At 67.8% G+C, this 213,596-nt stretch carries 177 protein-coding genes and 18 pseudogenes (1 of these 195 running past the window's edge); 117 read left to right on the top strand and 78 right to left on the bottom strand.

The genetic code is table 11. The features are described from left to right. Positions 1-12: 12 nt before the first annotated feature. From lysB to WT16_RS29690, 4 genes and pseudogenes are all read left to right on the top strand, one after another. Positions 13-402 (top strand): annotated as a pseudogene (lysB, locus tag WT16_RS29705) (Rz-like lysis system protein LysB); the annotation flags it as partial. Beyond that, positions 323-598, top strand: coding sequence for an Rz1-like lysis system protein LysC (gene lysC, locus WT16_RS35340; RefSeq protein ID WP_231892034.1), 276 nt, complete (start codon positions 323-325; stop codon positions 596-598). The pseudogene lysB and the gene lysC, both read left to right, overlap by 80 nt. Further along, positions 591-1,007 (top strand): phage tail protein, encoded by a 417-nt coding sequence (locus tag WT16_RS29695; protein ID WP_063533035.1) that lies wholly within the window; start codon positions 591-593, stop codon positions 1,005-1,007. Before lysC ends, WT16_RS29695 begins: the two co-directional genes overlap by 8 nt. Further along, complete coding sequence (locus WT16_RS29690; RefSeq protein ID WP_082874748.1) at positions 1,004-1,471, top strand: phage virion morphogenesis protein; 468 nt, start codon at positions 1,004-1,006, stop codon at positions 1,469-1,471. The genes WT16_RS29695 and WT16_RS29690 overlap by 4 nt, the downstream gene beginning before the upstream one ends. 103 nt (positions 1,472-1,574) lie before the next feature. Here the strand turns inward: WT16_RS29690 and WT16_RS33375 are convergent, their stop codons facing one another. Both WT16_RS33375 and WT16_RS29680 read right to left on the bottom strand, forming a co-directional pair. Next, positions 1,575-2,297: a hypothetical protein gene (locus tag WT16_RS33375; RefSeq protein WP_231892035.1), complete on the bottom strand. Its 723-nt coding sequence runs from the start codon at positions 2,295-2,297 to the stop codon at positions 1,575-1,577. A 261-nt stretch (positions 2,298-2,558) separates the two neighbouring features. Next, positions 2,559-3,344 carry a site-specific DNA-methyltransferase gene (locus WT16_RS29680; protein WP_063533884.1) on the bottom strand — a complete coding sequence of 262 codons (786 nt, stop codon included), beginning with the start codon at positions 3,342-3,344 and terminating at the stop codon, positions 2,559-2,561. 18 nt (positions 3,345-3,362) lie between these two features. Between WT16_RS29680 and WT16_RS33370 the strand changes: the two are divergent. The 14 genes and pseudogenes from WT16_RS33370 to WT16_RS29615 all read left to right on the top strand — a co-directional run. After that, positions 3,363-3,596, top strand: a pseudogene (locus tag WT16_RS33370) (hypothetical protein); the annotation flags it as partial. Continuing rightward, a complete protein-coding gene (locus tag WT16_RS29675; RefSeq protein ID WP_063534885.1) occupies positions 3,518-4,198 on the top strand; it encodes a phage baseplate assembly protein V in 681 nt (226 codons plus the stop codon). The pseudogene WT16_RS33370 and the gene WT16_RS29675, both read left to right, overlap by 79 nt. Next, positions 4,195-4,557: a GPW/gp25 family protein gene (locus WT16_RS29670; RefSeq protein ID WP_059929861.1), complete on the top strand. Its 363-nt coding sequence runs from the start codon at positions 4,195-4,197 to the stop codon at positions 4,555-4,557. The genes WT16_RS29675 and WT16_RS29670 overlap by 4 nt, the downstream gene beginning before the upstream one ends. Further along, a complete protein-coding gene (locus WT16_RS29665) occupies positions 4,554-5,459 on the top strand; it encodes a baseplate assembly protein (protein ID WP_063534884.1) in 906 nt (301 codons plus the stop codon). Before WT16_RS29670 ends, WT16_RS29665 begins: the two co-directional genes overlap by 4 nt. After that, positions 5,452-6,006, top strand: a complete 555-nt coding sequence (locus WT16_RS29660) for a phage tail protein I (protein WP_063534883.1) — start codon at positions 5,452-5,454, stop codon at positions 6,004-6,006. The genes WT16_RS29665 and WT16_RS29660 overlap by 8 nt, the downstream gene beginning before the upstream one ends. 10 nt (positions 6,007-6,016) lie before the next feature. Then, positions 6,017-8,380: a phage tail protein gene (locus WT16_RS29655; protein WP_063535008.1), complete on the top strand. Its 2,364-nt coding sequence runs from the start codon at positions 6,017-6,019 to the stop codon at positions 8,378-8,380. A 16-nt stretch (positions 8,381-8,396) separates the two neighbouring features. Continuing rightward, positions 8,397-9,068, top strand: a complete 672-nt coding sequence (locus WT16_RS29650; RefSeq protein WP_063534882.1) for a tail fiber assembly protein — start codon at positions 8,397-8,399, stop codon at positions 9,066-9,068. Positions 9,069-9,124: 56 nt separating this feature from the next. After that, positions 9,125-10,297: a phage tail sheath protein gene (locus WT16_RS29645; protein WP_063534881.1), complete on the top strand. Its 1,173-nt coding sequence runs from the start codon at positions 9,125-9,127 to the stop codon at positions 10,295-10,297. Positions 10,298-10,312: 15 nt separating this feature from the next. Next, positions 10,313-10,822 carry a phage major tail tube protein gene (locus WT16_RS29640; RefSeq protein WP_014696837.1) on the top strand — a complete coding sequence of 170 codons (510 nt, stop codon included), beginning with the start codon at positions 10,313-10,315 and terminating at the stop codon, positions 10,820-10,822. Between the two features lie 57 nt (positions 10,823-10,879). After that, positions 10,880-11,224, top strand: a complete 345-nt coding sequence (locus WT16_RS29635) for a phage tail assembly protein (RefSeq protein WP_063534880.1) — start codon at positions 10,880-10,882, stop codon at positions 11,222-11,224. 8 nt (positions 11,225-11,232) lie between these two features. Then, entirely contained in the window at positions 11,233-11,346 is a 114-nt protein-coding gene (locus tag WT16_RS29630; protein WP_063534879.1) for a GpE family phage tail protein, read from the top strand. Between the two features lie 2 nt (positions 11,347-11,348). After that, positions 11,349-14,309, top strand: a complete 2,961-nt coding sequence (locus tag WT16_RS29625; protein WP_063534878.1) for a hypothetical protein — start codon at positions 11,349-11,351, stop codon at positions 14,307-14,309. Positions 14,310-14,326: 17 nt separating this feature from the next. After that, on the top strand, positions 14,327-14,752 hold the full coding sequence (locus WT16_RS29620; RefSeq protein ID WP_059934552.1) for a phage tail protein: 426 nt from the start codon (positions 14,327-14,329) through the stop codon (positions 14,750-14,752). Further along, positions 14,752-15,852 carry a phage late control D family protein gene (locus WT16_RS29615; protein ID WP_063534877.1) on the top strand — a complete coding sequence of 367 codons (1,101 nt, stop codon included), beginning with the start codon at positions 14,752-14,754 and terminating at the stop codon, positions 15,850-15,852. Before WT16_RS29620 ends, WT16_RS29615 begins: the two co-directional genes overlap by 1 nt. Positions 15,853-15,924: 72 nt before the next feature. Here WT16_RS29615 and WT16_RS29610 read toward each other — a convergent pair whose 3' ends face one another. The 4 genes from WT16_RS29610 to WT16_RS33360 form a co-directional block, all read right to left on the bottom strand. Continuing rightward, complete coding sequence (locus WT16_RS29610) at positions 15,925-16,227, bottom strand: hypothetical protein (protein WP_015602328.1); 303 nt, start codon at positions 16,225-16,227, stop codon at positions 15,925-15,927. Continuing rightward, on the bottom strand, positions 16,224-16,544 hold the full coding sequence (locus WT16_RS29605) for a hypothetical protein (RefSeq protein ID WP_009915001.1): 321 nt from the start codon (positions 16,542-16,544) through the stop codon (positions 16,224-16,226). The genes WT16_RS29610 and WT16_RS29605 overlap by 4 nt, the downstream gene beginning before the upstream one ends. Before the next feature lie 185 nt (positions 16,545-16,729). Continuing rightward, complete coding sequence (locus tag WT16_RS34650; RefSeq protein WP_197486526.1) at positions 16,730-17,266, bottom strand: IS21 family transposase; 537 nt, start codon at positions 17,264-17,266, stop codon at positions 16,730-16,732. A 112-nt stretch (positions 17,267-17,378) separates the two neighbouring features. Further along, positions 17,379-17,687 carry a hypothetical protein gene (locus tag WT16_RS33360; RefSeq protein ID WP_231892129.1) on the bottom strand — a complete coding sequence of 103 codons (309 nt, stop codon included), beginning with the start codon at positions 17,685-17,687 and terminating at the stop codon, positions 17,379-17,381. Positions 17,688-17,829: 142 nt separating this feature from the next. On the opposite strand from WT16_RS33360, the pseudogene WT16_RS34240 reads away from it, so the two are divergent. Next, a pseudogene (locus WT16_RS34240) lies at positions 17,830-17,961 on the top strand (ISNCY family transposase); the annotation flags it as partial. Between the two features lie 243 nt (positions 17,962-18,204). Here the strand turns inward: WT16_RS34240 and WT16_RS29595 are convergent. Genes WT16_RS29595 through WT16_RS29585 form a run of 3 tightly spaced genes read right to left on the bottom strand, consistent with a single transcriptional unit; the run spans position 18,205 to position 19,349 of the window. Next, complete coding sequence (locus tag WT16_RS29595; protein ID WP_015602801.1) at positions 18,205-18,534, bottom strand: H-NS histone family protein; 330 nt, start codon at positions 18,532-18,534, stop codon at positions 18,205-18,207. A 13-nt stretch (positions 18,535-18,547) separates the two neighbouring features. Continuing rightward, positions 18,548-19,063, bottom strand: coding sequence for a ProQ/FinO family protein (locus tag WT16_RS29590; protein WP_063534876.1), 516 nt, complete (start codon positions 19,061-19,063; stop codon positions 18,548-18,550). A 10-nt stretch (positions 19,064-19,073) separates the two neighbouring features. After that, complete coding sequence (locus tag WT16_RS29585) at positions 19,074-19,349, bottom strand: hypothetical protein (RefSeq protein ID WP_063534875.1); 276 nt, start codon at positions 19,347-19,349, stop codon at positions 19,074-19,076. A 20-nt stretch (positions 19,350-19,369) separates the two neighbouring features. Here WT16_RS29585 and WT16_RS29580 point away from each other — a divergent pair. From WT16_RS29580 to WT16_RS29565, 4 genes and pseudogenes are all read left to right on the top strand, one after another. Beyond that, positions 19,370-20,134: pseudogene (locus tag WT16_RS29580) on the top strand (fumarylacetoacetate hydrolase family protein). 357 nt (positions 20,135-20,491) lie between these two features. Then, a complete protein-coding gene (locus WT16_RS29575; RefSeq protein ID WP_015603592.1) occupies positions 20,492-21,064 on the top strand; it encodes a DUF2760 domain-containing protein in 573 nt (190 codons plus the stop codon). Then, entirely contained in the window at positions 21,061-22,908 is a 1,848-nt protein-coding gene (locus tag WT16_RS29570) for an Hsp70 family protein (protein WP_059934558.1), read from the top strand. Before WT16_RS29575 ends, WT16_RS29570 begins: the two co-directional genes overlap by 4 nt. 3 nt (positions 22,909-22,911) lie before the next feature. Further along, positions 22,912-25,737 carry an Hsp70 family protein gene (locus WT16_RS29565; RefSeq protein ID WP_063534874.1) on the top strand — a complete coding sequence of 942 codons (2,826 nt, stop codon included), beginning with the start codon at positions 22,912-22,914 and terminating at the stop codon, positions 25,735-25,737. Between the two features lie 149 nt (positions 25,738-25,886). Here WT16_RS29565 and WT16_RS29560 read toward each other — a convergent pair whose 3' ends face one another. From WT16_RS29560 to WT16_RS29540, 4 genes are all read right to left on the bottom strand, one after another. Then, positions 25,887-27,116: a CapA family protein gene (locus tag WT16_RS29560; RefSeq protein ID WP_167359324.1), complete on the bottom strand. Its 1,230-nt coding sequence runs from the start codon at positions 27,114-27,116 to the stop codon at positions 25,887-25,889. Between the two features lie 142 nt (positions 27,117-27,258). Further along, a complete protein-coding gene (locus WT16_RS29555) occupies positions 27,259-27,513 on the bottom strand; it encodes a hypothetical protein (protein WP_009915017.1) in 255 nt (84 codons plus the stop codon). A 727-nt stretch (positions 27,514-28,240) separates the two neighbouring features. Continuing rightward, complete coding sequence (locus WT16_RS29545; protein WP_063534872.1) at positions 28,241-30,754, bottom strand: cation-translocating P-type ATPase; 2,514 nt, start codon at positions 30,752-30,754, stop codon at positions 28,241-28,243. A 58-nt stretch (positions 30,755-30,812) separates the two neighbouring features. Continuing rightward, complete coding sequence (locus WT16_RS29540; RefSeq protein ID WP_063534871.1) at positions 30,813-31,292, bottom strand: carboxypeptidase-like regulatory domain-containing protein; 480 nt, start codon at positions 31,290-31,292, stop codon at positions 30,813-30,815. 609 nt (positions 31,293-31,901) lie between these two features. Between WT16_RS29540 and WT16_RS29535 the strand changes: the two genes are divergently transcribed. Continuing rightward, positions 31,902-32,747 (top strand): class I SAM-dependent methyltransferase, encoded by an 846-nt coding sequence (locus WT16_RS29535; protein ID WP_041861909.1) that lies wholly within the window; start codon positions 31,902-31,904, stop codon positions 32,745-32,747. A 66-nt stretch (positions 32,748-32,813) separates the two neighbouring features. On the opposite strand, the gene bcmE is transcribed toward WT16_RS29535, so the two are convergent. The 8 genes from bcmE to WT16_RS29495 all read right to left on the bottom strand — a co-directional run bounded on the left by bcmE (position 32,814) and on the right by WT16_RS29495 (position 41,246). Next, positions 32,814-34,256 (bottom strand): thiamine pyridinylase, encoded by a 1,443-nt coding sequence (gene bcmE, locus WT16_RS29530; protein ID WP_063535006.1) that lies wholly within the window; start codon positions 34,254-34,256, stop codon positions 32,814-32,816. 65 nt (positions 34,257-34,321) lie between these two features. Next, on the bottom strand, positions 34,322-35,122 hold the full coding sequence (gene thiD, locus WT16_RS29525) for a bifunctional hydroxymethylpyrimidine kinase/phosphomethylpyrimidine kinase (protein ID WP_059934800.1): 801 nt from the start codon (positions 35,120-35,122) through the stop codon (positions 34,322-34,324). 202 nt (positions 35,123-35,324) lie between these two features. Continuing rightward, on the bottom strand, positions 35,325-36,065 hold the full coding sequence (locus WT16_RS29520; RefSeq protein ID WP_063534870.1) for a class I SAM-dependent methyltransferase: 741 nt from the start codon (positions 36,063-36,065) through the stop codon (positions 35,325-35,327). A gap of 15 nt (positions 36,066-36,080) precedes the next feature. Then, positions 36,081-37,070: a thymidylate synthase gene (locus WT16_RS29515; RefSeq protein WP_063534869.1), complete on the bottom strand. Its 990-nt coding sequence runs from the start codon at positions 37,068-37,070 to the stop codon at positions 36,081-36,083. A gap of 1 nt (position 37,071) precedes the next feature. Beyond that, on the bottom strand, positions 37,072-37,527 hold the full coding sequence (locus WT16_RS29510; protein WP_006027219.1) for a nucleoside 2-deoxyribosyltransferase: 456 nt from the start codon (positions 37,525-37,527) through the stop codon (positions 37,072-37,074). Further along, positions 37,524-38,015 (bottom strand): NUDIX hydrolase, encoded by a 492-nt coding sequence (locus WT16_RS29505; protein WP_063534868.1) that lies wholly within the window; start codon positions 38,013-38,015, stop codon positions 37,524-37,526. Before WT16_RS29505 ends, WT16_RS29510 begins: the two co-directional genes overlap by 4 nt. A gap of 535 nt (positions 38,016-38,550) precedes the next feature. After that, positions 38,551-39,189 carry a LysE family translocator gene (locus WT16_RS29500; protein WP_063534867.1) on the bottom strand — a complete coding sequence of 213 codons (639 nt, stop codon included), beginning with the start codon at positions 39,187-39,189 and terminating at the stop codon, positions 38,551-38,553. A gap of 245 nt (positions 39,190-39,434) precedes the next feature. Beyond that, positions 39,435-41,246 carry an NAD(P)-binding domain-containing protein gene (locus WT16_RS29495; protein ID WP_063534866.1) on the bottom strand — a complete coding sequence of 604 codons (1,812 nt, stop codon included), beginning with the start codon at positions 41,244-41,246 and terminating at the stop codon, positions 39,435-39,437. Positions 41,247-41,657: 411 nt separating this feature from the next. Between WT16_RS29495 and WT16_RS34235 the strand changes: the two genes are divergently transcribed. From WT16_RS34235 to WT16_RS29485, 3 genes are all read left to right on the top strand, one after another. Next, the gene (locus tag WT16_RS34235) at positions 41,658-42,002 is read left to right on the top strand and encodes a hypothetical protein (RefSeq protein ID WP_138110275.1); all 345 of its coding nucleotides are present in this window, start codon (positions 41,658-41,660) and stop codon (positions 42,000-42,002) included. A gap of 31 nt (positions 42,003-42,033) precedes the next feature. Beyond that, positions 42,034-43,524, top strand: coding sequence for an arginine-ornithine antiporter (arcD, locus tag WT16_RS29490; protein ID WP_006027214.1), 1,491 nt, complete (start codon positions 42,034-42,036; stop codon positions 43,522-43,524). Positions 43,525-43,633: 109 nt separating this feature from the next. After that, positions 43,634-44,239 (top strand): rhomboid family intramembrane serine protease, encoded by a 606-nt coding sequence (locus tag WT16_RS29485; protein WP_006027213.1) that lies wholly within the window; start codon positions 43,634-43,636, stop codon positions 44,237-44,239. A 78-nt stretch (positions 44,240-44,317) separates the two neighbouring features. On the opposite strand, the gene ftsH is transcribed toward WT16_RS29485, so the two are convergent. Both ftsH and WT16_RS29475 read right to left on the bottom strand, forming a co-directional pair. Then, positions 44,318-46,300 carry an ATP-dependent zinc metalloprotease FtsH gene (gene ftsH, locus WT16_RS29480; protein ID WP_015603848.1) on the bottom strand — a complete coding sequence of 661 codons (1,983 nt, stop codon included), beginning with the start codon at positions 46,298-46,300 and terminating at the stop codon, positions 44,318-44,320. A 54-nt stretch (positions 46,301-46,354) separates the two neighbouring features. Continuing rightward, the gene (locus tag WT16_RS29475; protein WP_059934813.1) at positions 46,355-46,867 is read right to left on the bottom strand and encodes a BCAM0308 family protein; all 513 of its coding nucleotides are present in this window, start codon (positions 46,865-46,867) and stop codon (positions 46,355-46,357) included. A 503-nt stretch (positions 46,868-47,370) separates the two neighbouring features. On the opposite strand from WT16_RS29475, the gene WT16_RS29470 reads away from it, so the two are divergent. Then, on the top strand, positions 47,371-47,679 hold the full coding sequence (locus tag WT16_RS29470; RefSeq protein ID WP_063534865.1) for a hypothetical protein: 309 nt from the start codon (positions 47,371-47,373) through the stop codon (positions 47,677-47,679). 22 nt (positions 47,680-47,701) lie between these two features. Here WT16_RS29470 and WT16_RS29465 read toward each other — a convergent pair whose 3' ends face one another. Next, positions 47,702-48,178, bottom strand: a complete 477-nt coding sequence (locus WT16_RS29465; protein ID WP_063534864.1) for a hypothetical protein — start codon at positions 48,176-48,178, stop codon at positions 47,702-47,704. Between the two features lie 438 nt (positions 48,179-48,616). On the opposite strand from WT16_RS29465, the gene WT16_RS29455 reads away from it, so the two are divergent. After that, a complete protein-coding gene (locus WT16_RS29455) occupies positions 48,617-50,371 on the top strand; it encodes an amidohydrolase family protein (RefSeq protein WP_063534863.1) in 1,755 nt (584 codons plus the stop codon). Between the two features lie 10 nt (positions 50,372-50,381). On the opposite strand, the gene WT16_RS29450 is transcribed toward WT16_RS29455, so the two are convergent. Beyond that, on the bottom strand, positions 50,382-51,074 hold the full coding sequence (locus tag WT16_RS29450) for a metalloregulator ArsR/SmtB family transcription factor (RefSeq protein WP_063534862.1): 693 nt from the start codon (positions 51,072-51,074) through the stop codon (positions 50,382-50,384). Between the two features lie 150 nt (positions 51,075-51,224). Between WT16_RS29450 and WT16_RS29445 the strand changes: the two genes are divergently transcribed. The 14 genes and pseudogenes from WT16_RS29445 (at position 51,225) to WT16_RS29385 (ending at position 68,020) form a co-directional block, all read left to right on the top strand. Next, a complete protein-coding gene (locus WT16_RS29445; protein WP_063534861.1) occupies positions 51,225-52,322 on the top strand; it encodes an efflux RND transporter periplasmic adaptor subunit in 1,098 nt (365 codons plus the stop codon). Next, positions 52,319-55,429: an efflux RND transporter permease subunit gene (locus WT16_RS29440; RefSeq protein WP_015603649.1), complete on the top strand. Its 3,111-nt coding sequence runs from the start codon at positions 52,319-52,321 to the stop codon at positions 55,427-55,429. Before WT16_RS29445 ends, WT16_RS29440 begins: the two co-directional genes overlap by 4 nt. Positions 55,430-55,431: 2 nt before the next feature. Next, the gene (gene oprB, locus WT16_RS29435; protein WP_231892128.1) at positions 55,432-57,054 is read left to right on the top strand and encodes an efflux RND transporter outer membrane subunit OprB; all 1,623 of its coding nucleotides are present in this window, start codon (positions 55,432-55,434) and stop codon (positions 57,052-57,054) included. 55 nt (positions 57,055-57,109) lie between these two features. Beyond that, positions 57,110-57,315, top strand: a pseudogene (locus WT16_RS33345) (hypothetical protein); the annotation flags it as partial. Positions 57,316-57,333: 18 nt separating this feature from the next. Then, positions 57,334-57,978 carry a GTP cyclohydrolase II gene (gene ribA, locus WT16_RS29430; protein ID WP_045554747.1) on the top strand — a complete coding sequence of 215 codons (645 nt, stop codon included), beginning with the start codon at positions 57,334-57,336 and terminating at the stop codon, positions 57,976-57,978. Next, complete coding sequence (locus tag WT16_RS29425; protein WP_063534860.1) at positions 57,975-59,672, top strand: WD40 repeat domain-containing protein; 1,698 nt, start codon at positions 57,975-57,977, stop codon at positions 59,670-59,672. Before ribA ends, WT16_RS29425 begins: the two co-directional genes overlap by 4 nt. Continuing rightward, positions 59,669-60,379, top strand: coding sequence for a 1,6-didemethyltoxoflavin N1-methyltransferase (locus tag WT16_RS29420; protein WP_006027199.1), 711 nt, complete (start codon positions 59,669-59,671; stop codon positions 60,377-60,379). The genes WT16_RS29425 and WT16_RS29420 overlap by 4 nt, the downstream gene beginning before the upstream one ends. Continuing rightward, positions 60,376-61,359 (top strand): SUMF1/EgtB/PvdO family nonheme iron enzyme, encoded by a 984-nt coding sequence (locus tag WT16_RS29415; protein ID WP_015602818.1) that lies wholly within the window; start codon positions 60,376-60,378, stop codon positions 61,357-61,359. Before WT16_RS29420 ends, WT16_RS29415 begins: the two co-directional genes overlap by 4 nt. 124 nt (positions 61,360-61,483) lie before the next feature. After that, on the top strand, positions 61,484-62,611 hold the full coding sequence (gene ribD, locus WT16_RS29410) for a bifunctional diaminohydroxyphosphoribosylaminopyrimidine deaminase/5-amino-6-(5-phosphoribosylamino)uracil reductase RibD (RefSeq protein ID WP_063534859.1): 1,128 nt from the start codon (positions 61,484-61,486) through the stop codon (positions 62,609-62,611). Between the two features lie 58 nt (positions 62,612-62,669). Further along, positions 62,670-63,722, top strand: coding sequence for a methyltransferase (locus tag WT16_RS29405; RefSeq protein WP_063534858.1), 1,053 nt, complete (start codon positions 62,670-62,672; stop codon positions 63,720-63,722). A gap of 2 nt (positions 63,723-63,724) precedes the next feature. Continuing rightward, on the top strand, positions 63,725-64,591 hold the full coding sequence (locus WT16_RS29400) for a VOC family protein (protein WP_006027195.1): 867 nt from the start codon (positions 63,725-63,727) through the stop codon (positions 64,589-64,591). A gap of 32 nt (positions 64,592-64,623) precedes the next feature. After that, positions 64,624-66,027, top strand: a complete 1,404-nt coding sequence (locus tag WT16_RS29395) for an MFS transporter (protein ID WP_015604081.1) — start codon at positions 64,624-64,626, stop codon at positions 66,025-66,027. A 64-nt stretch (positions 66,028-66,091) separates the two neighbouring features. Continuing rightward, on the top strand, positions 66,092-66,583 hold the full coding sequence (locus tag WT16_RS29390) for a DUF2165 family protein (protein WP_006027193.1): 492 nt from the start codon (positions 66,092-66,094) through the stop codon (positions 66,581-66,583). 18 nt (positions 66,584-66,601) lie between these two features. Next, positions 66,602-68,020 (top strand): DUF6687 family protein, encoded by a 1,419-nt coding sequence (locus tag WT16_RS29385; protein WP_063534857.1) that lies wholly within the window; start codon positions 66,602-66,604, stop codon positions 68,018-68,020. Between the two features lie 45 nt (positions 68,021-68,065). Here the strand turns inward: WT16_RS29385 and WT16_RS29380 are convergent, their stop codons facing one another. The 3 genes from WT16_RS29380 to WT16_RS29370 form a co-directional block, all read right to left on the bottom strand. Beyond that, entirely contained in the window at positions 68,066-68,839 is a 774-nt protein-coding gene (locus tag WT16_RS29380) for a helix-turn-helix transcriptional regulator (protein ID WP_009915055.1), read from the bottom strand. 405 nt (positions 68,840-69,244) lie between these two features. After that, entirely contained in the window at positions 69,245-69,685 is a 441-nt protein-coding gene (locus WT16_RS29375; protein ID WP_063534856.1) for a nuclear transport factor 2 family protein, read from the bottom strand. A gap of 76 nt (positions 69,686-69,761) precedes the next feature. Next, positions 69,762-71,783, bottom strand: a complete 2,022-nt coding sequence (locus tag WT16_RS29370; protein ID WP_063534855.1) for an NADPH-dependent 2,4-dienoyl-CoA reductase — start codon at positions 71,781-71,783, stop codon at positions 69,762-69,764. 146 nt (positions 71,784-71,929) lie between these two features. Here WT16_RS29370 and WT16_RS29365 point away from each other — a divergent pair, with 146 nt between their 5' ends. From WT16_RS29365 to WT16_RS29350, 4 genes and pseudogenes are all read left to right on the top strand, one after another. After that, positions 71,930-72,487: a PadR family transcriptional regulator gene (locus tag WT16_RS29365; RefSeq protein ID WP_006027188.1), complete on the top strand. Its 558-nt coding sequence runs from the start codon at positions 71,930-71,932 to the stop codon at positions 72,485-72,487. A gap of 167 nt (positions 72,488-72,654) precedes the next feature. Further along, entirely contained in the window at positions 72,655-73,437 is a 783-nt protein-coding gene (locus WT16_RS29360; RefSeq protein ID WP_015603156.1) for a hydroxyethylthiazole kinase, read from the top strand. Positions 73,438-73,801: 364 nt separating this feature from the next. Continuing rightward, positions 73,802-73,945, top strand: a pseudogene (locus tag WT16_RS35335) (taurine catabolism dioxygenase TauD); the annotation flags it as partial. Positions 73,946-74,092: 147 nt separating this feature from the next. Next, positions 74,093-75,052 carry a universal stress protein gene (locus tag WT16_RS29350; RefSeq protein ID WP_041861913.1) on the top strand — a complete coding sequence of 320 codons (960 nt, stop codon included), beginning with the start codon at positions 74,093-74,095 and terminating at the stop codon, positions 75,050-75,052. Positions 75,053-75,135: 83 nt separating this feature from the next. Here WT16_RS29350 and WT16_RS29345 read toward each other — a convergent pair whose 3' ends face one another. The 7 genes from WT16_RS29345 to hyfB all read right to left on the bottom strand — a co-directional run bounded on the left by WT16_RS29345 (position 75,136) and on the right by hyfB (position 83,208). Beyond that, positions 75,136-75,552, bottom strand: coding sequence for a hypothetical protein (locus WT16_RS29345; RefSeq protein ID WP_059929787.1), 417 nt, complete (start codon positions 75,550-75,552; stop codon positions 75,136-75,138). 385 nt (positions 75,553-75,937) lie between these two features. Beyond that, entirely contained in the window at positions 75,938-76,462 is a 525-nt protein-coding gene (locus WT16_RS29340; protein ID WP_006027183.1) for a formate hydrogenlyase, read from the bottom strand. After that, a complete protein-coding gene (locus tag WT16_RS29335) occupies positions 76,462-78,141 on the bottom strand; it encodes an NADH-quinone oxidoreductase subunit C (protein WP_063534854.1) in 1,680 nt (559 codons plus the stop codon). Before WT16_RS29335 ends, WT16_RS29340 begins: the two co-directional genes overlap by 1 nt. Before the next feature lie 3 nt (positions 78,142-78,144). Further along, positions 78,145-79,605, bottom strand: coding sequence for a hydrogenase 4 subunit F (locus tag WT16_RS29330; RefSeq protein WP_006027181.1), 1,461 nt, complete (start codon positions 79,603-79,605; stop codon positions 78,145-78,147). After that, entirely contained in the window at positions 79,598-80,257 is a 660-nt protein-coding gene (locus WT16_RS29325; RefSeq protein ID WP_004533049.1) for a formate hydrogenlyase, read from the bottom strand. The genes WT16_RS29330 and WT16_RS29325 overlap by 8 nt, the downstream gene beginning before the upstream one ends. After that, on the bottom strand, positions 80,258-81,208 hold the full coding sequence (locus WT16_RS29320; RefSeq protein ID WP_006027180.1) for an NADH-quinone oxidoreductase subunit H: 951 nt from the start codon (positions 81,206-81,208) through the stop codon (positions 80,258-80,260). It abuts the gene before it with no gap. Beyond that, on the bottom strand, positions 81,202-83,208 hold the full coding sequence (hyfB, locus tag WT16_RS29315) for a hydrogenase 4 subunit B (RefSeq protein WP_015603842.1): 2,007 nt from the start codon (positions 83,206-83,208) through the stop codon (positions 81,202-81,204). Before hyfB ends, WT16_RS29320 begins: the two co-directional genes overlap by 7 nt. Positions 83,209-83,868: 660 nt before the next feature. Between hyfB and WT16_RS29310 the strand changes: the two genes are divergently transcribed. The 6 genes from WT16_RS29310 to WT16_RS29285 all read left to right on the top strand — a co-directional run bounded on the left by WT16_RS29310 (position 83,869) and on the right by WT16_RS29285 (position 87,298). Further along, positions 83,869-84,642, top strand: coding sequence for a YoaK family protein (locus tag WT16_RS29310; RefSeq protein WP_006027178.1), 774 nt, complete (start codon positions 83,869-83,871; stop codon positions 84,640-84,642). 342 nt (positions 84,643-84,984) lie between these two features. Beyond that, positions 84,985-85,431, top strand: coding sequence for a hypothetical protein (locus tag WT16_RS29305; RefSeq protein WP_006027177.1), 447 nt, complete (start codon positions 84,985-84,987; stop codon positions 85,429-85,431). A gap of 60 nt (positions 85,432-85,491) precedes the next feature. Continuing rightward, positions 85,492-85,752 carry an HPr family phosphocarrier protein gene (locus WT16_RS29300; RefSeq protein WP_063534853.1) on the top strand — a complete coding sequence of 87 codons (261 nt, stop codon included), beginning with the start codon at positions 85,492-85,494 and terminating at the stop codon, positions 85,750-85,752. A 41-nt stretch (positions 85,753-85,793) separates the two neighbouring features. Beyond that, positions 85,794-86,603, top strand: a complete 810-nt coding sequence (locus WT16_RS29295) for a fused MFS/spermidine synthase (protein WP_006027175.1) — start codon at positions 85,794-85,796, stop codon at positions 86,601-86,603. 106 nt (positions 86,604-86,709) lie between these two features. Beyond that, on the top strand, positions 86,710-86,928 hold the full coding sequence (locus tag WT16_RS29290; protein ID WP_006027174.1) for a ribbon-helix-helix protein, CopG family: 219 nt from the start codon (positions 86,710-86,712) through the stop codon (positions 86,926-86,928). 40 nt (positions 86,929-86,968) lie between these two features. Beyond that, on the top strand, positions 86,969-87,298 hold the full coding sequence (locus WT16_RS29285) for a hypothetical protein (protein ID WP_006027173.1): 330 nt from the start codon (positions 86,969-86,971) through the stop codon (positions 87,296-87,298). A 13-nt stretch (positions 87,299-87,311) separates the two neighbouring features. On the opposite strand, the gene WT16_RS29280 is transcribed toward WT16_RS29285, so the two are convergent. From WT16_RS29280 to WT16_RS29255, 6 genes and pseudogenes are all read right to left on the bottom strand, one after another. After that, positions 87,312-88,586 (bottom strand): nitrate/nitrite transporter, encoded by a 1,275-nt coding sequence (locus WT16_RS29280; RefSeq protein WP_063534852.1) that lies wholly within the window; start codon positions 88,584-88,586, stop codon positions 87,312-87,314. Positions 88,587-88,610: 24 nt separating this feature from the next. Then, positions 88,611-89,408: a peptidylprolyl isomerase gene (locus tag WT16_RS29275; RefSeq protein ID WP_063534851.1), complete on the bottom strand. Its 798-nt coding sequence runs from the start codon at positions 89,406-89,408 to the stop codon at positions 88,611-88,613. 8 nt (positions 89,409-89,416) lie between these two features. Beyond that, a complete protein-coding gene (gene narI, locus WT16_RS29270) occupies positions 89,417-90,100 on the bottom strand; it encodes a respiratory nitrate reductase subunit gamma (RefSeq protein WP_063534850.1) in 684 nt (227 codons plus the stop codon). 100 nt (positions 90,101-90,200) lie between these two features. Continuing rightward, positions 90,201-90,890, bottom strand: a pseudogene (gene narJ, locus WT16_RS29265) (nitrate reductase molybdenum cofactor assembly chaperone); the annotation flags it as partial. After that, positions 90,887-92,416 (bottom strand): nitrate reductase subunit beta, encoded by a 1,530-nt coding sequence (gene narH / locus WT16_RS29260; RefSeq protein ID WP_063534848.1) that lies wholly within the window; start codon positions 92,414-92,416, stop codon positions 90,887-90,889. The pseudogene narJ and the gene narH, both read right to left, overlap by 4 nt. Further along, a complete protein-coding gene (locus WT16_RS29255) occupies positions 92,413-96,216 on the bottom strand; it encodes a nitrate reductase subunit alpha (protein ID WP_063534847.1) in 3,804 nt (1,267 codons plus the stop codon). Before WT16_RS29255 ends, narH begins: the two co-directional genes overlap by 4 nt. Before the next feature lie 8 nt (positions 96,217-96,224). Between WT16_RS29255 and WT16_RS34230 the strand changes: the two genes are divergently transcribed. The 5 genes from WT16_RS34230 (at position 96,225) to fnr (ending at position 100,937) form a co-directional block, all read left to right on the top strand. Further along, complete coding sequence (locus WT16_RS34230; RefSeq protein WP_155246034.1) at positions 96,225-96,500, top strand: hypothetical protein; 276 nt, start codon at positions 96,225-96,227, stop codon at positions 96,498-96,500. Between the two features lie 308 nt (positions 96,501-96,808). Next, entirely contained in the window at positions 96,809-98,860 is a 2,052-nt protein-coding gene (locus WT16_RS29250; protein WP_063534846.1) for a PAS domain S-box protein, read from the top strand. Next, the gene (locus WT16_RS29245) at positions 98,857-99,504 is read left to right on the top strand and encodes a response regulator transcription factor (protein ID WP_063534845.1); all 648 of its coding nucleotides are present in this window, start codon (positions 98,857-98,859) and stop codon (positions 99,502-99,504) included. Before WT16_RS29250 ends, WT16_RS29245 begins: the two co-directional genes overlap by 4 nt. A 227-nt stretch (positions 99,505-99,731) precedes the next feature. Beyond that, the gene (locus WT16_RS29240) at positions 99,732-100,142 is read left to right on the top strand and encodes a response regulator transcription factor (protein ID WP_009915080.1); all 411 of its coding nucleotides are present in this window, start codon (positions 99,732-99,734) and stop codon (positions 100,140-100,142) included. Between the two features lie 69 nt (positions 100,143-100,211). After that, positions 100,212-100,937 (top strand): fumarate/nitrate reduction transcriptional regulator Fnr, encoded by a 726-nt coding sequence (fnr, locus tag WT16_RS29235; protein WP_085954761.1) that lies wholly within the window; start codon positions 100,212-100,214, stop codon positions 100,935-100,937. A gap of 139 nt (positions 100,938-101,076) precedes the next feature. Here the strand turns inward: fnr and WT16_RS29230 are convergent, their stop codons facing one another. Further along, positions 101,077-102,795: a CocE/NonD family hydrolase gene (locus tag WT16_RS29230; RefSeq protein ID WP_063534844.1), complete on the bottom strand. Its 1,719-nt coding sequence runs from the start codon at positions 102,793-102,795 to the stop codon at positions 101,077-101,079. A 282-nt stretch (positions 102,796-103,077) separates the two neighbouring features. Between WT16_RS29230 and WT16_RS29225 the strand changes: the two are divergent. Then, positions 103,078-103,248, top strand: a pseudogene (locus tag WT16_RS29225) (acyl carrier protein); the annotation flags it as partial. Between the two features lie 92 nt (positions 103,249-103,340). Here WT16_RS29225 and WT16_RS29220 read toward each other — a convergent pair. Further along, positions 103,341-104,474, bottom strand: coding sequence for a VOC family protein (locus WT16_RS29220; protein ID WP_063534843.1), 1,134 nt, complete (start codon positions 104,472-104,474; stop codon positions 103,341-103,343). Positions 104,475-104,842: 368 nt separating this feature from the next. On the opposite strand from WT16_RS29220, the gene shiA reads away from it, so the two are divergent. The 5 genes and pseudogenes from shiA to WT16_RS29195 form a co-directional block, all read left to right on the top strand. Next, a complete protein-coding gene (gene shiA / locus WT16_RS29215; protein ID WP_063534842.1) occupies positions 104,843-106,150 on the top strand; it encodes a shikimate transporter in 1,308 nt (435 codons plus the stop codon). A gap of 35 nt (positions 106,151-106,185) precedes the next feature. Then, entirely contained in the window at positions 106,186-106,956 is a 771-nt protein-coding gene (locus WT16_RS29210; protein WP_006027159.1) for an IclR family transcriptional regulator C-terminal domain-containing protein, read from the top strand. Between the two features lie 189 nt (positions 106,957-107,145). Then, entirely contained in the window at positions 107,146-108,627 is a 1,482-nt protein-coding gene (locus tag WT16_RS29205) for a PLP-dependent aminotransferase family protein (RefSeq protein WP_063534841.1), read from the top strand. A 230-nt stretch (positions 108,628-108,857) separates the two neighbouring features. Beyond that, positions 108,858-109,295, top strand: coding sequence for a carboxymuconolactone decarboxylase family protein (locus tag WT16_RS29200; protein ID WP_006027157.1), 438 nt, complete (start codon positions 108,858-108,860; stop codon positions 109,293-109,295). Between the two features lie 84 nt (positions 109,296-109,379). Beyond that, positions 109,380-109,625: pseudogene (locus tag WT16_RS29195) on the top strand (cupin domain-containing protein); the annotation flags it as partial. Between the two features lie 442 nt (positions 109,626-110,067). Here the strand turns inward: WT16_RS29195 and WT16_RS29190 are convergent. Then, positions 110,068-110,202 carry an entericidin A/B family lipoprotein gene (locus WT16_RS29190; RefSeq protein ID WP_004528487.1) on the bottom strand — a complete coding sequence of 45 codons (135 nt, stop codon included), beginning with the start codon at positions 110,200-110,202 and terminating at the stop codon, positions 110,068-110,070. Between the two features lie 272 nt (positions 110,203-110,474). Between WT16_RS29190 and WT16_RS29185 the strand changes: the two genes are divergently transcribed. The 4 genes from WT16_RS29185 (at position 110,475) to WT16_RS29170 (ending at position 115,696) form a co-directional block, all read left to right on the top strand. Then, positions 110,475-111,770 carry an aspartate carbamoyltransferase gene (locus tag WT16_RS29185; protein WP_015603573.1) on the top strand — a complete coding sequence of 432 codons (1,296 nt, stop codon included), beginning with the start codon at positions 110,475-110,477 and terminating at the stop codon, positions 111,768-111,770. Positions 111,771-112,021: 251 nt separating this feature from the next. After that, positions 112,022-114,268, top strand: a complete 2,247-nt coding sequence (locus WT16_RS29180) for a TonB-dependent siderophore receptor (RefSeq protein WP_006027153.1) — start codon at positions 112,022-112,024, stop codon at positions 114,266-114,268. Between the two features lie 4 nt (positions 114,269-114,272). Beyond that, entirely contained in the window at positions 114,273-115,016 is a 744-nt protein-coding gene (locus WT16_RS29175; RefSeq protein WP_063534840.1) for a tetratricopeptide repeat protein, read from the top strand. Next, complete coding sequence (locus WT16_RS29170) at positions 115,013-115,696, top strand: Fe2+-dependent dioxygenase (RefSeq protein ID WP_063534839.1); 684 nt, start codon at positions 115,013-115,015, stop codon at positions 115,694-115,696. Before WT16_RS29175 ends, WT16_RS29170 begins: the two co-directional genes overlap by 4 nt. A gap of 63 nt (positions 115,697-115,759) precedes the next feature. Here WT16_RS29170 and WT16_RS34225 read toward each other — a convergent pair whose 3' ends face one another. Then, positions 115,760-116,044: a hypothetical protein gene (locus WT16_RS34225; protein WP_156521529.1), complete on the bottom strand. Its 285-nt coding sequence runs from the start codon at positions 116,042-116,044 to the stop codon at positions 115,760-115,762. A gap of 106 nt (positions 116,045-116,150) precedes the next feature. Then, entirely contained in the window at positions 116,151-116,726 is a 576-nt protein-coding gene (locus tag WT16_RS29165) for a cysteine hydrolase family protein (RefSeq protein WP_063534838.1), read from the bottom strand. Between the two features lie 286 nt (positions 116,727-117,012). Here WT16_RS29165 and WT16_RS29160 point away from each other — a divergent pair. The 14 genes and pseudogenes from WT16_RS29160 (at position 117,013) to WT16_RS29095 (ending at position 132,701) form a co-directional block, all read left to right on the top strand. After that, positions 117,013-120,008: pseudogene (locus WT16_RS29160) on the top strand (Tn3 family transposase). Further along, positions 120,005-120,370: a Tn3 family transposase post-transcriptional regulator TnpC gene (gene tnpC, locus WT16_RS29155; protein ID WP_063534837.1), complete on the top strand. Its 366-nt coding sequence runs from the start codon at positions 120,005-120,007 to the stop codon at positions 120,368-120,370. Before WT16_RS29160 ends, tnpC begins: the two are co-directional and overlap by 4 nt. A 967-nt stretch (positions 120,371-121,337) precedes the next feature. Next, the gene (locus tag WT16_RS29150) at positions 121,338-122,438 is read left to right on the top strand and encodes a Gfo/Idh/MocA family oxidoreductase (RefSeq protein ID WP_082875047.1); all 1,101 of its coding nucleotides are present in this window, start codon (positions 121,338-121,340) and stop codon (positions 122,436-122,438) included. Then, positions 122,326-123,549 carry a DegT/DnrJ/EryC1/StrS family aminotransferase gene (locus tag WT16_RS29145; protein ID WP_197486525.1) on the top strand — a complete coding sequence of 408 codons (1,224 nt, stop codon included), beginning with the start codon at positions 122,326-122,328 and terminating at the stop codon, positions 123,547-123,549. The genes WT16_RS29150 and WT16_RS29145 overlap by 113 nt, the downstream gene beginning before the upstream one ends. Continuing rightward, the gene (locus tag WT16_RS29140) at positions 123,546-124,064 is read left to right on the top strand and encodes an NUDIX domain-containing protein (protein WP_197486524.1); all 519 of its coding nucleotides are present in this window, start codon (positions 123,546-123,548) and stop codon (positions 124,062-124,064) included. Before WT16_RS29145 ends, WT16_RS29140 begins: the two co-directional genes overlap by 4 nt. Continuing rightward, positions 124,064-125,167 (top strand): DegT/DnrJ/EryC1/StrS aminotransferase family protein, encoded by a 1,104-nt coding sequence (locus WT16_RS29135; protein ID WP_063534834.1) that lies wholly within the window; start codon positions 124,064-124,066, stop codon positions 125,165-125,167. The genes WT16_RS29140 and WT16_RS29135 overlap by 1 nt, the downstream gene beginning before the upstream one ends. After that, a complete protein-coding gene (locus WT16_RS29130; protein WP_063534833.1) occupies positions 125,148-126,524 on the top strand; it encodes an FAD-dependent oxidoreductase in 1,377 nt (458 codons plus the stop codon). Before WT16_RS29135 ends, WT16_RS29130 begins: the two co-directional genes overlap by 20 nt. Then, positions 126,521-127,231 carry an HAD family hydrolase gene (locus tag WT16_RS29125; RefSeq protein ID WP_063534832.1) on the top strand — a complete coding sequence of 237 codons (711 nt, stop codon included), beginning with the start codon at positions 126,521-126,523 and terminating at the stop codon, positions 127,229-127,231. Before WT16_RS29130 ends, WT16_RS29125 begins: the two co-directional genes overlap by 4 nt. Then, positions 127,224-128,339 (top strand): fatty acid desaturase, encoded by a 1,116-nt coding sequence (locus WT16_RS29120; RefSeq protein ID WP_063534831.1) that lies wholly within the window; start codon positions 127,224-127,226, stop codon positions 128,337-128,339. The genes WT16_RS29125 and WT16_RS29120 overlap by 8 nt, the downstream gene beginning before the upstream one ends. Next, complete coding sequence (gene mtnP, locus WT16_RS29115) at positions 128,336-129,241, top strand: S-methyl-5'-thioadenosine phosphorylase (RefSeq protein WP_063534830.1); 906 nt, start codon at positions 128,336-128,338, stop codon at positions 129,239-129,241. The genes WT16_RS29120 and mtnP overlap by 4 nt, the downstream gene beginning before the upstream one ends. Positions 129,242-129,254: 13 nt before the next feature. Beyond that, positions 129,255-129,851, top strand: a complete 597-nt coding sequence (gene nudK, locus WT16_RS29110) for a GDP-mannose pyrophosphatase NudK (protein WP_063534829.1) — start codon at positions 129,255-129,257, stop codon at positions 129,849-129,851. 7 nt (positions 129,852-129,858) lie between these two features. After that, positions 129,859-130,776, top strand: coding sequence for an extracellular solute-binding protein (locus WT16_RS29105; protein ID WP_063535004.1), 918 nt, complete (start codon positions 129,859-129,861; stop codon positions 130,774-130,776). Then, positions 130,769-132,004: an MFS transporter gene (locus WT16_RS29100; RefSeq protein WP_063534828.1), complete on the top strand. Its 1,236-nt coding sequence runs from the start codon at positions 130,769-130,771 to the stop codon at positions 132,002-132,004. Before WT16_RS29105 ends, WT16_RS29100 begins: the two co-directional genes overlap by 8 nt. A 28-nt stretch (positions 132,005-132,032) precedes the next feature. Continuing rightward, a complete protein-coding gene (locus WT16_RS29095) occupies positions 132,033-132,701 on the top strand; it encodes an HAD-IA family hydrolase (protein ID WP_063534827.1) in 669 nt (222 codons plus the stop codon). Positions 132,702-133,079: 378 nt separating this feature from the next. Here WT16_RS29095 and WT16_RS29090 read toward each other — a convergent pair. After that, positions 133,080-133,337: pseudogene (locus WT16_RS29090) on the bottom strand (transposase domain-containing protein); the annotation flags it as partial. A gap of 236 nt (positions 133,338-133,573) precedes the next feature. Here WT16_RS29090 and WT16_RS29085 point away from each other — a divergent pair. From WT16_RS29085 to WT16_RS34645, 3 genes are all read left to right on the top strand, one after another. Then, positions 133,574-135,265 carry a site-specific integrase gene (locus WT16_RS29085; RefSeq protein WP_063534825.1) on the top strand — a complete coding sequence of 564 codons (1,692 nt, stop codon included), beginning with the start codon at positions 133,574-133,576 and terminating at the stop codon, positions 135,263-135,265. A 472-nt stretch (positions 135,266-135,737) separates the two neighbouring features. Then, complete coding sequence (locus WT16_RS29080) at positions 135,738-136,340, top strand: nucleotidyltransferase family protein (protein WP_015602737.1); 603 nt, start codon at positions 135,738-135,740, stop codon at positions 136,338-136,340. A 108-nt stretch (positions 136,341-136,448) separates the two neighbouring features. Then, positions 136,449-136,598: a hypothetical protein gene (locus WT16_RS34645; RefSeq protein WP_015604080.1), complete on the top strand. Its 150-nt coding sequence runs from the start codon at positions 136,449-136,451 to the stop codon at positions 136,596-136,598. Between the two features lie 31 nt (positions 136,599-136,629). Here WT16_RS34645 and WT16_RS34220 read toward each other — a convergent pair whose 3' ends face one another. Next, positions 136,630-136,863: a hypothetical protein gene (locus tag WT16_RS34220; protein ID WP_156521528.1), complete on the bottom strand. Its 234-nt coding sequence runs from the start codon at positions 136,861-136,863 to the stop codon at positions 136,630-136,632. 212 nt (positions 136,864-137,075) lie between these two features. On the opposite strand from WT16_RS34220, the pseudogene WT16_RS29075 reads away from it, so the two are divergent. Further along, positions 137,076-137,588: pseudogene (locus WT16_RS29075) on the top strand (DUF4158 domain-containing protein); the annotation flags it as partial. An 89-nt stretch (positions 137,589-137,677) separates the two neighbouring features. Beyond that, positions 137,678-138,474: pseudogene (locus WT16_RS34215) on the top strand (transposase). Positions 138,475-138,550: 76 nt separating this feature from the next. Here the strand turns inward: WT16_RS34215 and WT16_RS29060 are convergent. The 4 genes from WT16_RS29060 to WT16_RS29045 are packed head-to-tail and all read right to left on the bottom strand — an operon-like array spanning position 138,551 to position 143,220. Further along, the gene (locus tag WT16_RS29060) at positions 138,551-139,315 is read right to left on the bottom strand and encodes an ABC transporter ATP-binding protein (RefSeq protein ID WP_063534823.1); all 765 of its coding nucleotides are present in this window, start codon (positions 139,313-139,315) and stop codon (positions 138,551-138,553) included. Continuing rightward, on the bottom strand, positions 139,312-140,169 hold the full coding sequence (locus WT16_RS29055) for an ABC transporter ATP-binding protein (protein ID WP_063534822.1): 858 nt from the start codon (positions 140,167-140,169) through the stop codon (positions 139,312-139,314). The genes WT16_RS29060 and WT16_RS29055 overlap by 4 nt, the downstream gene beginning before the upstream one ends. Before the next feature lie 11 nt (positions 140,170-140,180). Beyond that, positions 140,181-141,992, bottom strand: a complete 1,812-nt coding sequence (locus tag WT16_RS29050) for an ABC transporter permease (RefSeq protein WP_006027143.1) — start codon at positions 141,990-141,992, stop codon at positions 140,181-140,183. Positions 141,993-142,026: 34 nt separating this feature from the next. Beyond that, complete coding sequence (locus tag WT16_RS29045; RefSeq protein ID WP_063534821.1) at positions 142,027-143,220, bottom strand: ABC transporter substrate-binding protein; 1,194 nt, start codon at positions 143,218-143,220, stop codon at positions 142,027-142,029. A 356-nt stretch (positions 143,221-143,576) separates the two neighbouring features. Between WT16_RS29045 and WT16_RS29040 the strand changes: the two genes are divergently transcribed. From WT16_RS29040 to WT16_RS29025, 4 genes are read left to right on the top strand one after another with little or no spacing between them, the layout of a single operon-like run. Beyond that, positions 143,577-144,581 carry a LysR family transcriptional regulator gene (locus WT16_RS29040; protein ID WP_006027141.1) on the top strand — a complete coding sequence of 335 codons (1,005 nt, stop codon included), beginning with the start codon at positions 143,577-143,579 and terminating at the stop codon, positions 144,579-144,581. Beyond that, on the top strand, positions 144,578-146,002 hold the full coding sequence (locus WT16_RS29035; protein ID WP_006027140.1) for an NAD(P)/FAD-dependent oxidoreductase: 1,425 nt from the start codon (positions 144,578-144,580) through the stop codon (positions 146,000-146,002). The genes WT16_RS29040 and WT16_RS29035 overlap by 4 nt, the downstream gene beginning before the upstream one ends. Before the next feature lie 45 nt (positions 146,003-146,047). Next, positions 146,048-146,578 (top strand): hypothetical protein, encoded by a 531-nt coding sequence (locus tag WT16_RS29030; protein ID WP_063534820.1) that lies wholly within the window; start codon positions 146,048-146,050, stop codon positions 146,576-146,578. After that, positions 146,575-147,171 carry a peroxidase-related enzyme gene (locus WT16_RS29025; RefSeq protein ID WP_063534819.1) on the top strand — a complete coding sequence of 199 codons (597 nt, stop codon included), beginning with the start codon at positions 146,575-146,577 and terminating at the stop codon, positions 147,169-147,171. The genes WT16_RS29030 and WT16_RS29025 overlap by 4 nt, the downstream gene beginning before the upstream one ends. A gap of 22 nt (positions 147,172-147,193) precedes the next feature. On the opposite strand, the gene WT16_RS29020 is transcribed toward WT16_RS29025, so the two are convergent. From WT16_RS29020 to WT16_RS29000, 5 genes are all read right to left on the bottom strand, one after another. Beyond that, complete coding sequence (locus WT16_RS29020) at positions 147,194-148,468, bottom strand: MFS transporter (protein ID WP_063534818.1); 1,275 nt, start codon at positions 148,466-148,468, stop codon at positions 147,194-147,196. A gap of 11 nt (positions 148,469-148,479) precedes the next feature. Continuing rightward, complete coding sequence (locus tag WT16_RS29015; RefSeq protein ID WP_063535001.1) at positions 148,480-150,675, bottom strand: TonB-dependent receptor; 2,196 nt, start codon at positions 150,673-150,675, stop codon at positions 148,480-148,482. Between the two features lie 263 nt (positions 150,676-150,938). Next, the gene (locus tag WT16_RS29010) at positions 150,939-152,723 is read right to left on the bottom strand and encodes an ABC transporter ATP-binding protein (protein WP_063534817.1); all 1,785 of its coding nucleotides are present in this window, start codon (positions 152,721-152,723) and stop codon (positions 150,939-150,941) included. Beyond that, a complete protein-coding gene (locus WT16_RS29005) occupies positions 152,720-154,459 on the bottom strand; it encodes an ABC transporter ATP-binding protein (protein WP_063534816.1) in 1,740 nt (579 codons plus the stop codon). The genes WT16_RS29010 and WT16_RS29005 overlap by 4 nt, the downstream gene beginning before the upstream one ends. A gap of 76 nt (positions 154,460-154,535) precedes the next feature. Further along, a complete protein-coding gene (locus WT16_RS29000) occupies positions 154,536-154,958 on the bottom strand; it encodes a methyltransferase (protein WP_063534815.1) in 423 nt (140 codons plus the stop codon). A gap of 423 nt (positions 154,959-155,381) precedes the next feature. Between WT16_RS29000 and WT16_RS28995 the strand changes: the two genes are divergently transcribed. From WT16_RS28995 to WT16_RS28965, 7 genes and pseudogenes are all read left to right on the top strand, one after another. Beyond that, the gene (locus WT16_RS28995; RefSeq protein WP_063534814.1) at positions 155,382-156,335 is read left to right on the top strand and encodes an AraC family transcriptional regulator; all 954 of its coding nucleotides are present in this window, start codon (positions 155,382-155,384) and stop codon (positions 156,333-156,335) included. Then, positions 156,319-157,089: an aminotransferase class I/II-fold pyridoxal phosphate-dependent enzyme gene (locus tag WT16_RS33315; protein WP_197486523.1), complete on the top strand. Its 771-nt coding sequence runs from the start codon at positions 156,319-156,321 to the stop codon at positions 157,087-157,089. Before WT16_RS28995 ends, WT16_RS33315 begins: the two co-directional genes overlap by 17 nt. A 164-nt stretch (positions 157,090-157,253) precedes the next feature. Next, positions 157,254-157,730, top strand: a pseudogene (locus tag WT16_RS28985) (ThiF family adenylyltransferase); the annotation flags it as partial. A 278-nt stretch (positions 157,731-158,008) separates the two neighbouring features. Continuing rightward, on the top strand, positions 158,009-159,562 hold the full coding sequence (locus WT16_RS28980; RefSeq protein WP_063534811.1) for a methyl-accepting chemotaxis protein: 1,554 nt from the start codon (positions 158,009-158,011) through the stop codon (positions 159,560-159,562). A gap of 533 nt (positions 159,563-160,095) precedes the next feature. Continuing rightward, complete coding sequence (locus WT16_RS28975) at positions 160,096-161,886, top strand: penicillin-binding protein 2 (protein ID WP_006027126.1); 1,791 nt, start codon at positions 160,096-160,098, stop codon at positions 161,884-161,886. A 281-nt stretch (positions 161,887-162,167) separates the two neighbouring features. After that, the gene (locus WT16_RS28970) at positions 162,168-163,169 is read left to right on the top strand and encodes an arabinose ABC transporter substrate-binding protein (RefSeq protein WP_063534810.1); all 1,002 of its coding nucleotides are present in this window, start codon (positions 162,168-162,170) and stop codon (positions 163,167-163,169) included. Between the two features lie 49 nt (positions 163,170-163,218). Then, positions 163,219-164,004, top strand: a complete 786-nt coding sequence (locus WT16_RS28965; protein WP_006027124.1) for an SDR family oxidoreductase — start codon at positions 163,219-163,221, stop codon at positions 164,002-164,004. Positions 164,005-164,106: 102 nt separating this feature from the next. Here the strand turns inward: WT16_RS28965 and WT16_RS28960 are convergent, their stop codons facing one another. Both WT16_RS28960 and WT16_RS28955 read right to left on the bottom strand, forming a co-directional pair. Beyond that, on the bottom strand, positions 164,107-165,855 hold the full coding sequence (locus tag WT16_RS28960; RefSeq protein ID WP_063534809.1) for a cation:proton antiporter: 1,749 nt from the start codon (positions 165,853-165,855) through the stop codon (positions 164,107-164,109). Between the two features lie 177 nt (positions 165,856-166,032). After that, positions 166,033-166,434, bottom strand: coding sequence for a hypothetical protein (locus tag WT16_RS28955; RefSeq protein ID WP_231892126.1), 402 nt, complete (start codon positions 166,432-166,434; stop codon positions 166,033-166,035). Positions 166,435-167,415: 981 nt separating this feature from the next. On the opposite strand from WT16_RS28955, the gene WT16_RS28950 reads away from it, so the two are divergent. From WT16_RS28950 to galU, 4 genes are all read left to right on the top strand, one after another. Next, positions 167,416-168,456 carry a chain length determinant family protein gene (locus WT16_RS28950; RefSeq protein WP_015603967.1) on the top strand — a complete coding sequence of 347 codons (1,041 nt, stop codon included), beginning with the start codon at positions 167,416-167,418 and terminating at the stop codon, positions 168,454-168,456. After that, positions 168,453-169,583 carry a polysaccharide biosynthesis/export family protein gene (locus WT16_RS28945; RefSeq protein ID WP_059933747.1) on the top strand — a complete coding sequence of 377 codons (1,131 nt, stop codon included), beginning with the start codon at positions 168,453-168,455 and terminating at the stop codon, positions 169,581-169,583. Before WT16_RS28950 ends, WT16_RS28945 begins: the two co-directional genes overlap by 4 nt. A gap of 1 nt (position 169,584) precedes the next feature. Next, positions 169,585-171,924, top strand: coding sequence for a glucans biosynthesis glucosyltransferase MdoH (gene mdoH, locus WT16_RS28940; RefSeq protein ID WP_063534808.1), 2,340 nt, complete (start codon positions 169,585-169,587; stop codon positions 171,922-171,924). 73 nt (positions 171,925-171,997) lie between these two features. Further along, complete coding sequence (galU, locus tag WT16_RS28935; RefSeq protein ID WP_015603990.1) at positions 171,998-172,879, top strand: UTP--glucose-1-phosphate uridylyltransferase GalU; 882 nt, start codon at positions 171,998-172,000, stop codon at positions 172,877-172,879. Positions 172,880-172,904: 25 nt separating this feature from the next. Here the strand turns inward: galU and WT16_RS28930 are convergent, their stop codons facing one another. After that, positions 172,905-173,378: a VOC family protein gene (locus WT16_RS28930; RefSeq protein ID WP_063534807.1), complete on the bottom strand. Its 474-nt coding sequence runs from the start codon at positions 173,376-173,378 to the stop codon at positions 172,905-172,907. Between the two features lie 146 nt (positions 173,379-173,524). After that, a pseudogene (locus tag WT16_RS28925) lies at positions 173,525-173,950 on the bottom strand (CorA family divalent cation transporter); the annotation flags it as partial. A gap of 170 nt (positions 173,951-174,120) precedes the next feature. On the opposite strand from WT16_RS28925, the pseudogene WT16_RS28920 reads away from it, so the two are divergent. Continuing rightward, a pseudogene (locus WT16_RS28920) lies at positions 174,121-174,282 on the top strand (transporter); the annotation flags it as partial. A 13-nt stretch (positions 174,283-174,295) separates the two neighbouring features. On the opposite strand, the gene WT16_RS28915 reads toward WT16_RS28920, so the two are convergent. Then, complete coding sequence (locus WT16_RS28915; RefSeq protein ID WP_006027114.1) at positions 174,296-174,766, bottom strand: DM13 domain-containing protein; 471 nt, start codon at positions 174,764-174,766, stop codon at positions 174,296-174,298. A gap of 214 nt (positions 174,767-174,980) precedes the next feature. Beyond that, positions 174,981-175,367, bottom strand: a complete 387-nt coding sequence (locus tag WT16_RS28910) for a MerR family transcriptional regulator (RefSeq protein ID WP_059933764.1) — start codon at positions 175,365-175,367, stop codon at positions 174,981-174,983. 89 nt (positions 175,368-175,456) lie between these two features. On the opposite strand from WT16_RS28910, the gene WT16_RS28905 reads away from it, so the two are divergent. From WT16_RS28905 to xylB, 8 genes are all read left to right on the top strand, one after another. Further along, on the top strand, positions 175,457-176,428 hold the full coding sequence (locus tag WT16_RS28905; protein ID WP_063534805.1) for an alpha/beta hydrolase: 972 nt from the start codon (positions 175,457-175,459) through the stop codon (positions 176,426-176,428). Positions 176,429-176,550: 122 nt separating this feature from the next. Continuing rightward, positions 176,551-177,831 carry a sugar ABC transporter substrate-binding protein gene (locus WT16_RS28900; protein ID WP_063534804.1) on the top strand — a complete coding sequence of 427 codons (1,281 nt, stop codon included), beginning with the start codon at positions 176,551-176,553 and terminating at the stop codon, positions 177,829-177,831. A 115-nt stretch (positions 177,832-177,946) separates the two neighbouring features. Then, entirely contained in the window at positions 177,947-178,825 is an 879-nt protein-coding gene (locus WT16_RS28895; RefSeq protein WP_063534803.1) for a sugar ABC transporter permease, read from the top strand. After that, the gene (locus WT16_RS28890) at positions 178,813-179,625 is read left to right on the top strand and encodes a carbohydrate ABC transporter permease (protein ID WP_059933772.1); all 813 of its coding nucleotides are present in this window, start codon (positions 178,813-178,815) and stop codon (positions 179,623-179,625) included. Before WT16_RS28895 ends, WT16_RS28890 begins: the two co-directional genes overlap by 13 nt. 21 nt (positions 179,626-179,646) lie before the next feature. After that, complete coding sequence (locus tag WT16_RS28885) at positions 179,647-180,681, top strand: NAD(P)-dependent alcohol dehydrogenase (RefSeq protein ID WP_006027108.1); 1,035 nt, start codon at positions 179,647-179,649, stop codon at positions 180,679-180,681. A 3-nt stretch (positions 180,682-180,684) separates the two neighbouring features. Next, on the top strand, positions 180,685-181,884 hold the full coding sequence (gene ugpC / locus WT16_RS28880; protein ID WP_063534802.1) for a sn-glycerol-3-phosphate ABC transporter ATP-binding protein UgpC: 1,200 nt from the start codon (positions 180,685-180,687) through the stop codon (positions 181,882-181,884). Next, positions 181,881-182,939, top strand: a complete 1,059-nt coding sequence (locus tag WT16_RS28875) for an AraC family transcriptional regulator (protein WP_059933778.1) — start codon at positions 181,881-181,883, stop codon at positions 182,937-182,939. The genes ugpC and WT16_RS28875 overlap by 4 nt, the downstream gene beginning before the upstream one ends. Beyond that, positions 182,936-184,396 (top strand): xylulokinase, encoded by a 1,461-nt coding sequence (gene xylB, locus WT16_RS28870; RefSeq protein ID WP_063534801.1) that lies wholly within the window; start codon positions 182,936-182,938, stop codon positions 184,394-184,396. The genes WT16_RS28875 and xylB overlap by 4 nt, the downstream gene beginning before the upstream one ends. Positions 184,397-184,656: 260 nt before the next feature. On the opposite strand, the gene WT16_RS28865 is transcribed toward xylB, so the two are convergent. From WT16_RS28865 to WT16_RS28850, 4 genes are all read right to left on the bottom strand, one after another. Then, positions 184,657-188,931: a bifunctional nitrate reductase/sulfite reductase flavoprotein subunit alpha gene (locus WT16_RS28865; protein WP_063535000.1), complete on the bottom strand. Its 4,275-nt coding sequence runs from the start codon at positions 188,929-188,931 to the stop codon at positions 184,657-184,659. A 43-nt stretch (positions 188,932-188,974) separates the two neighbouring features. Then, the gene (nirD, locus tag WT16_RS28860) at positions 188,975-189,325 is read right to left on the bottom strand and encodes a nitrite reductase small subunit NirD (RefSeq protein ID WP_063534800.1); all 351 of its coding nucleotides are present in this window, start codon (positions 189,323-189,325) and stop codon (positions 188,975-188,977) included. A gap of 322 nt (positions 189,326-189,647) precedes the next feature. Then, positions 189,648-192,263, bottom strand: a complete 2,616-nt coding sequence (gene nirB / locus WT16_RS28855; protein ID WP_063534799.1) for a nitrite reductase large subunit NirB — start codon at positions 192,261-192,263, stop codon at positions 189,648-189,650. 36 nt (positions 192,264-192,299) lie between these two features. Beyond that, on the bottom strand, positions 192,300-193,625 hold the full coding sequence (locus tag WT16_RS28850; protein ID WP_015603161.1) for an MFS transporter: 1,326 nt from the start codon (positions 193,623-193,625) through the stop codon (positions 192,300-192,302). Between the two features lie 745 nt (positions 193,626-194,370). Between WT16_RS28850 and cobA the strand changes: the two genes are divergently transcribed. From cobA to WT16_RS28825, 4 genes are all read left to right on the top strand, one after another. Then, complete coding sequence (gene cobA / locus WT16_RS28845) at positions 194,371-195,213, top strand: uroporphyrinogen-III C-methyltransferase (RefSeq protein ID WP_015603760.1); 843 nt, start codon at positions 194,371-194,373, stop codon at positions 195,211-195,213. Positions 195,214-195,323: 110 nt separating this feature from the next. Further along, complete coding sequence (locus WT16_RS28840; protein WP_063534798.1) at positions 195,324-195,920, top strand: ANTAR domain-containing protein; 597 nt, start codon at positions 195,324-195,326, stop codon at positions 195,918-195,920. Positions 195,921-195,938: 18 nt separating this feature from the next. Next, a complete protein-coding gene (locus WT16_RS28835) occupies positions 195,939-197,000 on the top strand; it encodes a CmpA/NrtA family ABC transporter substrate-binding protein (RefSeq protein WP_006027098.1) in 1,062 nt (353 codons plus the stop codon). A 596-nt stretch (positions 197,001-197,596) separates the two neighbouring features. Then, positions 197,597-199,801, top strand: coding sequence for a hypothetical protein (locus WT16_RS28825; protein WP_063534796.1), 2,205 nt, complete (start codon positions 197,597-197,599; stop codon positions 199,799-199,801). 340 nt (positions 199,802-200,141) lie between these two features. On the opposite strand, the gene WT16_RS28820 is transcribed toward WT16_RS28825, so the two are convergent. Genes WT16_RS28820 through WT16_RS28810 form a run of 3 tightly spaced genes read right to left on the bottom strand, consistent with a single transcriptional unit; the run spans position 200,142 to position 203,893 of the window. Next, positions 200,142-201,164, bottom strand: coding sequence for a histone deacetylase family protein (locus tag WT16_RS28820; protein WP_059933797.1), 1,023 nt, complete (start codon positions 201,162-201,164; stop codon positions 200,142-200,144). A 30-nt stretch (positions 201,165-201,194) separates the two neighbouring features. Then, a complete protein-coding gene (locus WT16_RS28815; protein ID WP_063534795.1) occupies positions 201,195-202,547 on the bottom strand; it encodes a Zn-dependent hydrolase in 1,353 nt (450 codons plus the stop codon). A 26-nt stretch (positions 202,548-202,573) separates the two neighbouring features. Next, positions 202,574-203,893: an MFS transporter gene (locus WT16_RS28810; RefSeq protein ID WP_015602545.1), complete on the bottom strand. Its 1,320-nt coding sequence runs from the start codon at positions 203,891-203,893 to the stop codon at positions 202,574-202,576. 168 nt (positions 203,894-204,061) lie between these two features. On the opposite strand from WT16_RS28810, the gene WT16_RS28805 reads away from it, so the two are divergent. Then, complete coding sequence (locus WT16_RS28805) at positions 204,062-205,033, top strand: LysR family transcriptional regulator (protein WP_015603344.1); 972 nt, start codon at positions 204,062-204,064, stop codon at positions 205,031-205,033. A 53-nt stretch (positions 205,034-205,086) separates the two neighbouring features. On the opposite strand, the pseudogene WT16_RS35760 reads toward WT16_RS28805, so the two are convergent. The 3 genes and pseudogenes from WT16_RS35760 to WT16_RS28795 all read right to left on the bottom strand — a co-directional run. Beyond that, positions 205,087-205,293: pseudogene (locus WT16_RS35760) on the bottom strand (aspartate racemase); the annotation flags it as partial. Positions 205,294-205,368: 75 nt separating this feature from the next. Then, positions 205,369-205,509 (bottom strand): annotated as a pseudogene (locus WT16_RS35755) (SDR family NAD(P)-dependent oxidoreductase); the annotation flags it as partial. A 56-nt stretch (positions 205,510-205,565) separates the two neighbouring features. Beyond that, positions 205,566-206,990 carry a CoA transferase gene (locus tag WT16_RS28795; RefSeq protein ID WP_063534794.1) on the bottom strand — a complete coding sequence of 475 codons (1,425 nt, stop codon included), beginning with the start codon at positions 206,988-206,990 and terminating at the stop codon, positions 205,566-205,568. Between the two features lie 670 nt (positions 206,991-207,660). Here WT16_RS28795 and WT16_RS28790 point away from each other — a divergent pair. After that, entirely contained in the window at positions 207,661-209,610 is a 1,950-nt protein-coding gene (locus tag WT16_RS28790; protein WP_231892125.1) for a M66 family metalloprotease, read from the top strand. A 60-nt stretch (positions 209,611-209,670) separates the two neighbouring features. Here the strand turns inward: WT16_RS28790 and WT16_RS28785 are convergent, their stop codons facing one another. The 5 genes from WT16_RS28785 to WT16_RS28770 form a co-directional block, all read right to left on the bottom strand. Further along, positions 209,671-210,003 (bottom strand): DUF2322 family protein, encoded by a 333-nt coding sequence (locus WT16_RS28785; RefSeq protein ID WP_006027089.1) that lies wholly within the window; start codon positions 210,001-210,003, stop codon positions 209,671-209,673. A gap of 210 nt (positions 210,004-210,213) precedes the next feature. Then, a complete protein-coding gene (locus WT16_RS28780) occupies positions 210,214-211,806 on the bottom strand; it encodes a DUF2235 domain-containing protein (RefSeq protein ID WP_063534792.1) in 1,593 nt (530 codons plus the stop codon). 25 nt (positions 211,807-211,831) lie between these two features. After that, positions 211,832-212,317, bottom strand: a complete 486-nt coding sequence (locus WT16_RS33290; RefSeq protein WP_082875108.1) for a DUF3304 domain-containing protein — start codon at positions 212,315-212,317, stop codon at positions 211,832-211,834. 30 nt (positions 212,318-212,347) lie between these two features. Continuing rightward, complete coding sequence (locus WT16_RS28775; protein WP_063534791.1) at positions 212,348-213,202, bottom strand: DUF4123 domain-containing protein; 855 nt, start codon at positions 213,200-213,202, stop codon at positions 212,348-212,350. Next, a protein-coding gene (locus WT16_RS28770) for a type VI secretion system Vgr family protein (protein ID WP_063534790.1) crosses the window boundary here: on the bottom strand, positions 213,202-213,596 show its final stretch. 2,239 nt of this gene lie beyond the right edge of the window; 395 of the gene's 2,634 nt are visible here — the last part of the coding sequence; its start codon lies off the right edge, out of view; the stop codon is at positions 213,202-213,204. The genes WT16_RS28775 and WT16_RS28770 overlap by 1 nt, the downstream gene beginning before the upstream one ends.

The following is a 213,596-nucleotide window of genomic DNA, read 5'->3' as shown; positions in this document are numbered from 1 at the left end:
TCGACCGCGCGTATGCGAAGTACGCCGGCGCGGGCAAGGCGGCCGCATGAGCTTCGCCCGCCTGACGCCGTGGCTGCGCTGATCGCGCTGATTGCGTTGGTCGCGAGTTGCCAGCACGGCCGCGCGCTGCGCGCGCAGCTCGACCGGGCGACCGACGACGCGCGCCGCGCGAAACACGAGGCGCAGGCGAGCGCTGCCGTCATCGAGCGTCTGTTGGCCGATGCCAAGGCGAAAGATGCGCAGCGCGCGCAGCTCGATCGCGCGCGCGCCGGCGTCGACGCGACGCTCGCGACCTATCGAAACGAACTGCGGAGACTGATCGATGAAAACACCGCCGTGCGCGCCTGGGCTGCTGGCGCTCTGCCTGACGACGTTGTGCGCCTGCACGCAAGCCCCGCCCTCAATGGCGCCGACGATTACGCTCAACGAATGCGCGGCGGTGACGCCGTGCACGATGCCGGCGATGGCGCCGCGCACCAACGGTGAGCTGAGCGACGCGTTGCACGTCGCGCGCGCGGCGTGGGCGCGCTGCGCGTCCGAAGTCGACATGATCGCGACGTGTCAGGCGCGCGTGCGGCGGGCGGACGGCCATGAATAAGCCGAACAGCCTGCGCGCGGCGCTCGTCGCCGCGTTGCCGCAGCTCAACGCCTCGCCGGACCAGTTGCTCGTGTTCGTCAACGAAGGCCGGATCGAGGCGACGGGCACGCGCACGGCGTCGTTCGACTATGAATACGAGTGCGAGATCATCATTCGCGACTTCATCGGCAACCCGGATGACGTGATGATCGCCGTTGTCGAATGGGCGCGCGCGAATCAGCCGGACCTCGTGACGAATCGGGACGAGCGCCGCAACTGCATGACGTTCGTCGCCGACATCCTGTCAAACAACGCCGTCGACCTCGGGCTCAAAATGAAGCTGTCGGAAAGCGTCGTGGTCGGAACCGATGAAGCCGGCAACCGGACGGTCGAGCACATCGACGACGCAGCCGACGAGTGGCTCTCGTGACGGACGATCTTCAGGCGCTCGAACGGTGGGCGGGTGGGCTGCTCGCGAAGCTGTCGCCGGCGGCCCGCCGTCAACTGCTGCGCGAGCTTGGCCGCGATCTGCGGCGCGCGCAGCAATCGCGCGTGGCCGCGCAGCGGAATCCGGACGGGTCCGCTTATGCGCCGCGGAAGGTGAAGGCAGGCGGCAAGCACTTGCGCGAGAAGGCCGGCCGTGTGAAGCGCGAGGCGATGTTCCGGAAGCTGCGCACCGCGCGCTATCTGCGCATCGATGTCGACAACATGGGCCTGGCGATCGGCTTTGACGAACGGCTCTCGCGCATCGCACGTGTCCACCAGGAGGGCCAGAAAGCGCCCGTCGAGCCGGGCGGCCCGCTCGCGCAGTATCCGGTTCGCGTCGTGCTCGGTTTCGCGGATGCGGATCGTGAGCTCGTGCGCGATCGGCTATTACGTCACCTGAACCGCTGAACCGTTCACCGCGGCCTTGAACCGCGTCGATGCGATCGCGCAAGAGGCCACATTCGATCGGCATCGTATGCGGCCCTCGGCTGTATGTTATGGAACTGGACAATCATTCCAAGGCTGCGCGAAAGTCGCCAACCTCGCCAAGCATGCTCCCCCTGTAGGCTTTCAAGGCCGACTCCCATTCATATTGCTTAGGATGCGCTGCAAACCAACTGTTGACAAAATTTTCTAGGCGATAAGTGCCACTCCAATCTTGGTTATCGCTTATCCAAAAGTCGTAAAGGTTGTTCGGGACGTTATCTGGCGAAAGCGTCTCCGCAAGCCATGACCAGAGATGATCACAGGGGATCATTGCGACGACGCCATAGATCGGCTCCATGAATTCGGCTACATAGTGTTCATGGGCAACATAAGCTTTTACTGCATCGTTCGGATTAATCGCCAGGATGTCTTTGATGTGCCACGACTTCATGATGGAGTCGGTGTAAGACAGATAACCTTCATAGCGAGCCTGTGCAAAAGCTGCCAGCATGTCTTCATGATGTTTTTTCGCGCGCGCCTCAACCAGACGATAATCTTGCTCTGCCCGAACGCAGTATGCTGCGTCCTGCACTGTGTATTGCCCGTAATTGCAGGGAGGCAAGGTACCGTTAGCAATGCCTTGAATGTAAGGCGAGTTAAGGGCATCTTGTGCCAAGCTATAGCATGCTTCCCAGAGTTGAGAAGTAATCGAGTTGGCTGGCGGTGGCGATGTGGAAACGTCTAACTTCGCCAGCGATGGATGGTCTAGTTGGATACGCCGCGGCGTCCTCGTCACGAGTGGCTTCATCATCATGCTCCGTCTATTTTATGGGGACACTTTATTTTTAGCGAAATAATTAATTAAATTTCGCATCGAGGCCGATTAAATCGAGCTCGATCCGTAGCTGAAATTTATATTTTTAATTACCCCGCCAGCAATGACCCCGTCCCGCGCATTAACGACCCTCAAGTACCGACGTTATTATAGGAGATAGGAATTAATATTTTTCCACCCCTATTTAAATTGAGGTTGAATCACATCATTCAATAATCCGCCGAATCGTTTCATTTAACTACTGCGCTGCCTGCCCCCTGAGTCATCCGTCGTAGCGTCGAGCCGGGCCGATGCGACCGCGTGATACGCCCCATTCGTCTCGCATCCGATCCAGTGCAACCCCGCCTCCCGCGCCGCGGCGAGAAACGTCCCCGATCCGGCAAACAGATCGCACACGACGCCGCCGGCCGGCACGAGCCGCACGACTTCGCGCGCTATATCGAGCGGCTTCTCGGTGACGTGTTGCTTCGGCACCGGCAAGCGGCACGGGAACACGCCCGGCAGATACACATCGCAGTCGCGCATTGCGCCGCGGCTCGCCCATACGACGAATTCGGCCTGTTGCGCGAAGCCGCCGCGCCGCGGCCGCGTGCGGCCGGGCGTCTTGTCCCATACCGCGACGCCGCGCAGGACCAAGCCGGCCGCCTGCACGACATCGGTCAGCGTCGGGAGCTGGCGCCAGTCGATGAAGCTCACGAGCAGCCCGCCCGGCTTCAACGCGCGGCGGCATTCGCTCAGCCAGGCGTGACACCAGAACGCCCACGCGCGCTGATCCATGTTGTCGCTCTCGAAGTCGGTATAGACGGTCTTCGTGTCGCTGTTGATGTACTTCGCGCTCGGCGGCCGCGAGCGCGCCGACGTGTGCAGCCCGCCCGACGAATACGGCGGATCGGTGAACACCATATCGATTGACGCGTCGGGCAGCATGCGCGCGAGCGTGAGTGCATCCATTGCGTGAAGTCGGTCGAGTAGCGGGGAAAGATCGGCCACGGGCGCGGCGTCGGTAGCGTGAATCGTCATCGTGTTGCGAGAGTGGAAATGCGCGCGCAGCACGTGCCGCACGCGCCGTTGCGTGTGTCGAGCGGCCATTGTCGACGCCCGATTCGCCGCGCGGATCACGAGCACGCTGTACCCGGCGGCACGACAAAGGCGAGTGCTCGCGCCCCGCGCGGGCGACCGGCACCATTGCCGGTATGGATGCGAACGAAATTCAACGGCAAGCACGCAACGCCGTGCGCAAAGGCTCGATTCTCGATGTCGACCACAAGGCGGCGCTTTGCCGCGTGGCGATCGGCGAATCGGACGACGACGGCCTGCAAACGAACTGGATTCCGTGGCTCACGCCCGCGGCCGGCAACACGCGCGAATGGTTGCCGCCGACGAAGGGCGAGCAGGTCGTCGTGCTCGGCGCGATGGGCGACCTTGCGCAAGGCGTCGCGCTGCGCGGCGTGTTCTCCGACGCGTTCCCCGCACCGGACAACGTGCCGAACACCCACACCCGCGTCTACGCGGACGGCGCGCGCGTGAGCTACGACCACGACGCGCATGCGCTCACGGCCGAGCTGCCCGCCGGCGCGACGGTGCGCCTCATCGCGCCCGTGTCGGTCACGGTCGAGACGGAATCGGCGACCGTGAAAGCCGCGGCGGTCACGCTCGACTCTGAACAGACCACCTGCACGGGCGCCTTGCTCGTGAAAGGGCCGCTCGTGTTCGAGTCTGGCATGACGGGCTCGGGCAGCGCCGGCGGCGGCCACGTCATGCGCATTGACGGCGCGGCCGATTTCACGGGCGAAGTGCGCTCGATGGGCAAGAGCGTGCCGTTCCACACACACCAGGCGCGCGGCGAATCGGCCGAAGTGAGCCCGCCGCTATGAGGGGCATGAACGCAGAGACGGGCCGCTCGATGTCCGGGCTCGATCACCTCGCGCAGTCCATCGGTCGCATCGTCTCGACGCCGCTTGGCTCGTGCATCCAGCGCCGCACGTTCGGCTCGGAACTGCCCGACCTCATCGACGCGCCGGCGAACGGCGCAACCCGGATTCGTCTTTACGCGGCGATCGCGACTGCGCTCATGCGATGGGAGCCGCGCTTGACCGTCACGCGCGTCCAGATTTCGGCGGCCGCCGCCGATGCCTTCGCCGGCCGGCAGTTCGTCGACATCGAAGGCTGGACCGACGAGCGCGACGAGCTCGTGTCGCTACGCGTGCCGCTGTCGAACGGGGGCGCATCGTGAGAAGCACGCCCATCGACCTCTCGCAGCTCCCGGCGCCGGACATCGTCGACCCGCTCGACTTCGAGACGCTGTTCGCCGAACGCAAGGCGCGCCTCGTGTCGCTGTATCCGGTCGAGCACCAGGCGGAAATCGCCGCGACGCTCGCGCTCGAATCCGAGCCCGTGACGCGCGTCCTTCAGGAGAACGCGTATCGCGAAGTCCTGCTGCGGCAGCTCATCAACGACAAATCGCGCGGCGTGCTGCTCGCCTATGCGCGCGGCACGACGCTCGACCACATCGCCGCGCTGTTCGATGTCGAGCGGCTCGTGATCACGGCGGCTGATCCGCAGAACGGTATCGATGCGGTCTATGAGGACGACGACAATCTGCGCGAGCGCGTGCAGCTCGCGCCGCGCGGCTTCTCCGTCGCCGGCCCCGAAGAGGCGTACGTGTTCCATGCACGCGCGGCGGACGGCCGCGTGCTGTCCGCGTCCGCGCGCAGCCCCGAGCCGTGCGTGATGGTTGTCACGGTCCTGTCGCGCGAAGGCGACGGCACGGCGAGCGACGCGCTCATCGACATCGTGCGCGCGGCGCTCGAAGGCGTGCGCCCGCAAACCGACCAGGTGATCGTGCAGAGTGCAAAAGTCGTGCCGTATGCGATCCGCGCGACGCTGCGCTTCTTCTCCGGCCCGGATCGCGGCGTGGCGCTCGCGGAAGCCCGCAAGCGCACCGACAGGTTCGCGGCGGACATGCGGCGCATCGGCATGGAAATCACGGTCGACGGCCTGCACGCGGCGATGCGCGTCGCCGGCGTGCAAAAGGTGTTGCTCGACGCGCCGGCGGGCGGCGTTCCCGTGACGCACGAGCAGGCGCCGTACTGCACGGGAATCGAGCTGATCGACGGCGGGGTCGCGGATGACTAAGTTGGCAACCTCGCTGCTGCCCCCGAACGCGACCGCGCTCGAACGCCGGATCGCGGAGACGAACGCGCGCATCAGCGCGATTCCGGTCGACATCGGCACGCTGATGGACCCGGACGCGATCCCGCTGCGGTTTCTGCCGTGGCTCGCGTGGCACCTCGGCGTCGAGACGTGGAAGGACTACTGGCCCGAACAGGTGAAGCGCGCGCGCGTGAAAGCGGCGATCCGGATCGCGCGCAAGAAAGGCACGGCCGCGGCCGTGCGCGAAGTGTGCGCGTCGTTCGGCGCGAACGTCGCGATGCGCGAGTGGTTCGAGAAGACGCCGAAGGGCCGGCCGGGCACGTTCGAAATCCTGATGACGGTCGGCGCGCGCGACGGCATCCCGGCGACCGCCGAATACGTCGCCGACATCATCGCCGAAGTCGACCGGGCCAAGCGCGGCACCGCGCACTACACGTTCACGCAAGGTTTCAGCGCAACGGGCACGCAGCGCATCGGCGCGGGCGCGCGCGCGGCGGTGTATCGCCGCCTGTCCCTCACGGATATCTGACATGGCAGGAATGCTCATCAACATCACCGACGCCGGCCGCGCGGCCCTGGTCGCCGGCGGCAACACCGGCACTACCGCGCGCCGCGTCGTCGAAATCGGGCTCGGCACTGCGCCGTTCGCGTTCGACCGCGGCATGAAGACGTTGCCGAACGAGCGCAAGCGCGTGTCCACGTTCGGCGGCGAAAACGTCGCGCCGGACACGGTGCATGTCGTGATCCAGGACGACACGGGCGATCAATACTCGCTGTACGCGTTCGGCCTGTATCTCGACAACGGCGTGCTGTTCGCCGTGTACGTGCAGGACACGACGATTCTCGAAAAATCCCCCGCGGCAATGATGCTGCTCGCGACCGATGTCGTTTTCGCGACGATCGACGCAGCCAAGCTCGAGTTCGGGCCGGCGACGTTCCTGAATCCGCCGGCGACGACCGAGCGCAAGGGCGTGGTCGAGCTCGCCACGCAGGCGGAAGTGGACGCCGGCGACGACGACACGCGCGCGATCACGCCGAAGACGGCGAGGCGGCGCTACGCGGCGCTGTCGGGCGCGACGTTCGACGGCCGCGTGCGCGTCGTCGCCGATGTCGACGAGCGCGCCGCGCAGCTCGACGTGTCGCCGAAGACAGCCGGCGTCGGCAAGGCCGGTAAGGCACGCCTGTTCGGCACGTTCGGCGACGCGACGCTGCCCGATCTGAGCCCGCGCCTGGTCGCGACGCTGCGCGCGGGATTCGACGCCGGCGCATGGGGCCGCGAGTATGTCGACGTGTGCGTCAACGACGGCACGAACAACGATGCGGCGAGCGACGCGAAGCAGAAGCGCGTCGCGCGCTTCACGTCGGGCGGCCGCGTGCTGATCGGCGAGCGCGCGGATGATGGCAAGACCGCGCTGCAGGTACGCGGCGGCGTTGACGCGTCGGAAGGCGTCACGGCGCGCGCGATCGACGCCGGCGGCGCCGGCGGCCAGTTCCGCGCGGTCTGCGAAGGCTACGGCGCGCTCATCCGCAACGACGGCTGGAGCGTCTATTTCCTGTCGACACCGAAGGGCGCGCCGGACGGCACCTACAACGACTATCGGCCGTTCTCGTGGTCGCTGACGACGGGACAGGTGATCGTCGACGGCAGCGGTGCGGGCGCTGTCTTCGGCGGCAACGTCAAGATCGGTCACGACCTGATTGTCGGGCAAGGCGCCGGGGAGGCGCATATCAGCCTCGGCCCCCTCGACGGCTACCACTACGCGAGCAAGAGCGCGGTCGGCTGGTGGTCGCCCACCCTCGGCTCGTTCCATTACGAGTTCGCGAATCGCACCTTTCGCGTCGACGGGCGGATCGTGTGGCACGAAGGCAACCTCGACCCGCTCGACAAAAGCAAGGGCGGCACGCTGGCCGGCGATGTGTCGTTCGCGCCCGGCAAGCGGCTCGTGCTCGCCGAAGGCAGCCCGGCCGCGCCGTCGCTCACGTTCGCCAACGACGGCGCGCCGGATACCGGCCTCTATCACGCGGCCGATGGCGAGTTCGGCGTGACGTGCAACGCGCGCGCCGTCGTGCGGTTCTCGCCGTCGCTCGTGGCCTTCGAAGAAGCTGTCACCGTGCCGACGCCGCCGGCGGCGGATCGATCGACGCGCGTCGCGACGACGGAATGGGTGCGCTCGGTCCTGTCGGCGACGACGATCGGCCAGATTGTCTTCGAGCCGCGCACGACCGTGCGGCCGGGCTTCCTCAAGGCGAACGGCGTGCTCGTGAACCGTGCCGACTATCCCGAGCTGTGGGCGTATGCGCAGGCGAGCGGCGCCCTCGTCTCCGATGCGGACTGGATGAAGGATCGGTGGGGCTGCTTCTCGACCGGCGACGGCGCGACGACGTTCCGCCTGCCCGAGCTGCGCGGCGAGTTCATTCGTTGCTGGTCCGATGCGCGCGGCGGCGTCGACGCAAGCCGGCAGATTGGCGCATTCCAGGGCGACCAGAACCACACGCACGCGCACGGGGCAGGGGCGAGCGAAGCGCCGGACCACGTGCATTCGGCCTGGACCGACGTACAGGGCTGGCACGACCACCACGGTTGGACGGCCGCAGCGCCAGACCACCAACACATTTCGCCGTGGGGCGAGAACCCGCAGATGTACAACCCGCCGTGGGGAACGTGGGGCTCGCCCAACAACCGTGGCGCGCAAGGCAGCGACAACGACAACGTGTACGGGATGACGAGCCCGGCCGGCAACCACGGGCACGAGTTCAACACCGAAGGCGCCGGAAATCACCAGCACAGCGTCGGCGTCGGCGGCGGTGGCCGCCACGCGCACGCGATCACGGTTCAACCCGACGGCGGCGACGAATCCCGCCCGCGCAACGTCGCGCTGCTCGCGCTGATTCGCGCCTACTAACCACGAGAGACACGACATGCTGATTCACCACTACGACCCGGCAACGGGCGAATACCTGAGCAGCGGCCAGCCGGACGCCGATCCGCGCAACGACGGCCGCTGGCTGATTCCGGCGTCCGCGACGCTCGATGCGCCGCCGGCGCGCACGCCGACCACGTGGCCGTTCTACCGCGACGGCGCGTGGTTCCTGTTGCCGGACTACCGCGGCCGCGTCTGCTATCGGACGGACACCGGCGAGCCGGTCGAGATCGCGATCGCGGGCAAGACGCCGGCCGACCTCGGCCTGACGACCGAGCCGCGCCCGTCCGAGCGGCACGCGTGGATCGACGGCGCGTGGACCGTGCCGCCCGAGCTGATCGCGCGCGAGAAGCGCGACGCGGCGATGGCCGAGTTCGAGCGGCTGTTGGCGATCGCGCGCCGGGAGAACCTCGGCAAAGCCGACGCCTACGCAGCGGGCCAGCTCGACGACGAGCAGACGTACTACTTCAAAGCCTGGTCGGCCTACCAGATGGCGCTCGTTGCCGCGATCCAGAAAGACACGTTCCCGGACGCGATCGCGTGGCCCGACATGCCCGCGCCCTACGTGCCGCCGCCGCCCGAGCCCGTCGCGCCCGAAGGCATGCCGCCCGCCGAGCCGGCCGCCGCCGGCGACGCCGCGCGGCCGGACGCCGAACACGCCCCGGCCTGACGCCGGCCCGATCACCGGGAATCCTCCCGATTTTTACGTAACAGGAGCTGCACACCATGCCGCAGGATTACCACCACGGCGTTCGCGTCATCGAAATCAACGAAGGCGGCCGGCCGATTCGCTCGGTGTCGACGGCCGTGCTCGGCGTCGTCTGCACGGCGGCCGACGCCGACGCGAGCGCGTTTCCGCTGAACACGCCCGTGCTGCTGACGAACGTCGTCGCCGCGCTCGGCAAGGCCGGCAAGAAAGGCACGCTGCGTCGCACGCTCGACGCGATCGGCCAGCAGACGAAGCCGCTGACCGTCGTCGTGCGCGTCGCCGAAGGCAAGGACGAAGCGGAGACGACCTCGAACGTCATCGGCACCGTGACGCCGGAAGGCAAATACACGGGCATCAAGGCGCTGCTCGCCGCGCAGGCCGCGCTCGGCGTCAAGCCGCGCATTCTCGCCGCGCCCGGCCTCGATACGCAGCCGGTCGCGGCCGCGCTCGCGGCGACTGCTCAGTCGCTGCGCGCGATGGCCTATGTGTCGGCGTCCGGCTGCAAGACGAAGGAAGAAGCCGCCGCGTACCGCAAGCAGTTCGGCCAACGCGAAATCATGGTGATCTGGCCGGACTGGCTCGGCTGGGACGACACGACGAACTCGACGGCCGTCATCCCGGCGCCGGCGATCGCCGCCGGCTTGCGCGCGAAGATCGACAACGACATCGGCTGGCACAAGACGATTTCGAATGTCGTCGTGAGCGGCGTGTCCGGCATCAGCGCCGACGTGTCGTGGGATTTGCAGGACCCGGCGACCGATGCGGGCTACCTGAACGAGCACGAAGTGACGACGCTCGTGAACCGCAACGGATTCCGGTTCTGGGGCGAGCGCACGTGCTCAGACGATCCGAAGTTCGCGTTCGAGAACTACACGCGCACGGCGCAGGTCGCCGCCGACTCGATCGCCGAAGCGCAGATGCCCGTCGTCGACGGCCCGCTGAATCCGTCGCTCGCGCGCGACATCGTGGAAAGCATCAACGGCTGGTTCCGGCAGCAGGTCGCGAACGGCTACCTGATCGGCGGTAGCGCGTGGATCGATCCGGAGCCGAACACGGCCGACATTCTCGCGTCCGGCAAGGCGTACATCGATTACGACTACACGCCGGTTCCGCCTCTCGAAAATCTGGTGCTGCGCCAGCGCATCACCGACCGCTTCCTCGCCGATTTCCCGGCGCGCGTGGCGGGCTAACAGGAGTCAAACGCGATGGGTATGCCTCGAAAACTGAAGGGCTTCAACGTCTTTCACAACGGCGCGAACTTCGTGGGCGAAGTCGAAGAGCTCAACCTGCCGAAGCTCAAGCGCAAGATGGAAGCGTGGCAAGGCAGCGGCATGACCGGCCCCGTGAAGATCGATTTCGGCAACGAAGAGCTTCAGCTCGAATGGACGTGCGGTGGCTTCATGGTCGAAGTGCTCGAACAGTACGGCGCCGTGCAGCACGACGGCGTGCTGCTGCGCTTCGCCGGCGGCTATCGGCGCGAGGACAGCAAGAAGCACGACCAGATTGAAGTGGTCGTGAAGGGCCGACATGAGGAAATCGACATGGGCACCGCGAAGGCGAAGGAAGACACGAAATTCAAGATCACGACCAACGCCAGCTACTACAAGCTGACTGTGAACGGGCGCGACCTCATCGAACTCGACTTCGTGAACGCGGTCGAGAAGATCAACGGCATGGACCTCGCGTCGGATCTTCGCCGCGCGATGGGCCTGTAATCGAGCGCCCGCGTCGAGCGCGGGCCATTCCAATTTCACATTCAATCAGGAAACACCATGACGACCATCGACAGCGCCAACATCGAAACGACGGGCCACGCCGCGCTCGACGAGAACACGCACACGCTCGACACGCCAATCGAGCGCGAAGGGCAGACCATTACGCAGGTGACGTTGCGCAAGCCGGCCGCGGGCGCGCTGCGCGGCACGTCGCTCGCCGCGCTCGTGAATCTCGATGTCGACGCGCTGCGCAAGGTGTTGCCGCGCATCAGCACGCCGACGCTGACCGAGTTCGACGTGGCCGGCATGGACCCGGCCGACCTCGTGGCGTTGGGGGGCATCTTCGCCGGTTTTTTGATGCCGAAGGCGCTGAAAGCGAGCATGGAATCCCGGATCGCGTAGAAGACGCGATGGCCGATTTGGCGACGGTGTTTGGCTGGACACCTGGCGATATGGCCGCCTTCTCCCTGGCCGAATTGATGGACTGGCGCGAGCGCGCCCGGATACGTAGCGGAAACGAGTGACGATGGACAACGCCCTGAAACTGCGCGTGATGTTCGACATGATCGACAACTTCACGAAGCCCCTGAAGAACGTGCTGAACAGCAACAAGGGGCTCGCGCAGGCGCTCAAGCAGACGCGCGGCGAACTCGCCGAGCTCGGCAAGCAGCAGAAGGCCGTCGCCTCGTTCCGCGAGATGCGCACCGGGCTCGCGGGCACAGCGGAGAAGCTCGGCGAAGCGCGAACGCGCGTGAATGGCCTCGCCACTGCGTTGCGTGCGGCCGACCAACCCTCGCGCCAGATGATTGCCGATTTTGAGAAGGCGAAGCAGTCCGCGGCGCGCCTGTCGATCGAGCACGAGAAGCAGTCCGCCCGCGTACGTGAGCTACGCGCGCAACTCGCGAGCACGGGCATCGACACGCGCCAGCTCGCCGAGCACGAACGCACGCTGCGCTCGAACATCGCGCAGACCACGGCGGCAATGCAGACACAGACGCGCCAGCTCGAAGCCATGGCCGAGCGCGAGAAGAAGCTCGGCGCGGCGCGCGGCAAGATGCAGGCGCTACAGGGTGTCGCCGGCGGCATGGCGATTGGCGGTTACGCGGCGCGCTCAACCGGCGCGCACGCGCTCGGCGATCTGCGCGAGGCACTCGACGAAACGAAGAAGATCCAGAACGAGCGTGCGCGCATCACGGCGCTTGGCCTCGGCGACCAGGCGACGAAGGACGCCGAGAAGTACGTGCGCTCGATGAAGATGATGGGCGTGAGCACGTCGGACAACATGACGCTGATGCGCGACGCGCTGTCGATCTTTGCGGACGAGCACCACGCGCAGATGGTGATGCCGACGCTCGCGAAAATGAAGTTCGCGAACGAGGCGATGTTCGGCGCGGAAGACGCGCACGCGAACGAAGAGAAGTTCATGAACATGCTGAAGGTCATCGAGCTGCGCGGCGGCACGAAGGACGAAGCGACGTTCAGGAACGAAGCGAACATGGTACAGAAGGTGCTGTCGGCGACGGGCGGCCGCGTTGGCGGCGACGAGTGGCGCAACTTCATCCAGACGGGCGGCGTCGCGGCAAAGCAGATGCGCCAGGACGCGTTCTATTACCAGATGGAGCCGCTGATTCAGGAAATGGGCGGGCACCAGGTCGGCACCGGGCTCATGTCCGCATACAGCAACGTCTACCAGGGCAAGACGACCGTGCGGGCCGCGCAGGAGATGATGAAGCTCGGGCTGCTCGACAAGAAGAACGTCGAGTACAACAAAATCGGCATGATCAAGCGGATCAAGCCGGGCGCGCTGCTCGGCGGCGATCTGTTCAAGGCGTCGCCGCTCGAATGGCTCGAAAAGGTGCTGCTGCCGCAGATGGCGAAGAAGGGCGTCACGGACCCCGACAAAGTGAAGGACATGATTTCGACGATCTTCACGAACCGGACGGCCGCGAATCTGTTCTCGACGATGTACATGCAGAGCCAGCAGATCCACAAGAACGAGAAGCTGAACAAGGGCGCGTATGGCATCGACGAAATGCACGACCTTGCGTCGAAACAGACGCCCGGAAAGGAGCTCGACGCACGCGCGAAGCTGCGTGATCTGCTGAATGAAATCGGCGAGCGCATCGCGCCGATGTATAACGCCGCGCTCGACAAGACGCGCGAGCTCGCCGACAGGCTGCTGACAACGATTCAGGCACACCCACAGGCAACGAAGGTAGTCGTCGCGCTCGCGGCCGGCTTCGCCGCGCTGCTCGCGGTGCTCGGCACGTTCACGATCGTCCTCGCCGGCGTGCTCGGCCCGCTCGCCGTCGTGCGTTTCAGCATGGCGACGCTCGGCATCCAGGGCGGCATCCTGTCGCGCGCGCTCGGCATCGGCGCGGCCGCATGGCGGATGTTCGGCACGGCCGCGATGGGTGCCGGCCGCCTGTTGCTCACGACGCCGATTGGCCTATACGCCGCGGCGTTCGCCGCCGCCGCGCTGCTGATCTACCGCTATTGGGGGCCGATCAAGGCGTTCGTCGGGGGCGCGCTCACGGCGATCGGCGATGCACTGGCGCCGATCGGCGTCGCGCTTCGGGGCGCATTGCAGCCGGTCGGTCGCGCGCTCGCGGCAGCAAAACCGCTGTGGAACGGGCTGGGCGGTGCGCTCTCGACGGTGGCCGGCTGGCTCGGCAAGCTGTTCGCGCCGGCGCGCGCGAGCGCCGACGGCCTATCCGCGGCGGCGGCGGCCGGCCGCGGATTCGGTGCGGTGCTCGGCACGGTGTTGCGCGTCGCGCTCGTGCCGCTCACGTGGCTCGGCCGCGCGCTCGGCGGGCTCGCCGGCCTGTTCGTCGAAGCGATGGGCGACGCGCGCGCGGCACTGAACGGCGGGCTCGCCGCGCTCGGCACGCTGATTCTGAACTGGTCGCCGCTCGGCATGTTCTACCGGGCGCTCGCGGGCGTGCTGTCGCTGTTCGGCGTCGAACTGCCCGCGAAGTTCTCCGAGTTCGGCGGGCACCTTATCGACGGGCTCGTCGGCGGCATCAGCAGCGGACTGGGCAAGGTGAAAGACGCCATTTCGAATATGGCGAACAGCACGGCGGGCTGGTTCAAGGAGAAGCTCGGCATTCATAGCCCGAGCCGCGTATTCGCGCAGCTCGGCGGCTTCGTCGGTGAGGGCGCGGCGCTCGGCATGCAGGGTGAGCAGCAGCGTGTCGCGAAAGCGGCGCTCGGTCTTGCAACCGTGGCCGTCGCGTCATTCGGCACGCCGGCGCTCGCGAAGCCGACGCCGCCGCTCGTGCAGCCGACCGTGCCTATCGATCGCCGCGCGCCGCTCGCCGCGTCATCCGCAGCGGCGTCGCCAGTTGCGCCGGCGTCGCCGATCGTCATCAACATCTACCCGCAGGCCGGGCAGGACCCGCACGCGATCGCACGCGCCGTCGAAGCCGCGCTCGATCGCCGCGAGCGCGCGAAGCAGTCGCGCATCGGCTCGCGCCTGTCCGACTGACGCAACCGGAGCTACGCATGCTCATGTCCCTCGACCAGTTCGTTTTTAACCTGACGAGCGCGCCGTTTCGCGAATTGCAGCGCCGGCGCACGTGGAAGCATCCGACGAGCTCGCGCGTCGGCGCGCGCGACGGCCGCCAGTTCGCCGGCGTCGGCGATGACACGATCACGCTGAATGGCCTCGTCGCACCCGAGACGTTCGGCTCGATCGCGTCGATTCGCGAGCTCGCCGCGATGGCGGACACCGGAGAAGCGTATGTGCTCGTGGACGGCGCCGGCAACGTCTACGGCGCGTATGTCATCGCCGAGCTGAACGAGACGCAGAGCTACCACACGGCGGACGGCACGCCGCGGCGCATCGAGTTTCAGCTCACGATCGAGCGCGTCGACGACGACGTGCTGCGCACAGCGCGCGAGAAGAACTCGCGCAAGGACAAGCGCTGATGGCTACGTCTTCGAACGAACGCACCACGAGGCCGGAATCGCACGACGCGCCGCGCGTCGCGCGCCTGCATCCGCAGCCGGATTACCGCATTTCAGTCGGCGGCCGCGATCTGTCGCGCCTGTTCGCGCCGCGGCTTGTGTCGCTGTCGATATCGGAGTCGCGCTCCGATGAGGCGGACACCATCGATATCGTGCTCGACGACTCGAAAAACGATCTGGACATTCCGAAGCGCGGCGCGACGATCAAGGCGTCGATCGGATGGGCCGGCGAGCCGCTCGTCGACAAGGGCAGCTTCATTGTGAACGAAGTCGAGCACAGCGGCGCGCCGGACATCATCACGGTTCGCGCGCGCTCGGCCGCGATGACGAGCGGCATGCAGGAGCGCCGCGAAAAGAGCTGGCATCGGCAGACGATCGGCTCGATCGTGCATGCGATCGCCGGACGCTACTCGCTGGCGCCGACCGTCGGCGACGCGCTCGCGAAAATCCTGATCGCGCACATCGACCAGACGCACGAATCGGACATGTCGTTTCTGACGCGCCTGGCGAAGCGCTATGACGCGGTGATGAACGTGAAAGACCTACGCCTGCTGTTCATGCCGATCGGCACCGGCCAGACGGCGAGCGGGAAGAAGCTCGACGTGCTCGAACTGACGCGCGCGAGCGGCGACAGTCATCGCTACCACGTGTCCGAACGCGAGAACTACGCAGCCGTGCGCGCGCACTACCATTCGACCGGCCGCGCGAAGCGCAAGTCGGTCATCGTCGGCGGCGAGAACAACAAGAACGTGAAGGTGCTGCCGGAAGATTACGCAACGGAGGCGGAAGCGCGCGCGGCCGCGCAAGCGGAGTTCAAGCGGATGCAGCGCAGCCAGGCGACGATGAGCTACACGCTCGCGCGCGGCCGCGCCGAGCTGTTCCCTGAGATGCCCGTGACCGTGTCAGGCTTCAAACCCGAAATCGACGAGACGCCGTGGCTCGTAAAGAAGGCGACGCACACGATCGGCGACGTTGGATTCACGACCGCGCTCGAGCTCGAAATGCGCGATGACCCCACGACGGACCGGCACCGGTCGCACTTCAGGAAGGTAGGGAAGTAATCTGTTGCGCGGTGGATGGCGCATGAAAAACCCCGCATGAGGCGGGGCTTCCGGGGCAGTCTCGGGGCTGCGTCAATGAATCAATTTGGCGGCTGCGAATGCGAGACCGGCAAGGGCAATAGCTGTGCCGATGAACCACTTGAGCAGCGTTCCTTCCATCGACATAACGTCAGTCTTTACCGACATGACGTCGGCCTTTGTGGCGACGTGTGCAAGCCCAGACTCCATGCGTGCGAGACGCTCACGGATGTCTGCGGTGGCCTTTTCAAGTTCTTGGATGCGCGTTTCCATGCCGCCATCATCGCCGCCTGAGCCTGATGAGTCAACAGGTCTGCCGGGCTTGCTGTTGGGAAACGGGCGAACGTTGGTGCTCATTTCGTTTGATCCTGCTCATCATTGACGTGCAGCCGCTTGTGCTCAGCAATCGCGACGCGTTCCGTGAACCGCTCGCGGTTGAACATCAATAAGTAACCGCATGTCGTGCATTCCAGCACGAGAACCTCCATCCCGTTCATCTTTAGTGCTCCGTTCTGTGCTCGAGCCAAGGCGAAAGACTCGTCTCCCGTTTCGTGGAACAGATACCCGGGGGTCTTCGTTTGGCACGCGGGGCAGTGATCCAGGCCGACGCCGATTGCGTCCGCGCCGTCCGTGAAGATGGTGGTATCAATGATGGGCGTTCGGTATTCATCCATGTGCAATGCTCTCCTGTCCCCAGTAGGTTGCTATCGGGGTCGTATCATTGGCACGCGAAGGATTCTAGCGTATTTGGCGGATTCGCCTGCCGGGCGTCGCCTTCGAGCTCGAAATGCGCGAGGCGATCCGACGACAGATCGACACCGTTCACACTTCAGGCGCACGAGCAAATAAAAGAGGGTGGTCATGGATCGTTGGCGCGCCAGCGGTACGCGGGCGAGTCCGTGTCGGCGAAGACGCCGCCCGATCGCCATGACTTCCACGAGCGCGGCAGATCGACGACGAGCACGCGCCATTTCGCCAGCACGGCGGCGAACGCGCCTTTCGCTTTTGAGTGTCGGATCTTGTCTACAACGTTCCAACCACGAACGTACTGGCGAAACCTTCTCTGGCTGGACAGGCAGTGCGGAGCATGAACGCCGACCCAAGCGAGAATTTCGGTGGGCGTCACGTCGGGAGCGGATACGTCCGGCTCGATCGTCGACTCCACGGGAATTTCGCTGATAAGTTGTTGTGCGGCCGCTTGGGCTGCGTCTATCTCGACTTGGCGCAGGCGTAGTATTTCGACGCGATGCCACGGGATCGGCGAGCGGCCGGCCAAGTAGTTGCGGACGCTACGCGTACAGCAACGAAGCGCTTCGGCAATTTGGCAGATGGAGAGGCCGTCCGTAAGCGCGAGAAAGTCGGAGACCGTCCCATGACGGGGCGCGGTGGGATTCATTATGTGGACTGCGTGGGATTCTGTAACGATTTGTAAATATGTTTACAAATTCGTGAATCAACCTGACAGGTCCGACAGGTTCAGCTAGCGATCCAATTTGACATAAGGTAAATTATCGTATTTTCTCATTAATATGGCCCCGTTTTAAGGCGACGCTTCGGACAATCAAGACAGCTTTCCTCCCTGCACAAGCTTGCCCGGCAACAGCGAGCAACCGCAAGATTTCTTCCTTCGACACGCCTGCCATGAGCAGGCGTTTTTTATGGGTCTCGATCTGCCGATAGACCCGTCGCCGTTGAGCATCCTGGACTCCGCGTCGCGTATTTCTGATCATCCAGTAAAGATTTCGGATGTCCCGCACGACGCTCGTCAACTCGCGTTCAGTAAGCCGCGGTCGCTCCAAAAGCTCAATCTGCTCCATCTAGCCCTCATAAGGTATTTGTCCGATTTATCGGCAAATGCCCCCATGAGTTAAGCTGTCGACGGCTAATTATGTGAAATCCGCCCACCGCAGCATCTCTTTCAAAATCCCTACATTTTTCGGTGGCGAACGTAAGCTAGCCGACGGCAGCGAGCATCGGTGGTTCGAGGAACGCGCGCCGCAATGCACGTTGCTGGTGTACGTCGACGACGCGACGAGCCGGCTGATGATGCTGCACTTCACGGCGACCGAATCGACGTTCAGCTATTTCGAAGGCAATGCGGGGGCATCGGAAGCGCTACCGACGGCAACGGTTGGCGTTCCACATTGACAAGAATCAATACGTTCACGCTGTCGCGCGAACGCCGCCCGCGTATGCGCGCCGCAGGACGGGCGAGCCAACGACATTCCCCGGCAACAAACAAAACCGTGGTTGGTCGATGATGCGAGGACTTTCACAAGCATGCCGGAGCTGAGACAACGGAATCACGTCCCGCCGCCCCGCCCGCCCGCCACGCTACGCAGTCTCCCCCGGCCACCACGGCTCCGGCGCGGGCCGGATCAGGTAGTCGTCGAGGTTCTTGCCGATCAGCCATTTCGGGCACGCGCCGCGGCCCGTCCACGATTTGCCTGTCGACGGATCGTAATATTTTGCCGGCAGCTTCTTCGGCTTGTCCTTCACGAAGCCCGCCGCCCTCAGCAATTCGACTTCCGTAATGTCGAACTGCTTCACCTGTTCGCGAATGGCGGCCAGCGCCTCGGCCTTTTCCTTTTTCTTCGCCTCCTCAAGGAGCAGATTGAGGTGGCCGAGCTGCTTCTGCAGCGTATGAATTTTGCTGGTTGTCACGTGATATATGTCTTCAATCGGTGCGTTGCCCGCTCTCCGGCGGGCACGCGGATGTCTGTCGCTGTTGCTGAGCCTGCTCGGGCTTGGACGGTTGCGCGCGCGGCTTCGCCGGGCGACGTCCTTTCAGCATTCGCGCGCGCTTCGCGTCGGCGGCCGATACCCGCCCTGCTTCGCCGCCCGCCAGATCGATTCGCACGGCGCCTTCGGCGAGGCACGTCCAGTACCGGTTCCCCTGGCACCAGGTCCGCAGCGCGTCCCGCAATTCGGCTTCTGTTAGCCGAAGCGCGTTCGCCTGCCCGACCAGATCCTCGAGAATGCCGACCTTGAGCGGCACCTTCGGCGCGGGATTGCGCGGGAACGCCTGCGGAAACCGCTTCTGGAGTTTCGCGATCGTCAATATCACAGGATCCGTCGAGCTCGGCGAAGCCGCCGGCTTGGCGTCCCGCTTCTGCGGTTTCTTCGCCGCCCGCTTCTGCGCGGCGTCTCTCGCCAGTTGATCGCGCAACGACGCAAGTTGCTCAAAGCCCATAACTTCCAGCTCACTGAAAAATAAGCCGAGATTGTAGCAGCCGATGGCCGCGCGTTTTTGCAATCGTATCGAAGGCGCGCGCGCCGGTGTCGGTGATCGTTTTCGACGAAAGCATCCAGCGGCGCAGCGGCGTCCGAATCACCGAATCACCGGAACGCTTGACGTTGCCGGATGCCTCCAAGGCGTCGATCGTCGCGATCTCGAGGCTGTGCGGCGATGATGTAATCGCGACGAAATGGCTATCATCGCTCCCGTTGCCCCCTTCCCGCGCGATGCTCGCGGCCACTCTTACATTTCGAAAACGATATGACAAGCCCCCCCGAACGCGTCGACGCCGCCGCGCGGCACCTGGTTGCGGCCCGCCGCGCCGGCGTCGCCGGCCCGCTTCTGCCCGGCGCGTGCCGGCCCGGCGACATCGAGACCGCGCTCGCGATCCAGCAACGCGTCGCCGAATAGCTCGGCGAGCCGGTTGGCGGATGGAAATGCGCGCTTCCGCCGCCGGGACGGATCGTCGTCGCGCCGATCCTCGCGTCGACGATCCGTGCGGCGGGCGGCCCGTTCCCGGTCGTCGCCGATGCGCGGACCGTGCGGATCGAGCCGGAAATCGCCTTCGTGCTCGATCGCGACTTGCCGCCGCGCGCGCGGCCGTACGACGAGGACGAAGTGCGCGCCGCAATCCGCGAAGTCCGACTCGTACTGGAGGTGCTCGGTTGCCGCTACGCGGCGCCGTCGCGCGCCACCATGCCGGAGCTGCTCGCGGACAATCAGTTCAATCAGGGGCTGTGTGTCGGCCCGGTCGTGAGCGACGGCTTGCGCGCGACGCTCGACACGATCGCGCTCGACTTTCGCGGCGGCGTGAACCGGACGTTCGACGGCCGGCACCCGGACGGGCATCCGCTCGCGCCGCTGCTCTGGCTCGTGAATTTCCTCGCGGCGCGCGGCGAACCGGTTCGCGCCGGACAGATCGTGACGACCGGTTCGTATGCGGGCGCGATCGATGCGCCGCTCGGCCACGCGTTGACAGTGCGGTTCGGCGCGCTCGGCAGCCTCGCGGTGGAACTGATCGCCTGAGCGGCGAGCGAAGCGGGAGAGCCGCGCATTCGGTGGGCGCGCAGGCAGGCGGTTCGTCCGCCGGCGTGTGGGCCTGGCGTGTGGGCCTGGCGTGTGGGCCTGGCGTGGCCCGAAGCGCGAAGGCATCACGCAGTGAGGCCTCCGGCCCGTCATCCGCCCCCGAAAACGCGCAAAAAAAGACAGCCTGCGCGCACGCCGTGGCCGGCTCGACATCAGATCAAGGCAAAATACGGGTTTTGCGCCCGTCGGGCTCAGATACGAGATGCCGGAACAGGACGCCAGATGCCCCGCTCGTCGCTCGTCCTGCGTCCGGCAGGATAGCCCGCCTGGAAGGCGGGCCCAATGGAGCTTGATCCCATGACCGAACCGAACATTTCATTCGCCGGCAGGCTGTCGCTCGCCTTCGGCCTGTTTTTCTCCGTGCTCGGCGACCGCGAACTCGCGAGCCGCGCCCGCCGCCTGCGCGACGGCGCAGCACCCGCCGCGCAAGCGGCCCCTGTCGCGCCGCCCCAACCCGCCGCGGCGCCCGCGCCCGAGGTCATCAAGGAAGCGACGCCGGACGCGGCGCTCCAGTTGCTCGGCCTCCTCCAGCGCGACGCGCGCCTCGTCGATTTCGTCGAAGAGGACATCGCCGGCTACTCCGACGCGGACATCGGCGCCGCCGCGCGCATCGTGCACGACGGCTGCCGCGCGACGCTGCGCGAGCATTTCACGATCCGCCCGGTGCGCGACGAGGCCGAAGGCGCGCGCGTGACGATCGGCGAGGGCTTCGATGCGGCCGCGATCCGCCTGACGGGCAACGTCGTCGGCAAGCCGCCGTTCAGCGGCCACATCAGCCATCGCGGCTGGCGCGTCGACGCCGTCCGGCTGCCGAAGCTGAACCCGGGCCACGACGCGTCGATCATCGCGGCGGCCGAGGTGGAGCTATGAGCGAGCCGCGTTATTCGATCGGCATCGATCTGGGCACCACGCACTGCGCGCTGTCATACGTGGATCTCGCGGCGAGCGACGGCGAGAAGACCCGTCTCGACGTGCTGCCCATCGCGCAATTGACCGCGCCGGGCGCGATCGAAGCGCCGAATCTGCTGCCGTCCTTTCTGTACCTGCCGCATCCGAGCGAGCTTGCGCCCGGCGACCTCGCGCTGCCGTGGGCGGCCGAGCGCGACTTCGCGGTCGGCGAGCTCGCGCGCAGCCGCGGCGCGGGCACGCCGATTCGCCTCGTGTCGAGCGCGAAGAGCTGGCTGTGCCATCCGGGCGTCGATCGCCGCGCCGGCATCCTGCCGGGCGACGCGCCGCCGGAAGTCGCGCGCGTGTCGCCGCTCGACAGCTCGGCGCGCTACCTGACCCACCTGCGCGACGCGTGGAACCATGCGCATCCGGACGCGCCGTTCGATCAGCAGGACGTCACCGTCACGATTCCGGCGTCGTTCGATCCGGCCGCGCGCGAGCTGACGGCCGAAGCCGCGCAGGCGGCCGGCTACGCGCGCATGACGCTGCTCGAGGAGCCGCAGGCGGCGCTCTATAGCTGGATCGAGAAAAGCGGCGGCGCGTGGCGCAAGGAAGTCAAGGTCGGCGACATCATCCTCGTCGTCGACGTCGGCGGCGGCACGACCGATCTGTCGCTGATCGCGGTCGTCGAGCGCGACGGCAACCTCGAGCTGCATCGCGTCGCGGTCGGCGAGCACATCCTGCTCGGCGGCGACAACATGGATCTCGCGCTCGCGCACATCGTCGCGCGCAAGCTCGCCGCGCAAGGCACGCAGGCCGATCCGTGGCAGTTGCGCGCGCTCACCTACGCGTGCCGCGGCGCGAAGGAAGCGCTGCTCGGCGATCCGTCGATGGATGCGGTGCCGCTCGTCGTGCCGAGCCGCGGCTCGAAGCTGATCGGCGGCTCGATCCGCACCGAGTTGACGCGCGCCGAGCTGACCCAGACGATCCTCGAAGGCTTCTTCCCGCCGGTCGACGCATCGGCGCGGCCCGTGAGCCGCACGCGCGCGGGCCTGACGCAGCTCGGCCTGCCGTATGCGCAGGACGCCGGCATCACGCGCCATCTCGCGGCGTTCCTGGGCCGGCAGGTCGCGGCGCTCGCGGAGCTCGAGGGGCTGCGGCACGCGCATGACGCGTCGGCGAGCTTCCTGCATCCGACCGCGGTGCTGTTCAACGGCGGCGTGTTCAAGTCGCCGCTGCTCGTCGAGCGCCTTCTCGATACGCTCAACGGCTGGCTCGCGGCCGAGGGCGCGGCGAGCGCGCGCCTGCTCGGCGGCGCCGATCTCGATCTCGCGGTCGCGCGCGGCGCGGCTTACTACGGCTACGTGAAGCGCGGCCGCGGCGTGCGCATTCGCGGCGGCACGGCGCGCGCGTACTACATCGCGGTCGAATCGGCGATGCCGGCCGTGCCCGGCCTCGAGCCGCCGATCCAGGCGCTGTGCGTCGCGCCGTTCGGCATGGAGGAAGGCACCGACGCCGCGCTGCCGCCGCAGGAATTCGGCCTCGTGGTCGGCGAGCCGGTGCACTTCCGCTTCTTCGGTTCGTCGGTGCGCCGCCAGGATCAGGTCGGCGCGCTGCTCGACTTCTGGTCGCCCGACGAGCTGCAGGAGCTCGACGCGATCGAGGCGACGCTGCCGACCGAAGGGCGCACGCCGGGCGAGATCGTGCCCGTGAAGCTGCATGCGCGCGTGACGGAGGCCGGCACGCTCGAGCTCGAAGCCGTGCAAGGCGGCACGAACGAGCGCTGGAAGGTGGAGTTCGACGTGCGCGGCGGCGCGAATGCGTAACCGATGAAACGATTCATCGTCGGCATCGATCTCGGGACGAGCAATACCGTCGTTGCATACGTCGAGGCGGGCGGCGACGCGATCCGCGTGTTCGACGTCGATCAGCTCGTCGCGCCGGGCGAAGTAGGCGCGCGGCCGCTGCTGCCGTCGGCGCGCTATCACCCGGCGCCGGGTGAATTCGCGCCCGGCGAGCTGCAACTGCCGTGGCGCGACGCCGAAGCGGGCGAAGCAGCCGAAGCGGCGGGCGCCGGCGCCGCGCCGCCGGCGGTGATCGGCACGCTCGCGCGCGCGCTCGGCGCGCAGGTGCCGGGCCGGCTCGTGACGAGCGCGAAAAGCTGGCTGTCGCACGCGTCGGTCGATCGCCTTGCGCCGATCCTGCCGTGGGGCGCGGCCGACGACGGCGGCAAGGTGTCGCCCGTCGCGGCGAGCGCGAGCTATCTCGCGCACGTGCGCGCCGCGTGGAACCGCCGCTTCCCGGACGCGCCGCTCGAGCAGCAGGACGTCGTGCTGACCGTGCCTGCGTCGTTCGACGACGGCGCGCGTTCGCTCACGCTCGAAGCCGCGCGGCTCGCGAAGCTGCCCGCGCTGCGCCTGCTCGAGGAGCCGCAGGCCGCGTTCTACGACTGGCTGTTCCATCATCGCGGCACGCTGCGCGAAGAGCTGGCGCACACGCGGCTCGTGCTCGTGTGCGACGTAGGCGGCGGCACGACTGACCTCACGCTGATCAAGGTGCACGGCGAGGACGTCGGGAGCGTCGGAGATGGCGAGCCGCAGTTGACGCGCATCGGCGTGGGCGACCACCTGATGCTCGGCGGCGACAACATGGATCTCGCGCTCGCGCGCGTCGCCGAGGCGCGGCTCGCGCAGGAAGGCGGTGCGCGTCTGTCGGCGGCGAGCCTGTCGCAGCTCGTCGAGCGGTGCCGCGGCGCGAAGGAGCGTTTGCTCGACGCGAACCCGCCCGATGCGGTGGGCGTTACGCTGCTCGGCTCCGGCGCGCGGCTCGTCGGCGGCGCGCGCAAGACCGAGCTGAGCCGCGCGGAGGTCGAGCAAATCGTCGTCGACGGGTTCTTTCCGGCGGGCGGCCCGGACGAGCTGCCGCGCCGCTCGCGCTCGGCGCTCGTCGAGTTCGGCCTGCCCTACGCCGCCGATCCGGCCGTCACGCGGCACGTCGCGGCGTTCCTGCACCGGCTCGCCGCGCAGTCGCGCGACGCGCTCGGCGCGGCGCGCGCGGCGGATCAGGCGTTGCCGGTGCCCGATACGCTGTTGCTCAACGGCGGCGTGTTCCGCTCGCAGGCGCTCGCCGAGCGCGTCGCGGGCGTGCTCGGCGACTGGCGCGGGCAGCCGCTGCACGTGCTGCGCAACGATCATCCGGACGTCGCGGTCGCGCGCGGCGCGGTCGCGTATGGGCTCGCGCGCGCCGGACGGGCGCCGAGGATCGGCGGCGGCTCGCCGCGCAGCTATTTTCTCGTCGTCGACGACGGCGCGCATGCGTCGCGCGGCGTCTGCGTGCTGCCGCGCGGCACGGCCGAGGGGCTCGACGTGCATCTCGACGATCGCGTGTTCGCGCTGCGGCTCGGGCATCCGGTGCGCTTCCATCTGGCGTCGACCGTCGCCGACCATGTGTGGCGCGCGGGCGAGCTCGCGGATCTTGGCGCGGGCGGCTTCGTCCGGCTGCCGCCCGTCGCGACGGTCGTCCGGCAGCAGGACGCGGGCGGCGCGCGCGAGCGGCTCGTCAAGCTGACGACGTCGCTCACCGAGGTCGGCACGCTCGATATGCGCTGCATCGCGACGGACGACCCGTCGCAGCGCTGGCAGCTCGAATTCCAGTTGCGCCGCGAGCACGCGCAAGGCGACGGCGACGCGGCCGGCGCGTCGCGCCATCCGTCGCTCGACAAGGCGATCGAGCTGATCGAGCGCTCATTCGGCGCGCGGCTCGCGAACGTCGACCCGAAGGAGGTCCGGCGTCTGCGCACGCAGCTCGAGCAACTGCTCGGCCCGCGTGACGCATGGGACATCGCCCTGCTGCGCGAGCTGTTCGGCGCGTTGTGGGAGCGCGCCGGCCGGCGGCGGCGCTCGGCGGATCACGAGCGCGTCTGGCTGAACCTGGCCGGCTATTGCGTGCGGCCCGGCTTCGGCTATCCGCTCGACGACTGGCGCGTCGCGCAACTCTGGACGCTGTTCGACGACGGCATCCAGTACGTGAGCGACGCGCGGGTGTGGTCCGAATGGTGGACGCTGTGGCGGCGGGCGGCGGGCGGGCTCGACGACGGCGCGCAGCAGCAGGCGCTCGACGCGATGACGTGGCTGCAGGAAGCCGCGAGCGCGAAGCGGCCGAAGCTGCCGTTCGACGCCGCGAAGATCGGCGACATGGACATGGTGCGCCTGTCCGCGTCGCTCGAGCGCGTGTCCGCCGAGCGCAAGATCGAGCTCGGGGAACGGCTGCTCGCGCGGCTGCACAAGCCGACGGAGAATCACCAGGGCTGGTGGGCGATCGGGCGCATCGGCGCGCGGCGGCCGCTGTACGGCAGCGCGCACGGCGTCGTGCCGCCCGACGTCGCGGGACGCTGGCTGGATGCGATTCTCGCCGTCGACTGGAAGAAGGTCGAGCCGGCCGCGTTTGCGGCCGCGCAGATTGCACGGATGACGGGCGACCGGTCGAGCGACGTGGCGGCCGACGTGCGCGAGAAGGTCGTGCGCCGGCTCGCGGCGACGAACGCGCCGCAGGCGTGGACCCGGATGGTGAGCGAGGTCGTCGCGCTCGACGACGCGGACACCGGCCGCGCGTTCGGCGAATCGCTGCCGGCCGGGCTGAAGCTGGTCGCCGGCTGACCGCGGCGGCGCGGATCGGCGCCCGCCGGGCGACGACGGGCGCCTCGCCTCGGCCGGCGGCAGCGTGTGAAAGCGTATTCCCGTGCCGGCACGCGGCGCGCATGTCCGGCCGCGAATCGCGACGCGGCTGACGCCCCCGGCCGCGTTACTCACCAATGCAGCCGCAGCCCTTCGACATCGCACGCCGACACGTGCGTGCCGAAGCGCCGGCTTTCGCGTTCCAGCACCGCGTGCAGCCAGGCTTTGCCGTCGGCGGGCGCGCGGCGCAGCCGCAGGTTCCGGATCTGCATCGGCGCCGCCGAAAGCTCGACGAGCGCGCCGCTGTCCGCATCGAGCACCGGAAAATACATCAGCGCGAGATCCGGCCGGAACGGCTGATGGCCGTGGATGCCTTCGTAGTCGTTCAGGCAGTCGCCGCAGCCGTACAGGATCAGCCGCTCCCGGTAGATCTCGATGCCTTTGATGTGGTGCGACGAATGGCCGTGGACGATGTCGGCCGCACCGGTGTCGATGAGCCGATGCGCGAACGTGTGCTCGTCGTCGCTGATCTCGAATCCCCAGTTGCCGCCCCAATGGAGCGAAACGACGACGAGATCGCCTTCGCGCCGCTGCGCGGCGATCCGCTCGCCGATCTGCGTCGCCCGCTCCGACGACAGATTCGCCAGATAGTTGAGGCCGCTGCGCTGCGCCGTCGCCGCCCATGACGGCGGCACGCCGCTCGTCTCGGCCGCATACGCATACACGCAAACGCGATGCCCGCGCGCGACGCCGAGCGTGGCGGGCTGCGCCGCGTGCGCGTCGTCGTCGCCCGCGCCGGCGGTCCGGATGCCGGCCTGATGCAGCGTGTCGAGCGTATCGGCGAGACCCGCGCGCCCCCAGTCGAGCGAATGGTTGTTCGCGAGCACGCAGCAATCGATCCGCGCGCACGACACGCAGCCGATGTTGCGCGGATGCATCCGGTACAGGACAGGCTTGTCCGGCCAGTGATCGTCGCTCGTCGTGATTGCGGTCTCCAGATTGACGATCCGCACGTGCGGCCGCACGCGATTGAGTTCCGCGAGCGCGTCGCCCCACGGGTACGCGCAGTCGACGCGCGCGGGCAGCTCGCCGTTCGCGAGCTCGGCGAGGCGCACGTAGTCGCGGGCCGAACGGCAATAGCGCTCGTACAGCCGGGGGGCGCCCGGGTGAGGCAGGATCTGGTCGATTCCGCGGCCGGTCATCACGTCGCCGCAGAGAAACAGGCGCACGCTGGTATCGCGCGGCGCATCATCGGTTTCGTCCATTGCATCGCCGCGCGCGCCCATCAGGCGCGCGCGCCTCCCATGAAGCTGTCCTGTGCGCGGCGTCCGGCAGCGCAGGCCGCCGCCCTGCGCGCGCATCGACACGTTTCAAGCATGATGCACCGAATCGGGCAATCGTTGATCACGATCAGTTTCGGACGTGTCCGCCCGCCGTGCGCGCGGGCGGCACGGACGTCGCGCGTTGCCGCGCCCCGCCCTCGGCGCTTGCGCGCAGGCGGATTCACGGGCGCAAGTCGTCGCCGCTCTCCTCCTCGCGCTCCAGAATCTCGAACACGCGCGCGGCCCGCCCGTGCGGTTCGCGATCGAGCCGGAACAGCAGGCGTTCGTCAGACCTGAACCACGTGTAGGCGTCGAGCACTTCGGCGCTCGTCGGCTCGATTTCGAGGATTTTCGCTATGATGTCGTCCTCGATCGGCCCGACGATGTCACGGATCTCGGTCGCGGTGGCGGGGTGCGATGCGGAATTGAGCTTCATGGACATGGCTTGTCTCCCGATCCGGTTGAGGTCGATGGCTTCACATCGCGTCGACGCGATGCACACCCCCGATACAGACGAGCGGCACGCGCCGCGCGGTCCCGCGTGCACGAGCCCGGCGGTCGCCGCACGCCGGCTGCGCGGACAGCCCATGCTGCATTGCGGGCGGGCGGCGTGACTTCGGCGGCAAGCGGCTCGTGGGCTGCGGATCGCGATGCCGCAGGCCGCGAGTTCGTCGACGAGCGACTGGCCGCGCCGTGCAGCCTTGCAGCCGTACAGTCGCGAAACGGGCTCATGCAATGCGCCGTCTATGCGTTGCCGATACGTTCATTATGCGTTCGTTTCGAGTCGCTTCGGCATCGCCGTGATCGCGGTCGCGCATTTTCGTTACGCGCTGCCTGTCGACGCGCTGCGCAGCCTCGCGTTCGCCACGCTCGTGTTCGACAGCCAGGCCGTCGTCTACGTGATCCGCGACCGCCGGCGCGGGCGGCGGTCGCGGCCGGGAGCGCTGCTCGTCGGCTCGTCGGCTCGTCGCTCGCCGACGTCGCGCTCGCGACCGCGCTTTGCGATCGTGCTCGAGCCGCTGAAGGCGGCGGCGCCCGGATGGATGGGGCGCGCGGCGTCCCGCGCGTCCCTCCCGAGCGTGACGAACAACGCGGCGAGAGTCGGCATCGGAATCGGTCCTCGGGCGGCTGCGCGGTTTCGCGGCTTCGGCTCCGCGCAGCGCTCAGCGCGTGAGCAGCGGGACGAGCCCGAACAGCGACGCGAGCGGCGGGATCGCGAGCAGCGCCAGCAGCCCGCATGCGGCGAACGCGGGCACGATCCAAAGATACCGGTTGTCCGCGAACGGCTGCTTCGTGCGCGCGCCGCCCGCGAGCGCCCGGACGACGAAAATCAGCGCGACGTTGACCGCGACGAGCGCGACGAACGCGGCGGTGCGCGCGAACGCCGGGTCGCCGCCGCGCGCGAGCAGCAGCGCGTACAGGCCGATCACGCCGACCGCCGCGAGCGCGCCCGCCGCCGCGCCCCGCGCGACGAGCGGCGACGCCCACAGCCGCTCGTGCGGCGGCCGCGGCGGCATGCGCATCGCGTCGGCGCGCGCGGGCTCGTTCTCGAACACAAGCGAGCACGCCGGATCGATCACGAGCTGCAGCGACACGATGTGCAGCGGCGCGAGCATCGCGGGCCAGCCGACGAGCGCGGGCACCATCACCGCGGCGATCATCGGCAGATGGACGGCGACCGTATAGCCGAGCGCCTGCATCAGGTTCGCATGGATGCGCCGGCCCTGGCGGATCGCCGACACGATCGGCGTGAAATCGTCGCGCAGCAGCACGAGCGCGGCGACCTCGCGCGCGACCTCGGCGCCGTGCAGCCCCATTGCGATGCCAACGTGCGCGGCCTTCAGCGCGGGCGCGTCGTTGACGCCGTCGCCCGTCATCGCGACGATGCGCCCGCCGCGCTCGAGCGCGGCGACGAGGCGCAGCTTCTGGTCCGGCCGCACGCGCGCGAACACGTCGGCGCGCCCGGCCGCTTCGTCGAGCGCCGCGTCGCTCATCGCCGCGACCTCGTCGCCCGTGACGACCGCGTGCGCGGCGATGCCGACCTCGCCCGCCACCGCGCGCGCGGTCGACGGATAGTCGCCCGTGATCATCACGACGCGGATGCCGGCCGCGCGGCAGGTCGCGATCGCGTCGGCCACCTCGGCGCGCACCGGGTCGATCAGGCCGACCAGGCCGACGAACCGGAAATCGAAGTCGTGCTGCCGCGCGGGCCATTCGCCCCGCGCATGCGCGGCCCGCGCGACGCCCAGCACGCGCAGCCCGCGCGCGGCCATGCGCTCGGCCTCGCCGAGCAGCGCGCGCGCCGTCGCATCGCCGAGGTGGCACAGCGAGAAGATCGCCTCGGGCGCGCCCTTGCATGCGACCGGGCAATGATCGAGCCGCGGCGCGCGCCACACGTGCGACATCGCCGGCAGCTCGGGCGTCAGCGCGTATTCCTGAACGAGCGACCAGTCGTCGTGCAGATGCCCGGTGCCGGCGAGACATCGGCGGCCCGCGCGCCGGAACGCGCGCTCCATCGGATCGACGGGCTCGATCTCGCTCGCGAGCACCAGATATTCGAGCAGCTCGTGGAACGACTCGTCGATGTCGGCCTCTTCGTCGCCGAGCGTCCAGCGCCGGCCGTTCGCGAACAGCGCGCGCACCGTCATCCGGTTCTGCGTCAGCGTGCCCGTCTTGTCGACGCACAGCACCGACGTCTGCCCGAGCGCCTCGATCGCGCTCATGCGGCGCGTGAGCATGCCCTCGTCGGCGATGCGGCGCGCGCCGAGCGCCATGAACACGGTCATCACGACCGGGATTTCCTCGGGAAAGATGCCCATCGCGAGCGTGATCCCCGCGAGCACGCCCGGCAGCCATTCGCCCGAGCGCCAGCGGTAGACGGCGACGAGCGCCGCGCACAGCGCAAGCGCGACGAGCGCGATCCGGTTCGCGAGCGCGCGCGCGTCGCGCTGCAGCGGCGACGGCGCGCCCGCGATGCCGGTCAGCGACTTGCCGATCCGGCCGAGCGCAGTGCGCGGCCCGGTGTCGGTGACGATCATCCGCCCCTGCCCGCGCACCACCATCGAGCCGAAATAGACGCGGCAGGCGGCTTCGTCGGGCGTCGGCGCGTCGGGCCGCTCGGCGGCCTTGTCGATCGGCGCCGACTCTCCCGTCAGCAGCGATTCGTCGACGCTCAGCTCGTGCGCGTCGACGAGCCAGCCGTCGGCCGGCACGCGGGCGCCCTCGGCGATCCACAGCAGATCGCCTGGCACGAGTTCGGTCGCCGAGACGAGCCGGCGCTCGCCGTCGCGCATCACGTCGGCGCGCGGCGCGGACAGCGCGCGCAGCGCCGCGAGCACGCCCGCCGTGCGCTGGCTCTGCACGATCGTCAGCGCGGCGATCGCGGCGACGAACGCGAGCAGCGTCAGCGCGTCCGGCAATTCGCCGAGCGCCAGGTAGACGGCGCCCGCGCCGAGCAGCAGGAGCAGCATCGGCTCGCGCAGCACGTCGAGCGACGTGCGCCACCCGCCGCGCCCGCCGCCCGTGTCGATCGCGTTCGGGCCGAAGCGCCGGCGCAGCCCGGCTGCCTGCGCGTTCGACAGGCCGCTTGCGGGCGTGCGGCGCCACGCGTCGTCGGCGGGCGCCGTGGCGTCGGCCGTGCCGCCTCGCCGATGCCGCGCGGCCGAGCGAGCGCTCATGCGACGATCGCGGCGCGCCCGCTCGCCCGCTCGCGCGGCGCGGTCGAAGGCGCGACGGTCAACGTTGACGGGGACATGGGCGCGGATCGCAGGTCTGCGCCGCGCCGCGCCGATCGGGCTCGGCCCAGCGGAAATCGACGTGGACGCCGCCGCTCGCGGGCACGCGCACGCTGCGCCGCTGCTCGGCGCCGCCGTAGCGCGCGTCGATCCGGTACTGCCCCGCCGGCAGCCGCGCGTACAGGAACGGGCCGTTGGTGCGAACGGTCAGCACCGGCTGCGCCGCGGCCGAACGAATCGTGACGTCGACGTCGGACAGATATTCGCCGCTGCGCGACGCGAACGTCATGCGCAGGTTGTATTTCGACGCGGCCGCGCGGAGTGCGTCGACTTCGTCCTGGCCGACGCCGCCCGTCACGTACGCAATGCCGTTTTGCGTGGCGGGTTCGAGCGTCTCGTTCGCGGCGGCCGTCGAGCCGAGCGCCGCGACGGCGGCGACGGTCGCGACGACGCGCATCCATCGATGAACAGTATTTCGCATGGCGCTTCCCCCGTTCGGACGGCGAAGACGTGCGCGTCACGCCGGCGCGCACTGTTTCGCTCGTTCAGAGAATGCGGGCCATTGGTGACGGCCCGCTTGACGCAGGTCAAGCGGCCCGGAAGCGAGATCGCAGCGACTTGCAGCGCAGCGAGAGGCTGATTGGCGAACGGCCTGCCGTTGTTTGCCCGGCTTGCACGAATCGCCGTTCGTCGCCCGGATGTCGATCGACCTCCGAAGCTTCGTGCTTTCCGCCTGCGCATGCGCGTGCTATCAAGGCGGGATTCGCCGCGAATCCGCACGGTATTGGAAACGCATCGCCGCATCGGATCGCAAGTCGTTCCGACGGCATCGACGGCATGCTGCGTCGCCGGACGTCGAACCATTGCGCACGTCGTTTCGCGCAATGCCGTCGATTTGCTGCCTGGGAACCGATGCGTGCGCACGCGCCCTGTCGCGTTCGCGCTTCGTATCCCGACTCGCCGTCTCGCGCCGTCCACTTGCAACGGCCGCGAGCAGGCGCAGGCTTCGCGCGGCAGCCGCGGCGTGGCGAAAAGCGGCGCCGCGCGAACGAAACGCGCGTTGCACGGCCGACGCCTTTGCGCACCGCCCATGAATCCACAACCACAAGAGGAGATCGAACGAACCATGTTCAGATACACGTTGGGCCATTCGCCGATAGAACTCCGCCGGCTCGACTTCCAGTCGGAGATGCTGAAGCCCGTCACCCGGCGCCTGCTCGAATCCGCGCGGCTCCGGCCCTCGATGCGCGTGCTCGACATCGGCTGCGGAACGGGCGGCGTCAGCATGCTGGCGGCCGAGATGGCCGGCCCGACCGGCACCGTCGTCGCGATCGATCCGAGCGATGTCGCGATCGAAGCGGCGAGCGCCAACGCCGAGCGCGCGAGTCTGCACAACATCCGCTTTCGCGCGAGCGGCCTCGATCAGGTCGAAGGCGCGCACGGCTTCGACGTCGTCGTCGCCCGCTATGTATTGATCCATCAGTTGCATGCGGCCGAGTTCGTCCGCCACGCGGCGCGTTTCGTGAAGCCCGGCGGATATCTCGCGCTGCACGAGCCCGACTTCGTGCGCAAGCCGATGTCGACGCCGCTCATCCCGCTCTGGGATTCGGTGGCGGCCGAGATCATCGAGCGCTGCAAGCGGTCGTTTCCGTCGTTCGACGTCGCGCACCGGATGGTCAAGCTGTTCGCGGCCGCGGGGCTGCCGCTGCCGAAGATGTCGTACGAGGTGCCGGTCGACGGCGGGACGGCCACGCAGCTCAGCTCATGGCTGGCAGAGATGTTGCGGGCGCTGTCGAGCGATCCCGACTCGACGGTGCTTGGCAGCGGCAAGCGGCTCGAATTCGCGCGGCTGAGCGGCGATCTGCAATGTGAAATATACGAATCGCGCGCGCAGGTCGAGTTCTTCGGCCAGATGTGCGCTTGGGTGCAGCTCTAGCGCGCGCGGGTGTCGCGCGCATCGGGTGCCCGGCCGTGCCGCGTCGGCCCGGCCGGGCGCTCCCCGTCACGGCTTCGCGCGATCCGCGGGCACGGCACGGGTGACGAGCGGGGTGGCGAATGCGCGCGGCAGCTTCTCGGCGGCTGAAGTCGGGCACGCGTTGCAGCCGCACGCCGACTGCCCGGCGGGCGCCGCGGGCGACTGGTTGGTCCACTGGCCGTTCCAGCCGCCCTGCGCCTTGCAGATGGTCGGACACACGGCCTGCGCGCCGCGATAGTCGGCGATCGGCAACGCGGTGCCAATGTCGCAGCCGCACGGATAACCGGCGCGTGCGCGCTGCGCGATCGGGCCGCTCATCGACGCGAGCCAGTTGCGCGATTGCGCATCGATCTTGAACATCACCGGCTCGCGCGCGTCGAGCAGCGCGACCATCTTCCGATAGAGCGGATAGCGCTGCGCCAGCGTCTGCAGCACGCTGCGCCGCGCGGAGAACAGATACTGCGGCACGCCGCTGCCGTCCGGCCCGACGCTTTGCACCATCGTCGACGACGCGGCGATCACGTTCGCGAGCTGCACCGCGAGCGCGCGCGTGCCGCGGGCGTTCGTCGTCGTGTTCACGCCGATCACGTCCGCATAGAAGAGCGGTGGCTGCGGCTCGTCCGACAGCGGCAGGAACTTGAAATCGAGATTGCGCCGCGCCGCTTCGCTCATCGCCGACATCGATTCCGAGTAGCCGATCACCGCGCGCCCGTCGCCGTCGCCGAACCACGCCGAGCGATCGTACTGGCCGGGCAGCTCGGCCGTCGCGTTCGGCCAGCTCGACATCGCCATCAGCGCGCGCAGGCTGCCGAGCGCGTCGCCGTTCAGGTCGTTCGCGCTCCACGGCAGCGGCAGCGGATACGCGCCCGTGCGGCTGTGCGCGGCGTCCAGATAGAGCGCGGCGTTCGTCGTCCGGCCGGACATGTCGATCATCAGCCCGCGCCTGTCCGGCGGAATCTCGCTCGTGAACGTGCATTGCCCGAGCGTGCTGCGCACTTGCGTGAGCGTCGTCGCGGCCGCGAGCGCCGCGTCGTCCTTCCGGTAGAACAGCACGTTCGCGCAGCCGAGCTGCGGGATGCTGTAGTACCGGTCGCCCGCCTTCACGCCCTGGATCGCGTACGGCAGGAAATCGTCGAGGTTCTGGATCTCGCTCGCCGCAAGCGGCTCGAGCCAGCGCTGGCTGCGGAAGTAGTCGAAGAAGATCGCGTCGTACACGTAGACGTCGGCGTTCGCGGGCGGATCGTTCCGGTAGCCGCCGTCCCACGCGTCCGCGGACACGAACTGCAGCGCGACGGCCGGCTGCACCTTCTTCCATTCGGTCTCGATCGCGCTCCTGAACTGGTCGACGCGCGGCACCCACGGATACAGCGCGACCGTCAGTTGCCCGACGGCGGCCGCGTCGCCCGCATGCGACGGCGCGGCGCACAGAAAGCCCAGAACGATCGTGAAACAGCACAAGAGGCGGCGCATGATGATTTCTTGTCGAAAGAGGCGTGCGGATCGATGCGTGTGCGCGCCGGCGCGCGGCGCAAGCGTCAGTTCCATAGCGAGTGGAAGTGATGGACGGGGCCGTGCCCGTGGCCGACGTCGAGCTTGCCCGACGCGGCGAGCGCGTCGCCCAGATACGCCTTCGCGCGGCAGACGCTGTCCTCGACCGAATGGCTCGGCAGCAGCGCGGCGATCGCGGCCGACAGCGTGCAGCCGGTGCCGTGGTCGTTCTTCGTCGGGACGCGCGGCGCGGACAGCTCGACCGTCGCCGCGGCCGGGCCGCGCAGCACATCGACGCTGCGCTCGCCCGGCAGATGGCCGCCCTTGAGCAGCACCCAGCGCGACCCGAGCGCGTGCAGCTCGGCCGCCGCCGCGTGCATCTCGGCGAGCGTGCGCGGCGCGCCCCGGCCGAGCAGCACGCCCGCTTCGGGCAGGTTCGGCGTGATCAGCGTGGAGATCGGCACGAGCTTGTCGCGGATCGCGTCGACCGCGTCCGGATCGAGCAGCCGGTCGCCGCTTTTCGCGACCATCACCGGGTCGAGCACGACGGGCGCCGCGCGGTGCCTGACGAGCGCCGCGGCGACCGCCTCCGCGATCGCCGCGGTCGCGATCATGCCGATCTTGACCGCGTGCACGCCAACGTCGTCGAACACCGCGTCGATCTGATCGGCGACGAACGCCGGATCGAGCGCGCGGAAGCTGCGCACGCCGGTCGTGTTCTGCGCGACGACCGCGGTGATCGCGGCCATCCCGTATGCGCGCATCGCCGAAAATGCCTTGAGGTCGGCCTGAATGCCCGCTCCGCCCGTCGGGTCGGTGCCGGCGATCGTCAGTACGTTCGCGATCATGTTCCCTCGTGTTTCATCCGTGTTTTATCGTTGCGCCGTCGTTGCATAGCCGATAGCCGCCAGGGCGACGCCCTCGCGTTCGCCGTCTTGCCGGGCGAGCGGCGTCGGCCGGTGCGCGGGCGGCGCGGCGACGTCCGAACCCCCCCGCCCCGCCGTTCCGCGACGCATGCGCCGCGAAGCATCGTGCCTTACGCGGCGCGCGTCAGCGCAGCGGCTTCGTCGCCTTGAACAGCACGAACGGCGTGCGGCCGTCGGCATCCGCGTGCGCGCCCGGCGCGCCGCCCGCCTCCGCCGCGCGAAAGCCCAGCTCCATCGCCGCCGCGAGCTCGAAGCCCGCCGCCTCGAACGCGTGGCGATACGTCGGCATGTCCCAGTGCGTGTCGACGACGTCGAACACGCCCACGCCCGGCACGTTCAGATGGACCGGGCGCGGGTCGCCGTCGCGGTAGACGATGCCCGGCTCGCCGTTGCGGAACGTCGGAAACTGCACGCCCGTCGTGCGCGGGTTCGTGTCCAGCACGTAGTACGCGCCGCCCGGCTTCAGCACGCGCAGCACCTCCGCCGCGACGCGCGCGAGCTCCGCGCGCTCGGCGATGTTGATGAACAGGAAGCAACTGATCGCCGCGTCGAAGCTCGCGTCGGCGAACGGCAGCGGCGGCCCGTCGATATGCGCGTAGTCCAGCCCGCCGTCGACGCCCGCCGCGATCGCCTGGTCGATCATCGTCGGCGCGATGTCGACGCCTGTCACGCGGGCGACGCCCGCAGCACGCAGCCGCCGCGCGACCTTGCCGCCGCCGCAGCCGTAGTCGAGCACGCGGATCTCGGTGCCGAGCGAGCCCGTCAGCTCGGCGATCAGCGGCCGGTAGCCGAAGCGCTCCTCGATCCGGTCGTCGTATGCGTGAAAGCGCTGCGAAACCTCGTGTTCGGTCCAGTCGGTCTTCATCGGAATCCCTGTGCGTTATTGAAGCGAGGCGGACGCGATGTTCCACCGGTTCAGCAGATAGGCGCGATGGAACGGGCCGACGAACGCGAGCGCATCGTCGGGCGGCGGGCTGCCCGCCTTGATCTCGCGGTAGATCCAGAAGAGGCCGAGCACGTCGCGCCAATATGGATCGAGATCGAGGTCCTGGAGCGCGGCGAGCGACATCCGTCCCGCACGAATCCTTCCTTCGTGTTCGAGCACGCGCCCGATCGTCGCGGGGTTCGTGCCCGCGGGCATTCGCGGCGGCGCGTGGGCGGTGACGATCGCCGCATCGCCGTCGTCGAGGAGTGCCCGCACGCGCGGCAGATTGTCGTCGTACACGTGGATCGAGCCGACGTGATGCGAATACGTGCCGATCTCGCAGCCGAGCCGCGACGCGACATACTCCTGCAGGAACGTGAACGAGAACACGTCGTTCAGGAGCCCGACGTATGCGTCGTTCGCGCGCATGAACGCGACCAGGTGCAGCCGCCCCTCGCGCAGCAGCAGTTGCAGGCCGAGCGTGCACGAGACGTCGATGTTGCGCCGGTACAGGTCCTCGTCGGCGCTGAAGATCTGCAGCACGACGCGCTTGCTCTCGGCGTCGTCGCGCGACAGGATGTCGAGCGCGCGCTCGATCTGGTCGAGCGCGCGCTCGCCGTAATGCATGAGCCGCGCGCCATAGCCGGTGCCGGGCAGATGCTTGCCGTCCGGACTGTAGCGCGCCATCGACGGCGCGTAGTGCTCGATGAATTCGAGATCGTTGCGGCCGGACAGATACCACAGCGCCTCGGCGTAGTTGAAGACGACGTTCTGCCTGCGCGCCGCGTGCCGGCAGAAGCGCGCGCGCGGATCGTCGATCCGTGCGCCGTAGCCGATGATTTCGCGCTCCGCGTGCCCGCGCGGCGCGCTCCGGTATTCGTACGCGCCGCAGACGTCCCTGAGCGTCGCGAGGTAAAGCTCGCTGAGACCCGGATAGCGCCGCATGTCAGCCTCGCGCTTCGAAACGGCCGATCGCGGCTTCGATCGCGGCCGGGTCGATCCGGCCGCCGCCGAATTCGACGCGCTCGATGCGCGTGATCTCGTCGAGGCCGCGCACGAGATACGCGTACTCCTTGTCGGTTTCGAGCAGCAGCACGATCGGCTTGCCGAGCGCGGACGCCCAGCCGAGCTCGATGTGCGTGCCGGGCGATGCCGGCGCGCCCGGAAACGCGACGAAGTAGTCGCACAGGCTGATCTGCTCGTAGTCGGTCTTCGTGCAGACGGCGGGCGTCATGAATTCGCGCCCCCAATGCTCGCGCCGGTGCGCGCAATGCACGTCCCAGCCGCGCGCCTCGAAATGATCGATCACGCGGCGAAACAGGTCGATGCTGTCTTCCGGCATCACGCCGGTGTGCTTGTCGACCAGGGATTTGAACGGTCCGCCCAGGAACATGCGCTTCATCGGCTGTTTTCCTTTCGATTGGAATGACAGAGGGCGTGCGCGCGCTGCGCCACCCGCGTGACGTGATCCGCGAGCACGCCCGGGAATCGGGACAGGCCATCCGGCACGCGAACCCAGCGGCAGTCCGCCGCGTCGTCGCCCGGCCGCAGCGCGCCTTCGACATGGCGGCACAGCATCGCGACCAGCACGTAGTGGTGATGCCGGCCGTGCGGGTCGAAGCCGATCACCTCGACGACGTCGAACGGCTGGCCGATCTCCGCGCGCACGCCGGTTTCCTCGAACAGCTCGCGCGCGGCCGCATCGCGCAGGCACTCGCCGGGCTCGACCGAGCCGCCAGGAAAGCCCCACGTACCTTTCTGCGGCTCCTTGCTGCGCTGCACGAGAATCACTTCGTCGGCGCGAAACGTCACGGCGATCACCGCGACGCGCGGTGTCGCGAGCGCCGCCGCGTCGCGCGGCGCGGCCCCCGTGCCTTTCGGATCAATCATCGTCGATGCTCCGCATCTGCGCCCTCTTTTCGCGCGCCGTTCATTTGGCCCCGACTTGGCCCCGACACGCAAATCGACGGTCATTGGCCGCCTCTGTGGTTAATGAATGAAACAATCCATGCGAAACTCGCCGGGATTTTGCGAACAAATATTTTCAATTCGCGATTCAGCGAGCATTCCATTTTCGGAAATTTCGCGGAGCGCCTAGCCTAACACAACCGTGTCGATTCGACCGATTGCAATTTTTTAACCAAATCTCCAGTCTCGATTTTTTCATTCGCGCTCGTCATCTGTTGCGCTGGTTGATCGTCAAATAAAACGTCAACTTTGAAATAAAAAAGCTGATGTTTGGCGGAATTTATCGCGACTGGAATTTTTCGAAATAAGATGCACATTTCCATTCAAACGGCATAAATATTTCCATATTTGAAATTATTTGCGGCGGCGATATTCGAAGTCCTGATTGCGTCGAACGATTCAGGACGATGCGATCCGCATCCATACGCGATACGGCGATGGATGTGCAGGCTCGCCGTCAACGTAACGTCTCCGTGGCCAAGAGCACCGCCATTGCGATCATCAAGCCTCCGCCCGCGATATTGATCAGCTTGAGGCCCTTCTCGTTGAAAAACGCGCGTGAACTCACGGCATGAGCGGTCGCGACCCACGCCGAGTCGATCAATAAACCCAGGCCGATAGGCACGAGCGAAAAGAAAAGCAGCGATTCCACCGGACTTTCGACCCCTCGGCGCAGGAAACTCGGCACGATCGTACCGAACATGATCAGGGCTTTCGGATTGGTGATGCCGACTATGACGCCGGCGATCAATGTCTGTTTGCGTTTGCCGGGTGCCCGGACTTCCGCCGCCGGCAACGGTCTGGAAAACAGATATTGGACTCCGATGGCCAGCAGAACGACGGCGCCGAGTAATCGAATACCCGTCAGGACGTTGTCGGCGCGCATCAGCAAGGTACCGATTCCCAGCGCAACAATCACCGCGACGCAGTAGGTGCCTATCGCGTTGCCGATGACGCCGCGCATCGCACTGCGCCGTCCCGTCGTCATGGCTTGGCCGACAAGAAACATGATGCTCGGCCCGGGAACGGCGATCAGCACCGCAGAGGTAAATATGAGCCCGAGCAGTCTATCGAGCGCAGTGATGTTTCCAGACATGGAGCAGTCCTCGTTTCCACCTTGAACCGTCGCTGACCAGTCAGTACCGTCACTTTTTGATGCCGTTCGTCGTCTGGCATATCGATTGGTTCAAACCGAAGGCTGACATCTGGTTTGAGCCAATCGATCGGCGACGGACACGGATTCATGCCGATTTCAGTCGATCGATCATGATCCAGCGACGATTGACAAGGCAGATCGACGGGAAATATTGGAATTTATCTCGTTGCAGATCCAGTGCGTAATCAAGAACGGTTCGTCAGCAAAGCCAGCGTTGGCTGGATTCGAAGCGCCTCGACTACCTCGTCGTCACTCATCAACGGATAGCATGCGTCCACGAACTCGTCGCGCACCGGCAACATGCTGCGGCGCTCATCCAGCCCCAACGCACTTGCGCATGCATTGAACGCGACGTTCTTGTACTGGTCGAGATTGGTTTCCTCGTCGACGTAATCGTCGAGATCCCAGCGGCCGATGAGGCTTTCCTGCATATGGAAGGAATCCACTTCGACGCCCTCCTGATAGACGTGAAAAACCGGATGAACATACGCGCTCCGGGAAGTATCGAAGTGATCCGCGGGCAGCGTGAAATAGTGAGTCGGCAACTCGCCGTTGCCATATCGGCTGAATCCATATTCGAAAACGATTTCGAGCCTCGTTGGTTCCTTGCCCCAGCGCTCGAGGTTATATGCTCGTGGAAATGCGGGCCACACGCGCGCGCGGACCACGCCTTTATCGCCGCCTGGCGTGAACGTCACCGTGCTTCCGAAGTAGCCGAATAGCTCGAACAACGGCATGCTCGTGCTGACGAGATCGACAAGGAATGCTGAAAGATGAATGAGCTGATCGGACGGATGTGCCGTCGGAACGTCGCATTCGAATACCGGTTCAACCGCCATGCCGTGATATTTTTCCGCGACGATGGAGCCGAGTGCCTGAATATTGCATCGGAAACCATGAACGAACCCGGAAGCGGCGTCCGGGTCGTTGATGCGCATCGGCGCGCCGAGGAAATAGAGACCTGGTACGCTGACCGACTCCCAAGTCGACGTCAGCAGACAATATTTTCCCTTTTCGTCAATGGCCGGCCGTACGGTTTCCATGTCGAAGATTCCGGACAGCGTGTAGTTGAAGCCGCAGCATACGATCACATCGTCGACAATGCCGGTTCGCTTCATCCATCTTGGCGGAGACCAATGAGGGCAAGGTGTCTCGTAGCGGACCAGCAAGCGGCCTTCGTGCCTGCCGCCTGTGATTCGCCTGACTTCGACGATGCGGTCGCTCACAATATTGTTGTTGGATTTGAGTTGCATCAGATCGAACACGTCCGAGACCTGTGCCCGCAAGTCATGTACGTTGTGCGTCTGCCGGGCGAACATCGGTAGAGATCGTGTAACGACGCGCGTCTCCGCCGTGATGTCGACGAGATGGTGCGCGATTTCGAACGCTGAATTGCCACGCCCCAAAACAATGACAACCTTGTTCCGGTAACGCTCCGCTGCGGTATCGGGCTCGAAATCTCCGTAGAATGTGCAGGTTTCGGAATCGAGCCCCTTGATGTCCGGAACTATCGGCTCCGACTTGCCTGTGGCGCAAAAGACGCGATCAGCACTGATGCCTTGCGCATTCGATATGCCGAGGACGAAGCGCCCGCCTTCGCGCGCGATGCGCTGCACGCGAGCATGCGTTCGAACGTGCGGCGACACCCCTTTCCTTTCCGCCACGTATTTCAAATACTCCTTGTAAATTCTTGAAGACGGCCAATGCTCCGACGTCCATTCCGTGAATCGTAGCAGCGGATCATTTGCCACATCATCGGCGCTAATGGTGCTCAGCGTGTGCCAGTCGTATCGCATTCGATAAGTGTGGCTATCGCCGGGGACATATCTCTTGTTTAACGAAATAAGCTGTCCGCATACCGGAAATCGGTCCCATTGCCCACCGACAGTCTCATTTGCTTCGAGCAACAGATACTCGATTCCTCGCTTCCCGAATTCGAGAGCCATGTTGATGCCCGCGGGGCCACCGCCGATGATGACATTGGAATGATGTTCCATGTTGCACTCTCCTCGTTTTCATCGTTGCGGGAATTCGATTCACGAGATAGACGGCTGTCGGCGTCTACATGCCCTCGCCGCGCGACTCGCATATCTCGGGATCGGACCTCGAGTGATGTCAGCGGTCTGGCTGCAGATACGCTTGTGACGGATAGCTTTCGGAAGTGTCGCGTCATCCGCGTCACGAATGGGACCCCATGAAGGCGTGAATCTGCGGTCTATTCACCGCCCCGCCAAGAGCCGCCACGACACTCGGATCAACTCGAGTTGAAAGCGGTTTGCCGAGAAAAGCAGGAACATTCATCATATCAATTTAAATTGATAGCGCGCATCGGTGGGAACCAGTATTTGCATCGCAGCGCTTTCGATCACCCTGACAGCCGCGGATTTCAGCATTTCAGCGCGTGAATCGTGCATTCGAGCAGCCACCAGCGCGGCGAAAATGAATACGGCTGGCTTCGCGACGCCATAGATGATTCGAACATCAAAGTCGGGCCGCGCAAGAACGACCGATTCGGTACACGCTCAGATTTTTTCCTCTCGTATCTCGCGAACGGCGCAGCGAAAACCGCCCGTCCGTGTGCCCGCCTGATGCAGCCGTCCGCGAACAAGCGATTTCCTCCGTCATGCGCGCACTCTTTCGATCCGCAAACGATTGCTTTTTCGTCTCGCCCCTTGCGACGGATCGACGCCGAAACCCGCACCGCGCGCGCCGCTGATCCAGGTCAATCCGGTCCGCCGGAGCCGGTGCCTTAATACATTCAACAATCGTCGAGGAGGTTTCATCATGAAGCATTCCGTCAGGCATCCGTTCCACCCGTCGACACCGCTTCCGGCGGCCGCTCCTGCGCCGCAGCAGGCGGCCGCGCCGCGCCAGTTGCCGTTCACGCTGCTGACGGCGCTCGTGATCGGCTCAATGATCGGCAGCGGCATCTTCTCGCTGCCGCAGAACATGGCGTCGGGCGCGGGCGCCGGCGCGATCGTGATCGGCTGGGCGATCACGGGCATCGGCATGCTGATGCTCGCGCTCGTCTACCAGACGCTCGCGCACCGCAAGCCCGAGCTCGACAACGGCGTCTACGCGTATGCGCACGCGAGCGCCGGCGACTTCGTCGGCTTCAATTCCGCGTGGGGCTACTGGGTCAGCGCGTGGATCGGCAACGTCGGCTATCTGGTGATCGTGTTCGGCACGCTCGGCTACGCGTTTCCCGCATTCGGCGACGGCAACACGCGCGCCGCGGTGATCGGCGCGTCGATCGTGCTGTGGATCATGCATGCGGTGATCCTGCGCGGCGTGCGCGGCGCGGCAATCCTCAACGCGCTGACGACGATCGCGAAGATCGTGCCGCTCGTGCTGTTCGTCGCGCTCGCCGCGCTTGCGTTCCAGCCGCACCGATTCACGACCGACTTCTGGGGCAACGTCCATCTGCCAGGCGTGCTCGACCAGGTGAAGAGCACGATGCTGATCACGGTCTGGGTGTTCATCGGCATCGAGGGCGCGAGCGTCTATTCGGCGCGCGCGAAGAACCGCGACGACGTCGGCCGCGCGACCATCGCCGGCTTCGTCGTCGTGCTGCTGTTGCTGATGGCCGTGTCGCTGCTGTCGCTCGGGATCGTGTCGCAGCCGGAGCTCGCCGCGATGAAGAATCCGTCGATGGCGGGCGTCCTCGAAAAGGCGATCGGCCGCACGGGCGTCGCGATCGCGGGCGTCGGGCTGCTGGTGTCGGTGGGCGGCGCGCTGCTCGCATGGACGCTGCTCGCCGCCGAGGCGATGTTCACGCCGGCGAAGGACGGCGTGATGCCGGCGTTCCTGTCGCGCGAGAACGCGCACGGCGTGCCCGCCAACGCGCTGTGGGCGACGAACGGCCTCGTGCAGGTGTTCCTGCTCGTCACGCTCGTATCGAACGCGACCTATCAGGCGCTGATCTCGCTCGCGACGTCGATGATCCTCGTGCCGTATCTGTTCTCCGCGGTGTATGCGCTCCTCATCGCGATCAAGGGCGAAGGCTATGCGCCCGGCGAGACGATGCGCATGCGCGACGCGGCGATCGGCGGAGTCGCGACCGTCTACTGCTGCTGGCTGCTGTATGCGGCAGGCCCGAAGTATCTGCTGCTGAGCGCCCTGCTCTACGCGCCGGGCGCGCTGCTGTACGCGTGGGCGAAGCGCGAGCGCGGCGAGCGGCCCTTCAAGGCGTTCGAAGCGGCGATCCTGATCGCGCTCGTCGCGTTTGCCTTGCTCGCGGGCTGGCTCGTCGCGGCCGGCCGGATCAGCCTGTAGCGTACTCGGCGGGTCGCCGCACGGCGCGCGATGCCGCGCGGCGTCGGCGCGGATAGCACGATGCCGGCATAATGAGCGTCGACGCCTCACTCTCTCGCCCGCGGCCGCCATGACGCTCGCCATCGTCGTCCTGAACCTGATCGGCTTCTTCGTCGAGCTCGCCGATCCCGACCGCGTGCTGTCGCTGTTTGCGCTATGGCCGCCGCTTCCCCGCACGGGCGCCCCATCCGCCGCGCCCGCGTTCCATGTCTGGCAGATCGTCACGTACAGCGCGCTGCACGCGGGGCTGTCGCACCTGTTGTTCAACATGCTCGGGCTCGTGATGTTCGGCCGCGATGTCGAGCGCGCGCTCGGCCGCGCGCGCTTCGGCACGCTTTATCTCGCGAGCGTCGTCTGCGGCGCGCTCACGCAGCTCGCGGTCGCGCGCTACACGGCGGCGGGCGCCGCGCCGACGATCGGCGCGTCGGCGGGCGTGTTCGGCGTGCTCGCCGCGTACGCGCTGCTGTACCCGTCGCGCCGCATCGTGCTGCTGATTCCGCCGATTCCGATGCGCGCGTGGGTGTTCGCGCTGCTCTACGCGGGCGTCGAACTGCTGCTCGGCGTCGCGGGCGCGGCGAGCGGCATCGCGCATTTCGCGCATCTGGGCGGGATGTTCGGCGCGATCGCGCTGATGCTGTTCTGGGCGCGGCCGCGAAAGGCATGGCCGCTCGAATGAGCGGGCGCCGGCGGCCGGCGCGACGCCGGCTTTCCGGCGCGCGGCCGGACGCGTCGGCACGACGCGAGCGCCGCGACGTCACTGCGGCACGGATTGATCGGCCTTGTCGGCCTTGTCGGTGACGCCGATTTTTCCGACGTCCGCCAGCGGCTTCGCCGGCTCGGGATTCTCGCCGCTGCGCTTCGCCGCGCCGCCGCCCGCATCGCCCTCCGGCACCGGCTCGTCGTTGACGAGCCTCACGAGCTTCTCGTGATCGACGACCTCGTGCTTCAGCAGATACTGCGCAATCCGATCGAGCGCGCCGCGCCGCTCCTTCAGCGTTCGCGACACGCGATCGTGCGCTTCGGCGAGGAGCCGCTGAATCTCGTCGTCGATCCGCGTCGCGGTGCTCTCGCTGCAGCGCTCGCCGCCGCGCTGCCAGACGACGGGCGGCAGCCCCGGCCCTTCTCCGTCGCCGAACGTCGCGAGGCCGATCCGCTCGCTCATCCCGTAGCGGGCAACCATGTGCCGCGCCATTTCGGTCGCGCGCTCGAGATCGTTCTCCGCGCCCGTCGACACGTCGCCGAACACGATCTCCTCGGCGACGCGCCCGCCGAGCAGCACGTCGAGCCGGTCGAGCAGCTCGCTCTTGCGCAGCACGTAGCGATCCTCGGTCGGCACCTGCTGCGTGTAGCCGAGCGCCGCGATGCCGCGCGGGATGATCGACACCTTCTTCACCGGATCGCTGTGCGCGCGGGTCTGCGCGATCAGCGCGTGCCCCGCCTCGTGATGCGCGATCGTGATCTTCTCGCGCTCGCTCATCACGCGGCTCTTGCGCTCCATGCCGGTCATCGCGCGGTCGATCGCCTCGTCGAAATCGGACATGTCGATGGCCGGCTTGTCGAGCTCGGCCGCGTGCAGCGCCGCCTCGTTGACGATGTTCGCGAGGTCCGCGCCGACGAAGCCGGGCGTGCGCGACGCGAGCTCGCCGAGATCGACGTCCGGCGCGAGCTTCACGTGCTTCACATGGACGGACAGGATCTGCCGGCGCCCCGTCAAATCCGGCCGGTCGATCGCGATGTGCCGGTCGAAGCGGCCCGGGCGCAGCAGCGCGGGGTCGAGAATCTCCGGACGATTGGTCGCCGCCATGATGATCACGCCCGAGTTCGCCTGGAAGCCGTCCATCTCGACGAGCAACTGGTTGAGCGTCTGCTCGCGCTCGTCGTTGCCCGACGCGAGGCCCGCGCCGCGCACCTTGCCGAGCGCGTCGAGCTCGTCGATGAAGATGATGCACGGCGCCTTCTGTTGCGCCTGCTCGAACAGATCGCGCACGCGCGCCGCGCCGACGCCGACGAACATCTCGACGAACGACGAGCCGCTCGTCGAGAAGAACGGCACGCCCGCCTCGCCCGCGACCGCCTTCGCGAGCAGCGTCTTGCCGGTGCCGGGCGCGCCGACGATCAGCACGCCCTTCGGGATCTTGCCGCCGAGCCGCTGGTAGCGCGCGGGCGCGCGCAGGAACGCGACGATCTGCTGGAGCTCGGCCTTCGCCTCGTCGATGCCGGCGATGTCGTCGAAATCGATGCCGGTCTTCGCCTCCATGTAGACGCGCGGCTTGCTCTTGCCGACGCCCGACCAGTCCTGCAGGCCGCCGCGCGGGCGTCGCAGCATCAGGTTCCAGACGAGCGCGAACACCGCGACCGGCACGATCCACGACGCGAGCGTGCCGATCCACGTGTCGTCGTCGGCGCCGCGATAGCGGGTGCCCGTTGCAGCGAGCGTGTCGATCAGGCGCTCGTCGGTCACGCGCTTCGTCGAGAAGCGCCACGGCGCGCCCGCGCGCTTGATCGCATCCGCGTCGGACGCGGGCAGCGCCGCCGCCGCGGCCGCGTTGCGCAGCACGCCCGTGATCCGCGTCTGGCTGACTTCGAGATCGTCGACCTGCGCGGCCGTCGCGAGCTTGCGGAAGTCGCTGTACGCGATCTGCGTCGCCGGTGCGCTGAGCGTCGCGAGTTGCAGCGCGAGCAGCACCATGAACACGAGCACGACGACGAATCCCAAGTATCCGGTTTCGCTCTTCATCGGGATGCCTCGGCGTGCGTTGTGCGATACGGGGGGAATCGAAAGCTGCGGACGCTATGCGGTCTCGCGCATCCAGCGCGCGCGCAGCACGTCCTCTCCTTCACGATAGTCGATTTCGAGATCGCCGCAGTGCGCGCGCACGAGCGCCTCGCTCAGCCGGTGGACGAGATGCGAGCCCGTCGTGCGCACGACCATGCGCGCGGGCAGCGCGTCGATCGACAGGAGGCGCTCGAGCGGGCGGGCGCCGAGGTCGTCGCCCGCGTGACGGCGCAGCAGCGCGACGATGTCGTCGCGGCGGCGCGCGAAGTAGCCGCCTGCGAGCACCAGCTCGCCCGCGCTCGCGCGCTCGCGGATCCGGCGGCACGCGGGGCACACGATCTGCAGCAGCGCGCCCGCCGTCGCGTGCCAGCTCCAGCGGCCGTCGTCGTACAGCGCGCCGCATTCGGTGCAGCCCATGCCGCTCTTCAGGCGCACCGGCGCGCCATAGCTGTCCGCGGGATGCGCGCGCGGCGTGCGATCGCGGCGCTGCCGCATCGCCGCATAGAGTTCGTTCGATCCGTGGATCATCGTCTTTCCTTGTCGATAGGTCGTACGTTTCGCGGGCGGCGCCGGGCGGCCGGCGGCATGCGCGGGCATCGCCGGAATCGTGGATTCGCCGCAATGCCGACAACGCACATCGGCACGCGGCGCGCGACGTACATCACCGAGCATCGGCGATCGCCCGCGCACGCGATTGACGCCGATCAACGGTCGGCCACATCGCGCCGGATCGCGCACACTGATTGGTGCAAATCCGTAGTCAATCGAGTGGAACTTGCGCGATCGGCCCGCGCGGCTGGCCCTCGCGCGTCCTTTCGCCAGCCGCAACGATCGCCGGCGCCATTCGATCCGTCGGCACCGCCGGCATTGCGGAGGTGCGCGGCATCCGCGATTCGTCGTACCGTAGGCGCGCTGCGCACAACCCGCCTCGCCTTCCGGTTGCCGCGCCGCCGGCCCGTCGCCGCAGGCGAACGGCCGCCCGTCGAACGTTCCTTCCCCGGAGAACCCCCCCGATGCTGCCACGCACTCGCATGCTGATCTGCACCGTCCTCGCCGCCGTTCCGCTCGCCGGATTCGCCAAGTCCACCAACTTCAAGAAGGCGTATTGCAGCAACAGCGACTACGTCACGAGCTCGGCCCGACCGCATTTTCATTGCGGGAAGGATTTCTACACGTACACCGAAAAGAGCGGCAACCATGACAACCTGGTCAACAAGAACGGGCCGCGATGCAACATCGTGCCCGCCGTCGAACAAAAGGTCGACGCCCTGCCGGACGGCACAGCCGGCAAGGCGCAGATGAAATCGTCGCTGGACGCATTCAAGCAAGGCGAGTGCTGAGCACACGCGCGCGGCCCGCCGCTCACGGCCGCACCGGCTCGTCGGCCTGCACCGGGATGGCCTGCCACGGCACGTTGCACGACGCGACGTACGGGAAATAGCCCTGCGGATCGGCGCAGTAGTACCACGCGGATGCGGGCGGCAGCCCGCTCGGCATGGGCGGCGGCTCCTGCTCGACCACCGCGGGCGGGACGTAGGTGGGGTAAGGATAGATGGGCGCCGGATAGATGTACCAGACGCCGCCGACCACCCACCACCACGCGTAGCGCCCGCCGTGCCAGCCGCGCGACCAGTGGCCGCCGCGCCAGCGGAGGTTCTCTTGCGGCGCGAAGTGGCCGAAGTCGCGGCCGTGGAAGTCGGGATGGCCGTGCCCCGGCGGGCTGCCGTGAAACCCGCCGCCGTGGCCGACATGGATCTGTGCCGAAGCGCTCGCCGCGATCGCGCACGCGAGCGCGGCGCCGGCCGCGCGCGCCGCCGCTCGTATCGTCGAAGCATTCATCCCGTCCCCCGCAGCGCACGCACGATACGTCACAACGTAGCGCGCCCGTTGCGTCGCTGCTTGACGTGCGTCAATGGCGTACGATGCGTGCACGAGGTGCGCGCGACCGCGCCAATCGAGCGATTTCCCGCGCCACATCGACGGAGCCGATCGCGAAAATGCGAGATCACCTTGCCGAGCATCGGATCGAGCGGCGCGACGGGCGTCGAGATCAACGGCTCCATCGTGCCGCGCCCCTGTTCCGCGCGATCGTCAGCGGCGTGAGCCGCGCGCCGACGCCCGGAAGCCGGGCCGAATCGATGCGTCGATTCGAAGCAATGCTCGCTTGCAATTCATCTTGACATCGATCAATGTAACGTTTGAGCGGGGCACGACGGCCGTCGCGTTGCGGCTCGCCGCCGCCCGGCCGTCCATAGAACGATACGGAGACACCCCAAGATGGCGCGCTACGACACGATCATCCGCAACGGCCTATGGTTCGACGGCACGCTGGCCGAGCCGGGCACGCGCGACCTCGGCATACGCGACGGCCGCGTCGCGACCGTGTCGGACGCGCCGCTCGCCGCGGACGGCGCGAGCATAATCGACGCGACCGGCAAATGGGTGATGCCCGGCTTCGTCGACATTCACACGCATTACGACGCCGAGATTCTCGTGTCGCCGGGGCTGCCCGAATCGGTGCGGCACGGCGTGACGAGCGTCTTCCTCGGCTCGTGCTCGCTGTCGACGGTCCACGCGAACGCGCTCGACTGCACCGACCTCTTCAGCCGCGTCGAGGCGCTGCCGCGCGAGCAGATGCTCGCCGTGCTGTCGCGCGTGAAGACCTGGGACACTGCGGCTTCGTACGTCCGCCATCTCGAATCGCTGCCGCTCGGCCCGAACGTCGCCGCGTTCCTCGGCCATTCGGACCTGCGCACGCACGTGCTCGGCCTCGGGCGCGCGGTCGACGACCGCGTGCGGCCGCACGAGGCCGAGCTGCAACGGATGGAGCGGCTGCTCGGCGACGCGCTCGACGCGGGCTTCGTCGGCCTGTCGTCGATGACGACGCCGTGGGACAAGCTCGACGGCGAGCGCTACCGGTCGAAGTCGCTGCCGTCGACGTTCGCGACGTGGCGCGAGTACCGTCGGCTCAATCGCGTGCTGCGCCGCCGCGGCCGCGTGCTGCAAAGCGCGCCGAACACGACGAATCCGCTGAACGGCCTGCTCTTCATGGCCGAGAGCTGCGGCTACTTCGTGCGCAAGCCGCTGCGCACGTCGCTCCTCGTCGCGGCCGACAGCAAGGCCGCGCCGCGCGGCACCGTCGACGTGCTGCTCGGCGGCGTGCGGCTCGCGAACGCGCTGTTTCGCGGCGAGCTCGTCTGGCAGCATCTGCCGGTGCCGTTCGAAGTCTATGCGGACGGCATCGATTTCGTGATCTTCGAGGAATTCGGCGCGGGCCGCGCGGCGCTGCATCTCGCCGAAGCGCTCGAGCGCAACCGGCTGCTGCAGAACGAAGGCTACCGGCGCGAGTTCCGCAAGCAGGTCGGCAAGGGGCTCGACCTGCGGCTGTGGACGCGCGATCTGCACGACACGCGGATCGTCGGCTGCCCGGATGCGTCGGTGGTCGGCAAGTCGTTCGGCCGGGTCGCGGACGAGCGCGGCATCCATCCGGCGGACGCGTTCCTCGATCTCGTCGTCGCGCACGGACAGAAGCTGCGCTGGTGCATGACGATCGCGAATCACCGCGCGGACGTGCTCGACCGGATCGCGACGCATCCGTCGCTGCAGATCGGCTTCGCCGATTCGGGCGCGCACCTGCGCAACATGGCGTTCTACAACGCGCCCGTGCGCTTCCTGCGCCGCGTGCGCGAGGCCGAGCGCGCCGGACGGCCGTTCATGTCGGTGCAGCAGGCGGTGCATCGCTTGACGGGCGAGCTCGGCGCGTACTTCGGGATCGATGCCGGCACGCTGCGCGCGGGCGACCGCGCCGATATCGCGATCGTCGATCCCGAGCATCTCGACGCGTCGGTCGACGCCTATTACGAAGAGGACATGGCCGTGTTCGGCGGGCTGCGGCGGCTCGTGAACCGCAGCGGCGCGGCGATCGCGGCGACGCTCGTCAACGGGCAGCTCGTGTATCGCGACGGCGCGTTCGCCGACGGTTTCGGCGAGACGCGGCGCTCGGGGCAGTTCCTGCGCGCGGCGACGCGCTAGAGCCAGCCGGTCATTCGCCACGCGCGCGCCCGTCTTCGTCCGTCGTCCTCGCGCCGCTCGGCCGAATCCGGTACGCGCAACGCCGCGCGCCGGCCGGAATGTGCTCGATGCGCTCGATCGTCAGCGCATCGCCCAGCATCTCGCGAAAAATCTCGAGCTCCGAGCGGCAGAACCCCTGGCACGCGGTCGCGGCCGCGCAGATCGGGCAGTGATTCTCGATGAAGAGCCAGCCGTCGCCGTCCGGCGCGCGCGACCACTCGGCGAAATAGCCTTCGCGGTCGCGCAGCTCCGCGAGCCGCGCGATCCGCTTCTCCGGGTCCGTCACGCCGGCGAGCGTCTGCGCGTACGTGCGGCGCATCTCCGTCTCGCGCGCGGCGATCAGCAGATCGAGCGTCGGCTGGCCGAGCGTCGTGCGGATGATCCGGATCAGGTCGACCGTCATGTCCGCGTGCGCGTCCGGAAAGTGGCCGTGGCCGAGCGACGTGAGCCGCCAGATCCGCGCCGGCCGCCCGACGCCCTGCGGCACGTTTTCCGCCTCGACGAGCCCGTCCGCCTCGAGCTTCTTCAATTGCTGCCGCGCGGCTTCGCCCGTCGTGCCGAGATACGCGCCGAGCTCGGCCGCCTGCAGCGGCCCGCGCCGCTTCAGCACGTTCAGCACGCGCTCGGAGACCGGAATTTCCTGCTTTGAGAAATTATCGTCCATCGCTGCATTATCAAACGTCGAACTTGTGCAATGCAATGATATTGCAATACGCACCGGCAAATCACCCAAATAAACAAAGGATATGCTTGACTTATTGCGTTGTCAGACAAATCATGTCCGCGATTCTTACAAAATGACTGAGAGATTTCCATGGGCCGTCGGCTATTGCTTGCATTGGCGCTGTTGGCGTTCATTTTCGGCGGGCTGTTCCTGTGGCGGGAAAGCCGCGTGCAGGCCGCCGATCATCCCCCCGCTCCCCCGCCCGTGCTGACGGTCTCGGCCGTCGCCGTGCGCGCCGCGCCCGAGCGCGTGACACTCGACGCGGTCGGCTCGCTCGACGCGGTCCGCCAGGTGACGCTCGCGCCCGAAGTGGCCGGCCGAATCGTCGCGCTGCACTTCGAAGCCGGCGCGACGGTTCGCAAGGGGCAGTTGATCGTCCAGCTCTTCGACGAGCCGGAGCGCGCGAAGCTCGCATCGATCCAGGCGAAGGCCGCGTACGCGAAGCGCCAGCTCGACCGGTCGCAGGCGCTCGCGCAGACGGGCGCGGAGCCGCGCAACATCTTCGATCAGCACCGCTTCGATTTCGACGCGTCCGCGGCCGACATCCGCGAGACGCAAGCGGTGATCACGCAAAAGGCGGTGCGCGCGCCGTTCGACGGCGTGCTCGGCCTGCGCCGCGTGAACCTCGGCCAGTATCTGAGCGCGGGCGACGCGATCGCGACGCTCACTGATCTCGATACGCTGTACGCGAACTTCACGGTGCCGCAGAAGAACCTGAGCCAGTTGCGCCTCGGCCAGAACGTATCGATCACGACGGACGCGTATCCGGATCGCGCGCTCATCGGGCGCGTGAGCGCGATCGAGCCGCAAATCGGCGCCGACACGCGCAACGTCGCCGTGCAGGCGACGCTCGCGAACCCCGATCATCTGCTGCGCCCAGGCATGTACATCCAGGCGCGGCTCGAATTGCCGCCGCGCGAGCGCGCGCTGACGGTGCCCGACACGGCGGTGCAGACGTCGCAGCGCGGCGAATCGGTGCTCGTCGTCGGCAAGCCGGGCCGCGACGGGCTCGGCGTCGTGCGGCTGCAACCGGTGAGGACCGGGCGGCGCGCCGAAGGCCGCATCGCGATCGCCGACGGGCTGCGGCCGGGCGACGTCGTCGTCGCATCGGGCCAAGTGCGGCTCGCGGCGGGCGACAGGGTGAAAGTGGCGCTCGACGACGGCGCGGGCTCGGGAGCCGCGCAATGAACGCCGGCGCACCTCACGATTCGGGCGCGGCGCGCGCGCGCTTCACGGACGTGTTCGTCCGCCGCCCGGTGCTGTCGCTCGTGTTCAGCCTGCTGATCCTGCTCGTCGGCCTGCGCGCGCTGATGTCGCTGCCGGTGCGCCAGTATCCGGCGCTCGAGAGCGCGACGATCAGCGTCGAGACCGATTACCCCGGCGCGTCGCAGGACCTGATGCAGGGCTTCGTGACGACGCCGATCGCGCAATCGATCGCGACCGCCGACGGCATCGAGTACATCACGTCGACGACGACGCAGGGCAAGAGCGTCGTGAAGGCTCGGCTGCGCCTGAACGCGAACGCGGATCGCGCGATGACCGAGGTGATGGCCAAGGTCCAGCAGGTGAAGTACAAGCTGCCCGCCGACGCGTACGATTCGGTGATCACGAAGCTCACCGACGCGCCGACGGCGGTGATGTATCTCGGCTTCGCGAGCGACACGCTGTCGATTCCGCAGATCACCGATTACGTCGTGCGTGTCGCGCAGCCGCTCGTGACGACGGTGCCGGGCGTCGCCTCCGCCGAGATTCTCGGCGGCCAGAACCTCGCGATGCGGGTCTGGCTCGACGCGACGCGGCTCGCCGCGCACGGGCTGTCCGCGGGCGACGTCGCCGCGGCGATCCGCGCGAACAACGTGCAGGCAGCGCCGGGCCAGGTCAAGGGCTCGCTCACGATCGCCGACATCTCGGCGAACACCGATCTGACCGACGTCGGCGCGTTCAACGAGATGGTCGTGAAAAACGCGCCGAACGGCGGCGGGCTCGTGCGGCTGAAGGACGTCGCAACCGCGGAGATCGGCGGCGAGAACTACAACTCGAGCGCGCTGATGAACGGCCGCCGCGCGGTGTACATCGCGGTCAACGCGACGCCCGCGGGCAATCCGCTCGAGATCGTGCGCGGCGTCGGCGCGGTGCTGCCCGCGATGGAGCGCAACAAGCCGGCGAGCATCCAGATCGCAAACATGTTCGACGGCGCGCGCTTCGTCAACGCGTCGATTGCCGAAGTCCGCTCGACGCTCGCCGAGGCGATCGCGATCGTCGTCGTCGTGATCTTCCTGTTCCTCGGCTCGTTTCGCGCGGTGATCATCCCGGTGCTGACGATTCCGCTGTCGCTCGTCGGCTCGGCCGCGCTGATGCTTGCCGCGGGCTTCTCGCTGAACCTGCTGACGCTGCTCGCGATGGTGCTCGCGATCGGGCTCGTCGTCGACGATGCGATCGTCGTCGTCGAGAATATCCACCGCCACATCGAGGAAGGCGAGCCGCCCGTGCGCGCGGCGCTGATCGGCGCGCGCGAGATCGCTTCGCCCGTGCTCGTGATGATGGCCACGCTGATTTCCGTCTACGCGCCGATCGGGCTGATGGGCGGCCTCACCGGCTCGCTCTTCAAGGAGTTCGCGTTCACGCTCGCGGGCGCGGTGCTCGTGTCGGGGATCGTCGCGCTCACGCTGTCGCCGATGCTCGGCTCGCTGCTCTTGACGAGCAAGATGTCCGAAGGCCGCGTCGCGAAAGCGATCGAACACGCGCTCGAGCGCGTCACGCGCGTCTATCGACGCGGCCTGCGCGCGAGCCTCGCCGCGCGGCCCGCGATTCTGCTGATCGGCGCCGGCGTGCTGGCGGGCATCGTGCTGCTCTTCTCCGGCGTGAAGCGCGAGCTTGCGCCGCAGGAGGACCAGGGCTCGATCATGGTCGCGGTGAAGGCGCCGCAGTACGCGAACCTCGACTACATGGAGCGCTACGCGCCTGACATCGAGCGCGTGTTCCGCACGCTGCCCGAAGCCGACACGAGCTTCATCCTGAACAGCTACGGCGGCAGCAATCTCGGCTTCGCCGGCGTGAACCTGGTCGACTGGGACAGGCGCGCGCGCAGCGCGTCGGCGCTGCAGGCGCTGATCCAGGCGCGCGGCGACGAGATCCGCGGCGACCGCGTGTTCGCGTTCCAGCTCCCGGCGCTGCCCGCGTCGAGCGGCGGGCTGCCGATCCAGATGGTGCTGCGCGCGCCGTCGAGCTTCGCGGATCTCTACGCGCAAATGGAGCGGATCAAGGCGGCGGCGCAAAAGAGCGGCCTCTTCGCGGTCGTCGACAGCGACCTGACGTTCGACAGCCGCGCGGTCGGCGTGACGATCGACCGCAATCAGGCGAACACGCTCGGCGTGACGATGAAGGACATCGCCGATACGCTCGCCGTGCTCGTTGGCGAGAACTACGTGAACCGCTTCAATTTCAAGGGCCGCTCGTACGACGTGATTCCGCAGGTGTCGCGCGGCGAGCGGCTGTCGTCGGAGATGCTGAGCCGCTATTACGTGAAGACGGGTTCCGGCCAGATGATCCCGCTGTCGACGGTGATCCACGTGACGAACGGCAGCCAGGCGAACGCGCTCAGCCAGTTCAACCAGATGAATGCGGCGACGTTTTCCGCCGTGCCCGCGCCGGGCGTGACGATGGGCGAGGCGGTCGCGTTCCTCGAGGCGCAGAAGCTGCCGCCCGGCGTCTCGATCGACTGGCTCGGCGAATCGCGGCAGTATGTGCAGGAAGGCAACCGGCTCGCCGTCACGTTCGGCTTCGCGCTGATCGTGATCTTCCTCGTGCTCGCCGCGCAGTTCGAGAGCCTGCGCGATCCGCTCGTGATCCTCGTCTCGGTGCCGCTGTCGGTCTGCGGCGCGCTCGCGCCGCTCTACCTCGGCTTCGCGACGCTCAACATCTATACGCAAATCGGGCTCGTCACGCTGATCGGGCTGATCTCGAAGCACGGAATCCTGATGGTCAGCTTCGCGAACGATCTGCAGCGCCACGACGGGCTCGACCGGCGCGCGGCGATCGAGCGCGCGGCGGCGGTGCGGCTGCGGCCGATCCTGATGACGACAGCGGCGATGGTCGCGGGCCTCGTGCCGCTCGTGTTCGCCGCGGGCGCCGGCGCGGCGAGCCGCTTCGCGATCGGCATCACGGTGTCGGCCGGCATGCTGGTCGGCACGCTCTTCACGCTGTTCGTGCTCCCCACCGTCTACACGTTCGTCGCGAAGGATCACGGCGCGGCGATGCGCAGCGAGCGCGCGCAACTGCTCGCAGCCATTCGATAACCATGAACGACACGATGCATCGCTTTCCTCACGATGGGGCCGCGGCCTCGCGCCGTCGTCACCGCGGCGCGCGCGGCTTCGCCGCCGCTTCGATCGCACGCACGACGGTCCGTGCAGCCGCCGTCGCAGTCGCCCTGCTCGCCGCGGGCTGCACGCTCGCGCCGCGCTACGAGCGTCCGGCCGCGCCGGTGTCGGGCGCGTTCCCGACCGACGGCGTCTACGCCGCGCAGCCGGGCGCCGCGTCCGGCGCGCGCAGCGCGAACGGCCAGTCGGCCGTCGACATCGGCTGGCGCGAGTTCTTCGTCGATCCGCGCCTGCAGCGGCTGATCGAGATCGCGCTGAAGAACAACCGCGATTTGCGCGTCTCGGTGCTGAACGTCGAGGCGTCCCGCGCGCAGTATCAGATCACGCGCGCGGGCCTGTTCCCGACGCTCGACGGCACCGGCACGGGCACGATCCAGCGCTATCCGGCCGGCGTGTCGACGACGGGCCAGCCGCTCATCACGCGGACCTACAACGTCGGCGTGTCCGCGTCGTGGGAGCTCGACCTGTTCGGCCGCGTGCAGAGCCTGAAGGACCAGGCGCTCGCGCAATACTTCGCGACCGCGCAGGCGCGCAAGGCGGCGGAGATCTCGCTCGTCGCGCAAGTCGCCGATCAGTATCTGACGCTGCTGTCGACCGACGACCTGCTGCAGATCACGCAGAACACGCTGAAGACGGCGCGCGCGTCGTACGACCTGACGAAGCTGCAGTTCGACAACGGCACCGGCTCGGAGCTCGATCTGCGGCAGGCGCAGACGGTCGTCGAGACGGCGCTCGCGAACCAGCAGGCGCAGGCGCGCGCGCGGGCGCAGGCGCTCAACGCGCTCGTGCTGCTGATCGGCGAGCCGCTGCCCGACGATCTGCCGGCCGGCCTGCCGCTGAACGCGCAGAACCTGCTGACGGACATCCCGGCCGGGCTGCCGTCCGATCTGCTGACGCGGCGCCCCGACATCATGCAGGCCGAGCAGACGCTGCGCGCGGCGAACGCGAACATCGGCGCGGCGCGCGCGGCGTTCTTCCCGAAGATCTCGCTCACGGGCGCGTTCGGCACCGCGAGCCCGACGCTCGGCGGCCTGTTCAAGGCGGGCACGGCGGCGTGGTCGTTCGCGCCGAGCATCGCGCTGCCGATCTTCGAAGGCGGGCAGAACATCGCGAACCTCGATCTCGCGCACGTGCAGAAGCGCATCGAGATCGCGAACTACGAGAAGGCGATCCAGAGCGCGTTCCGCGAGGTGTCGGACGGGCTCGCCGCGCGCGGCACGTACGATCAGCAGATCGCGGCGCTCGAGCGCAACGAGCATGCGCAGCAGCGCCGCTACGATCTGTCGGACCTGCGCTACAAGAACGGCGTCGACAGCTATCTGTCGGTGCTGACCGCGCAGACGGATCTGTACTCGGCGCAGCAGCAACTGATCAGCGCGCGGCTCGCGCGCTGGACGAACCTCGTCGATCTGTATCGCGCGCTGGGCGGCGGCTGGATCGAGCGCGCGGGCGAGACGCCGCGCCCGGCCGATGCGCCCGTCGACTACGGCAAGGCGGCCGCGCCGGCGTCGTTATCGCGAGCGGCGTCGGAAGTTGGTTGAGCGCGCAACCAACCGCGCGGCGATGAAGCGGATCGGAAACGAATCGGAAACGAATCGAAAAGCGGATCGGAAAATGACCGGCGATACCGTAATCGGTACGGATGCACAATCGGCGATGCTTTTGCACAATCGGACGCAGCAGCCAATCAAGAGCTCGCCTAGAACCCGAGAGACAGCAACAACCCGGAAATCGATTCAAGCATTCGACACAACAATCCCAAAAGACTTCCGTGTTCTTCGCGATGCGTATCTCAATGTTGAATAACCTTGAGGCACAGCATGAACGATGGTCGAATCCCCCCAACGCTGAGCGCGTCCGTCCGTACGCGCGTCAAGGTCCCCATTCGTCCGCGCACCGCGCAACAGCGGTTCGAGCCCGAGATGGTGACGTTCCAGGGCCTGTGCGACAGCGCCGAGCATCTCGCGCTCGTTTTCGGGCCGCTCGCCGACGCGCCGCTCGTGCGCGTGCATTCCGAGTGCCTGACGGGCGATGTGTTCGGCTCCGCGCGCTGCGATTGCGGCGAGCAGCTCGACGAGTCGGTCGCGATGTTCGGCCGCGAAGGCGGCATCCTGCTCTATCTGCGCCAGGAAGGCCGCGGCATCGGGTTGTACAACAAGCTCGACGCGTACCGCCTGCAGATCGCGCAAGGCCTCGACACGTTCGCCGCGAACCGCGCGCTGAACTTCCCCGACGACATGCGCGATTTCCGCGTCGCCGCGCAAATGCTGCAGGCGCTCGGCGTCACCGAGATCTCGCTCGTCACCAACAACCCGGACAAGGTCTCGCAGATCGAAAGGCACGGCATCCGGATTCGGCGCGTGAGGCAGACGGGGGTGTTCGTCAACACCACGAACCACGGCTACCTGCGCGCGAAGATCGATCACCACCGTCACGCCATCAACCTCAGCCAGGAACTCCAATGATCACTCACCGCGCACCGATCAGCGGGATTGCCGCGCACCGCGACCAGTACGTCCTGACGGCCGGTTACGACAACCAGGTCATCCTGTGGGACGCGAAGACCCAGCGTCCGCTCGCCCGCGCGATGCACGACCACCTCGCGAACCAGGGGGCGTTCTCGCCCGACGGCGCGTACGTCGTCACGTCGTCGTCCGATTACAGCGCCCGCCTCTGGACCGTGCCCGATCTGCGGCTCGTCGCCGTATTTGCCGACCAGGAGGACGATGTCGAGATGAGCGTGTTCCATCCGGACAAGCCGCTCGTCGCGACCGCGTCGCGCGATCACCGCGTGCGGGTCTACGATTTCGGCGGCAAGCTGCTGCACACGTTCGGCGGCCACACCGCCGACGTGATCTCGGTCGAATGGATGCGCGGCGCCGACGAGATCGTGTCATCGAGCGACGACGGCACGATCAAGCGCTGGTCGCTCGCGAAGAACGGCCTCGTCGCCGACATCGATCTCGACGGCATCGAGACCGACACGATCGCGATCGCCGCCGACGGACGCATTTTCGCGGGCAACGACGAAGGCGAGATCATCGCGATCGGCGCCGACGGCGCGCGCGCGACGATCGACGCGCACGACGCGGGCGTGAAGCGCCTCGTGCTCGATGGCGACCGGGGCCTGCTCGTGTCGCTGTCGTATGACCGCACGATGCGGCTCTGGAAGATCGGCGCGGCCGGCGAGCCGCAGGCGCTCGGCGGCGCGGCGCTGCCGCCCGAGGTGTGGCCGCGCTCGTGCTCGTTCGAGGGCGACGAGCACATCGTGTTCTCGACGTTCCATTCGAGCTACCGCCGCTACAACTGGAAGACCGAGCGCTGGGACGCGGCCGAGCTGCCGCCGACGCACGGCGTGAACGCGGTGCAGCCCGTCGACGGCCATCTGTGGACGATCGGCGACGCGGGCATCGTGCGCGTCGAGCAGCGCGAGCATGCGCGCACGGGCAGCCTGTGCAATTTCCTTACACCGGCGGGCGAGCTGATCGTGACGGGCGGCCAGCTCGGCAAGGTGTTCGACGCGCGCAGCGGCCGCGAGCTGCATCAGCATCGGTCGCCGCTGAACTGCGGCGTGGCGTTCGCGCGCGACGGCGCGGCGCACGCGGTGATCGGCGCGTACACCGGCGAAGGCATCGTGCTGCGCATCGACGGCAAGCGGGCGACGCATGTGACCGATCTGCCGCTGCACGCGAACGCGGTCAAGGGCATCGCGATCTCCGGCGACCTGATCTTCTCGGTCGCGGCCGACGCGTCGGCAAGCTGGTATCGCGCGTCGACGCTCGAGCCGGTGTTCGAGCTCAAGCACGCGCACGACAAGATCGCGAACGGCTGCGCGGGCCTCGGCGAAGGCTATTTCGCGTCCGTGAGCCGCGACCTGAAGCTGCGGATCTGGTCGCCGGACCATCACGCGGACGTGATCGCGACGCCGCACACGCACTCGATCAAGTGCGTCGCGGCGAGTGCCGACGGGCGCTATGTCGCGACGGGCAGCTACAACGGCCGCGTCGCCGTCTACGATCGCACCGGCGCGCGCTGGGCGATCGACGCGCGCGTGACGACGGCGGGCGTGTCGTCGCTCGCGTACGATCCGGCCGCGCGCGCGTTCGTCGCGAGCTCGTACGACGGCAACGTGTACCGCATCCCGCTGGAGCACGCATGAGCGCCACCGAACCGCACTACATCGATGCGCAGCGCACGATCGCGCCCGTCGACGGGCCGCTCGCGGCGCCGCGCGAATACGCGGCGGTGCTGCGCTCGGATTTCGTGTCGAGCTATCACGACGGCCGCGACGTCTGGACCGACGAGGCGGCGATGCGCCCGGCGAGCGCGATCCTGCACGCGCATCTCGGCGCGAGCGCCGACATCCTCGACGCGGGCGCGGGCCGCGGCCGCGACACCGCGTACCTCCTCGAGCACGGGCACCGGGTGACGGCGGTCGACCTCGTCGAGCCGCCCGAATGGGCGCAGCTCGCGCAGCGCTGGGGCGAGCGCGTGCGCTTCGTCGCGCGCCCCGTGACCGAGCTCGAAGGCGCGGCCCGCTTCGACGGCGCGCTCGACAACGGCTGCTTGCATCACCAGCATCCGGACGCGTATCGCGCGTACCTCGCGCGCATTCACGCCCTGCTGCGGCCGGGCGGGCTCTTCACGATCTCGGTGTTCGAATCCGACGGCCCCGGCCGGCTCTACGCGAATCACGCGCAGCGCCTCTATCGCGAGTTCACCGAGCCCGAGCTCGCCGAACTGCTGGGCGCCGCGCATTTCACGCCCGTCGGCAGCCAGCGGGTGCCGCGGCCGAAAGCCGGCCTGCACTACCTGGTGATGACGGTCCGCAAATCCGATCCGACTGACGCGAGTGGATGCCCATGACGTTCAAGCTGGCCGATAACCCGAACCGTCTCAGCGATCGCGCGGCAATGGCGCTGCCGGACGACTTGTTCGTCGCGCGCACGAGCGCGACGGTCTTCTCGACGCACGTCGACTTGCTGCGCATGACGAGCGCGCAGTGGATCGCGATCGCCGAGGATGCCGACGCGCCGTTCGAGCGGCGCTATGCGGCGGGCACGCTGCTCGGATTCGCGGGCGACCCGCGCATCCGCCCGCTCGATCCGCAGATGTGCGACGTGCCTGCCGCGCAGGCGCGGCTCGGCACCGAGCCCGAGCGCGTGCCGCAGGTGATCGCCGAATGGGCGCGCGTCGGCGTGACCGGCGAATGGATCGAGAAGGAATGCCCGCGCTATACGGCCGAGCTCGCCGCGTACCGCGTGATGCGCTACCCCGTCACGAACCTCGAATACCGGCTGTTCCTCGAGGAAACGGGCGCACGCTGGCTGCCGAGCGCCTGGACGTTCGGCGTCTATCCGGTCGAGCGCGCGAACCATCCGGTCTGGTCGGTGCCCGCCGAGGCCGCCGACGCATATGCGGACTGGCTGAGCGAAGCGACCGGCCGGCGCTTCCGGCTGCCGACCGAGGCCGAATGGGAATACGCGGCGTCGGGCGGCACGGGCGCCGAGTACCCGTGGGGCGACGCGTTCGATCCGCGCGCGGCGAACACGGTCGAGGCCGGGCCGCTGTCGACGACGCCCGTCGGCATTTTCCCGCTCGGCCGCAGCGCGTTCGGCGTCGACGATCTTGCCGGCAACGTCGAGGAATACGTGTCGGACGACTATCGACCGTATCCGGGCGGCGAGCCGATCGCCGACGACCTCGCCGTCACGCAGGGCAGCTACCGGATCGCGCGCGGCGGCAGCTTCACGCGCTTCGGCGATCTCGCGCGCTGCGCGCGCCGCCACGGCCGCTATCAGCGCGACATCTACGCAATGGGCTTCCGGCTCGCGGAGTCGCGATGAGCGCCGGATCGATCGCCAACCGGCGCGTGCGCCCCGCCCCGGCGCGCCTCGCCCGCCCCCGCGCGAAGCGGGCGGCATGCGCCGCGCCTTCGGCGGACCGGACTGACCGGACGGATCGCCGGCGATGAGCGCGTTCTCCGACATCGACCGCGCGCACATGGCCCATGCGCTGCGGCTCGCCGAACAGGGTCTCTACACGACGCATCCGAATCCGCGCGTCGGTTGCGTGATCGCGCGCGGCGGGCAGACGCTCGGCACCGGCTGGCACCGGCGCGCGGGCGAGCCGCACGCGGAAGTGCACGCGCTGCGCGAAGCGGGCGAGCGCGCACGCGGCGCGACCGCCTACGTGACGCTCGAGCCGTGCGCGCATTTCGGCAGGACGCCGCCGTGCGCGAACGCGCTCGTCGCGGCGGGCGTCGCGCGCGTCGTGATCGCCGCGCGCGATCCGTTCGAGCAGGTCGCGGGACGCGGAATCGCGCACCTCGCCGGCGCGGGCATCGTCGTCGAGCAAGGGCTGCTGGAAGCGCAGGCGCGCGAGCTGAACATCGGCTTTTTCAGCCGGATCGAGCGCGGCCGGCCGTGGACGCGCGCGAAGCTGACCGTGTCGATCGGCCGGCCGCTCGACGCGATCGACCGGACGGTGCTCGACGCGATGCGATCCGAATCGCGCGACGACATCCGGCATTGGCGCGCGCGCAGCTCGGTCGTGCTCTCGCACGCGCACGACGCGATCCGCGCCGCCGGGCGAAGCGGCGCCGCGCCGCGCTACGTCGTCCGCGCACGCGACTGCGCGGCGCTCGCCGCGGCGAGCGCGACGACGGACGGCGTGCCCACGCTCGCGCTCCATCGCGAAGACGAAGGTGCGCCCACCGTCGCCCCTTGCGAAAACGCGCGCGTCGACGATGCGAGGCGCCCCCGCGCATCGGCCGATCCGGACGCCGACCTGCGCCTGCCCGACGCCTTCGCGCGCCTCGCCGCGCAAGGCGTCAACGAGCTGTTCGTCGACGCCGATCCCGCGCTGTGCGACGCGTTGTTCGACAGCGATCTCGCCGACGAGCTGCTGCTGTACGTGCACCCGTCGCGCTGCGGCGCGCCTGCGCCTGCGCCGTGGCTCGCCGCGTCGGTCGACGGCGTCGCGCACCGCTGGGGCCTGCGGCCGCTCCATCATCTCGCGCTCGGCTGCGGCCAGCGGGTCCTGCTGCGCCGGCGCGCGCGCATGCCCGAGCGCCCCGAGTCAAGCGTCAGCCCATAGCCGCGCGGCGCAAGCCGCGCACCGGCCTATTTCAGGACCACATCGAACGAGGACCTCAATGAACGCACCCGCAGTCGAGACCATCTACGAGTCGACCGAAGACAAGGCGGCACTGACTTCGGTCGTCGATCTGGTGAAGCTGTCCGATCAATACCGGCAATCGGCGATCCTTCATTACGCCGTCGCCGACAAGCTGTTCGACCTCACGCAGACGCACCGCACGCCGGCCGAAGTCGCGGCGAGCTTCGGCATGGTCGAGGGCAAGGCGGCGATCCTGTTGCATGCGCTCGTCGCGCTCGGCCTGCTGACGAAGGAAGGCGGCGCGTTCCGCAACACCGGGCTGACCGCGCGCTACCTGACGACGACGAGCGCCGACTACATCGGCCCGATCGTCGAGCACCAGCACCTTCAATGGGACAACTGGCCGCGCCTCGGCGAAATCCTGCGCAGCGAAAAGCCGCTCGCGTTCCAGCAGGAAAGCCGCTTCGCGCACGACACGCGCGCGCGCGACGCGTTCAACGACGCGATGGTGCGCCTGAGCCAGCCGATGGTCGACGTCGTGAGCGAGCTCGGCGTGTTCGCGCGCGCGCGCACCGTGATCGACCTCGCGGGCGGCCACGGCACGTATCTCGCGCAGGTGCTGCGCTGCCATCCGCAGTTGACGGGCGAGATCTGGGATCTGCCGACGACCCGCGACGCCGCGCGCAAGACGATCCACGCGCACGGCCTTGGCGGGCGCGTCGAGTTCTTCGAGAAGAACCTGCTCGATGCGCGCAATTTCGAGGGCGGCGCGGCGGACGTCGTGATGCTCAACGATTGCCTGCACTACTTCGACGATCCGGAAGCCCGCGCGGTGATCGGCCACGCGGCGCGCCTCGTGAAGCCCGGCGGCGCGCTGCTGATCCTCACGATGACGATGCACGACGACCGCGTGACGCCCGCGCTGTCCGCCGATTTCTCGTTGCACATGATGGTGAACACGAATCACGGCGAGCTGCACCCGACGCCGTGGATCGCGAACGTCGTGCGCGACCACGGCTTCGCCGTCGGCGAGCGGTCGATCGGCCGCTACACGCTGCTCACCGGTCAACGTTCCGCCAGCGAGGTCTAACCATGCTCGTCTTCGAACTGATCAATCTCGACGCCTCCCCGGCCGATGCGCAGCGAATCACGCACACGCTGTCCGCGCAGTGCGCGGCGGCTGGCTATCGGCTGCGCGCGCCGCAGGCCGACGGCCCCGCGCCCGACGGCGTGTTCGTGCTGTCGCGCTCGGCGTCGGCCGCGGCGGCGCACGCCGAGCGCGCCGGCCCGGCCGGCTGGGCGGCCGCCGCGCAGATCCGCATCGGTGCGGCCGGCAACGAAGGCGAAGCGCCCGCGATCTGGCGCGAAGGCCTTCCGGGCGCGTTCTGCTATCCGCTCGCGCTCTCGCTGAAGACGGCCGACGCGTCGTCCGACATCGCGCGCGACTGGCTCGCGAGCTTCGCGACGTTCGCCGCGTGCATCAAGATGTGGCGCCGGCTGCGCGACGCGCCCGAGCAAGGCCGGCCGCGCGAGCTGCGCGTGAACCACATCAACATCCTCGCGCGCGATCTCGACCGGTCAGTCGACTTCTACCGCCGAATCTTCGGAGCGTCGTACTGCTACAACCTCGGCCCGAAGAAGGTTGTAATGGAGCTGAACGGCTTCGATTTCTTCATCGAGCAGGCAGACGCCGTCGCCTACCCGCCCGGCTATCACTTCGGCGTGCGCGCGGACCCGGACGGCGTGAAGACGATCGCCGCGCTCGTCGAGGCGGACGGCGGCATCCGGATCGTCAAGGGCAACGGCCCCGCGCCCGGATATCACGCGGGCCCCGACCGCGTGCGCACCGCGTTCTACTTTCAGGACCCCGACGGGCTCGAGATCGAAGTCTATTCGCCGGAGATCGAGATGCTCGAGAGCAATCCGCAACTGATCTCGCAGCATCTGTCGCCATCCTGACAAACCCAACCCAGCAACTGACGAGGTAGTCCATGAGTTCCATCACCGCCCCTTCGTGGGGAGAGCTGCTGTCCGGCCGCAACGGCTTGCGCTCGATCGCGCTGGCCGGCGGTGTCGCGCTGCACGCGATCAACATCTACATCGCGACGACGATCCTGCCTTCGGTCGTGCGCGACATCGGCGGGCTCGAGTATTACGCATGGAACACCACGCTGTTCATGGCCGCCTCGATCATCGGCGCGCCGCTGTCCGCGAACGTGCTGAGCCGGTTCGGTCCGCGCGCCGCGTATCTCGTCGCGCTCGTCGTGTTCTGCGCGGGCACGCTCGCGTGCGCGCTCGCGAAGGACATGCCATGGATGCTCGCCGGCCGCGCCGCGCAAGGCTTCGGCGGCGGCATCCTGTTCGCGCTCAGCTACGCGCTGATCCGCATCGTGTTCGACGAGCGGCTGTGGTCGCGGGCGATGGCGATGGTGTCCGGCATGTGGGGCGTCGCGACGCTGTGCGGACCCGCGATCGGCGGGGTCTTCGCGCAGTCGGGCACGTGGCGGTTCGCGTTCGTCGCGCTCGTGCCCGTCGCCGCCGTGCTCGCGCTGATCGTGATCGTCCAGTTGCCCGCGCGCGAGGCGTCGGGCGCGCGGGCCGCGCGGCCAGCGATCGGCAAGATCCTGCTGCTCGCGGTGTCGGTGCTCGTCGTGTCGGTCGCGAGCCTGTCGAAGGAGATCGTCGCGAACGTCGCGGGCGTCGCCGCCGGCCTCGCGATCGCGCTGCTGATCGCGCGCGTCGAGCGCGGCGCGACGATCCGGCTGCTGCCGACGGGCGCATACGACGTGCGCGCGCCGCTCGGCGCGATCTACGCATGCATGAGCCTGCTCGTGATCGGGATGACGACCGAGATCTTCGTGCCGTATTTCCTGCAGATCATCCACGGCTATCCGCCGCTCGTCGCCGGGTATCTGACCGCGCTGATGGCGGCGGGCTGGACCGTCGGCTCGCTGTTCAGTTCCGGGCGCGGCGCGAGCGCCGCAAAGGCGCTCGTGCGCGGCGGCCCGCTCGTCGTCACGATCGCGCTCGTCGCGCTCGCGATCGTCGTGCCCCCGCAGCATCTGCTTGCCGGCGGCCCCGGTCTCGCGGCGCTGTGCGCGGCGCTCGCGGCGGTGGGCGTCGGCATCGGCGTCGGCTGGCCGCACCTGCTCACGCAGGTGCTGACGAACGCGCCGGCGGGCCAGGAAGACCTCGCGTCGACGTCGATCACGACCGTCCAGCTCTACGCGACCGCGATCGGCTCCGCGCTCGCGGGCCTCGTCGCGAACCTCGCGGGCTTCTCGGAGCCGGGCGGCCTCGCCGGCGCGCAGCATGCGGCCGCGTGGCTATTCGCGGTGTTCGCGGCGGCGCCCGTGCTCGCCGCGGTCGTCGCGCGTCGCGTGCGCATCCGATGAGCGCCGCGCATGCGCCGAACGGGGCGCGCATCGTCCGGCCGCGTCCGGCGAAAGGGGGCGCACGATGATCCCGCTGACCGGCGTCGATCTGTTCAAGACCCTGCACGCGTTCGCGATCGCCGGGTGGGCGACGATCGTCACGATCAATAACGTGCAGACGTTCGCCGCGACGACGAACACCGTCGGCCGCACGATGGGCATGGCGCTGCTGAAGCAGGGTCCCCCCGTCGACACGCCGCTGCTGCGCCGCGCGACGGCTTCTCGCGCGCTGCACCGCGCCGCGCTCGCGATCATCGTGCTGTTGCAGGCGTTCACCGCGATCGCGATGTGGGGCGGCGTCCGGCTGCTGCTCGCGACGGCGGCGCCGCACGCGGCCGCGCTGCCGTGGCTCGACGCCGGCGTGGCCGGCTTCGCCGCATGCGCGCTCGTGCTGCTGCTCGGTGGGCTGTGGTACGGCTACTGGATACGCCAGGAAGGCCTGCAACTGACGCACATCGCGCTCGTCGTCTGGTCGATCGCCGCCTATCTGCTGTTCCACCTCGGTACGACACCCTGATTTGACGGAATCCCTGCGATGACCACCCTGCTTCCCCTCCACGACGGCGATCACGCCGTGCAGTTCGACGACGACGTCGCGGCCCGGCTCGACGGCTTCGAGCTGCGGCTGCTCGCGGGCCGCATCGTCGCGATCCGCGACAATCGGTTCATCGACCTGCAAAATCTGATCGCGGGCGACGGTGCGCTCACGCACGACGGCAATCCTTACGACCTGCGGCGCAGCAATCTCGGCACGCTCCACTACGATTTCGGCGGTCATGGCGAACTCGCGCTGCGCGACGCCGCGACCGACGCCGCCCGCCTCGCCGCCGCGCTCGCGCACCCGGGCGGGCTCGAGCGGCCGTCGTCGACGGCCGCGCCGCAGCCGCGAACGGACGCCGTCCGCCTTTCGCCCGGCTGCCGGCTCGCGTTCCTGCCGTTCGAGCATGCGCGCGACGTGCCGAACATCTCGGCGGACGCGACGCACAACGCGGCCACGCGGCTCACGCTGTCGCACTGGCCGGCGAACCGCACGCCCGCGCGCTACAAGGCGAACCTGTCGACCGAGAGCGTGCTGCGCTTCGCGCCCGAGATGACCGACGATCCCGACGTGCGCCATGTGACGACCGATCACTTCGATCTCGACGGGCTCGCGTCGGTATACGGCCTCGTCGCGCCCGACCATGCGCTGCGCCACCACGCGCTGCTTGTCGATGTCGCGCGCTTCGGCGATTTCGCGCGCGGCCGCTCGGATGCGGCGCGGCGGCTCGCGTTCGCGCTGAACGCCATCGTCGCGCACACGTCGCGCGAGATCGGCACGCCCGGCGACGAGGGCACGCGCATCGCGCGGATCTTCCGTGCGATGCTGCCCGCGCTGCGCGACCTGCTCGACGCGCCGTCGCCGCCCGACGAGCTGTGGCGCGACGCCGATCGGCACCATGCGGCGACGGAAGCGCTGCTCGACCATCCCGACGCGACGCTCGAGCAGCATCCGGCGCTCGATCTCGCGGTGTTTCGCCTGCCCGACGCCCGCGCGCCGCGCGGATGCGCGTCGCAGCGCTATTTCGGCCTGTCGCCGATCGCCTTTCACAACCGCACGCCGCTGTCGACGCTCGCGATCGTCGCGCACGGCGACGTCGTCGTGCATCAGCGCTACGAGGGTTGGGTCGAGCGCGTGTCGGCGGCGCCCCGGCCGCGGCGCGACCTGTCGATCCTCGCGCGCGCGCTGCAGGCGGCCGAGCCGCACGCGTGCCGCTGGCGGTACGACGGCGTGCAGCACATCATGCCGAGGCTCGGCCACGACGGCGCGCGATCGAGCGGCATACCGGCGGATGCGATCGTGAGCGAGCTGAAGCGGCTGCTCGCGGTCGCGCCCGCCGCCTGGGAGCCGACGCCCGAGGCCGGGCGGCGCGACAATGCGTCGTCCGCTTGCGCCGCGGGCGGCGCGCTCGGCTAGCGGCTGTTCACGCAATCACGGGCTTGCGCGAACAGTGAGCAAACCCTAAAGCATCGCGATGAGCGCAGGCGGGCACGCATCGTCGCGCATCTGCGGCTCTCCGCGTTCCAGCACGACAGATAGCTGGTTGCGCAGCAGCGACTGCGGAATCCGGTTGCAATAGCCCGCGCCCGCGGCGAGATCGATCAATTCGTTCTTGCTCGACGCGGAGAACTTGCAGCGCAGGTTTTCCATGTATTGCTCGATCGTGCGCGCCGACAGCCCGAGAATGTTCGCAATGTCCTTCGCCGTCTTGTTGCGCGCGAGGAAGAACAACACCTGCCGCTCGCGCTCGGTCAGCTCGCGCGCGTCCTTCGGCGAATCGATCCGGTACGAGCCTTGCTCGACGGGACCGCCGATCCGCTTGCCCGCGTACGAATCGCCGATCACGCGGCCGAGCGTGATCATGTCGATCTGTGACAGCTCCGTCGCATGGAAGATCGTGCCGACGATCTCCTCGTTCCGGTCGACGAGCGGAATCTTCGTGAAGACGAACGCCATCCAGACACCCGATGCGTACGGATGGATGTCGAGCACCTTGATCGCCCGGCCGGTTTCGCGCACCTCGCGGTCCTGGGCCTGGAATTGGGCCGCACAATTCGACGATCCGCATGGCAGATCGAACGCTGATTTGTTCTCGAGCTCGCGCGGATCGCGCACGCCAACCACTTTCGCGAACGCATCGTTGACATGAATGAATCGTGACTCGCTGTCCTGGCAGCCCCAGAGGCCCGGATAATGATCGAAAATCAACTTCAATTGGTCAACGAAGCAGGTCATCTGGCCTCCGATTGGCATTTTTTTGTCCGCATATACGCTTTCGCCGCACGCGCAAATAGGCGAGCGGACGAAACAGTCCCTCCACTGCTTGATCGATCACTGCATGCCGGTATGCGCAACGCCGCCGGGCGGCGCGCGTGGCACACGCGCTCGCTGGAGCACGATCGGAATATCGGTGTTCCGCTACGCCGTGAAACACGGCCGTCGCTTATTCAAAACGAAACAAAACGATCCGCGACATCATTTGAGAATCATCGATAAAAAGGATCGTCACGCGTGCGTGGCACAACGACCGCGCGACCTGTTTCGGAGTTTAGAGCAATGCAACCTTAACATTTAGCCTGAAAGCGCTATTCGTGTTTTATCAAGCGAAAATCTCTATTTCTATTTTTATTCGCTTGTCGTTTACACATTCGCTTTGAATTCGGGCAGGCGCGTGCCGATGCGCGCGCCCATTTCGGCGCCGAGCGCCTGCAGGCCGCTTGCCGGGCGCACCATCACCTCGAACTCGACGATCTTGCCGGCCTCGTCGAAGCGGATCAGATCGATGCCCTTCAACTGCTTGTCGCCCACCCGCGCGCTGAATTCGAGCACGACGCTCAGGCCGTCGTCGGTCACGAGCTGGCGGTGATAGACGAAATCGTCGAACACGTTGACGACCGTGCCGATCGCGAGCACGAGCGCGGGCGCGCCCGCGTAGGCCGAATGCGCGATCGGCGAACGGAACACCGCGTTCGGATCGGCGATGTCGGCGAGCGCGGTCATGTCGCGCGCGGCGACCATCGCGTGCCAGCGCTCGAGCGACTGCCGCACGGCCGGCTGCACGGTGGCGGGAATCGAAGTCATGTTGCGTCTCCTTGTCGGTCGAAGTCGGTCAAATCGTGGATGTTGCACTGTCGCGCGGCGCGGCGATCCGCGCGCGTCAGATCGACGCGGCGAGCGTCGTCCCCTGCAGGATCGCGCGCTTCGCGTCGAGCTCCGCGGCGACGTGCGCGCCGCCGATCAGATGCACCGAGCAGCCGGCCGCGCGCAGGCCGTCGTATAGCTCGCGCTGCGGCTCCTGGCCCGCGCAGACGACGACGCTCTCGACCGGGAGCGTCCGCGGCTCGCCGTCGATGCGCACGTGCAGCCCGGCGTCGTCGATCCGCTCGTACGACACGTTCGACGACATCGCGACGCGCCGCGCCTTCAGCGACGTCCGATGAATCCAGCCCGTCGTCTTGCCGAGCCCGTCGCCCACCTTCGACGCCTTGCGCTGCAGCAGATGCACGTCGCGCGGCGCGGCGGCGACGTGCGGCAGGCGCACGCCGCCGCGCGCGTCGTGCCCGATGTCCACGCCCCATTCGGCATAGAACTTTGCCGGCGCGACGCTCGCGCTCTCGCCCGCCTGCGTCAGATATTCGCTGACGTCGAAGCCGATCCCGCCCGCGCCGATCACGGCGACGCTCGCGCCGACCGGCTTGCCGTCGCGCAGCACGTCGAGATAGCCGAGCACGCGCGCGTGATCGATGCCGTCGATGTCGGGCACGCGCGGCGTCACGCCCGTCGCGAGCACGATTTCGTCGAAGCCGCCGCCCGCGAGCCGCGCGACGTCCGCCCGCGTGCTCAGGTGCAGCGTCACGCCGCGCAGCTCGATCTGCCGGCGGAAATAGCGCAGCGTCTCGTGAAATTCCTCCTTGCCGGGCACCTTCTTCGCGATGTTGAACTGCCCGCCGATTTCCGGCGACGCCTCGAACAGTTCGACTCGATGCCCGCGCCCGGCGGCCGTGACGGCGAAGCTCAGGCCCGCCGGGCCCGCGCCGACGACCGCGATCCGCTTGCGCCGCTCGGCCGGCTCGATCACGAGCTCGGTCTCGTGGCATGCGCGCGGGTTGACGAGGCACGACGTGATCTTGCCGCTGAAGATGTGATCGAGGCACGCCTGATTGCAGCCGATGCAGGTGTTGATCTCGTCCGCGCGCCCTTCGCGCGCCTTGCGCACGAACTGCGCATCGGCGAGGAACGGCCGCGCCATCGACACCATGTCGCAATAGCCGTCGGCGAGCAGTTGCTCGGCGAGCTCGGGCGTGTTGATCCGGTTCGTCGCGACGAGCGGAATACCGACATGGCCGACGAGCCGCTTCGTCACCCACGCGTACGCGGCGCGCGGCACCTTCGTTGCGATCGTCGGGATGCGCGCCTCGTGCCAGCCGATCCCGGTGTTCAGGATCGTCGCGCCGGCCGCCTCGATCGCCTGCGCGAGGCGGATCACCTCGTCGAGCGTCGAGCCGCCTTCGACGAGATCGAGCATCGACAGCCGATAAATGACGATGAAGTTCGCGCCGACCCGCTCGCGCACGCGCCGCACGATTTCGACCGGAAAGCGGATGCGGTTTTCGTACGCGCCGCCCCATTCGTCGTCGCGATGATTCGTGCGCGCGGCAATGAACTCGTTGATCAGATAGCCTTCGGAACCCATGATCTCGACGCCGTCGTAGCCCGCGTACTGCGCGAGCGCCGCGCAGCGAGCGAAGTCGTCGATCGTCGCGCCGACTTCGCTCGCCGACAGCGCATGCGGCGTGAACGCATTGATCGGCGCCTTCAGCGCGCTCGGCGCGACGAGCGCCGGGTGATGCGCGTAGCGGCCGAAATGCAGGATCTGCATCGCGATCTTGCCGTCCGCGTCGTGCACCGCGCGCGTGACGATCCGATGGCGCTCGGCCTCCTCCTCGGTCGCGAGCATCGAGCCGCCGGGCGTCATCCGGCCGCGCTCGTTCGGCGCGATGCCGCCCGTGACGATGAGCCCGGCCTCGCCGCGCGCGCGTTCCGCGTAGAACGCGGCCATCCGCTCGAAGCCGTTCGGGGCCTCCTCGAGCCCGACGTGCATCGAGCCCATCAGCACGCGGTTCTTCAGCGATGTGAAACCGAGCTCCAGCGGAGCCGTCAGGTGGGGATAGAAGGTCATCGGTCGCTCTTTTTTTGCAACGGGTTGCATAAATATATCGGCGCCCGCCAGCCGATGCAACGCGTTGCATAAAGTGCGTCCTCTAAACGGGCGCGCGCCCCGCGGTGTGGCAAGATGCGGGGATTTCGATCCTCGGCTCCACCGCAATGTCCCTGCCCCACGCGCTGCTCACGTCCCTCGCCGAACGCCCGGGCTCCGGCTCCGAGCTGACGCGCCGCTTCGATCGCTCGATCGGCTACTTCTGGCACGCGACCCATCAACAGATCTACCGCGAGCTCGCACGGCTCGAAGACGAAGGCTGGGTCGAATCGACGCCCGTCGAGCAGGCGCGCGGGCGCAAGCGCGCGTACCGGATCCTGCCTGCGGGCCGCAAGGAGCTGAAGCGCTGGATCGCGCAGCACGACAATCCGAAGCCGGTGCGCGACGAGCTGATGATCCGGCTGCGCGCGGAAGCGGTCGTCGGGCCGACCGGGCTCGCCGACGAAATCCGGCGGCGGCTCGAGCTGCACCGGCAAAAGCTCGCGCTGTACCGCGAGATCGAGGCGCGCGATTTCACGCACGGCATGGACACGAAGGAGCGGCGCTTGCAGCATCTCGTGCTGCACGCGGGCATCATGCAGGAAAGCCAGAGCATCGAGCTGATGCAGCAGGCGCTCGACATTCTGTCGATGCCCGGCGAGCGAGCGAAGGCGCGCCGCGCGTGATGCCGGTTCGCGCGGCCGAGCATCGCGATCATGCAAAGACTCGCGGCGGCTTGACGGCGATCGATGCATGCGCGCGCCGTAACGTTTACAGTGCCGCGGCCGCCCTTTTCCGGCCATCGCAGGCGGGATCGGGCGCACGATACGCGGACGCGATAAGGAACGACAACATGAAATCGGTCAACTGGAACACGCCGCTCGTTCGCGACGAGTTCGCCGCCGTCAAGCACGCGGCGCCGTTCGTCTATGGACTCACGAACTACGTCGCCGCGAACCTGAGCGCGAACGTGCTGCTCGCCGTCGGCGCGGCGCCCGCGATCGGAGCCGCGGCCGACTGGCCCGCGCGTTTCGGCGCCGGCGCGGGCGCGCTGTGGATCAACACGGCCGCGCTGATGAGCAGCGGCGCCGACACGCTGCGCGCGGCCGCGTGCGCCGCGTCGGAGGCAGGCACGCGCTGGGTGCTCGATCCGGTCGCGGTCGGCGCGGGCGCGCCCGAATACGACGCGATCGTACGCGATCTGCTCGCTCTCGAGCCGACCGTGATCCGCGGCAACGCAAGCGAGCTGATCGCGCTCGCGGGCGGCGCGGCGGCCGGCAAGGGCGTCGATACGACCGCGAGCCCGGAAAGCGCGCTCGCGTTCATCGGCGATCTCGCGCGGCGCAGCGGCGCTGTCGTCGCGGTGAGCGGCCCGACTGACTACGTGACGGACGGCGTCGAGACGCTCGCCATCGCGGGCGGCGACGCGCGCCTCACGCGCGTGACGGGCGCCGGATGCGCGCTCGGCGCGCTGATCGCGGCGCTGCTCGCGCAACGCGGCGCGCCGCTCGCCGCGACGGCTGCGGCGCACGCGATCTATGCGATTGCCGCCGAGCGCGCGGCGGATGCACGCGGCACTGCATCGTTCGCCGTGCGCTTCGTCGACGAATTGTCGCTGCTCGATCCCGCGGAATGATCGCGCGACAGATCGCCCGAGACGATTCGCCCGACGAAGCAGGCGTGCATCGTCGCTGCGCGTCCGCGCTGCGTTCACGCCCTTTCTTTCCGCCATGCGATGCGGGAATCGACGCCCGCTCTTTAAACCGTCAAAGCCGATTCGATCGGTTTCCTCCGCGCCTCTCTCATTCTTCGTTTTTGAAACGCTCGAATATCTTTTCTCGATTGCGCGTGCCGGATACGGGCATCGGCAAAAGACACTCCCCCTTTCCATATTTCGTGCATTCGGACTGCGCGCCGATGCTTCCTCGGCACGCCGGCCGCTTCAGCAGAACAAACGTCTCAGAGGCAATTCCAGCCAGCCGTTCGGCGGCGCGTTGCCGTTGTCCGCAGTGACGCTGCCCATCCGCTCTCCCCGCACGATGACCGATGACGATGTCTCCGGCATGATCGGAACCTTCAATCGCTACGGCTTCGTGATCCTCGACTACGAATCGTCGGAAAGAGACGACCTGCTCGCGCTCAAGCCGTTCGGCGGGGCGTTTCGCGCCGATCCTCGGCCCGGTTTCGCCGTCCGCACGCCCTTTCTCGGCGCTCGAAAAGCTTGATTTCGCTCAACGAACGGCGAGGCTGGTGCCACACAATAAACGGGCCGTTGTCCGCCTCATACGTTGATGGAGTCGACGATGCCTACCGATACCTCGAATCCCGCCCCGCTGTCGCTGCCGCAGCGCGTTCTCGTCGCGACCGACGCGTCGAAGGCGTCGCAGCGCGCCGTCGCCTATCTGAAGCACGTGGTGCCCGCCGGCGCGACGGTGCGCTTCGTCAGCGTCGTTGACACGCCGCGCGCGTACACGCTGCCGCATACGTTCGCGCCGTCCGAATTCGCCGCGGCGCACACCGAGCTCGTCAACGACGCGTCGAACGCGCTCGGCGACGCGACGGTCACTTTCGGCCGCGACGACGTCACCGTCGAAACGGCGATCGTCGATCTCGCGAAGAAAGGCGGCGACGTCGTCGACGCGCTTCTCGACGAGACGCGCGACTGGCAAGCCGATCTGCTCGTCGTCGGCTCGCATCAGTATCAGGGGGTGCTGCGCTGGGTCGACGGCAGCGTGTCCGAGCCGCTGCTCGCGAGGACGGATTGCGCGATTCTGTTCGTGCCGCCCGGCGTCGAGTCGGCCACGCATGCGCCGAAGCGCGTGCTGCTCGCGACCGACGGCAGCCCGATCGCCGCGCGCGCGTTACGCTACGGCGCGCAATTCGCGACGCCCGACACGCATCTGCGCGCGATCTACGTGATCGACCGCGCGGTGCGGCTCACCGATTTCGTGCCGATCCACATGCTGGAGGACGCCTTTGTCGAGGAAAGCGAGAAGGCGCTCGCCGTCGCGCGCCAACTGCTCGACGAAGCGCCCGGCCAATCGAGCACCGCGGTGGTCAGCACCGACCTGACGAGCGACGACGTCGCGCACACGATCGTGCGCGAAGCCGACCGCTGGCCCGCGGATCTGCTCGTGATGGGCACGCACGGCCGGCGCGGCGTGTCGCGCTGGCTGCTCGGCAGCGTCGCGCAGCGCGTCGCGCGGCTCACGCAGATTCCGTTGCTGCTCGTGCACGGGCCGAACGCCTGACCGCGGCGCGGGCCGGCGCGTCATGCTCGAACGCCCCAGGACAGCTTGGTGGCGGCATCGCATCGCGAGCCGGGCAATCGCCGCTATGCGTGCGGCGGCGGCATGCCCGCGCCATCGGCTCTTTCCTCGAACAGCACGGCAAGGCCGCCCGGCCTCAGCTTCTTCACGCTGGCCCAGAACGGACTGCCGCCCGCCCTGTCGGACATCGGCACGATCGGCACCTTGTAGTAGCGGTTCAGCATCATCAGGAACGCGAGCGCGTAGCCGCGCCGCCGCGCCGACGGCGCGATCTCGAGGCTATGCACGTACAGCCGGTCGGTCAGTCGCGAAAGGCCGTAGGTCGCTTCGCCGACCCGTGCGCCATCCGCGCTGCGAATCACGACCGCCCACTTCGCATGCGCCGCGGGCTCGCTCTTCGCTTCGGCCGCCTTCGTCTCGATCTTGATCGACGGCAGACGCCGCAGCTTGCGCCACGCTCGGAAACTCCGCAGTAATCCCATCGACTTCGTGCCTTTCTATTTCGTTGCTCGCTCGGCCGAACATGACCTTGACAAGGAGTTTTCGCGTCTTTCGGGAAACTGGCGGAGTACGAATCAGGTACAGCTTCGGGCAGGCGCGGCAATTTTTTGTATTTTTCGATCCATCAAGGGTGCGATAAAAAGTGCCCGATTGGAAATCAGTAAAAGACGAGAGCGGCGTAGGATTATGCGCAGCGGACGTAGGGATTCCCCTACAAGTGGAATGGATACGTTTGCGGATCGCGCGCACGGCTGCGCCGGCCGTCACGACGCGCCGATCGAACAGTTTGAATGTATCTCGATGCGAAGAGGAGTCGCCGACGAATAATCGAGTGTTGTGCAGCGCATCGACGACGCCCGGAGGGCGTCAACGCATGTCCGTGCGCACGCGTTCGAGCGCGCTGCGGATGCCGCGCAGCAGATCGAGCGGCCGCGGCGGGCAGCCCGGAATCGCGATGTCGACCGGCACGAGCGTCTCGACGGGCCCGCACACCGCGTAGCTGCCCGCGAACACGCCGCCCGTGCATGCGCAATCGCCTGCCGCGACGACGAGCTTCGGCGCGGGCGTCGCGTCATACGCGAGACGCACGGCGTCGCGCATGTTCAGCGTAAGCGGCCCGGTGATCAGCAGCATGTCCGCGTGCCGGGGGCTCGCGACGAACTTGATGCCGAGGCCTTCGATGTTGTAGTACGGATTGCCGAGCGCGTGCAGTTCGAGCTCGCAGCCGTTGCACGAGCCGGCATCGACCGCGCGGATGCACAGCGCGCGGCCGAGGATGTCGAGAATCTCCTGCCGGATGGGCTGCGCATCCCGCTGCCATGCGTCTTCGCCCATCGGCGCGGGCTCGTCGGGCCGGCCGGTGCGTGCGATCTGTTTGATGAGCTGCCACATTACAGGTCGTGCCCCGCGTAGTTCAGGTTGAACGACTTGTTGATCAACGGGAAGTCGGCCACGATGTTGCCGATGATCGCATGCTCGAGCGCGGGCCAGTTGTGCCATGACGGATCGTGGCAATGGCAGCGCGCGACGGCGCCGCGCGCATCGAGTTCGAGCGCGACGAGCACCGGCCCGCGCCAGCCTTCGACCCAGCCGATGCCGCGCTGCCGCGCATCGTCGGCTGCGCTTCCCGCACCGCGTCCGTCTCCCGCGTCTTCCGCATCGGCCAGGTTGCCCGGAACGTTCGCGGCGAGCGCGACCTCGGCGGCAATTCCGTCGCCCGGCAGGCCGGCGAGCAGCGCGCGAATCGCGCGCATCGACTCGTACGTTTCGGCGAAGCGCACCGCAACGCGCGCCGCGACATCGCCGCGCGCGTCGCTGACGACGTCGATGGGCACCGCGTCGTACGGCGCGAGCCGGTGGTCGCCGCGCACGTCGCGCGCCTGCCCGCTCGCCCGCGCAACGAGCCCGCACACGCCGAAGTGCGCGGCCGTCCGCGCGGTGAGCCGCCCGGTGCCGGCAAAGCGGTCCTGCAGGCCGGACTGATCGTCGTAGATCGACTGCATCGTGCGCACTTCGCCCTCGATCCGGTCGCACTGCGCGACGATCGCCGCGGCGTCGTCCGCCGCGACGTCGCGCTCGACGCCGCCCGGCGCGATTCGATCCATCAGATAGCGATGCCCGAAGATCCGGTCGTTCAGGCGCAGCCAGTCTTCCTTGAGCCGCGAGAAATGCGAGAGGCCGACCGCAAAGCCCGCGTCGTTGCCGAGCGCGCCGAGATCGCCGAGATGGTTGGCGACGCGCTCGCGCTCGAGCAGCAGCGCGCGCAGCCGCAGCGCGCGGTCCGGCACGCGGACCTTCAGCGCCTGTTCGAGCGCCATGCAGTACGCCCACGTGAACGCGACCGTCGAATCGCCGGCGATGCGCGCGGCGAGCCGGCCGCCCGCGAGCGCATCCGCGCGCTCGAAGAGCCGCTCGACGCCGCGATGCGCGTAGCCGAGCCGTTCCTCGAGCCGCAGCACCTTTTCGCCGACCACCGAGAAGCGGAAATGCCCAGGCTCGATCACGCCCGCATGAATCGGCCCGACCGCGATCTCGTGCACGCCGTCGCCCGCGACCGGCACGAACGGATAGTCGGCCGTCGCGGTCTCGAAGCGTTCGCGGCCCGTCGCACGCCGGCGCAGCGGATGGTAGCCGCGCGGCCATGCACCGTGATCGAGCCACAGCCGCATGTCGTCCGCGCCGCGCGCGCGCAGGCCGACGAGATCGCGAATCGCCCGCTGCATTCGCGCCGCGCCGGCGAAGATCGTCGACAGATCCGGGTAGTCGCCCGCGCCGTCGGCTTCTTTCTCATTGCCGGCTTCGCCGGCCTCCCGCCCTTCGTTCGACGCCGGTTCGACCGGCAGGCGCAACCACAACAGCCCGTCGTCCAGCTCGAACGCGGCGCACACCTCGAAGCATCCGGCGACGGGCTCGCCGCCCCACAGCGTGACGAGCCGCCCGCCGGCCTCGCAAATCGTCTCGGCGGCGCGCGTCCACGCATCGGCGTCGACCGACGCGAACACGACGCGCGCCTGCCCCGCCGCGCTTGCCACGCGCGTCTGACCGGGAATCTGGAAGGAGTCGGTTCGCATCGGCTACCCCGCGATCATCGCCGCCGCCTGCCGATACCAGGTCGCGAGATACGGCGGCACGTAGAGCCCGAGCATCAAGCCGAGGGCGAGGTGAACGAACACCGGCAGCAGCGCCGGCGGATGCTCGAGCGATGCGACGTTCGATTCGCCGAACACCATCCGCTGCACGCGCATGAAGATCGCCGCGAACGCCGCCGCGAGCGCGACGAGCAGGAACGGTGCGCTCCACGGGAGCTTCGCGATCGCCGTCGTCAGGATCAGGAATTCGCTCGCGAACACGCCGAACGGCGGCATGCCGAGGATCGCGAGCGTGCCGAGCATCATCCCCCAGCCGACCGTCGGGCTCACCTGCAGGAGCCCGCGGATGCCGTCGATCGCCTGCGTGTGCGCCTTCTGCGCCGCGTGCCCGACCGCGAAGAAAATCGCCGACTTGACGAGCGAGTGAACCGTCATGTGCAGCAGCCCCGCGAACGTCGCGACCGGGCCGCCGAGGCCGAATGCGAACGTCATCAGGCCCATGTGCTCGATCGACGAATACGAGAACAGCCGCTTCACGTCCTTTTGCCGGAACAGCGAGAACGACGCGACGAGCACCGACACGAGCCCGAAGCCGACGAGCAGGTGCCCGGGCAGCGCGTTGCCGAGCGCGCCGTCGGCGAGCACCTTGCAGCGCAGCACCGCGTACAGCGCGACGTTCAGCAGCAGCCCCGAGAGCACCGCCGAGATCGGCGTCGGGCCTTCGGCGTGCGCGTCGGGCAGCCAGTTGTGCATCGGCACGAGCCCCACCTTGGTCCCGTAGCCGACGAGCAGGAACACGAATGCGATCGACATGATCGTCGGATCGAGCTGCGTCTTGACTGCGTTCAGGCTCGTCCACAGCAGCGCGTCGCCGTCCGCGAGCAGCCGGCCCGCCGCGAGATACAGGAGGATCGTGCCGAACAGCGCCTGCGCGATGCCGACGCCGCACAGGATGAAGTACTTCCACGCGGCCTCGAGGCTCGCCGCGGTCCGGTAGACGCTGACGAGCAGCACCGTCGCGAGCGTCGCCGCCTCCATCGCGACCCACAGCACGCCGACGTTGTTCGTGAGCAGCGCGAGCAGCATCGCGAAGATGAACAACTGATACATGCAGTGATAGAGCCGCATCCGGCCGTCGCTCATCTTGCCGCGGTCCTGCTCGATGCGCATGTACGGATTCGAGAACAGCGACGTCGTCCAGCCGACGAACGCCGTCAGCGCGACGAGGAACACGTTGAACGGATCGACGAGGAAAAGCTTTCCCACCGCGTACATCGGCCCGTTCGCGACGGTGCGCGCGGCGAGCGCGAGCGTCGCCGCGCACGTGAGAAAGCTGAAGCCGACGTTCAGCGCGCGCGCGACGTGCTGCCGCCGCACGAGCGCGAGGCATCCGCCCGCGACGAGCGGGAGGCCGAGCGACGCGAGCAGCACGTAGACGTCAATCATCTTTCAGTTTCTCGAGATGGTGGATGTCGAGGCTGTCGAACTGCTCGCGGATCTGGAACATGAATACGCCGAGGATCAGTATCCCGACGAGCACGTCGAGCCCGATCCCGAGCTCGACGATCATCGGCATCCCGTTGGTCGCCGCCGCGGCGGCGAAGAACAGGCCGTTTTCCATCGACAGGAAGCCGATCACCTGCGGAATCGCCTTCGCGCGCGTGATCATCATCATGAACGACAGCAGCACGCACGCGAGCGCGATGCCGAGCGTGCCGCGCGCGGCCGATTCGGCGAGCCGGCTGATCGGCGCCGCGACGTTGAACGCGACGATCACGAGCGCGATGCCGGCGACGAGCGTCGTCGGGATGTTCAGGAGCGGCTCGACGTCGGCCTTCACGTTCAGCCGCTGCACGAGCCGGTACAGGATCCACGGGATCAGCCCGACCTTCAGCAGCAGCGTGAGCGCGGCGGACACGTACAGATGCGTGTCCGCTGTCACGAAGCCGAGAATCAGGTTCGCCGACACGAGCGCGACGCCCTGCAGCGTATACAGATGGATCAGCGACAGGATCCGCCGCTGGCTCAGCATCGCGAACGACAGGAGCAGCAGGATCGCCGCGAGGAAATTGACGAGCTGCGTCGCGTAGCCGTGCATCTACGCCCCCAGCAGGAAATGGACGAGCATGCCGATCACCGCGAGCAGGAACGCGGTCGCGAGAAATTCGGGCACGCGGAACAGGCGCATCTTCGCGTTCGTCGTCTCGACGACGGCGAGCGCCGCGCCGCCCAGGAGCAGCTTGATGAAGAGCGCCGGCAGCGCGAACAGCAGCGCGAGCGGACTGCCCGCCTCGGCGATCCCCCACGGCATGAAGAGCGCGAGGCCGATGCACGAATACGCGAAGAGCTTCAGGCTTGCCGCCCATTCCATCAGTGCGAGATGGCGGCCCGAATATTCGAGGATCAGCGCCTCGTGAATCATCGTCAGCTCGAGGTGCGTCGCGGGGTTGTCGACCGGCAGCCGCGCGTTCTCCGCGAGCGACACGAGCGTAAACGCGATCCCCGCGAACGCGAGGCTCGGATAGATCACGATCTCGCGGTGGCCGAGCGTCGCGACGATGCTCGTCAGCAGCGTCGAGCGCGTGATCAGCGACGCCGAGAACAGCACCATCAGGAGCGCCGGTTCAGCGAGGAAGCCGATCAGCATTTCGCGGCGCGCGCCGAGCGTGCCGAACGCGGTGCCGATGTCCATCGCCGCGAGCGACAGCGCGACGCGCGCGAGCGCGAACAGGCCGACGAGCGCGATCGCGTCGGCGGCGGGCGAGAACGGCAGCTCGGTCGACAGCGTCGGCACGATCGCGCACGCGAGCGTCATCGCCGCCCAGACCACGTAAGGCGCGCCGCGAAAGAGCGGGCTCGCGTGCGCCGCGACGATCGATTCCTTGTTGAACAGCTTGTGCAGCATCCGGTACGGCTGCCAGATGCTCGGCGCGCGGCGGTTCTGCAGCCACGCGCGGCACTGGTTGACCCAGCCCGTCAACAGCGGCGCGGCCGCGAGCGCGACGAGAATCTCGAGCGTCTGCGACAGGATGCCGGATGCGGTCACCATCGTCTCACCACCGTCAAAAGGACGATCAGCACGATGAAGCTGTACGTCAGATAGACCGCGATGCGCCCCGTCTGCAACAGCCCGACGAGCGAGGCGACGCGGTTCACCAGCGCGGCGATCGGCTCGTACAGCAGATGCCACGTGCGGTCCGCGACGCTCATCCGGTATTCCGGCTGCCGGTCGTACGGCGACGGCAGCCGCCGCTCGACGCGGAAGAACGGTGTGAAGATCTCGCGGATCGGCTGACCGAAGCCTTCGGCCGTGTCCTGCATCCGCGCGGTCACGAACGGATTGCCGCACGACCACGGCGCCGAGCGCCGGAGTTGCCCGTGGTAGAAGCGCCGCACGAGCAGCCACGCGAGCGCGCAGCACGCGACGAAGAACAGCATGAAGAGCGCCGGCATGTAGCTCGCGCGCGCGGTGGACACGGGCGCGAACAGCAGCCATCCGTGGTTCGTGCCGCCGATGCCCGCGCCGATCAGCGCGCGCGTGACCGCGTCGAGCACCTTCACGTACTGGACGGGCGCGAGGCCGAGCAGCACGCTCGCCGCCGCGAACCAGCCGAACGCGACGCGCTCCCACGGGCTCGCGTCGCGCGCGCGCTCGAGCTTGGCCTCGCGCGGCTGGCCGAGGAACACGATGCCGAAGAACTTGACCATCGTGTAGCCGGCGAGCGCCGCCGTCAGCGCGACGAGCGCCGCGACGAGCGGCACCGTCATCCCGAGCACCGAATCCGGCAGGCCCGGCGTGAACAGGAAGCTCTGCACGAGCAGCCATTCGGACACGAAGCCGCTCGACGGCGGCAGCCCGGCGCTCGCGGCGACCGCGACGAGCATCGCCCACGCGGTCCACGGCATGAAGCGGATCAGGCCGCCGAGCCGGCCGAGATTGCGCTCGCCCGTCGCGTGCAGCACGGCGCCCGTGCCGAGGAACAGCAGGCTCTTGAAGCACGCGTGCGCGACGATCTGATACAGCAGCGCCGTCAGCGACAGCGCGGCGAGCGCGGGCAGCCGGTAGCCGAGGAACAGGATCGTGAGCCCGAGGCTCACGCACATCAGGCCGACGTTGTCGATCGACGAATAGGCGAGCAGCCGCTTCATGTCGGTCTGGATCGTGCTGAACACGACGCCGAGCAACGCGCTGAACAGGCCGAGCGCGAGCATGAGCACGCCCCACCACGCCACCTGCACGTGCAGCAGGTCGAGCACCGTGCGCAGGATCCCGTACAGGCCGACCTTCAGCACGAAGCCGCTCAGGAGCGCGGACACGGGTGACGGCGCGGCCGGATGCGCGTCCGGCAGCCACACGTGAAGCGGGAAGATGCCCGCCTTCGCGCCGAAGCCGGCGAGCGCGAGCACGAACGCGGCCGACGCGGCGAGCCCGTCGAGATGCTGGACGCGCATGTTCGCGAACGTGTAATCGCCCGTGCCCGCCTGCAGCAGGCCGAAGCACAGCAGGAGCGCGAGCGCGCCGACGTGCGAGATCAGGAAATAGAGGAATGCGGCGCGGCGGATCTCGGCGATCCGGTGGTTCGTCATCACGAGGAAGGTCGCCGACAGCGTCAGCGTCTCCCACGCGACCATGAAGCAGTACGCGTCGTCCGCGACGAGCAGAAGCGCCATGCTCGCGACGCACACGTGGTATTCGAAGCAGATGAGGCCGGGCGCCGTGCCCTCGCCCTTGCGGAAGTAGCCGGACGAGAACGCACCGACGCCCGCCGTCACCACGCCGAGCACGAACAGGAAATAGGAGGACAGCGCATCGATGCGCAGATGGAACGGCAGATCGGGCAGGCCGAGCGGCAGCACGGCCGTCGACGGTCCGGCGAACACCCCGGCGAGACCGGCTGCCGCGAGCGCGAGGCCCGCCAGCGCGCCGATCGGATAGAGACCGTGTGCGATCACACCGGTGCGACGCATGTTCGCGAGTCCGGCGCAGCCGAGCGCGAGCCACGCGAGCGCGATGAACAGCACGCATCGGAGAAGCAGGCCCTGTTCCATGTTGTATGACTCGCGGTTCGCCTAGGGTCTGTTTACATACGGAACGTGCATGCGTTGCCACGAGAACGGCCGCTCGCGAGGCGCGCGACGCTGCGAATACTGGACGTATTCGCAAGGAGCGCAACGCGGCGAGCGGCCGTTCTCGTGGCAACCCCAAACTTGGAATCCATTCCAGGGGAATGCCCGAAATCGCCCGTAGGGCGGCGTCGCTCGTCGCTTGTTTGGCTCGGCCAAACCGCGCTCCTCGCTTCTTGCCCTACGGGCGATTTCGGGCATTCGCATGCACGTTCCGTATGTAAACAGACCCTAGCGTCGCACCAGCCGACGTGCGAACGAGTATGGCGAAGCGGCGCGCGCCGCGCAAGCGGCGAAAGGCCGCGCGCATGCGGCGCCGCAACGTGCGCGGTGCGCGCAGCGCGCGCCCGCGCAGCGCGTCTCCTCTTTGGTTTCGGGCGTCGGGCGGAGCGTCATCGCAGGACCATCTCGTTACAAGAGTATGATAATGACGTTATCATCCTAGCACCATTGTCGATCTGTCACCATACGCGTCGATACGCATCGCCTCGTTCCTCCGGTATACCCCGCGTCGCGGCCGTGCGGCGCACGCACGCGCCGGCCCGGACATGTGAGCGGACGCGCAGCCCCTCCCGTCGCCACACCATGCCTGTCGCCTACTTTCGCAGCCTCGCCGGAAAGGACCGCAATCTCGACGCGAACCGCCACCTCGGCTTTTCCCTGGCGTTCGTCGCGGGCGCCGCGAACGCCGGCGGCTTTCTCGCCGTCAAGCAGTACACGTCGCACATGAGCGGCATCGTCTCGGCGATCGCCGATCAGGCGGCCCTCGGCGACATCGTGCTCGTGTTCGCGGGAATCGCGTCGCTCGCGTCGTTCCTGCTGGGCGCGGCCACGTCGGCCGTGCTCGTCAACTGGGGCCGCCGCAAGGGGCTGCACAGCCGCTATGCGTTCCCGCTGCTGCTGGAGGCGTTCCTGCTGCTGTGCTTCGGGCTGCTCGGCAGCCATCTGGCGCTCTGGCGGGCGTTCTTCGTGCCCGTCACGGTCGTTCTGCTGTGCTTCATCATGGGCCTGCAGAACGCGATCATCACGAAGCTCTCGAACGCCGAGATCCGCACGACACACATGACGGGCATCGTCACCGATCTCGGCATCGAGCTCGGCAAGCTGTTCTACTGGAACTCGACGCAGGTCGACCCCGGCGAGCCCGACGTGTACGCGAACCGGCAGAAGCTGCGCGTGCTCGGCACGATGCTCGCGATGTTCTTCTCGGGCGGCCTCGCGGGCGCGCTCGGCTTCAAGCATGTGGGCTATTCGGTGACGATTCCGCTCGCGGGCCTGCTCGTCGTGCTGGCCGGCATCCCGATGCTCGACGACCTGCGCGAATGGGCCGGCCGGCCGGGCAGCGGGCGCGTGCGCTGACGGCGCGGGGAGCCGGACGGCGCGCTCGGGCGTCGACGCCCGAATCCCGATGCCGCCGCCCGACCCCCGGCCCGGCCGGCGGCATCGTCGCGCGAGGCGCAACGGCCCTCTCGCCGTTCCGAAAGCCGCCTGACAGGCGTCGACGCGCGTTTTGCCTCCTTCCCGCGCGTTGCGCCGACCTCGCCCGCGCGCTCGCCCACTTTCCGGGAACGCACATACCATGTTAATGTTATGTGCATATACTTCTTCTCGCATGAAAATGATCGATCGCGCGCCGGCCCGCTCCGGCGATTGGCTCAACCGCTCGCGCCTTCCGATGCGCGGCTCGCCCCGGACGCACGCATGTTCGACATGCGCGTAGCGCTCCTTGCGCACGACTACGCGCGCCGCGAGCCGCGGGACGTGATGGGCGCGCAGGGGCTCGTGATCGTCGGCGTCGGCAGGAGCGGCGAGCGCGGCTTTCAGATGCTGTACCGCTTCTCGGACGCGTGCGAGCGCCTCGAGGCGCTCGGCACGAACGTCATCTTCGTGTACCCGAAGGAGTCGGCGCGGCACGTGCTGGACCCGGTCTCGGTATCGAGCGCGCAGATCCGGCAGCGCCCGTGCCTCTTCCTCGACGACGAGGGCCGCTTCTTCCAGCGGCCCTGCCCGCCCCGCTCGCTTGCGCTCGTGCATCTGAGCCGCGACATGACACCGCTCGACACCGCGAAGATCGTCCTGCACGATCACGCGTGGGCCGACGAGCTGCTCGCGTTCCTCGCCCGTGCGCAGGCGCGCGTCATGCACTGAGCGGGCAAGCGCGCGAGCCGGCTGAACGGCGCGCCCGATGCATCACTTGAAGGAATCCCGGTGGCACACGCATTGATCGAAATCGGTCCGAAATGGGGGCGCTATGACGCCGCGTTCGCAGGCGAGGCGCTCGCCGGCGCGGCGGGCCGCTTCCAGAGCGACATCGTCGTCGTCGCGAACGGTCGACATGCGAACGCGAAGGACGTGATGTCCGTGGTCGCGCTGCGCGCGAAATGCGGCACGTGGATGCAGATCCTGTCGAGCGGCCCCGACGAGGAGGACGCGCTCGATTCCCTCGCGTCGCTGCTGACCCAACGCTGAGCGCGCGGGAGAACCGGCCGATGCGACCTCGCTTTCCCGGCATGCCCGCGAACTCGTCGGGCCCGCTGTCCGCGCCGCACCGTTGCGCTCGCGCGAATTCGCCCGTCGTGATCGAGACGCCGCATCTCGTATCGCTATGCTTCGACGAGCGCGGCATGCAAAGCTGCATGTACGTCGACGGCCCGGATCTGCTCGCGCTCGGCTACACGCGCACGATGGCGGGCTTTCTGCTGCTGCACCCGCGGCCGCGGCGAATCGCGATGATCGGCCTGGGCGGCGGCTCGCTCGCGAAATATTTTTACCGGTACCTGCCCGATGCGCAGATCACGTCGATCGAGATCAATCCGGACGTGATCGCGCTGCGCGACCGGTTCCGGATTCCGCCCGACGACGCGCGCTTCACGGTTCTGTGCGCGGACGGCGCAAGCTATGTCGCGTCGGCGGGCGACGCGCGCGCCGACGTGTTGATCGTCGACGGCTTCGACGCCGGCGGCCTGCCGCTCGAGCTCGGCACCCGGCAGTTCTACGCGGACTGCCGCCGCCATCTGGCGGACGACGGCGTGCTCGTCGTCAATCTGCTCGTCGACGATCCGCGGGTGGCCGACAGCCTCGCCGCGCTGCGCGACGCGTTCGGCGCATCGGCGGCGCTCGCGCCCGCCGAGGACAGCGCGCTGAACCTGATCGTCTTCGCCTGGAAAACCGACGCGCCGCTGCCGTCGCTCGAGACGATGATCGAGCGCGCGAACGCGCTGGCCGATCGGCACAGCGTCGATCTCGCCGAGGCGGCAGTGCGGCTCGAACTGGGCGCGAGCTACGACTGGAGCAGGTTCGGCGAACCGGTCGACGCGTGATGCGGCGCGCGCGAAGCGGGGCCGCAAATGAGGAACGGATGAAAAAGTCGACGGGGAGGCGGCATGTATTATAATTTGATTAACATACTCGCCACTGTGTCCCGTCATGGAAACGAAAAGCGCCCGTCTGACCGTCCTGATCGACCCCTTCAAGAAAAAGGCGTTCGAGCAACTGTGCGCCGCGCAGGATTTGACGCCGTCGCAGGTCGTGCGGCAGATGATTCGCGATTATCTCGAGCAGCACGGCGTGAGCTACAAGACGCGCAGCACGGTTGCCGTGCGCGGCGCCGCGAAGCCGCAGTCGCGCCGCAAGCCCGCCGCCTGATTCGTGGGCGCGTGTGCGCCCGTGCCGTAGAAAAGCAGCAATGATACCTTGCGATGTCTGTCAGCCGCTCGTTTCCGAGCGGCACCCGGCGTCGAGCGACGTTCCGCTCGACGCGCTCGGCAAGCCGACCAAACTGCGGCCGCTGTCGCGCAAGCCGGTCGTGATTGCCAAATTCCGCTGCCGCGCGTGCGGCGCGAACTGGATCCGCGAATCGGATGCGGCCGCGCCCGGCGAGGCCCACTGGCTCTTCCTCGGCGACGCGACGAGCATCCTCGAACCCGTCGCGCGCAGGCGCCGGCAGTCCGGCGTCGAGCGCGCCGCCGCGGCCGAGCCGGCCGCGCAGCCGGCGGACGCCGAGCGGATCGCCTGAACGGCCGGATCGATCAGCGCGCGGCGGCGCCCGCGACGGGCACGCGCCGGATCTCGGACAAGTACAGGATGATCAGCGACACCCAGACGATCCCGTACAGGAACATGAAGCACGTCGAACGCACGCGCAGCAGATCGACGAGCGCGCCGAAGATGACCGGCAGCAGGAAGCCGCCGAGCCCGCCCGCCAGCCCGACGATGCCGGTGACGACCCCCATGTCGTTCGGGAAATCGTCGGCGACGTACTTGAACGTCGACGCCATCCCGAACGCGAACACCGCGCCGAGCGCGAACGTCAGCACGACGAACGCCGCGAGCGGAACATGCAGCCGCAGCGTCGCGGTGCCGTCGATCGTATGGATCACGAGGTCGGTCGGCGGATAGGACAGCAGGAACAGGCAAATCCACGCGACCCACAGCCCCCACCAGGTGATCGCGTGCGCGCCGTAGCGGTCGGCGAGCGCGCCGCCGAGCGCGCGCAGCACCGAGCCCGGCAGCGAAAAGCCCGCCGCGAACGCGGACGCGGCGACGAGCGACATCCCATAGCCGTTCTTCAGATACTGCGGAATCCACAGCGACAGCGCGGTGAAGCCGCCGAACGTGATCGAGTAGTACTGACAGAGCTTCCATACGCGCGGATCGCGCAGCACCTTGAACGAATCGACCCATGAGCCTTTTTGCGCGCCCGCGCCGGGATCGGGCGCCGAGGCGAGCCAGAAGATCGCCGCGGTGACGATGAGCGCAACGGCGTACACGCGCGGCACGAAGCGCCAGCCGTATGCGGCGAGCAACCGCGGCGTGACGAACAGGTTGACCGCCGCGCCCACCGTGCCGGCGCCGAACACGCCCATCGCGAGCCCGCGCCGCTGCGGCGGAAAGAACCGCGCGACGTACGGCGTGCCGACCGCGAACGACGCGCCGACGCAGCCGAGAAAGAGCCCGATCAGCAGGAACTGCCACAGCGCGTTCGCGTAGCTGACCCCGTAGACGGGCACCGCGCAGACGACGAGCAGCACCGTCATCACGATGCGGCCGCCGAAGCGGTCGGTCCATGCGCCGAGCGGCAGCCGCATCAGCGCGCCCGTCAGCACGGGCGTCGACGTGAGCATGCCGAACTCGGTCGCGTTCAGACGCAGGTCTTCGCGCAACTGGATGCCGAGCACGCCGAACATCATCCAGACGACGAAGCAGACGAGGAACGCGAACGTGCTCGCGAAAAGCACCGACCATGCGCGCGCGGGAATCGCGGGCGCATGGTCGAACGCGCCGGAATCGTGCTGTGAGACCATGTCCGCCCTCCTTTTCCGATCAGTTCATTGAACCAGCGGGCCGTTCGCGTCGCCGAACGCGACGCCCTCGATCCGCGCGCGGCTCGCGAGAATCGTCACGTATTGCTGGATCGCCTTGTGCCGCACGCGCTCGGCGAGGAACGCGGCGATGTCGGCCGAGACCGCGTCGAACGGCACCGGATCGCCCGGCTCGCGGCGCTCGATCCGCACGATATGGAAGCCGAAACGCGTGTTCACGAGGCGCGGCAGCACGCCGAGCTCCGGCGTGTCGAACACGGCCGCGTCGAATTCCGGCACCGAATCGCCGCGCAGCAATTGCCCGAGATTGCCGCCGACCGCCGCCGACGGGCAGTTCGACAGTTCGCGCGCGAGCGTCTCGAACGTCTGCGGCGCGGCAAGCGCGCGCGCGAGCGCCGCCTCGGCCTCGCGGCGCAGCGGCGCGAGCGGCGTCGCGTCCGTCACCGCGAACAGGATGTGGCTCGCATGCACGATGTCGCGGCGGCGAAAGCGCGCCGCATGGTTGCGGTAGTAGCGCTCGCAATCGTCGCGCGTCGGCTCCGGCAGATGCGTGAGCTCGCGCGCGAGCAGCGTGTCGAGCGCGTCGTCGCCGAGCGGCGCGCCGTCGGCCGCGAGCCCGAGCGCGACCGCGCGCTGGCGCAGCAGCTCGTGCACGACGAGCGCGCGCCGCGCCGCGTCGAGCGGATCGTCGGCGTCGGGATGATGCGCGCGCTCGGCGGCGATGTCGGCCGCGCCGATCTCGACGCCGTTCACGCTCACGCGTGCGTGCGGCCGCGTATCGAGGGTTTCGTCGATCGCGTTCATCGGCCGCGTCAACGCTTGCGAACGAGCTGGTACGGGCGGATCAGGTATGCAACCGACGCGAATCCGCTCCAGATATGCACCATCCGCGTGAACGGCGACACGAGGAAGATCGTGAAGCCGAGCAGGATGTGCGCGCGATAGGTCCACGGCACGCCGGCGAGCAGGCCCGCGATGCCCGGCTGGAACGTGACGACGCCCTTCACGTAGCCGGTCAGCACCTCGAACATCGCGCCGTCCATGTGGCGCGCGGACAGCACGACCGTGCCGAGCCCGAGCGCGAGCTGCGCCCACAGCATCAGCACGATCAGGATGTCGGACTTGCGGCTGTTGTGGCGGATGCGCGCGTCGCCGAGCCGCCGCACGATCAGGATCGTGAGCCCGACGATCGCGACCGCGCCCGCCGCGCCGCCGCCCGCCATCGCGACGAGCTGATGCGCGGACGCCGACAGGAACGGCGACACGAGCCAGTGCGGCGCGAGAAAGCCGCCGAAATGGCCGATCACGACGACGAGCACGCCCCAGTGGAACAGGTTGCTGCCGAGCCGCAGCGCGCCGCGCCGCAGCAGTTGCGACGAATCGCTCTTCCACGTGTACTGCTCGCGATCGAAGCGGATCAGGCTGCCGATCAGCAGCACCGCGACGCAGAGGTACGGATAGATGCCGAACAGAAACGTATTCAGGTCATCGCTCATGGGCTTCTCCTGATTCTTCGTCGGGTGCTTCGTCGGTCCTGCCCCCCGGCCTTTTCTCCGCCGCCGGTTTTCGTCCCGCCTCGCCTCGTTCCGCAGCCTGGCGGCCCGGCCGCCGGTCGTAGAACCGCACGGGCTCCGCCGCGCCCGGCGTCGCCGCGCCGACGAAGCGCACCGGCTCGTCCGCGTAGTCGGCGTCGAGCGCGCGGTGGTCGACGCTCGTATGCGCATCGTCGTCCGGCGCATCGGGCGCGCCGGCCTGCCCCTTGCCCGCGAGCGACAGCAGCGCGCCGATCGCGAAGCCGTAATGGCTGCCGCGCTTCGCGAGCGCCGCCGCGAGCGCCTGCAGGATGTCCGCCGTCTCCACGAGCAGATTGCGCGCGTCGCGCTCCGGCAATCGCGACAGATATTCGAGGAACACCGGCAGATAATCGGGCAGCTCGTGCGCGCTCAGATAGAGCCCGTGCCGCTCGTACATCTGCAGCAGGTCGACCATCGCCTGCCCGCGATCGCGCGACTCGCCGTGCACGTGCTCGAACAGGTGCAGCGACGTCGCGCGGCCGCGATCGAACAGCGCGACGTAGTTCTCCTGCAGCGTCAGCAAATCGCGCTCGCCGAGATACGCGATGAGGCGCGCGAGTCCCGCGCGCGCCTCTTTCGTCAGACCTTTCGCGTCGCGCGCGCACGCATCGATCGCGGGCAGCGCGTCGACGAGCGCGTCGCTCGGATAATCGAGCAGCGCGGACAGCGCCGAATACACGGCGCCGCGCGGCTCGGCCGGTGCGTCGCTCATTGCTCCGCCTCCTTGATCGGAATCGTCTTCCGGCCTTTCTTCATCCCGAACAGGCTCGCCTGCGACGTGCCGCCCGAGCAGCCGTTGCCGAACGAGAAGCCGCACGACGCGCGCAGGTCGAATGCGTCCTCCGCGTATTCGCGATGGGTCGTCGGGATCACGAAGCGATCCTCGTAGTTCGCGATCGCGAGATAGCGGTACATCTCGTCGACCTGCGCGACCGACAGGCGCGCCTGCTTCAGTACGCCCGGCGCGTCGACCCGATCGACGTGCCGGGCGCGCATGAACGCGCGCATCGCGAGCAGCCGCTCAAGCGCGTGCTTCACGGGCGCCTCGTCGCCCGCGGTCAGCAGGTTCGCGAGATAGCGCAGCGGAATGCGCAGCGATTCGACGTCGGGCAGATAGCCGTTCATCCCGAGCGAGCCGCTGTTCGCGGCTGCGTTGATCGGCGACAGCGGCGGCACGTACCAGACCATCGGCAGCGTCCGGTACTCCGGATGCAGCGGGAACGCGATCTTCCAGTCGATCGCCATCTTGTAGACGGGCGAGCGCCGCGCCGCGTCGAGCCACGCGGCCGGCACGCCGTCGCGCTCCGCCTGCGCAGCGACGGTCGGATCGTTCGGATCGAGAAAGAGCGACAGTTGCGCTTCGTACAAATCGGTCTCGCGCTCGACGCTCGCCGCGGCGCCGATGCGGTCGGCGTCGTACAGCAGCACGCCGAGATAGCGGATGCGGCCGACGCAGGTCTCCGAGCATACGGTCGGCTGGCCCGCCTCGATGCGCGGATAGCAGAAGATGCACTTCTCCGCCTTGCCGCTTTGCCAGTTGTAGTAGATCTTCTTGTACGGGCAGCCGGACACGCACATCCGCCAGCCGCGGCACTTGTCCTGGTCGATCAGCACGATCCCGTCTTCCTCGCGCTTGTAGATCGAGCCCGACGGGCACGCGGCGACGCACGCCGGATTCAGGCAGTGCTCGCAAAGGCGCGGCAGGTACATCATGAACGTGTTCTCGAACTGTCCGTAGATGTCCTTCTGCACGTGGTCGAAATTGTAGTCCTTCGAGCGCTTTTCGAATTCGCCGCCGAGGATCTCCTCCCAGTTCGGCCCCCACTCAATTTTCTCGAGCCGCTCGCCGCTCACGAGCGAGCGCGGCCGCGCCACGGGCATCGCCTTCGTGTCGCCCGCTTCCTGCAGATACGCGTAGTCGAACGTGAACGGCTCGTAGTAATCGTCGATTTCCGGCAGATGCGGATTCGCGAAGATCTGCGCGAGGAGCCGCCACTTGCCGCCGAGGCGCGGCTCGATCCTGCCGTCCGCGCGCCGCTTCCAGCCGCCGCGCCAGCGCTCCTGGTTCTCCCAGTCCTTCGGATAGCCGATGCCGGGCTTCGTCTCGACATTGTTGAACCACGCGTACTCCATCCCTTCGCGGCTCGTCCACACGTTCTTGCACGTGACCGAGCACGTGTGGCAGCCGATGCACTTGTCGAGATTGAGCACCATCGCGATCTGCGCGCGGATCTTCATCGGGTTTCTCCCGCATCGGCGTTGCGTTTGCCGGAAGCGGCCAGCGGCGCGGCCGCGCCGCGCGCGCTTTCGTTGTCGCGCTCGCCGTCGAGCCAGTCGATCCGCTTCATCTTGCGCACGATCAGGAACTCGTCGCGGTTCGAGCCGACCGTGCCGTAGTAGTTGAAGCCATACGACAGTTGCGCGTAGCCGCCGATCATGTGCGTCGGCTTCAGCGACACGCGCGTGACCGAGTTGTGGATGCCGCCGCGCGTGCCGGTGATCTCCGAGCCCGGCGTGTTCACGATCTTCTCCTGCGCGTGATACATCATCACCATCCCGCGCGGCACGCGCTGGCTGACGACGGCGCGCGCGCACAGCGCGCCGTTCGCGTTGTAGCACTCGATCCAGTCGTTGTCGGCGATGCCGATCGTCTGCGCGTCGCGCTCCGAGATCCAGACGATCGGCCCGCCGCGCGACAGCGTGAGCATCAGCAGGTTGTCCGTATACGTGCTGTGGATGCCCCACTTCTGATGCGGCGTGATGAAGTTCAGCACGATCTCGGGATTGCCGTTCGGGCGCTGGCCGACCATGTGCGCGTAGCTGCCGGTATCGATCGGCGGCTTGTACGCGCACAGCGATTCGCCGAACGCGCGCATCCACGGGTGATCCTGATAGAGCTGCTGCCGGCCGCTCAGCGTGCGCCACGGCACGAGCTCGTGCACGTTCACGTAGCCCGCGTTGTACGACACGTGCTCGGATTCGATCCCGCTCCACGTCGGCGACGAGATGATCTTGCGCGGCTGCGCCTGGATGTCGCGAAAGCGGATCTTCTCGTCCTCGCGCGCGTGCGCGAGATGCGCGTGCTCGATGCCGGTGGCGCGCGACAGCGCCTGCCACGCCTTCACCGCGACCGCGCCGTTCGTCTCGGGCGCGAGCGCGAGGATCACCTCGGCCGCGTCGAGCGCGCTGTCGATCCGCGGGCGGCCTTGCGCGCAGCCCGCTTCGGTCACGCGATAGTTGAGCGCGCCGAGCAGCGCGACCTCGTCCTTCGCGTCCCAGCCGATGCCCTTGCCGCCGTTGCCGAGCCGGTCCATCAGCGGCCCGAGCGACGTGTACTTGCGGTACGTGCTCGGATAGTCGCGATCGACGACGGTCACGGCCGGCATCGTCTTGCCGGGCACCGCGTCGCATTCGCCGCGCTTCCAGTCGCGCACGTCGAACGGCTGCGCGAGCTCGGCCGCGCTGTCGTGCGCGATCGGCGAGAGCACGACGTCGCGCTCGATGCCGAGATGGCCTTCCGCGAGCGCCGAGAAGCGCTTCGCGATCCCCTTGAAAATCTCCCAGTCGCTCTTCGACTGCCATGCCGGATCGACCGCCGCCGACAGCGGATGGATGAACGGATGCATGTCGGACGTGTTCATGTCGTCCTTCTCGTACCACGTCGCGGTCGGCAGGACGACGTCCGAGTACAGGCAGGTCGTCGACATCCGGAAGTCAAGCGTGACGAGCAGGTCGAGCTTGCCGCGCGGCGCGTCCGCATGCCACGTCACTTCTTCGGGACGCGAGCCGTTCCCTTCGCGGATCTCGTCGCCCTGCACGCCGTGCGTCGTGCCGAGCAGATGCTTCAGGAAATACTCGTGGCCCTTGCCCGACGAGCCGAGCAGGTTCGAGCGCCACACGAACAGGTTGCGCGGGAAGTTCTCGGGCGCGTCGGGGTCCTCGCACGCCATCTTCAGTTCGCCCGACGCGAGCCGCCGCGCGATTTCCGCGCCCGCAAGCGCGGGATCGGCGATGTCCGCGCCGACGCGCAGCGGATTCGCGGCGAGTTGCGGCGCGCACGGCAGCCAGCCCATCCGCTCGGCGCGCACGTTGTAGTCGATCGGCGCGCCGTGGAAGCGGCTTTTGTCGGCGAGCGGCGACAGCAACGCGGCCGGGTCCATCGGGTCGTAGCGCCATTGATCGGTATGCGCGTAGAAGAACGATGTCGCATTCATCTGCCTGGGCGGGCGGTGCCAGTCGAGCGCGAACGCGAGCGCGGTCCAGCCGGTCTGCGGCCGCAGCTTCTCCTGGCCGACGTAGTGCGACCAGCCGCCGCCCGACTTGCCGACGCAGCCGCACATGATCAGCATGTTGATGATCGCGCGGTACGTCATGTCCATGTGGAACCAGTGGTTGATCCCCGCGCCGACGATCACCATCGATTTGCCCTGCGTCTTGTGCGCGTTCTGAGCGAACTGCCGTGCGACCGAGATCGCGTCCTCGCGCTTCACGCCGGTGATCGCTTCCTGCCACGCGGGCGTGTACGGCACGTCGTCGTCATAGCTCGTCGCGACGTCGCGGCCGCCGAGCCCCTGGTCGATTCCATAGTTCGCGACGAACAGATCGTAGACGGTCGCGACGAGCATCTCGCCCTCGGGCGTCGCCACGCGCCGCGCGCCGATCCTGCGCGACAGCTCGGACGCGTGCGGGGTGGGCGCGAAATGCGCATGCGGCTGGTTGCCGAAGTACGGAAACAGCACGTCGACGACTTCGTCGTGCGCCTTCGCGAGCGACAGCCGCGGCGCGAGCACGCGGCCGCCCGCCGTCTCGGCCTTCAGGTTCCACTTGCCCTGGTTGCCGCCGTCGGGCTTCGCCCACCGGAAGCCGATCGAGCCGACCGGCACGGCGAACTCGCCCGTCGCGTCGTCGATCATCACCGTCTTCCATTCCGGGTGCTCGGCTTCGCCGAGCGCGCCGTCGAAATCGGACGCGCGCACGAGCCGCTCGGGCACGTAGCCCGCGCCATGCGGCACGAGCCGCACGATGCACGGCATGTCCGTGTAGCGGCGGCAATAGTCTGCGAAATAGTCGCTCGCGCCCTCGACGTGGAATTCCTTCAGGATCACGTGCCCCATCGCGAGCGCGAGCGCCGCGTCGGTGCCCTGCTTCGGGTGCAGCCACAGATCGCCGAACTTCGCGCCTTCCGAGTAGTCGGGAAACACCGACACGATCTTCGTGCCGCGGTAGCGCGCCTCGACGAGGAAGTGCGCATCGGGCGTGCGCGTCTGCGGGACGTTGGAGCCCCACATCATGATGAACGTCGAGTTGTACCAGTCGGCGGATTCGGGCACGTCGGTCTGCTCGCCCCACGTCTGCGGCGACGCGGGCGGCAGGTCGCAATACCAGTCGTAGAAGCTCAGGCATACGCCGCCGATCAGCGACAGGTAGCGCGAGCCCGCCGCATACGACACCATCGACATCGCCGGGATCGGCGAAAACCCGACGACGCGGTCCGGCCCGTGGCGCGCGACCGTATGCACGTTCGCCGCCGCGACGATCTCGCTGACCTCGTCCCACGTCGCGCGCACGAAGCCGCCGAGACCGCGCCGGCTTTGATAGCCGCGCCGCGCGTCTTCGTCGTCGACGATCGAGCGCCATGCGTCGACGGGTTCCATCGTGCGGCGCCGCGCGCGCCACAGCCTGACGAGCGCGCTGCGCACGAGCGGGTACTTGAGCCGGTTCGCGCTGTACAGGTACCACGAGTACGACGCGCCGCGCGAGCAGCCGCGCGGCTCGTGGTTCGGCATGTCCGGGCGGGTGCGCGGATAGTCGGTCTGCTGCGTCTCCCACGTGACGATGCCGCCCTTCACGTAGACCTTCCACGAGCACGAGCCGGTGCAGTTCACGCCGTGCGTCGAGCGGACGATCTTGTCGTGCTGCCAGCGCTGCCGGTAGCCCTCTTCCCACTTTCGATCCTCGTCGGTGACCGCGCCATGCCCGTCGGAAAACTGCGGTCGGGCGGTCGTGAAAAAGCGCAGCCTGTCGAGGAAATGGCTCATGGCGATCCTTGTGGGGGAGCGAGGCGCTCGGTTTTGAATCTAGCAACGGCCTTTCGCAAAGTAAAGGAAACGGAAACGCGACCCTTCGCGATCGCACGATCGACTCCGCCGCGGCGGCCACGAAAAAACCGGTCATGAAAATCCGATGCGACGCGATAGCCGCACGGACGCAAAGCGCGAAAAATGCCGACGGCGATGCGCCGCCCAATGTCGGCGAATCAGATGGCGAGCGTATGGCAACCCATGAAGTCAGCCTGAAGTCAGCCAATGGAAAATCGCGATGAAATGCGCACGGAATCGTTTTCTGGCGCACCGATTCCGCACTGCACGATGCCCGGCGCCGCGCCCGCGCGCCGGCGACGCATGCGCGGGCAAGCGCCGGCCCCGCGCGGCGGCGCCGGTTCGAACGGATTGCGTTGGCGCGTAATATTTGAAAGAATTCGGTCCGCAACGCTTTCGCGTTGTCGCATTGCCGAAAATGACGGGAATCACGCAAAATGTCGGCATTCCAATTCCCGCCGCGCATCGGGCCCGTTCACTCGACGCTCCCCCAACCAGCCGCACCGGCATAACGAAGCATAGGTATGAATTCATGACCGCCAGCGGGATCAGCCCTGGCGCATCGCGCGATGCGTCCCGCACCGACCGGCGCGGCGCGCTCGTCGCCGTGGCCGTCGCCGCGCTGGGCATCGCTGCGTCGTATGGCGTCGCGCGGCTCGTGCTGCAGCAGGAACGCAATGCCGCGCAGGCCCGTTTCGAGCGCCGCGCCGCGCACGTGACGACGACGCTGCGGCAGGAACTGCTGACCGCCACGACGGTGCTGCGCGGCGCGCGCGGCATGCTCGGCGAGAACGCGTCGCCCGCCGCCGTCGGCTGGGCGAACTATCAGGCGCAGCTCGATCTCGATCGTGCGCGCTCGCCGATCCGCTCGCTCGGCTTCGTCGACGCGAAGGCCGTCAGCGGCGCCGCCGCGCAACCGGGCGTCGATCCGCAGACGCGCGCCGCGCTGCTGCGCGCCGCGGATTCCGGCCTGGCGACGCTCGACGCGCATGCGGCGCCGCCCGAGAACACCTACGCGCCGGACAGCGGCGCGGGCGCGCTCGCGCTCTACCTGCCCGTCTACACGGCGAACGGCGCGCTGCCCGCCCCCGAGCGTCGCCGCGCGGACACGGCCGGCTTCGTCGTCGCGACGCTCGACGCGCGCCGCCTGGTCGAGCTGTCGACCGCGAACGACCGCGACATCGACCTGCGCCTGACGGCGGGCGAAGCGGGCGTGCTCGTCTACACGACCGAGCGCGACTACGGCGGCGCCGACGCGTCGCGTCCGTCGCTTGCGCGCACGGACTCGCTCAATTTCGGCGGCATGCCGCTCGCGCTCGCCTATACGACGGAAAACCGCTGGGCGGCGATCCGCTCGGACGCCGTCGCGACCACGGTGTTCGTCGCCGGCGCGGCGACGTCCGCGCTGCTCGCGGTGCTCGCGTATCTGCTCGTCGGGCGCGTCGGCGCGCGCGACGGCTACGCGGACGACAGCCCGCTCAACGAAGCGCGGATGATGGGCATCATCCGCTCGTCAATGGAAGCGATCATCACGGTCGACGAGATGCAGACGATCGTGATCTTCAATCCGGCCGCCGAACGCGTGTTCGGCGTGTCCGCGATGGACGCGATCGGCTCGCCGCTGTCGCGCTTCATCCCCGAGCGCTTTCGCGAGGCGCACGAGAAGCACGTCGAGCAGTTCGGCGTGACGGGCGTATCCGAGCGGCAGATGGGCCGTCAGCGCGTGCTGTACGGGCTGCGCGAGAACGGCGAGGAGTTCCCGATCGAGGCATCGATCTCGCAGATCCGCGACGGCTCCGGCAAGCTGTACACGGTGATGCTGCGCGACGTCACCGAGCGGGTGCGCAACGAGAGCGCGCTGCGGCAGTCGCGCGAGGAGCTGCGCGAGCTGTCCGCGAACCTGCAGAACGTGCGCGAGGAAGAGAAGACGCGCATCGCGCGCGAGCTGCACGACGACCTCGGCCAGCAACTGACCGCGCTCAAGATGGACGTGTCGGCGATCGCGCTCGCGCTCGCCCGCTATCGCGACGCGCGGGCCGACGCGCAGCCGATCGCGGCCGTCGAGCAGCAGTTGCACGGGATGCGGCGGCTCATCGATTCGACGGTCGCATCGGTGCGGCGCATCGCGGCCGACCTGCGGCCCGTGATGCTCGACGATCTCGGCCTCGTGCCCGCGATCGAATGGCTCGTGAACGATTTCACGAACCGCTACGGCATCGACGTCGAGCGCCGGCTCGACACCGCCGACACGCGCTTCACCAGCGCCGGCGCGACGACGCTGTTCCGGATCGTCCAGGAGGCGCTGACGAATGTCGCGCGCCACGCGGACGCGACCCGCGTCGACCTGACGCTCGCGATCGACCAGGACTTCTGCCTGCTGCAGATCAGGGACGACGGGCGCGGCGTGCAGCCCGACGAACGCCTCGGCGCGAACGGCGACAAGTCGTTCGGCCTCATCGGCATCCGCGAGCGCGCGCACATGCTGAGCGGCACCGTCACGATCGATTCGGCGCCCGGGCAGGGTTTCTCGATCAAGGTCGCGCTGCCGCTCGCCGCGATCCGGCAAACGGACGCGCTCCTGTGATCAGGGTCCTGATCGCGGACGATCACGCGCTCGTGCGCGACGGCCTGCGCCACATTCTCGGCAGCGCGACGGGCTTCGAAGTCGTCGGCGAAGCGTGCGACGGCGTCTCGACGATCGAGCTGATGCGCTCGACCGATGCGCAACTGCTCGTGCTCGACCTGTCGATGCCGGGCCGCAACGGCATCGACCTCATCAGGCAGATCAAGGAAGAGAAACCCGCGCTGCGGATTCTCGTGCTGACGATGCACGCGGAGCAGCAATACGCGTCGCGCGCGTTCCGCGCGGGCGCGTCCGGGTACATGACGAAGGAGAGCGCGAGCGCGGAGCTCGTCGGCGCGCTGACGAAGATCGCGGCGGGCGGCGTCTACGTGAGCCTCGCGATGGCCGAGCGGCTCGCGCGGAGCCTGAACGAACCCGCCGAGTCGCTGCCGCACCAGCGGCTGTCCGATCGCGAGTTCGACGTATTCCGGCGGATCGCCGCCGGCGAGACGATCACCGAGATCGCGCAGGCGCTCGACGTCAGCGCGAAGACGATCAGCACCTACAAGGCGCGCATCCTCGAGAAGATGCAGATGCCGCACGATGCGGCGCTCGTGCGCTACGCGATCCGGCACAAGCTGTTCGACGACGGCGACGAGGCCTGATCGACGACGCGGCGGGACGCGGGCCGGGCGACGCGCGGCGCGTTCCCTGCGCTGCCGCGTGCCCGTCGTCCGTATCGTCGTCACTCGCCCGGCGTCCGGCTCCGGCTTCTTGTCCGCATCCGCGCAAACCCTCGTAGGATTATCCCTACAGCAAACGCGTCATTGCCTACTCCATTTTCACCCGGCGCTGATTTCGCGCCTCGACCGCGCGGGCCATACTGCCTGCCATGAATGCACGCGAGCCGACTCCTCCGCTGAGAGTGTTTCTCGTCGACTATGCGGCCCCGGTCAGAGATCGTCTTACCTCGCTGCTCGAGACGATCCTCGGGGTCGAGGTGGTCGGCGAGGCCGAGGACGTCCCGGCCGCGCTGGCCGGCATTCTGGAAACGGGCGCCGACGTCGCCGTCATCGAGCTGAGATTGACGGGCGGCAATGGACTCGAGTTGATTTCGGCGCTGACGCGCGCCGCTCCGAGGGTGGTCAAGATCGTGCTGACCAACTTGTCCGGACCGGCATTTCGCGCGGCATGCAGCGACGCGGGGGCGAATTTCTTCTTCGACAAGATCGCCGACGTCGACGCCGCCTGCCGCACCGTGAAAACCCTGGCCAGCGCGCACCGACCGAGCGCGGCCGAATGACAGGAGCAGATCATGTTGCAAGCGCATACGTCGAACGCTTTCACGCCCGCGCAGCGGCAGCGCGTGACGATGCCGCTGCGCGCGGCTGCGCGCGACGACGCGGCGAAGCGCCCGGCCCCGCGCTGCTCGAGTTGCGCGATGCGCAGCGTCTGCATGCCGTTCGATCTGAGCACCCACGAATTCGCGAAGCTCGACGCGCTGATCTGCTCGGCGCGCCACGTCAAGCGCGGCGACGCGCTGTTCCGCACGCATGACGTGTTCCAGAGCATCTACGCGGTGCGCACCGGCTCGTTCAAGACGGTCGTCATGCATCGCGACGGCCAGGAGCACGTGACGGGCTTCCAGATCGTCGGCGAAACGCTCGGCCTCGACGGCGTGTGCGCCGGCCGTCACAACAGCGACGCGATCGCGCTCGAGGACAGCACCGTCTGCATCATCCCGTTCGCGCAACTCGAGGCGGTATGCCGCGAAGTGAAGCCGATGCAGCACCACGTCCATCGGCTGATGAGCGGCGAGATCGTCCGCGAATCGAGCCAGATGATGCTGCTCGGCACGATGACGGCCGAGCAGCGCGTTGCCGCGTTCCTGCTCAACATCTCGGAGCGCTTCCAGAAGCGCGGCTATTCGGCGGCCGAATTCAACCTGCGGATGACGCGCGAGGAAATCGGCTGCTATCTCGGGATGAAGCTCGAGACGGTCAGCCGGATGCTGTCGAAGTTCCAGCGCGACAAGCTGATCGCGCCGCGCGGCAAGCAGATCCGCATCATCGATCCGGTCGGCCTCGCTCGCGTGTGACGCGGGCAATGCGGACCGCGGACAGAACAATCGCTACGGGGAAAGAAGAAAGACAGGCAGGCCGAACGCGACGAGGACAGGCCCAGGACAGGCCAACCGGGCCGCGACGGGGCCAACCCATACGGGGAGCACCCCGGCGTCACGAGCGCACCGGCAACACGAGCGTCGCCTGCCGGTCCGGATCGAACTGGAACGTCACCCCGAACCGCTCGCCCGGATTGACGGGCGGCTGATAGAGGCTGTCGTACGTGTCGAGCACGATGCCGATGTGATGGCCCGCCGGCACGTCGTACGCGATCGCCGAGAACTCGATCGGGAAATCGATCGTCGCGCCCGGGCTCGCCCAGTGCACGGTCCGCGCGCCGTGCGTGATCAGCTTGCCGAAGCCGAGCGCGTCGACGTCGTACAAATACGCGACCACCTGTGCGCGCGCCTGCGACGGCGTCGCCCGCAGGTTCAGTTGCGCCGCGCCGCGTAAATGCAGCGGCTGCGCGAGCGCCGTGCCCTCGTAGCGCACGCCCGTCGCGAGATTGACGGTCGCGAGCTGATTGACGACGGGCGCGCCGATGCTCTCGCCGAACGTCGACAGCACCGGAATCGGGCCGCTCGTCGCGGTCGTGTCCGAGAAATTCTGGATCAGGTCGTTGCCCGCGGTGCGGTTCGGCGCGCTCTGCAGCGTGCCCGAGACGCCCTTCGTGCACAGGCACGAAAGATCCCAGCGCAGCGCGCCGCGCGGCCCGACGTACAGCGTCTGTGCACGCACGTTGCTCGCGGGCCATGTGTCGAACGACTCGCGCGTGTTCGTGAACTTGATCTGCATCGACACCTCGGGCTCGGTGTCCAAGCCGTTGCGCACGCCCTTCAGCCAGCGGTCGAACCAGCGATGCGCCTGATCGTACGGATAGTTCGGCAGGCCGGCGAGCGCGCCCGGAATCTCGGCCTGCGCATGGATGCCCGGATTCAGCAGCAGTTTCTTCGGCACCGTCAGATTCGAGAACAGTTTCATCGACGAATTCGGCGTGAACATGTCGTCTTCGAAGTTCTTGCTGATGAAGACCGGCGCGCCGCGGCGGTTCAGCGCGTCGAGATACGTCGACGGCGAGCGCACCCGCGCCCACGCGATGATCTCGTCGGCCTTCGCCTGCGTCGTGTTCGGATCGAGCAGCGCCTTCACGTACTGGTCGACGATCGGATCGAGCCGCCCCGTCACCTTGCCGGACAGGAACAGCACCGCGCTCCACGTCGCGTTCGGCGACTGGGCCGGGTACAGTTGATCGGCGAGATCGCCCCAGCCAGAGAGCGCGGCCGCCGTCTTCAGCCGCCTGTCCTGCGCGAGCGCGAGCAGCGACAGCCCCGCGCCATACGAGATGCCGCTCACCGCGAGTCTGTCCGGATCGGCGGGCGTGTTCGCGGACACCCAGTCCACCGCCGACGACACATCCTTCACGTCCTGCGGGCTCGCCACCTCGACCTGCCCGCCCGACAGGTAGAAGCCGCGCGCGGTGTAGGCGAGCACGATGTAGCCGTCTTGCGCGAGCTTGCGCTGCTGGCCGAGATATTCGAAGAAATCGGATGCGGCCCAGCTCGAGATCATCACGATCGCCGGAAACGTCTGATCGGGGCGCGTGATCTTCGGCAGGAACACGTTCGCGGTGAGCCGCGTGCCGTCCGTCGCGGTGACGGTCTGGTTGTTGACCCAGCAGGTGCCGTCCTTCGGCGAGCTCACGCCGGGAAACTGGAACGGCGTCGTGTAGACGGCCGCTTCGGCGGGCGTCGCGGGCCGGCACGACACGCCCGCATGAGCGAACGACGCGGCAAGCGCGACGCTCGCACCCGCGATCAAACGCGCAAGTTTCATGTCTCTCCTCCAATTCTTCTTGGATCTTGTTCGGTGGAAGGTGCGATCGGCGGCCCGTTTTCGGCGGAATCCCGCGCGGCACCGGCTGATTGAGCCATCCGTCGCGCGCAGGGTCAAGACGGGCAAAGACCGGGATCGACCGGCCGGCACGATGGCCTTCGTTGTTGACCGTTTGAGCAACGCAGCGGAATCGTTGCGGCGGAAGCCGGAAATCTCGTCCGCGCGGGCAACGATCGTTTGAAACCGAGGGGCGACGCGCGTGTGAAGTAAACGCTCGAAACGGAATGCGCGCGATGAAGCGTGGTCGCGCAGTTCCAGCTACGGCTCCGCGCGGACATCCCGCTGCACCTGCTGCTGAACAGCGCGTGCATCGGCGATTTTGCCGACACGCTGATTCGCACGCTGAACGACGGGCCCGGCGACGCATGCGCGCCGCGGCCGCTCGCCGCCTGAGCCCGCCTGAGCCCGCCGAATGCCGGCGCGGCCGGCCGCGCTCCGTCGCGCGCCGTCGGTTAGAGCCTGTTCCCGCTCATGACGGGCTTGCTCTAACCGCGCGCCGCGTCCCTCGCGCGCGCGAGCGCGCGCAGGTTGCCCTCGCCGAAGCCGTGATGCCCCTGCCGCTCGACGATCTCGAAGACGATCTCGCCGGGCCGGCGCTTGACGAACGTCTGGAAGAACAGCCGCGGCGCGCCGTCGCCGCCGATCTCGCCGTCGACGAGGATGCGGCGCGCGCGCAGCGCATCGACGTCGATCCCGCAGCCGGGCAGCCGCGCATCGATCTCATCGTAGTAGCGCGCCGGCGGCTCGACGAACTCGACGCCGTTCGCCGCGAGCGCATCGGCGCACGCGAGAATGTCGTCGGTCGCGAGCGCGATGTGCTGGACGCCCTCGCCCGGCTGGTCCGGCAGGTATTCGTGCATCAGCGCGGTGCGCCGCGCGCCCTCCTCGTACACAGGAATCCGCACGTCGCCGCACGGCGACACCATCACACGCGACTCCTCCGACACGTGCCAGTTCGCGTTGAGCTCGTGGATCTCGCGGAAATGCAGCAGATCGCGATAGAAATCGAGCCACTCCTGCATCCGGCCGCTGCCGACCGTCTGCGTCAGGTGATCGACGCGCCGCAGGCCGGCGCCGAAGCAGTCGAGGTCGGCCTGCGCGGATGCGATGTCGATCGGGCGGAAATCGACGTCGAAGATCGAGATGTCGCCGACGCCGCCGCGCAGCCCGCCGCGCCCGCGCCAGCGGTCAACGAAATGAATGTGCGACGCACCGATGCCCTGGATCGCCGGAATCGTCAGCTCTCCGACGCCGATCCGCTCGCCCTCGAACGCCCACGCGCCGAGTTCGATCGCGCGGTCGAACGCGCGCTGCGCGTCGTCGACGCGAATGCCGATCGCGCAGACGCCCGTGCCGTACTCGTGCGCGTAGCGCGCGGCGAACGAATCGGGCTGCGCGTTGACGAGGAAGTTCATCTGCCCTTGCCGGTACAGCACGACCGCCTTGCTGACGTGCCGCGCGATCGCCTTGAAACCGAGCTGCTCGAAGCGCCGCGCGAGCGCGTCGGGCTCGCGCGCCGCGAACTCGACGAATTCGAGCCCCGCCATGCCGAGCGGGTTCTCGCCCGGCGGGCCGGTAAACGCGGGGGCGCTGGACGCGGGACTGGCTGGGCTGGACATCGAGGGCTCCTTGGCTGGCGGGGGAATCGTCTTGGGCCGGCGGCGACGCATCGCGCCGCGCGGCCGGCCTGCGCCGGCAATTTTAACCAAATCGTTCATGACGCAAAGCGTCGCCGCACCCGACATCCGCATCGTCTCCCATCGCGCATCGGTTGCTCGCCTAGTGCAAACCCCGAAATCGATCGATAATCGCACTCTTTCGTTCGATAATCGCGCAAAATGTTTCATCGCCACGTTGCTCCGAAGCCGCTGCCGCTCCTATGCTGCGTGTCACCCCAACATGACGGCTTGCACGAGCCGCACCGGCAACGCCGCCCACGCATCGCGTCACCGCGGCGGCATGCGCCGGCGACAAAAGGAGACATAGCATGACCCCAGCATTCGACGCGGCCGGCACGATCGACGCCGCGCCCGCCCGCCGCAACCAGGCCCGCAAGGCCGCGATCGGCAGCTTCGTCGGCGCGGTGGTCGACTGGTACGACTTCCTGCTGTACGGCATCGTCGCCGCGCTCGTGTTCAACCATGCATTCTTTCCGAACGTCAGCCCGACGATGGGCACGCTCGCCGCGTTCGCGACGTTCGGCGTCGGCTTCCTGTTCCGCCCGCTCGGCGGCGTCGTGTTCGGCCATTACGGCGACCGGCTCGGCCGCAAGCGGATGCTCGTGCTGACCGTGATGCTGATGGGCGTGTCGACGGTCGCGATCGGCCTGCTGCCGACCTTCGGCGCGATCGGCTGGTGGGCGCCCGTGCTGCTCGTCGTGCTGCGCGCGGTGCAGGGCTTCGCGGTCGGCGGCGAATGGGGCGGCGCGGCGCTGATTGCGGTCGAGAGCGCGCCCGAGAAACAGAAGGCGTTCTACAGCAGCGGCGTGCAGGTCGGCTACGGCGTCGGCCTCGTGCTCGCGACGGGCATCGTGTCGATCCTCAGCCACACGCTCGGCGACGCCGCGTTTCGCGCGTGGGGCTGGCGGCTGCCGTTCGTGTTCAGCATCGTGCTCGTGCTGATCGGCCTGTGGGTGCGCTCGAGCATGGACGAATCGCAGGAATTCGTCGAGAAAGTCGAGCACGGCCACCGCAAGCTGAAGCTGCCGGTGCTCGAAGCGCTGACCCGCCATCCGAAGGCATTCGTCTACATCGTCGCGCTGCGCCTCGCCGAGCTGTTCACGATGTATATCGTCACCGCGTTCGCGCTCAGCTATTCGACGTCGAACCTCGGCATGTCGCGCGATCTGTTCCTGAACATCGGCCTGCTCGTCGGCGCGCTGAGCTGCGTGACGATCCCGTGCTTCGCGTGGCTTGCCGACCGCTTCGGGCTGCGCCGCGTCTACATCGCCGGCGCGCTCGTCGGGCTCGCGTGCGCGGTGCCGTTCTTCGTCGCGCTCGAGGCGCGCGCGCCCCTCTGGATCGTGATCTGCTCGGTGATGCTCGCGAACCTCGCGCACGACATGGTCGTGAGCGTCCAGCAGCCGCTCTTCACCGAGCTGTTCGGCGCCGAGTACCGCTACAGCGGCGCGGGCGTCGGCTATCAGTTCGCGAGCGTGGTGGGCGGCGGCTTCACGCCGTTCATCGCCGTCGCGCTCGTCGGCTTCGGCGGCGGCTCGTGGCATCTCGTCGCCGCGTATCTCGCGGCCGGCTGCCTGGTGTCCACGCTCGTCGCCGCGCGGATGCGCGCCGCCTGAGCGAGCGCGGCGCATCGCCCATCGCGACATCGAGAATGAAGAAGACGCCGCTCGACCGACGCGACTGGATCGCGGGCCTCGAGAAGGGCCTTGCGATCCTCGAGGCATTCGACAACCAGCACGCGCGGATGACGCCGACCCAGGCCGCCGCGCGCACGGGCCTCACGCGCACTGCCGCGCGCCGCTATCTGCTGACGCTCGAATCGCTCGGCTACGTGTACACCGACGGGCGGCTCTACGGGCTCACGCCGCGCGTGCTGCGGGTCGGCTGGTCGTACTTCGATTCGGCGCGCCTGCCGCGCACCGTGCAGCCGTATCTGCAGCAACTGAGCGCGACGCTGAACGAATCCGCATACGTCAGCGTGCTCGACGAATGGGAGCTCGTCGTGATCGCGCGCAACGGCGTGTCGCGCGTGATGACGACGGGCTTCGTGCTCGGCGCGCGCGTGCCCGCGCCGCTGATCTCGCCGGGCGTCGTGCTGCTCGCGCACAAGGCGGACCAGGACGCGGTGCGCGCGTGGCTCGACTCGACCGAGTTCCCGCCGTTCACGCCGCACACGCTGACCAGCAAGGCGCGCCTGCAGGAGAAGATCGACCGCGCGCGCATCGACGGCCATGCGCTGATCGAGCAGCAATTGCAGGTCGGCGTGCGCGGGATCGCGGTGCCGCTCAAGAACCGGCACGGCGAAGTCGTCGCCGCGCTCAGCACCAACATGCCGATCGGCGGCGAAAGCGCCGATGCCGCGCTCGAACGCGTGCTGCCGCACCTGCAGGAAGCCGCGCTGGCGATGATGAACGTACTGTGAGCGTCACCCTGCGGGTGTCGCCGCCGCGCCGGTCGCGCCTGCTGCGGGCTCGCCAGGCGCGCTCGATCTGCCGGCCCGACCACGTGTCTCGCACGGGCTCGACGGTTTATCGGCTGATTGGCTGATTGGCTTGTCGGCTCGCCGGCATGCCAGAATGGCGAATTCACCGCTCATTCAGGTAGCCATTCCGTGGATCTCCAGATCAGCCTCCACGATCGTCGCGACCTCGCCGGCCAGATCTATCGGCAACTGCGCGCGGCGATCGTCGGCGGACGCCTCGCCGCCGGCGCGCGGCTGCCTTCGACGCGCGATCTCGCGCGGCAGCTCGGCGTGTCGCGCAAGACGACGCTCGACGCGTTCGAGCGCCTCGCGAGCGAAGGCTTTCTGCTCACGCGCACGGGCAACGGCACGTTCGTCGCGGACGGCCTCACGCGCGTGCCCGGCGCGCGCGGGCACGAGACGAACGCCCACGGCGCGCACGCGGACGCGGTTCGCGACGGCAGCGGCGGCGCGGCGCTCGCCCGCGCGCACGCAGGCTGGTCCGACGTGCCGGCCGGGCTCTCGATGCCGCCGCCGCGCGCGCCGCTCGCATTCGACTTCCGAGGCGGCGTCACCGACAAGGCGCATTTCCCGTGGGACGACTGGCGGCGCTGCATCCAGCAAGCGGTGCGCGCGCAGGCGCGCAGCAGCGGCGACTATCGCGATCCGGCGGGCGAACCCGAACTGCGTGACGCGATCGCGCGCTATGTCGGCTTCAGCCGCGCGGTCGCGTGCGACTGGCAGGACGTGATCGTCACGCACGGCGCACAACAGGCGCTCGACCTGCTCGCGCGCGTGCTCGTGCGGCCGGGCGACGTCGTCGCCGTCGAGGAGCCCGGCTATCCGCCCGCGCGCGCGGCGTTCGCGGCGCTCGGCGCGCGTGTGGCCGGCGTGCCCGTCGATGCGCACGGCCTCGTCGTCGCCCGGTTGCCGGACGATGCGCGCTTCGTCTACGTGACGCCGTCGCATCAGTTCCCGCTCGGCATGCCGATGAGCCTCGAGCGGCGCGTCGAGTTGTTCGAATGGGCGCAGCGGCGGCGCGCGGTGATCGTCGAGGACGACTACGACTGCGAATTCCGCTTCGAGGGCCGGCCGCTAGAGCCGCTGAAGAGCCTCGATCGCGCGGGGCTCGTCGCATACGTCGGTACGTTCTCGAAGACGCTGTTTCCGGAACTGCGGATCGGCTACGCGGTGCCGCCGCGTTCGCTGAACCTCGCGCTGCGCAAGGCGAAGCAGATCGCCGACTGGCACGCGTGCACGCTCACGCAAACGGCGCTCGCGCGGTTCATCGCCTGCGGTGCGTTCGGCCGTCATCTGCGGCGCATCCATCGCCACTACGACGCGCGCCGCCGGCTGCTCGCCGCGCATCTGCAAGGCGCGCTGTCGCACTGGCTTCAGCCCGTGATTCCCGCGGCCGGCATTCACTTGACCGCGCGCTTTCGCGCGGGCATCGACGAACGCGCGACGCTCGACGCCGCGCGCGAAGCCGGCATCGATCTGCACGGCATCTCGGCGTTCTACGCAAGCAGCCCGCCCGAAGCCGGCATCCTGTTCGGCTACGGCGGCCTCGACGCGCCGACGATCGACGTCGCGCTCGCGCGGCTCGCGGACGTGCTGAATCGGTGCGCGTGAGCCGCGCTGCGGGGATGGCGGTTCGCAGGCGCTCGGGGATTCGGGCTTGCTGAATTTCCGGATCGAGGACTGATGAAGTTGCGGTTTGCGGCTTACGAGCTTGCGGTTTGCGGGTTTACATTCTTGCAGACTTGCAAAGCGGTATCCCAAATTTCCAGAAAATTGGTCATTTCAGATAGCCGGTCGCATCGTTAATCTGGTGATGATCACCCGAAACCGAGGAACGAATCATGGAAACCCGTCTCGACTACCGCCAGGCGAACCCGCACGCGCTCAACGCGATGCTCGCGCTCGAGGAGCGGATCGCGCAAAGCGGGCTGGAGCCGACGCTGCTCGAACTCGTGCGGCTGCGCGCGTCGCAGATCAACGGCTGCGCATACTGCGTCGACATGCACACGCGCGACGCGCGCAAGCGCGGCGAGACCGACCGCCGGCTCGCGACGGTCGTCGTCTGGCGCGAGGCGCCTTTCTTCACCGACCGCGAGCGCGCGGCGCTCGAGTGGACCGAGGCGGTGACGCTCGTCGCGCGCGACCACGTGCCGAACGCCGTCTGGGACGCGGTGCGGCCGCATTTCACCGATGCGGAGCTCGTCGATCTGACGCTCGCCGTCGCGACAATCAACAGTTGGAACCGCTTTGCCGTGTCGTTTCGCAAGCTGCCCGCGTGAGGTCCAGCACGACGCTCGACAGAAAATGGATCGCGAGGATCGACAGAATCGCGTGATCCGGCACGTTCGCCTCGGCGCGCCTGGCCGGGTGCGGCATCCGATCCGTACGCGCACGCGGGCTCGATCTTCGCGTTCGTCACGCAGGGCCGCGTCGTGTCGCAGTTCGAAAGCGAGCCGCCGCGGACTCACGGGCGGGGCGAAACGTGGTATGAGCCGCCCGGCTCGCGCCACATCGTGTCGCGCAACGCGAGCGATACCGAGCCCGCGCAGATCGTCGTGTTTGCCGCGGTCGGCGAGCATCGCGCGTTGAAGACGCCGCTGCCGCGCTGACGCGTCGCGTCGTCGCTCGATGGGCGATTCGCGGATGAACGCGGGCTCAGGGCCGGCGCGCCGCGCTTCGCGCTCATGCGGCGCGTTCGCGGTTTCGTTTCGCGAAGCGACGGCGGCTCGCGCCGCGTCGCCACGGCAATCGCGATGCCGGATCGAGCGGCGCTCCGATCCGGGCGCGAGTACACGATCGAACGCTCCCTCCTCGCTCGAACGCCGCCCGTCGGCGTGCCCACGCCCTCGGTACGTTGCCGCCGCACACGGGCGAAGCCTTTCGCCGCGCGCCGCCCTGCACTCGCGCCGACGGTATCCGCGTGCAGGAACGCCTGAACGCCCGACCGACGAAAACGGCGACGCAAACGACGCGGGCCCGGCTGAATGCCGGGCCCGCTCATGCCGCCGCACTCGCGGCGGCGCTCCCTTCGAACGGAAGCGACCTCGCTTCTTACTTCGCCTTCTCGGCCGTGTTCGAGATCGCCTGGCCGCCCTTCGAGATGTCCTGGCCGACGCCGGCGATCGTGTTGCAACCGGCAAGCGCGGCGGTCAGGATCAACAGGGCGGCGGCAATCGCGCGATTCATTCTCATTCTCCTGGTCAATGCGGACGCTTCACGGGCGTCCGGCGTATCGGAATCTGCCCGCGCGCGGCGGCGCGGGGGACGGGTCCCGATTATACGGACGCGCCGCGTCTCACGGGGCAAAGCAATTGTTAAACGTGTTTCGGATCGTGCGGCGATGTCGCGCGCCGCTTCCGCGCCTCGTCTCCGTCAATCCGCCCGCATTTTTCGCTTGACTTCGGCTGCTGGCGACCTACCATACGCATCGCGTATATTTCAGAGAGCCTAGCCGACCGATGACCGTTCCTCAGCAAGCGTTCCTGCGCGACGCGATGCGCCGCCTCAACATGACCCGCGAAGCGTTCGCGAACCGCATCGGCGTCAGCCGGCGCGCTCTCGACACCTGGCTTTTGCCCGACGATTCGCAGGAATCGCGCGGAATGCCCGAGATCGTCGAGCGTTTCGTCTCCGAAATCGTCGGGCGTGCGCCAGCCGCCGAGGGATATGCGCAAAGCGTATACTCCCGGCAGCCGCTCGCGAGCCAGTTCCTGTTCGAGGGCAAGCCGCAGTTGCTGTCGGTCGACCAGTTCTCGCGCGACTCTGTCGAAGCGCTGTTCCGGGTCGCCGACGTGATGCAGCCGATCGCGCGCCGCCGCAAGATCTCGCGCGTGCTCGAAGGCGCGGTGCTCGGCAACCTGTTCTTCGAAGCGAGCACGCGTACCCGCGTGTCGTTCGGCGCCGCGTTCTGCCGGCTCGGCGGCTCGGTGTGCGACACGACGGGCTTCACGTTCTCGTCGATGGCGAAAGGCGAATCGATCTACGACACGAGCCGCGTGATGGCGGGCTACGTCGACGCGCTCGTGATCCGCCATCCGGAGAAAGGCTCGGTCGCCGAGTTCGCGCGCGCGACGAACCTGCCCGTGATCAACGGCGGCGACGGTCCCGGCGAGCATCCGAGCCAGGCGCTCCTCGACCTGTACACGATTCAGCGCGAGTTCTCGCGCCTCGGCAAGATCGTCGACGGCGCGCACATCGCGCTCGTCGGCGACCTGAAATACGGCCGCACGGTCCACTCGCTCGTCAAGTTGCTCGCGCTGTATCGCGGGCTCAAGTTCACGCTCGTATCGCCGCCGACGCTCGAGATGCCGGCCTATATCGTCGACCAGATCTCGACGAACGGCCACGTCGTCGAGGAGACGCACGACCTCGCGGCGGGCCTGAAGGGCGCGGACGTCGTCTATGCGACGCGAATCCAGAAGGAGCGCTTCACCGACGAATCGTTCGAAGGCTATACGCCCGATTTCCAGATCAATCAGGCGCTCGTCGACACGGTGTGCGGCCGCGACACGCTGATCATGCACCCGCTGCCGCGCGACAGCCGACCCGGCGCGAACGATCTGTCGACCGACCTGAACCGCGACCCGCGCCTCGCGATCTTCCGCCAGACCGACAACGGGATTCCGGTGCGCATGGCGATCTTCGCGGTGCTGCTCGGCGTCGAGCATCTGGTTCAGCACTCGTTGCGCGACGCGACGTGGCGCCCGCCCGCGTACCTCGGGCCCGAGGACGCGGTGTTTCACGGGATCGACTGACATTCGGAGGGCGGGCCGGCGCGCGACCGGACGGGAAGCCTGCCGGCCGCATCGCACATTTCCTTTCTTTTCAAGCGGATAGCATCGAATCCAGCCGTTCGTTTCGAGAAACGTAACAAGAACGCTTCTCATTCATAAACTTATTCACTAGAATGACGCCCGAAAACAATTTGTAATATTCGGGCGAAACGCGTCATGCACCGGCAGTTGCTTCGCCCGATCGAGTCACACCTGGCGAGGAAATACCACCGATGAAGTTGCGTTCCGACGAGTTGAAGCTCGGAAAATTCACTACCCTTTGCAGCATGCTCGCCGCGAGCCCGGCGTTCGCGCAGGACGCCGCGCCGCCCGCGGCAACCGCCGATCACGACAAGGAGCTCGCGCCGATCCAGGTCAAGGGCGCCGCCGAGCGCAGCTACAAGACGGACGTCTCGTCGTCGGTGAAATTCACCGCGCCGCTCGTCGACACGCCGAAATCCGTCACGGTGATTCCGCAGGAGCTGATCCACAACAGCGGCGCGGCGACGCTCACCGAAGCGCTGCGCACCGTGCCCGGCATCACGTTCGGCGCGGGCGAAGGCGGCAATCCGCTCGGCGACCGCCCGTTCATCCGCGGCTACGACACGCAGGGCAGCATGTTCGTCGACGGCATGCGCGACACGGGCGCGACGACGCGCGAGATCTTCAACACCGAGCGCATCGAGATCACGAAGGGCTCGGACGGCGCGTACGGCGGCCGAGGCGGCGCGGGCGGCAGCATCAACCTCGTCACGAAGGCGCCGCATCTCGGCACGACGGCCGAGGCGAGCGCGGGGCTCGGCACCGACCGCTATCGCCGCTTCACCGCCGACGGCAATTGGCAGTTCGCCGACCACGCGGCATTCCGCCTGAACCTGATGAGCCACAACAATGACGTCGCGGGCCGCGACGCGGTGAACAACGAGCGCTGGGGCGTCGCGCCGTCGATCGCATTCGGGCTGGGCACGCCGACCCGCGTGGTCGCGAGCTACTACCACCTGTCGACCGACGACCTGCCCGACGGCGGCATTCCGTACTTCTACACGGCCGCGAACAAGCCGGCGAGCGTCGACACGATCTATCCGGCGAACGTCGACCGGCACAACTTCTACGGCCTCGTCGACCGCGACTTCCGCAAGACGACGTCGGACATCAGCACGCTGAAGATCGAGCACGACATCACGCAATCGCTGACGATCCGCAACACGACGCGCTACACGGAATCGACGCAGGACTACATCTGGACGCAGCCCGACGACAGCCAGGGCAACGTGATCAACGGCCGCGTCTGGCGGCGCAACAACAACCGCAACAGCTCGATCAACAGCATCGCGAACCAGACGGAGCTGTTCGGCGAGTTCCTCACCGGCGCGTTCAAGCACAGCTTCACGACCGGCATCGAGTTGTCGCGCGAATGGGGCAAGCGCGACTCGTACAGCGTCGCCACCGGCACCGGCAAGATCTGCCAGCAAGGGATCGGCGCCGCGTCGGGCTACAACTGCACGAGCCTGTGGTCGCCGAACCCGAACGATCCGTGGGCGGGCTCGATCACGCGCAACAACGACTACGCGCATGCGCGCACCGTGACGAAATCGATCTACGGCTTCGACACGATCGAGCTCGGCAAGCACTGGCAGGTGAACGCCGGCGTGCGCGTCGACGACTACTCGACCCGCTTCACCGACACCCGCGCGAACGGCGGCAAGACCTATACGCGCGACGACACGCTCGTGAACTGGCAGCTCGGCCTCGTGTTCAAGCCCGCGCAGAACGGCAGCATCTATGCGTCGTACGCGACGTCGTCGACGCCCGCGGGCGCGCTGCTCGGCGAAGGCTCGGAGACGCAGTCGCTCACGCCGGGCCGCGGCGGCGTCGGCGCGAACGCCGACCAGCTCGCGCCGGAGAAGAACCGCAGCATCGAGCTCGGCACCAAGTGGAACGTGCTCGACGACAAGCTCGCGCTGACGGCCGCCCTCTTCCAGATCGACACGACGAACGCGCGCGTCACGCTGCCGGACAACCAGTACGCGATGGCCGGCAGCAAGCGCGTGCAAGGGCTCGAGCTCGGCTTCGCGGGGCAGCTCACGCGCGCATGGCAGGTGTTCGGCGGCTACACGTACATGAAGAGCGAATTGCGCGGGAACGGCAAGAACACGGCCGACAACGGCCACCAGTTCCCGAACACGCCGAAGCACAGCTTCACGCTGTGGACGAACTACGACGTGACGCCGAAGTTCACGGTCGGCGGCGGCGCGTTCTACATGTCGAAGGTGTTCGGCGACACCGCGAACCTGCGCGCCGTGCCGTCGTACTGGCGCTTCGACGCGATGGCGCAGTACCGGATCAACAAGAAGCTCGATCTGCAGTTGAACGTGAACAACCTGTTCAACCGCGCGTACTTCGATCAGGCGTATCCGGCGCACTATGCGTCGATCGCGCCGGGCCGCTCGGCGTTCGTCACGCTGAACGCGCGCTACTGACGCGATGCGGCCGGTATCGTTGAAGGCGCTCGCGTCGGCGTCGCGCGAGGATCTCGCCGGGATCCTCGCCGGAGCGCCCGAGCGCGCGGCCGCGTGGGTCGCGGCGGCCGCGGAGAACGGGATCGTCGAGGCGCAGGCCGTCTACGGGCAGTACCTGCTCGACGGCCACGGGCTCGCGCGCGACCCCGCCGCCGCGCTCGACTGGTTCAAGCATGCGGCGCGCGCCGATCATCCGATGGCGATGAACATGGTCGGCCGCTGCTACGAGTTCGGCTGGGGCACGGCCGCGAACGCGATCGTCGCCGCGTACTGGTATCGCGAGGCCGCGCGCGCGGGGCTCGACTGGGGCATGTACAACTACGCGACGATGCTCGCGCTCGGCAACGGCGTCGACGAGGACCGCACGGCCGCGCTCGCGTGGCTCGAGAAAGCGGCGGCGCTCGGCCACGCGAAGTCGATCAACCTGATCGGCGGCTTCTACGAAGACGGCTGGGTCGTCGCGACCAACCGCGACGCCGCGTTCGACTGCTACCGGCGCGCGGCCGCCGCGGGCGACTTCCGCGGCCAGTTCAACTATGCGCGGCTGCTCGCCGAGCGCGGCCGCGTCGCGGAGGCGCTCGAGTGGCTCGCGCGCGTGCCGAGCACCGCGACGCCCGCGTTCGTCGCGAAGATGCGCGCATATCTCGCGGCGTCGCCGATCGACGCGTTCCGCGCGATTGCGGCGCGACAGAAGGAGTTCGCAACATGATGCTTCACATTCCCGGCGTGCTGACGAAGGAACAGGTCGCGCAATGCCGCAACCTCCTCGACACCGCCGACTGGACCGACGGCAACGCGACGTCCGGCGCGCAATCGGCGCTCGCGAAGCGCAACCGGCAGTTGCCGGAGGGTTCGCCCGCCGCGCGCGCGGCGGGCGATGCGATCCAGGATGCGCTCGCGCGCAACGCGCTGTTCTTTTCGGCGGCGCTGCCGCTCAAGGTGTTTCCGCCGCTCTTCAACCGCTACGCGGGCGGCGACGCGTTCGGCACGCACGTCGACAATGCGATCCGGCTGCTGCGCGGCACCGATTTCCGCGTGCGCAGCGATCTGTCGGCGACGCTCTTTCTCGAGGAGCCGGAGCACTACGACGGCGGCGAGCTGTGCGTCGAGGACACGTACGGCGTTCACCGCGCGAAGCTGCCGGCGGGCGACATGGTGCTGTATCCGGCGTCGAGCCTGCATCATGTGACGCCGGTCACGCGCGGCGCGCGAGTGGCGTCGTTCTTCTGGATTCAGAGCATGGTGCGCGACGATGCGGACCGGACGCTGCTTTATCAGCTCGATACGCAGATTCAGCAGTTGACCGCGGAGAAAGGCGGGCGTGATGCAGGCGTGATCGCGTTGACCGGGATTTATCACAATCTGTTGCGGCGGTGGGCGGATGCGTGAGGGACGATGGGCGACGACCTCGAAAAACGGTATCCGGAAAATCTCCGCCGCCCGCAAAGACCTCTATCGATGCCCCACACCGTCCCAAATCCCAATCGAGATTGCGGTCTCACCGTGGTATTCGTTGTCTGGTGCTTCTAGCGCAGTTTTGCTCGGCTGACCATCCGCCTGATAGACATCACGACTCCGCGGCTCTGCGAGCGTATCTCCCTGCATTCGCCAGTTCGATCGCGCCAGTGCTGGCTCGCCTGTTTCCATCAAGTCAATTATCGTGCCGGTCTTGCCTAGGATTTGAGCGAAGTCAGTTGCATTGATCCCTCCGCTCTTGATGATCGATTCGATTTTCATGGTGGCAATTTACGGGAAATATTCTGATTCGACTGACATAAGTTCCTCTTTGCTTCTTACAGCAGACACGCCCCTGACCCGACAGCGACGCTCGCCGATGCATTCGTCAGCCACCCGCGCGCGCGACGATATTCGCCACGGTCATCACCCGCGCGTAATCCATCGCCAGATTGGCGAGCGACAGCGCGTGCACATCCTCGGCCGGCCACAGTCGCCCCGACAAATCGCGCTGATCGAACGTGAAGCACGCATCGCCCGCGACGATCGCATCGAAACCGAGGTTCCCCGCCGTGCGCGCGGTCGATTCGACCGAATTGTTGGTGATCACGCCCGCGATCACGAGCTGCGCGATTCCGCGCTCATGCAGCCAGCGTGCGAGCCCGGTCGCGGCGAACGCATCGGGGACGTTCTTCTCGACCACGTGCTCGCGATCGAGCGGCGAAAACGCCTCCTGAAATTCCACGCCGGATCGCCCCGGCCAGAACACCGAATCCGACGACCGCGAAATGTGCCGGACATGCACGACCGGACGCCCGCTGCGCCTCCAGCTATCGAGCAACGTCTTGACGCGCGCCTCCGCGTCCGGGTTGTTGCGGCGGCCGAGTTTCGGCTCATGAATGCCTTTCTGAAGGTCGATGAGCAGCAACGCGGCGCGCGCGGAAAGCGATGTGGATGCGTTCATGTGGAAAGCGAATCGGTCGCGAAGGAATGGATCGAGCGACGATTGTATCGGCGGTTTCGCCCATCGATATCGACGATGAATCGCGGACCTTCGTCCAACTCCTCGAAGCGACGACGTCGCCGTCGCTCGCCGTGTGCCGCTATTCGGGGTATGAACAAGGTAAGCGTAAATTCCTATCATAAGCCCTATGGTTATAAAGACGACCCCGCTTATTACGATTTGGCCCGGTAACGTCTGATTTTACTTGCGCTAATCTGTGCGGCCCGCTGCGATCCCGAGGATTCGCATGGCTACGATCGAACGCACCGCCTATCCGCGCTTCCCCGAGGTCCTGGCACCCCGGGAGCTGGAAGCCTGCTATACACCGCTTCCCGACGAACTCGAATGGGCCCGCCGGTCGACTCGCGGCGAGCGACCTCGATTGGGCCTGCTGGTGCTGCTGAAGGTGTTCCAGCAGTTGCATTACTTCCCCATACTCGGCGACATTCCGGACGCCATTGTTGACCATGTGCGTGCCGCCGCTGACATCGGCGACGCCGCGCGATTTGGCTACGACACCGCGTCTTCGCCCACACTGTTCCGCCATTACGCGGCGGTGCGCGCCTATCTGGAGGTGCAGCCGTACTACGGCACCGATGCGAACGCAATCGCGACGCGAGCCGCGCATACCGCATCGCTGACGATGGACCGGCGGTCGACATCATCAACGCGACGATCGACGAGCTGATCGCGCGCAATATCGAACTGCCGGCGTTCTCGACCCTGGATCGACTGACCGAACAAATCCATGCCCGCGCACAATCCCGCCTATTCAAACGCGTCACGCGACGCCTGACGAGCGAACAGAAACTCGCGCTCGACCGACTGCTCGCCCGCGATCTGTCGAGCCGGCAAACGGCCTACAACCGAATCAAGCGACATGCCAAACGTCCGTCCCGGCAGCACCTGGACCTGCTGATCGACCAACTCGTCTGGCTCGAGGAACTCGGTGATTTCTCGCTCGCCATTGCCGGCATTCCTGCCTCGAAACTACGTTCGCTCGCCCAACAGGCGATGGCACTCGATGCCTCGGCGCTCAAGAGCGACACGCTGCCCGAGAAGCGCTACACGCTTATCGTCGCGCTGCTCAACCGCATGCGCGTACGCGCTCGCGACGATCTCGCCGACATGTTCGTGCGGCGCATGGCGGCCATCCACAAGCGTGCGAGCGACGAACTGGAGGTGATCCAGCGCAAGCAGCGCGATCAGGTCGAGGATCTCGTGGTGCTGCTCGACGGCGTCGCCGACATCCTGGCCGAGGAATCGGACGAGACCATTATCGCGAAGGCGGTTCGCAAACTGCTCGCACCGAAAGGCGACCTGGAACCGTTGCGGGAAAGCTGCGCAGCAATCCGCGCGTTCAGCGGCCGAAATTACCTGCCGTTGCTCTGGAAGCACTTCAAGGCGCACCGATCCGTCATGATGCGCGTCACCCGCGCGCTGAAGTGGGATTCGACCAGCCCGGTGCGCACGCTGCTGAACGCCCTCGACGCGGTGCTGGAGAACGAATCGCTGCATCGGGAATGGATCGATGCCGAGGTCGACGTGAGCTTCGCGGCGCCACGGTGGCGTAAGCTCGTGCGGCGCTCCCACGGCGAAGGACCGCCAACCAATCGCCGTTATCTTGAACTCTGCGTCCTTTCGTACATGGCAGAGGAACTGCGCGTCGGCGATCTATGCGTATCCGGCTCCGATGCGTACGCCGACTATCGCGACAACCTGCTGCCGTGGGGACAATGCGAGCGGCAACTGGCAGATTACTGCGAGAAGCTCGGCATTCCGACGACCGGCAACGACTTTGTGCGTCACCTCGAGCAATGGCTTACGGACGCCGCCCGCAAGCTCGATGAGGAACTGCCTTGCAAGCGCGAGCATGTCGTGATCGACCGCAACGGCGAACCGATCCTGCGCAAGACCGTCGCGAAGGAGATTCCGGCGAGCGCCATCGCCCTGCAGGAGCGGTTGAACACCCGCTTGCCGACGCGGAACATGCTGGACATTCTGGCGAATATCGAACACTGGACGCATTTCACGCGGCACTTCGGGCCGCTCTCAGGGAGCGATCCCAAGATTCCCAAGGCTGCGGAGCGCTATCTGCTGACGATTTTCGCGATGGGTTGCAATCTCGGTCCGACCCAAGCGGCTCGCCATCTCGATTCGGACGTGACTGCGCACATGCTGTCATTCGCTAACCGCCGGCATATCAGCCTGGACAAGCTCGAGACCGCGCAGCGCGAGTTGATCGAGCTGTACCTGCGGCTCGACCTGCCGAAACACTGGGGCGATGGCAAAACGGTCGCGGCCGACGGCACACAATACGATTTCTACGACAACAATTTGTTGGCCGGCTATCACTTCCGGTATCGGAAAATGGGCGCCGTCGCGTATCGGCACGTCGCCGACAACTATATTGCGGTGTTCCAGCATTTCATCCCGCCGGGCGTGTGGGAAGCGATCTACGTGATCGAGGGATTGCTGAAGGCGGGGCTGTCGGTGAAGGCCGACACTGTCCATGCCGATACGCAAGGCCAGTCAGCGGCCGTATTTGCCTTCACGTACCTGCTGGGCATCAACCTGATGCCGCGGATTCGCAACTGGAAGGACCTCGTCCTCTATCGCCCCGACAGCAAGATCAAGTACAAGCACATCGACAAGCTGTTCACGGCGACCATCGATTGGACGCTGATCGAACAGCATTGGCAGGAACTCATGCAGGTCGCGTTGTCGATCCAGGCTGGCACGATATCGTCGCCACTGCTGCTGCGCCGGCTCGGCTCCGAGAGCCGCAAGAACCGGCTGTACCTCGCCGCACGCGAGCTCGGCAACGTGGTGCGCACGGTCTACCTGCTTCAGTGGATCGGCAGCCTCGAGCTACGCCAGGACGTGACTGCAAACACGAACAAGATCGAGTCGTACAATGGCTTTGCGAAATGGCTGGACTTCGGCGGCGACGTGATCGCCGAGAACGAACCGGAAGAGCAACAAAAGCGGCTGCGATACAACGACCTGATTGCCTCGGCCGTCATCCTGCAGAACACAGTCGACATAATGCAAGTGCTGCGCGAGATGGTCGCGAACGGTGAGAAGGTCCGCGCCGAGGACATCGCTTTTCTGAGCCCGTATCCGACCCACAACATTCGGCGTTTCGGCCACTATAAACTTCATTTGGATCGTCGGCCGGAAGCCTGGATCAGAGATCCGCTATACGGCCACGCACCTCGTCGCTATTCGCCCCGCCCATGACTGCACGACCAGCCACCACGACCACTTTTTTCGGCGACGTCGACACCGCGGCGCTTGAGCGGCTCGAATCGAGCTATGACACGACGCGCCTGCTGGCCGCCGTCGACATCGTCGATCGCATCCGGACCCAACTGTACGATCCCGAAGGCCTGCGCGACGACCTGCTCGAAATCCACCGCATGGCGCACGCGGTCTTGAACGGCGCGTTGCCAATGTCGTCACGACATGAAAGCACCTTCCCCGAGCAGGTACGGGACGCGCTCGACTTGATCGACGAATTCGTGGCGGAACTCACCCAGGTGAGGACGACGCTCGAGCCGCTGGAGACATTATTTCCGGACGACGAGTTTGGCGGGGATTGAGTCCATCGCATGCGCAATCCCCTTTTGACTTCGATTCAATTCACATCCTATGTAAAGGCATCGAAAAAGGCATCGGCGCGTAGTATCGGCATACCGATTCTCACCGAGGGAGCGTAGCGATTCATGCGTTGCATCAGAGTCCAAGCCCGTCGTGCTGGCAGTGTCGCTCGAATTGGCTGCAGCGAAGTGGAAGGTAGTGCTGCACGACGGCTACCGCGAGAAGCCAGCAGTGCACACGATGAGCGAATCGCAGGCCGCAGTCCGGCTTGAAGCCGTGTTGGACCTAATCGAGCGGCAAAAACAGAAATGGTCGCTTTCGCAAAACGCGCGGGTCGCTGTCAGCTACGAAGCTGGACAGTACGCATTCTGGATTTTCCGAAGGGATCGGAATCCCCGCGGCCTCACCCAGGCCAATCCAACGATACCTTCGACAACCGCGAGGACATATCACTCATCGCGAATGGCGCTATTGCTTGGTAACGCCGCGCAATGCTGGCGAGGTGATTTTTGTCAGCGCCCGAAGCACCATAATGATGCGCGCAATCAAATATATAAACATAATGACGCAATGACGCCAAAAGGCATGTATTCGCGCCTCACTAGAAATAGAACTGGAAAAGTTTGTACAACTGCATCCCCACGAACAGCTCATAAGCAAATCACCAGAAATATGAATTGCTGCTGAATTTGGTTTTTCAGCATGCTACGTTGCTTGCGTCATACATCGGATTGCGCAGGTTCCGCGCTCAGGCCGCATGCAATCGAGCGCGATGCCGGTTTGGCATGTTCGATCAGTATCGATATTCCCAATATGTGGGAACGCTTTGCTTGTTCATCAATATAAGGCGCAACCTTACTGTTATTTTTTGCGGTTGACATGATGCCATAGCGATCTTACAGTTATTTGACGCCATCGCTCGAGTGGAACTTGAAACGATGCCGTATTATTAAAATATTGGAGACATAGATGACCGTAATCAATATCGGCATCGTGGGCCTTGGTTCGCAAATGCAGGAAAATCTGCTGCCTACTCTTCTACAGATGCCCAATGTCAGAATTGTCGCCGTATGCGATATCTCCGCCGCGAGTGCTGCCAGGATTCATCATTTCATCCCGAACGTACCAATTACCGATAGCATCGACGGAATGCTGTCGCTGGCATCGCCCGATGCGCTCGTCCTCGCCTGTCCTCCGCAAGCCCATCGCGATATAGCGCTCCAGGCGATGGAATCCGGCATTCACGTATTTGTCGAGAAGCCGCCATGCTTTACGCTGGCCGAGCTCGAAAAGCTGGTGCGTGAGAGTCGACGTTCGCGCGTGGTGACGGGCGTCGGCATGAATTTCAAGTTTGCAAAGCCAGTGCAGCAACTGCGCGCCATCACTCAATCGGAGCAGTTCGGGCGAACCCTGCACATCCAGTTGAACCATTACGCAAGCAAGCCGCGTGCGCCAATGTGGGGGCTCGACTCGACCCTCCGGTCGTTCCTGCTTGCACAGGCAATCCATACGATCGATCTTGGCATCACGTTCGGTGGTGACGAATTGACCGGCATCCAGTCGCGCGTACAGCGGCATGACGATTCGCTGATCGTCAATGCCGATTTGCTGTTCTCGTCGGGCGCGACCGCGAGCCTGCTGTGCGGCACAATGTTCCCATATTTCGAATTCGATATGAAGCTCGTGAGTTCGAATTCGACGATGGTCCAGCTCGACAATCTCTGGAACATCACGCTGCACGAAACCGACCACGGCACGCGCCCGACCGGTGCGGGAAAGCGTTGGCGCGGCGCTTGGCAACCGGGTCCGCTCGACTCGGGCTATGAACGAAGCGGCTACTACGGCGAGCTGTTCAGCTTCTTTGACGCGATCCGCCGACAGGCGCCATTCGAAGCAAGCTTCGAGAGCTTGCTACCGACCTATCGTGTCATCGAGCAGATCTGCACCGACGATCTGCTTGACGCCGCCGCTCCGCAAACGTTTTCCGCTGTCCCGTCACTCGACGTGCGCCGCGACAACTGCGGAATTCTGGCTAACAACAACCTGGGAGCGGGTTCCAATGTCATCTGATTTCTCTGTCGAAGCGGTAGCGTCCGCACGGCGCACGGTTTCCGACAAGTTTCGCACCGTCTATGCGAACGATGTCGATACGCTCGAGAAAACGCTTGCGCGCTCTCTGTCCGGGACGAGCGACGTCGTGACCGAATACGAACAGGACCTTGCCGCATGGTTCGGCGCACGGCACGCAGTCGCACTGTCGTCGGGCGGCGCCGCCCTGAGCGTCGCGTTGTATGCGGCAGGGGTGAGGCCCGGCGACGAGGTACTACTCACGCCGAGCTGTCCACTTTGCACGGTCTATCCGGTTCTCGCCGCAGGCGCAACGCCCGTATTTGTCGACACGCGCGAGCACGGCTTCGGCGCCGACCCCACGTCGGTGCGCTCGCGCAAGACGCCACGTACGCGCGCAATGATCGACATTCCGATGTGGGGATATCCGACCGAAGTCGACGCACTGCAGGCGCTCACGCGTGAGCTCGGCATCAAACTGATCCTCGACCTCGCGCACTCGCACGGCACCACGTTGCACGGCCGACCACTGTCGCAGTTCGGCGACCTGTCGTGCTTCAGTACGCACGAGCGCAAGCCGCTCGCGACGGGCGAGGGCGGCTTCCTGCTCACGGACGACGATGAGCTCGCGCAGCGCAGCCGGGACTACAGCCGCTTCGGCAACCTCAACGGTACCGACTTCGGCCTCAACTACAAGCTTGCGGCGCTACCGGCCGCGCTTGGCAAGAGCCGCCTTGGATCGCTCGCTGAACAGATCGACCAGCGCCGCCGTAACGCCAGCTATTTCCTCGGGCGACTCGATCACGCGAAGGTACGCGAGAAGAAGATCATCGACGGGGGCAGTCCGAACTACTACTTCTTCAACCTTGAATTACGCTTCGCCGACAACCGCAGGTTCATCGACTATCTCGACGATCACGGCATTCCTTCCGACATCAAGCGCTACGGCTGCAAGGCGCTTTACGAGTTCCCCGCGCTCGAGCGCTATCGCGCTGCCTGTCCGAACGCGCAGGCGCTGCTCGCCGGCATGACGACGATTCCCGTGCATCCAGGCGTCTCGACGGACGAACTCGACTACATGGCTGAATGCATCAACCGTTACGAGGCGGCATGAACATGGTGCACCGCCACGACCGCACGACGCTCGAGCGGCATTTCACCGCATCGGGCCTCGTGATGAATCCGCATCGGGAACTGTTGCTGCTGCATCATCGCAAGCTCGATGTCTGGCTCTACCCGGGCGGCCACGTCGAACCGGCCGAAACGCCCGACACGTCCGTCCTGCGCGAAATCGAAGAGGAAACAGGAATTCGCGCGACACTGGTCGGCGAACGCAACGACGACCTCGCCGACCGAGATGCCGACGTCACGGTTCTCCATCGGCCGTACCAGGTGCTCTGTGAGTTCATCGACGACAAGCACGAGCCGCACTACCACGTGGATCTCGTCTATCTGTGCGCAACCGGCGCGCGCGTGTGCCCGATGAATCGTGAAAACGATCGTGCGCGCTTTTTCACCTACGAGCAGATGAACGATCTGCGGATGTTTCCCAACTTTCGTCGCCTCGTCGATCATCTCTACCGCGACGTTGCGGCGTGGAATCTCGTCGACGAGGAGGTGACGGCTTGATGAACGATGCCGAAACCGTACCGCGTCACATCGCCGAGACCTGCTCGCACGACACGCCCGACGACCTCGTGGCGCTGACACTTGCCCTCGAGACGGGGCTGTCCGGAACGGCGCGTGTTGTCGAGGAATACGAATCCGCGATCGCCGCGATATACGGCGTGCGGCACGTGATTGCGGTATCGTCCGGCGCAGCCGCCGTGGCCGCCGCACTGTCGGGCGTTGACTGGCGGCCGGGCGACGAAGTCGTCGTTGCGCCAACTTGTCCGATTTGCACCGTGCTGCCGATCTTGTCCATGGGACTGCGGCCAGTCTTCTGCGACGTCGCGCCCGACAGTTTCGGCCTCGACGAAGCAGATCTGGAGTCCTGCATCGGCGAACGCACATGTGCGGTAATCGAAGTGCCGATGTGGGGTTATCCGAACCGGCCGGACCGCACCCGTGCGCTTTTGCGCGACACCGGCATCCCGCTGATTCAGGATCTCGCGCACGCGCATCTGACTCAGTTGAACGGCGTGTGGCTGCCCGGTTACAGCGAAATCAGCTGCTTCAGCACCCACGACTGCAAGTTTATGTCGACGGGCGAAGGCGGCTTCGTGATGACCGACGACGACACGCGCGCAGCGCGGATTCGGGCCTATACGCGCTTCGGCAATTTGACGGGCGAGACGGTCGGCATCAACCTGAAACTGGGCGGGTTGCAGGCCGCGCTCGGGCTTGTGCGCTCGCGCCGCCTCTTGCCGCATCTGGATGCACGGCTGCGCAATCGCGAACGACTGCTGGCGCGGCTCGACAATTCGGCGTTCCGCGAACTGCCGATCGCGCAGGGCGGCACGCCGAACGGCTATGCGCTGCTATTGCAGGCGGTCGGCCACGACGGTCGCCAGCTCGTCGATCATCAACAACGGCATGGCATCCCGTCGGACATCGGCAAGTACGACAACCAGCCGCTGTTCGAACTGCCGCTTCTCGCACTCTATCGCCGCGCATGCCCGAACGCCGCGCGTCTGTTGCGTTCGCTGACGACGGTGCCACTGCATCCGGATCTGACCGACGACGCGTTGGATTACATTGCGAAGGTGCTCAATGACTACGTCCCCGCGTGACAACGTCGCGCCGCCTCGCCGTGGACATCGCGCGGTCGTGATCGGCGGCAGCGTGGCCGGCTGCCTGACGGCTGCCGTGCTCGCGCGTCGCTTCGAGCATGTGACGCTGGTCGAGAAAGGCGACTTCTTCGATCAGACCGGCCCGCGCAAAAGCGTGCCCCAGGAGCATCACGTCCATTTGCTGCTGCTGCGTGGCAAACAGATCATCGAGCGTATCTTCCCGGGCTTCCTCGCTGCGCTCGAACGCGAGGGCGCGCTCGTTGCCGATCTCGGCCACGACGTGAAGTGGTATCAGGGCGGTCGCTGGAAGAACCGCTATCGCAGCGGCATACACGCGCACTATTGCAGCCGGCGGCTGATCGACAATGCGCTGCGCGCGCACACTGCTCGCATCAACGGCATCGAGATTCTGTCCGGCACGCGTGTCGTACGGCCTGAATTTTCCGGGCCGCCCGACGCGCGCGCGGCGATCGGCGTGCACCTCGCCGATGACGCCGGCGAACGCTTCGTGCCTGCCGATCTCGTCGTCGACGCGAGCGGTCGTGGGTCGCGCATGCCGGACTGGCTGCGAGAAGCCGGATTTGGCGACGTGGAAACGAGCGTCGTCAAGACCGAGCTCGGCTACGCGTCGCGCATCTATCGCAGAATTGCGTCGAAGAACGCGCATTGGCAGGTGCTGCTCGTCCTGCCAAGCGCGCCGCGACAGCGCTCGATGGGCGTGATCAGCCCGATCGAGGGAGACCGCTGGATGGTAACGACCGGCGGCTGGTTCGGACATTTTCCGGGTAACGATGAGGAAGAGTTCCTGCGCGCGCTGGCGGCACTACCCGTGCCGGACATTCACGATGTGATCCGGGACGCCGAACCGCTCTCCGACGTCGCGACGTTCAGGATGCCCGGCAGCCGGCGCACGCACTACGACCGCGTTGCCGGATGGCCGACTGGCCTGCTCGTCGTCGGCGACGCACTCAGCAGCATGAATCCGCTGTATAGCCAGGGCATGACGATCTGCGCGCTGGAGGCCGAGTGCGTCGATCTCCACGTCGACGCCGCGCTCGAGCGCGTTCGGCCGTTCCGGGATATCCAACGCAAGCTGTGCGAAGTCGTCGACGGCGCCTGGCACATGGCGACGACCGAGGATCTGCGCTTTCCGGAAACGCTCGGCCAACGCAGCTGGAGCACCCTTTTTCACCACTGGTACGGCGCAGGGCTCGGCCGCCTGTCCGCACTCAACCGCCACGCGCTCGAAACGCAGATCGGCGTGACCAACCTCGTGATGCCGCCCAGTCGGCTTTACTCGCCGGCGATCGCTTCGCGCATCACGCTCGATTCCATCCTGCCTCGCACATTCCGATGACCGGCAACACCCTTTCGATACCTCCGCACATCAAACATGTCGTGTTCGACTGGAACGGCACGTTGATCGACGACGTCGATCTCGCCGTACTGTCTGTCAACCGCTGCGGCGAGCGTTTTGGCGTTCCACCCGTCACGCGCGAGCACTATCGTGCGTTGTTCGGTTTTCCGATCGCAGATTTTTATGCGGCGCTCGGCTTCGATTTTTCGACAACACCATTCGCGACCATCGTCCGGCACTACCTCGAAAGCTTCGACTCCCAGGTCGCGGAATGCAAGCTGCACGAAGGTGTGCTCGACTTCCTCGACACCGCACGCGCGGCGGGTGTCGAGGTGTCGATCCTGTCCGCGTCCCATCGCGACATTCTGCTCGACACGCTTGATGCGAAAGGTCTGCGCGGACGTTTCGCGCACATCGTCGGGCTCTCCGACAATCGCGCGATCAGCAAGGCAGCCGAGGCGGTCGGACTGCAACAAGCGCTGAACAGGCCGCCCGAACAGACGCTTTACGTCGGCGATACGCTGCACGATTACGATGTCTCGCGCTCGATCGGCTGGCAGACGGTACTCGTGTCGACCGGGCACCAAGACGTGCAACGGTTGCGTGGCAGCGGCGCACGTATTTGCGCCGGGCTTGCCGACCTCCTCGCGCAACTGGCGCCGGTATGGCGAACGCGCGATGACGAAAGGAGTGCCGGGAATGGCTAGTCTCGTCGATCCGACATTTATCGCCCTTATCGCAACCAGTCTTGCCATGCGCGCCGCCGTTGCGCTTTACTATCGCGACAGCGTACGCATCTTGCGGCTGCTTCGTCTAGTGCCCCGGCTGCCCGGATGCGCCGAGCACTACTACCGTCCGCTCGACGCGTGGTTCGCGCCGCTTCCGTTCGTGTGGACGTGGCTGGACATCGTCTCGGGTGTCATACTCGCATCGCACTTTGCGTCGCCGTTCGCGTGGCTCGCCGTCGTACTGTGGAGTGGCGGGCGCATGCGGGCGCTCCAGGAGTTCGGGCACAACGCGGTGCACTTCGCTCTGTGCCGCTCCCACGCATGGCAATGGTGGTTGAGCGACGTGTTCTATCAGTTTCCGGTTTTCAAGCGCGACATGCACAGTCGCCATCAGACGCATACCGTCGAGCACCACCGGCATCCGAATCATCCGGAACTCGATCCGAACCGCGCACGCGTACGCGCGGGAGGGTACACCAGCGGGATGTCGCCGCTCGAGTTCCACATGCGGCTGTTGTACCCGCTGACGCCGGGAGGCGCCTGGGCGAACATCGTGACGATGGCACGTAACAGCATGCTGAACCATTCAGGTGCGACGGCCGTCGTGCGCTGGATCGCGGTCACCGTTGCGGGGGTGGTTCTGTATTGGGCGGGTGGCTGGAAGGGTGTCGTGTTCGGCTGGCTGGTCCCGCTCCTGACATCGTATCCGGTGTTCGCATGGATCTCGCTGCTCACCGAGCATCGCTGGTTCGTCGAAGGTCCCGCACGTGACCGGCTTGACATCGAATATCTCGCCGGGCGGCCGACCGATTACTTTGGCTTCAGCGGGTGGCTGGTCCGCTTGTTCATCGCGCCGACGTCCGATGCATACCACCTCGTCCATTCGCTATACCCGGGCGTGCGCTGGAACTTCCTGCCTGCAATCGACCGGCATCTGAAGATCCACGAGCCCCGTTACACCCAAAACGCAAGCGAGGGACTGCTCATGCGTCGCGGCAACGCGCCGAGCGCCTTGTCCGAACTGTACGAGCGTTTGGTGCACGTTCAGCACGAAATTTCAATACTCGAAACGAGAGGTGACATGTGACGCATCCAGCTTCAACGGGCCAAACGCCTCGCGTTGGCATCATCGGCGGCAGCGGCTTGCGGAATCTGCCTGGTCTCGAAAACCTGGAGCGCGTCGAATTCGACACGCCATTCGGCAAGCCCTCGTCGCCCGTGACCCTCGGAACGCTGCGTGGTGTGAACATCGCGTTCATCCAGCGCCACGGGGAAGGACACACCATTCCGCCGTCGTACATCAACGCACGCGCGAACATCGCGGCGCTGCGCGGCGCTGGCTGCACCCAATTGCTGTCGGTGAGTGCCGTGGGCAGCCTCACACACGACGCGCCTCCTGGCACGTTCGTGCTGATCGACCAATTTATCGATCGGACCATCCAGCGCGACAAGACGTTTTTCGGCCCGGGACTCGTCGGCCACGTACCGTTCGGTGATCCGGTCTGCGCACGCATGCGCGCGACGCTCGCAGACAGCGCGATGCCTGCGGACATCCGTGCGAAGGACGGCGGTACGTATGTCGTGATGGAAGGTCCGCAGTTCTCGACCCGTGCCGAATCGAACCTGTATCGCCAATGGGGCGGCACGGTCATTGGCATGACCGCCATGCCGGAAGCGAAGCTTGCCCGCGAGGCCGAGCTATGTTACGCGCTCATCGCGATTCCGACCGATTTCGACTGCTGGCACGATACGCACGATGCGGTCAACGCGGCGATCGTCGCGGAACGAATGGCCGGTATCAGCGCGTCGGTCTTCCGGTTCGTGACCGAGGCGATCACGCGGCTAGGCACGCATCGCGGCACATGCCCATGTGGCTGCGATCGTGCGCTCGACACTGCCGTCATGACCGCGCCCGCGTATCGTGACCCCGCGATCGTCAAACGTCTTGCCGCGGTATCGCCGCGGGCGGCCGCCCTGTTTTCGGAGTGATGGAGAGGACATCGTGAGTGACGTGATTTCAACGAAGGACCGCGTACGGATCAAAGAGGTCGAAGTGCTGTCCGACAACTGGTACGTGCTACGCAAAACGACATTCGAGTATCTGCGACGCGACGGCACCTGGCAAAGTCAGTCGCGCGAGACCTACGACCGCGGCAACGGTGCGACGATCCTTCTGTTCAACCGAACGAAGAAAACCGTGATCCTTACGCGGCAATTCCGCTTTCCCGCTTTCGTCAACGAACACGACGGCATGCTGATCGAGACGTGCGCGGGCCTGCTCGATCGCGACGATCCAGTCACGTGTATCCGCAAGGAGACCGAAGAGGAAACCGGTTACCGGGTCGACCACGTGCGGAAGATCTTCGAAGCGTTCATGAGCCCGGGCTCCGTAACCGAACGGCTGTACTTCTTTGTCGGCGAATACTTCGACAAGGATCGCGTCGGCGACGGCGGTGGCCTCGAATCGGATGGCGAGGAAATCGAGGTGCTCGAGCTGCCCCTCGATGAAGCGCTCGCCATGGTTGATTCCGGCGAAATCGCTGACGGCAAGACGATCATGCTGCTTCAATATGCGAAACTGCATGGCCTCGTCGACTGACGCGCCGGTGGACGAGCTGATCGCCGTCAGCTCCATGGAACACGCGGAGCTTGCCGAATTCGTCGACGGCATGTCGGCGCAGCTCGGCGTGACGGTGCGACTCGTGCGCTGGTCGACCGCCGAGCTTGCCGAGCGTCTGCGCTGCGACGACGCGGGTCCGTGGGACATATTGCTGGGTACGGCCGCGACCGCACTGCTCGACCCGGCAATCGTCGCACGGCTCACACCGCTCGACGCGATCGACTTTGCCGGATTGCCGTCTTCAGCTGTCGCGGAAGGGCGCCGCTGGTTCAGCCCGTCTGGCTTCGTGCCCGCGTTCTGCTACGACGCGAAGATACTGTCGGACCACGGGCTCGCCGCCCCGACCTCGTGGAAAGCACTCGCGTCGCCCGTCTGGAGCGGGCGTCTGGCATTGCCGGACCCATCGCGCTCCGGAGCAGGCTATCTTCATCTGAGTGCGCTCGTCGAGCATCGAGGCGAAGCCGCGTGGCAAACGCTCGCCGCGGTCGCCCGGCTTCGGCCGTCGATCAGCGGCTCCTCGACTGCGCCGATCGACGAAGTGCTGTCCGGGCGCGCGTGGATTGCTGCAACCGTGTCGACCGCGGCGACGCGTGCCGCGCAAGCGCATCCGACACTGAGCTGGCTCGTGCCGGACGACGCGCGACGCTACGAATACGAAGTATTCGGGTTGCGGGCCGGCTCTCCGCATTCCGGACTAGCGCAACGAGCGCTTGCGTGGATGCTGTCGCACGATGCAGCGACGATCAGCCGACGCTATGGAAAAGTCGTACTCGGCGAGGCGGCCGGCCCGACGACATCGATGTTGCCGCTGCGCCCGCTGAACGTAATCGACGCTGGTCGCGCGAAGGCCCAGCGCACCGCCCAATGGCACAGCTTGTTTACCAAACATACGAACCGTGACTGAATCCTGCACGAAAGAAGCGTCCACCGCCGGCGGCTCTCCAGTCGAGGACGCCGTCACTCCGCAACGCCCTTGGGCGATCTATCTGATGTTCGGACTGTACGGCGCGCAGCAGGGCATGCTGGGTCCTGCAATGCCGTTCGTACGCACCGAACTCGGCCTTGATCTGCGGGCGACCGGCCTGCATTTCGCCGCATACGCGCTTGGACTCGCGTTGATCGGCTTTCCTTATCGATGGCTTTCCGCGCGTCGGTTGCCCACTGGCATCGGGCAGATCGCGGTCCTGACGGTTGCCGCAGCGAGTAGCGTGCTTGCGCTGTCCCACGCGCTGCCGGTCACACTGCTCGCCGCCGCGATGATGGGCTTGTCGGGCGGTCTCGTGATGGCGACTGGCCAAGCGAAGCTCGGCGCGCGATACCGCGAACGTGCGGCAGCGAAGCTCGTCGAAGCGCACATCGTCGCCGGACTGTGCGTGCTGGGCGGGGCGCTGCTGATCGGCGGCTCGACCTCGATAGGCTTGTCATGGCGGACGGCTCCCGTCGCGGTCGCCATTACCGCCACGCTGCTCGCCGCGATCCCGATTTCGACATATCGGCGCGACGAAACGGCGCTGCATGTCGTCGACGCTCCGCCGGACACACACGGTGCTGGCGAGCGCTTGTCGCGCGTCTTGCAGCTCAGCCTGTGGGCGCTCGTCATTCTCGGCATCTCGGCCGAGTGGGGCGTGGGCTTCTGGGGCGCCGAATATATGAAAGAAACGGTCACAAGGAGCGCGTCGACCGCAGCGACGCTGATGAGCGTCTACTTCGGCGGCACTGTGTGCGGACGTGTGGCAAGCAGTTACCTGCTGCGCACGGTGAGGCCGCTCACGCTGCTCGTCGTGGTGACGCTCGGCGCGATCGCGACATTCGGTGCGCTGCACTTGACGCACGACGTCGTTGTCGCGGCCACGCTTGTCGCGCTGCTCGGCGCATGCCTCGGTAACTTCTTCCCGCTCATTCTCGGCACTGCGATGCGTGCCGCACCCGATACGGGCCCGGCGCTGAGCGCTCAGGCGTCGCAGGCGGTGGGCGTCGCGTTGCTGATCGCACCGTTCCTGCTCGGGATGCTATCCGAAAAAGTCGGAATGCAGTCGGCATTCGCCACGTTGATCGTGTATCCCGTGCTGATGTTGCCGATCATGTTGGGGCTGGGCGGTTTCTCCTTCGCACGCCGGACGATACAACGTTAAGACCTTTTCAAAAGGGAGTTTCCACCAAGTGGCCGCGCTTACTTTGCTGTTTGATCTGGACGGTACGCTCGTCGATACCGACGCACTGCATCTGAATGCGTATAACGCACTGCTTTCGAGATGGAATCGTTCGATCAGTGTCGATTACTACAAAGCGCACATCATGGGCTTTCCCGACAACCTGATCTACGGCGGACTATTTCCGGAAATGGCGGAGGAGAAATATGCCGAATTGGCTGTGGAGAAAGAGCGGTTGTTTCGCGCCCAGTTGACGGCGACGCTGACACCGACGGCTGGAACGGAGGATATCCTCGCTTATGCGGAACGGGTTGGCGCGAGGACTGCGGTTGTGACGAATGCGCCGCGAGAGAACGCGACGATGATGCTGAAAGCTCTGGGTCTCGCAAAGCGATTTGAAACGCTCGTGATTGGAGGCGAACTCGAACACGGCAAGCCTCATCCGATGCCTTATCTGACGGCGCTCGAATTTCTCGGCGCGACGGCGGGGAGCGCCATCGCATTCGAGGACTCGATCTCCGGCGTGCGATCGGCAAGTTCCGCGGGGATTTTTACATTCGGAATGTCGACAGCGCTGGATGAGGCGCGATTACGCGAGGCAGGGGCACAGGAAGTGATCGGTGATTTTCGAGATCGAACGCTATGGAATTTGTTGGAGTCCTATCAGAATAAGTTTTAAAGCTGTCACCAGGACGTGTCAGACCGTTCGTAAAATCGGAACGGTATAAGCGACCATGAGCGTGCGGCGCGCGTCAAGGTAGTTGCCGCCTGATTCATGCAGCCAGCGGCTGTTTGCTGCCGACGTGCGGGGCCAACGGGCCCGTATGCCGCGCAACCACGGACGCTGTCCCGCACGGTCTACCGTTACGAGTCGCGCCGACGTCACGTTATTCAACCTACTTGCATTGAGGCGATTCTCCCGCCGACTCCCAACCCGCCTGACGCGCCCAGAAAAATAAACATTATCAATGCGTTACATCGCATCGCTGCATAGCGAAATGCGTAAGCGCCCGAGCAGCACCGTAGTGCAGGTTGTTGACCGCGGAGATCCGCGAAGCTATCGGATGGGCTCGACGCGAGCAGTAGACGGCAGCGATGGCGCCACGTGCCACGGCAGTAGCTCGTCGATGCGGTTGGCCGGATGGTCGGCGATGCGGTCAAGTACGTAGGCGAGGTACGCCTCGGGATCGAGGCCGTTCAAGCGCGCCGTGCCGATCAGGCTGTACATCGCAGCCGCGCGTTCGCCGCCAGTGTCGGCGCCGGCGAACAAGTAGCTGCGCCTCCCGATCGCGACGCCACGCAGCGCTCGTTCAGCGTAAGCGGCTCGTGGCGGCCGTTGGGCCACGATCCCGGTACAGCTGGGCGATAGCCTCCAAGGATTCTAAGCGGGAAAACCGGAAAATTCCGTTACGACTGCCGTTTGCGCTCGTCAGCCAACCGCGGAGCCTTGTCACACGGGTTTGGGGCTGCACATCAGTGGTGCGCAGATACAATATAGAGAGATAACGAATATTATCGGGCCATGAATAAAAATCATCTAAACTGCCGATCATGAAAACACGTGAGACCTTTCCCGCCGACGGCGAGGCTCTCGACTTCCCGGACGAAGCCGAGCTCGCCGCACTGCGCGGCTGGTACGCGGGTCTGGACGCGCGGGTCGCCGTGACCCGTTATCTCGGCGATTGCTGCGACGCCGGCGAATCGTCGCGCGGCGTGCTCGGCCAGATTCGTCGGCGGCTGGTCGCATACGCACTGGCTCGGCACCGAGCCGACCTGGCGGCCACGTTCGTGGTTCGTCCGACAAAGACATCGGCCGATAGCGTCAGCCGCGCCATCGAGGTACTTCGCAACCTGCCCGTGCCGGCACCGCTGATAACCGACACGGTCGAGCAGTGGCTGCCGCCGCGCATCGTCGAGGCGCTGCACGCGCACGGTGTTCGGAACCTGGCAGATCTGACCGTGCGGATCCCGCGGCGACGCCGCTGGTGGTCGGCGATCGCCGGTCTCGGCGTTACCGGCGCACGCCGCATCGAGGCGTTCTTTGCTGCGCATCCGGCGCTAACCGAACGCGCGCTGGCGCTGATCGTCGCCGCGCCTGTCGGCGACATCGTGCCGTGGGAGCAGTTGCGCGTGCCGCACGAGGTCGACGGTTCGCGCGGCCAGTTTCGCGCACCGCTAAACGCTTGCTTGCTGAATGCATCAAACGACTACGAAGCGATCCGGTCCTGGCTATCGCTGCACGAGTCGGCAGCTACGCAGCGCGCCTATCGGAAGGAGGCTGAGCGACTGATCCTGTGGGCCATCGTTGAGCGCGGCCGCGCACTGTCGTCGCTCACCACCGACGACGCGATCGCGTACCGCGGTTTCCTGCGGCGACCAACGCCACGCGAGCGCTGGGTCGGGCCATCGCGGCCACGGCATAGCATCGAGTGGCGGCCCTTCACCGGCCCGCTGTCCGCCCGCTCCGCGGCGTACACCCTGAACGTCCTGTCGGCGTTGTTTCGCTGGCTGGTCGAACAGCGCTATGTGCTCGCAAATCCGTTCGCTGGCGTCAAGGTGAAGAGCCAAGCGCAGCGTGCTGGATTGGATGTGTCCCGGGGCTTCTCCGAAGGCGAGTGGCTGCTGATCCGCACGCTCGCCGATGGGCTCGAATGGTCGTACGGCTGGAGCCCGGCGGCCGCCCAGCGCCTGCGTTTCCTGCTCGACTTCGGTTACGCGACCGGCCTGCGCGCGAGTGAGCTGGTTAGCGCGACGCTCGGGGACATCCGTCGCGACGAGCATGGCGATCACTGGTTGCACGTGCTCGGCAAGGGTGGCAAGCTCGGAAAGGTAACCCTGCCGGCGCTCGCCCGAACCGCACTGGATCAGTATCTCGTGCAGCGCGGACTGCCGGTCACGCCAACACGCTGGAATCCGGCGACGCCGCTCGTCGGAAGCCTCGAGGAGGACGGCGCGGGCATCGAACCCAGGCGGCTCTGGCGCGTGCTTCGCCGGTTCTTCATGCTGGTGGCCGACGCGATCCAGGACGAACGACCAGCGACCGCTGAGAAGCTGCGCCGCGCAAGCCCGCACTGGATGCGTCACACACACGCGTCGCACGCGCTAGCGCGGGGCGCCGAGTTGATCATGGTGCGCGACAACCTGCGGCATTCATCCATCTCGACGACGTCGACCTATCTGCACAGCGACGAGGTACAGCGGGCACGGCAATTCGATCAGGCGTTCCGGCCACGCTCCGACTAACCGCCATGGCGCAGTCTATATTCCGAATCCATCAGAAAATCTGACTTCTATATGACTCGAAGGCTTATGATAGGAATTCGCGCTTACCTTGTTCGCCCCTCTATTCGAGACGGGTTCGCGGTTTGCCGGAAGGCCGTCCTTCGCTGTTCCGATTCAATCCTTCGGATTTCCCATCAGTTGGTTTTTGGCTTCGGAGCTTAGCGGCATGACGCCTTCGGGCCATCGCTTGGCCTCGCGATTCGCGGCCCTCGTTCGCAGCCGGGAACATCTCGAATCATGCAAGCTTCGATCGCCCCAGGCACGCCGCACTTTGTGCGACATCAGCTTCCTTCCCGCCATCGCGATGAACGCCGACACCTTGCCGTGCATCCCGCGCCCTCGCCGTTCCCGCACGAAGAAAGGGCTTCCCCGAACTTGCGCGCCGCCCGCGCCGCACCGCACAATCGCAGCACCTTCGCCACCAGTTATCGCCATGACTCATGCGTCGCTCGCCACCGGCGTGCTGCTGGCCGCGGGCCTCGGCACGCGTTTCGATCCCGGCGGCGTGCACAGCAAGCTGCTCGCGAAGTTGCCCGACGGCACGCCCGTCGCCGTCGCGGCTGCGCAACGGCTCGCCGCCGTGCTCCCCGACGTGATCGCGGTCGTTCGTCCCGGCGCGGAAAAGCTCGCGCACCTGCTCAACGACGTCGGCGCTCAGGTCGTGTTCGCGCCCGACGCAGAGCGCGGAATGGGCGCGAGCCTCGCGGCCGGCGTGCGCGCAAGCGCCGACAGCTCCGGCTGGATCGTCGCGCTCGCCGACATGCCGTGGATCACGCCGGCAACGATCGAATCGGTCGCGCGCGCGCTCGACGCCGGGCTCGCGTCGACCGTTGCGCCCGTCTATCGCGGGCAGCGCGGCCATCCGGTCGGCTTCGCGAGCCGACATTACGATGCGCTCGCGGCGCTCGACGGCGACACGGGCGCCCGCGCGCTGCTGGCGGCCGCGCCGCCCGCGCTCGTCGACGTCGCCGATCCGGCCGTGCTGCGCGACATCGATACGCGCGCCGACCTGCATACGCCGCCGCCGCGCGACTGACGCCCGCCGCATCGCTCCGGCAAACGCGCGCCCGATTGCCTATAACGGAAGACGAACCCGGCGCGTGCCGCGCCGGTCCTCCGTATTGACCGAGATTCGCCGATTCCCATGACCGACCACACGACGCCGCTGCCGGACCCGCCCGCCGACCCGACCCGCGACCCCGAAGACGACACGCTCTCGCCTTCGTCACCCGGCCACCACCATCACGAAAACCCGCAAAAGCCGGAAGAGCCGCCGAGCAAAGACCCGGTTTGACGCGCCAACGCAGCAGCAAGCCGGCATTCGTTCAGCTTTCGGACAGGCATCCGGGATTCGGCCGCGCCCGATCATGGCGCAGGCCGGGCTCCACGCATGCCGCTTCGCGCCGTTTCTTTGCCCGGAGCGCCATCACCCTCGGCCCGACATCGACGTTCACATCCGAGCGTCGATCCGGCGGCGGCGGACTGCGCGGCCCGCCACTGTCTTCCGGCTCGCATGTTGCAATCATCACACGACCGATCGCGCCGGTCGCCTCGTCCATTCGGCCAGAGCGACCGACGTGCCAATCGGTCAAGCAGCCAAGCAATCATCCGACCAAACACCCGCCCGACTCGAGGTATGACCAAGATAAGCGTAAATTCCTACCATAATACGTCTGGTCATGAAGATCAGACGAATCATTCCGATCCGCCCCTGTAGCGCGAACTTTTCTTGCGCTAATCTGACCGGCCCGCTGCGATCCAGAGGATTCGCATGGCCACCATCGAACGCACCGCATACCCACGCTTGTCCAAGGTTCTTGCCGCCGGGGATCTGGAAGCCTGCTATACGCCACTGCCCGAGGAATTGGAATGGGTGCGCCGCTCAACACGAGGCGAAAGGCCGCGTCTCGGCTTGCTGGTGCTGTTCAAAATCTTCCACCACGTGCGGGTCGCTGCGGGCATCGGCGTCGATGTCCAGTTCGGCTACGACACGCAGTCGTCGCCAACCTCGTTCCGGCACTATGCGGCGATCCGCGACTATCTCGGCGTGACGCCCTACTACGGGAGCGACGCCAACGCGATCGCTACGAGGGCGGCGCACACGGCGGCGCTGGCGATGGACCAGCCTGTCGACATCATCAACGCGACGATCGACGAGTTCATCGCGCAGAACATCGAGCTGCCGGCGTTCTCCACGTTGGACCGGATCGCTGAGCAGATTCACGCGAAGACGCAGACGCGCCTGCTCCGGCGCGTCGCACGGCGGCTCACCGACGGGCGGAAGCGTCGATCTATTGAGAATGACTAAATCCATGACAACCGATTCTCTGCCGACGCGTTATACAGTCATCACGCTGAATGGAGGTTCGGTTGATGGCCAGAATGGACGAAGCCACGCGCAAGCGGGTGCGTGCTGGACGCCTGATGTTGGCGGGCAAAACGCCCGTCGAAGCAGCCAGGGCGGTCGGGGTCGCGCGGCAAACCGCATACACGTGGAAAGCCCGGCTCGACGAAGGCGGCATCGAGGCGCTTCGCGTGATGGCCACGGGGCGGCCGGCGCAATTGGATGCGAGCCGGCTCGAAGGATTGCGCGTAGCGCTGCTGCAGGGCGGCTGCTGAGCGCATTGGGGTTCAGCTCGCAAAAGCCCGAGCGACGACTGATCGTCTTCATTGACGAATCGGGTCTCTCGGAGCGCCCGACGCGGGTGCGTACGTGGGCGCCCAAGGACTGCACGCCGATCATTCAGTATCACTTCAACTGGAAGCACGTTTCGGCCGTCGCCGGCCTCACCCGTACAAACTTCCTGTTTCGCCTGCATGACGGCGCGATCAAAAGCGCGCAGATCGTCGAATTCCTCAAAGCACTGCGCGCGCAACTCCGACGCAAGCTGATGATCGTGTGGGGCGGTGCAGCGCAACTCAAGAGCCGCGTCGTGCGCGAGTACCTCGACAGCACGGATGGCGCCGTACAGATGGCCCTGCTGCCCGGTTACGCGCCCGATCTGAATCCAGTCGAATACCTCTGGGCCTGGCTCAAGCGGCACGCCTTGGCCAACTTCTGTCCAAACAACCTGATCGAACTGAAGTACACCGCTCGATGCAAACTCAAGAGCGGCCAGAAGCGCAAATCGATCATCTCTGCTTGTTGGAAGCAAGCTGAGCTTTGCTGATGTCATGATTTACGTAATTCTCAATAGCGGAGAATCCGCGTGCGTGCGCGGCCGGCGGTGCCGGTGCGCGCGGCGCTCACGCGAGCGCCGCCTCCCCGCCCAGATACGCATCGCGCACGCGCTCGTCGTCGAGCAGCGCCTTCGCGGGCCCTTCGAGCACGACACGCCCGGTCTGCAGCACGTATCCGTAATGCGCGATCTCCAGCGCGAGGCTCGCGTTCTGCTCGACCATGAACACCGTCACGCCCTGCCGGTTGATCGCGTCGATCAGTTCGAGCACCTTGTCGACGTAGAGCGGCGACAGCCCCATCGTCGGCTCGTCCATGCAGATCAGTTTCGGCCGCGCCATCAGCGCGCGCGCCATCGCGAGCATCTGCTGCTCGCCGCCCGACAGCGTGCCCGCGCGCTGCGCGAGCCGCTCGCGCACGCGCGGAAACAGGTCGAGCACGCGTTCGCAGTCGTCGGCCACCGCCGCGCGATCGCCGCGCGTGTACGCGCCCATCAGCAGGTTCTCGCGCACGCTCATGTCGCCGAACAGCCGCCGCGCCTCGGGTACGGCCGCGATCCCGCGCCGCACGCGCTGCGGCGTCGCGAGCGCCGTCACGTCGTCGCCGTCGAAGCGCACGACGCCCCGGCGCGGCCGCATCAGCCCGAGAATCAGCTTCATCGTCGTCGACTTGCCGCTCGCGTTGCCGCCCAGCAGGCTGACGATCTGCCCGCGGCCGACTTCGAAATTCACGTCGAAATGCACCTGCACCGGCCCGTAGAACGTGTCGAGGTGCTCCAGTTTCAGCAAGGCGTCGGTCATGACCGTATCGTGTCCGTCGGAAAGCGCCGTCATGCGGCCGTCTGTGCCGCGTGCCCGGCCGGCGCGCCGCCCGCATGGCGGCGGCCGAGGTACGCCTCGATCACGCGCGGATCGTGCCGCACGTCGCGCGGGGTGCCTTCGGCGATCTTCACGCCGTTGTCGAGCACCATCACGCGGTCGGACACGCGCATCACGAGTTCGAGCTTGTGCTCGATCAGCAGGATCGTCAGGCCGCGCGCCTTCAGCGACCGGATCAGTTGCAGCATCTCGGCGGTCTCGGTTTCGTTCATCCCGGCGGTCGGCTCGTCGAGCAGCAGCAGGCGCGGATGCAGCGCGAGCGCGCGGCCGATCTCCACGCGCCGCCGGTTCGCATACGACAGGCTGTGCGCCGGATGATCGATGCGCGGCGCGAGCCGCTCGCCGAACCCGGCGACGATTGCGCGCGCCTCTTCGCGCAGCGCGGCTTCCTCGCGCCGCACCGACGCCGGCCGCACGAGCGCGCGCCACACTTCCGCCGCCGCGCCCAGCGCGGGCCAGCCCGGCCGCGCGGCGCGCAGCCGCGCATGCGCGCCGATCAGCACGTTGTCGAGCACGCTCAGGTTGCCGAACACGCGGCCATGCTGGAACGTGCGCGCGATGCCGAGCGCCGCGAGCCGCTCGGGCGCGGTGCCCGTGACGTCGCGGCCGTCGAACGTCACGCGGCCCGCATCGGGCCGGTCGGCGCCCGCGATCAAGTTGAACAGCGTGGACTTGCCCGCGCCGTTCGGCCCGATCACGCTCAGCAGTTCGCCGTCGGCGAGCGTCAGGCTCGCGCCGTCGAGCGCGGTCACGCCGTCGAAGCGGCGCGTCAGCCCCTGCACGTCGAGCAGCGGTCGATGGGTCGTCATTGCTTTCCTCCTCACACCGTGCCGAGCAGGCCCTGCGGCCGGAACCGGACGAGCAGCAGCAGCACGAGGCCGTAGATCAGCATCCGGTAGTCGGCCGCCCAGCGGAACAGCTCGGGCAGCCCGATCAGCGCGAGCGCGCCGGCGATGCCGCCGAGCACGTTGCCGAGCCCGCCGAGGATCACCATCGTCAGCGCGAGGATCGACACCTGCGAGTCGAAGGTCTGGTGATTGATGTAGCTGTACAGATGCGCGGCGATGCCGCCGCTCACGCCGGCCGCGACGCCGCCGACCGCGAACGCGATCGCCTTGTAGCGGTTCGGCGCGATGCCATGCGCACGCGCGGCCACGTCATCCTCGCGCACCGCGCGCAGCGTGCGGCCGAGATGCGAGCGCAGCAGCCGCACCTGCACGAGCGCAAACGCGACCAGCACCGCGAACGTGAACCAGTACGCGGCACGCGCGGTCGTCGCCCACGGCAGCGGCGCGATGCCGGCGATGCCGAGCGGCCCGCGCGTGAGGCCGTCCCAGTTGAGGATCACGAGGCTCACCACTTCGCCGATGCCGAGCGTCGCGATCGACACGTAGTGCCCGCGCAGCCGGAACGCCGGATAGACGAGCAGCGTGCCGAGCACGGCCGTGATCGCGCCCGCGCACGGAATCGTCACGGCCGGCGACCAGCCGAGATCCGACGACAGCAGCGCCGACGCATAGGCGCCGATCACGAGCAGCGCCGCGTGGCCGAGCGAAATCTGCCCGACCGTGCCCGCGACGAGCGTGAGGCTCAGGGCGAGCAGCCCGTACAGCCAGGCGTTGGTCAGCGTCTGCAGCACGTACGGCGATGCGCCGAGCCACGGCAGCACGGCCGCGAGCACGACCAGCGCGACGAGCACCGGGCGCGGCACGCGCACGGCCTTCGCGGCCGCGAGGAAGGTGCCCGTCATCGGCTCGGGCGGCAACGCGCGGTTCGCGCTGAACAGCCCGTTCGGCCGCCACACGAGGAACACGATCAGCAGCGCGAACGCGAACAGGTCGCGATAGCTCGTGCCGAACAGCGCAACGCCGTAGCTCTCGACGAGCCCGAGCAGCAGGCTGCCGGCGATCGCGCCCGGTACGTTGCCGAGCCCGCCGATCAGCAGCGCGACCACGCCCTTCAGCGTCGCCTGGAAGCCCATCGCCGGGTCGATGCTGTTGTAGTACATGCCGACCAGCAGCCCGCTCACGCCGCCGAGCGCGCATGCGATCGCGAACACGGTCTGGTTCACGCGATTCACGTCGACGCCCATCTGCAGCGCCGCGTCGCGATCCTGCGCGGTCGCCCGCACGGCCCAGCCGAGCCGCGTGAAGCGCAGGAAGCCGTACAGCAGCGCGGCCGCCGCGATGCCGATGCCCGCGATCAGCAGGTCGAGCGAGCCGAGCGTCGCGCCGGCGATCCGCAGATGCCAGTCCGGCAGCGGCGTCGGCACCGCGCGCGGGTCGGCTCCGAACGCGAGCTGTGCGAGCTGGTCGAGGATGAAGCTGATGCCGATCGTCGCAAGCAGCGGCGCGATCCGCGCGGCGTGGCGCAGCGGCCGCAGCCCGATCCGCTCGATCGCGATGCCGAGCGCGCCGCAGCCGGCCACGACCGCGGCGAGCGCGACCGGCAGCGGCAGCCCGCAGCGCGTCAGGCACAGCCAGCCGATGAACGCGCCGACCATGTAGACCGAGCCGTGCGCGAAGTTGATCAGGTGCGATACGCCGAAGATCAGCGCGAGCCCGACCGCGAGCAGCGCGTAGATGTTGCCGACGATGAGGCCGTTGAGCGTGTAGTCGAGCCAGGAAGCCATCACGATGCGTCCGTCACTTGCATGCGGTTCAGGGTCAGCGCGCGGCGAGCTGCGGTTTCGCGCCGTCCCACAGCGCCCACTGCCCCTGCTTCACGACGAGATACACGGTGCGCGCGCCCGCGACGCGACGCGTCTGGGGATCGAAGCGCACCTTGCCGAAGATCACGCTCGGCACGTCGCTGATTTTCGCGAAACCGTCGTGCGCGGCCTGGCGCGTCGTGCCGTAACGGCGCAGCACTTCGGCCGACAGGATCAGCGCATCGTATGCGCGCGCAACGAACGAATCGGGATCGGCATGGAATTTCGCGCGGTAGCGCTGCACGAACGCCTGCACCTCGGGGCGCGGCTCGGCCGGGAAGAAGTTCGATTCCGTATAGACGCCGTCGACGGCCGCGCCGCCCAGCTCGAGGAATTTCGGCGAATACACGGAGCCGACCGCCGCGATCGGCAGCGTGACGCCCGACGTGCGCGCCTGCCGCACGATCTGCGCGCCGTCCGCGTAGTACGAAATCAGCACGATCGAATCGGGCTTCGATGCGCCGATCCGCACGAGCGTCGGGCGGAAATCCTTCTCCGCCGGCTGATAGCCTTCGGCCGCGACGACCTGCGCGCCGAGCCCGGCCACCGCCTTCGCGAAGATGTCCTTGCTGGTGCGGCCCCAGTCGGTGTTCAGGTACAGCGCCGCGATCCGCTTGAAGCCGAGTTCCTTCACCGCGTAGCGCGCGAGCAGCGGCTGCTCCTCGGCCTGGCTCAGCGCGGTGCTCCACAGATAGTCGCCGCCCTTCGTGAAATCCGGATGCGAGTTCGTGAAGCCGAACTGGATCAGTTGCCCGCGCTGGTAGATCGGCGACGCGGCCATCGACGTCGCGCTCGAGAAATCGCCGAGCTCGATCACGACGCGCGGATCGGCGACGAACTTCTGCGCGATCGCCACCGCCTGACGCGGGTCGCTGCGGCTGTCCTGGAAGTCGACGGCGAGCGGCCGGCCGTGAATGCCGCCGCCGCCGTTGATCTCGTCGAGCGCGAGATCGAAGCCGCGCTTCCACTGCTCGCCGTACTGCGCATCCTGGCCGGTGAGCGGCCCGCTCACGCCGATCACCACCGGCTCGCCCGACACGCCGGCGGCCAGCGCGACGCCCGTCGACAATCCCCATGCGGCGGCAAGTGCCGCCACCGTGCCCAGCACGCGCCGCCATCCGCCGCGTGCGCCGTTCCCCGAAACGTTCATGCATCCCCCAAACGTCAGTCAGTCGAAAAGAGTGAGGGCATGTAACCATCCGGTTCAGGTCGATCCAACGAAGTTTTGCGCATATCGATATTGCGGGCGACGCGCAGCGCGGGCCGCGCACCAGCAGCCGCGTTCGAATCCGGCATCGCGCGAGGCGCGGGCATACATCGCATCGCATTGATTCGATTGCCGTTTCTCGGCCGACGTCGGGCCCGCCGGTTGCGCATGCGCGCACATCCGGCGTTCGCCGCGCCGGCCCGCTTCGCAGTTTTCGCGCTGTCGATAGCAAAAATCATTATATGAATTTCGCATACTCGCACTCCTACAATGCGCAAATTGCATCATCGGAACGCGTCATGGAGCTGCATCAACTCGAAGCCTTTTCCGCGGTCATGTCGGCCGGCAGCGTGACCGGCGCAGCCGCACTGCTCGGCCGCTCGCAGCCGGCCGTCACGCGGCAGATCCAGGAGCTCGAGGCCGATCTCGGCTACGCGCTGTTCGACCGGCACGGCCCGCGCGTCACGCCGACGCGGCGCGCGTTCCTGCTGTACGAGGAAGTCGAGCGCTCGCTGATCGGGCTGCGCGCAATCGAGGCCCGTGCCCGTGCGATCGGCAACGAGACGGCCGAGCCGGTGCGCATCGCGGCCACGCCCGCGCTCGCGGCCACGCTCGTGCCGGCCGCGCTCGCCGCACTGCCCGACGGCGCGCACGCGCCGCACTACCAGTTGCGCAGCGAATCGGCCGAGCACGTCGTGCATGAAGTGCTGGCCGGCACGGCCGACGTCGGCGTCGTCACGCTGCCGATGGCGCACGCGGGGCTCGACGTGCACTGGATCGCGCAGACGCCGTGCGTGGCCGTGCTGCCCGTCGGCGATCCGCTCGCGGCGAAGCCGCGCATCGCGCTGCGCGATCTCGCGCGCCGCCGCATCGTGACGGTCGCGAACCGGCACCGGCTGCGCCAGCGGATCGACGCGGCATTCGCGGCCGCGCGCGTCGACGCGCGCGTGTTCATCGAAACCAATGCGTCGCTGAATGCGGTGATGGCCGCGCGCGCGGGCGTCGGGATCGGCATCGTCGATCCGGCCACGGGCGTCGCGCTGCCGATGGACGGCGTCGTCGCACGCCCGCTCGACGTGGACATTCCGTTCGCGTTCGGCGTCGCGACGCCGGCCGGCAAGGCGCGCACCGCGGCCGTCGATGCGCTGCTCGACGCACTGCATCGCACGACGCGCGCGCTGCTCGACGACGTGATCTTTCACGACGCCGCCGCGCACGATGCGCTGCTGCGCGGCGAGCGGCTGCGCAGCGAGCGCACGCCGCGCACCGCCCGGACGCGCCGCACCCGCCCGGAGGCCGCATGACGACGCCGCTCGACGCACTTGAAGCGCGGCTCGCGCAGGACCTGCGCTGGCTCGACCTGCCTGCCCCGTCGTGGGTGCCGCCGCGCGAGGCCGACGGCACGCGCGTGCTCGACGTCGCGATCGTCGGCGGCGGGATGGCGGGGCTCGCGGCGTCCGCCGAACTGCGCCTGCTCGGCATCGACAACCAGTGCGTGATCGATCGCGCGCCGGCCGGCTACGAAGGCCCGTGGGTCACGTTCGCGCGGATGGAGACGCTGCGTTCGCCGAAGCAGCTCGCGGGCCCCGCGCTCGGCCTGCCCGCGCTGACGTTCCGCGCGTGGTTCGAAGCGCAGTACGGCCGCGACGCGTGGGACGCGCTCTACAAGATTCCGCGCATGCAATGGATGGACTACCTGCGCTGGTACCGGCGCGTGCTCGACCTGCCGGTGCGCAACGACACCACGCTTGCCGCGCTGCGCCCGCGCGACGACGGGCTGCTCGCGCTCGACGTGCGCGGCAGCGGCGAAGCGCGGACGCTCCTCGCGCGGCACGTCGTGCTCGCCACCGGCCGCGACGGGCTCGGCGGCCCGTACGTGCCGCCCGTCGCGCAACGCGCGCCGCGCACGCGCTGGGCGCATTCATCCGAGCCGATCGATTTCGCGGCGCTGGCCGGCAAGCGCGTCGGCGTGGTCGGCGCGGGCGCATCCGCGTTCGACAACGCGGGCGCAGCGCTCGAAGCCGGCGCCGCGCGCGTCGACCTGTTCTTCCGCCGTGCGGACATTCCGCGCATCAACAAGCTGACCGGCATCGGCAGCCCGGGCCTCGTGCACGGCTACGCCGATCTCGACGATGCGACGAAGTGGCGCTTCATGCACTACGCGTTGACGTCGCAGACGCCGCCGCCGCGCGACAGCGTGCTGCGCGTGTCGCGGCACGGCCATGCGCATTTCCACGCCGCAAGCCCGATCGAGACGCTCGCGGAACGCGCGGACGGCCTTGAAGTGACGACGCCGCGCGGGCGCTACGAGATCGACTTTCTGATCTTCGCGACGGGCTTTCATTCGGACTGGACGACGCGTGCGGAATTCGCCGCGTTCGGCGCGCACGTGCGGCGCTGGAAGGATCGCTATCGGCCGGAACCGGGCGCGTGGCTCGACGAGCTGGCCGAGTCGCCCGACCTCGGCCCCGCATTCGCGTTTCAGGAGCGCGAGCCCGGCGCGTGCCCGGCCGTCACGCGGATCCATTGCTTCAATCACGCGGCGAGCCTGAGCCACGGCAAGCTGTCCGGCGACATTCCCGCGATCAGCGCGGGCGCCGAACGGCTCGCGCGCGGCATCGCGAGCCGGCTGTTCGACGCCGATCGCGATCGCCACTACGACGCGCTCGTCGCGTATGCGCACGCGGAGCTGCAAGGCGACGAGTGGCGCGACGCCGATGCGTGAACGCGCGCCCATCGATCAACTGGACGAAGAAGGAAAACCGAAACGATGACTGACTCCATCACGCCGGCCGCCGTGCCGGACACGATCGACGCGGTGGCCGGCCTGCGCGACGGCGATGCGGTCGCGGCGCTGCGGCGCACGCGCGGCAAGGTGCTGTTGCATGCGCAGTTGAGCGAAGCGGCGCTGTTCGATCCTGCGTTGCCCGAGCTTTCCCTGGTCGAGCGGCTGCATGCCGCGCGATATGTCGCGCGGAAGTCGAATGCGCATGTGTTGGCCGAGGTATATCGCGCCCGGCTGATCGACGCAGGCGGCACGCCGGACGACGTCGAACGTGTCGATGCGGAGGCGTTCGACGCGCTGCCTCGACGCCTCGGCGCGATCCTCGTGCATGCGAAGCGCGTGACGCTCTCCCCCGTCTACGCGCGCGCATCCGATCTCGGCGCGCTGAAATCGGCCGGCCTCACGACGCCCGCGATCGTCGCGCTGTCGCAGCTCGTGGCGTTCGTTGCCTATCAGGTGCGCGTCGCGGCGGCCGCGCTGGCATTGCACGCACGCGCGACCGAGGAGGCCGCATGACGACGCCCGCCCACGGCTTCACGTCCGGCACGCTTGGCTGGCGCGCGTGGCTCGACACGGTGCCGCTGGATGCCGCGACACCCGATCAGATCGCGGTGCTCGAAGCAAGCCATCCGCACGCGAAGACGTCCGACTACTACCTGCTGCTCGTCCACCAGCCGGAGATTCTGCGGCAGCGCTCGGGCGTGTTCAACGCGATCATGTACGGCCCCGGCGGCCTGCCGCGCGCGGAGCGCGAACTCGCGAGCACGGCCGTGTCGCGCGTGAACGGCTGCGTGTATTGCGCGTCGGTGCATGCGCAGCGCTTCGCGCAGCTCGCGAAGCGCACCGACGCGATCGAACAGGTGTTCGACGATCCGGCCTCCGCCGGCACGACGCCACGCGAACGCGCAATCGTGCGTTACGCGATCGCGCTGACCGAACGCCCCGATACGGTCGACGCCAACGACATCGCCGCGCTCGAAGCCGAAGGGCTCACGCATGAGGACATTCTCGACCTGTCGCATGCGATCGCGATTTTCGCGTGGGCGAACCGGTTGATGCTGACGCTCGGGGAGCCGGTGTTTCCCGCAGCGGGCGAGCGATCCGCGTGAACGCGCCCGCCTGGGCCGGCCCTCAAGCTGCGCGGCCGCACCGCCCCGGCTCCGCCGGCACCGCGCAGCCGCGCGCCAGCAACGCGAGAAACACCGCCGCCGCCAGCGCGAACGCGACACCCGCGCCCGCATAGAACGCCGGCCAGCCCACCGTCGCGATCAGCTTCGGCATCCCGAGCAGACCGAACGTGCCGACGAGCCGCCCACTGCTGTAGAACAGCGCATAGACGGTCGCCGGCTGGCGGCCGGCCGCCCAGCCGAGAATGGCACCGCCGATGCTGATGAAGGTCCATGCGCTGGCCGCGCCGACCAGCACCGCCGCCGTCGTGGCCAGCGCCGCATCGCCGCGCGCGGCGGCGACCGCCAGCACGGCGACGCTCGCGACGCAGGCCGTGGCACCCGTCGCACAGATCGTCGCCGGCCGCCAGCGGCGCGCGGCCCAGCCGGTCGCCACCGCCGCCGCGAGGTTCGCGGCCGGCACGAGCGTGCCGAGCAGCGCGCCGATCCGCTGCAGCGGCAGGCCGAGATCGACCAGCAGCAGCCGGTTGAAGTTGAACAGCAGCATCAGCATCACGGTCAGCGCGATCGTCGCGAGCAGCCGCGCCCGCGTCGGCGCGTCGCGCAGTGCATCGCGCCACCCCGGCAGCGACCGGTTCGCGATGCGCGGCGCCGCGCGATCGGCCGCGACCAGCAGCGCGACCGGCAACAGCGACACGGCGAGGATCGCAGCCAGCAGCGCGAACGTGAGCCGCCAGCCGGCCGACGGATACGCCCACACGAGCGCGCCGCCGCCCAGCAGCAGGCCGAACGCCATCCCGCCCATCTTCGCGGCCGCGACGAGCGTCCGCCCCGACGGCGGCGTCTGCTCGACCGTCAACGCGTCGAGCGACAGGTCCATCGTCGCGACGGCCGCCGTCGCGACGAGCCCGAGCGCGAACAACCACGCGACGGGCGCACCCGGCAACGCCGCGATGCCGAGCGTTGCGACGACCGCGACGCCCTGCGCCGCGACGATCCAGCCGGTCCGGTGCCCGAGCCGGCGCAGCCGCCGCGCGTCGAGCCACGGGGCCCACAGAAACGCGACGCCGAAAGGCAGATACAGCGCATAGACCCATTGCAGCGACGCCAGCGTCACGCCCTGCGCGCGCAGGATCGGCCCGAGGCCGCCCTGCACGAAGCCGAGCACGCTGCCGATCGCGATGTAGAGGATCGCGACGACCGTGAGCACGCGCGCGATGCCGGGCACCTGCGCAACGGCCGGCGATCGATCGCCGGCGAGACGATGCGGTTCGCTCATGTGATCTCCTGTCAAAGCTGCGTCGTGATGCCGATGCCGACGACGCGCGGCTGGCCGACGCGCACCGATCCGACGCCCGGCGCCCAGCTCTGCCCCGCGACGACGTAGCGGCGGTCGAGCAGGTTCTCCGCGAAGCCGTACAGCGTCCAGTTCCGGTACGTCCAGCCGACCCGCAGGTTGACCACGCTGTACGCGGCGAGATTGAAGCTGTTGCGCACGTCGACCGCGCGCGAGCCGACGAATTGCCACGCCGCGTCCGCGTTGAAGCGTCCCGGCATGCCGACCGCGCCGCCAGGCAGTTCGCCGTGCACGCCGAGGTTGGCCGTCGTGCGCGGTACGTTCGGCAACCGGTTGCCCGACCGCGCGCCCGTCACATCGCCGGCGGGCACCGAGCGCAGTTCGCCCTGCGTATAGCCGAGCCCCGCCGTCAACCGCACGTAGCGCGACACCTTCGCGCCGAGTTCGAGCTCCGCGCCGTAGGTCCGGTAGTCGAGCGACGCAGGCATGAACAACCCGTTCGACGGGAAGAACGCAACGAGGTGGCCGTTCTTCACGTCGTTGTAGAACACCGAACCGTCGACGCTGAGCCGCCGGTCGAGCCACAGCGACTTGAAGCCGAGCTCGTAGGTCCAGCTCGTCGACGCCGGGAACGACGACTCGCGCCTGCCTTGCGGCCCGTTCACGGTCACGGCCGGGAACCCGGCCGACGCCTCGCCGCGCGACACGGTCGCATAGGTCATCAGCGTATCGGTCCAGTCGAACGTCAGGCCCGCGCGGCCTGTGACGAACGTGTCGCTCAGGCTGTCCTCCTCGCGGAACCGGCTCACGACCTTCGGGTTGCCGTTGCCGTCGAACGCATAGCGCGCGTCCTTGCGCTCGCAGGTCGCGCGCACGCCCGTGATCGCCTTCAGGCGCGCCGTGAGCGGCCAGCTCGCCTCGCCGAACAGCGACACGCTGTCGGTATTGATGCGGTTGTGCTGCTGGCCGTTCTGCGTCGTCACGAAATTGAACGCGGCCGGCGACGCAACCGCCGACGTGTCGTTCGTGAAGCGCGAATGGAAATAGTTGAGCCCGGCCGTCCACATCACGGGGCTGTCGTCGCGCGAACTCACCCGTACCTCCTGCTGGAACGTCGTTTCGCCGAAATGCATCTCGGTGTAGTCCGCGCCCGGCACGTCGAACGCGGTCGCCGGCCGCTTCGACAGCGCCGAATAGATGAGCCCGTCGGTCAGGTCGAACTGCTGGACGTTGCGCGAATCCTGGTAGCTCGTCAGCGACGTGAGCCTGACGCGCTCGAACTCGCGGTCGACCCGCACGCTGCCGCCCGCGTCGCGCCAGCGACTGTACGTCGACGGATTCAGCTCGACCTGCGGAAAATCGCGGTTCTGCAGCATCACGAAGCGCGGCGCGGTGGTCTCGGTCCGGTCGACAAAGCCCGACACCGTGACCGACGTACGGTCGTCGGGCACCCACAGCACCGTGCCGCGCGCGGCGCCGATCTTCACGCGCCCGTCGGCGCCGCCCGTCGCGAGGTTCGGCACGTTGCCGTTCAGGTTCGACATCCGTACCGCGACGCGCGCGGCGACATCGTCCGACACCGCCCCGTTGCCGATCACCTCGCCGAGCCAGCGGCCGTGCGTGCCGGTTTCCGCAGTGGCCGAGAATTCGCGCTTGAAGGTCGGCTGCCTCGTGATCACGTTGATCGCGCCACCCTGCGTGTTGCGGCCGAACAGCGTGCCCTGCGGGCCGCGCAGCACCTCGACGCGGTCGACGTCCATGAAGGTCGGCGGCGCGCCCGTGGTCGCGCGCGGCACGTCGTTCACGTACATCACGACCGATTCGTCGTCGGCCGCGAGCGGCATGAAGGAGCCGACGCCGCGAATGCTGAACACGTTCGCATAGGTCGCGCCGATATCGGCGAACGCGAGGTTCGGCACCGAGCGCGCCAGGCCCGCGTTGCCGGCCGACGGCGCCGCATCGACCGCGAGATCCGCACCGCTCACGGCCGTCACGCTGACCGGCACCTTCTGCTGCGATTCGCTGTGACGGCGCGCGGTGATCGTCACCGCTTCGAGCTGCGAGCCGTCGGCCGGATCGGACGAAGCGGCAGTTGACGGCCGGGCCGCGGCCAGCGTCGCCGTTTCAGCCGCGTGCGCGGACGGCGTCGGCGCCAACGCGGCAGCCAGCGCAAGCGACAGCGGCAGCATCGACGGGACCTTGCAGCGCAACCCGGCATCGGCGGATTCCGCGACGCCGACCGGTGAAACGTTCCGTGAACGGAAGAATTGAACGGCGAATCGATCCGGTGAAGCGATACGAGAAATCGCCCGGCGAGTCCGGGCGGTACGACAGCAACGACGACTCATGAAGCCTTCCCCTGCTGATGCTCCGTTCGCGACCGGCCGGCAGCGGCCTCGTCGCGAACCCCGTGAAGCGTGGTGATAGTGGTGGTTGCAATGGGCGACGCGATTCACGCGTGCCCGGCATCGCTGGCAATCAGGCGCGCATAGCGTCCGTCGCGCGCGACGAGTTCGGCGTGCGTACCCTGCTCGACGACGCGGCCTTCGTCGAGCACGACGATGCGGTCGGCCTGGCGGATCGTCGACGGCCGGTGCGCGATCATCAGCACCGTGCGATGCCGGCGCAGCCGCGCGAGCGCGTCGTGGAACGCGCACTCGCTTTCGGTGTCGAGGCTCGACGACGCTTCGTCGAGCACGAGCACGGGACTGTCGCGCAACAGTGCGCGCGCGATCGCGATCCGCTGCCGCTGGCCGCCCGACAGCCGCGCGCCGCGCTCGCCGCAGCGCGTGTCATAGCCGTTCGGCAACGCGGCGATGAAGTCGTGAGCCTGCGCGTCGCGCGCGGCCTGCTCGATGTCCGCGTCGCTCGCCTCCGGCCGCCCGAGGCGGATGTTGTTCGCGATGGAATCGTCGAACAGGTACACGTCCTGCGGCACCACCGACACGAGCTGCCGCAGCCGCGCGACCGGGATGTCGCGCACGTCGACGCCGCCGAGCGTCACGCGTCCCGACTGCACGTCCCGGAAGCGCAGCAGCAGGCTCACACACGTGCTCTTGCCCGCTCCCGACGCACCGACGAGCGCGACCGTCTCGGCCGGCTTCACGTCGAGATCGACACCGCGCAGCGCCGGCGCGCGCGCGCCGTCGTACGCGAAGGCGGCCTGTTCGAAGCGCACCGTCGCATCGGCCGGTTCCGCGCTGCCGTGGTCGACGATCTGCGTGGGCTGCCGCTGGATCGCGAGAATGCGCTCGGCGCCGGCCTTCAGCTCGCCGAGCTTGCGCGCGGCCTGCGCAACTTCGGCAAGCGGGATCAACGCGGCGCCGACCAGCACGACCGCGCACGGCAGCAACGCGCCGCCGAGCAGCCCGCTCTGGACGAGCACCGCGCCGGTCAGGAGCGCGGCGAGCAGCGCACATGCCTGCAGCAGTTCGATCGCGGCCTGCTCGAGCCCCGCGCGCACGCCGTAGCGGCGCTGCTCGTCCTCCATCTCGGCCACGCGCGACGCGACGCGGTCGAGCCATGCGCGCGCCTGGCCGAACAGCGCGATCTCCTTGCGCCCCTGGATCCCTTCGATCACGTCGGCGTCGAGCCGCGCAGCCGCTTCCGCGAGCTTGCGGCCCTGGCGGTGCGCGCGATCGCCGAGCCAGAACGGCACCGAGGCGAGCAGCGGCAGGAACGGCAGCAGCGCAAGCGTCAGCCACGGCTGCACGAACGCGAGCGCCACGAGCGCCAGCAGCGGGACGACGCCCGCTGCGATCGCGTCGGCGAGCGTGTGCGCGAAGAAATGCTCCATCGCCTGCGCGTCGCGCGTCGCCGTCGCCGCGAGTTCGCCCGTGCGGCGCCCGGCCACGGAACCGGGCGCCGCGCGTTCGAGCCCGTCGTAGATGCCGATCTGCATCGTCTCGATCAGCGCGAACGCGAATTCGTGCGACACGTGCGCCTGCCACCAGCGGCCGCCTGCGCCCGCGGCCACCGCCGCGGCGAGCACCCACAGGCCAGGCTGCCACTGTGCGGCGCCCGCGCCCGTGACCGCCATCCCCACCAGCCACGCGCAGGTCGCGAGCGTCGCGACCATCCCGCCCTGTGCGAGAACCGTCGCGACGATCGTCAGCGCCATCAGCCGTTCCTGCCCGCCCGCTAGCCGCATCAAGTCCGCCCATCCGCTGCGCGCGCGCGGCGCGTCGTCGCGCGGCGCCGCCGCGCGGTCGCGGATCGTTGTCGAGGTCGTGCTCATGCGGTTTTCTCCTGCGATGCGCCGGCCTGCGCATCCTGCGCGGCCAGCAGGCGCGCATACAGTCCGCCGCGCGCCGTCAATGTGTCGTGATTGCCTTCCTCGACGATCCGGCCGCCGTCGACGACGACGATCCGGTCCGCGTGCCGCACCGTCGCGAGGCGATGCGCGATCACGACGAGCGCGCGCTGCCCGGCGAACGCCTCGATCGACGCCTGGATCGCCTGCTCGCTCGCCGGATCGACGTTCGAGGTCGCCTCATCGAGCAGCAGCACCGGCGCGCCCTTCAGCCACGCGCGCGCGATCGCGAGCCGCTGCCGCTGGCCGCCCGACAGTTGCGCGCCGCGCTCGCCGACCGCGGTCGCATAGCCATGCGGCAAACTTTCAATGAAATCGTGGATGTGCGCGACGCGCGCCGCGTCGCGGATCGCTTGCGCGTCCGCGTCGGGACGCGCGAATCGCAGGTTGTCTTCGATGCTGCCGTGGAACAGCACGATGTCCTGAAACACCGCGCTGATCTGCGCGCGCATCGCCGCCAGCGGCAGGTCGCGCAGGTCGACGCCACCGATCCGCACGGCGCCGCGCTGCGGATCGGCCATCCGCATCAGCAGCGCGCCGAGTGTCGACTTGCCGGCGCCCGACGGCCCGACGACGCCGACGAATTCGCGCTCGCCGACCGCGAGCGACACGCGCTCGAGCGCGGGACGATCGCTGCCCGGCCATGCGAACGTCACGTCGTCGAACGCGACGTCCGAGCGCGCGCCCGGCGCGCGCGGCGACGCAGGCTCGCGCACCGGCGGTTCGGCGTCGAGCAGCGCAGCGACCGGCGCGGCCGCGCTCGCGGCGCCCCACGCGATATGGAACGTCTTGTCGAGCCGGTCGACCGGCCGGAACGCCTCGCGCGCCAGGAACAGCGTGATCAGCGCGGTCGTCGCAGGCAGCGCGCCCGACGCCGCGCGCGACGCGTTGAGCGCCGCGACCAGCGCGATGCAGCCGAGCCCGAACAGGCCCGTCACGCCGTTGCGCATCAGTGTGGCGTAAAGAATCCCCATCGCTTCGCGGCGCAATTCGGCCGCCGCGGCGACCAGCGCCGCGCGGCGCGTACCGGCCGCGTCGAACGCCTTCAGCGTGACGATGCCCTGCAGGCTGTCGAGCATCGTCGCGCCGAAACGCCCCATCGACGCCATCAGCCCCGAGGCCTTCGGCCGGCACAGCCGCAGCCACACACGGTCGACCACGGGTACCGCCAGCACGCAGACGGCGAGCACGCCGGCGGACAGCGGATCGAGCCACGCGACGGCGCCGATCACGCCGGTACAGCCGACGAGCGCGACGCAAACGGCCGGGATGTAGCGACCGTAATACGTCTCGAGCGCCTCGACGCCGCCGACGATGGTGTTCTGCAGTTCGGCGGTACGGCCCGCGCCGCCGTCCGCGCCGAGTGCCAGCGCCTGCGGCAGCAACCGCGCGCGCAGCCGCGCCTTGGTGCGGCTCGCGGTGCGCAGCGCCGCGACTTCACCGGCCCACATCAGCGCGATCCGCACGAGCGCGAACGCCGCGAAGCCAAGCGCCCAGCCGAACACGCCCGACGGCGGCGCGCCCGACAGCACGGCCGCGATCCCGAGCGCGAGACACAGCGCCTGGGCCGCGTGGCACGCGGTGACGGCCAGCCCGATCGCGACGTTCGCCGCGATATCGGCATAGACGACTCCCGCGAGCCGCCACAACTGAGGTTGCATCTGATTTCTCCTTCGTCTGGATACCTGATCGATGCGGCTCGCGCCGCGCCGCAATGGCATGGATGCGACGCGCCGGTCAGCCGGCCGCGCGGTCGCCCGTCACGCAGTGCACCGGTACGCCCTTCAGCGGCGTGGCCATGACGTCGACGAGCCCCTGCTCGGCGAGCAACGCCCTGACCGCGGCGACCGGATAGCAATCGCCCGCCTGCGTAAGCCCGAGCATCTGTGCGGCAAACAGGCGCGGCACGGGCTCGCTCGCGGGCGGCGCGTCGGAGATCATGAAATCGCAGACCGCGATCCGCCCACCGGGGGCGAGGAGGCTGCATGCGCGCGCGAGCAGCCGGCGGCATGCGTCCTCGTCGAAGTGATGGAGGATCTGGCTCATGATGACGAGGTCGTACTGCCCCGGAATCTCGACGTCGAACAGGTCGCCGCCGACGAACCGCGCGCGCGCCTCGACACCGAATTCGACACGCAGTCGACGCCGAGCGGCCGCCACGCGCGCGCCGCACGCGCTTGCCAGCCCGTCATGCCGGTCGCGGCCTGCAGCAGCGCATCGGACACGGGCGCGCCGGCCGCGAGCCTCGCGGCATTTCGTTCAACGTATGTCATAGGCATGGATATTGATCTAGCCCCGAGCGGAGGAAACGCACCGCTTCCCGCCTGTCCGGCAGCCACGCCATCGGTTGATGGTCGACATCCACAATGATATTTTACGTATTAATGAGAATCATTCTCATTTCATATGGATATCGGCGAATTTCATATGCAGGCCGGGTGAAGCCGTTCCATCCCAAAAACTTTGTAGCTAGTCTTGCGGCCACCGAGGCGCCTGAGACTCATACGAGACGCCCGGTCTGCCGTGGAGAACCTGAGAGGAGTTGTTCGGATGCACGCACTGACCATGCCCAGCGCGTCCGCAATGGACGTCACCCCAAACCAGACCTGGACCGTCGCACGCGGGGACGCCGAATGCGGCAGCTACGCGGTCGAACGCCTGAATTGCGAGCCCGGCTTCTCGGTCGTGCGCTCGAGCGTGCTGTCGGAGCGCGAGCTGACCGAGGCCTGCAGCCACGACGGCGCCGAACGCCAGCTCGTCGTCGCGATCGGGCTCGAAGGCGACTCCGAGTTCTGCGACCGGCGCGGCGAACGCCTGCCGTTCTCGTCCGGTCACACGACGGCGTCGGTGTTCCGCAGCGGCGGCGGCGAACGCCGCTTCGCGGCGAACCAGTTCGTGCGGCAACTGCGGCTCGTCGTATCGGAAAGCACGCTGTCGAGCTTCGTCGGCGAGGACCGTTGCCGCGAGCTGCTCGGCCCGATGCTCGGCCATTTCGAAGGATTCCGGCAAGTTGCATTCATGGCGAACGGCACGAGCCCGCATCTGCGCTTCTTCCGCGACCCCGACCTGCTGCAGCGGGACGGCCTGAGCCTGCGCATCCACGCGCTGAGCCTGCTCGCCGACCAGTTGCACACGATCGCACCGGCACCCGTGCGAACCGGTCGCCTCGGCGCGCGCGACCTCGACAAGCTCGCGCACGTCGAGGCATTCATGCGTGCGCACCTCGACAAGCCGCTCAACAACGCGTACCTGTCGGCCTCGCTCGGCATCAGCGAATACAAGCTGAAGGAGTGCTTCCGCCAGGCCTACGGCACGAGCCCCGCGCAGCACCTGCTCGAACTGCGGATGCACCGCGCGCAGGAACTGCTCGAAGCCGGCCACCAGGTGGCCGAGACAGCCTATCGCGTCGGCTACCAGCATCCGAGCAATCTCAGCGCCGCGTTCACGCGTTTCTTCGGATGCACGCCGAAATCCGTCCTCGGCAACCGATCCTGCCGAGCCCTCCCCCGATCCGCCGAATGTGCCAGCCACGACTGACCTGCATGCCGCACCCGCCCGCGCCGCCGGCCGGCGCGAGATCTTCCTGAACCTCAACGAATCGCCGTTCGGCCCGTTCGACGAAGCCGAAGCCGCCGCCGCGCGCGCTCGCCGAGGCGGGCCGCTACCAGTTCCCGCTCGTCGAACGGCTGCGCGAAGCGATCGCCGCCGCGCACGACGTGCCCACCGGCTGGGTGTCGCTGTACCGGGCTCGAATCGCGCGCTGCATTACGCGACGCTCGCGAACCGGCCCGTGCGCCGCGCACCGCTTCGCGCGGACGGCGCGCACGACGTTGCCGCGATGTGCGAGGCGGCGCCGCGCGGACTGATCTACGTCGCCAACCCGAACAACCCGACCGGCACCGTGACCCCGCACGACGCGCTGCGACGCCTGCTGAGCGACCGCCGGCCCGGCACGACCGTGCTCGTCGACGAGGCGTACATCGAATACAGCGACGAACCGTCGATGCTCGACGCGGTACGTACGGACCTGGGGCTGATCGTCGCGCGCACGTTCTCGAAGATCTACGGGATGGCCGGCCTGCGGCTCGGCTATGCGGTTGCGCAACCCGATGCCATCGGGTGCATCCACACCATGCCGCCGCACGACGTGTCGGTGCCGGCCGCCGCCGCGGCCCTCGCGAGCCTTGCGCTGCGCGACCGGCTCGGCGAGCGCAAGGCATACACGGCGGCCGGCCGCGACGACCTGATCCGCTGGTTCGCCGCGCGCGGCGTGCATGTCGAACGCAGTTGACCCGACATGCCGAACTGGATGCGCATCACGATCGGCACGCGCGACGAGATGGACGCGCTGAAAGAGGCGCTCGTGCGCGTGCTCGGAGAGCCTGCCGGGCACGACGCCACATGAGCACGCCCCGCTCCCCGTCATTCCGTTCAACCGCCTACCGACGATCCGCCATGAAACTACCGCCTCTCGTTACGACGCTCGCGCCGCTGTCCGGCGACGAACTGACCCGCTGCAGCCGGCATGTCCTGCTGCCGGAACTCGGCCTGACCGGCCAGCAGCGCCTGAAGGCCGCCCGCGTGCCCGTGGTCGGCGCGAGCGGCCTCGGCTCGCCCGCGCTGCTCTATCTCGCCGCCGCGGGGGGCGGCACGCTCGGCGTGATCGATTTCGACCGCGTCGACGTATCGAACCTGCAGCGGCGGGTGATCCACCGGATGTCGACGGTCGGCATGCCGAAGACGGCCAGCGCGCGCAACCCGATCGTCGCGCTCGATCCGCACGTCGACGTGCGGCTGCATGACGAGCGGCTCGACAACGACAACGCGATCGCGCTGTTCTCGCAGTACGACCTGATCGTCGACGGCACCGACAACTTCGCGACGCGCTACCTCGTCAACGACGCCTGCGTGCTGGCCGGCAAAACCTACGTGAGGGTCGGCCGGGATGAGCGTTTATGCTCTGCAGCGCATAATAACGAATCTTGGTCATACCCCGACTCCGCCGACACGCGCCCGCACCACCCCGCATCCGCCCAATCTCTGCCAGCACTTGCTCGCCCTCGCCCCGCACCTAGGGTCTGGTAAGAAGCGGAACGCACATGCGTTCCGTATATAAACAGACCCTAGGGAATACCCGCCTGCGCCCCCCGTCTCCCGCGCCGATAAACAGGCATTCGTCCCCATGCGTCAGCCGCCCCACGACACCCACCATGCGCTCTCTTTCACTGAACCAAAAGCTCACGTCGATGATCGTCATCCTCTGGATCGGCCTGCTGCTGATCGGGGCGACCGGGGCGTGGCAGAACCGCTCGTCGATGATTGCGGACCGGCGCGAGCAGCTCGGGTATCTGACCGCGCAGGCATACAGCGTCAGCGATCATTTCTACAAGCTGTCGCAGCAGAACGCGATGCCCGAGGCGGACGCGAAGCGCGCCGCGCTCGAAGCGATCGCCGCGATGCGCTACGGCAAGGACGGCTATCTGTCGATCAACGATTCGAAGCCCGTCGTCGTCATGCATCCGATCAAGCCGGAACTGAACGGCAAGGACGTATCCGGCTTCACCGATCCGGGCGGCAAGCACCTGTTCGTCGAAATCGTCAAGGCGGGCAACGCGCAAGGCGGCCTCGGCTTCGTCGACTACATGTGGCCGAAGCCTGGCGCCGACAAGCCGATCGACAAGACGAGCGCCGTTCGCCATTTCGCGCCGTGGGACTGGTACATCGTGACCGGCATGTACATGGACGACCTGCAGGCCGCCATGCTCGCGAACACCGCCCGCTGGCTCGCGATGACGGTCGTGCTCGGCGTCGCCGCGACGATCCTGATGGTGCTCGTGCTGCGCAGCGTGCGCAGCAGCCTCGGCGGCGCCCTCGAGGCGGCCGTCGCGACCGCGCAGCGGATCTCGCAGGGCGACCTGACCGCGCACGTCGACATTCGCCACGGCGACCGCAAGAGCCTCCTGCACGCGCTGCACACGATGCAGACGGCGCTCATCGACATGGTGTCGCGCGTGCGGCTCGGCACCGAGAACATCAACGTGGGCGCATCGGAGATCGCGGCCGGCAACACCGATCTGTCGCAGCGCACCGAGCAGCAGGCGGCCGCGCTCGTCGAGACCGCGTCGAGCATGGACGAGATGACGACGAACGTGAAGCAGAATGCCGACAGCGCGTCGCAGGCGGCCGAGCTCGCCGACCAGGCGGCGCAGGTCGCGACGCGCGGCAGCGCGGTCGTCGACGACGTCGTGCGGACGATGGACGACATCACCGACGCGTCGCGCAAGATCGGCGACATCATCGGCGTGATCGACGGCATCGCGTTCCAGACCAACATCCTTGCGCTCAATGCGGCCGTCGAGGCGGCGCGCGCGGGCGAACAGGGACGCGGCTTCGCGGTCGTCGCGGGCGAGGTGCGCACGCTCGCGCAGCGCTCGGCGACGGCCGCGAAGGAAATCAAGTCGCTGATCGAGACGTCGAACACGACGGTCGAGCACGGCGCGACGCTCGTCACGCGCGCGGGCACGACGATGACGGAAATCGTGCAATCGGTGAGGCGCGTGAACGAAATCCTCGAGGAAATCAGCCACGCGTCGCGCGAACAGAGCGCGGGCATCGAGCAGGTCAATCGCGCGGTCGGCGAGATGGACCAGGTCACGCAGCAGAACGCCGCGCTCGTCGAGCAGGCGGCCGCCGCCGCGCACTCGCTGAAGGATCAGGCGGACGCGCTGCGCTCCGCGGTCGCGCAGTTCGCGCTGCCCGCCTGATCGGCGCTGGCGGGCGAAACGGGGCGGCTCGGCCGCTCCGTTTCTTCTTTCGTCGGACTGCATCTTTTTTTTGCCGCGCCGGCATCCCTTTCTCGCTGTGCAGCCGCGCCCTCGCCATTCGCACGCTCGCAAACGTGCGCTGACCGCCCCACATTCCCGCCGCGGCACGCAGCATTGCGGTGGACCGGATTGCGTTGAGCGACGTCGCGCGGATGATCGTCACGAGCCGACGTTTTTCCGCCTGCACTGCCGACGCGCCGCGCCCGGCCACTATTCGCGGTTCGCCCGTTTCCGTTCGCCGAACGCCGGCTCTTTCGTCACATGCGGGCGATCTCGCGCCCGCTGATCGACGTGTCCGCGCGCCGCGCTCCCCCTGTTTTCACCCCGCGCCGGTCCCGGCGCTACGCGCGGTTCTTGGAGGTTTGTCAGATTTTGCAACGATTTGGCCGCCAAACCAGACGAAATCATTACTCATTCATTACAATTCCGTCTTCGGGACGCGATCCGCCGTCCTGCCCAGCGATAGCCAGCCCATGCGCCTGAACAAAAAACCGAAGTCGTCCGATCCTTACGTCGCCGTCGCGAAAAGTCCGATGCTGCCGACGAGCCTGCCGATGTGGCGCTCGAAACTCGTCGTGATCCTCGTGTTCCTCGCGTTCGGCACGCTGATCGCCCGCGCGTTCTGGGTGCAGGTCGCGAACCAGGATTTCTACGTCGGTCAGGGCCAGAAGCGCTATCAGCGCACGATCGAGCTCGGCGCGATGCGCGGCAGCATCGTCGATCGCAACGGCGCGCTGCTCGCCGTGAGCCTCACGACCTATGAAATCTGGGCGAATCCGAAACAGGTCGACGAGGTTGCATACGCGCCGCTCGCGAAACTGCTCGACATGCCGCTCGCCGAAGTGCGGCGGCGCCTGACGGGCGATCGCTCGTTCGTGCTGCTCAAGCGCCAGGTCGATCCCGAAACGGCCGCCCGCATCGAAAAGCTCGACATCGACGGCGTCACGCAAGTCGCCGATTCGAAGCGCTTCTATCCGGAAGGCGAATCGGCCGCGCACGTCGTCGGCTTCACGAACGTCGAGGATCACGGGCAGGAAGGCGTCGAGCTTGCCGCGAACGGGCGGCTGTCCGGCACCGCGGGCCAGCGCCAGGTGATCCGCGACCGGCTCGGCCGGATCGTCTCCGATACCGGCCCGCTCGTGCCCGCGCAGCACGGCGCGACGATCGAGCTGACGATCGACCGGCGGATTCAGCAACTCGCGTACGCGCAGCTCAAATCGACGATCATCGCGAACAATGCGCAGGCGGGCAGCGTCGTCGTGCTCGACGCGCAGAACGGCGAAATCCTCGCGCTCGCGAACTATCCGACGTTCGACCCGAACGATCGCGCGCGCCTGACGGGCCAGCAGTTGCGCAACCGCGCGGTGATCGACACGTTCGAGCCGGGCTCGACGATCAAGCCGGTCGTCGTCGCGCTGTCGATCGACACGGGCAAGGTGCGGCCGCAGACGATCGTCGATACCTCGCCGGGCTCATACAGGATCGGCCCGAACGTGATTCACGACACGTCGAACCACGGCGCGATCACGGTGGCGCAGGCGCTGCAGATGTCGAGCAACATCGCGCTCGCGAAGCTCGCGCTCAACCTGCCCGCCGAGACGATCTGGAACAAGTACCAGGAATACGGCATCGGCCGCGCGCCGGAGCTGACGTTCCCCGGCGTCGCGTCCGGGCGGCTGCGTCCGTACAAACGCTGGCGGCCTATCGAGCAGGCGACGATGGCTTACGGCTACGGGCTGTCGGCGTCGCTGCTGCAGATTGCGCAGGTCTACACCGCGTATGCGGGCGACGGCACGATCCATCCGGTGTCGCTGCTGAAGGCGAACGCCGATCCGCAATCGGCCGATACGCACCGCGGCCATCGCGTGACGACGCCCGCCACCGCGGCGGCGATCCGCTCGATGCTCGAGATGGCGGTCGGCCAGGGCGGCACCGGGCGCGCGGCGCGTGTCGACGGCTACCGCGTCGGCGGCAAGACGGGGACCGCGCGCAAGCAGGTGGGCGCGTCGTACGCGAAGGGCAAGTACCGGGCGCTCTTTGCCGGGATGGCGCCGATGAGTCATCCGCGCCTCATCATCGCCGTGATGATCGACGAGCCGGCCGCGCGGAGCTATTACGGCGGCACGGTCGCGGGGCCGGTGTTCTCGTCGGTGATGAGCGGCTCGCTGCAACTGCTCGGCGTGCCGCCCGACGCGCCCGTCGTCGCCGACAAGCCGGCGACGAGTGCAGGCGGCGCGAAGCCGCCGGCGAAAGCGAGGACGTGACGGAGCCGGGCGGCGGCCGACGCGATTCTTTCCTTTCGCTCGATACGCCGCCGCCTTCGATCTTTGCTGCTTCGGCGGCTTCGCCTCTTCGGCGTTTCAGTTTTTCGGTTTTTCGATCCCACGCCCCACCTTCGCCCCGCCGCCCCGATCCCATTCTCTAGGATCGCCTCGCATTATTTGGAAGCCCGCCGACCCGCCTCCTACAATCTGCCGCACGACATGCATGCCGTTGCGCGGCTCGCAAGGCCGCATCCATAAAACGGAGCACGAAGGAGACGCTCATGGGATTGCGTTGGCCCCAAGCCGCCCTCGTTTGCGCGAGCCTCGCCGCCGGTTTGTCGGCGGCGGCGCCCGCGCGTGCGCAAGGCGCGGCCCCGGTGAAGATCGGCTTCGTCGTCAAGCAGCCCGACGACCCGTGGTTTCAGGACGAATGGCGCTTCGCCGAGCAGGCGGCGAAAGACAGGCATTTCACGCTCGTGAAGATCGCCGCGCCGAGCGGCGAGAAAGTATCGACCGCGCTCGACAGCCTCGCCGCGCAAAAAGCGCAGGGCGTGATCATCTGCGCGCCCGACGTGAAGCTCGGCCCCGGCATCGCCGCGAAGGCGAAGCGCGCCGGGATGAAGCTGATGTCGGTCGACGACCAGCTCGTCGACGGGCGCGGCGCGCCGCTTGCCGACGTGCCGCACATGGGCATCTCCGCATACAGGATCGGCGGGCAGGTCGGCGAAGCGATCGCCGCCGAGGCGAAGCGGCGCGGCTGGAACCCGGCCGAGGTCGGCGTGCTGCGGCTCGCGTACGACCAGTTGCCGACCGCGCGCGAGCGCACGACGGGCGCGGTCGACGCGCTGAAGGCCGCCGGCTTTCCGGCCGCGAACGTCGTCGACGCGCCGGAGATGACGGCCGACACCGAAGGCGCGTTCAACGCCGCCAACATCGCGTTCACCAAGCATCGGAACTTCAGGCACTGGGTGGCGTTCGGATCGAATGACGACACGACGGTCGGCGCGGTGCGCGCGGGCGAAGGTCGCGGCATCGGCGCGGACGACATGATCGCGGTCGGCATCAACGGCAGCCAGGTCGCGCTGAACGAATTCGCGAAACCGAAGCCGACGGGCTTTTTCGGCTCGATCCTGCTGAATCCGCGGCTGCACGGCTACGACACGTCGGTCAACATGTACGACTGGATCACGCAGAACCGGACGCCGCCGCCGCTCGTGCTGACGTCCGGCACGCTGATCACGCGCGCGAACGAGAAGACGGCGCGCGCGCAGCTCGGGCTGTGAGCGGAGCCGCGCGGCAAGCGGCGCCGACGTTGCGTTTCGAACCGGAGGAATGCGCATGACGACACCACGCACCACGCTGATCACGGGCGCCGCGGGCGGCATCGGCCAGGCGCTCGTGCGCCGCTTTCTCGCCGCGGGCGACCGCGTGCTCGCGCTCGACCGCGACCGCGCCGCGCTCGCCGCATTCGTCGACGCGTTGGGCGATGCAGCGGGCAATTCGGCCGTCGCACTGATCGTCGACGATCTGAGCGACGCCGAACGCCTCGCGGCCGCGCTCGCGAACGAGCCCGTCGACGTGCTCGTCGCGAACGCGGGCACCGCCGCGTCGGCGACGCTGCGCACGACGACGAGCGCATCGTGGCGCGCGGATCTCGACGCGAATCTCACCGCGACCTACGTGAGCGTCGAGGCCGTGCTCGCCGGCATGCGCGCGCGGCGGCGCGGCGCGATCACGATCGTCGGCTCGGTCAACGGCGTCGCCGCGCTCGGCCACCCCGCCTATAGCGCGGCGAAGGCCGGATTGATCAGCTACGCGAAATCGCTCGCGATCGAATACGGGCGCGACGGCGTGCGTGCGAACGTCGTGTGCCCCGGCACCGTGAAAACGCCCGCGTGGGAAGCGCGGGTGCGGCAGAACCCGCAGGTGTTCGAGCAATTGAAGAAGTGGTATCCGCTCGACGATTTCGCGACGCCCGAGGACGTCGCGAACGCGGCGCTCTTCCTGTCGTCGGACGCGGCGCGCGCGATCACCGGCGCGATGCTGCCCGTCGACGGCGGGCTGCTCGCGGGCAATCGCGTGATGGCGCAGGAGCTGACGCTCGAGTCGTTCTATTGACGTTGTGCCGGGCGTCGCTACGCCGGGAGTCGCTACGCCGGGCGACGCTACGCCGGGCGACGGCCCCTCATCGCGCGCCGGCGCGCGTTCCGCCGCGTTCGATCAATGCGCGGCCGCCCGCCGCGCGTGGCCCTCAGCCGCGCCCATCCGCGCGAGCACGTGCTCGGTCATCCCGCGCGCGAGCTCGGTCTCGCTCACGAACACCTCGCCCATCCCTTCGCTCGCGAGCAGCGCCGCCTCTTCGTCGCCGTTCGTGCAGAGCGCAACCTCGATCGCGGGGTTCAGCGTGCGCGCGATGTCGACGATCTGCCGCACGTCGAACACCTCCGGCAGCGTGACGACGAGCATCCCCGCGCGCGCGATGTGCGCCTGCACGAGCACGATCGGCTCGATCGCGTCGCCGGACACCGCCGCCACGCCGTCCGCGCGCAGTTTCTCGACCGTCTCGCGGTTCTGCTCGACGACGACATACGCGATCCCGCTCGCATCGAGCGCGTGCGCGATCCGCGTGCCGACGCGCCCGTAGCCGACGATCACCACCTGCCCCGTCAGATGTGTCTGCGGCGTCGACATCGGCAGCGCGGCGAGCGGATCGTCGCGCGACTCGAGCCGGCGCGCGAACGCCGAGTGCTTGCGGACCCACGCGAGCGCCGGATCGATCGCCGCGAACAGCAGCGTGTTGAGCGCGATCGACAGCAGCGCGACCGCGAGAATCAGGCTCTGCCCTTCGGCCGACAGCAGCCCGAGCCCGCGCCCGAGGCTCGCGAGGATGAACGAGAACTCGCCGATCTGCGCGAGGCCCGCGCCGACCGTGAGCGCGGTGTTCAGCGGATAGCGGAACGCGAGCACGAGCGCGACCGCCGCGATCGTCTTGCCGAGCACGACGATCGCGGCCACTTCGAGCACGTGCAGCGGCTGGTCGATCAGCACGCGCGGATCGAACAGCATGCCGACCGAGATGAAGAAGAGGACCGAGAACGCGTCGCGCAGCGGCAGCGTCTCGTCGGCCGCGCGGCGGCTGAATTCCGATTCGCGCATCATCATCCCGGCGAAGAACGCGCCGAGCGCGAACGACACGTCGAACAGCTTCGCCGCGCCGAACGCGACGCCGACCGCCGCCGCGATCATGCACAGCGTGAACAGCTCGCGCGAGCCGGTGCGCGCGACGAGCCACAGGATGCGCGGAAACACGCGCTTGCCGACGACGAGCATCAGCGCGACGAACGCCGCGACCTTCAGCAGCGTGACGCCGAGCGCGCCCCACAGGCTGGCGCCTGCGTCGCCCGCGTGCGCGGCCGGTTCGCCGGGCGCGTTCGCGCCGCCGCCGAGGAGCCCCGCGAGCGGCGGCAGCAGCACGAGCACGAGCACCATCACGAGATCCTCGACGACGAGCCAGCCGACCGCGATCCGCCCGTTGACCGATTCGATGAGCCCGCGCCCTTCGAGCGCGCGCAGCAGCACCACCGTGCTCGCGACCGACAGCGCGAGGCCGAACACGAGCGCGCCGCCGATATTCCAGCCCCATAAGAGCGCGAGCCCTCCGCCGAGCGCGGTCGCGACCGCGATCTGGACGATCGCGCCGGGCAGCGCGATCTTGCGCACCGCGAGCAGATCGCCGAGCGAGAAATGCAGGCCGACGCCGAACATCAACAGCATCACGCCGATTTCGGCGAGCTGCTGCGCGAGCGCGAGATCGCCGACGAAGCCGGGCGTGCCGGGGCCGATCACGATGCCGGCGAGCAGATAGCCGACGAGCGGCGGCATCTTCAGCAGCGACGCGAAGTAACCGAGGATCATCGCGAGACCGAAACCGGCCGCGAGCAGTGCAATCAGGCTGACGTCATGAGGCATCCGTGCTCCATTGAATGTAACTATTTCGTAAGAATCGAAGAATAAGGGATTGCGGCGACAAATGTGCGAACCGGCCAAGCGATTATCATCGTTACATCATTCAATGTAATAGTTTGTTGCGATCCCGCTTTCTCCAGCCACACGCGATACGGAACGGCCTCGCGCCGTCCGATGAACTCAAACTACAGGGAGGTACACATGGCAGTCGGCAACCATCACCCGAACGCCTGACCCGGCGAGCGGCGTGACGGTCACGAGCATCGGCTTGTCGAGTGTCGTCAGGCGAGCGGGCACGGCCCCGCCGTCGACCGTGACGAGCGCCTTGAGAACGAGCCGAAGCCTGTGCCGGCCCCAGTGATTCGGCGTGATCCGCCAGGACCACACGACGGGCGCCGCCATCCCGACCGCCTGCTCCTGATCGCCGGCCGGATCGATCGAGAAATCGTCCGGGTCCGCGCTGAGCCGTGCGATCATCCGATCGCTGATCTTGATGCGTGCGTGCTGAAAGTTGCCCGCCGACGGATTGTTCTCCGCGATCTGCTGTTGCAACGCGGCGACGCTCTCCTTCGGACTCAACACTGCGTCGATCTTCGCCGCCGCCTCGTCCGTCCCCGACGCGAATGCCGAGACCCTCGTGCGCGGCGCGTCCAGTTGCTTGCGGTCATCGCAATCAGCACTCGCTGCTTCGCATGAATGTCCGATTCAATTCAGCCAGCCGGCCGACTCGCATCGCAGTACGTAGCGAATTGCTTTCGTCCGAGCACGATCGGCCTGATTGCCTATACATGGACGAGCATAAATCCGCGAAATGATCGAATACAAATCGATCCACCTTTCTCGGCGAAACCGATAGATACGAACCTTACCTTCCGCCCCCGGTAAGCCTACCCGCCGAATGTCGCCGTGCGGTCTTCGCAGCCGGCATGTGTGGTCGAAAATCCGGTCGAACGACGCAACGGCGACACACTCGGGGTCGGGCACATAATGTTTCCGATGCAAAAGGATTAATTCCGTCGCAATGAAACGCTCGACTTGTGCAAAAAGCTGTGTATTGCACATTCAGTCCGCCCTTTCGCCGCAACGCCTATTCCTCTCGCGACGCAAGGAAGGTCGAAACAATTTGACGGATTAAGACAAAAAGAGACGAATATCGCCTTGACCATATAGGTAGTTTCCCTCATAATTTGTAACAATTTATTGAATTTGCAACTCGCCTGACCTGCCATTGCGTCATCCCTCCCGTTGTCGATAGTGCATAGGTACAGCAGCTTGCGTATTGGCTTCACCTTCGAAATACGAGTTTCACCAGACCTGTGCAAAGCACGACATCGCAGCCCCCCGGATCATCGACCACGACGCCTGTCCATGCGCCGCCGCTTCGGTCAAACCGATTGCCGGCGATTCGGCCCCGCGCTCGCCGCCTTCCACCGTGGCGCGACGACATCCACAGTCCATCCGTATCCGGTGCGCGCGGACCTCTTCTCGATCGCCGTTGATTTGAACACTTAGCACGCGCGGGCGACGCCCGACACCAAAACTCGCAATCACCTTCGGGAGAATATGAAAACGCCTCGCCAGCCTCTCTTTTGGGCTATCGTCGGGATTCCTAATCTCATCTGCCTTGCCTACTTCCTTCTCCTCGCATCGCCGGTCTACGTTTCGACTGCGTCGCTGATCGTCTACAAGCCCCAGCAGTCGTCGCAGAGCCTCGCGACGATGCTGTCCGGCACGGGCGGCGGCAATTCGATCGAAGGCGCCTACATCGTCAAGGACTACATCGGATCGTGGGACGAGTACCGGAACGTCGCGAAGTCCGTCGATCTGCCGAAACACTACGGCCAAGGCGATTTCGTGAGCCGTTACGGCGGCCTCGCGACGCTTTTCCGCAAGAACGACGTCGCGCTGTGGCACTACTACCAGAATCGGGTGAATGCGGCGATCGACCAGAACAGCGGGATCGTGTCGCTGTCGGTGCAAGGCTATTCGCCCACGGCGGCCGCAGCCGTCGCCGAGCGGGTGCTGCAGGATTCCGTCCGCCACATCGACAACATGAATCGCCAGCAAGAAAGCGATTACATGAAAAACGCCGTCGATCGCCGCGCCGCCATCGAGGCGAAGCTGAAGAGCGACGAAGCGGCGCTGTCGGCGTATCGCGTGTCGACCGGCATCCACGATCCGTCGGAGCTGTACACATCCAATCTCGCGCTGCTGAACTCGCTGAACGAGCAGAAGACCCGCCTCGCCTCGCAGTACGACGCAATCGTGAAAGCAACGCCGAACAATCCGGTCGCGCAAAACCTGCGCGCGGCGATGACGGCCATTCAGGCCAAGATCGCGAGCACCGAAGCGGAAGGCAAGACGCTGTCGCGGCGCGCCGCGCGCTATGAAGAGCTGACCGTCGCGCGCAACAACGACGTCGCGCTCTTGCGGGAAATCGAAACGGCCGTGCAGCAGGCGCAACTGAACGCGATGAAGAACAAGTACTACTTGAACATCATCAGCGCACCGTCCAGCCCGCGCGCGCCCGAACTGCCCCGGCGCCTCGAATGGATCGCCGGCGTCTTCCTTGCGACTCTCGTTCTTTGGGGACTACTCCGATGACCCACTTCTCCCGAGCCGCTCGCGCCGGGCTCGCCGGCGCGACGCTGGCGCTGTCCGCATGCGGCCTGCTGCCGTCCGCCGGCCCGTCCGTCTCGACCGTCAGGTCGAACACCGACGTCGACATCGTCAACGTCACGCCGGCGCTCGCGCGGGAACGCGCTGAGAAGGAAGCGGCGAGCCGCCGGGCCGCGATCGAGCGAGCCGTTTCCGATCTGTCGCAAGCGACGCATCACGGCGCGTTCACGTTCGCCCCAGGCGACGTCCTGCACGTGACCCTGTGGACGATCTCCCCGTGGCCGGGCGCCGATTCGCAGCAAGGCGCGTCGAACGTCCCGTCGCCCATCGATCTCGGCAACTATACGGTGTCCGAAAAAGGCACGATCGATCTGCCCTATGTCGGCCCGACGCCTGTCGGCGCACTCGGCCCCGACGACGCGCAGAGGGCTGTCGCGCGCCGCTACGCGTCGCTCGGCATCCTGCAAAGCCCGTCGGCGAAGATCACCATTGCATCGACGTCGCAGAGCAGCGTCATCGTGACGGGCGCGATCGGCGCACCGAAGCTCATTGCGTGGACGCCCGCGGGCCTGTCGCTGACATCCGCCCTCACGCAGGCGCTCGGCAACGGCGCGGATCTCGTCGGCACCACCAGCGGGCGCGACAGCGACAACGTCGCGACGCAAGTGACCGTCCTGCGCAAAGGCGCATCGGTCACGCTGCCGCTCGAAGAAGCGCTCGCGCGGCAAGCGGCGCTCGAACCGGGCGATCGCGTGCTGGTCAAGCGTGCGCCGCTCGTGCGCGTGACCGTCGTCGGCGGCGGCGTGCGCAAGAACGGGCAATTCGGCTTCGCCCATCCGCCGACGCTGGCCGAAGTGCTCGCGTCGGCGTCCGGGCTCGACGCGAACCTCGCCGACGACCACGCGGTATTCGTTCTCGAACAAACGCCGCAAGGCGAACGCCCGGTGCTCTACGACTTCGCATGGAACAACCTGCAGGGCCTCATCGCTTCGCACAGCTTCCCGATCAAGGACGGCGACATGATCTACGTCGCCGAAGCGCCGATCGTCCCGGTCGAGCGGGCCATCGGCATCCTGTTCCAGCTCGCGCTGCCCGTGCAGGCCGTGAAGTGACATGACGTTCGACGCCTATATCGACCAGTTGGGCCTCCCCGCCGGCGAGGCCCGGCGGCTTCGCGCATCGGTGCGCACGTGGGACGACCTCCACGCGTGGCTCGACGCGAATCAGGCGCCCGTCATCCAGCCGAGGCCCGAGCGGATCGCCGTCGCGCCGCCGCCGCTGAACGTGTCGTGGAAACACAATGTCTGGCGGCGCTTTCGTCGGTCCCGATCGCTGAAGGCGCCTGTCGGCCAGCCGCCTGGCTGGGAGCAGGTCGTCGAATACCGGCGCAAGGTGTCGCTCGCGCTCACGCTGATCACGACGATCGTGATCCTGATGCTGTCCCACTACACGTTGCGCGCGCAACAAATGCCCGAGATCACGATCAAGATCTATCTCGTGATCTACGGGATCATGACGTGGTTCCTGGCCGCCAATTTCTTCAAGCTCCTCATCGGGACGTGGCATACGCTGCGCGGGCCCGGCAACAATCCGTGGCATCCGTCGAAATCCGCGCAGGAGCCGCGCGCGGGCGCGAAGGTCGCGATCGTCTATCCGGTGTATCACGAGGACGTCGCGCGCGTCGCCGCCGGGATGGCCGCCACGTGGGCGTCGATCGAGCGCGATCACCCGGAATACAGCCATCACTTCGACAACTTCCTGCTGTCGGACAGCCGCAGGCTCGAGTACGGCGTCGTCGAGCAGGCGGCCGTTCACAAGCTGAGGGAGCAGTTCCCGGGCGGCCGGTTCTTCTATCGCCGTCGTCCGGTCAACCTGAACGCGAAGCTCGGCAACGTCACCGATTTCTGCCGCCGCTGGGGCAAGAAGTACGAGTACATGCTCGTAATGGACGCCGACAGCATCATGGACGGCAACGCGATCGTCGCGCTGCTCCGGATGATGGAGGGCAACCTCCGGATCGGCATCCTGCAGACGAACCCGAAGCCCGTGATGCGGCGAAGCCTCTTCGGCCGGATGCAGCAGTTCGCCGCCCGGCTGTACGGCTCGGTCTTCTCGTACAGCCTGCAGGCGATGTTCATGGGGCACGCGTCGTACATCGGCCACAACGCGATGATACGGATGAAGCCGTTCATCAAGTACTGCATCCTGCCCGAGCTGCCCGGAACGCCGCCCTGGGGCGGCAAGCCGCTGAGCCACGACATCATCGAATCCGCGATGATGGCCCGCGCGGGCTACGAGGTCTGGTTCCTGCCCGAGCTCGAAGGGAGCTACGAGGAAATTCCGGCGAATCTTCTCGGATTCCTGATCCGCGAACGCCGGTGGATGCAGGGCAACATGCAGCATCTGCGGTTCCTGTTCATCGACGGCCTGCGCTCGGTGCATCGCGAGACGTTCCTGAACGGCTCGATGGGCTATCTCGCCGCGCCGCTGTGGGCGATGTTCCTCGTCGTCTCGGCCTACGGAATGGTTCACTTCCTGAGCCACGGCGCGCTCGTCATCGGCGCGATCCAGGTTCTGCAGATGCCGATGCTGATGCTGCTGATCTCGTCGCTCGTGTTCCTGTTCATGCCGCGGGTCCTCGCCTTCGTCGTGCATGTGAAGCGCGACCGCGCGCGCGGTTTCGGCGGCAAGGACAAGCTGATGTGGTCGCTGCTGCTCGAGACGATATTCTCGTTCTTCTTCTCGCCGATCATGATGATCTACGTGACCCGCTTCGTGTGGCTCTGGATCAAACGGCGCAGCATTTCATGGGGCACCCAGCAGCGCGACGACGAGCCCCTGCCCTGGTCCGCATGCTTTCGGCACTTCGGCTGGATCAGCGTGATCGGCGTCGTCTGCTGGGCCTCGATGGCTTACGCCGTTCATGGCATCTCGGGCGCCCGCGCGCTGATGATCGCGGCGCTCTCGCGCAATTGGGTCTCGCCCGGCGACATCATGCTGTGGTTCTTCCCGATTCTCGCCGGATTCACGGGCAGCGTGTGGATCGCGAGATTCACCAGCCTGACCATCGACGCCGTGCAATCGCGCAAACTCTTTTGCATTCCGGAGGAAATCGATCGCCCGCAGGTCATCGACGACACGATTGCGTGGGAGCGCCGATTGCGAAGCGATCTGCCCGACATTGACGATCCGCAGGCCGTCATCGATTTCGCCGTGCGCGACGTCGGCTTCTATGTCAAGCACCGGCCCGAAACGCGCGGCCGCCCGCACGTCGCCGCACGGCTTCTGCCGTCGATCATCGCCGGCAAGCCGCTCGCGGGCAAGAACCTGCTGCTCGCGCTGAGCGAGCGGCGCTGCTTCGACGCGCTGCACGCGCAGGCGCGAAGCCGCCGCGCGATGCCGCACGACGACGCGAGGACGCCGGTTCGCGACGAGGCGGAGTCCTTCGCATGACCGGCGCTCCCGTCGGCAAGGCGCGCCACGCCGCCCTCCTACACACAAACACTGCACGCACCAGGAAAACACCATGCTCAAAGTAACGAAAGCCGTATTCCCCGTGGCCGGATTGGGTACGCGATTCCTGCCGGCGACCAAAGCAAGCCCGAAGGAGATGCTGCCTGTCGTCGACAAGCCGCTGATCCAGTATGCGGTGGAAGAGGCGATCGCGGCGGGCATCACCGAAATGATCTTCGTGACGGGCCGCAGCAAGCGCGCGATCGAGGATCACTTCGACAAATCGTATGAAGTCGAGGCGGAACTGGAAGCGCGCGGCAAGGAAAAGCTGCTCGATCTCGTGCGCGGCATCAAGCCGCGCCACGTCGACTGCTTCTACGTGCGCCAGTCCGAAGCGCTCGGCCTCGGGCATGCGGTGCTGTGCGCGGAAAAGCTCGTCGGCAACCAGCCGTTCGCCGTGATCCTCGCGGACGACCTGCTCGACGGCAGGCCGCCCGTGATGAAGCAGATGGTCGATGTGTTCGACCACTATCACAGCTCGGTGATCGGCGTCGAAGAGATTCCGCCCGACGATACGCGATCCTACGGAATCGTCGACGGCAAGGAGTGGGCGGAGTCGGTCGTCAAGATGTCGGCGATCGTCGAGAAGCCCGCGCCCGAAGATGCGCCGTCGAACCTGGGCGTCGTCGGCCGCTACGTGCTGAAGCCGCGGATCTTCAAGCATCTGCGCGAACTCACTCCCGGCGCGGGCGGCGAGCTGCAATTGACCGACGCGATCCAGTCGTTGCTGTCCGAAGAGCAGGTGCTCGCGTACAAATACGACGGCGCCCGTTTCGACTGCGGCAGCAAGCTCGGCTATCTGAAGGCGACGGTCGAGTTCGCGCTTCGCCACCCCGAGGTTCGCGGCGACTTCACGCGGTATCTTGCCGAGCGGACGTTGCCGCTGAACGGCTGACGGATTCGCCGGCGGCCCCTTTTCGTCAATCCGTCGCCCCCGCATAGGCGGCTTTGAGCGCGGCGACGTCGAACTTCCGCATGCTCATCATCGCATCGGCGACGCGCGCGGCCTTCACGGGGTCGGCGTCGGCCATCATCGCGATCAGATCGTCCGGCACGATTTGCCACGAGACGCCGAAGCGGTCCCGCAGCCATCCGCAGTCGTCGGGCGCCCCGCCGCCTTCGAGCAACGCGTTCCAGTAGCGGTCGAGCTCCGCCTGATCGCGGCAGCTCACCAGGAACGATATCGCGTGGTTGAACGACTCGGTCCGCGGGTGGCTCATCGCGAAGAAGGGCTGCCCGAACAGCACGAACTCGACGAGCTTCGTCGAGCCGGCGCTCGGCACCGCGGTGACACGCACCACGCGCGAATCCGGAAAGATGCCCGCGTAGAAAGCGGCGGCCTCCTCGGCTTGCGTCGAGTACCAAAGAAAAGGCGTGATCTTTTGAATCGCCATCGCAAATCTCCTGTCAGGGGTGGCTCGATGCATGCGCGAATCGCATGCGGTCATGCAGACGACGGATAGGCCCGCCGAAATCGACACTTCGCGAGAAAAAAGTTTCGTTCTTCCTGGCGAGTTGCTGCGGTGCGCAGATGCCCCCCGGTCCGCCACTCGCCGCCCTGACGCACGCTCTCGCGCAACGTGCCGAGCGAGCGCAGCGGCTTCGCGCGCGCGGTCACCCTCATCCGGCGATCGACGTACGCCCACATCGTCGCGATCTCGGATGCCTCCAGATCGAGGCTGAACATCACGTCGTTGACGACCGCGCGCAGCGCGCCCTCCTGCTGCTCGATCCGCGTCGAGTGCGAGCCTTCGCGCAGGAATTCGTAGAGCGTCTCCGGCAGATCGAGGTGCGCGCGCATCCAGCGCTCGCTCGCGCCGTGCGCCAGATTGAAGTGCAGCCACAGGAATTCACCCGGCCGCGCGTCGCGGCCCGCCGCCCATTCGGCCGCGGACGCGAAGCGGAATCCGCACACCATGCCGGACGTGTCCGCGCCGTAGGTTTGAATGATCATTTCGGGTTTCATCGACTGTTCCGCTGTTCTCGGCCGCCGGCCCGCCCGCGCGCGGCGGGGCCGGACGCGACGCGGCCGCGCCTGATGCGAAACGTACGATACCAGAGCGGAACCACGATGACGGCCAGATGGCCGCGAGGCCGTTTTTCGGAGAGATCGCGTCGGCGCGATGCCTCGACTGGAGCGCGCTGCTGATCACCGGCTACGCGGGCCATCTGGTCGACCCGGCCGGGATGGGCTTCGTCGCGCGCAGCGTCGGGCTCGAAAGCGCGCTCTGGATGCTCGCCGCCCTGCTGTGCCTCGTTCCGTTTTGCGCTCGCGTGGTGACGGCGAACCGAACGTAACGGGCGGCGCACGTCACCGGTACTGCGCCGCGCCGATGAACTGCGAGAACCGTTCACACCAGATCACGACGGTCGTGTACGCATCGACATCGACGTCCGCCGCGAGCGGCGCGACGAAATCGCCGAACGTCTTCAGCTCGCCGACTCGCCGCGCGCGCGGCTTCACCGCGAGAAACGCCTCTTTCGATGCGACGAACCCCGGTACGAGGTAGATCTTGTAGTCGGGGCCCGGCGCGACGCGCCCCTCGAATGCGAGCGCCGTGCGCGCGACGGACAGCTTGCCGTCCGCCCAGTGCAGCGGATCGCCGCGCGTGAGGCCCCGCTCGAAGCGCCCGGTGTAGAGCGCGCGATCGGCGAGCGGGCGCAGCTCGGTTTCGGTCGCGCCCGGCTCGGCGGTCAGGATCGGCAACGCATACACGCCGAGCGCGAAACCCAATGCGAGCGCGATCGCGTGCGAGCCGATCCGGAACCCTGCTTTTTTCATGACTGCCGTCCTCCGTAGTCGAATCGATGCGCCGGACGCCCGCGAACGGGCCCGGCACGACTACAGTCGGCGCGGCGGCCGGAATATGACAGATGGCGAGGCACGCGCCGCGTGCGGCATGCCGACACGCCCAGCAAGCGGCCGCCCTTCGCCCGTCACGCTCCCGCCGCGCTCGCGTATCCGCAGCAGCTCGTCCTGAAGCACCCGAATCCGCTCAGTCGAGCGGCGGCACCGTGCCTTCGGTCAGCGTCCTGATCAGACGCGCGCGCCGGCGCTCGAGCTCGACGATCTGGCGCTCGATCGACGCGAGCCGCCTGCGCTGCGCATCGGTGGTTTCCGGGCACATGGCCGCGCCTTCGATCATGCGCATGCAGTCAGGAAACGAACGGATCTCGGCAAGGCTGAATCCTGTTGCGATCAGGCGCTGGATCTGCGCGACCTGCGCGATCGCCGCGATCGGGAACGACCGGTAGCCGTTGCACGCCCGCGCCGAGGTCAGCAGGCCGTGCTGATCGTAATGTCGGATCGACCGGACGCTCGCGCCGGTCTCGCGCGCGAGCTCGCCGATCGACAACGCGCGCGGTGCCGGGGTCTCGTTCATGTCGGCGAGGATAGCACCGTTTCCGCTTGACTCTGACACAGGTGTGAGGGTTGAAACTACCGGCTCCATCCACTCCGGAGTCTCGATTCATGCGTTCACACCTGCTTCGCCGCACCTTCGCCGCGCTATCGGCGGCGCTCTGGCTCTGCGTCGCCGCTGCCGGCGCGCCGGCTGACACGCACGGCTACACGGCCGTCGCGCCCGACGGCGTGACGCTGGCGATCCAGGAGTCGGGCGACCCCGACGGTTCGCCGATCATCTTCGTCCACGGCCTCCTCGGCAGCCGCCTGAATTGGGACGCGCAACTGAAAGACCCGCGGCTTCTGCGGCACCGGCTCATCACGTACGACCTGCGCGGCCACGGCCTGTCCGGCAAACCGGCCGGGACGGGCGCCTATGCCGACGGCCGCCGCTGGGCCGACGATCTGGCGGCCGTGATCCGGTCGTCGCACGCGCGCAAGCCCGTGCTCGTCGGCTGGTCGCTCGGCGCGGCCGTCATCACGAACTATCTGGCGGCCTACGGCGACGGCGACATCGCGGGCGCCGTGTACGTCGACGGCGTGATCGAGCTGGCGCCCGATCAGATCGTCGCGCATCCGGACGTCTACCGCGACATGACGTCCGCCGATCTGAAAACGCATCTGGACGGCGAGCGCGCGTTCGTCGGCCGGTGCTTCCATCGGCCGCCGGATCGCGAGACGTTCGAGCGCCTGCTCGCGAACGCCGCGCTCGCTTCGTGGGACATGCAACGGGCCGTTCCGTCGATGACGATTCCGCTCGCGCACGGGCTCGGGCGAGCCCGGGTGCCGATATGGCTCGTCTACGGCGCGCGGGACGCGCTCGTTCATGCCGAGCCGTCGATTGCCCGCGCGAAGGCAGTCAACACGCGGGTCCGGAGCACGCTGTATCCCGACTCGGGGCACGCGCCGTTTCTCGAAGAGCCCGAGCGTTTCAATCGCGATCTCGCCGATTTCGTCGATGGAGTCGATGGGGGCAATGGAGGGCGATGCGGCGGAGTCGCGCCGACCGACATGAATTGTGCAGCGCAACGCCAACCGTGACAAAAAAGTATCGGCAGCCGATTTCTTTTGACGTAGTGAACCCGCGCTGCGACTCACTACAGTTGCTCCTGCCGTCGGCGCCGCCCGCACGACGGAAGACAAGCAGAATCAAGGAGACACTGGTGAACACGATGCGATTCCTGTTGGCCGCAGCGCTCGTCGGCGCGTGCGTGCCGGTCGCGGCGACGGCCGCGACGCAAGTCTGCAAGGTGCCGACGCTCAAGGTGCTCGCGCAGAAGAGCCTCGGCCTTTCGGTGATGGAGAAGTCGCTGCCCGACTACGAAAAGACGAGCGGCACCCGAATCGAGATCAGCTACTTCGGCGAAAACGACCGCCGCGCGAAATCGCGCCTCGACGCGTCGACGGGCGCGGGCTCGTATCAGGTCTACTACGTCGACGAGGCGAATGTCGCCGAATTCGCATCGGCCGGCTGGATCGCGCCGCTCCTCAAGTACTACCCGAAGGAATACGACTACGACGACTTCCTCCCCGGCCGCCGCGCGGTCGCGAGCTACAAGGGCGTCGCGTACTTCGCGCCGCTCATCGGCGGCGGCGATTTCCTGTTCTATCGCCGCGACCTGCTCGACGCCGCGCGCATCCCGGTGCCGAAGACGGTCGACGAGCTCGTCGCCGCGATCAGGAAGCTGAACGCGCCGCCGAAGCTGTACGGCTGGGTCGCGCGCGGCCAGCGCGGCTCGGGCATGAACGTGTGGCGCTGGGCGCCGTTCATGCTCGCGCAGGGCGGCGCGTGGACCGACAAGAGCGGCCAGCCGGCGTTCAACTCGCCCGCCGCGGTGCAGGCGACCGAGCGCTACCGCGATCTCTTCAAGTACGCGCCGCCCGGCGCGGCGACCTACGACTGGAGCAACGCGCTCGAAGCGTTCCGCTCGGGCAAGGTCGCGTTCATGATCGAATCGACGCCGTTCGCCGACTGGATGGAGGACCCGTCCAAGTCGAGCGTCGCAGGCAAGGTCGGCTACGTGCGGCCGCCCGCGCCGCTGCCGTCGGCCGCTTACGGGCACGGGCTCGCGATCTCGTCGGTCGGCGCGAAGGACGACTGCACGCGGCAGGCGGCGGGCCGCTTCATCGCGTGGGCGACGAGCAAGGAGCAGGAGCAGGCGCGGCTGCGCAACGGCGTGTTCAGCGACTACAACCGCACGAGCACGATCGGCGGCGACTACTTCAGGCAGCACGTGAAGCCGCAGATCCTCGCGGGCCTCGCCGATACGAACCCGGTGACGAAAGCGACGATCTGGGCGACGCCGCAATGGCCCGACATCGGCGACAACCTCGGCGTCGCGCTCGAGGAAATCTTCACGGGCACGCAGACCGACGTGCGGGGCGCGCTCGACGACGCGGCGCAATACGCGAAGGACGCGATGGCGCACGGCGCACGCAAGTGACGCCATGCGCGGGCGGCGCGGCGGCCATGCGGCCATGCGGCCATCGGACGACGCGGCCGCGCGCCTTCGCCCGCTTCGCCCCGTCGCCCCGTCGCCCGCCTCGCAGGAGATTCCAATGTTCAATCATGGCAAGACGAGCCTGCCCTGGCTCTTTCTCGGCCCGCCGCTCGCGCTGATGGCGGTGCTCGGCCTCGTGCCGACGATCGCCGCGATCAACCTCGCGCTGAAGAACCGCGTGCTGCGCTACGCGGACAGCGATTACGTCGGCCTGCGCAACTTCGCGCGGCTCGTGTCCGACCGGCGCTTCGTGAACGCGATCGAAGTGTCGGCGCTGTGGGAGATCGTCACGGTCGCGGGCGCGGTCGTGGTCGGCATCGCGCTCGCGGTGTTCCTGTTCGAGCGCGTGCGCGGCCGCTGGCGCCGCGCCGCAGTGCTGATCCTGATCATGCCGGTGCTGCTGCCGCGCGTGTCGGCCGCGTTCATCTGGAAGTTCATGTACGCGCCGCTCACGGGCATCCTGAGCTGGCTGCTCGGTACGCTCGGCGTCGCGAACACCGCGTTCCTCGCCGATCCGCATCTCGCGCTCGTCGCGGTCGCGCTCGTCGACGTCTGGCAATGGGGCCTCTTCTTCTCCGTCGTCGTGCTCAAGCTGCTGGAGACGCTGCCGCCCGAGCCGCTCGAAGCGGCGCGGCTCGACTACGCGTCGACGTGGCAGGTCTACGCGTACATCGCGCTGCCGATGCTCAAGGCGCCGATCATGAGCCTCGTGTTCATCAAGATGGTCGAATCGCTGCGCTCGTTCGATCTCATCTACGTGATGACCAAGGGCGGCCCCGGCATCGCGACCGAGACGCTCGACATGTACGCGTACGCGCAAGGCATCGGGCTGTCGGGCAAGGTGTCGTACGCGTCGAGCATGGCGGTGCTGATGATGGTCGCGACGACGCTCGTGTTCACGTTCATCTGGAAGCGGGTCGACAAATGGGACGACTGATCGCGCGCGGCGGCACCATCGCAATCGGCGGCGCGATCGCGCTCGTCGCCGTGTTTCCGCTCGCCTGGGCGCTCATCAATTCGCTCAAGCGCCTGCTCGACATCGTCACGCCGACGCCGCGCTTCATCTTCGCGCCGACGCTCGACAACTACCGGCAGGTGCTGTCGAGCCCCGAGGTGACGATCGGCCTTTGCAACAGCCTCGCTATCGTCGGCGCGGCGGTCGTGCTGGGCGCCGTGCTCGGCGTGCCCGCCGCATACGCGATCGCCCGCTATCCGGTGCGCGGCAAGCGCGACATCCAGTTCTTCCTGCTGTCGCTGCGCTTTCTGCCGCCCGTCGCGGTCGCGATTCCGCTGATCGCGATCTGGGTCGACCTCGGGCTCTACGACACGAAGCTGTCGATGATCGTCACGTATCTGCTCGTCACGCTGTCGACGATCACGTGGCTGTCGATTCCCGTGTTCCGCCGGCTGCCGCGCGAGATCGAGGAGGCGGCCGCGCTCGACGGCTACGGGCCGTACGCGGTGTTCTGGCGCGTCGCGCTGCCCGTTTGCGCGAGCACGCTGCTGGGCGGCATCGTGTTCAGCTTCGTGCTCGTCTGGAACGAGCTGATGATCGCGCTCGCGCTCACGTCGTCGCGCTCGGCGACGCTGCCCGTCGTCGCTTCCGCGTTCACGTCGCTCGGCCAGGAGGTGCCGTGGGGCGTGATCAACGCGTCGACGGTGCTGCTCGCGCTGCCGCCCCTCGTCTTCGTCGGCATGCTGAGCCGGCTGCTGAACTCGATGCTCAAAGGCCGATAAGCGGCCAACAAGGAGAATCCGTTGAAAGCCCTCGTACTCGAAAAGGCGCGCGACCTCGCGCTGCGCGACATCGACCTGCCGCTCGATGTCGGCCCGTCCGACGTCAAGATCCGCATCCACACGGTGGGCGTGTGCGGCAGCGACGTCCACTACTACACGCACGGCGGAATCGGCCCGTTCCGGGTCGACGCGCCGATGGTGCTCGGCCACGAGGCGTCGGGCACGGTCGTCGAGGTCGGGCGCGACGTCACGTACCTGCGCGTGGGCGAGCGCGTCTGCATGGAGCCCGGCATCCCGCGCTTCGATTCGAGGGCGACGCTGCACGGCCTCTACAACCTCGATCCGTCGGTGCGCTTCTGGGCGACGCCGCCCGTGCACGGCTGCTTGACGCCCTACGTCGTGCATCCGGCGGCGTTCACGTACCGGCTGCCGGAGAACGTGTCGTTCGCCGAGGGCGCGATCGTCGAGCCGCTCGCGATCGGGCTGCAGGCCGCGAAGAAAGCGGCGATGAAGCCGGGCGACATCGCCGTCGTCGTCGGCGCGGGCACGATCGGCGCGATGACGGCGCTCGCCGCGCTCGCGGGCGGCGCCGCGCGCGTGATTCTTGCCGATGTCGTCAAGGAGAAGCTCGCGCTGTTCGCGTCGAACCGCGCGGTGACGACGGTCGACGCGAGCACGCAGTCGCTCGCCGAAGCGGTCGCGCGCGAAACCGACGGCTGGGGCGCGGACGTCGTGTTCGAGGCGAGCGGCAACGCGAAGGCGTATGCGGGGATCGTCGACCTGCTGTGCCCGAACGGCTGCCTCGTGCTGGTCGGGATGCCGCTCGATCCGGTGCCGCTCGACGTCGTCTCGCTGCAGGCGAAGGAAGCGCGGATCGAATCGGTGTTCCGCTACGCGAACGTCTTCCCGCGCGCGCTCGCGCTGATCGCGTCCGGCGCGATCGACGTGAAGCCGTTCATTTCGCGCACGTTCCCGTTCTCGGACGGCCTGCGCGCGTTCGAGGCGGCGGCGAGCGGCCAGCCGCACGACGTGAAGATTCAGATCGAAATGGATTGAGCGATGGCACAGATCGTCTGCACCGGTTTGACGAAACGCTACGACAGCGGCGCGCCCGTCCTGCATCCGCTCGATCTCGAGATCGGCGACGGCGAGTTCATCGTGCTGCTCGGCCCGTCGGGCTGCGGCAAATCGACGATGCTGCGGATGATCGCGGGGCTCGAAACCATCACGGGCGGCGCGCTCGCGATCGGCGGCACCGTCGTCAACGATCTCGCCGCGCGCGAGCGCAACGTCGCGATGGTGTTCCAGAACTACGCGCTGTATCCGCACATGACCGTATACGAGAACATCGCGTTCGGGCTGCGGCGCCTGAAGGTGCCCGCCGCCGAGATCGACCGGCGGGTGCGCGAGGTCGCGCGCGTGCTGAGCCTCGACGCACTCCTCGAGCGCAAGCCGCGCGCGATGTCGGGCGGCCAGCAGCAGCGCGCGGCGATCGCGCGCGCGATGATCAAGACGCCCGACGTGTTCCTGTTCGACGAGCCGCTGTCGAATCTCGACGCGAAGCTGCGCGCGCAACTGCGCAGCGACATCAAGCGGCTCCACCAGCGGCTGAAGACGACGACGCTGTACGTGACGCACGACCAGCTCGAGGCGATGACGCTCGCGGACCGCGTCGTGCTGATGCGCGGCGGGCGCATCGAGCAGCTCGGCACGCCGGCCGAGCTGTACGGCTGCCCGCACACGGTGTTCGCGGCGGGCTTCATCGGCACGCCGGCGATGAACTTCGCCGACGGCGCGATCGAGCGCGCGGCGGGCGGCGTCACGCTCGCCGCGGGCGGCGCGCGCTGGCCGCTCGCCGCGCGCCGCTTCGCGGGCCTGGCCGACGGCCTGCGCGTGAAGCTCGCGCTCCGGCCGAACTATCTCCGGATCGCGACGGGCGCCGGCGCCGGCGCGCAAAACGCGTCCGGGCCGGCGGGCGCGCTCGCGCTCGAAGGCCGCGTCGAGCTCGTCGAGCTGCTCGGCGCCGAGGCGCTCGTCACGTTCGGCTGGAACGGCACGCCGTTCTCGGCGCTCGTGCCCGCGTCGGCCGCCCCCGCGCTCGGCGCCGTGGTAACGTTCACGTTCGACGAGCGCGACCTGCATCTGTTCGACGCGGCGACCGGGCGCAACGTGATGCTGCCCGGCGCCGGGACGCCCACCGGCGCCGCGATGCGGCCGTCGCCGGGCGCGCCGCACGGGCTGACGATGTCGCGCTCTTGAACGGCGAGCGCCGGCCCGTGCACGCGCAGGAGCGACAGATGAACCCAGACCTCGAGATCGTCCCCACCCGCCGCGACGAATCGTTTCGCGCGTGGTCGCACGACTATCCGCACACGGTCGCGAAGTGGCATTTTCATCCGGAGTACGAAATCCACCTGATCCAGGCGTCGCGCGGCAAGTTCTTCGTCGGCGACCATATCGGCGATTTCGCGCCCGGCAACCTCGTCGTCACCGGGCCGAACCTGCCGCACAACTGGATCAGCGAGCTCGGCCCCGGCGAGCGCGTGCCGTCGCGCGACGTCGTGCTGCAGTTCTCGCGCGAGGCGGCCGAGAAGATGGTCGCCGCGTTCGCCGAGCTGCAGCCGGTGCTCGACCTGATCGACGAAGCGTCGCGCGGCGTGCAGTTTCCGGACGAGGTGGGGCTTGCCGTCGCGCCGCTGATGATCGAGCTCGCGAGCGCGCACGGCTGCCGGCGCGTCGAGGTGCTGATGTCGCTGTTCGACCGGCTGTCGTCGTGCGCCGCGCGCCGCATGCTCGCCGGCCCCGGCTACCGGATCGACGCGCAGCACTACATGTCGTCCACGATCAACCAGGTGCTCGCGTACCTGCGGCAGAACCTGCCGGGCACGCTGCGCGAGGCGGACGTCGCCGAATTCGCCGGCATGAGCGTCAGCACGTTCACGCGCTTCTTTCGCCGGCATACCGGCTCGACGTTCGTCCAGTACCTGAACCGGCTGCGGATCAACGAGGCGTGCGAGCTGCTGATGTGCTCGGCGCTGAGCGTCACCGACATCTGCTATCGCGTCGGCTTCAACAACCTGTCGAACTTCAACCGGCAATTCCTCGCCATGAAGGGAATGCCGCCGTCGCGCTTTCGCGCGCTGCACCGGCTGAACGAGCCGCATGAGCCGCAGGCGAAGCACGAACCGCACGCGCGGCCCGCCGCGGACGCGGCGCCGGCCACGGACGCCGCACCCGCCGCACTCGTCGCACCCACCGCGCCGTCGCACGCCGCGCGCACCGTCACCCTTTCACACCGGAGCCTCCACCCGTGACCTTCCTCGGCATCGATCTCGGCACGTCCGAAGTCAAGGCGATCCTAACCGACGCCGATTCCGCGCCGCTTGCCACGGGCAGCGCGCCGCTCGCCGTCGAGCGGCCTCACCCGCACTGGTCCGAGCAAAGCCCGCAGGCGTGGTGGCACGCGACGCTCGACGCGCTCGCCGCCGTGCGCGCCGTGCACCCGCGCGGCTTTGCCGCGCTGCGCGGGATCGGCCTGTCCGGCCAGATGCACGGCGCGACGCTCGTCGACCGCGCGGGGCAAGTGCTGCGCCCCGCGATCCTGTGGAACGACACGCGCGCCGCGGCCGAATGCGTCGAGCTCGAGGCGCTCGTGCCCGAATCGCGCGCGATCACCGGCAACATGGCGATGCCGGGCTTCACCGCGCCGAAGCTGCTGTGGCTCGCGAAATACGAGCCCGCGGTGTTCCGCGCCGCGCACAAGGTGCTGCTGCCGAAGGATTACGTCGCGTGGCGGCTGTCCGGCGAATTCGTGTCCGACATGTCGGACGCGTCCGGCACGCTGTGGCTCGACGTCGGCCGGCGCGACTGGTCCGAGCGGATGCTCGCCGCGACCGAGCTGTCGCGCGAGCAGATGCCGCGCCTCGTCGAAGGCAGCGCTGCGGCCGCGCAGTTGCGCGACGCGCTGCGGCGCGAATGGGGCGTGGCCGGCCCCGTCACGATCGCGGGCGGCGCGGGCGACAACGCGGCGAGCGCGATCGGCATGGGCATCGCGAACGCGGGCAGCGGGTTCCTGTCGCTCGGCACGTCGGGCGTGCTGTTCGCCGGCAACGACCGCTTCGCGCCGAATCCCGGTGACGGCGTGCACGCGTTCTGCCATTGCCTGCCCGAGCGCTGGCATCAGATGAGCGTGATCCTGTCGGCCGCGGCGAGCCTCGACTGGTTCGCGAAGACGCACGACGTCGCCGTCGACACGCTGCCCGCGCTCGCCGAGCGCGCGGACGCATCGCGCGCGCCGCTGTTCCTGCCCTACCTGAGCGGCGAGCGCACGCCGCACAACGACGCGAACGCGCGCGGCGTGTTCTTCGGGCTCGCGAGCGAGCATCGCGCGGGCGACCTCGCGTATGCGGTGATGGAAGGCGTCGCGTTCGCGATGGCGGACGGCTACGCAGCGCTGCGCCGCGCCGGCACGACGCTCGACGACGCGTCGTTCATCGGCGGCGGCTCGAAGAGCGCGTTCTGGGCGCAGTTGTGCGCGAACGCGACGGGGCTCGCGATGCACCGGCACGCGAGCGGCGCGGTCGGCGCGGCGCTCGGCGCGGCGCGGCTCGCGCGGCTCGCGGCGACGCACGATGCGATCGACGACGTGTGCACCGCGCCGGCGATCGCGGAGACGTACCGGCCCGACCCGGCGTCGGCGGGCCTGCTCGGCGAGCGGCTCGCGCGCTATCGGCGGCTGTATCGGGCGTTGAAGGACGAGTTCGCGGGCTGACGCGCGACGCCGCCCCCACCGCCACCGCCGCCGCGAACGCGGCGATCCCCGACCCGGCAGGAATCGCGCCGGCGCCCGCCCGCGCGCCTCAAGCCGCCGCGCCGCGCAAGCGCGCGCTCCGGTCCCGGCACGCGCGCATGCGCGCGGCCTCCCGCGCGGCGCGGCTGCGCACCCGCCGCCTGCGCCCGTACATCTGCGCCGGCCCCACGTAAGCCGTGTTCCTCGGCGTCGCCGCGCCGCCGTCGCGCGGCGCGCCCGCTTCAATAAACGTCTCTTGCATAACGCTTGTCCTTCGCGAGCCGCGCGACGTAGTCCGCCGCCTGCTCGTCGGTCATCCCCCCATGCCGCGCGACGATTGTCTTCAGCGCCGCGTCGACGTCCTTCGCCATGCGCGACGCGTCGCCGCACACGTAGAAATGCGCGCCCTCCTCGAGCCACGCCCACAGCGCCGCGCCCTGCTCGACCATCCGGTCCTGCACGTAGATCTTCTCTGTCTGGTCGCGCGAGAACGCCACGTCGAGCCGCGTGAGGAAGCCGTCCGCGCGCATCTGCGCGAGCTCGTCGCGGTAATAGAAATCGGTGTCCGCGTGCTGCTCGCCAAAGAACAGCCAGTTGCGCCCCTTCGCGCCGCGCGCGCGGCGCTCGTGCAAAAAGCCGCGGAACGGCGCGATGCCCGTGCCCGGGCCGACCATCACGATCGGCACGTCACCACCCGCCGGCGGCCGGAAATGCGCGGACTTCTGCACGAACACCGGCACGGGCGCGTCGGCCGCGCGGTCCGCGAGGAACGTCGACGCGACGCCCTTGCGCTGCCGCCGCCCGTTGCCGTAGCGCACGGCCGACACCGTCAGGTGGATCTCGCCGCGATGCGCGTTCGGGCTCGACGCGATCGAATAGAGCCGCGGCTGCAGGCGCTTGAGCATGCCGACGAGCTCGGCCGCCGAGAGCTCCAGTGGAAACTCGTGCAGCACGTCGGCGAGCTGCTGGCCCCATAGCCACTGCTTCAGGTCGGCCTTGCGGTCGTCGCCGAGCAGGCGCGCGAGCGCTTCGCCCGAGCGGCTGCGCGACGCAACGAACGCGAGCGCGTCCGGATGCGGCCGCGTGATGTCGAGATGCTTCGCGAGCGCGTCGGCAAGCCGCAGCTCGCCCACGCCCGCGACCGCCACCGGCGCGTCCGGCTTCAGGCGCGTGAGCGTCAGCAGCTCGTCGACGAGCTCCGGGCAGTTCGCCGGCCACACGCCGAGCGCGTCGCCCGTTTCGTATTCGAGCGCCGCGCCGTCCGTCGACAGCGACACGCAGCGCGTATCCTTCGCCGCGCCCGGCTCGTTGAGCCGCAGGTTCGCGACGAGCCGCGACGCGGCCGGACGCGTCTTCGTCGGAATCGCGCCCGACGGAATCATCCCGTCCGCCGGCACCGCGTGCAGCGCCGCATCCTCTTCCTTGATCCGCGCGATCGCGCGCTCGAGCCACGCATCGGCGGCCGGCTGGAATTCGGCGTCGCAGTCGACGCGCTCGACGAGCCGCGTCGCGCCGAGCGCGGCGAGCCGCGCATCGAGCCGGCGGCCGTGGCCGCAGAACTGGTCGTAGTTGCGGTCGCCGAACGCGAGCACCGCGTAGCGCAGCCCGTCGGCGCGCGGCGCGTCCTCCGCGAGGAGCGCCGCCCAGAAATCCTGGCCGTTGTCGGGCGCGTCGCCGTCGCCGAACGTGCTCGTCATCAGCAGCGCGTACTGCGCCTTCGCGAGCGACGCGGCCGGATAGTCGGCCATGCACGCGACGCGGATCTCGAAGCCCGAGTCCATCAGTTGCGTCGCGTAGCGCTCGGTCAGCGATTCGACGTTGCCCGTCTGCGACGCCCACAGCAGCACCACCTTCGGCCGCGCGCGCACGATCCGCACGCCGCTCGGCGCGCTCGGCGCATCGGCGGCCGCGCGCGCTGCCGGCTGCGCCGCATCCGCGCGCGCGTCGACGAGCGAGTCCACGCGCGCCGCCGCGCCGCCCGGCGCGCGGCTGAACAGCCCGGCGAGCAGCCCGTCGACCCACAGACGCGCCCTCGCATCGAACGGCGCGCTCGCGGGCAGCACGGGCACGCCGGCCGCACGCCTCCCCTCGGCCGAGCGCAGCCCGCTCACGAAGCCCGCGACGTAGACGCGCTCCGCGTCGGTGAGCTGCGGCGCGCTCGCCGCGGCGGGAACGCCGAGCAGCGCGGCGAAGGGGTCGATGTCGGACATGTCGGGTTCCTCGGAGGCAGCGGCGGCGCGGGCCGCTTCGCGCGCGGCGTGCGCATCGGCTTCGTGCGAGCTGGTTGCTTCGTGCCATGCGGCGCGCGGCGCGCGAGCGCGGTCGTCCGCCTCGACGTCGCCCCCGGCGTCCGCGTTGCCCGGCGCGTCGACGCGCGCGAGCGCGACCGCGCAGAATTTGAGTTCAGGCTGCAGCGACACCGGATCGACCGCGTCGTTCGTGACCGCGTTCACGCACAGATCGTCGCCGTAGACGTCGTTCCAGTGCATCGGCGCGAAGCACGCGCCTGGCTGCACGCGATCCGTGACGACGGCGGGCAGCACCGCGCGGCCGCGCGCCGAGCGGATCTCCACCGCGTCCTTCGCGGCGATCGACAGCGCGGCCGCGTCGTCCGGATGGATCTCGACGAACGGACGCGGATTGAGCTTGTTCAGCATCGCGACCTTGCCCGTCTTCGTCATCGTGTGCCATTGATGCTGCAGGCGCCCCGTATTCAGCACGATCGGGAATTCGGGCGTCGGCATCTCGGCCGGCGCGACGTGCGGCCGCGCGTGGAAGCGCGCCTTGCCGGTCGGCGTCGGGAATGCGACCCGCGGCACGCGGCCGTCGGGGAGCGTCACGCGCGTCCGGCTCGCGCCGTCGTTCAGGTAGCGGACCGGATGGCGGTCCTGCCCGCCGTCCGGCGGACACGGCCATTGCAGCGGCGCATCGCGCAGCGCCGCATGGCTCGCGCCGCGCAGGTCGTAGCCCGTCTTCGGATTCGCGAAGCGCCGGATCTCATCGAATACTTCGGCAGCCGAACCATAGTCGAACGCGTCGCCGTAGCCCATCTCGCGCGCGACCGCCGCGACGATCCGCCAGTCCGGCCACGCGTCGCCGGGCGGCTCGACCGCCTGCCGCATCAGCGTCAGGTTGCGCTCCGAATTGATCATCACGCCCTCGGCTTCCGCCCACAGCGCGCCGGGCAGCAGGATGTCAGCGTAGCGGTTCGTCTCGGTGTCGAGGAACGCGTCCTGCACGATCACGACGTCGGCCGCCCGCAGCCCGGCGATCACGTTCTTGCGGTTCGCGACGGTCGCGGCCGGATTCGTGCAGATGATCCAGCACGCCTTCACGTCGCCCGCCGCCATCTTCGCGAACAGGTCGACGGTGCCGCCGCCCGCGTCCGGGCGAATCGTGCCGGCGGGCAGCCCCCATACGTCCTCGGCGAAACGGCGGTCGTCGCCGTCGAGCGCCGAGCGCTGGCCGGGCAGCCCCGGCCCCATGTAGCCCATCTCGCGGCCGCCCATCGCGTTCGGCTGCCCGGTCAGCGAGAACGGCCCGCTGCCCGGCCGGCAGATCTTGCCCGTGGCGAGATGCAGGTTGCAGATCGCGTTCGTGTTCCATGTGCCGTGCGTGCTCTGGTTGAGCCCCATCGTCCAGCAGCTCGTCCATTCGCGCGCGTCGCCGATCCATTGCGCGGCGAGCCGGATGTCGGCCTCGGCGAGGCCCGTGATCGCGGCGACCCGCTGCGGCGTGTAGTCGCCGAGAAAATCCGGCATCGCGTCCCAGCCTTCGGTGTGCGCGGCGATGAATTCGGCGTCGGTCCTGCCGCTCGCGTGCAGCAGATGCAGCAGGCCGTTGAGCAGCGCGAGATCGGTGCCCGGCCGGATCTGCAGGAACAGGTCCGCCTTCTCGGCCGTCGCGGTGCGGCGCGGATCGACGACGACGAGCTTCGCGCCCGCCTTCACGCGATCCATCATCCGCAGGAACAGGATCGGATGGCAGTCGGCCATGTTGGAGCCGATCACGAAGAACAGGTCCGCGCAGTCGAAATCCTGGTACGAGCCGGGCGGGCCGTCCGCGCCGAGCGACAGCTTGTAGCCGCTGCCCGCGCTCGCCATGCAGAGCCGCGAGTTCGATTCGATGTGCGGCGTGCGCACGTAGCCTTTCGCGAGCTTGTTGACGAGGTACTGCGCTTCGAGCGACATCTGCCCCGACACGTAGAACGCAAGCGCGTCGGGGCCGTGCGCGTCGAGCGCCGCGCGCAGCCGGCGCGCGGTCTGCGCGATCGCGTCGGCGATCGGCACGGGCGCGGGATCGCGGTCGCGCGCGCCGCGCACGAACGCGCGCTCCAGCCGGCCCGCGTTGCGCAGCGCGACGTGCGCGGACGAGCCCTTCGTGCACAGACGCCCGAAATTGGTCGGATGCTCGGCGTCGCCGGACACCTTGACCACCTCGCCGCCCTCGACGTGCAGCACCATCCCGCAGCCGACGCCGCAGTATGGGCACACGGTCTTCACGCTCGCGCCCGTCACGTTCGCCTCGCCTCGCTTCGTCGCCATCGGCCGATGCGGCGCGTTACGCCGCGACCCACACGTAGCCGTCCTCGACGCGCGACGGATACGCGCTCACCGACTTGTCCGGCGCCTCGACACACTCGCCCGTGCGCAGGTCGAAGTGATGCTTGTAGAGCGGCGATGCGACGACGATCCGCTCGCCGAGGCTGCCGATCAGCCCGCGCGACAGCACGGCCGCGTGCGAATGCGGATCGACGTTGCCGATCGCGAACGCGCGTCCGCCGTCGCCGGCGTCGACATGGAACACGGCGACCTGCTCGCCGTTGACGAGCGCGCACACGCCGGTGTTCGGCACGATCTCGTCGAGTGCGCAGACGGGCGTCCACGCGGATGCATGACGTGGGTTGTTCATGGCGATCTCCTAGGGTCTGTTTACATACGGAACGCACATGCGTTGCCACGAGAACGGCCGCTCGCGAGGCGCGCGACGCGGCGAATACTGGACGTATTCGCAAGGAGCGCAACGCGGCGAGCGGCCGTTCTCGTGGCAACCCCAAACTTGAAATTCATTCCAGGGGAATGCCCGAAATCGCCCGTAGGGCGGCGTCGCTCGTCGCTTGTTTGGCTCGGCCAAACCGCGCTCCTCGCTTCTTGCCCTACGGGTGATTTCGGGCATTCGCATGTGCGTTCCGTATGTAAACAGACCCTTGCGTTGACTGACGAAGACGGCGCGCTCAGGCCGTCTCGGTTTCGGTTTGCACTGCGGGTTGCGCTTCGATGCGCGCTTCGGCGGGCATCTGTGCCGCGCGCACGGCGCGCGCGCCGCCCGGGCCGGCCGCATCGCGCTCGTCCGGCGTCGCCGGGCGGATCTGGCCGCGCGCCTCGACGAACGCGATCGTCGAATCGGGCGCGTCGCTGTTGATGAAATGGCGGAAGCGCCGGCGCGTCGCCGGATCGGTGACGGCCCGCTTCCATTCGCATTCGTACGTATCGACGACGTGCTGCATCTCCGCTTCCAGCTCCGCCGCGAGCCCGAGCCTGTCGTGCACGACCACGTCGATCAGGTAGTCGAGCCCGCCTTCGAGGTTCTCGCGCCACACGCTCGTGCGCTGCAGGCGGTCGGCCGTGCGGATGTAGAACATCAGGAAGCGGTCGACATAGCGCACGAGCGTCGCGCGGTCGAGGTCGGCCGCGAGCAGCTCCGCGTGGCGCGGCTTCATCCCGCCGTTGCCGCACACGTACAGGTTCCAGCCCTTCTCGGTCGCGATCACGCCGATGTCCTTGCCCTGCGCCTCCGCGCATTCGCGCGTGCAGCCGGACACGCCGAACTTCAGCTTGTGCGGCGCGCGCAGGCCCTTGTAGCGGTTCTCGAGCTCGATCGCGAGGCCGACCGAATCGCCGACGCCGTAGCGGCACCACGTCGAGCCGACGCACGATTTCACGGTGCGCACCGACTTGCCGTATGCGTGGCCCGATTCGAAGCCGGCCGCGATCAGTTCTTCCCAGATGAGCGGCAGTTGCTCGACGCGCGCGCCGAACAGATCGACGCGCTGGCCGCCCGTGATCTTCGTGTAGAGACCGAACTTCTGCGCGACCTGGCCGACCGCGATCAGCCCTTGCGGCGTGACTTCGCCGCCCGGCATCCGCGGCACGACCGAATACGTGCCGTCGCGCTGGATGTTCGCGAGGTAGTAGTCGTTCGAATCCTGCAGCGACGCGTGCTCCTTCTTCAGCACGAACTCGTTCCAGCACGACGCGAGGATGCCGGCGACGGCCGGCTTGCAGACGTCGCAGCCGAGGCCGCGCCCGTGCCTGCTCAACAGCGCGCCGAACGTCTTGATCCGCTCGACGCGCACCAGGTGATGGAGCTCCTGCCGCGAATACGGGAAGTGCTCGCACAGATGGTTGTTCACGTCGAGGCCCTGCTTCTTCATCTCCGCCTTCATCACCTGCGTGACGAGCGGCACGCAGCCGCCGCACGACGTGCCCGCGCCGGTGCAGCCCTTGAGCGCGCCGATGCTCGTCGCACCCTGCGCCACCGCTTCGCACAGTTGCGCCTTCGTCACGTTGTTGCACGAGCAGATCTGCGCGGCGTCGGGCAGCGCATCGACGCCGAGCGCCGGCTTCGCCGCGCCGTCCGCCTGCGGCAGGATCAGGAATTCGGGCGCCTGCGGCAGCTCGATCCGGTTCAGCATCATCTGCAAGAGCGTGCCGTAATCGGCCGCGTCGCCGACCATCACCGCGCCGAGCAATGTCTTCCCGCACTCGGACACGACGAGCTTCTTGTAGACGCCGCGGCGCTCGTCGGCGAACTGGTACGCGCGGCTGCCGGGCGTCTTGCCGTGCGCGTCGCCGATGCTCGCGACGTCCACGCCCATCAGCTTGAGCTTCGTGCTCAGGTCCGCGCCGGTGAACGCGTCGTCGCCGCCCGCGAGCCGCCGCGCGACGACGCGCGCCATGTCGTAGCCGGGCGCGACGAGGCCGAACGTCTGGCCGTTCCACGCCGCGCATTCGCCGATCGCGTAGACGTTCGCGTCGCTCGTGCGGCAGCCGCTGTCGATCGCGACGCCGCCGCGCGGGCCGATCTCGAGCCCGCACGCGCGCGCGATCTCGTCGCGCGGCCGGATGCCCGCCGAGAACACGATCATGTCGGTGTCGAGATGCGTGCCGTCGGCGAACGCCATCCGGTGCGCGCCCGTCTCGCCGTCGACGATCTCGAGCGTGTTCTTGCCCGTGTGCACCTGCACGCCGAGCGCCTCGATCTTCTCGCGCAGCATCCGGCCGCCGCCTTCGTCGACCTGCACGGCCATCAGCCGCGGCGCGAACTCGACGACGTGCGCGGCGAGCCCCATGTCGCGCAGCGCCTTCGCGCATTCGAGCCCGAGCAGCCCCCCGCCGACGACGACGCCCGACTTCGCGCGCGCGCCGCAGGCCCGCATCGCCTCAAGGTCCTCGATCGTCCGGTAGACGAAGCAGCCGGCGCGCTCGCGGCCCGGCACGCTCGGCACGAACGGCGTCGAGCCGGTGGCGAGCACGAGCTTGTCGTACGCGAGCGTCTCGCCCGTCGACAGCGCGACCGTGCGCGCGCCGCGGTCGATCGCGACCGCCTTCGTGTTCAGCAGCAGGCGGAAGTTCGGGTGATGCTCGAAGAAGCCCGGCTCGACGAGCGACAGATCATCGGCGGACTTGCCGGCGAAGAATTCGGACAGGTGAACGCGATCGTACGCGGGGCGCGGCTCTTCGCAGATCACCGCGACCTGCGGCGCGGCGCTCGCGCCCGGCGCGCCGGCCGCGATGCATTCGAGCAGCTTGTGACCGACCATCCCGTGACCGATGACGACGATTTTCATGATGAATGCCCTTTTGTTGATCCGTGAAGCCGTTCGTCAATGCGTGAAGCCGCTCGCGGCGAGCGCGCGCTCGCGCAGCGCCGCCTCGCGCGCCTTGTGCTCGGCGCTGAACCGTACCGCGAGCGCGCAGAACGCCGAAACGGTGACGAATAGGCCTAGCAGCGTGAGCGTTTGTTGGATATCGCCGACGCCTTTCATCAGGAAGCCGGCCGCGACCGCGCCGACGTTGCCGCCCGCGCCGATGATCCCCGCGACGCCGCCGAGCGCGCGGCGATCGATGAACGGCACGAGCGCGTAGGTCGCGCCGCACGCCATATGCGTGAAGAGGCCGAACGCGACCATCGCGACGACAGCGGCCGGCACGCTGCCCGCGTGCGCGAACCCCAGCAGCCCGAGCCCTTCGCCGACGATCAGCGCGAACAGCAGCGTCGCGCGCACGTCGAGCCCGCGGCGCGCGGCCACGCGGTCCGACAGCCAGCCGCCCAGCGCGCGCGCGAAAAGCGCGAGAAGGCCGAAGATGCCGGCGGCGAGGCCCGCGTCCCTCAGCGACAACTGGAAGTGATTGACGTAATAGAGCGCGGCGATGTTGTGCATGAACACCTCGACGCCGAAGCACGCGCCATACGTGACGAACAGCATCCACACACGGTAGTTCGCGCACGCGGCGGCGAAGCTCGCGAAACCGCCCTTCTTGCCGCTGTCGATCGTCACGCCGCGCGCGCGCAGCGCGACGAAATCGCCCTGCGGGCAGTCCTGCGTGCCGCGCCAGTAGACGATCGCCATCACGAGCATCGCGACGCCCGGCGCCGCGAGCGCCGCGCGCCACGCGGACGCGTCGGGCAGCCCGAGCAGCAGCGCGGCGGCGACGAGAAGCGGCATCGCCGCCTGCGCGGCGCCCGCGCCCGCGTTGCCCCAGCCGGCCGCCGCCGCGTTCGCGGTGCCGACGACGTTCGGCGCGAACATCACCGACGTGTGGTACTGCGTGATCACGAAGCTCGCGCCGATCGCGCCGATGCCGAGCCGGCACAGCAGGAACGTCGGGTAATCGTGCGCGAACGTCACCGCGAACACCGGAATCGCGCCGAGCGCAAGGAGGCCCGCATAGACGCGGCGCGGGCCGAAGCGGTCGCACAGCGGACCGACGACGAGCCGCACCGCGATCGTCGCCGCAACGGCGGCGATGTTGACGTTCGCGACCTGGTCCGCGCTCAGCCTGAATTCGCGGGCGATCAGCGGCATCAGCGGCGCGCACGCGAACCATGCGAAGAAACACACGAAGAACGCGATCCACGTCAGATGGAACGCGCGCATCGGCGCGGTGCGCCAGTCGAGAAGATCGATGCGGGTGGCTTTGTCGGACATCGGGGTTGTCTCACCAAACGAAAACGGCGCCCTGCGAACCCGGTCGAGTGACCGGATGCGTAGGACGCCGTTGCCCAGGAAGCCCGTTGCCGGGCGGATCGGTATTCGGTGCTGCGAAGCGAATCGTCTTTGAGTCGCCCGTCGATCGCTCAGCAAGCGCCGTGCCAGTCGCCGCAAAGCGTGATGCCGCGCGGGATTGCGCCCGATTGCACGCGATTGCACCGGTTTCGCCCCGCGCGCCGACGATGCGCGATGACGCAGCGAAGCACAGATCTGGTGCGATGCAGCACTGTCGGCGTGCGACAGGTCGGTGCTGAAACGGTGCGGAGACGGGGCGGAGACGGGGCGGTCCGCGCGCCGCGCCCGAGCCGCCGCGGCGGCTTGCACGCCCATCGATGACCAACCGACCACCGCGGCTGACGCGCACGATGTCCCCGACGCCCCCGACGCCCCCCGACGCACCGCCCTCGCCTGCACGACACGACGCGCGAAGCCGCCGCCCCGCGTCACCGGGCGCGCGAGCGGCGCTGGCCCGGATATTGCTCGAAGTGAAGCGTCATCGGCAACGGCGCCGGTGCCGCATCGCATGACTTCTTCCGGATCGTCCGCCGACGGACGGTCCAATTGGACAACGGTGTCCCACGCGTCCGGCCGATTCGTCGGCCGGATGCGCAGGACACCGTTCTTTTTTTGTTGAAGCGCATTCGCCGCGAACGCGCCGCGCGCACGGCATGGGGATACGAAGATGAACACGATGGGCAAAGTCACGCTGCTCGGCGCCGGCCCCGGCGATCTGGACCTGCTGACGCTGAAGGCGGCGAAGGCGCTCGCGGCCGCCGACGTGCTGCTGCTCGACGACCTCGTCAATCCGGACATCGTCGCGCTCGCGCCGCAAGCGCGCGTGATCCGCGTCGGCAAGCGCGGCGGCTGCCGCTCGACGCCGCAGGCGTTCATCGAGCGGCTGATGTGCCGCTACGCGCTGCGCGGCGCGCACGTCGTGCGCGTCAAGGGCGGCGACGTGCTGCTGTTCGGCCGCGCGGGCGAGGAGCTCGCCGCGTTGCGCGCGGCGCGCGTGCCGGTCGAGATCGTCAACGGGATATCGTCGGGCTTCGCGGCCGCGGCGAGCCTCGGCGTGTCGCTCACGCACCGCGATCACTGCCAGGGCGTGACGTTCGTCACCGCACACCGGCAGGACCACGGCGAGCCCGACTGGGCAAGCCTCGCCGCAACCGGCACGACGCTCGCGATCTACATGGGGATGAGCCGCATCGAGCGGCTCGCGGCGGGCCTGCTCTCGGCGCTCGACGCCGCGACGCCCGCCGCCGTCGTGCAATGGGCGGGCACGCCGGCCGAGCGGCGCTGGACCGGCGCGCTCGGCCGCCTCGCGTCGGGCGCGGCCGAAGCGGGGCTCGGCAGCCCGGCCGTGATCCTCGTCGGCCGCGCGATCGGCGAAGCGCTCGCAATCGGCGGCGCTTGCGCGGCGCGGGACGCGACGGCGCCCGCCGGTTCGGACGGCGCGCATGCCGCACACGCCTCGCACGCCGCCGCATGCGCGCTCGATCGCCCGCCGGTCTGCCACGCGGCCTGAGCCGCGCCAGCCGGCGGTTGCGCGCCGCGTGCGCGCGCGTATGGTGTAGTAGTCAACACAAGAGCATGGGCGGGCGCCGCCGCAACGCGCCCGCCGCTTCCGTCCGACACATGGAATCGACCGATCCTTCCTCCCGGCTGCGGGTGCTGCTCGTCACCGATACCGACAAGCCGCTCGGCGAGCTGCGCGACACGCTCGCGCGCCTCGGCTACGAGATGCTCGACGAGGTCGCGACGCCCGCGCGGCTGCCCGCGGCCGTCGAGGAGCAGCGCCCGGACGTCGTGATCATCGACACCGAATCGCCGTCGCGCGACACGCTCGAGCAGCTCGCGGTGATGAACGCGACCGCGCCGCGCCCCGTGCTGATGTTCAGCCACGACGCCGACCAGCGGTTGATCCGCGCGGCGGTCGGCGCGGGCGTGAGCGCGTATCTGGTCGAAGGGCTGTCCGCCGGGCGGCTCGCGCCGATTCTCGAAGTCGCGCTCGCGCGCTTCTCGCACGACGAGCAGTTGCGCAAGCGGCTCGCCGACGTCGAGCTCGAGCTCGCGGAGCGCAAGCTGATCGACCGCGCGAAGCGCATGCTGATGGACCGCCGCAAGCTGTCCGAGCAGGACGCGTACGCGACGCTGCGCCGCAGCGCGATGGATCAGGGCATCCGGATCGTCGAGGCGGCCCGCCGGCTGCTCGCGGCGCACTCGCAATCTTGACCCTAAGGTGCACCCAGCATGGACCCAGCGCGCATCAACCAAGCGACTCCCGACGCGCCCGAACGCGGCCGTCTGCGCATCGGCTTCGTCGCGCTCAGCGACGCGGCGCCGCTCGTCGCGGCGAAGCGGCTCGAACTCGGCGAACGTTACGGCCTCACGCTCGAGCTTTGCCGGCAGCCGTCGTGGGCGAGCATCCGCGACAAGCTGCTGTCGGGCGAGCTCGACGCGGCGCATGCGCTGTACGGGCTCGTCTACGGCGTGCAGCTCGGCATCGGCGGGCCGCGCGCCGAGATGGCGGTGCCGATGGTGCTGAACCGCAACGGCCAGGCGATCACGTTCTCGAACCGGCTCGCCGACGCGCACCGCGCGTCCGGCAACCTGAAGGCCGCGCTCGCGACGCTCGGCCGGCGCCCCGTGTTCGCGCAGACGTTCCCGACCGGCACGCATGCGATGTGGCTGTATCACTGGCTCGCGTCGCATGGCGTCGATCCGCTGCGCGACATCCGCAGCGTCGTGATTCCGCCGCCGGAGATGGTCGGCGCGCTCGCGGCGGGCGAGCTCGACGGACTGTGCGTCGGCGAGCCGTGGAACGCGGTCGCCGAGGCGCGCGGCGCGGGCCGCACGGTCGCGGCGACGAGCGAAGTGTGGCGCGATCATCCGGAGAAGGCGCTCGCGTGCCGGCGCGAATTCGTCGCGCTGTATCCGAATGCCGCGCGGCTGCTCGTGCGCACGCTGCTCGACGCGTGCGCGTGGCTCGACGATCCGGCGCATCGGATGCGGGCGGCCCAGTGGCTCGCAAAGCCGGACGCGATCGGCGTGCCCGTCGAGCAGATCGCGCCGCGGCTGCTCGGCGATTACGGCGCGGGGCCGTTCGCGCAGCCGCCCGCGCCGATCCGCTTCTACTCGAACGGAACGGCGAACCGGCCGGCGGCGAGCGACGGCCTGTGGTTCCTGTCGCAGTATCGGCGCTGGGGGATGTTGAGCGGCGACGTCGACGATGCGGCGATCGCGAACGGCGTCGCGCAGACGGCGATCTATGACGAAGCGGTCGCGCTCGCGGGAGTGCGGGGCGTCGATTGACGCGGCGCGCGCCGCATGCATGCGCGCATGCTCACTCGGCCGCATCGCGAACGCACCGCAAACTTCGATGCGTCGCCGCTCGAATCATGTGCGCGGATCTTCAGCGCATGCCGGCCTCCGATGCGCTCGCCGATTCGCAGTGGCAGCGCGAAAACGGCGAAATCGCCAGATTCGACGCGAGCGGGACGTTCCCGCCGTTTCAGCCCGACGAGCACGTTCCTGTTCATCCATCGGATCGACAGACGATTCGCCGCGACCGCGCGCTACGGCTTCACGCGAATTAAGCGGGATCGATTACCAAATTCCGCATTTTTAATGCGCGCTCGTTTGAATCATTAACAACTCGATACATTGAAGACGCAAAAGGCAATACCCATTCGCGCCCCATTCCTGTGACGAATGGTTTAGCATGCAACCGCACGTTGCTGCATCAGCACGCCGCGATCCGCATCCGTCAGGCCCCCGCGCGCATCCGGTCGCTCGCACCGAGCATCCCGATTCAAGCGTCATTCAGCAGTGCTTTCGCCCGTCAGGCAACGTCCGCTCACCGGACCCACCGACACAATTTCCCTTGCCCAAGAGCAAATGGAGGAGATATGAAGGCGCGTCTTGATACGAGGAAAGTCTTCAGTTATTTATTCGCCTTTTTCATTGCCTTTCTCGCGAGCTGTTCCGATCACGACGACATCTCGGGCGGCGGCGAACCGTCCGCGTCCGCGCTCGCGTTCCGGCTCGACCGCGGCGGGCAGATCAACGCGTTCTACCGGCAGGACAAGATCGCCGCGCATCTGCTGATGCGCTCGTCGACGAAGCCGCGCCTGCTCGTCGTGTTTCCGGCCGGCAACAGCGGCGCGGGCCTCTGGTTCGACGACACGCCGCAGCCCGTCAACTGGAGCCAGGACACGCCGATCGCGCCTGCCACCATGCAGGACGCGTCGGGCCGGACGCTGTACGGCATCGGCGTCGACGTGTCGGCCGACGTGAGCAGCCTGTCGATCCGGCAGGCGCTGCTGAGCTCCGTGCGCTTCCTGCGCGACTACAACGGCGGCGCGACCGTGCCGTCCGACATCGTCGCGCAGCCGTCCGTGTCGAGCAACGTCGCGCTCTGGCAGCGCAACCGCGTCGACGGCGCGCCGGGCTACGCGCTGCGCGTCACGGTGATCGACGGCGGCGCGATCGCCGCCGACGGCGCCGGCAAGCTGCTGCTGCAATCATCGTCCGGCGCGCCGACGCTGCGGCTGCGGATCGAGGCGTTCAGCGGCGAGACGCCGCTGCAGCCGATCACGCGCGCGAATCTGTTCACGTCGGCCGTCAACCCCGATCCGCTGAGCCAGAACGTGTTCGAATTCCTGAGCTTCAGCGACAAGCTGCTCGCGGGCTCGTGGCAGTACGACACCTACTTCGGCCGCGACACGCTGATCTCGGTGCGGATGCTGATGCCCGTGCTGCAGCCCGACGTGATCGAGGCCGGGCTCGGCTCGGTGCTGAGCCGCCTGTCCGCGGACGGCAAGGTCGCGCACGAGGAAGGCATCGGCGAATTCGCGCTGATCGACAACCGGAAGCACGGCCGCCCGAACGATCCGACGCCGACCTACGACTACAAGATGATCGACGGCGACTACATGCTCGCGCCGATCATGGAGGACTGGCTGATCGAGGATCCGCGCGGGCAGGCGCGCGCCGCCGCGTATCTCGCGCAAAAGGGCGGCGATGGCGCGACCAACGGCAGCCGCTTCGTCGCCAATCTGCTGCGCGTCGCGCAGACCGCGCAGCCGTTCGCGCAGCAGGCGCTCGCCGCGAACCTGATCCGGCTGCGCCCGGGCGAGATCGTCGGCAACTGGCGCGACAGCACCGACGGCATCGGCGGCGGCGTCTACCCGTACGACGTCAACGTCGCGCTCGTGCCGGCCGCGCTGCGCGCGACGAGCAACTTCCTCGCGCGCGGGCTGCTCGACCCGTATCTGAGCGCCGACCAGCGCGCCGTTCTCGCGAACGCAGGCGCGGCGGCGGCCGTCTGGGAACGCGCCGCGCCGCCGTACTTCCAGGTCGCCGTCACGCCGGACGACGCGCGCGCGAAGCTCGCCGCTTACGCGCCGCAAGCGGGCGTGCCGGCCGGCACGGTGCCGAACACGGCGCTGCAGTTCGATGCGATCGCGCTCGACGCGAACCGCAACCCGATTCCGATCATGCATTCGGACGGCGGCTTCGTGCTGCTGTTCGGCGATCCGCCGCCGGCGCTGCTCGCGCGCATCGTCACCGACGTGATGCGTCCATTCCCGGTCGGTCTCGTGACCGACGTCGGCATGCTGATCGCGAATCCGGCGTATGCGGCCCCGACGCTGTGGCCGCGCTTCACGAACTCCGCGTATCACGGCACGGTGATCTGGTCGTGGCAGCAGGCGATGTGGGCCGCGGGCCTCGACCGGCAGCTCGCGCGCACCGATTTGCCGGGCGACCTGCGCACGCTGCTCACGCAGGCGCGGCAGCAGATCTGGCAGGCGATCGCGAGCGCGAAGGACATGCGCTCGACCGAGATGTGGTCGTGGTCATACGCGAACGGGCAATACCAGACGGAGGCGTTCGGCACGCGCAGCGCCGACGCGACCGAAGCGAACGCCGCGCAATTGTGGAGCACGACATATCTGGCGATCCGGGACCCGCAACTGCGTGCGGGCAAGTACTGGTGGGAGGCGCGCGGAGCCGGCGGCGACGCGCCGCAGCGCGATTCGACGGACGCCGCGGCGGGGAACGGCTTGGGCGCCGCGAATGCCGCGAACGCAGTGAAAGGCGCGGCTTCGTGATCGCTCGGGCGAGCGATCGTTCGATGACGCGCCGCAGTCGAAGCCGCCTCGCATGAGAGCGGCCCGTCGCGCCGGCTCGATCGGAGCGGCGCGGCATCGAGCGCGACATCGAGCGGCTGCGCGTTCGCCGTCGCGCCAACGCCGCCGCGCCCGAAAGCGCGGCGCAAAAAGAGAAAAGCCGCGCGAGCGATCGCGCGGCAAAATCCGCCTGCATCCAAGGGCCACCTCCAGATGGCGGGCGGCGCACTAGCCTCGATCAGCCACTAGTGCCGAACCAACGAAACCGGTCGAGCGTCGGGGCGGCGGCGGCTTCGCCGCCCCGACGCTCCGGCGGACGCGATCAGCGCGCCGCCTGATAACCGCGAAACAATGCGGCGGCGTTGCGCTCGAGCGTATCGAGGTGATAGCCGCCTTCCTGCACGATCAGCGTCGGCACGCGCAATCCGCCGACGAGCGCGCCGAGCCGCCCGAAGCCCTCGGTCGTCACCGCGACCTTCGCCTGCGGGTCCTCGCGATACACGTCGAAGCCGAGCGCGAACACCAGCACGTCGGGCGCGAAACGCTCGACGATCGCCTTCGCGCGCTCGAGCTGCGCGAAGAACACCGGTTCGGCCGAGCCGTGCGGCATCGGCAGGTTCACGTTGAACCCTTCGCCGCGCCCCGCTCCGCGCTCCGCTTCGTAGCCGGTGACGGCCGGATAGAAGTTCGTCGGATCGCCGTGGATCGACACGTACAGCACGTCGTCGCGATCGTAGAACAGCTCCTGGATGCCCTGGCCGTGATGCATGTCGGTATCGAGGATCGCGACGCGCGCGTGGCCGGCGCGCAGCGCCTGCGCGGCGATCGCCGCGTTGTTCAGATAGCAGAAGCCGCCCGCCGCGTCGCGGCGCGCATGATGGCCGGGCGGACGGCAGAGCGCGTATGCGTCGCGCGCGCCGCGGCCGAGCGCCGCCGCGCCGGCGAGCGCGCTCTGCGCGGACCAGTACGCGGCGCGATACGTGTGCTCGCCGATCGGACAACTGCCGTCCACGAGATAGCGCGCCGCCTGCGCGAGCACGCCGCGCAGCGGATTCGGCTCGCGCACGTAGATGTTCGAGATCACCTCGGGCCCCCAGTCCTCCGGGATGCGCCGCCACTCGCGATGCGCGCCGGCAAGAAAGCGCAGGTACGGCTCGCTGTGCACGGCCGCGAGCGGCGCCGTGCCGAAGTCCTCGGGCGCGCGCACGTCGAAGCCGAGCGATTTCGCGGCGTCGAGCAGCCGCACGGCCCGTTCGGGCACCTCGTGCGGCGCGCGCATCTTGCCGCGCGACAGATAGGTGAGCGGACTGTGCTTCAGTTGGTCCGGATGAAAATAAGTCAGCATGCGAACTCGGTTCGTTCCAGGATCGATCGGTCAATGCGGCTGCGCGGCGGCGTCCGCGTGCGCGCCCGCATGCGCCGACTGCGTCGATTGCGCCGCGTGCTCACGCACGCCGGCGCGCGCGAGCACCGCGCCGAGCAGCACGTTCGCGCCCGCCTCGACGTGCTCGGGCAGCGCGCGCTCGGCCGCGTTGTGCGACAGCCCGCCGACGCACGGAATGAACACCATCGCGGCCGGCACGCAGCGCGCGAGACGGATCGCGTCGTGCCCGGCGCCGCTCGCGATCCGCTCGTGCGCGTAGCCGCAGCGGCGCGCGGCCGCGTCGACGAGCGCGACGCACGCCGGATCGAACGGCGTCGCGGGGCTCGACCAATGCACGCCGATGTCGACCGCGACGCCGCGACGCCCGGCGATTTGCGCGCACGCGTCGCGCAGCTCGCGCTCGATCGCGTCGAGCCTGTCATCGTCAGGATGACGAAGGTCGATGCCGAACGCGACGCGCCCGGCGATCGTGTTGCGCGACGCATTGTCGATCGCGCCCTGCCCGATCGTCGCGAGCGCGTCGGGCGCATGGCGCGCGACGAGCGCTTCGATCGCGAGCGCGATCTCGGCGCTCGCGACGAGCGCGTCCTTCCGATACGGCATCGGCGTCGTGCCCGCGTGCGCGGCGACGCCCGTCACGGTCGCGTCGAGCCAGCGGATCGCCTGTCCGCCCGTGACGACGCCGATCGCCGCACCGTGCCGCTCCAGCACCGGGCCCTGCTCGATGTGCGCTTCGAAGTACGCATCGACGCGTTCGCGCAACTGCGCGAGCGCCGGCTCCGGGCTGCGCGCCGCATGCGCGCCGCGCAGCCATGCCGTGCGCAGCGCGTCGCGATAGCCGCACGCGTCGAGCGCCTCGGCAAGCGTGACACCGTCCGCATCGCGCGCGGCGAGCGCCGCGTCGAGCGGCTGCGCGCCGGTGAACACCGCCGAGCCGAGCATCGCCGGCGTGAAGCGCGCGCCCTCCTCGTTGGTCCACGACACGATCTCGATCGGCTTGCCGGTGACGATTCCGCGATCGTTCAGCGTGCGCACGAGCTCGAGCCCGGCGAGCACGCCGTAAGCGCCGTCGAAGCGGCCGCCTTCGGGCTGCGTGTCGAGATGGCTGCCGACGAGCACGGCCGGCTGCGCGTCATCCGCGCCGGCGCGCCGGGCAAACAGGTTGCCGATCGCATCGACGCGCACCGTCATCCCCGCTTCGCGACACCATTGCGCGAAGCGCTCGCGGCCGCGCCGGTCGGCGTCGGTCAGCGCGAGCCGGCGCACGCCGCCGCGCGCGGTGCAGCCGATTTGCGCGAGCTCCGTCAGGCTGTTCCAGAGCCGCGTACCGTCAATTTCCCACACTGAGGCATTCCTCCTTTTGTTCCGAATCAGCGCGTGAGCACGGCGTCGGCGACGTCGGCCCGCCGATGGCGGTGCGCATCGAGCGCGATCACGCCGACGAGCGACAACGCCGCGAGGCACGTGTAGAACACCGCGAGCGGCCACCACTGCCCGGCGAACCGGTGCGCGAGCCACGTGCCGGCGAGCGGCGTCAGCCCGCCCGCGATCGCGCCGCACATCTGGTACGAAATCGAGATCGCCGAATAGCGGACGCGCGTCGGGAACGCGCCGCTCACGAAACCCGCGATCACCGAATAGAAGCCGGCGAGAAACACGGTCGCGATCGCGATGCCGGCCACCATCGGCACGAGGCGCCCGGTCTGCACGAGCACGAACATCGGATACGGCGACGCCATCGCGAACAGCGCGGCGAGCTTGAGAAAGCGCGCGTCGCCGAGCTTGCCGGCGAGCCATGCGGCGATCGGCTGCGACACGAACTGGATGATCGCGACGATGAACAGGCAATCGAGGATCAGCGATTTCGTCACGCCGACGTGCTGCGTCGTGAACGCGATCATGAACGTGTTCGTGAAATACAGCCCCGCGATGCCGATCGTGTTCGCGCACAGGCAGAACAGCAGCATCGCGCGCGACGTGCGCAGCACCTCGGCGATCGGCCGCGCGACGGTGCGCGCCATCGTCTTCTCGTGCGCGAACTCGGGCGATTCGTCGACCTTCAGCCGAACGAACACGCCGACCGCGAGCAGCGCCACGCTCGCGAGAAACGGCAGCCGCCAGCCCCACGACATGAACGCATCGTGCTCCATCGACGCGACCGCGCGAAACGCGACGAGCGACAGGATGAGCCCGGCCGGGCTGCCGAGCTGCGCGAACGACGCGAAGAACGTGCGCCGCCCGTACGGCGCGTGCTCGCCCGCCATCAGCACCGCCCCGCCCCATTCGCCGCCCACCGCGACGCCCTGCACGATCCGCAGCAGCACGAGCAGCGCGGGCGCGAGCAGGCCGACGCGCTCGTAGCTCGGCAGCAGGCCGACGCAGACGGTCGCCGCGCCCATCAGCGCGAGCGTCGTCATCAGCGCCTTCTTGCGGCCGATCCGGTCGCCGAGATGGCCGAAGACGAGTCCGCCGAACGGACGCGCGAAGAAGCCGACCGCGAACGTCGCGAACGACGCCATCGTGCTCGTGAACGGATCGTGCGACGGGAAGAACAGCTCGCCGAAGACGAGCGCGGCCGCGTTCGCGTAGATGTAGAAGTCGTACCACTCGATCATCGTGCCGACGAACGCGGCGCCGGCCGCGCGGCGCGGCTGGCGCGCCGGCGGGCTCGGTGGGATGCCCCGGTTCAATGCAACCTCCTCGCTGAAATGTCCGCCCGGCCGAATCGCCCGGATTCGGCAAATGGGCGTTTTATCGCGCACCGGGATTAATCGGTCAAATTCTAAGTTATTATCTTTCGAATAAATTTCATTAATCCAGTTCTACGATGCAAAATCGTTTCTCTGGAGTAAAAATAAATGCCGAATATTCGAAGCCATGTTTCACGCGTTCTGATGGACCGCCTCGACTGGAATCTGCTGCGCACGTATCTGGCAATCATGCAGGAGCGCAGCATCAGCCGCGCGGCCGCGCGGCTGCACCTGACGCAGCCGGCGGTGAGCCAGGCGCTCAAGCGGCTCGAAGGTTCGCTCGGCCGCACGCTGATCCAGCGGCGCGGCGCGCAGTTCCTGCCGACGCGCGCGGGCGAGGAGGTCTACCGGATCGCGACCGACATCTACGGCCACATGTCGCGGCTCGACAACGAGCTCGACGACCGCGGCGGCGAGCTGATCGGCTCGGTGCGCCTGCTGTGCGTGAGCCGCGTCGAATCGCCCGTCTACGACGAATTCCTCGCCGAGTTCCGCCGCACTTATCCACGGGTCGATCTGCACGTCGAAGTGATGCGCTCGGCGGATATCCTTTCTTCTTTATTGCAGAAAACCGCGACTTGCGGGCTCGCATTATGTCGAACGCCGGTCGATAAAATCGAATTACGCAGTTTTTTGCGACAACGCTATGCAATGTTTTGCGGGCGTCACCACCGGTTGTTCGGCCGTCAGGCGCTGAAAATCGAGGATCTGCTCGCCGAGAATTTCGTTTCCTTCACCAGTGACCAGATTGGCGACGCGCTCGCGCCGCTCACCGTGTTCCGCGATCAGCGCGGCTTCACCGGGCGCATCGTCGCGACATCGCCGAGCCTCGACGAAATCCGCCGCCTCGTGTTCGCGGGCTACGGCATCGGCTGCCTGCCCGAGCACATCGTGCGCGACGACCTCGCGCGCCAGCGGCTCTGGCGGCTGCCGCCGGAGGAAGGGCTGCTCGACGTCGAGATCTTTCTGATGTGGAACCGCGAGCGCCGGATGAACGCGGCCGAGAACGTGTTCATCGATGCGTTTCAGCGCTACGTGCAGCGGTATCCGATGGCGGAGCGGCTTGGGATGCTGCATTGAGCGGCGGACCGCGGCCGATCGCGGCACGCAGGGAATCACGCCTTGCGCGCCGGCCGCGCGGCCTGCTGCATCAGGCGGCCCAGTTCGTCCCACTCGCCCGCGTGCCGCAGCGTCTTGATCTCGTCGAAGCAGACCGTGGCCATGATGCTGCACGCGTTGCGGTGCCCGCCGAGGCGCGCCTTCATGTGCTGGTTGACCAGTCGATAATATTCGGCCGACGATTCCCAGCTCATCCCGCCGATCAGTCCAATCGTTTTCATCGTGCGTCCCTGCATCGTTCGTGACGTCGACGAACAATCTGGCGACGCGGCCGCCGCCGCGTCGGGAAACGCATCGCCGATCTGCCCGGCCGCGCGCGCGAGCACGTCGGCGCGGCGGCCGACGATCACCACGCGCGCGCGCTGCCGCGTGAAACGGCGCGCGGTCGCCAGGCCGATTCCCGTGCCGCCGCTGCTGACTACGATTACCTGTTCCATGTGCATGCTCCCGTGCGGCCGCAACGAATGCACCCGCTTCCGCGCCCGTCTGCCCGCTACCATTCGGCGGGCGACGTGCCAAGCGCACGCGCCGGATGCGGCCATTGCACCGGCGCGCGCTCGATCGCCACCGGCGCGCGCACGCGCTGCGCCGGTCCCCAGCTCGTTTGCTCGCTCCATGCGTCGAGATCGTCCGCCGTCTCCCGCGCGATGGGCGGCCGGTCCGCCTCCTGCGAGCCGCCCGATACGAGCAGCACCGCCGTGCGCGCAAGCGACGCGCGCATGCGCGCGCCGACGCCCGTCGCGAGCCGGCGCGCGAGGCCGCGAATCGCGGCGGTCGCAAGCAGATAACCCGCGCCGTGGTCGAGCGCCTGAACGGGCAGCGGCACCGGGCGCTCGCCGCCGGTTTCGCGCATGCCCGCCGCCACGATGCCCGCGCTCGTCTGCACGAGGCTGTCGAAGCCCCGGCGGGCGCGCCACGGCCCGCTCCAGCCATACGCGTCGAGCGATACGTCGACGAGGCCCGGATTGATCCGTCGCCGTTCGTCGGCGTCGAAGCCGAGACGGTCGAGCGCGCCGGGCCGGTAGCCGTGAACCATCACGTCGGCCTCGCCGATCAGGCGGCGCAGCAGCGCGCGCCCTTCGCCGGATTTCAGGTCGACGCGCGCGCAGCGCTTGCCGAGCACCACTTCGGGCACCGTGCCCGGCTCGTCCCAGCCGATCGGATCGATGCGCAGCACCTGCGCGCCGAAGCCCGCGAGAAAGCGCGTCGCGACCGGGCCCGCGAGGATGCGCGTCAGGTCGAGCACGCGCACGCCGTAGAGCGGCCGCTCGGCCGACGTCGGCCACGCGGGGCGCTTGCCGTCGACGCTCACGTCGTCATGAATCATCAGCGGCTCCGCGCTCACCGCGAGCCCTTGCGGATGACGCGCCCATTCGTCCTGCGTATGCATGACGGCCGCGCAGCCGCCGTGCTCGACGACGGCCGATTCGAGCGCGTCGCCGCGCCACTGCTCGACCGCGCGGGCGACGGCCTGCCTGTCGGGCCGCGTGCCGAGCACGGCGAGCACGGCGAGCGCGGCGTCGCGATGATGCGGCGCGTTCGTGTGCAGCCTGATCCAGCCGTCGGCCGTGCGGTAGTCGCCCGCGATCGCGTCCCACAGAGGCGGCATGTCCCAGCCGCGCGGGCGCAGCGACGTGCCGAACCAGATCGATGCATAGCGGCGATCGACGCGCACGCCGGGCAGCGTGCCGGTCGCGCGATGCACGAACTCGGCGAGCGCGACGCTCGCCGCGCCGATCGCGGCCGATGCGAAATCGGTGACCGGAAAGACCGACGGCAGCACGCCCGCGCCGCTGAAATCGAGCGCATGCAGAAGATCGGGATCGCCGTTCGCGGCCTGCCAGATTTCGCGCAGATACGCGGCGGTGCGCGCGTGGCCGGACTGCTCCGATTGGGATGAAGAAGAGAGATCGAACATTGACGCCTCGGCTCGAAGATATCGCAGCAAGATTATTTCCCGCGCAACTCGAGTGTCAACGTTGATTCCGGGAATCAAGTCATTTTTATCGGATTCCACCCGGCGCTTCTTGAAAACGCATCCGGCGGCGCGCCCCACCTGCGCGCCGGCATGAAAGCGCGCATCGCGCCGCATCGATCATTCCGGCGCTTTCCGGCGCTGTCGTAAAGTTTCAACGATTCGATATCGAAAAAAACGCATCGAATTCCGATTCACACAATCGATTTTCTTTTTCGCGAATCGCCATGAAGAGGCACCGAGCGACCGACGTGCGGCGGCATCATGCGATGCGCGCTTCGGCGTTCGCTTCATCGATGACGCAGCTCTCCACCCCATGCCACACGACATGCTTCGACATTCTGAACATTCTTGAACGACGCGCATCGCTCTCCACGTTTTCGCCCGGCATCGAACGTCCGGATCTGGAAAAACGTCAATGTCATCGAGATGCATTGTGTTTATCATGCGCAAGGTCTCGCGCTCCGCATGACCTGCCGCCCCGAGCACCAATGATGAGAAAAGGAGGAGAGGCGGCACGCGCGCCAGCGCCGATTCGCCCGGCTCGTCACCGCTGACGACGGATTCGCCGGACACATTCGACCACCCCTTTTCGGACAACGACACACCGCACATGACATCCCGCCGCCTCGCCTCGCGAACCACCCTCGCCGCCTCGCTCTCCGCCCTGCTGCTCGCCGCATGCGGAGGCGACGGTTCCCCCAGTGTGCCGAGCGCGGGCGCCGCCGCGCCCTTGACGCCGGCGGCGGCGGCAGGCGCCGCGGGAACGACGGGCGATACGACAGGCAATACGCCGGGCGCTACACCCGCGCCCGCGCCGAGCAGCACGTCCGCGAGCCAGCTCTCGATCGCCAGGATGGAATTCGCGCAAACGCACGTGATACCGAGCGGCGGCCTGAGCTGGACGCTGCCGAACGCGAGCGCGAGCCTGCGCCTGATCGGCAAGCGCGATGCGCTCGCGTTGATCGCCATCGGCCAGGCCGACGCGGCGCAGCCCGTGCTGGAGGCGTGGAAGGACGGCGCGAAGCTCGGCGCGCTCGCGCTGAGCCCGCCGTCCGCGCTGCCGCCGACCGAATCCAACGGCCACGCGTATGCGGCCGATCGATGGAGCGCCGTCGTGCCCGCCGCATGGATGGTGCCGGGCGTGTCGTTCAGCGTGTCGGCGTCCAACTACACGTCGAGCGTCGCGCAAGCGCCCCTGTTCGGCACCGACGCCGACGTGCGGTTGACGATCCTGCCGTTCTACCTGTTCGGCGCCGACGACACCAATTCGCCGCCGCTGTCGGCCACGCAAGCGCCCGACGCCGCCACGCAGCAGGAGATTTTCGCGAAATGGCCGACCGCCGACCTGAAGGTCCGCACGCACCCGGCCGGACGCTTCAGCCTCGCGACGGTCGTCGTCGGCCCGCGCGCGGACCGCACGGGCGCCGCGCAGCCCGCCTATTCGGTGACCGCGCTCGACCAGCAGAAAGACGGCTACGGCGTGATGAGCGCGATGCTCACGCTGATCACGAGCATGCGTACCGCGAACGGCGACGGCCCGCTCAACGAGCAGTACTACGCGCCGCTCATCGCGCTGAACGCAAACGGGAAGTTCGCGAACCTCGGCGGCGGCCTTGGCGGCGTCGGCTCGGGCGCGGCGGTCGGCGATCATCGGTACACCGGCATCTTCATTCACGAGCAGGGGCACGCGTTCGGCCTCAATCACGCGGCCGACGAGTACGCGAAAGGCGCCTATCCGTATGCGGGCGGCAGCCTGAGCGGATCGGCGTGGGGCTACGCCCCGAACCACCGCGAGTTCCTCGACGTGCTCGTGCCCGCCACCGCATCGAGCTACGCGAAGTGCGCGAGCTCGCATCAGCTCGACGCGCAAGGTCGCTGCTACAAGCAGGACCCGATGCAGGGCGGCGCCGGCGATCAGTCGAGCGGCTACCCGTTCGCGACGTTCTCGGACTACAACACGGGCCGGATGCAGGCATGGATCGCATCGCGCGTGCTGACCGACGCGGCGTCGCCGACCGGCTACAGCAAGTGGGACGCGGCCGCGCAGGCGCGCGCGCCGTACACGCCGACGACCGACAACAAGGGGCTCTACGGCGTCAACCAGAATCTGCCCGTGCAAACCGGCGTGCCGGTCCACACGATCGTCGTGAGCTTCAGCAAGGCCGGGTCTCCGGGCGCGTCATACATCTATCCGCCGTTCTCCTACACCGGAAACCTGATCGCGACATTCGATCCGACCTCCGCTGCGGACCGTCAGGCGATCACCGTCGATAAAGGCACGTACCCGTGGTATTGCAAAGGCAGCGGCTGCGATTACACGCTGCGCGTCACGTATGCGGACGGCAGCCAGACATACCGCGTGCTGCAAGGCGGATTCCGCGCGTGGTGGACGCCCACCGTCGACGACGCGAACGCGGCCAATCCGCTCAGCGGCAGCAGCTTCCGCGTGTGGGCGATCAACGTGCCGGGCGACAAGCGGATCGGCAAGATCGAACTGCTCGACACGCCGATGGTATGGAACGGCATGCCGGCGAACCCGGCGGTGCTGCTCAGCCGGTGACGTGACGGACGATCGGGCGCGGTGCGCGCATGCGCGCACCGATCGCCTGAACGAAGCGCGTCAGCCTCTCGCGACGACGTCGATGCGCAGCGCGTCGCCGCCCGCCGCAATCACGAGCAGCCGGTCGACGTTCGGATGCGCGCCGGGGCGATGGCGCGCGTCGGCGGTGTGTTCGGCGAACACCGCGAGGCCGTGCTCGGCGGCTTGCGCGTCGAGCGTGCCGAACGCTTCGCGCAGATAGTGATAGACCGCCAGCGAGCCTTGCTTGCCCGGCTTGTTCTCGATGCTCGCGACCACCGCGCCGCCGCCGTCGACGAGATCGATGCGCTCGATGCCGTCGATCGCGGGCAGTTGGGCGAGGTTGTCCTTGAATACTTCCGTTGGCTGAATCACGGGAAACGCTCCGTCTGGTCGGGAAAAAAATCGCGCGGGGCGTATGGTAGCCGATTGTCCCGGGTGGCTGACGAGCGGGCGGCGCGTCGAGCGCCTCGTCACTATGGCGCGTGGCCTCGCGCCACGCCACGCGGTCCGCACCGCCTACGCGATCCGCGTGGACCCTTCTATCGACGTTCGAGCCGTAATGACTCTGACATCGGCGAAAGCCTACGCCACTGCTAAATCCCCCGCATTCATCGGGTCATTCTCCGCGAGATAGCGCCGCTGGTCACACCAGATCCCCCGCTGATCCCATAGCGCACAGGGCCACGACGTGAATGCAGCAACCGAATCGTGAACGTATTCGGCCAGCAGTTGATCGACGGCCAGCAAAGGCGGCTCCTGCTCGTCCCACGCCGACAGGATCATTTTTTCGTATGGAGTCAGTTCGCGCGGGGTCGGCGGGTAGCTATGCGGGCCGGGGCGGCGTTCGATCGGGTTGCGCAGGAACTCGATATGCCGCTCCAGCCGCCGTTGCTCGCCCAAAAGCTGCTTTGCCTGCTCTTGCGGATCCTTCGGCACGTCATACATCCACTCGCTCGGCTGACAGGCCGGATGGTCCGCGTCCGTACCGGCCGGTACGGCTCGGCAAAATGACTCACCAACCTTTGCATACAAACGACCCAACACCCGCTCGTCCGCATGGTGCCGAGCGAGAACGCTTCGCCAGCGGAAATTCAGGTAGCGATGCGGCTGAATCAGTTCTTCGAGTGTGCCGCCACTAGCGGCCGGCAGCGCCGCCATGTAGTCGTTGTAAAGCTTAACGATCGGGGCGTCGTCAGCCAAGTCGAAATCCATGAAGACATCGTCAGGCAGCTCCGACAACGGCTTCAACGGAACCCCCGCCCGAAGCGCTTCCGCAAACATATGCCGCAAGGGGATCAGCGACAGGTCGTGACTACGTCCCTGCTCATCCGGCTCATAGCCGCCACCCACGTCGGAATGCACGCCGGGGTACACCACTTCTTCGCAATTGCCCGGATAGGTCTTATCGACGCGCACCGAATCGAGCGGAAACGCCTGACGCACCTCATGCGCGGACACATAATGGACGCAACGCTCCACCTCAGCCGGGATGACCAACTCCGATGCCCAACTCAGATGCAGGGTAGGACCGCCTACAGACGCTACCGTGTCGAACAGCCCCATAAACGTAATGCGCAGCGGCACGCGTACGCCATTCGGTGCTGTCCAGTGCAGTTTGCCGCCCTCCCTACCACACTTCTGGTCAATGAACCTACGTGCGAAGGCCCGTGCTTCCGTTGCTCCCCGCGAGAATCCGAAGATCGCCACGGTAATTTCACGCATGTGCGACCAGGAACCGGGCCCCCAATCGACCTCCAGTCGCCGAGAAAATTCGGCTAGTGCGAAATCGAGGCGCAGTTCGCCGCCATTGCCGAGACCTAACCCCAGCAATCCCCCGTCGTCGTCGCTTAGGTGGTCGGTATACCCCGCGACCTTGGCAAATTTGAACGGCGTTCCGACGCCCGAAAGATACAAAGATCTCGCCTCATCTTTTATCGCATCTTTAGCAACTCGATACAGTTTGGCAACGTTCGAGTGCTTGCTACGCGGCAGATCAAGGTCGTAATTATTACCCGTGCCATCAAAAAAAAACGAAAGCGACGGATAGAGCCGACACGCGATCATGTCGGCTTGCGTTGCAGGATATTGGCGACCAATCCGTTTCATCGCCCCATCCGTTGCTGCTTGTTTAAGCTCGTCGTTGGAAATCGGCAATCCGGCCTGACGTACCGTCATTCTCGAGTCCTCCTTTACACCGCCGTCATTTCATTCTGCAGCCCGTACCGCTCGGCGAGAAAGCCACTTCTGCGGTATTAAGGTCGCGCAAGATGACGCACAAATAAGCGTCCGTCTTGTGCCAATCGGGATCGCTATGGGGGCCCTGTAAGGGGAAGTAAGCCTGCACTGTGCGCGATTCGCGAGGCTTCAAAATTACCTTGGTTTCCCGGTTCGATTCTTGCCCCCATGTCCATCGAATCGTGACCGGCTTGCTCCAATCCTTCATGCCGGGAAAGCAGCACGCCGTCTTTCCTCCAGCGTTCTGAGGTTCCGCGTCCCCCGCCCAATACTTGTCGACAAAGATATTCACTGCATACCGATCGGTATGGTTGATCGGCACCATCCCAAGCGCCTGCCCGCCGCCGATATTCGGATTGTCCGACTGGGTACCAGAACTCGCACAGGCGGTCAGCGCGAAGACGGCGCAACTTGCTGCGACGGCGGCTCGTTTGAATTTAGCGTCGTTCATGAGCTTGGTCCATTCCAAGAATTTCGGAGATTATGCTTCAGCCGAAGTGTCGGCAGTCGATAGCAGCGACGTTAATAGAACGGTACCTTCGGGGATCTCGTCGAACCCCTCGCCGTGCCGAACGGCGAGCATGCAGTACGTGAACCATGAACCATAGCCGGTGATGCCATGTTGTCGTGCGCGCTCAATTTGGCGGCACACGAATCCGTAGCGCTCGTCTTCCGGGATTTCAGCTAACGTCGACGGATCGCGTTCATTGAGATGCAATAGCAACCCGTCCGGCACACTCGCATCGATCAATGCATCCACCTGCCCCTGATCGAGCTTGAGCGGCGGCTTGAGCGTCGCGGCGGAGGCCGGCATCCGAGCCTGACGCCAGTCGATCTGACGCAGCGCGCCTTCGCGATCCCAATACGTCCACCTCAGGATCGGCGCGAGCCATGCCTGACGCTGCGCGTCGGACAGCACCGGCCCTTTCACGAACAGCGTCTCGTCGTCTTGCGAACCGACCAGCGTCGCGAGAATCGCCGGATCCCAATACGCGAGCACGATCGGTTCGCCATCCGGCAAGCGCACGCGCAGAAACAACTTCAGATGCTCCGCGAGCACTGCAAGCGGCAATGGCGATGCGAGCAGCGTCGCGCACGGCGATGACGGTCCATGTCGTTCCAGCCATGCGCGCGCCGATTCAAAGTGACTTGGAGGGATATAGACGAGGTGCGGCGAAACGGCCCGCACGTCCGCTCCGCCGTCCATCAGGCACGCGACATGATCCGACCGGACCGACAATGCACCGGGCAAACTGCCGTTCTGCAACGGGTCGACGAGCACATATAGGTGCGCCCCTAACGAATCGGCCTCGCCGAACACGGTTTGCGTATCCATCAGCCCCCCGTCGACACGAACGCCGATCGCCCCGCCGCGCGTTTCATCATGCACGGCACGCACACCGCATCCGGCTGCGTCGGCATCGGATACGGCATGCCGGCCGGGCCCGAGAAGCTGTGCATGCTGCCCTTGATGTCTATCTTGCCCGGCGCATGGATCTGGATGTCCCCGTCCTTCAGGCGGATGTACGCCTGCCCCGACGTGATCAGTATCTCCTTGTCCGCCGCGATCTCGATGCGCTCCGTCGCCGACACGATCCGCACCGTCTTCTGGCCGATCAGATCGATCGTCTCGCGATGCGACTCGATTTGAACCGCGTCCTTCGCGAACAGCTTGATCCCGTCCTGCGCGAACACGCTCACCTTCTCGCCCGCGCTTGCCACGAACGACT

The sequence above is a fragment of the Burkholderia sp. MSMB1589WGS genome (assembly GCF_001636105.1).
In the GTDB taxonomy this organism is placed as follows: Bacteria; Pseudomonadota; Gammaproteobacteria; order Burkholderiales; family Burkholderiaceae; genus Burkholderia; species Burkholderia humptydooensis.
This window is presented reverse-complemented; position numbering and strand designations above follow the sequence as displayed.

Coding starts and splice junctions, on each gene's coding strand:
- lysC (WP_231892034.1), top strand. CDS start 323: ATGAAAACACCGCCGTGCGCGCCTGGGCTGCTGGCGCTCTGCCTGACG.
- WT16_RS29695 (WP_063533035.1), top strand. CDS start 591: ATGAATAAGCCGAACAGCCTGCGCGCGGCGCTCGTCGCCGCGTTGCCG.
- WT16_RS33375 (WP_231892035.1), bottom strand. CDS start 2,297: ATGAAGCCACTCGTGACGAGGACGCCGCGGCGTATCCAACTAGACCAT.
- WT16_RS29680 (WP_063533884.1), bottom strand. CDS start 3,344: ATGACGATTCACGCTACCGACGCCGCGCCCGTGGCCGATCTTTCCCCG.
- WT16_RS29675 (WP_063534885.1), top strand. CDS start 3,518: ATGGATGCGAACGAAATTCAACGGCAAGCACGCAACGCCGTGCGCAAA.
- WT16_RS29670 (WP_059929861.1), top strand. CDS start 4,195: ATGAGGGGCATGAACGCAGAGACGGGCCGCTCGATGTCCGGGCTCGAT.
- WT16_RS29660 (WP_063534883.1), top strand. CDS start 5,452: ATGACTAAGTTGGCAACCTCGCTGCTGCCCCCGAACGCGACCGCGCTC.
- WT16_RS29655 (WP_063535008.1), top strand. CDS start 6,017: ATGCTCATCAACATCACCGACGCCGGCCGCGCGGCCCTGGTCGCCGGC.
- WT16_RS29650 (WP_063534882.1), top strand. CDS start 8,397: ATGCTGATTCACCACTACGACCCGGCAACGGGCGAATACCTGAGCAGC.
- WT16_RS29645 (WP_063534881.1), top strand. CDS start 9,125: ATGCCGCAGGATTACCACCACGGCGTTCGCGTCATCGAAATCAACGAA.
- WT16_RS29640 (WP_014696837.1), top strand. CDS start 10,313: ATGGGTATGCCTCGAAAACTGAAGGGCTTCAACGTCTTTCACAACGGC.
- WT16_RS29635 (WP_063534880.1), top strand. CDS start 10,880: ATGACGACCATCGACAGCGCCAACATCGAAACGACGGGCCACGCCGCG.
- WT16_RS29630 (WP_063534879.1), top strand. CDS start 11,233: ATGGCCGATTTGGCGACGGTGTTTGGCTGGACACCTGGCGATATGGCC.
- WT16_RS29625 (WP_063534878.1), top strand. CDS start 11,349: ATGGACAACGCCCTGAAACTGCGCGTGATGTTCGACATGATCGACAAC.
- WT16_RS29620 (WP_059934552.1), top strand. CDS start 14,327: ATGCTCATGTCCCTCGACCAGTTCGTTTTTAACCTGACGAGCGCGCCG.
- WT16_RS29615 (WP_063534877.1), top strand. CDS start 14,752: ATGGCTACGTCTTCGAACGAACGCACCACGAGGCCGGAATCGCACGAC.
- WT16_RS29610 (WP_015602328.1), bottom strand. CDS start 16,227: ATGAGCACCAACGTTCGCCCGTTTCCCAACAGCAAGCCCGGCAGACCT.
- WT16_RS29605 (WP_009915001.1), bottom strand. CDS start 16,544: ATGGATGAATACCGAACGCCCATCATTGATACCACCATCTTCACGGAC.
- WT16_RS34650 (WP_197486526.1), bottom strand. CDS start 17,266: ATGAATCCCACCGCGCCCCGTCATGGGACGGTCTCCGACTTTCTCGCG.
- WT16_RS33360 (WP_231892129.1), bottom strand. CDS start 17,687: ATGGAGCAGATTGAGCTTTTGGAGCGACCGCGGCTTACTGAACGCGAG.
- WT16_RS29590 (WP_063534876.1), bottom strand. CDS start 19,063: ATGGGCTTTGAGCAACTTGCGTCGTTGCGCGATCAACTGGCGAGAGAC.
- WT16_RS29575 (WP_015603592.1), top strand. CDS start 20,492: ATGACCGAACCGAACATTTCATTCGCCGGCAGGCTGTCGCTCGCCTTC.
- WT16_RS29570 (WP_059934558.1), top strand. CDS start 21,061: ATGAGCGAGCCGCGTTATTCGATCGGCATCGATCTGGGCACCACGCAC.
- WT16_RS29565 (WP_063534874.1), top strand. CDS start 22,912: ATGAAACGATTCATCGTCGGCATCGATCTCGGGACGAGCAATACCGTC.
- WT16_RS29560 (WP_167359324.1), bottom strand. CDS start 27,116: ATGCGCGCGCAGGGCGGCGGCCTGCGCTGCCGGACGCCGCGCACAGGA.
- WT16_RS29555 (WP_009915017.1), bottom strand. CDS start 27,513: ATGAAGCTCAATTCCGCATCGCACCCCGCCACCGCGACCGAGATCCGT.
- WT16_RS29545 (WP_063534872.1), bottom strand. CDS start 30,754: ATGAGCGCTCGCTCGGCCGCGCGGCATCGGCGAGGCGGCACGGCCGAC.
- WT16_RS29540 (WP_063534871.1), bottom strand. CDS start 31,292: ATGCGAAATACTGTTCATCGATGGATGCGCGTCGTCGCGACCGTCGCC.
- WT16_RS29535 (WP_041861909.1), top strand. CDS start 31,902: ATGAATCCACAACCACAAGAGGAGATCGAACGAACCATGTTCAGATAC.
- bcmE (WP_063535006.1), bottom strand. CDS start 34,256: ATGCGCCGCCTCTTGTGCTGTTTCACGATCGTTCTGGGCTTTCTGTGC.
- thiD (WP_059934800.1), bottom strand. CDS start 35,122: ATGATCGCGAACGTACTGACGATCGCCGGCACCGACCCGACGGGCGGA.
- WT16_RS29520 (WP_063534870.1), bottom strand. CDS start 36,065: ATGAAGACCGACTGGACCGAACACGAGGTTTCGCAGCGCTTTCACGCA.
- WT16_RS29515 (WP_063534869.1), bottom strand. CDS start 37,070: ATGCGGCGCTATCCGGGTCTCAGCGAGCTTTACCTCGCGACGCTCAGG.
- WT16_RS29510 (WP_006027219.1), bottom strand. CDS start 37,527: ATGAAGCGCATGTTCCTGGGCGGACCGTTCAAATCCCTGGTCGACAAG.
- WT16_RS29505 (WP_063534868.1), bottom strand. CDS start 38,015: ATGATTGATCCGAAAGGCACGGGGGCCGCGCCGCGCGACGCGGCGGCG.
- WT16_RS29500 (WP_063534867.1), bottom strand. CDS start 39,189: ATGTCTGGAAACATCACTGCGCTCGATAGACTGCTCGGGCTCATATTT.
- WT16_RS29495 (WP_063534866.1), bottom strand. CDS start 41,246: ATGGAACATCATTCCAATGTCATCATCGGCGGTGGCCCCGCGGGCATC.
- arcD (WP_006027214.1), top strand. CDS start 42,034: ATGAAGCATTCCGTCAGGCATCCGTTCCACCCGTCGACACCGCTTCCG.
- WT16_RS29485 (WP_006027213.1), top strand. CDS start 43,634: ATGACGCTCGCCATCGTCGTCCTGAACCTGATCGGCTTCTTCGTCGAG.
- ftsH (WP_015603848.1), bottom strand. CDS start 46,300: ATGAAGAGCGAAACCGGATACTTGGGATTCGTCGTCGTGCTCGTGTTC.
- WT16_RS29475 (WP_059934813.1), bottom strand. CDS start 46,867: ATGATCCACGGATCGAACGAACTCTATGCGGCGATGCGGCAGCGCCGC.
- WT16_RS29470 (WP_063534865.1), top strand. CDS start 47,371: ATGCTGATCTGCACCGTCCTCGCCGCCGTTCCGCTCGCCGGATTCGCC.
- WT16_RS29465 (WP_063534864.1), bottom strand. CDS start 48,178: ATGAATGCTTCGACGATACGAGCGGCGGCGCGCGCGGCCGGCGCCGCG.
- WT16_RS29455 (WP_063534863.1), top strand. CDS start 48,617: ATGGCGCGCTACGACACGATCATCCGCAACGGCCTATGGTTCGACGGC.
- WT16_RS29450 (WP_063534862.1), bottom strand. CDS start 51,074: ATGGACGATAATTTCTCAAAGCAGGAAATTCCGGTCTCCGAGCGCGTG.
- WT16_RS29445 (WP_063534861.1), top strand. CDS start 51,225: ATGGGCCGTCGGCTATTGCTTGCATTGGCGCTGTTGGCGTTCATTTTC.
- WT16_RS29440 (WP_015603649.1), top strand. CDS start 52,319: ATGAACGCCGGCGCACCTCACGATTCGGGCGCGGCGCGCGCGCGCTTC.
- oprB (WP_231892128.1), top strand. CDS start 55,432: ATGAACGACACGATGCATCGCTTTCCTCACGATGGGGCCGCGGCCTCG.
- ribA (WP_045554747.1), top strand. CDS start 57,334: ATGAACGATGGTCGAATCCCCCCAACGCTGAGCGCGTCCGTCCGTACG.
- WT16_RS29425 (WP_063534860.1), top strand. CDS start 57,975: ATGATCACTCACCGCGCACCGATCAGCGGGATTGCCGCGCACCGCGAC.
- WT16_RS29420 (WP_006027199.1), top strand. CDS start 59,669: ATGAGCGCCACCGAACCGCACTACATCGATGCGCAGCGCACGATCGCG.
- WT16_RS29415 (WP_015602818.1), top strand. CDS start 60,376: ATGACGTTCAAGCTGGCCGATAACCCGAACCGTCTCAGCGATCGCGCG.
- ribD (WP_063534859.1), top strand. CDS start 61,484: ATGAGCGCGTTCTCCGACATCGACCGCGCGCACATGGCCCATGCGCTG.
- WT16_RS29405 (WP_063534858.1), top strand. CDS start 62,670: ATGAACGCACCCGCAGTCGAGACCATCTACGAGTCGACCGAAGACAAG.
- WT16_RS29400 (WP_006027195.1), top strand. CDS start 63,725: ATGCTCGTCTTCGAACTGATCAATCTCGACGCCTCCCCGGCCGATGCG.
- WT16_RS29395 (WP_015604081.1), top strand. CDS start 64,624: ATGAGTTCCATCACCGCCCCTTCGTGGGGAGAGCTGCTGTCCGGCCGC.
- WT16_RS29390 (WP_006027193.1), top strand. CDS start 66,092: ATGATCCCGCTGACCGGCGTCGATCTGTTCAAGACCCTGCACGCGTTC.
- WT16_RS29385 (WP_063534857.1), top strand. CDS start 66,602: ATGACCACCCTGCTTCCCCTCCACGACGGCGATCACGCCGTGCAGTTC.
- WT16_RS29380 (WP_009915055.1), bottom strand. CDS start 68,839: ATGACCTGCTTCGTTGACCAATTGAAGTTGATTTTCGATCATTATCCG.
- WT16_RS29375 (WP_063534856.1), bottom strand. CDS start 69,685: ATGACTTCGATTCCCGCCACCGTGCAGCCGGCCGTGCGGCAGTCGCTC.
- WT16_RS29370 (WP_063534855.1), bottom strand. CDS start 71,783: ATGACCTTCTATCCCCACCTGACGGCTCCGCTGGAGCTCGGTTTCACA.
- WT16_RS29365 (WP_006027188.1), top strand. CDS start 71,930: ATGTCCCTGCCCCACGCGCTGCTCACGTCCCTCGCCGAACGCCCGGGC.
- WT16_RS29360 (WP_015603156.1), top strand. CDS start 72,655: ATGAAATCGGTCAACTGGAACACGCCGCTCGTTCGCGACGAGTTCGCC.
- WT16_RS29350 (WP_041861913.1), top strand. CDS start 74,093: ATGGAGTCGACGATGCCTACCGATACCTCGAATCCCGCCCCGCTGTCG.
- WT16_RS29345 (WP_059929787.1), bottom strand. CDS start 75,552: ATGGGATTACTGCGGAGTTTCCGAGCGTGGCGCAAGCTGCGGCGTCTG.
- WT16_RS29340 (WP_006027183.1), bottom strand. CDS start 76,462: ATGTGGCAGCTCATCAAACAGATCGCACGCACCGGCCGGCCCGACGAG.
- WT16_RS29335 (WP_063534854.1), bottom strand. CDS start 78,141: ATGCGAACCGACTCCTTCCAGATTCCCGGTCAGACGCGCGTGGCAAGC.
- WT16_RS29330 (WP_006027181.1), bottom strand. CDS start 79,605: ATGATTGACGTCTACGTGCTGCTCGCGTCGCTCGGCCTCCCGCTCGTC.
- WT16_RS29325 (WP_004533049.1), bottom strand. CDS start 80,257: ATGCACGGCTACGCGACGCAGCTCGTCAATTTCCTCGCGGCGATCCTG.
- WT16_RS29320 (WP_006027180.1), bottom strand. CDS start 81,208: ATGGTGACCGCATCCGGCATCCTGTCGCAGACGCTCGAGATTCTCGTC.
- hyfB (WP_015603842.1), bottom strand. CDS start 83,208: ATGGAACAGGGCCTGCTTCTCCGATGCGTGCTGTTCATCGCGCTCGCG.
- WT16_RS29310 (WP_006027178.1), top strand. CDS start 83,869: ATGCCTGTCGCCTACTTTCGCAGCCTCGCCGGAAAGGACCGCAATCTC.
- WT16_RS29305 (WP_006027177.1), top strand. CDS start 84,985: ATGTTCGACATGCGCGTAGCGCTCCTTGCGCACGACTACGCGCGCCGC.
- WT16_RS29295 (WP_006027175.1), top strand. CDS start 85,794: ATGCCCGCGAACTCGTCGGGCCCGCTGTCCGCGCCGCACCGTTGCGCT.
- WT16_RS29290 (WP_006027174.1), top strand. CDS start 86,710: ATGGAAACGAAAAGCGCCCGTCTGACCGTCCTGATCGACCCCTTCAAG.
- WT16_RS29285 (WP_006027173.1), top strand. CDS start 86,969: ATGATACCTTGCGATGTCTGTCAGCCGCTCGTTTCCGAGCGGCACCCG.
- WT16_RS29280 (WP_063534852.1), bottom strand. CDS start 88,586: ATGGTCTCACAGCACGATTCCGGCGCGTTCGACCATGCGCCCGCGATT.
- WT16_RS29275 (WP_063534851.1), bottom strand. CDS start 89,408: ATGAACGCGATCGACGAAACCCTCGATACGCGGCCGCACGCACGCGTG.
- narI (WP_063534850.1), bottom strand. CDS start 90,100: ATGAGCGATGACCTGAATACGTTTCTGTTCGGCATCTATCCGTACCTC.
- narH (WP_063534848.1), bottom strand. CDS start 92,416: ATGAAGATCCGCGCGCAGATCGCGATGGTGCTCAATCTCGACAAGTGC.
- WT16_RS29255 (WP_063534847.1), bottom strand. CDS start 96,216: ATGAGCCATTTCCTCGACAGGCTGCGCTTTTTCACGACCGCCCGACCG.
- WT16_RS29250 (WP_063534846.1), top strand. CDS start 96,809: ATGACCGCCAGCGGGATCAGCCCTGGCGCATCGCGCGATGCGTCCCGC.
- WT16_RS29240 (WP_009915080.1), top strand. CDS start 99,732: ATGAATGCACGCGAGCCGACTCCTCCGCTGAGAGTGTTTCTCGTCGAC.
- fnr (WP_085954761.1), top strand. CDS start 100,212: ATGCCGCTGCGCGCGGCTGCGCGCGACGACGCGGCGAAGCGCCCGGCC.
- WT16_RS29230 (WP_063534844.1), bottom strand. CDS start 102,795: ATGAAACTTGCGCGTTTGATCGCGGGTGCGAGCGTCGCGCTTGCCGCG.
- WT16_RS29220 (WP_063534843.1), bottom strand. CDS start 104,474: ATGTCCAGCCCAGCCAGTCCCGCGTCCAGCGCCCCCGCGTTTACCGGC.
- shiA (WP_063534842.1), top strand. CDS start 104,843: ATGACCCCAGCATTCGACGCGGCCGGCACGATCGACGCCGCGCCCGCC.
- WT16_RS29210 (WP_006027159.1), top strand. CDS start 106,186: ATGAAGAAGACGCCGCTCGACCGACGCGACTGGATCGCGGGCCTCGAG.
- WT16_RS29200 (WP_006027157.1), top strand. CDS start 108,858: ATGGAAACCCGTCTCGACTACCGCCAGGCGAACCCGCACGCGCTCAAC.
- WT16_RS29190 (WP_004528487.1), bottom strand. CDS start 110,202: ATGAATCGCGCGATTGCCGCCGCCCTGTTGATCCTGACCGCCGCGCTT.
- WT16_RS29185 (WP_015603573.1), top strand. CDS start 110,475: ATGACCGTTCCTCAGCAAGCGTTCCTGCGCGACGCGATGCGCCGCCTC.
- WT16_RS29180 (WP_006027153.1), top strand. CDS start 112,022: ATGAAGTTGCGTTCCGACGAGTTGAAGCTCGGAAAATTCACTACCCTT.
- WT16_RS29175 (WP_063534840.1), top strand. CDS start 114,273: ATGCGGCCGGTATCGTTGAAGGCGCTCGCGTCGGCGTCGCGCGAGGAT.
- WT16_RS29170 (WP_063534839.1), top strand. CDS start 115,013: ATGATGCTTCACATTCCCGGCGTGCTGACGAAGGAACAGGTCGCGCAA.
- WT16_RS34225 (WP_156521529.1), bottom strand. CDS start 116,044: ATGAAAATCGAATCGATCATCAAGAGCGGAGGGATCAATGCAACTGAC.
- WT16_RS29165 (WP_063534838.1), bottom strand. CDS start 116,726: ATGAACGCATCCACATCGCTTTCCGCGCGCGCCGCGTTGCTGCTCATC.
- tnpC (WP_063534837.1), top strand. CDS start 120,005: ATGACTGCACGACCAGCCACCACGACCACTTTTTTCGGCGACGTCGAC.
- WT16_RS29150 (WP_082875047.1), top strand. CDS start 121,338: ATGACCGTAATCAATATCGGCATCGTGGGCCTTGGTTCGCAAATGCAG.
- WT16_RS29140 (WP_197486524.1), top strand. CDS start 123,546: ATGAACATGGTGCACCGCCACGACCGCACGACGCTCGAGCGGCATTTC.
- WT16_RS29135 (WP_063534834.1), top strand. CDS start 124,064: ATGAACGATGCCGAAACCGTACCGCGTCACATCGCCGAGACCTGCTCG.
- WT16_RS29130 (WP_063534833.1), top strand. CDS start 125,148: ATGACTACGTCCCCGCGTGACAACGTCGCGCCGCCTCGCCGTGGACAT.
- WT16_RS29125 (WP_063534832.1), top strand. CDS start 126,521: ATGACCGGCAACACCCTTTCGATACCTCCGCACATCAAACATGTCGTG.
- WT16_RS29120 (WP_063534831.1), top strand. CDS start 127,224: ATGGCTAGTCTCGTCGATCCGACATTTATCGCCCTTATCGCAACCAGT.
- WT16_RS29085 (WP_063534825.1), top strand. CDS start 133,574: ATGAAAACACGTGAGACCTTTCCCGCCGACGGCGAGGCTCTCGACTTC.
- WT16_RS29080 (WP_015602737.1), top strand. CDS start 135,738: ATGACTCATGCGTCGCTCGCCACCGGCGTGCTGCTGGCCGCGGGCCTC.
- WT16_RS34645 (WP_015604080.1), top strand. CDS start 136,449: ATGACCGACCACACGACGCCGCTGCCGGACCCGCCCGCCGACCCGACC.
- WT16_RS34220 (WP_156521528.1), bottom strand. CDS start 136,863: ATGGACGAGGCGACCGGCGCGATCGGTCGTGTGATGATTGCAACATGC.
- WT16_RS29060 (WP_063534823.1), bottom strand. CDS start 139,315: ATGACGGCGCTTTCCGACGGACACGATACGGTCATGACCGACGCCTTG.
- WT16_RS29055 (WP_063534822.1), bottom strand. CDS start 140,169: ATGACGACCCATCGACCGCTGCTCGACGTGCAGGGGCTGACGCGCCGC.
- WT16_RS29050 (WP_006027143.1), bottom strand. CDS start 141,992: ATGGCTTCCTGGCTCGACTACACGCTCAACGGCCTCATCGTCGGCAAC.
- WT16_RS29045 (WP_063534821.1), bottom strand. CDS start 143,220: ATGAACGTTTCGGGGAACGGCGCACGCGGCGGATGGCGGCGCGTGCTG.
- WT16_RS29040 (WP_006027141.1), top strand. CDS start 143,577: ATGGAGCTGCATCAACTCGAAGCCTTTTCCGCGGTCATGTCGGCCGGC.
- WT16_RS29035 (WP_006027140.1), top strand. CDS start 144,578: ATGACGACGCCGCTCGACGCACTTGAAGCGCGGCTCGCGCAGGACCTG.
- WT16_RS29030 (WP_063534820.1), top strand. CDS start 146,048: ATGACTGACTCCATCACGCCGGCCGCCGTGCCGGACACGATCGACGCG.
- WT16_RS29025 (WP_063534819.1), top strand. CDS start 146,575: ATGACGACGCCCGCCCACGGCTTCACGTCCGGCACGCTTGGCTGGCGC.
- WT16_RS29020 (WP_063534818.1), bottom strand. CDS start 148,468: ATGAGCGAACCGCATCGTCTCGCCGGCGATCGATCGCCGGCCGTTGCG.
- WT16_RS29015 (WP_063535001.1), bottom strand. CDS start 150,675: ATGCTGCCGCTGTCGCTTGCGCTGGCTGCCGCGTTGGCGCCGACGCCG.
- WT16_RS29010 (WP_063534817.1), bottom strand. CDS start 152,723: ATGAGCACGACCTCGACAACGATCCGCGACCGCGCGGCGGCGCCGCGC.
- WT16_RS29005 (WP_063534816.1), bottom strand. CDS start 154,459: ATGCAACCTCAGTTGTGGCGGCTCGCGGGAGTCGTCTATGCCGATATC.
- WT16_RS28995 (WP_063534814.1), top strand. CDS start 155,382: ATGGACGTCACCCCAAACCAGACCTGGACCGTCGCACGCGGGGACGCC.
- WT16_RS28980 (WP_063534811.1), top strand. CDS start 158,009: ATGCGCTCTCTTTCACTGAACCAAAAGCTCACGTCGATGATCGTCATC.
- WT16_RS28975 (WP_006027126.1), top strand. CDS start 160,096: ATGCGCCTGAACAAAAAACCGAAGTCGTCCGATCCTTACGTCGCCGTC.
- WT16_RS28970 (WP_063534810.1), top strand. CDS start 162,168: ATGGGATTGCGTTGGCCCCAAGCCGCCCTCGTTTGCGCGAGCCTCGCC.
- WT16_RS28965 (WP_006027124.1), top strand. CDS start 163,219: ATGCGCATGACGACACCACGCACCACGCTGATCACGGGCGCCGCGGGC.
- WT16_RS28960 (WP_063534809.1), bottom strand. CDS start 165,855: ATGCCTCATGACGTCAGCCTGATTGCACTGCTCGCGGCCGGTTTCGGT.
- WT16_RS28950 (WP_015603967.1), top strand. CDS start 167,416: ATGAAAACGCCTCGCCAGCCTCTCTTTTGGGCTATCGTCGGGATTCCT.
- WT16_RS28945 (WP_059933747.1), top strand. CDS start 168,453: ATGACCCACTTCTCCCGAGCCGCTCGCGCCGGGCTCGCCGGCGCGACG.
- mdoH (WP_063534808.1), top strand. CDS start 169,585: ATGACGTTCGACGCCTATATCGACCAGTTGGGCCTCCCCGCCGGCGAG.
- galU (WP_015603990.1), top strand. CDS start 171,998: ATGCTCAAAGTAACGAAAGCCGTATTCCCCGTGGCCGGATTGGGTACG.
- WT16_RS28930 (WP_063534807.1), bottom strand. CDS start 173,378: ATGGCGATTCAAAAGATCACGCCTTTTCTTTGGTACTCGACGCAAGCC.
- WT16_RS28915 (WP_006027114.1), bottom strand. CDS start 174,766: ATGAAAAAAGCAGGGTTCCGGATCGGCTCGCACGCGATCGCGCTCGCA.
- WT16_RS28910 (WP_059933764.1), bottom strand. CDS start 175,367: ATGAACGAGACCCCGGCACCGCGCGCGTTGTCGATCGGCGAGCTCGCG.
- WT16_RS28905 (WP_063534805.1), top strand. CDS start 175,457: ATGCGTTCACACCTGCTTCGCCGCACCTTCGCCGCGCTATCGGCGGCG.
- WT16_RS28895 (WP_063534803.1), top strand. CDS start 177,947: ATGTTCAATCATGGCAAGACGAGCCTGCCCTGGCTCTTTCTCGGCCCG.
- WT16_RS28890 (WP_059933772.1), top strand. CDS start 178,813: ATGGGACGACTGATCGCGCGCGGCGGCACCATCGCAATCGGCGGCGCG.
- ugpC (WP_063534802.1), top strand. CDS start 180,685: ATGGCACAGATCGTCTGCACCGGTTTGACGAAACGCTACGACAGCGGC.
- nirD (WP_063534800.1), bottom strand. CDS start 189,325: ATGAACAACCCACGTCATGCATCCGCGTGGACGCCCGTCTGCGCACTC.
- nirB (WP_063534799.1), bottom strand. CDS start 192,263: ATGAAAATCGTCGTCATCGGTCACGGGATGGTCGGTCACAAGCTGCTC.
- WT16_RS28850 (WP_015603161.1), bottom strand. CDS start 193,625: ATGTCCGACAAAGCCACCCGCATCGATCTTCTCGACTGGCGCACCGCG.
- cobA (WP_015603760.1), top strand. CDS start 194,371: ATGAACACGATGGGCAAAGTCACGCTGCTCGGCGCCGGCCCCGGCGAT.
- WT16_RS28840 (WP_063534798.1), top strand. CDS start 195,324: ATGGAATCGACCGATCCTTCCTCCCGGCTGCGGGTGCTGCTCGTCACC.
- WT16_RS28835 (WP_006027098.1), top strand. CDS start 195,939: ATGGACCCAGCGCGCATCAACCAAGCGACTCCCGACGCGCCCGAACGC.
- WT16_RS28825 (WP_063534796.1), top strand. CDS start 197,597: ATGAAGGCGCGTCTTGATACGAGGAAAGTCTTCAGTTATTTATTCGCC.
- WT16_RS28820 (WP_059933797.1), bottom strand. CDS start 201,164: ATGCTGACTTATTTTCATCCGGACCAACTGAAGCACAGTCCGCTCACC.
- WT16_RS28805 (WP_015603344.1), top strand. CDS start 204,062: ATGCCGAATATTCGAAGCCATGTTTCACGCGTTCTGATGGACCGCCTC.
- WT16_RS28795 (WP_063534794.1), bottom strand. CDS start 206,990: ATGTTCGATCTCTCTTCTTCATCCCAATCGGAGCAGTCCGGCCACGCG.
- WT16_RS28790 (WP_231892125.1), top strand. CDS start 207,661: ATGACATCCCGCCGCCTCGCCTCGCGAACCACCCTCGCCGCCTCGCTC.
- WT16_RS28780 (WP_063534792.1), bottom strand. CDS start 211,806: ATGACGGTACGTCAGGCCGGATTGCCGATTTCCAACGACGAGCTTAAA.
- WT16_RS33290 (WP_082875108.1), bottom strand. CDS start 212,317: ATGAACGACGCTAAATTCAAACGAGCCGCCGTCGCAGCAAGTTGCGCC.
- WT16_RS28775 (WP_063534791.1), bottom strand. CDS start 213,202: ATGGATACGCAAACCGTGTTCGGCGAGGCCGATTCGTTAGGGGCGCAC.